215 protein-coding genes, 2 tRNA genes and 3 other RNA genes (2 of these 220 only partly in view) are annotated in these 230,686 nt (G+C 42.5%); 55 read left to right on the top strand and 165 right to left on the bottom strand.

Annotated features, from left to right (window positions below; all coding sequences use genetic code 11):
- The 8 genes from fabF to GHNINEIG_RS03470 all read right to left on the bottom strand — a co-directional run.
- Positions 1-670, bottom strand: the 5' portion of a protein-coding gene (fabF, locus tag GHNINEIG_RS03505; protein WP_135795362.1) for a beta-ketoacyl-ACP synthase II. The gene continues 569 nt to the left of window position 1, outside the view; only the first 670 of its 1,239 coding nucleotides appear in the window; the start codon lies at positions 668-670; the stop codon falls past the left edge of the window.
- A gap of 222 nt (positions 671-892) precedes the next feature.
- Positions 893-1,129, bottom strand: coding sequence for an acyl carrier protein (gene acpP, locus GHNINEIG_RS03500; RefSeq protein WP_011370136.1), 237 nt, complete (start codon positions 1,127-1,129; stop codon positions 893-895).
- A gap of 171 nt (positions 1,130-1,300) precedes the next feature.
- Entirely contained in the window at positions 1,301-2,041 is a 741-nt protein-coding gene (fabG, locus tag GHNINEIG_RS03495) for a 3-oxoacyl-ACP reductase FabG (RefSeq protein ID WP_135795361.1), read from the bottom strand.
- Between the two features lie 9 nt (positions 2,042-2,050).
- Entirely contained in the window at positions 2,051-2,974 is a 924-nt protein-coding gene (gene fabD / locus GHNINEIG_RS03490) for an ACP S-malonyltransferase (protein WP_317616030.1), read from the bottom strand.
- A gap of 86 nt (positions 2,975-3,060) precedes the next feature.
- Entirely contained in the window at positions 3,061-4,038 is a 978-nt protein-coding gene (locus tag GHNINEIG_RS03485; RefSeq protein ID WP_135795359.1) for a beta-ketoacyl-ACP synthase III, read from the bottom strand.
- 47 nt (positions 4,039-4,085) lie between these two features.
- Positions 4,086-5,126, bottom strand: a complete 1,041-nt coding sequence (gene plsX, locus GHNINEIG_RS03480) for a phosphate acyltransferase PlsX (RefSeq protein ID WP_135795358.1) — start codon at positions 5,124-5,126, stop codon at positions 4,086-4,088.
- Positions 5,127-5,219: 93 nt separating this feature from the next.
- Positions 5,220-5,393 (bottom strand): 50S ribosomal protein L32, encoded by a 174-nt coding sequence (gene rpmF / locus GHNINEIG_RS03475; RefSeq protein ID WP_135795357.1) that lies wholly within the window; start codon positions 5,391-5,393, stop codon positions 5,220-5,222.
- 17 nt (positions 5,394-5,410) lie between these two features.
- Positions 5,411-5,953 (bottom strand): YceD family protein, encoded by a 543-nt coding sequence (locus tag GHNINEIG_RS03470; RefSeq protein WP_135795356.1) that lies wholly within the window; start codon positions 5,951-5,953, stop codon positions 5,411-5,413.
- 91 nt (positions 5,954-6,044) lie between these two features.
- Between GHNINEIG_RS03470 and GHNINEIG_RS03465 the strand changes: the two genes are divergently transcribed.
- The gene (locus GHNINEIG_RS03465) at positions 6,045-6,647 is read left to right on the top strand and encodes a Maf family protein (RefSeq protein ID WP_135795355.1); all 603 of its coding nucleotides are present in this window, start codon (positions 6,045-6,047) and stop codon (positions 6,645-6,647) included.
- 34 nt (positions 6,648-6,681) lie between these two features.
- Here GHNINEIG_RS03465 and GHNINEIG_RS03460 read toward each other — a convergent pair whose 3' ends face one another.
- The gene (locus tag GHNINEIG_RS03460) at positions 6,682-7,365 is read right to left on the bottom strand and encodes an HAD family hydrolase (RefSeq protein ID WP_135795354.1); all 684 of its coding nucleotides are present in this window, start codon (positions 7,363-7,365) and stop codon (positions 6,682-6,684) included.
- On the bottom strand, positions 7,358-8,296 hold the full coding sequence (gene rluC / locus GHNINEIG_RS03455; RefSeq protein ID WP_189636919.1) for a 23S rRNA pseudouridine(955/2504/2580) synthase RluC: 939 nt from the start codon (positions 8,294-8,296) through the stop codon (positions 7,358-7,360). The genes GHNINEIG_RS03460 and rluC overlap by 8 nt, the downstream gene beginning before the upstream one ends.
- Positions 8,297-8,968: 672 nt before the next feature.
- Here rluC and GHNINEIG_RS03450 point away from each other — a divergent pair.
- Positions 8,969-11,221 (top strand): Rne/Rng family ribonuclease, encoded by a 2,253-nt coding sequence (locus GHNINEIG_RS03450; protein ID WP_135795353.1) that lies wholly within the window; start codon positions 8,969-8,971, stop codon positions 11,219-11,221.
- Positions 11,222-11,306: 85 nt separating this feature from the next.
- Here the strand turns inward: GHNINEIG_RS03450 and GHNINEIG_RS03445 are convergent, their stop codons facing one another.
- Positions 11,307-11,789, bottom strand: coding sequence for a low molecular weight protein-tyrosine-phosphatase (locus tag GHNINEIG_RS03445; protein ID WP_135795352.1), 483 nt, complete (start codon positions 11,787-11,789; stop codon positions 11,307-11,309).
- A 72-nt stretch (positions 11,790-11,861) separates the two neighbouring features.
- Between GHNINEIG_RS03445 and GHNINEIG_RS03440 the strand changes: the two genes are divergently transcribed.
- The 3 genes from GHNINEIG_RS03440 (at position 11,862) to GHNINEIG_RS03430 (ending at position 14,977) form a co-directional block, all read left to right on the top strand.
- A complete protein-coding gene (locus tag GHNINEIG_RS03440; protein ID WP_223260927.1) occupies positions 11,862-12,554 on the top strand; it encodes an RluA family pseudouridine synthase in 693 nt (230 codons plus the stop codon).
- Positions 12,555-12,658: 104 nt separating this feature from the next.
- Complete coding sequence (locus GHNINEIG_RS03435) at positions 12,659-13,747, top strand: hypothetical protein (RefSeq protein WP_135795350.1); 1,089 nt, start codon at positions 12,659-12,661, stop codon at positions 13,745-13,747.
- A 12-nt stretch (positions 13,748-13,759) separates the two neighbouring features.
- Positions 13,760-14,977 (top strand): hypothetical protein, encoded by a 1,218-nt coding sequence (locus GHNINEIG_RS03430; protein ID WP_135795349.1) that lies wholly within the window; start codon positions 13,760-13,762, stop codon positions 14,975-14,977.
- Positions 14,978-15,050: 73 nt separating this feature from the next.
- Here the strand turns inward: GHNINEIG_RS03430 and GHNINEIG_RS03425 are convergent, their stop codons facing one another.
- The 20 genes from GHNINEIG_RS03425 to orn form a co-directional block, all read right to left on the bottom strand.
- Positions 15,051-15,779 (bottom strand): DsbC family protein, encoded by a 729-nt coding sequence (locus tag GHNINEIG_RS03425; protein WP_135795348.1) that lies wholly within the window; start codon positions 15,777-15,779, stop codon positions 15,051-15,053.
- 90 nt (positions 15,780-15,869) lie between these two features.
- Positions 15,870-16,763, bottom strand: coding sequence for a site-specific tyrosine recombinase XerD (gene xerD / locus GHNINEIG_RS03420; RefSeq protein WP_135795347.1), 894 nt, complete (start codon positions 16,761-16,763; stop codon positions 15,870-15,872).
- 102 nt (positions 16,764-16,865) lie between these two features.
- Positions 16,866-17,213 (bottom strand): 50S ribosomal protein L19, encoded by a 348-nt coding sequence (rplS, locus tag GHNINEIG_RS03415; protein ID WP_011370071.1) that lies wholly within the window; start codon positions 17,211-17,213, stop codon positions 16,866-16,868.
- A gap of 100 nt (positions 17,214-17,313) precedes the next feature.
- Positions 17,314-18,027, bottom strand: coding sequence for a tRNA (guanosine(37)-N1)-methyltransferase TrmD (gene trmD, locus GHNINEIG_RS03410; RefSeq protein ID WP_189636918.1), 714 nt, complete (start codon positions 18,025-18,027; stop codon positions 17,314-17,316).
- An 11-nt stretch (positions 18,028-18,038) separates the two neighbouring features.
- Complete coding sequence (rimM, locus tag GHNINEIG_RS03405; RefSeq protein WP_135795346.1) at positions 18,039-18,584, bottom strand: ribosome maturation factor RimM; 546 nt, start codon at positions 18,582-18,584, stop codon at positions 18,039-18,041.
- A gap of 21 nt (positions 18,585-18,605) precedes the next feature.
- Positions 18,606-18,848: a 30S ribosomal protein S16 gene (gene rpsP / locus GHNINEIG_RS03400; RefSeq protein ID WP_011370068.1), complete on the bottom strand. Its 243-nt coding sequence runs from the start codon at positions 18,846-18,848 to the stop codon at positions 18,606-18,608.
- 211 nt (positions 18,849-19,059) lie between these two features.
- A complete protein-coding gene (locus GHNINEIG_RS03395) occupies positions 19,060-20,502 on the bottom strand; it encodes a DNA recombination protein RmuC (protein WP_135795345.1) in 1,443 nt (480 codons plus the stop codon).
- Between the two features lie 56 nt (positions 20,503-20,558).
- Positions 20,559-21,044, bottom strand: a complete 486-nt coding sequence (locus GHNINEIG_RS03390) for a hypothetical protein (RefSeq protein ID WP_135795344.1) — start codon at positions 21,042-21,044, stop codon at positions 20,559-20,561.
- Positions 21,045-21,680, bottom strand: coding sequence for a hypothetical protein (locus GHNINEIG_RS03385; RefSeq protein ID WP_135795343.1), 636 nt, complete (start codon positions 21,678-21,680; stop codon positions 21,045-21,047).
- Entirely contained in the window at positions 21,677-23,266 is a 1,590-nt protein-coding gene (locus GHNINEIG_RS03380) for a hypothetical protein (protein WP_135795342.1), read from the bottom strand. Before GHNINEIG_RS03380 ends, GHNINEIG_RS03385 begins: the two co-directional genes overlap by 4 nt.
- Complete coding sequence (locus GHNINEIG_RS03375) at positions 23,266-24,414, bottom strand: type II secretion system F family protein (protein WP_223260926.1); 1,149 nt, start codon at positions 24,412-24,414, stop codon at positions 23,266-23,268. The genes GHNINEIG_RS03380 and GHNINEIG_RS03375 overlap by 1 nt, the downstream gene beginning before the upstream one ends.
- Positions 24,415-24,493: 79 nt before the next feature.
- A complete protein-coding gene (locus GHNINEIG_RS03370) occupies positions 24,494-26,176 on the bottom strand; it encodes a GspE/PulE family protein (protein ID WP_135795340.1) in 1,683 nt (560 codons plus the stop codon).
- Complete coding sequence (locus GHNINEIG_RS03365; protein WP_135795339.1) at positions 26,173-27,246, bottom strand: tetratricopeptide repeat protein; 1,074 nt, start codon at positions 27,244-27,246, stop codon at positions 26,173-26,175. Before GHNINEIG_RS03365 ends, GHNINEIG_RS03370 begins: the two co-directional genes overlap by 4 nt.
- Before the next feature lie 50 nt (positions 27,247-27,296).
- Positions 27,297-27,728, bottom strand: a complete 432-nt coding sequence (locus tag GHNINEIG_RS03360) for a hypothetical protein (protein WP_135795338.1) — start codon at positions 27,726-27,728, stop codon at positions 27,297-27,299.
- Complete coding sequence (gene mshL / locus GHNINEIG_RS03355) at positions 27,729-29,435, bottom strand: pilus (MSHA type) biogenesis protein MshL (protein WP_135795337.1); 1,707 nt, start codon at positions 29,433-29,435, stop codon at positions 27,729-27,731. It lies immediately after the preceding gene.
- Positions 29,436-30,830: an ExeA family protein gene (locus GHNINEIG_RS03350; RefSeq protein WP_135795336.1), complete on the bottom strand. Its 1,395-nt coding sequence runs from the start codon at positions 30,828-30,830 to the stop codon at positions 29,436-29,438.
- 333 nt (positions 30,831-31,163) lie between these two features.
- Entirely contained in the window at positions 31,164-32,180 is a 1,017-nt protein-coding gene (gene ilvC, locus GHNINEIG_RS03345) for a ketol-acid reductoisomerase (protein WP_135795335.1), read from the bottom strand.
- Positions 32,181-32,230: 50 nt separating this feature from the next.
- Positions 32,231-32,722, bottom strand: a complete 492-nt coding sequence (ilvN, locus tag GHNINEIG_RS03340; RefSeq protein ID WP_135795334.1) for an acetolactate synthase small subunit — start codon at positions 32,720-32,722, stop codon at positions 32,231-32,233.
- 11 nt (positions 32,723-32,733) lie between these two features.
- Positions 32,734-34,437 carry an acetolactate synthase 3 large subunit gene (locus tag GHNINEIG_RS03335; RefSeq protein WP_135795333.1) on the bottom strand — a complete coding sequence of 568 codons (1,704 nt, stop codon included), beginning with the start codon at positions 34,435-34,437 and terminating at the stop codon, positions 32,734-32,736.
- 219 nt (positions 34,438-34,656) lie between these two features.
- A complete protein-coding gene (orn, locus tag GHNINEIG_RS03330) occupies positions 34,657-35,208 on the bottom strand; it encodes an oligoribonuclease (RefSeq protein ID WP_135795332.1) in 552 nt (183 codons plus the stop codon).
- Positions 35,209-35,419: 211 nt separating this feature from the next.
- On the opposite strand from orn, the gene GHNINEIG_RS03325 reads away from it, so the two are divergent.
- From GHNINEIG_RS03325 to rsgA, 3 genes are all read left to right on the top strand, one after another.
- Positions 35,420-36,667, top strand: coding sequence for a M48 family metallopeptidase (locus GHNINEIG_RS03325; RefSeq protein ID WP_135795331.1), 1,248 nt, complete (start codon positions 35,420-35,422; stop codon positions 36,665-36,667).
- A gap of 71 nt (positions 36,668-36,738) precedes the next feature.
- Positions 36,739-37,080, top strand: a complete 342-nt coding sequence (locus tag GHNINEIG_RS03320) for a 4a-hydroxytetrahydrobiopterin dehydratase (RefSeq protein WP_135795330.1) — start codon at positions 36,739-36,741, stop codon at positions 37,078-37,080.
- Positions 37,081-37,109: 29 nt separating this feature from the next.
- Entirely contained in the window at positions 37,110-38,132 is a 1,023-nt protein-coding gene (gene rsgA / locus GHNINEIG_RS03315; RefSeq protein WP_135795329.1) for a ribosome small subunit-dependent GTPase A, read from the top strand.
- A gap of 46 nt (positions 38,133-38,178) precedes the next feature.
- On the opposite strand, the gene GHNINEIG_RS03310 is transcribed toward rsgA, so the two are convergent.
- Positions 38,179-38,358 carry a hypothetical protein gene (locus GHNINEIG_RS03310; protein WP_135795328.1) on the bottom strand — a complete coding sequence of 60 codons (180 nt, stop codon included), beginning with the start codon at positions 38,356-38,358 and terminating at the stop codon, positions 38,179-38,181.
- A gap of 308 nt (positions 38,359-38,666) precedes the next feature.
- Between GHNINEIG_RS03310 and GHNINEIG_RS03305 the strand changes: the two genes are divergently transcribed.
- From GHNINEIG_RS03305 to GHNINEIG_RS03290, 4 genes are all read left to right on the top strand, one after another.
- A complete protein-coding gene (locus tag GHNINEIG_RS03305; protein WP_135795327.1) occupies positions 38,667-38,975 on the top strand; it encodes a c-type cytochrome in 309 nt (102 codons plus the stop codon).
- A gap of 166 nt (positions 38,976-39,141) precedes the next feature.
- Positions 39,142-39,441 carry a c-type cytochrome gene (locus tag GHNINEIG_RS03300; protein ID WP_083756117.1) on the top strand — a complete coding sequence of 100 codons (300 nt, stop codon included), beginning with the start codon at positions 39,142-39,144 and terminating at the stop codon, positions 39,439-39,441.
- Between the two features lie 175 nt (positions 39,442-39,616).
- Positions 39,617-40,846, top strand: coding sequence for a phosphoglycerate dehydrogenase (gene serA, locus GHNINEIG_RS03295; protein WP_135795326.1), 1,230 nt, complete (start codon positions 39,617-39,619; stop codon positions 40,844-40,846).
- Positions 40,847-41,025: 179 nt separating this feature from the next.
- On the top strand, positions 41,026-43,818 hold the full coding sequence (locus GHNINEIG_RS03290; RefSeq protein ID WP_135795325.1) for an FAD-binding and (Fe-S)-binding domain-containing protein: 2,793 nt from the start codon (positions 41,026-41,028) through the stop codon (positions 43,816-43,818).
- A gap of 66 nt (positions 43,819-43,884) precedes the next feature.
- Here the strand turns inward: GHNINEIG_RS03290 and der are convergent, their stop codons facing one another.
- From der to GHNINEIG_RS03230, 11 genes are all read right to left on the bottom strand, one after another.
- On the bottom strand, positions 43,885-45,327 hold the full coding sequence (gene der / locus GHNINEIG_RS03285; protein WP_135795324.1) for a ribosome biogenesis GTPase Der: 1,443 nt from the start codon (positions 45,325-45,327) through the stop codon (positions 43,885-43,887).
- Positions 45,324-46,577: an outer membrane protein assembly factor BamB gene (gene bamB / locus GHNINEIG_RS03280; RefSeq protein WP_135795323.1), complete on the bottom strand. Its 1,254-nt coding sequence runs from the start codon at positions 46,575-46,577 to the stop codon at positions 45,324-45,326. The genes der and bamB overlap by 4 nt, the downstream gene beginning before the upstream one ends.
- A gap of 8 nt (positions 46,578-46,585) precedes the next feature.
- Positions 46,586-47,227 carry a YfgM family protein gene (locus GHNINEIG_RS03275; RefSeq protein ID WP_135795322.1) on the bottom strand — a complete coding sequence of 214 codons (642 nt, stop codon included), beginning with the start codon at positions 47,225-47,227 and terminating at the stop codon, positions 46,586-46,588.
- A 34-nt stretch (positions 47,228-47,261) separates the two neighbouring features.
- On the bottom strand, positions 47,262-48,542 hold the full coding sequence (gene hisS, locus GHNINEIG_RS03270) for a histidine--tRNA ligase (protein ID WP_135795321.1): 1,281 nt from the start codon (positions 48,540-48,542) through the stop codon (positions 47,262-47,264).
- 34 nt (positions 48,543-48,576) lie between these two features.
- The gene (locus GHNINEIG_RS03265; RefSeq protein WP_189636917.1) at positions 48,577-48,990 is read right to left on the bottom strand and encodes a helix-turn-helix domain-containing protein; all 414 of its coding nucleotides are present in this window, start codon (positions 48,988-48,990) and stop codon (positions 48,577-48,579) included.
- Positions 48,983-50,095 (bottom strand): 23S rRNA (adenine(2503)-C(2))-methyltransferase RlmN, encoded by a 1,113-nt coding sequence (rlmN, locus tag GHNINEIG_RS03260; RefSeq protein ID WP_135795319.1) that lies wholly within the window; start codon positions 50,093-50,095, stop codon positions 48,983-48,985. Before rlmN ends, GHNINEIG_RS03265 begins: the two co-directional genes overlap by 8 nt.
- A gap of 43 nt (positions 50,096-50,138) precedes the next feature.
- Positions 50,139-50,564, bottom strand: coding sequence for a nucleoside-diphosphate kinase (gene ndk / locus GHNINEIG_RS03255; RefSeq protein ID WP_135795318.1), 426 nt, complete (start codon positions 50,562-50,564; stop codon positions 50,139-50,141).
- 154 nt (positions 50,565-50,718) lie between these two features.
- Complete coding sequence (locus tag GHNINEIG_RS03245; RefSeq protein WP_135795317.1) at positions 50,719-51,045, bottom strand: HesB/IscA family protein; 327 nt, start codon at positions 51,043-51,045, stop codon at positions 50,719-50,721.
- A 33-nt stretch (positions 51,046-51,078) separates the two neighbouring features.
- Positions 51,079-51,507: an Rrf2 family transcriptional regulator gene (locus GHNINEIG_RS03240; RefSeq protein WP_011370038.1), complete on the bottom strand. Its 429-nt coding sequence runs from the start codon at positions 51,505-51,507 to the stop codon at positions 51,079-51,081.
- A gap of 158 nt (positions 51,508-51,665) precedes the next feature.
- Positions 51,666-52,448, bottom strand: coding sequence for a serine O-acetyltransferase (cysE, locus tag GHNINEIG_RS03235; protein ID WP_135795316.1), 783 nt, complete (start codon positions 52,446-52,448; stop codon positions 51,666-51,668).
- A gap of 38 nt (positions 52,449-52,486) precedes the next feature.
- Positions 52,487-53,293, bottom strand: a complete 807-nt coding sequence (locus GHNINEIG_RS03230) for an RNA methyltransferase (RefSeq protein WP_135795315.1) — start codon at positions 53,291-53,293, stop codon at positions 52,487-52,489.
- A 64-nt stretch (positions 53,294-53,357) separates the two neighbouring features.
- Between GHNINEIG_RS03230 and GHNINEIG_RS03225 the strand changes: the two genes are divergently transcribed.
- Entirely contained in the window at positions 53,358-54,158 is an 801-nt protein-coding gene (locus tag GHNINEIG_RS03225) for an inositol monophosphatase family protein (RefSeq protein ID WP_135795314.1), read from the top strand.
- Between the two features lie 42 nt (positions 54,159-54,200).
- Here GHNINEIG_RS03225 and rimI read toward each other — a convergent pair whose 3' ends face one another.
- The 8 genes from rimI to GHNINEIG_RS03185 all read right to left on the bottom strand — a co-directional run bounded on the left by rimI (position 54,201) and on the right by GHNINEIG_RS03185 (position 61,997).
- Positions 54,201-54,677: a ribosomal protein S18-alanine N-acetyltransferase gene (gene rimI, locus GHNINEIG_RS03220; protein WP_135795313.1), complete on the bottom strand. Its 477-nt coding sequence runs from the start codon at positions 54,675-54,677 to the stop codon at positions 54,201-54,203.
- Between the two features lie 13 nt (positions 54,678-54,690).
- Complete coding sequence (locus tag GHNINEIG_RS03215) at positions 54,691-55,257, bottom strand: hypothetical protein (protein ID WP_135795312.1); 567 nt, start codon at positions 55,255-55,257, stop codon at positions 54,691-54,693.
- 36 nt (positions 55,258-55,293) lie between these two features.
- Complete coding sequence (locus tag GHNINEIG_RS03210) at positions 55,294-56,838, bottom strand: 2-isopropylmalate synthase (protein ID WP_135795311.1); 1,545 nt, start codon at positions 56,836-56,838, stop codon at positions 55,294-55,296.
- Positions 56,839-56,843: 5 nt separating this feature from the next.
- Positions 56,844-57,668, bottom strand: a complete 825-nt coding sequence (pssA, locus tag GHNINEIG_RS03205) for a CDP-diacylglycerol--serine O-phosphatidyltransferase (protein ID WP_135795310.1) — start codon at positions 57,666-57,668, stop codon at positions 56,844-56,846.
- Positions 57,669-57,781: 113 nt separating this feature from the next.
- Positions 57,782-59,092, bottom strand: a complete 1,311-nt coding sequence (locus GHNINEIG_RS03200) for a UDP-glucose dehydrogenase family protein (protein WP_135795309.1) — start codon at positions 59,090-59,092, stop codon at positions 57,782-57,784.
- Positions 59,089-60,720 (bottom strand): glucose-6-phosphate isomerase, encoded by a 1,632-nt coding sequence (gene pgi, locus GHNINEIG_RS03195; RefSeq protein ID WP_135795308.1) that lies wholly within the window; start codon positions 60,718-60,720, stop codon positions 59,089-59,091. Before pgi ends, GHNINEIG_RS03200 begins: the two co-directional genes overlap by 4 nt.
- Before the next feature lie 55 nt (positions 60,721-60,775).
- Positions 60,776-61,654, bottom strand: coding sequence for a UTP--glucose-1-phosphate uridylyltransferase GalU (gene galU / locus GHNINEIG_RS03190; RefSeq protein WP_135795307.1), 879 nt, complete (start codon positions 61,652-61,654; stop codon positions 60,776-60,778).
- Between the two features lie 109 nt (positions 61,655-61,763).
- Positions 61,764-61,997, bottom strand: a complete 234-nt coding sequence (locus GHNINEIG_RS03185) for a sulfurtransferase TusA family protein (RefSeq protein ID WP_223260925.1) — start codon at positions 61,995-61,997, stop codon at positions 61,764-61,766.
- An 81-nt stretch (positions 61,998-62,078) separates the two neighbouring features.
- On the opposite strand from GHNINEIG_RS03185, the gene GHNINEIG_RS03180 reads away from it, so the two are divergent.
- From GHNINEIG_RS03180 to soxA, 5 genes are all read left to right on the top strand, one after another.
- Positions 62,079-63,497, top strand: a complete 1,419-nt coding sequence (locus tag GHNINEIG_RS03180; RefSeq protein ID WP_135795305.1) for a M48 family metalloprotease — start codon at positions 62,079-62,081, stop codon at positions 63,495-63,497.
- Between the two features lie 180 nt (positions 63,498-63,677).
- Positions 63,678-64,052, top strand: a complete 375-nt coding sequence (gene soxX, locus GHNINEIG_RS03175) for a sulfur oxidation c-type cytochrome SoxX (protein WP_135795304.1) — start codon at positions 63,678-63,680, stop codon at positions 64,050-64,052.
- Positions 64,053-64,096: 44 nt separating this feature from the next.
- The gene (gene soxY, locus GHNINEIG_RS03170) at positions 64,097-64,564 is read left to right on the top strand and encodes a thiosulfate oxidation carrier protein SoxY (protein WP_135795303.1); all 468 of its coding nucleotides are present in this window, start codon (positions 64,097-64,099) and stop codon (positions 64,562-64,564) included.
- Positions 64,565-64,624: 60 nt separating this feature from the next.
- Positions 64,625-64,936 carry a thiosulfate oxidation carrier complex protein SoxZ gene (soxZ, locus tag GHNINEIG_RS03165; RefSeq protein WP_048810610.1) on the top strand — a complete coding sequence of 104 codons (312 nt, stop codon included), beginning with the start codon at positions 64,625-64,627 and terminating at the stop codon, positions 64,934-64,936.
- A 101-nt stretch (positions 64,937-65,037) separates the two neighbouring features.
- A complete protein-coding gene (soxA, locus tag GHNINEIG_RS03160) occupies positions 65,038-65,868 on the top strand; it encodes a sulfur oxidation c-type cytochrome SoxA (RefSeq protein ID WP_135795302.1) in 831 nt (276 codons plus the stop codon).
- Positions 65,869-66,107: 239 nt separating this feature from the next.
- Here soxA and GHNINEIG_RS03155 read toward each other — a convergent pair whose 3' ends face one another.
- Entirely contained in the window at positions 66,108-66,509 is a 402-nt protein-coding gene (locus tag GHNINEIG_RS03155) for a tellurite resistance TerB family protein (RefSeq protein ID WP_135795301.1), read from the bottom strand.
- Between the two features lie 28 nt (positions 66,510-66,537).
- Positions 66,538-68,391, bottom strand: a complete 1,854-nt coding sequence (gene ilvD, locus GHNINEIG_RS03150; RefSeq protein ID WP_135795300.1) for a dihydroxy-acid dehydratase — start codon at positions 68,389-68,391, stop codon at positions 66,538-66,540.
- Positions 68,392-68,491: 100 nt separating this feature from the next.
- On the opposite strand from ilvD, the gene argA reads away from it, so the two are divergent.
- Both argA and rnt read left to right on the top strand, forming a co-directional pair.
- Positions 68,492-69,778: an amino-acid N-acetyltransferase gene (gene argA, locus GHNINEIG_RS03145; RefSeq protein WP_135795299.1), complete on the top strand. Its 1,287-nt coding sequence runs from the start codon at positions 68,492-68,494 to the stop codon at positions 69,776-69,778.
- On the top strand, positions 69,779-70,402 hold the full coding sequence (rnt, locus tag GHNINEIG_RS03140; RefSeq protein WP_135795298.1) for a ribonuclease T: 624 nt from the start codon (positions 69,779-69,781) through the stop codon (positions 70,400-70,402).
- 55 nt (positions 70,403-70,457) lie between these two features.
- On the opposite strand, the gene grxD is transcribed toward rnt, so the two are convergent.
- Together grxD and GHNINEIG_RS03130 are read right to left on the bottom strand one after the other, a co-directional pair.
- Positions 70,458-70,805, bottom strand: a complete 348-nt coding sequence (grxD, locus tag GHNINEIG_RS03135) for a Grx4 family monothiol glutaredoxin (protein ID WP_011370017.1) — start codon at positions 70,803-70,805, stop codon at positions 70,458-70,460.
- A 127-nt stretch (positions 70,806-70,932) separates the two neighbouring features.
- Positions 70,933-72,741: an N-acetylglutaminylglutamine amidotransferase gene (locus tag GHNINEIG_RS03130; RefSeq protein WP_135795297.1), complete on the bottom strand. Its 1,809-nt coding sequence runs from the start codon at positions 72,739-72,741 to the stop codon at positions 70,933-70,935.
- Positions 72,742-72,886: 145 nt separating this feature from the next.
- Between GHNINEIG_RS03130 and coaE the strand changes: the two genes are divergently transcribed.
- Together coaE and GHNINEIG_RS03120 are read left to right on the top strand one after the other, a co-directional pair.
- Positions 72,887-73,480 (top strand): dephospho-CoA kinase, encoded by a 594-nt coding sequence (coaE, locus tag GHNINEIG_RS03125; protein ID WP_135795296.1) that lies wholly within the window; start codon positions 72,887-72,889, stop codon positions 73,478-73,480.
- Positions 73,481-73,576: 96 nt separating this feature from the next.
- A complete protein-coding gene (locus GHNINEIG_RS03120) occupies positions 73,577-73,981 on the top strand; it encodes a hypothetical protein (protein ID WP_135795295.1) in 405 nt (134 codons plus the stop codon).
- Here the strand turns inward: GHNINEIG_RS03120 and GHNINEIG_RS03115 are convergent.
- Positions 73,978-74,928 carry a Nudix family hydrolase gene (locus GHNINEIG_RS03115; RefSeq protein ID WP_135795294.1) on the bottom strand — a complete coding sequence of 317 codons (951 nt, stop codon included), beginning with the start codon at positions 74,926-74,928 and terminating at the stop codon, positions 73,978-73,980. The two genes, GHNINEIG_RS03120 and GHNINEIG_RS03115, sit on opposite strands and share 4 nt — an antisense overlap.
- Positions 74,929-75,066: 138 nt before the next feature.
- On the opposite strand from GHNINEIG_RS03115, the gene hisC reads away from it, so the two are divergent.
- Positions 75,067-76,137: a histidinol-phosphate transaminase gene (gene hisC / locus GHNINEIG_RS03110; protein WP_135795293.1), complete on the top strand. Its 1,071-nt coding sequence runs from the start codon at positions 75,067-75,069 to the stop codon at positions 76,135-76,137.
- A gap of 59 nt (positions 76,138-76,196) precedes the next feature.
- Here the strand turns inward: hisC and argJ are convergent, their stop codons facing one another.
- From argJ to GHNINEIG_RS03040, 14 genes are all read right to left on the bottom strand, one after another.
- The gene (gene argJ, locus GHNINEIG_RS03105; protein ID WP_135795292.1) at positions 76,197-77,405 is read right to left on the bottom strand and encodes a bifunctional glutamate N-acetyltransferase/amino-acid acetyltransferase ArgJ; all 1,209 of its coding nucleotides are present in this window, start codon (positions 77,403-77,405) and stop codon (positions 76,197-76,199) included.
- Between the two features lie 110 nt (positions 77,406-77,515).
- The gene (gene secA, locus GHNINEIG_RS03100) at positions 77,516-80,245 is read right to left on the bottom strand and encodes a preprotein translocase subunit SecA (RefSeq protein WP_135795291.1); all 2,730 of its coding nucleotides are present in this window, start codon (positions 80,243-80,245) and stop codon (positions 77,516-77,518) included.
- A 332-nt stretch (positions 80,246-80,577) separates the two neighbouring features.
- On the bottom strand, positions 80,578-81,498 hold the full coding sequence (gene lpxC, locus GHNINEIG_RS03095) for a UDP-3-O-acyl-N-acetylglucosamine deacetylase (RefSeq protein WP_135795290.1): 921 nt from the start codon (positions 81,496-81,498) through the stop codon (positions 80,578-80,580).
- A 71-nt stretch (positions 81,499-81,569) separates the two neighbouring features.
- Positions 81,570-82,823, bottom strand: a complete 1,254-nt coding sequence (ftsA, locus tag GHNINEIG_RS03090) for a cell division protein FtsA (RefSeq protein ID WP_135795289.1) — start codon at positions 82,821-82,823, stop codon at positions 81,570-81,572.
- 74 nt (positions 82,824-82,897) lie between these two features.
- The gene (locus tag GHNINEIG_RS03085; protein ID WP_135795288.1) at positions 82,898-83,584 is read right to left on the bottom strand and encodes a cell division protein FtsQ/DivIB; all 687 of its coding nucleotides are present in this window, start codon (positions 83,582-83,584) and stop codon (positions 82,898-82,900) included.
- Between the two features lie 21 nt (positions 83,585-83,605).
- Entirely contained in the window at positions 83,606-84,547 is a 942-nt protein-coding gene (locus GHNINEIG_RS03080; RefSeq protein WP_135795287.1) for a D-alanine--D-alanine ligase, read from the bottom strand.
- Positions 84,548-84,576: 29 nt separating this feature from the next.
- A complete protein-coding gene (murC, locus tag GHNINEIG_RS03075) occupies positions 84,577-85,962 on the bottom strand; it encodes a UDP-N-acetylmuramate--L-alanine ligase (RefSeq protein ID WP_135795286.1) in 1,386 nt (461 codons plus the stop codon).
- Positions 85,963-86,155: 193 nt separating this feature from the next.
- On the bottom strand, positions 86,156-86,491 hold the full coding sequence (locus tag GHNINEIG_RS03070) for a hypothetical protein (RefSeq protein WP_135795285.1): 336 nt from the start codon (positions 86,489-86,491) through the stop codon (positions 86,156-86,158).
- 69 nt (positions 86,492-86,560) lie between these two features.
- Positions 86,561-87,775, bottom strand: a complete 1,215-nt coding sequence (locus GHNINEIG_RS03065; RefSeq protein ID WP_135795284.1) for a cysteine desulfurase — start codon at positions 87,773-87,775, stop codon at positions 86,561-86,563.
- Positions 87,776-87,804: 29 nt separating this feature from the next.
- Positions 87,805-89,109 (bottom strand): Fe-S cluster assembly protein SufD, encoded by a 1,305-nt coding sequence (gene sufD, locus GHNINEIG_RS03060; RefSeq protein WP_135795283.1) that lies wholly within the window; start codon positions 89,107-89,109, stop codon positions 87,805-87,807.
- Positions 89,110-89,117: 8 nt separating this feature from the next.
- Positions 89,118-89,903 carry a Fe-S cluster assembly ATPase SufC gene (sufC, locus tag GHNINEIG_RS03055; protein WP_135795282.1) on the bottom strand — a complete coding sequence of 262 codons (786 nt, stop codon included), beginning with the start codon at positions 89,901-89,903 and terminating at the stop codon, positions 89,118-89,120.
- A gap of 69 nt (positions 89,904-89,972) precedes the next feature.
- Entirely contained in the window at positions 89,973-91,463 is a 1,491-nt protein-coding gene (gene sufB / locus GHNINEIG_RS03050; protein WP_135795281.1) for a Fe-S cluster assembly protein SufB, read from the bottom strand.
- Between the two features lie 161 nt (positions 91,464-91,624).
- Complete coding sequence (locus tag GHNINEIG_RS03045; RefSeq protein WP_135795280.1) at positions 91,625-92,371, bottom strand: P-loop NTPase family protein; 747 nt, start codon at positions 92,369-92,371, stop codon at positions 91,625-91,627.
- Positions 92,368-93,273, bottom strand: a complete 906-nt coding sequence (locus tag GHNINEIG_RS03040) for a zinc ABC transporter substrate-binding protein (protein ID WP_189636914.1) — start codon at positions 93,271-93,273, stop codon at positions 92,368-92,370. The genes GHNINEIG_RS03045 and GHNINEIG_RS03040 overlap by 4 nt, the downstream gene beginning before the upstream one ends.
- 82 nt (positions 93,274-93,355) lie before the next feature.
- Here GHNINEIG_RS03040 and GHNINEIG_RS03035 point away from each other — a divergent pair, with 82 nt between their 5' ends.
- Together GHNINEIG_RS03035 and GHNINEIG_RS03030 are read left to right on the top strand one after the other, a co-directional pair.
- Positions 93,356-94,132: an ATP-binding cassette domain-containing protein gene (locus GHNINEIG_RS03035; RefSeq protein WP_135795278.1), complete on the top strand. Its 777-nt coding sequence runs from the start codon at positions 93,356-93,358 to the stop codon at positions 94,130-94,132.
- Positions 94,129-94,935: a metal ABC transporter permease gene (locus GHNINEIG_RS03030; RefSeq protein WP_135795277.1), complete on the top strand. Its 807-nt coding sequence runs from the start codon at positions 94,129-94,131 to the stop codon at positions 94,933-94,935. The genes GHNINEIG_RS03035 and GHNINEIG_RS03030 overlap by 4 nt, the downstream gene beginning before the upstream one ends.
- An 82-nt stretch (positions 94,936-95,017) precedes the next feature.
- Here GHNINEIG_RS03030 and GHNINEIG_RS03025 read toward each other — a convergent pair whose 3' ends face one another.
- The 18 genes from GHNINEIG_RS03025 to rnpB form a co-directional block, all read right to left on the bottom strand.
- Complete coding sequence (locus tag GHNINEIG_RS03025; RefSeq protein WP_135795276.1) at positions 95,018-97,483, bottom strand: methyl-accepting chemotaxis protein; 2,466 nt, start codon at positions 97,481-97,483, stop codon at positions 95,018-95,020.
- Between the two features lie 161 nt (positions 97,484-97,644).
- Positions 97,645-98,172: a type 3 dihydrofolate reductase gene (gene folA / locus GHNINEIG_RS03020; protein WP_135795275.1), complete on the bottom strand. Its 528-nt coding sequence runs from the start codon at positions 98,170-98,172 to the stop codon at positions 97,645-97,647.
- Positions 98,169-99,002, bottom strand: coding sequence for a thymidylate synthase (locus GHNINEIG_RS03015; protein WP_135795274.1), 834 nt, complete (start codon positions 99,000-99,002; stop codon positions 98,169-98,171). Before GHNINEIG_RS03015 ends, folA begins: the two co-directional genes overlap by 4 nt.
- Before the next feature lie 43 nt (positions 99,003-99,045).
- Positions 99,046-99,846: a prolipoprotein diacylglyceryl transferase gene (gene lgt, locus GHNINEIG_RS03010; RefSeq protein ID WP_135795273.1), complete on the bottom strand. Its 801-nt coding sequence runs from the start codon at positions 99,844-99,846 to the stop codon at positions 99,046-99,048.
- Between the two features lie 191 nt (positions 99,847-100,037).
- Positions 100,038-102,062: a methyl-accepting chemotaxis protein gene (locus GHNINEIG_RS03005; protein WP_135795272.1), complete on the bottom strand. Its 2,025-nt coding sequence runs from the start codon at positions 102,060-102,062 to the stop codon at positions 100,038-100,040.
- 267 nt (positions 102,063-102,329) lie between these two features.
- Positions 102,330-103,133: an SDR family NAD(P)-dependent oxidoreductase gene (locus GHNINEIG_RS03000; protein ID WP_135795271.1), complete on the bottom strand. Its 804-nt coding sequence runs from the start codon at positions 103,131-103,133 to the stop codon at positions 102,330-102,332.
- A gap of 25 nt (positions 103,134-103,158) precedes the next feature.
- Positions 103,159-104,226, bottom strand: coding sequence for an undecaprenyldiphospho-muramoylpentapeptide beta-N-acetylglucosaminyltransferase (gene murG / locus GHNINEIG_RS02995; RefSeq protein ID WP_135795270.1), 1,068 nt, complete (start codon positions 104,224-104,226; stop codon positions 103,159-103,161).
- The gene (ftsW, locus tag GHNINEIG_RS02990; RefSeq protein WP_135795269.1) at positions 104,223-105,392 is read right to left on the bottom strand and encodes a putative lipid II flippase FtsW; all 1,170 of its coding nucleotides are present in this window, start codon (positions 105,390-105,392) and stop codon (positions 104,223-104,225) included. Before ftsW ends, murG begins: the two co-directional genes overlap by 4 nt.
- Before the next feature lies 1 nt (position 105,393).
- Positions 105,394-106,743, bottom strand: a complete 1,350-nt coding sequence (gene murD / locus GHNINEIG_RS02985) for a UDP-N-acetylmuramoyl-L-alanine--D-glutamate ligase (RefSeq protein WP_135795268.1) — start codon at positions 106,741-106,743, stop codon at positions 105,394-105,396.
- Positions 106,744-106,814: 71 nt separating this feature from the next.
- A complete protein-coding gene (mraY, locus tag GHNINEIG_RS02980; RefSeq protein WP_135795267.1) occupies positions 106,815-107,900 on the bottom strand; it encodes a phospho-N-acetylmuramoyl-pentapeptide-transferase in 1,086 nt (361 codons plus the stop codon).
- 5 nt (positions 107,901-107,905) lie between these two features.
- Positions 107,906-109,327, bottom strand: coding sequence for a UDP-N-acetylmuramoyl-tripeptide--D-alanyl-D-alanine ligase (locus tag GHNINEIG_RS02975; RefSeq protein ID WP_135795266.1), 1,422 nt, complete (start codon positions 109,325-109,327; stop codon positions 107,906-107,908).
- 13 nt (positions 109,328-109,340) lie between these two features.
- The gene (locus GHNINEIG_RS02970; RefSeq protein WP_135795265.1) at positions 109,341-110,855 is read right to left on the bottom strand and encodes a UDP-N-acetylmuramoyl-L-alanyl-D-glutamate--2,6-diaminopimelate ligase; all 1,515 of its coding nucleotides are present in this window, start codon (positions 110,853-110,855) and stop codon (positions 109,341-109,343) included.
- Positions 110,852-112,624 (bottom strand): peptidoglycan D,D-transpeptidase FtsI family protein, encoded by a 1,773-nt coding sequence (locus GHNINEIG_RS02965; protein WP_223260924.1) that lies wholly within the window; start codon positions 112,622-112,624, stop codon positions 110,852-110,854. Before GHNINEIG_RS02965 ends, GHNINEIG_RS02970 begins: the two co-directional genes overlap by 4 nt.
- Complete coding sequence (gene ftsL / locus GHNINEIG_RS02960) at positions 112,596-112,952, bottom strand: cell division protein FtsL (protein WP_135795264.1); 357 nt, start codon at positions 112,950-112,952, stop codon at positions 112,596-112,598. The genes GHNINEIG_RS02965 and ftsL overlap by 29 nt, the downstream gene beginning before the upstream one ends.
- 56 nt (positions 112,953-113,008) lie before the next feature.
- Complete coding sequence (gene ftsZ, locus GHNINEIG_RS02955; protein ID WP_135795263.1) at positions 113,009-114,199, bottom strand: cell division protein FtsZ; 1,191 nt, start codon at positions 114,197-114,199, stop codon at positions 113,009-113,011.
- A 100-nt stretch (positions 114,200-114,299) separates the two neighbouring features.
- Positions 114,300-115,244 (bottom strand): 16S rRNA (cytosine(1402)-N(4))-methyltransferase RsmH, encoded by a 945-nt coding sequence (gene rsmH / locus GHNINEIG_RS02950; RefSeq protein ID WP_135795262.1) that lies wholly within the window; start codon positions 115,242-115,244, stop codon positions 114,300-114,302.
- Between the two features lies 1 nt (position 115,245).
- Positions 115,246-115,704 carry a division/cell wall cluster transcriptional repressor MraZ gene (gene mraZ / locus GHNINEIG_RS02945; protein ID WP_135795261.1) on the bottom strand — a complete coding sequence of 153 codons (459 nt, stop codon included), beginning with the start codon at positions 115,702-115,704 and terminating at the stop codon, positions 115,246-115,248.
- A 438-nt stretch (positions 115,705-116,142) separates the two neighbouring features.
- Positions 116,143-116,507, bottom strand: an RNA gene (gene rnpB / locus GHNINEIG_RS02940) — RNase P RNA component class A.
- Between the two features lie 401 nt (positions 116,508-116,908).
- Here rnpB and GHNINEIG_RS02935 point away from each other — a divergent pair.
- Entirely contained in the window at positions 116,909-117,424 is a 516-nt protein-coding gene (locus GHNINEIG_RS02935) for a DUF2062 domain-containing protein (RefSeq protein WP_135795260.1), read from the top strand.
- 42 nt (positions 117,425-117,466) lie between these two features.
- Here the strand turns inward: GHNINEIG_RS02935 and GHNINEIG_RS02930 are convergent, their stop codons facing one another.
- Positions 117,467-117,664, bottom strand: a complete 198-nt coding sequence (locus tag GHNINEIG_RS02930; RefSeq protein ID WP_189636913.1) for a DUF3185 family protein — start codon at positions 117,662-117,664, stop codon at positions 117,467-117,469.
- Positions 117,665-117,799: 135 nt separating this feature from the next.
- On the opposite strand from GHNINEIG_RS02930, the gene GHNINEIG_RS02925 reads away from it, so the two are divergent.
- Positions 117,800-118,234, top strand: a complete 435-nt coding sequence (locus tag GHNINEIG_RS02925; RefSeq protein ID WP_135795258.1) for a DUF3010 family protein — start codon at positions 117,800-117,802, stop codon at positions 118,232-118,234.
- Positions 118,235-118,460: 226 nt separating this feature from the next.
- On the top strand, positions 118,461-119,744 hold the full coding sequence (locus tag GHNINEIG_RS02920) for an HDOD domain-containing protein (protein ID WP_135795257.1): 1,284 nt from the start codon (positions 118,461-118,463) through the stop codon (positions 119,742-119,744).
- Positions 119,745-119,773: 29 nt separating this feature from the next.
- Here GHNINEIG_RS02920 and hrpB read toward each other — a convergent pair whose 3' ends face one another.
- Positions 119,774-122,317, bottom strand: coding sequence for an ATP-dependent helicase HrpB (gene hrpB / locus GHNINEIG_RS02915; protein ID WP_135795256.1), 2,544 nt, complete (start codon positions 122,315-122,317; stop codon positions 119,774-119,776).
- 265 nt (positions 122,318-122,582) lie between these two features.
- Here hrpB and GHNINEIG_RS02910 point away from each other — a divergent pair, with 265 nt between their 5' ends.
- On the top strand, positions 122,583-122,903 hold the full coding sequence (locus GHNINEIG_RS02910) for a PAS domain-containing protein (RefSeq protein WP_396278660.1): 321 nt from the start codon (positions 122,583-122,585) through the stop codon (positions 122,901-122,903).
- A 26-nt stretch (positions 122,904-122,929) separates the two neighbouring features.
- On the opposite strand, the gene GHNINEIG_RS02905 is transcribed toward GHNINEIG_RS02910, so the two are convergent.
- The gene (locus GHNINEIG_RS02905) at positions 122,930-124,138 is read right to left on the bottom strand and encodes an IS256 family transposase (protein WP_135796803.1); all 1,209 of its coding nucleotides are present in this window, start codon (positions 124,136-124,138) and stop codon (positions 122,930-122,932) included.
- 105 nt (positions 124,139-124,243) lie between these two features.
- Here GHNINEIG_RS02905 and GHNINEIG_RS02900 point away from each other — a divergent pair, with 105 nt between their 5' ends.
- Entirely contained in the window at positions 124,244-126,574 is a 2,331-nt protein-coding gene (locus GHNINEIG_RS02900; RefSeq protein ID WP_223260923.1) for a methyl-accepting chemotaxis protein, read from the top strand.
- A 143-nt stretch (positions 126,575-126,717) separates the two neighbouring features.
- Here GHNINEIG_RS02900 and GHNINEIG_RS02895 read toward each other — a convergent pair.
- The 3 genes from GHNINEIG_RS02895 to GHNINEIG_RS02885 all read right to left on the bottom strand — a co-directional run bounded on the left by GHNINEIG_RS02895 (position 126,718) and on the right by GHNINEIG_RS02885 (position 130,055).
- Positions 126,718-126,794, bottom strand: a tRNA-Pro gene (locus GHNINEIG_RS02895).
- Between the two features lie 67 nt (positions 126,795-126,861).
- Positions 126,862-129,333 (bottom strand): ABC transporter permease, encoded by a 2,472-nt coding sequence (locus GHNINEIG_RS02890; RefSeq protein ID WP_135795255.1) that lies wholly within the window; start codon positions 129,331-129,333, stop codon positions 126,862-126,864.
- A complete protein-coding gene (locus tag GHNINEIG_RS02885) occupies positions 129,330-130,055 on the bottom strand; it encodes an ABC transporter ATP-binding protein (protein WP_223260922.1) in 726 nt (241 codons plus the stop codon). Before GHNINEIG_RS02885 ends, GHNINEIG_RS02890 begins: the two co-directional genes overlap by 4 nt.
- Positions 130,056-130,106: 51 nt before the next feature.
- On the opposite strand from GHNINEIG_RS02885, the gene GHNINEIG_RS02880 reads away from it, so the two are divergent.
- Positions 130,107-130,745, top strand: coding sequence for an arylesterase (locus GHNINEIG_RS02880; protein ID WP_135795254.1), 639 nt, complete (start codon positions 130,107-130,109; stop codon positions 130,743-130,745).
- Positions 130,746-130,751: 6 nt separating this feature from the next.
- Here the strand turns inward: GHNINEIG_RS02880 and GHNINEIG_RS02875 are convergent, their stop codons facing one another.
- Positions 130,752-131,057: a BolA family protein gene (locus tag GHNINEIG_RS02875; RefSeq protein WP_135795253.1), complete on the bottom strand. Its 306-nt coding sequence runs from the start codon at positions 131,055-131,057 to the stop codon at positions 130,752-130,754.
- 96 nt (positions 131,058-131,153) lie between these two features.
- On the opposite strand from GHNINEIG_RS02875, the gene GHNINEIG_RS02870 reads away from it, so the two are divergent.
- Positions 131,154-131,663, top strand: coding sequence for a DsrE family protein (locus GHNINEIG_RS02870; protein WP_135795252.1), 510 nt, complete (start codon positions 131,154-131,156; stop codon positions 131,661-131,663).
- Between the two features lie 71 nt (positions 131,664-131,734).
- On the opposite strand, the gene GHNINEIG_RS02865 is transcribed toward GHNINEIG_RS02870, so the two are convergent.
- On the bottom strand, positions 131,735-132,565 hold the full coding sequence (locus GHNINEIG_RS02865) for an ion transporter (RefSeq protein ID WP_135795251.1): 831 nt from the start codon (positions 132,563-132,565) through the stop codon (positions 131,735-131,737).
- A gap of 140 nt (positions 132,566-132,705) precedes the next feature.
- Here GHNINEIG_RS02865 and GHNINEIG_RS02860 point away from each other — a divergent pair, with 140 nt between their 5' ends.
- A complete protein-coding gene (locus GHNINEIG_RS02860) occupies positions 132,706-132,957 on the top strand; it encodes a 2Fe-2S iron-sulfur cluster-binding protein (protein WP_135795250.1) in 252 nt (83 codons plus the stop codon).
- A 98-nt stretch (positions 132,958-133,055) separates the two neighbouring features.
- On the opposite strand, the gene GHNINEIG_RS02855 is transcribed toward GHNINEIG_RS02860, so the two are convergent.
- A complete protein-coding gene (locus GHNINEIG_RS02855; protein WP_135795249.1) occupies positions 133,056-134,024 on the bottom strand; it encodes a PstS family phosphate ABC transporter substrate-binding protein in 969 nt (322 codons plus the stop codon).
- A 245-nt stretch (positions 134,025-134,269) separates the two neighbouring features.
- Here GHNINEIG_RS02855 and GHNINEIG_RS02850 point away from each other — a divergent pair, with 245 nt between their 5' ends.
- The gene (locus GHNINEIG_RS02850; protein WP_135795248.1) at positions 134,270-135,841 is read left to right on the top strand and encodes an inorganic phosphate transporter; all 1,572 of its coding nucleotides are present in this window, start codon (positions 134,270-134,272) and stop codon (positions 135,839-135,841) included.
- 32 nt (positions 135,842-135,873) lie between these two features.
- Here GHNINEIG_RS02850 and phoR read toward each other — a convergent pair whose 3' ends face one another.
- Genes phoR through GHNINEIG_RS02820 form a run of 6 tightly spaced genes read right to left on the bottom strand, consistent with a single transcriptional unit; the run spans position 135,874 to position 143,510 of the window.
- Positions 135,874-137,208: a phosphate regulon sensor histidine kinase PhoR gene (phoR, locus tag GHNINEIG_RS02845; protein WP_135795247.1), complete on the bottom strand. Its 1,335-nt coding sequence runs from the start codon at positions 137,206-137,208 to the stop codon at positions 135,874-135,876.
- A gap of 15 nt (positions 137,209-137,223) precedes the next feature.
- The gene (phoB, locus tag GHNINEIG_RS02840; RefSeq protein ID WP_135795246.1) at positions 137,224-137,916 is read right to left on the bottom strand and encodes a phosphate regulon transcriptional regulator PhoB; all 693 of its coding nucleotides are present in this window, start codon (positions 137,914-137,916) and stop codon (positions 137,224-137,226) included.
- Between the two features lie 6 nt (positions 137,917-137,922).
- Complete coding sequence (phoU, locus tag GHNINEIG_RS02835) at positions 137,923-138,666, bottom strand: phosphate signaling complex protein PhoU (RefSeq protein ID WP_135795245.1); 744 nt, start codon at positions 138,664-138,666, stop codon at positions 137,923-137,925.
- A gap of 43 nt (positions 138,667-138,709) precedes the next feature.
- Positions 138,710-139,528, bottom strand: coding sequence for a phosphate ABC transporter ATP-binding protein PstB (pstB, locus tag GHNINEIG_RS02830; RefSeq protein WP_011369960.1), 819 nt, complete (start codon positions 139,526-139,528; stop codon positions 138,710-138,712).
- 56 nt (positions 139,529-139,584) lie between these two features.
- Complete coding sequence (pstA, locus tag GHNINEIG_RS02825; protein ID WP_135795244.1) at positions 139,585-141,231, bottom strand: phosphate ABC transporter permease PstA; 1,647 nt, start codon at positions 141,229-141,231, stop codon at positions 139,585-139,587.
- Between the two features lie 11 nt (positions 141,232-141,242).
- Positions 141,243-143,510, bottom strand: coding sequence for an ABC transporter permease subunit (locus GHNINEIG_RS02820; RefSeq protein WP_135795243.1), 2,268 nt, complete (start codon positions 143,508-143,510; stop codon positions 141,243-141,245).
- A gap of 532 nt (positions 143,511-144,042) precedes the next feature.
- On the opposite strand from GHNINEIG_RS02820, the gene glnA reads away from it, so the two are divergent.
- Positions 144,043-145,449, top strand: coding sequence for a type I glutamate--ammonia ligase (glnA, locus tag GHNINEIG_RS02815; RefSeq protein WP_135795242.1), 1,407 nt, complete (start codon positions 144,043-144,045; stop codon positions 145,447-145,449).
- Between the two features lie 149 nt (positions 145,450-145,598).
- On the opposite strand, the gene GHNINEIG_RS02810 is transcribed toward glnA, so the two are convergent.
- Entirely contained in the window at positions 145,599-145,790 is a 192-nt protein-coding gene (locus GHNINEIG_RS02810; RefSeq protein WP_135795241.1) for a zinc-finger domain-containing protein, read from the bottom strand.
- Between the two features lie 45 nt (positions 145,791-145,835).
- A complete protein-coding gene (locus GHNINEIG_RS02805; protein WP_135795240.1) occupies positions 145,836-146,762 on the bottom strand; it encodes a branched-chain amino acid transaminase in 927 nt (308 codons plus the stop codon).
- A gap of 256 nt (positions 146,763-147,018) precedes the next feature.
- On the opposite strand from GHNINEIG_RS02805, the gene GHNINEIG_RS02800 reads away from it, so the two are divergent.
- Both GHNINEIG_RS02800 and argF read left to right on the top strand, forming a co-directional pair.
- On the top strand, positions 147,019-148,203 hold the full coding sequence (locus tag GHNINEIG_RS02800) for an aspartate aminotransferase family protein (protein ID WP_135795239.1): 1,185 nt from the start codon (positions 147,019-147,021) through the stop codon (positions 148,201-148,203).
- Between the two features lie 32 nt (positions 148,204-148,235).
- Positions 148,236-149,144: an ornithine carbamoyltransferase gene (gene argF / locus GHNINEIG_RS02795; protein ID WP_135795238.1), complete on the top strand. Its 909-nt coding sequence runs from the start codon at positions 148,236-148,238 to the stop codon at positions 149,142-149,144.
- Between the two features lie 74 nt (positions 149,145-149,218).
- Here the strand turns inward: argF and recR are convergent, their stop codons facing one another.
- From recR to ffs (GHNINEIG_RS02770), 5 genes are all read right to left on the bottom strand, one after another.
- Entirely contained in the window at positions 149,219-149,812 is a 594-nt protein-coding gene (recR, locus tag GHNINEIG_RS02790) for a recombination mediator RecR (protein ID WP_135795237.1), read from the bottom strand.
- Positions 149,813-149,833: 21 nt separating this feature from the next.
- The gene (locus GHNINEIG_RS02785; protein ID WP_135795236.1) at positions 149,834-150,163 is read right to left on the bottom strand and encodes a YbaB/EbfC family nucleoid-associated protein; all 330 of its coding nucleotides are present in this window, start codon (positions 150,161-150,163) and stop codon (positions 149,834-149,836) included.
- A gap of 10 nt (positions 150,164-150,173) precedes the next feature.
- On the bottom strand, positions 150,174-152,258 hold the full coding sequence (gene dnaX, locus GHNINEIG_RS02780) for a DNA polymerase III subunit gamma/tau (RefSeq protein ID WP_135795235.1): 2,085 nt from the start codon (positions 152,256-152,258) through the stop codon (positions 150,174-150,176).
- 114 nt (positions 152,259-152,372) lie between these two features.
- Positions 152,373-152,469, bottom strand: an RNA gene (gene ffs / locus GHNINEIG_RS02775) — signal recognition particle sRNA small type.
- Positions 152,470-152,595: 126 nt separating this feature from the next.
- Positions 152,596-152,692, bottom strand: an RNA gene (gene ffs / locus GHNINEIG_RS02770) — signal recognition particle sRNA small type.
- Positions 152,693-152,977: 285 nt separating this feature from the next.
- Between ffs (GHNINEIG_RS02770) and GHNINEIG_RS02765 the strand changes: the two genes are divergently transcribed.
- Both GHNINEIG_RS02765 and GHNINEIG_RS02760 read left to right on the top strand, forming a co-directional pair.
- Entirely contained in the window at positions 152,978-153,577 is a 600-nt protein-coding gene (locus GHNINEIG_RS02765) for a DUF2202 domain-containing protein (RefSeq protein ID WP_135795234.1), read from the top strand.
- 259 nt (positions 153,578-153,836) lie between these two features.
- Positions 153,837-155,441: a GGDEF domain-containing protein gene (locus tag GHNINEIG_RS02760; protein ID WP_135795233.1), complete on the top strand. Its 1,605-nt coding sequence runs from the start codon at positions 153,837-153,839 to the stop codon at positions 155,439-155,441.
- A 155-nt stretch (positions 155,442-155,596) separates the two neighbouring features.
- Here GHNINEIG_RS02760 and GHNINEIG_RS02755 read toward each other — a convergent pair.
- Positions 155,597-155,672: transfer RNA gene (locus GHNINEIG_RS02755), tRNA-Asn, on the bottom strand.
- Positions 155,673-155,992: 320 nt separating this feature from the next.
- Between GHNINEIG_RS02755 and GHNINEIG_RS02750 the strand changes: the two genes are divergently transcribed.
- Both GHNINEIG_RS02750 and GHNINEIG_RS02745 read left to right on the top strand, forming a co-directional pair.
- The gene (locus GHNINEIG_RS02750) at positions 155,993-157,102 is read left to right on the top strand and encodes an alkene reductase (RefSeq protein ID WP_135795232.1); all 1,110 of its coding nucleotides are present in this window, start codon (positions 155,993-155,995) and stop codon (positions 157,100-157,102) included.
- Between the two features lie 41 nt (positions 157,103-157,143).
- Entirely contained in the window at positions 157,144-157,503 is a 360-nt protein-coding gene (locus tag GHNINEIG_RS02745; protein WP_135795231.1) for a DUF4870 family protein, read from the top strand.
- A gap of 12 nt (positions 157,504-157,515) precedes the next feature.
- On the opposite strand, the gene GHNINEIG_RS02740 is transcribed toward GHNINEIG_RS02745, so the two are convergent.
- The 21 genes from GHNINEIG_RS02740 to hldE form a co-directional block, all read right to left on the bottom strand.
- Positions 157,516-158,022, bottom strand: coding sequence for an efflux RND transporter periplasmic adaptor subunit (locus GHNINEIG_RS02740; protein WP_135795230.1), 507 nt, complete (start codon positions 158,020-158,022; stop codon positions 157,516-157,518).
- Positions 158,023-158,044: 22 nt separating this feature from the next.
- Positions 158,045-159,418, bottom strand: coding sequence for a TolC family protein (locus GHNINEIG_RS02735; protein ID WP_135795229.1), 1,374 nt, complete (start codon positions 159,416-159,418; stop codon positions 158,045-158,047).
- A gap of 9 nt (positions 159,419-159,427) precedes the next feature.
- Positions 159,428-159,874, bottom strand: coding sequence for a thioredoxin family protein (locus GHNINEIG_RS02730; RefSeq protein ID WP_223260921.1), 447 nt, complete (start codon positions 159,872-159,874; stop codon positions 159,428-159,430).
- A gap of 310 nt (positions 159,875-160,184) precedes the next feature.
- Positions 160,185-161,066, bottom strand: coding sequence for a tetratricopeptide repeat protein (locus GHNINEIG_RS02725; protein ID WP_189636912.1), 882 nt, complete (start codon positions 161,064-161,066; stop codon positions 160,185-160,187).
- On the bottom strand, positions 161,054-162,499 hold the full coding sequence (locus tag GHNINEIG_RS02720; RefSeq protein ID WP_135795227.1) for an aspartate kinase: 1,446 nt from the start codon (positions 162,497-162,499) through the stop codon (positions 161,054-161,056). Before GHNINEIG_RS02720 ends, GHNINEIG_RS02725 begins: the two co-directional genes overlap by 13 nt.
- A gap of 100 nt (positions 162,500-162,599) precedes the next feature.
- Complete coding sequence (locus tag GHNINEIG_RS02715; RefSeq protein WP_135795226.1) at positions 162,600-162,995, bottom strand: ectoine synthase; 396 nt, start codon at positions 162,993-162,995, stop codon at positions 162,600-162,602.
- A 17-nt stretch (positions 162,996-163,012) separates the two neighbouring features.
- The gene (gene ectB / locus GHNINEIG_RS02710) at positions 163,013-164,272 is read right to left on the bottom strand and encodes a diaminobutyrate--2-oxoglutarate transaminase (protein ID WP_135795225.1); all 1,260 of its coding nucleotides are present in this window, start codon (positions 164,270-164,272) and stop codon (positions 163,013-163,015) included.
- A gap of 10 nt (positions 164,273-164,282) precedes the next feature.
- Positions 164,283-164,813: a diaminobutyrate acetyltransferase gene (gene ectA / locus GHNINEIG_RS02705; RefSeq protein ID WP_135795224.1), complete on the bottom strand. Its 531-nt coding sequence runs from the start codon at positions 164,811-164,813 to the stop codon at positions 164,283-164,285.
- A gap of 397 nt (positions 164,814-165,210) precedes the next feature.
- The gene (locus GHNINEIG_RS02700) at positions 165,211-165,492 is read right to left on the bottom strand and encodes a hypothetical protein (protein WP_135795223.1); all 282 of its coding nucleotides are present in this window, start codon (positions 165,490-165,492) and stop codon (positions 165,211-165,213) included.
- A 73-nt stretch (positions 165,493-165,565) separates the two neighbouring features.
- Entirely contained in the window at positions 165,566-166,165 is a 600-nt protein-coding gene (locus tag GHNINEIG_RS02695) for an LPP20 family lipoprotein (RefSeq protein ID WP_135795222.1), read from the bottom strand.
- A gap of 73 nt (positions 166,166-166,238) precedes the next feature.
- Complete coding sequence (greB, locus tag GHNINEIG_RS02690) at positions 166,239-166,703, bottom strand: transcription elongation factor GreB (RefSeq protein ID WP_135795221.1); 465 nt, start codon at positions 166,701-166,703, stop codon at positions 166,239-166,241.
- A gap of 14 nt (positions 166,704-166,717) precedes the next feature.
- On the bottom strand, positions 166,718-167,050 hold the full coding sequence (locus GHNINEIG_RS02685) for a DUF3392 domain-containing protein (RefSeq protein ID WP_135795220.1): 333 nt from the start codon (positions 167,048-167,050) through the stop codon (positions 166,718-166,720).
- Between the two features lie 198 nt (positions 167,051-167,248).
- Complete coding sequence (locus tag GHNINEIG_RS02680) at positions 167,249-169,747, bottom strand: glycogen/starch/alpha-glucan phosphorylase (RefSeq protein ID WP_135795219.1); 2,499 nt, start codon at positions 169,745-169,747, stop codon at positions 167,249-167,251.
- A gap of 73 nt (positions 169,748-169,820) precedes the next feature.
- Positions 169,821-171,296 (bottom strand): glycogen synthase GlgA, encoded by a 1,476-nt coding sequence (gene glgA / locus GHNINEIG_RS02675; protein WP_135795218.1) that lies wholly within the window; start codon positions 171,294-171,296, stop codon positions 169,821-169,823.
- 15 nt (positions 171,297-171,311) lie between these two features.
- Positions 171,312-173,492 (bottom strand): 1,4-alpha-glucan branching protein GlgB, encoded by a 2,181-nt coding sequence (gene glgB, locus GHNINEIG_RS02670; protein WP_135795217.1) that lies wholly within the window; start codon positions 173,490-173,492, stop codon positions 171,312-171,314.
- A complete protein-coding gene (gene malQ / locus GHNINEIG_RS02665; RefSeq protein ID WP_135795216.1) occupies positions 173,489-174,853 on the bottom strand; it encodes a 4-alpha-glucanotransferase in 1,365 nt (454 codons plus the stop codon). Before malQ ends, glgB begins: the two co-directional genes overlap by 4 nt.
- Positions 174,854-174,891: 38 nt before the next feature.
- Positions 174,892-176,619, bottom strand: coding sequence for a glycoside hydrolase family 57 protein (locus tag GHNINEIG_RS02660; RefSeq protein WP_135795215.1), 1,728 nt, complete (start codon positions 176,617-176,619; stop codon positions 174,892-174,894).
- A 49-nt stretch (positions 176,620-176,668) separates the two neighbouring features.
- Positions 176,669-177,937, bottom strand: coding sequence for a glucose-1-phosphate adenylyltransferase (gene glgC / locus GHNINEIG_RS02655; RefSeq protein WP_135795214.1), 1,269 nt, complete (start codon positions 177,935-177,937; stop codon positions 176,669-176,671).
- A 76-nt stretch (positions 177,938-178,013) separates the two neighbouring features.
- Positions 178,014-178,976, bottom strand: coding sequence for a glucokinase (gene glk, locus GHNINEIG_RS02650; RefSeq protein WP_135795213.1), 963 nt, complete (start codon positions 178,974-178,976; stop codon positions 178,014-178,016).
- A 58-nt stretch (positions 178,977-179,034) separates the two neighbouring features.
- On the bottom strand, positions 179,035-179,592 hold the full coding sequence (locus GHNINEIG_RS02645; protein WP_135795212.1) for a D-sedoheptulose-7-phosphate isomerase: 558 nt from the start codon (positions 179,590-179,592) through the stop codon (positions 179,035-179,037).
- Positions 179,589-181,031 carry a bifunctional D-glycero-beta-D-manno-heptose-7-phosphate kinase/D-glycero-beta-D-manno-heptose 1-phosphate adenylyltransferase HldE gene (gene hldE, locus GHNINEIG_RS02640; RefSeq protein ID WP_135795211.1) on the bottom strand — a complete coding sequence of 481 codons (1,443 nt, stop codon included), beginning with the start codon at positions 181,029-181,031 and terminating at the stop codon, positions 179,589-179,591. Before hldE ends, GHNINEIG_RS02645 begins: the two co-directional genes overlap by 4 nt.
- 131 nt (positions 181,032-181,162) lie before the next feature.
- On the opposite strand from hldE, the gene GHNINEIG_RS02635 reads away from it, so the two are divergent.
- Genes GHNINEIG_RS02635 through GHNINEIG_RS02625 form a run of 3 tightly spaced genes read left to right on the top strand, consistent with a single transcriptional unit; the run spans position 181,163 to position 184,071 of the window.
- On the top strand, positions 181,163-181,765 hold the full coding sequence (locus GHNINEIG_RS02635; protein WP_223260920.1) for an acyloxyacyl hydrolase: 603 nt from the start codon (positions 181,163-181,165) through the stop codon (positions 181,763-181,765).
- Positions 181,766-181,809: 44 nt separating this feature from the next.
- On the top strand, positions 181,810-182,745 hold the full coding sequence (locus tag GHNINEIG_RS02630; RefSeq protein WP_135795209.1) for a KpsF/GutQ family sugar-phosphate isomerase: 936 nt from the start codon (positions 181,810-181,812) through the stop codon (positions 182,743-182,745).
- Positions 182,746-182,760: 15 nt separating this feature from the next.
- Positions 182,761-184,071 carry a 3-deoxy-D-manno-octulosonic acid transferase gene (locus tag GHNINEIG_RS02625; protein WP_135795208.1) on the top strand — a complete coding sequence of 437 codons (1,311 nt, stop codon included), beginning with the start codon at positions 182,761-182,763 and terminating at the stop codon, positions 184,069-184,071.
- Between the two features lie 45 nt (positions 184,072-184,116).
- Here the strand turns inward: GHNINEIG_RS02625 and hemN are convergent, their stop codons facing one another.
- From hemN to rlmKL, 3 genes are all read right to left on the bottom strand, one after another.
- Positions 184,117-185,499, bottom strand: coding sequence for an oxygen-independent coproporphyrinogen III oxidase (gene hemN / locus GHNINEIG_RS02620; protein ID WP_135795207.1), 1,383 nt, complete (start codon positions 185,497-185,499; stop codon positions 184,117-184,119).
- A gap of 163 nt (positions 185,500-185,662) precedes the next feature.
- Positions 185,663-187,039 (bottom strand): GGDEF domain-containing protein, encoded by a 1,377-nt coding sequence (locus GHNINEIG_RS02615; protein WP_135795206.1) that lies wholly within the window; start codon positions 187,037-187,039, stop codon positions 185,663-185,665.
- Positions 187,040-187,102: 63 nt separating this feature from the next.
- Positions 187,103-189,307: a bifunctional 23S rRNA (guanine(2069)-N(7))-methyltransferase RlmK/23S rRNA (guanine(2445)-N(2))-methyltransferase RlmL gene (gene rlmKL, locus GHNINEIG_RS02610; protein WP_135795205.1), complete on the bottom strand. Its 2,205-nt coding sequence runs from the start codon at positions 189,305-189,307 to the stop codon at positions 187,103-187,105.
- Positions 189,308-189,508: 201 nt separating this feature from the next.
- On the opposite strand from rlmKL, the gene GHNINEIG_RS02605 reads away from it, so the two are divergent.
- The gene (locus GHNINEIG_RS02605) at positions 189,509-190,738 is read left to right on the top strand and encodes a lytic murein transglycosylase (protein ID WP_135795204.1); all 1,230 of its coding nucleotides are present in this window, start codon (positions 189,509-189,511) and stop codon (positions 190,736-190,738) included.
- Positions 190,739-190,844: 106 nt separating this feature from the next.
- Positions 190,845-191,018, top strand: coding sequence for a hypothetical protein (locus GHNINEIG_RS11660; protein WP_189636911.1), 174 nt, complete (start codon positions 190,845-190,847; stop codon positions 191,016-191,018).
- Here GHNINEIG_RS11660 and GHNINEIG_RS02600 read toward each other — a convergent pair.
- The 14 genes from GHNINEIG_RS02600 to nadD form a co-directional block, all read right to left on the bottom strand.
- Positions 191,003-192,028, bottom strand: a complete 1,026-nt coding sequence (locus GHNINEIG_RS02600; RefSeq protein ID WP_135795203.1) for a hypothetical protein — start codon at positions 192,026-192,028, stop codon at positions 191,003-191,005. The genes GHNINEIG_RS11660 and GHNINEIG_RS02600 overlap by 16 nt on opposite strands.
- Positions 192,025-192,543 carry a signal peptidase II gene (gene lspA / locus GHNINEIG_RS02595; RefSeq protein ID WP_135795202.1) on the bottom strand — a complete coding sequence of 173 codons (519 nt, stop codon included), beginning with the start codon at positions 192,541-192,543 and terminating at the stop codon, positions 192,025-192,027. The genes GHNINEIG_RS02600 and lspA overlap by 4 nt, the downstream gene beginning before the upstream one ends.
- A gap of 38 nt (positions 192,544-192,581) precedes the next feature.
- Complete coding sequence (ileS, locus tag GHNINEIG_RS02590; protein WP_135795201.1) at positions 192,582-195,413, bottom strand: isoleucine--tRNA ligase; 2,832 nt, start codon at positions 195,411-195,413, stop codon at positions 192,582-192,584.
- 36 nt (positions 195,414-195,449) lie between these two features.
- Positions 195,450-196,415 (bottom strand): bifunctional riboflavin kinase/FAD synthetase, encoded by a 966-nt coding sequence (gene ribF, locus GHNINEIG_RS02585; protein WP_135795200.1) that lies wholly within the window; start codon positions 196,413-196,415, stop codon positions 195,450-195,452.
- Positions 196,416-196,535: 120 nt separating this feature from the next.
- Entirely contained in the window at positions 196,536-198,071 is a 1,536-nt protein-coding gene (gene murJ, locus GHNINEIG_RS02580) for a murein biosynthesis integral membrane protein MurJ (protein WP_135795199.1), read from the bottom strand.
- Positions 198,072-198,228: 157 nt separating this feature from the next.
- The gene (rpsT, locus tag GHNINEIG_RS02575) at positions 198,229-198,492 is read right to left on the bottom strand and encodes a 30S ribosomal protein S20 (protein WP_011369913.1); all 264 of its coding nucleotides are present in this window, start codon (positions 198,490-198,492) and stop codon (positions 198,229-198,231) included.
- Between the two features lie 245 nt (positions 198,493-198,737).
- Positions 198,738-199,133 carry a hypothetical protein gene (locus GHNINEIG_RS02570; protein WP_135795198.1) on the bottom strand — a complete coding sequence of 132 codons (396 nt, stop codon included), beginning with the start codon at positions 199,131-199,133 and terminating at the stop codon, positions 198,738-198,740.
- A 25-nt stretch (positions 199,134-199,158) separates the two neighbouring features.
- Positions 199,159-200,103 (bottom strand): hypothetical protein, encoded by a 945-nt coding sequence (locus GHNINEIG_RS02565; protein ID WP_135795197.1) that lies wholly within the window; start codon positions 200,101-200,103, stop codon positions 199,159-199,161.
- Positions 200,104-200,194: 91 nt separating this feature from the next.
- Positions 200,195-201,139 (bottom strand): phospholipase A, encoded by a 945-nt coding sequence (locus GHNINEIG_RS02560; protein WP_223260919.1) that lies wholly within the window; start codon positions 201,137-201,139, stop codon positions 200,195-200,197.
- A 97-nt stretch (positions 201,140-201,236) separates the two neighbouring features.
- On the bottom strand, positions 201,237-202,178 hold the full coding sequence (locus tag GHNINEIG_RS02555; protein WP_135795195.1) for a patatin-like phospholipase family protein: 942 nt from the start codon (positions 202,176-202,178) through the stop codon (positions 201,237-201,239).
- 149 nt (positions 202,179-202,327) lie between these two features.
- Positions 202,328-202,579, bottom strand: a complete 252-nt coding sequence (locus GHNINEIG_RS02550; RefSeq protein WP_135795194.1) for a GlsB/YeaQ/YmgE family stress response membrane protein — start codon at positions 202,577-202,579, stop codon at positions 202,328-202,330.
- 145 nt (positions 202,580-202,724) lie between these two features.
- A complete protein-coding gene (rlmH, locus tag GHNINEIG_RS02545; RefSeq protein ID WP_135795193.1) occupies positions 202,725-203,195 on the bottom strand; it encodes a 23S rRNA (pseudouridine(1915)-N(3))-methyltransferase RlmH in 471 nt (156 codons plus the stop codon).
- A 29-nt stretch (positions 203,196-203,224) separates the two neighbouring features.
- The gene (rsfS, locus tag GHNINEIG_RS02540; protein WP_135795192.1) at positions 203,225-203,587 is read right to left on the bottom strand and encodes a ribosome silencing factor; all 363 of its coding nucleotides are present in this window, start codon (positions 203,585-203,587) and stop codon (positions 203,225-203,227) included.
- Between the two features lie 18 nt (positions 203,588-203,605).
- Positions 203,606-204,235, bottom strand: coding sequence for a nicotinate-nucleotide adenylyltransferase (gene nadD, locus GHNINEIG_RS02535; protein WP_135795191.1), 630 nt, complete (start codon positions 204,233-204,235; stop codon positions 203,606-203,608).
- 39 nt (positions 204,236-204,274) lie between these two features.
- On the opposite strand from nadD, the gene GHNINEIG_RS02530 reads away from it, so the two are divergent.
- On the top strand, positions 204,275-204,895 hold the full coding sequence (locus tag GHNINEIG_RS02530; protein WP_135795190.1) for a DNA-J related domain-containing protein: 621 nt from the start codon (positions 204,275-204,277) through the stop codon (positions 204,893-204,895).
- 25 nt (positions 204,896-204,920) lie between these two features.
- On the opposite strand, the gene GHNINEIG_RS02525 is transcribed toward GHNINEIG_RS02530, so the two are convergent.
- From GHNINEIG_RS02525 to leuS, 4 genes are read right to left on the bottom strand one after another with little or no spacing between them, the layout of a single operon-like run.
- Positions 204,921-206,174, bottom strand: a complete 1,254-nt coding sequence (locus GHNINEIG_RS02525; protein WP_135796809.1) for a glutamate-5-semialdehyde dehydrogenase — start codon at positions 206,172-206,174, stop codon at positions 204,921-204,923.
- Between the two features lie 53 nt (positions 206,175-206,227).
- Positions 206,228-207,244, bottom strand: a complete 1,017-nt coding sequence (gene holA, locus GHNINEIG_RS02520) for a DNA polymerase III subunit delta (RefSeq protein WP_135795189.1) — start codon at positions 207,242-207,244, stop codon at positions 206,228-206,230.
- A 20-nt stretch (positions 207,245-207,264) separates the two neighbouring features.
- On the bottom strand, positions 207,265-207,810 hold the full coding sequence (locus GHNINEIG_RS02515) for an LPS-assembly lipoprotein LptE (RefSeq protein WP_135795188.1): 546 nt from the start codon (positions 207,808-207,810) through the stop codon (positions 207,265-207,267).
- 26 nt (positions 207,811-207,836) lie between these two features.
- Positions 207,837-210,470 (bottom strand): leucine--tRNA ligase, encoded by a 2,634-nt coding sequence (gene leuS / locus GHNINEIG_RS02510; RefSeq protein WP_135795187.1) that lies wholly within the window; start codon positions 210,468-210,470, stop codon positions 207,837-207,839.
- Between the two features lie 73 nt (positions 210,471-210,543).
- Between leuS and GHNINEIG_RS02505 the strand changes: the two genes are divergently transcribed.
- The gene (locus GHNINEIG_RS02505; protein ID WP_223260918.1) at positions 210,544-210,918 is read left to right on the top strand and encodes a zinc ribbon-containing protein; all 375 of its coding nucleotides are present in this window, start codon (positions 210,544-210,546) and stop codon (positions 210,916-210,918) included.
- 71 nt (positions 210,919-210,989) lie between these two features.
- Here the strand turns inward: GHNINEIG_RS02505 and lnt are convergent, their stop codons facing one another.
- The 11 genes from lnt to GHNINEIG_RS02450 all read right to left on the bottom strand — a co-directional run bounded on the left by lnt (position 210,990) and on the right by GHNINEIG_RS02450 (position 222,338).
- On the bottom strand, positions 210,990-212,570 hold the full coding sequence (gene lnt, locus GHNINEIG_RS02500; protein ID WP_223260917.1) for an apolipoprotein N-acyltransferase: 1,581 nt from the start codon (positions 212,568-212,570) through the stop codon (positions 210,990-210,992).
- Positions 212,524-213,483 carry an HlyC/CorC family transporter gene (locus GHNINEIG_RS02495; RefSeq protein ID WP_135795186.1) on the bottom strand — a complete coding sequence of 320 codons (960 nt, stop codon included), beginning with the start codon at positions 213,481-213,483 and terminating at the stop codon, positions 212,524-212,526. Before GHNINEIG_RS02495 ends, lnt begins: the two co-directional genes overlap by 47 nt.
- Before the next feature lie 138 nt (positions 213,484-213,621).
- Positions 213,622-214,104: an rRNA maturation RNase YbeY gene (gene ybeY, locus GHNINEIG_RS02490; protein ID WP_135795185.1), complete on the bottom strand. Its 483-nt coding sequence runs from the start codon at positions 214,102-214,104 to the stop codon at positions 213,622-213,624.
- A complete protein-coding gene (locus GHNINEIG_RS02485; RefSeq protein ID WP_135795184.1) occupies positions 214,101-215,069 on the bottom strand; it encodes a PhoH family protein in 969 nt (322 codons plus the stop codon). Before GHNINEIG_RS02485 ends, ybeY begins: the two co-directional genes overlap by 4 nt.
- A 64-nt stretch (positions 215,070-215,133) precedes the next feature.
- Entirely contained in the window at positions 215,134-216,567 is a 1,434-nt protein-coding gene (miaB, locus tag GHNINEIG_RS02480) for a tRNA (N6-isopentenyl adenosine(37)-C2)-methylthiotransferase MiaB (protein WP_135795183.1), read from the bottom strand.
- Between the two features lie 175 nt (positions 216,568-216,742).
- Positions 216,743-217,306 (bottom strand): prepilin-type N-terminal cleavage/methylation domain-containing protein, encoded by a 564-nt coding sequence (locus GHNINEIG_RS02475; RefSeq protein ID WP_135795182.1) that lies wholly within the window; start codon positions 217,304-217,306, stop codon positions 216,743-216,745.
- 95 nt (positions 217,307-217,401) lie between these two features.
- Entirely contained in the window at positions 217,402-218,469 is a 1,068-nt protein-coding gene (locus GHNINEIG_RS02470; RefSeq protein ID WP_135795181.1) for a sensor histidine kinase, read from the bottom strand.
- Positions 218,469-219,068 carry a response regulator gene (locus GHNINEIG_RS02465; protein WP_135795180.1) on the bottom strand — a complete coding sequence of 200 codons (600 nt, stop codon included), beginning with the start codon at positions 219,066-219,068 and terminating at the stop codon, positions 218,469-218,471. Before GHNINEIG_RS02465 ends, GHNINEIG_RS02470 begins: the two co-directional genes overlap by 1 nt.
- A 9-nt stretch (positions 219,069-219,077) precedes the next feature.
- A complete protein-coding gene (locus GHNINEIG_RS02460) occupies positions 219,078-220,454 on the bottom strand; it encodes a type II secretion system protein (RefSeq protein ID WP_135795179.1) in 1,377 nt (458 codons plus the stop codon).
- Complete coding sequence (locus tag GHNINEIG_RS02455) at positions 220,447-221,334, bottom strand: type II secretion system protein (protein WP_135795178.1); 888 nt, start codon at positions 221,332-221,334, stop codon at positions 220,447-220,449. The genes GHNINEIG_RS02460 and GHNINEIG_RS02455 overlap by 8 nt, the downstream gene beginning before the upstream one ends.
- Positions 221,331-222,338 carry a hypothetical protein gene (locus GHNINEIG_RS02450; protein WP_135795177.1) on the bottom strand — a complete coding sequence of 336 codons (1,008 nt, stop codon included), beginning with the start codon at positions 222,336-222,338 and terminating at the stop codon, positions 221,331-221,333. The genes GHNINEIG_RS02455 and GHNINEIG_RS02450 overlap by 4 nt, the downstream gene beginning before the upstream one ends.
- Positions 222,339-222,596: 258 nt before the next feature.
- Between GHNINEIG_RS02450 and urtA the strand changes: the two genes are divergently transcribed.
- The 7 genes from urtA to GHNINEIG_RS02415 all read left to right on the top strand — a co-directional run bounded on the left by urtA (position 222,597) and on the right by GHNINEIG_RS02415 (position 229,166).
- Positions 222,597-223,838 (top strand): urea ABC transporter substrate-binding protein, encoded by a 1,242-nt coding sequence (gene urtA / locus GHNINEIG_RS02445; protein WP_135795176.1) that lies wholly within the window; start codon positions 222,597-222,599, stop codon positions 223,836-223,838.
- Positions 223,839-223,987: 149 nt separating this feature from the next.
- Positions 223,988-224,914: an urea ABC transporter permease subunit UrtB gene (gene urtB / locus GHNINEIG_RS02440; RefSeq protein ID WP_135795175.1), complete on the top strand. Its 927-nt coding sequence runs from the start codon at positions 223,988-223,990 to the stop codon at positions 224,912-224,914.
- Between the two features lie 12 nt (positions 224,915-224,926).
- The gene (gene urtC, locus GHNINEIG_RS02435; protein ID WP_135795174.1) at positions 224,927-226,042 is read left to right on the top strand and encodes an urea ABC transporter permease subunit UrtC; all 1,116 of its coding nucleotides are present in this window, start codon (positions 224,927-224,929) and stop codon (positions 226,040-226,042) included.
- A gap of 34 nt (positions 226,043-226,076) precedes the next feature.
- Complete coding sequence (urtD, locus tag GHNINEIG_RS02430) at positions 226,077-226,823, top strand: urea ABC transporter ATP-binding protein UrtD (RefSeq protein ID WP_135795173.1); 747 nt, start codon at positions 226,077-226,079, stop codon at positions 226,821-226,823.
- Between the two features lie 12 nt (positions 226,824-226,835).
- On the top strand, positions 226,836-227,525 hold the full coding sequence (gene urtE, locus GHNINEIG_RS02425; RefSeq protein WP_135795172.1) for an urea ABC transporter ATP-binding subunit UrtE: 690 nt from the start codon (positions 226,836-226,838) through the stop codon (positions 227,523-227,525).
- Between the two features lie 38 nt (positions 227,526-227,563).
- A complete protein-coding gene (fmdA, locus tag GHNINEIG_RS02420) occupies positions 227,564-228,796 on the top strand; it encodes a formamidase (protein ID WP_135795171.1) in 1,233 nt (410 codons plus the stop codon).
- Positions 228,797-228,809: 13 nt separating this feature from the next.
- Positions 228,810-229,166 carry a zinc ribbon domain-containing protein gene (locus GHNINEIG_RS02415; protein ID WP_135795170.1) on the top strand — a complete coding sequence of 119 codons (357 nt, stop codon included), beginning with the start codon at positions 228,810-228,812 and terminating at the stop codon, positions 229,164-229,166.
- Positions 229,167-229,240: 74 nt separating this feature from the next.
- On the opposite strand, the gene GHNINEIG_RS02410 is transcribed toward GHNINEIG_RS02415, so the two are convergent.
- A protein-coding gene (locus tag GHNINEIG_RS02410) for a nitric oxide reductase activation protein NorD (RefSeq protein ID WP_135795169.1) crosses the window boundary here: on the bottom strand, positions 229,241-230,686 show its 3' portion. Its footprint extends 303 nt past the window's final position; 1,446 of the gene's 1,749 nt are visible here — the last part of the coding sequence; its start codon lies beyond the right edge, outside the window; it ends in the stop codon at positions 229,241-229,243.

Genomic DNA, 230,686 nt, shown 5'->3' with positions numbered 1-230,686 from the left:
CCCAAGGACGGCTCGCCCCTTTCGGGTCATCATTACGAGTCGATAAAGCTTTGGCGGCCGCAAACCCGGCCACACCAAGTTGAGTTGTTGCATGTTCAGCACCGCCTGCAATCATGACATCGGCATCCCCAAACTGAATCATGCGATAGGCATCCCCTATACTGTGAGTCCCTGTTGCACAAGCGGTTCCAATCGCCATATTTGGTCCTTTCAAACCATGCATAATCGATAAATTACCGGAAACCATATTAATAATGGAACTTGGAACAAAAAAAGGTGAAACACGTCGAGGACCTGATTTCTCCATAATACCGTGTTGTTTTTCAATCGATCCGATGCCGCCAATACCAGAGCCGATAGACACACCGATTCGACATGCATTATCGTCTGTTACTTCCAAACCGGAATCTTTAAGGGCTTGTGTTCCTGCGGCCAAACCATAGTGAATAAAAGGATCCATTTTTTTGGCTTCCTTGGCGGTAATATACTCAGTAATATCAAAACCCTTGATCTCACCTCCAAATTTAACGGCGAAATTTTCAGTATCAAAAGCCGTTAAGAAATCGATCCCACTTTGTCCTTTTAACAAGCCAGACCAGGTTTGTTCTACAGTATTTCCAAGAGGCGTCACACATCCGACACCCGTCATGACAACACGACGCATTTTCATATTCATTCCTTCTTAAACATTACTCTAAAGTGGCAAGGATACCTTTTGTCTATTACCTGTACCTAACCACCCCTTGTTGCGCCTGCAACATGATTCTTTATCCATAATGGGATAAAAGGTGTCGAGAGTTCATTATTAATCACACCAAACCTTACCTGATATTTTGACATATCAGAAACAAAAAAAGCCGTAAAAACGGCTTTTTTTAATCGCACTTAGAAATTAATCTAAGTTCGCTTCTACATAAGAAGTAGCTTGCGCTAGAGTAGAAATCTTCTCTGCTTCTTCATCAGGGATTTCACAATCAAACTCTTCTTCCAATGCCATTACCAATTCAACTGTGTCTAGTGAATCCGCACCTAAATCATCGATGAAAGAAGCATCAGCTGTAACTTGATCTTCCTCTACACCTAATTGCTCAACAACAATTTTTTTGACGCGTTCTTCAATACTGCTCATGGAATGTTCTCCGGTTTATTTATTAAGTTAAAATTTATCTTTTAAAAATTTTGCTCATTTTCGCCTTATCTCTGTTTTTTTTCAAGCTATTTTGAAAACTAATTTGGCGTCATTCGCGAATTCAAATCAAACCCTTTAAGCCTTCTTGACCAAAAAGACATTAAACGGCAGTTAAATCATATACATACCACCATTCACATTTAATGTTTGGCCGGTGATATAACTACCGCCTTCTGACGCTAAAAAAGTAACTGTCTTAGCAATGTCTTCAGGCTCTCCTAATCGTTTTAAAGGAATCTGTTGTGTTAATGCTTCACGTTGCTCTTCAGGTAACGCACGCGTCATATCGGTGTCAATAAACCCTGGCGCAACCGTATTAACGGTTACGTTCTTCGCACCGATTTCTCGGGCTAAAGACTTGGTAAAGCCCATAATGCCTGCTTTAGCAGCGGCATAGTTGGTTTGACCAGCATTCCCCATAACCCCTACAACAGAGGCAATATTAATAATAGCGCCTTGTTTTGCTTTCATCATGCCGCGTAAACAGGCTTTTGACATACGGTAAACCGAACTCAGATTGGTATCAATAATATCATCCCATTCATCATCTTTCATACGCATCAATAAGTTGTCACGCGTAATGCCGGCATTATTCACTAAAATCGTAGGGGTTCCGAATTCTTGAGTAATTTCAGACAAAACCGATGCAATCATATCGGCATCCGTAACATTTAAGCATTTCCCTGTACCTTGAGCACCTGCAGCACTCAAATAATCTGAAATCGCTTGTGCACCTTTTTCAGAGGTAGCTGTTCCAATAACTGTCGCGCCATTTGCTGCCAGATCCAAAGCGATCGCTTTACCAATACCTCGGCTTGCGCCAGTTACAAATGCAATTTTTCCAGATAACATAACCTTTCCTTAAAGTGTTTCTATTGATGCGGTAAGTGTAGCCGAATCATAAACAGCTTGCATCCCCATTTTACGATCAATACGACGGTTCAAACCCATCAAAACTTTGCCTGGACCTAATTCATAAAGCGAATCTACGCCACTTTCTTTCATCTGCTCAATCGTTTTAACCCATTGCACAGGACGGTAAAGCTGCTCAATCAAAGCACGCTTAATTGACGCTTCATCTTGATAGCTTTCAACACTCGCATTATGCAAAACAGGAATATTGGGAGCATTCAACGTCATACCTTCAAGCTCTTTTGCCAATGCCTCCGCGGCAGGCTTCATTAAAGAACAATGAGAAGGCACGCTTACTGATAACAGAACCACACGTTTAGCCCCTGCGGCTTCAAATGCGGGTAAAGCCGCATCCACTGCTTTCTTTTCACCCGCTATAACTACCTGACCAGGTGAGTTAAAGTTAACCGCTTCCACTACGCCGTCTTGCTCTGCACAGATATCCATAATTTGCTGATCTTCTAACCCTAGAACAGCGGCCATCGCACCTTCACCGGCTGGCACAGCCGATTGCATTAAACGACCTCTTTCGGCAACCAGTCTAACGCCTTGCGCCAAAGTCATCACGCCTGCAGCAACCAAAGCTGAATATTCTCCTAATGAATGACCAGCCAAAAAGGCTGGTGACAATTCTTTTTGTTCTGCCAAGGCACGCCATGTTGCAATTCCAGAAGTCAACATTGCTGGCTGGGTAATATCGGTTTGGTTCAATTTCTCTTCTGGACCATTTTGCACAACATCCCACAAATCATAGCCCAATGCAGATGAAGCTTCATCAAAGGTGGTTTTAACAATAGGGTAATTGGCCGCCATATCAGCCATCATACCTAGTGACTGAGAGCCTTGACCGGGAAATACAAAAGCGTATGACATAATTATTAAGTCCTTCCGAATACGTTACTTTAATCGTTTAACAAGCTACTGAGATAAGCATTTATCTGCTATACAAAAATTTTAGGTTAAAATTTAACCAGAGCCGATCCCCAAGTAAAACCACCACCAAACGCTTCTAACAATAATGTCTGGCCTTTTTGAATACGCCCGTCTCTCACCGCTTCATTCAATGCAAGCGGAATAGAGGCACTTGATGTATTCGCGTGTTTATTAACCGTTATGACGGTTTGATCATCACCTAATTTTAGCTTTTTAGCTGTCGCTTTAATAATTCTTAAGTTCGCTTGATGCGGCACGAGCCAATCCAAATCTTCTTTTTGCATTTGGTTGGCGTCTAGCGTTTCTGTTGCAATTTTACTTAACGTATTCACTGCCACCTTAAAGACTTCATTCCCCTTCATTGACATCGTTTTTTCTGCCACATCATCGGTTTGAGGAAGTTTAGAAGGACCAGATGGAACATGTAGCAATTCTTCATATTGACCATCCGCATGAATATGCGTGGATAAAATACCCGTTTCAGTCGAGGCTTCCAAAACAACCGCTCCAGCGCCATCTCCAAATAAAACGCAGGTATTGCGGTCATTCCAGTTCGTAATACGAGACAATGTCTCCGCGCCAACAACTAATACCCGTTTATACATGCCATTTTTAATATACTGGTCAGCAACGCTCAACGCATAAACAAAGCCGGTGCACACCGCCTGCAAATCGAATGCTGGCGCACCTCGATTTCCTAAACGGTGTTGTAACAAGGTAGCTGTACTGGGAAAGATTTTATCTGGCGTGGTAGTCGCGACCAGAATCAATTCGACATCTTTGCCTTCTAGCCCCGCCATTTCTAAGGCTTGTAAAGATGCTTTTTCAGCAAGATCACACGTTGTTTCCTGTTCTGCTGCAATTCGACGCTCTTCGATTCCTGTTCTCTCTCGAATCCACTCATCACTGGTATCGACTATTTTTTCCAAATCAATATTAGTCATTACCTTCTCTGGAAGATAACCACCGGTTCCAACAATTCGACTATAGATTCTTTGATTCATGAGACCTGCTTTAGCTGCGCCTTAAGTTATTTTAACTTTCTTTTTACTTATTCACTGGTTTGAACATCATCCGCTCGATGTGTTTCAAGAATGGTTTTTACCTCTGTTGCAATCAACTCTGGAACATTCTTATTCACTTCTAAGCGCGCTTCCGCAATGGCATGATAGAAGGAAAAAACATCTGCTCCACCATGGCTTTTGATGACAATTTTACGTAGCCCTAAAAATGAAGCACCATTATAACGTCTTGGATCCACTTTTGCCTTAAAAGCTTTCAAAACAGGATAAACCACCAGGCCTGCTAGCTTGGTCAAAAGGTTTTTATTAAAGGCAGCACGCAGATAAAAAGCAATCATTTTAGCCACCCCTTCACTGGCTTTTAACGCCACGTTTCCATCAAACCCATCACAAGAGACCACATCAACATCACCCTTAAAGATTTCATCACCTTCTACATAGCCGACATAGTTAATCGCATCGGAAGACTTAAGAATCTCATTGGCATCTTTAATGCGCTGATGACCTTTAATTTCTTCTTCACCGATATTAAGCAACCCAACTCTAGGGCGAGAATTGCTATCAACCGCTTGCGCCAGAACAGACCCCATCACAGCAAATTGCGCCAAACTTTGGCCATCTGCGCCTACATTGGCCCCCAAATCCAATACATGAACATGTCCTTTCATGGTGGGCATTTGAGTACAAATCGCTGGTCGATCAATGCCCGGTAACGTCTTCAGAACAAACTTAGACACGGCCATCAAAGCACCAGTATTGCCGGCACTGACACAGGCTTGAGCAACATCGTCTTTTACAAGATTCAAAGCGATTCTCATTGAAGATTTGCGTTTATTTCGAAGAGCCTTTGAGGGTAAATCGTCCATTTCTACAACTTGCTCAGCATGCTCAACAGACAAACGGTTTTTGTCATACTTATGATTAGCAAGTTCGGCTTCAATCAGGGATTGATTCCCTACCAGCACAATAGAAATATCAGAAAATTTGGACAGCGCTTCCAATGAAGCAGGTACTGTTACCTTAATACCATGGTCGCCACCCATCGCATCGATAGCAATTTTAATACTCAAGGTCAGATCCTAAAAAGTAAATAGTAGACGTGAAGAAACACAAAAGAAATGAAGGATCTAGTCAGCGCCGCCAACTAAATCCTCATAAAAAGATTATTTGTCTTGAATGACTTTTTTACCTTTATAGTAACCATCAGCAGTTACATGGTGACGACGGTGAAGTTCACCAGTTGTTTCATCAACAGTGATTGCCGTTGCAGACAATGCATCATGAGAACGACGCATACCACGTCTTGAAGGGGTTTTTCGACTTTTTTGAACAGCCATTTTATATTCTCCTGAATTTAATTCGGGTTATTTTTTAATCCCTGCAATACTGCAAAAGGATTTTCTTTCTTTTCTAATTCATCGACTTCTAAAGAAGCCTCTTCATCTTCCAGTTGATTGTCATATGCCATTTCAGACTGATCATTAATGGCTGCTAAAGGAATATTTAGAAGCAATTCATCTTCAATCAATTCAATCAACGAAATCTTTTCTTCTAAAAGCTCATACACTTCAACTTCAGAAGGTAAATCTTCTGCCAAAGCCGCTGACTCAACAAACACCCCTGTGACCGATGACGTCACAGGATAATCAAAAGGCTTTAATGAACGCTGGCATTCCAATACAAAAACCGTTTTCAGCTGCAAATCAAACGCATGCATCTTAAACTGCTTGTGATAGTAAAACTGCACATTCACTTCCACATCATTTTCAGCTGAAACCAACTGCTCTTTGAGACGCGGAAAACGCGCTTGATTGACTCTAGCAACAAATTGTTTATTATGTTGCGCAGAGTAAACAGGATCAATCAAATCTGGAAGCTTATCAAACATGGCGCGCATAATACTCTTATTACAATTTAAAGTCAAAAATAAATGATATTATTATCCAGCCTCATTTTTCATCAAACTTTAAAAAAAACAAAGGCCTAGCATGAACTCAACGGCGAAATTGCCAAAAATTATTCTGGCGTCCTCTTCCCCTTTCAGAAAAGCACTTTTACAAAAGCTCGGACTCCCGTTTATGACTGAAAACCCCGCGATTGATGAAACACCACTCCCTCAGGAATCCGTGGTCAACATGGTGAACCGCTTATCACTCGCCAAAGCCCAAGTCATTGCTGAAAAACACCCTAATGCCATCGTTATCGCATCAGATCAAAGCGCAACTTACCGAGACAAAGCCGTCGGCAAACCACATACCTATCAAAATGCACTCCAACAGCTAAAACAATTTAGCGGGGAAACAGTGCACTTTAACACAGGCCTGGTGGTTTTTGATGGCAGAACACAGAAAACTTACCAAACACTCGATATTACTAAAGTTTCATTTAGAACACTCTCAGAAACAGACATTCACAACTACTTAATACTTGAAGAACCATACCAGTGTGCCGGAAGTTTTAAATCCGAAGGTCTTGGCATTACATTATTCAGTAAAATCGAAGGCAAGGACCCTAATGCACTGATCGGCCTACCTTTAATTGATCTCACCAGTTTCTTAAAACAATGTGACATTCAATTGCCGTTTCTATAAAAAGTTCCGAGAGAGCTTTACGTCTCTAACTTTATTAAATCTTTTTAACTTCGTGCGGCATAATATTATTGGCCAACCAAGCATGCATCGCATGCAAATCATCAAAGCAAGCCACCGGATCAAAAGACTGTAAGCGCTCTAACTCATGCACACCATGACTTAAAGCCACCCGATCCATATTTATCGAGGCCGCCATCTGCATATCAAACTCAGTGTCACCAATCATAACGGCTTGCTCGGGCTCCAACGAAAATGCCTCTAAAATTTGCTGCAACATCAAGGGACTCGGTTTCGATTCAGACTCCACAGGTGTTCGCGTCAAATCAAAATAATCAACAAACCCGACCTCGTCCAACACCTGATCCAACCCACGTCGACTTTTTCCCGTGGCAATCGCCAATTTGGTGCCTTGAGACTTTAAAGATTTTAACAACCTTTCTGCGCCCTCAAACGGTAACATCGGCACTTCCGACTCTTCAAGAAAACACTGGGTATACCCTTCTGAAATGGATTTTATACCTGCTGCATCCGCTTCAGGATAAAGGGTCAAAATTGCTTTCTCCAAGCTTAACCCAATAATCTGTTTTGAAACATCATAAGGCAGCACAGGATAGTTTGCTCTTTTGGCAGCAATCTGTATCGAAGAAACGATACGCGCCTCTGAATCCATAAGCGTCCCGTCCCAATCAAAAATGACACACTGATACTGCTTATTCATTTTTTTCTCTCTTTAAATTTGCTATTGTCTGTTTAAAATCATCATGCAAAGGAGCTTCTATCTTTAACCACTCTTTTGTTACGGGATGCTCAAACCCTAAATACTGAGCATGCAACGCTAAACGCTTCATTCCTTTTGCCCGAAACAGTTTATTGGTTTCTTTTTCACCATACCTATCATCCCCTACCAAAGGACAACCTTGAGATAATGCATGCACTCGAATCTGATGTGTCCGACCTGTTTTTAAGCGCACCGTCACCAGATCAGAGTCCTGATAGCACTCAACCACTCGGAAATAACTCACGGAAGGCTTCCCTTCATCCGAAACCTTCACAACCCGCTCGCCGGATTTAAGCGTGTTCTTTAATAGAGGTAAATCAATTTTTTCCAAACCTTTCGGCCAGTGATGTGCTACCAAGGCCAGATATTCTTTGGTCATTTTATTTTCGCGGATCTGTTCATGCAGCGCTTTCAACACTGACGCTTTCTTAGCCAGCAAAATACATCCGGACGTATCACGATCTATTCGATGAACCAACTCAAGTCGCTTCGCTAATGGTCGCAGAGCCCGCACAATCTCAATCAACCCCCATTGAATACCACTTCCACCGTGAACTGCGATTCCGGACGGCTTATTAATCACCAATAGATCTTTGTCTTCATACAAGATACTGTCTTCAATGCGTTGCATCTGATTCGTCGGAACCACTACTTCCGCCTTTTCTGGCACTCGAATGGGAGGAACACGGACGGTATCACCCTCATTCAAACGCGTGTTTTGTTTCACCCGCCCCTTATTGACACGCACTTCGCCCTTACGAATAATTCGATAGATTAAAGTCTTAGGCACATTACGATAGTGACGCATCAAAAAGTTATCTATTCTTTGGCCTGCATCCTCAGCAGTCACTTCTATAAACCTAACACCCATACAACTCTTCACACCTGTATATGCTCGACACATCGCTTTTTTACGAAAAATGTCAGAGGAATTTCAAAAATAACAGCCTATTGTATCCGATTCTTCCCCATATTTGATTCATCGCTCTTCCCTAAAGAAGGATTAAATGATAATTAAATTGCATGGTGTATAAAGGAATGATATATTTACAGCGCAATGACAAAGAAGAATATGATAAATAGCTGTTTTTTATTTAAATCAAAAGGCTAGTTGCCTTCAAAACAGGTATTTAATACAGATTTTAACCCTGAAGTCACGCTGTTAGCAGAAGACAGAAGAGAATAGAAGTTAGCGATCGCAACCGCCAAAAAGCGATGTTCATAAGACGATTGCCTAACCATACGAGATGCAATAGTAACCAAATCACGAGTGAATAACTAAAATTAATTAGAACTGCAATATGCCCTTCTGATTGGCTAAGAGCTTTTATAGCACTAAAATAGAAGCTCGAAAAAAATGACGGTCTCAAAATAAAACGCAATGTTTTACACATAAACGCTAATTTATAATCAAGGCGTTTATACTTGCGCAACAAGAATAAACCGACCGTATAAAGATGCCTTAATCACTCAATATCTCGTCTTATCCCCTCCTTACCCTGCACAGCGAACTTCCCTTATATACTAAAATAAAGAGAATCGCATGAAAAGAATGCTGATTAATGCTACGCAATCCGAAGAGGTGCGTATTGCCTTAGTTGACGGTCAAAAACTTTATGACCTTGATGTAGAAACACCGCACCACCAAAAGAAAAAAGCCAACATATACAAAGGAACCATCACTCGTATTGAACCGAGTTTAGAAGCGGCATTTGTCGACTATGGTGCCGAAAGACATGGCTTTTTGCCTTTCAAAGAAATCGCTGAAGAATACTATCCTGACAACAAGGGGAATGGCCGCCTTTCCATTAAAGATATTTTAAAAGAAGGCCAAGAAGTCATCGTTCAGGTCCAAAAAGAAGAACGTGGTAACAAAGGGGCGGCTTTAACCACCCAAATCACGCTAGCCGGTCCTTACGTGGTCATGATGCCTAACAACCCTAAAGCAGGTGGCATCTCTCGTCGCATTGAAGGTGAAGACCGCTCAGAAACCCGAGACGCCCTTCAGGATTTAAACATGCCGGAAGGCATGGGATTGATTATCCGTACTGCTGGTGTTGGTAAATCTACCGAAGAGCTTCAATGGGGAGTAAACTACCTAGTCCAACTTTGGGAAGCCATCCAGAAAGCCTCGAAAGAAAAATCCGCGCCTTTCTTGATTCACCAGGAATCTGATATTGTCATCTTGGCAATCCGTGATTACCTGCGCCAAGATATTGGTGAAATCATCATTGATGATATGGAAACTTTCCATAAAGCGCGTGACTTTGTGCAACATGTTATGCCACATCAGGTATACAAAGTGAAGCCATACCAAGACACCATTCCTTTGTTTACTCGTTTCCAAGTCGAATCTCAAATCGAAACCGCTTATACCCGTGAAGTCACATTGCCATCAGGCGGTGCAATCGTCATTGATATCACAGAAGCATTAACTTCAATTGACATCAATTCAAGCCGCTCAACCAAAGGGGGCGACATTGAAGAAACGGCTTATCACACCAACTTAGAAGCCGCGTGCGAAATTGCCCGTCAACTTCGATTAAGAGACATTGGCGGTCTGGTCGTGATCGACTTTATCGACATGCACTCCAACCGACATCAACGTGATGTGGAAAACAAAATGCGCGAGGCTGTCAAATCGGATCGTGCACGTGTTCAAATTGGAAAAATCTCGCGCTTTGGTTTATTAGAGATGTCGCGCCAACGCTTACGCCCTTCTATCGAAGAGTCCACACAAATGGTTTGCCCTCGCTGTAACGGCGTTGGTGTCATCCGTGGTGTTCAATCACTTGCGCTTTCTATTCTTCGCTTGCTTGAAGAAGAAGCCATGAAAGAAAATACGCGTCGCGTAACAGTACAATTACCGGTAGATGTTGCAACCTTCTTATTGAATGAAAAACGCCACCAGATTATCAACATTGAAGATCGTCATAATCTACATGTGCTGATCGTACCAAATGAACATCTTGATACACCAGACTACTTGATGGAAAGAACACGCAGTGGTGATGAACTATCAACAGACTCCAGCTATAAAATTAAAGAGTTTATTGATAAGGAAACTCAACAAAAACAAGACTTACCTACGATTGCTAAGGAAGAGCCTGCCATTAAAAACATGCAGCCAAGCTCACCGCCGCCAGCACCTAAAACAGAAGCGAAGCCTGGTTTGTTCGTTCGTCTTTGGAAAACCTTATTTGCGACTGAAGAACCTGAAAAAGAAGAAGAGCCGCAAAAAACAGGGAACAAAGGTCGCAACAATCGCAATAATAACAACCGAAACCGCAACAATCGTAACCGTAATAACAGACGTCGTTCTTCATCAGAAAATGATGACAACGCGGATAAAAACGAGTCTCGGAAGGAAAATAAACGCAGTGAGAACAAGGCGAGTGACAAGCCTTCTGAGTCGCGTGAAAATCCTCGTCGCCGACGTCCTCGCAATACGCAAAGCGACAACAAGCCTGACGCAAAAGAGACTAAGAGCACTAAAGCATCTTCAAATAAAACTGAAGACACGACTCGACAGTCAAAAGCATCAACTAACGATGAGTCGACAACCGCTGATACGGCTAACAAGCCGGCGAAGAAAGAACAAGGCAATGATCGCCCAAGACGTCGAAGCCGTTATAATACTCGCAGCTACAACAGCCGTCGTCGTAAACCGGAAGGTGCCGAAAACATGTCGATCCACTCTTTACCTGAGCAACCAAAAGCAACGGACACTCAAAATAAAGAAGGACAATCTTCCGGCAATGACAACACAACGGAATCAGCAGAAAACAAAGCTTAACCCGTTACGTCAATCCATAAAAAAAGCCCCTAAAATGACCAGGCCTGGTTATTTTAGGGGCTTTTTGTTTCTGTGAGATGCAAAACTATAAATGTCTTTGTTTTATCTCCTCCAATAATCCACTGGATGCAGCTGTCACAAGATTAAAAACATGATCAAATCCTTGCGGACCACCGTAATAAGGATCAGGCACTTCTGTTTCAGGATATTCCGGAGCAAAGTCTAAAAACATTTTTATTTTGTCATGATGTTCCGGTAAAGCCATCTCCATCAAATCCGAATAATTCGCATCATCCATTGCTAAGATGTAATCAAATTCAATTAGATCCCCTAAATCCACTGGTCGAGATCTTAAATCCATCATCTCAATCCCTCTATTCTGAGCGACTTGAATCGACCGACTGTCTGCTGGTTTGCCTTTATGCCAACTGGCTGTCCCTGCCGAATCAATCAAAATTTCTTCTAACAGCCCCTCACTTTTGACAATATCTCGAAACACAGCGTGAGCCGTTGGAGAACGGCAAATATTGCCAAGACAAACAAAAATAACTGAAACTTTATGACTCATAGTGCTCTTCTCTTTTACAATAAGCCTTTATTTTAACGTATGCACGCCAGCGATCCAAAAACGAATCCTACTATGCTGAAACCGAAACCTAAATTAATGTCCATCCCTTTTCAGCTTGACTGGGTGCTTTATGAAGACGATGACATTATCGTGGTTAACAAACCGGCCGGACTTCTTTCCGTGCCAGGAAAAAATTTGGATCCGGAAATCAATTTGCTGGCTCAAGTCCAGAAACATGCTCCAACCGCCCTTATTGTCCACCGCTTAGATATGGATACATCCGGCATTATGGTTTTAGCAAAAAATAAAGCCAGTCATCGGCATTTAAGCATTCAATTTCAAGACCGCTTAACATCAAAAACTTATCAAGCTATCTGTTTCGGAAAACCGCCTACAGATCAAGGATACCTTAACCTACCCATGCGCTGCGATTGGGAGAACAGACCTTTACAAATCATCGACTTTAAACAAGGGAAAGAAGCCACGACGCACTGGAAACTAACAGCACAGTATGACAAAGCTTTTGAAGTTCATTTAACCCCCATTACTGGCCGCTCCCATCAATTAAGACTCCATATGAAAATGCTTGGCCATCCCATTTTAGGGGACAATCTATATGCCGATTGCCAAAGCTTGGCGCTTTCGACACGCCTATTACTTCATGCAGCCAACTTAAAAATAACCCATCCCAAGACGGGACAAACACTGCAGTTCGAGCATTTTATTTCTCTTGAAAAGTTTTTAACTGGCACATTTTCTGCTTAAAGACGTACAATAAAAGCTTTAATGATTTATACGACTTCTTACTTAACACAATCATTATGCGCTAAACAGAACATGCGAACTACGTATTCAAAAGGGATTGAATCATGACTATTGACGCTGAAAAAGATGATTTAGCAACTCAAGAAATGCTACAAATGATGAGTGAACCCGATGCCGCTTCGGAGAGCCCTGCTTCAACCGACGAGACAGATGACCTTTTGGATGCATTAGACCAAGTTGAAAGCGATGATACAGAAGATGAATTGGCAGATGAAATCAATGAAATTGATGAAGAGTCAACCGAGACCGACGAAATGCCAGCCGAAGAACCGGATGACACAGTGGATGAATTAATCAACATTGAAGACTCCGATGCAATTGAGACCGACTTGGACGAAGCACTTGAAACTGATTTAGAAGATCCTGAACTGGTTGCTTCCGACGAATCTCCAACAGAACAAGCAACGGAAGATGCAGATGATTTAACGGATGAGACGAATGCTTTGGAAACCGACTCTAACGAAGAGTCTGCCGATATTACAGACACACCGGATGAAGATGTTACCGAAACAGAAGAAGAGCCTCCATTATCGCAAGAAGAAGCAGAAGCAGCACTTCCTGAAGAAGAACTGTCTGAAAAAATTGCTGAAGGTATGAATGGTTTCAATGACACTGATAACAATGACACTGATAACAATGATGGTGAAACTCATTCGGATGAAAACGAAATGACCGGAGAAACTGAGACGCCAGAAGAAAACACATCTGAGCCTGAAGAAAAAGAACCAGCACTGGATGAAAAGACGGATGCCAGTCCATTAATTGAACAAACAGCTGAGTCCATTGAAAATATGGAAGAAGCTATTTCAATTGATGATGAAATTAAACAGATCAGCTCTGAAGTCAGCAACACGGCACAAGAAGCAACGCGTTTAGCCGTTGAAGTCACTAAAAAAGCACAAGCTTCTGCCGATAAAACACAGAAGGCAATAGAAGCGACTTTTGCAGCGACAGAACGTGCTTTTGAAGCGGCAAAACAGGCGGGGTATGAAATTGAACTCGCAGAGCTTTCAACCCCTATTTCAAATGATGAACTGGTTTCGATCTTGAATGACATTCGTCAGAGAAATAAAGAATTAAGAGATATCAACACTACCTTGAAAAGTCGAATTGACTCACTGGCAAAGAAATAAAGGCGAAACACTATGAGTGATACTGCTGACGATTTATTAGATGAATTATCACAACTGGAAGACGCTTCTTCTGATATGCAGAAAGAAGTCAAAACCGCATCTGATAATACTAAAAAACTTGAAGCATCAGGCAGTGCTGACAGTTTAGATTCCGCAGCACTTTCATTGGAAGCGGCAAAAACTGCGCAGCTAGCGGCCGAACAAAGTCAAAATGCGGCCGATGCGGCCATCAAGCTATCGCATGAACAGAAAGCACAAATTATGGAATTGTCTGATTCCAATATTGCTTGGCGTCAATCGCTTCGAACGGCTTCCAATGATTTGAAATCGGCAAGAAATGCCGTCACCATCATGATGACGGTTGCGATTGTTGTAAGTGTTATCTCTGTCAGCATCATGGGGTGGTTATTAAACAGTTTGAACAAAAAAAATGAAATGTTAAAAGGCGATGTATTCGATATCATTAATACTGAAAACACGTTATTTAACAAAAACCTGAACCTAAAGATTGATCAATTATCCTCTTTAATTGAGGCATTAGCAGCGGATATTCAAAGACTCAACCGATCTGGTTCACAGCCAAACCTATCGTCGAATAATGAAGAAAAAACGATGCCTACGCCTGCTGGGGACTCTAACCCCAAAGTGCCGACGGAAAAACCAGCAGAGGTATCGACTTCTTCTCAAGAAACACAAGTTTCATCAGTGGAAACCAAAATCATCCAACCTGACTTGACAGAGCTGAAGAGTGAAATGAAACAACTTTCAAACTCTCGTGAAGAGCAGTTGAAACATATTCAAGGATTATTGGATCAAATTCTGAAAACCCAAGAAAAAATTCAGGCGACCACCTTGCACCAAGCTTCTAAAAAGCAAGTAATGCCTGATACAACGGTGATTTCCTCTGGATTAACCGATGAACAAGTTAAAAAATTGAACGGAATTGCGTGGTCAGTGAGCATACAACGCAAACTGCTAAAAGAGATCCAAAAAACATTAACGGCACAAAAGCCTGCAAAAGCGGCACCGAACAATACCCCTAAAGCACTCGATAAAATCGATGCCAGCTTAAAACATTTAAGTACACAAGTTCGTGAACTCAAAACTCAACAGGACCATATTCAGAAAAAAGTACAAGGACTGGAAAGCGTCACTCAGGAACTGGCGGCAAGACCGCAACCATACAGTTATCGCTCTAAAGAACCTCCTGTACAGACAATCAACGAATAACGTTAATTCTCTTAAATGAAGCAGTGTTTCAAAGACAACTGCTTCATCTCCTCTTTATTAGCTGATGTGCCTTTTAAGAAGCCTTGTGCGTTAATAACTTAATCAATTCATTGGCAGGTGCGTAACCTGGAATCATTCTTCCCGAGTCAAACACAATGTTTGGCGTACCTGTGACACCAAAGTTCTCTGCTTGCTGCATATGTTTACGGACTGGGTTGGAACATGTCTTTGAAGTGACATGACCTGTTGTCATAGCCTCATCCATTGCTTTAGCAGAATCTTTTGCACACCAAACTGAAACAGCCTTTTTGTAGGCCTCTGACCCAATCCCTGCCCGAGGGTAAGCCATATAGCGCACTTCGATACCCGCCTGGTTTAAAGCTGGAATCTCTTTATGCAGCTTGCGGCAATAAGGGCAGTCAATATCTGAAAAAACTGTAATGGTTCGCTTTTTCGGACCTTTTGCAGGGTACACGATCATACTACTGGAGGACAGTTTACCCAATTCAGTTTTGCGTGTTTCATTTAAAGCTTGTTCGGTCAAATTTTCTCTAGTGTCAAGATTAATGATATGACCATTTATGATGTACTGACCATCTCCGCTCATGTAAATGATTTTGGCCCCCAAAGAGACTTCATACACATTCGGGATGACACTTTCTTTGATATTGGCAGCCGCAGCATTAGGGATTAGCTGATTCAATTTTTTTTGAATCGCGGCCTCATCCGCAACCACTTGATTAGATGCCGCTAAAACCATCATACTTAGACTTAGTCGTTTAACTATTAAAACCGGATTCATCCACTTTTCCTTCTCTTTAAAATCAATCTGGTCAGAATTATACCCAAAATAGCTTTTGGAACCGATTAACATCATGACAATAAGTTGACTTTAACCACGTGGATGATGCTGATGATGAATACTTTGCAAACGTTCTTTGGCAACATGGGTATAAATCTGCGTTGTGGACAGGTCTGAATGCCCCAATAACAACTGAACCGTTCGCAGGTCCGCACCATGATTGATTAAATGTGTTGCAAACGCATGCCGTAAACCGTGTGGCGATAACTGACTTCGGATATCCGCCTGAAGCGCCAAGTTTTTGATACGATGCCAAAGCGTTTGTCTTGTCATTGTTCGTCCAATACGCGACACAAATAATGTCGACACCCATTTGTGCTTCCCAACCAAAGCAGGCCTGGCGGATTTTAAATAAGCCTCAATTGCTTCAATGGCTATTTGACCAATCGGTACTATACGCTCTTTATTACCTTTGCCTACCACCTGCACTAAACCAGCCGATAAATTAAGCTGCTCATAAGGCAAATTGACAACTTCTGAAACCCGTAGACCGGAAGCGTACATTAACTCAAGAATGGCTTTATCTCTTACCCCTAGTGGTGTGGTCAGATCTGGCGCATTCAATAATGCTTCGACCTGATTTTCCGAAATAACAGAAGGAATTTTTTTAATCAACTGGGGGGCTTTAAGCTGTGCGGCAGGATCGAGTTGAATACGGTTATGCAAAATCAAAAACACATAAAAACGTTTCAATGCCGACAAACACCGAGCGATTGAGCGCGGGTTTACCTGGTCGACGTGTAACTGAAATAGGTAGTCCTCGAGTTGTTCACGAGAAGCCTGACTTAAATCGGTTTTACCTAATGCAAGTTGTGTTTTTTTGAGATCCCGTTGATAGGCTTGCAAGGTATTTTCACTCAAGCCTTCGTTCAATCTTAAGTATTGAATAAAGTCGGTAATTTCTGGTGTCAATGGATTAGGCATGCAATAAAGATAGCATAATACGGAAAAAACAAGAGAGGATTTTAAGAGGCTATAAACAAAAAAGGCACTCTATTGAGTGCCTTTCCAGAAAAGTTATAAAACTTATTTAACTTTTTCTTTGATACGTGCTGCCTTACCAGATAGGTCACGAAGATAGTACAACTTCGCACGACGCACGTCACCACGACGTTTAACTTCTACAGAGTCAACAAGTGGGCTGTAAGTTTGGAAAGTACGCTCAACGCCTACCCCATGAGAAATCTTACGAACAATAAAAGAAGAGTTTAAACCACGGTTCTTCTTAGCAATTACAACACCTTCATAAGCCTGTAAACGCTCGTTTGAACCTTCTTTTACTTTTACTTGAACAACAACAGTATCCCCTGGACCAAACTCAGGTAATTCTTTTGTCATTTGTTCTGCTTCAATACGCTTGATGATATCGCTCATCTCTAAGCACTCCAAAATAAATCAGCTAATTCTCGCTGAAATGAATTTTATCCAACAGTTCACAGACTAGGCTGCCAGAGGTTGAATCCGAATTGTAAACCTACTTATCTTGCGCCTCAGAAAGCTTCGCCAAATAAGCAGTGTATAAATCAGGACGTTTTTGTTTCGTCCTGAGAAGTTTTTGTTCATGACGCCATTGTTCTATTTTGGCATGATGTCCTTCTTGCAACACCTCTGGAACCCCCATATCATCAACCTCAACTGGTCGAGTATAGTGTGGACAATCCAGCAAACCATCTGAAAAGGAATCTTGTTCTGCTGATTGATTATGCCCCAAAGCACCGGGAATCAGCCGTATCATCCCATCCATCAACATCATGGCAGGTAACTCTCCCCCACTCACAATAAAATCCCCTACACAGATCTCTTCATCAACCACCGTTTCAATAAAACGCTCATCAATGCCTTCGTAGCGGCCACAAACTAACGTTAAATTAGTATGTGATTGTAACTCCGAGAGTTTCTGTTGAGTTAATGGACGCCCCTGAGGAGAAAGGTAAACCACATAAGGTTTCTCCCCCACCTCTTCGGTAATCGCATCAACTGTTTTCTTCAACGGAGGATACATCATCAGCATCCCCGGACCACCGCCATAAGGGCGGTCATCCACCGTCTTATGACGGTCTGTCGTATAGGTTCGTGGATTCCAGGTCTTAAACTGATATAGTTGATCTTGATAAGCTCTCCGAGAAACACCCGACTCAATTAAAGCCGAGAACATTTCCGGAAACAGCGTAATTACGTCAAAACGCATCAGTAAAAACTTCAGGATTCCGTTGCATCTTCCAATTGCCAATCGACCTTTATTTGCTTGGACTCAACATCCACTTCTAAAATAAAAGTTTCCATCACAAAAGGAATTAAAGTTGAAATCAAGCCTGTTTCAGCCTGTTTTTCCACTCTGAGTACATCATGTGCACCCGTCTCAACGATTTCTGTCACTTGCCCCAGGTCTTCACCCTCTACATTGGTCACTTGACAGCCAATCAGTTGCATCCAGTAGAAGCCTTCATCCGTCGCAGGTAACTGCTCTGGAAGGATCGCAATTTCACACCCAATATATTCGCGCGCAAAATCTCGATCATCAATGCCCGCCAGTTTAGCAACAACACTTTTGCCACCTTGCTGAGCACGACCATCTTCTACTTCAAAGGTACGCCATTCATTCTTGACCTTAACGAGCCAAGGCGAATAACTCAAAATATTTTGACGAGGGTCGGTGTGTGAAAAAATCTTCACCCACCCTTGGACGCCATAAATACCATTAATTTGACCAAGAATGATTTTCTCGTCTTGCTTCGAAGACATCATAAACTCAGTCTAACGCTCAAATTACTTAGAAGCGTCTTTAACTAGTTTTGCAACACGAGGGCTTAATTGAGCGCCTTGGCCCACCCAGTGTTCAATACGCGCCATATCAAGACGAAGAGGCTCTTCTTGGCCGCGTGCAGTTGGGTTATAAAAACCTACTTGCTCAATAAAACGCCCATTAGTGCTTTTACGTTGATCAGCTACCATCAATCTGTAGTAAGGGTTCTTTTTTGCGCCACCACGGGCTAAACGAATTACGACCATTTCAATCTCCTAATCTTGATCGGCGATAACAGGAATTCCTGCTAACAAATTCTTCTACTAAGGTGAAAACACCTTGTTTTTGACTTTAAAAAATCTATTCCGGAAATCGGAAAGGCGGGATTATATAAAACTTTCGAAAACTTATCAATCTTTTCAGACATTTAGTTAGGCTAAACATCGTTAAAAGCATCTCTTTCTAACAAAAGGTCTTTTAGGTGTCAGAGTCATTACGCAAAAGTCGTTCGCCTTCTGCTTCATCCAGTAAATGCTGCGGGATTTCTTTTTTGGTTTTACCCGCTAATTCTTTCAACATTTCAGCTTGACGCACCAAATTACCATTGCCTTGCAACATCTGTTTACGTGCCTGCTCAAAAGAGCCTTGCGCCGTACCAAGCTGTTTACCGATTTTTTCAAACGTATCGACAAAGCCAACAAATTTATCATGTACCTCGGCTGCTCGTTTAATCAACTTAACCGTATGTTCGGACTGACGTTCATAGCGCCAAAGCTGCTCAATGGTTTTCAAAGTGGTAAACAACGTTGTCGGTGTCACAACAGCAACTTTTTTATCAAAGGCATTCTCAAAAATCGCTGGATTTTGTTCAATCGCCATCAAATAGGCGCCTTCAATCGGGATAAACATCAACACAAAGTCAGGCGCATTCAGCAGCTCCAAATGATCATAACGTTTTTCAGATAGTGCCTGGATATGCTTACTGATACTCTGAAGGTGGTTCTTTATATGCTGTGCTCTTTCATTTTCCGTTTCACTGTTCAAAGCAGCTTCATAACTGACTAATGATACTTTTGAATCAATGATGACATGTTTGCTGTCTGGCAAATTAATAATCACATCTGGGCGAAGTCGCTTACCGTCTTCTTGGTTAAAGCTTTTCTCGGTTTCAAACTCAATGCCTTCCCGTAGCCCGGTTGATTCCAAAAGCTTACGCAAAATAAACTCGCCCCAATTCCCTTGAATCTTTTGATCTCCCTTTAGCGCTTTGGTCAGGTTCTGCGCTTCCAAGCTCATAGTCTGATTCAATTCTTTTAAGTATTTGAGCTGTTCCGTCAAAGAAGCGCGGCCTTCTAAATCTTCTTTATGCACCGCTTCAATGCGCTGTTTAAATTGCTCTAAAGACGTTTGGATAGGCTGAACCAAACCGCTGATGGTCTCTTTGCTCTGCTGCCCCATTTGCTGTTGCTTTTGCTCTAAAATTTCATTCGACAGCACTTTAAACTCTTGCATTAAGGTTTGTTTGGCTGAATCCAACAGCGCCAGTTTTTCAGCATTACTTTCTCGTTCGGTTTCCAACCGGCTTTTCAGACTGGCCAGTTCGGACTGTGTGTCAGAATGCCGTGTTTGTAGTTCTTGATAAGCTGTCTGCTGTTCTTTTTGCAACGCTCTCAGCTGCTCTAACTGTTCTGCTCGTTGATTAGACTCCCCTTTCATGACCTGAAAGTCAGAAATTTCTGATTTCAAACGCTCATTCTCTACCTTTAAAAACTGATTATCCGCTTCTAGTGCAGCCAGGCCTGGCAGTTTTTCATTCGCTGATGTCAATGCCTGCTTTAATAGCACAATCCATACGATCCCGCCAATCAACGCTATTACAAGCCATGCCATAGGAGAAGAAAGTAACTGAATGAAGTCCATTAATGATTGCCTTTACCTTTTTATGCCGTGCTTTAATAAAGCTCAGAGAAAATACATTATTTTGATGTTTCGAGAGCAGACATTTCTGCTTTATTGCGAAGATTATACTGATAGTTTTTAATGATTTTTTTAGAATCCGGTAAATAGGTATGACCAACCGGAATCACCACTTGCTTCTCATTGACATTAAACGGTGTCTCAAAAGAACGTTTTTCAGTTATTTTATCAGCTTTCCCAACAGGTAACCCCTTTTGGTAGTTCTCATTCAAACGAATATACCGGGTGCCACTAGGCGAAACAATAATGGCTGTCACACTCAACGGCGTTTGCTCGGTACTTTTTGGTGGGGCTGTCATTTGACGTTGCGCTTTTTCTGCTTTTGAAAGCGAGCCTGACGTTTTTGTTTTTAAAAAATCCTGTCTTTCTGAGTCAATTAAAAGGCGCTGATCTGGGGTTAAAAATAGCCGATCCAAATCAGCTGAAAAACTGCCAAAACTGACACCCCACAACAAACCAAAAACAAGATATTGAAGCCTTCTCATCTATTGAACCTTTTCAAATTCGGTTGGCTCAGCTTCCAATAAAATCAAAGAGCACTGAGCTTGCATGCCGGCAACATCATAACGAAACTTAGGTGATTTCACATAACTAGGACGAGCCGTTAAATGACAACTTTCAATAAAAAACAGAGGTGAAATCTTTTGAGAAATACGGTCAAACAAGGTAATAATATCGGAATCCGAGTGCATGCCAACGGTCAAATTTAAACGCGTAAAATAAAAAATATCTTTTTTCAATGGCATAAATGCCAACTGGTTTTGTTTTAATGGCTGCCTGGGCTCGAACTGGATAACAAATGGCTTAAATGCCAGTTGCTTTTGAATCGCCAGCAACTCATCGGTCCAACGAACTCGACTTTGCTTATAAAACGTTCCAAAATTGGTTAACGCCGTAAATTTTTTATCGTAAATTTTTGAAATGCGTTTTTGGTCTTTCAAAAACTGAACTTGGCGTATCACCGATTCAAGCGCCTGTTTTTGAACTTGAACTGACTGGTTCAATTCTTGTTTATGTAAGTAAAGCCCATAATTTCCCCCGAAAAAAACCAATAATGTCACACTCAACATCCCTAGCGCAGGCAGAAGATAACGCTTTACAAAAAAGTTACTTGCATTCATTCTACCTTACCCTTTAATGAGTTCGGCACCTTTGGTTCATTTCGAACTTTAAAGCGCACGGCAAACGGTAAAGCCTGGTCGTTACTGATTGACTTGCCGTCAACTTCTAACGATTTCTGAACACGTCGATTAAGAGGTTCTTGTACCAGTTCTACTGAAAACACTCTTGGCGAAGCCGTCAAATCGGACACAAAGTCATCCACCCATTTGACAGGCATTCCATAGTTTTTCTTAAAAGGAAAAACTTGTCCAGACAAAGAAATGGAAACTATCTCGCTGTCAAGTTTCTGACGAGCTTGCCATTCCAATTCCGTCATTAAAATATGGGGGTTTTGCTGCAGAATCTGGCTTAAAAAAATGAGGTCTTTTTTAAAAAAGCTGACCGGTTTATTTTGTAAAAAAGACTCGGAAAATTCGACGATGGCTTTAATGTCTTCAGCATTATATTTCACATGAATGGAACGCTGTAACTGTCTTTTTTCCATATCAAGTCGCTGACTTTGCGCTTCAATCCATTGTTTTTTCTCAGACAATAGATAACCATCAATCCCCTGTTGGATAAATACATAACTTCCGATGAGGGCACCGATTATCCATAAAGCATGCACCCCCTTACGAAGCGCTAAGAATTGCCGAACAGTTTCCGCATAAGGCACATGATAAAAATTACCAGGTCTGGCGTTGAACAAAAAGTTCATTAATACATTCATCGTTCCCTGATTTCGGCAGTGCTCTTGTAGGTTCAACAGCTCATTCAAGTTGCCGGATTTAGCAAACCAGTTAACATTTTGCCAATTTGAAAAGGGTATCAATTGTTTGAATTGTTCAACAATCTGGTCTTCATGGTCACGTTCAACATCTAAATAAACAAAACCGACTTCAGTATTGATTGGCAAGATCTTTTGATTATATAAATACTTAACAGTAATTTTGGTTTCATGAATTAGCGCTATAGAAGCCTGCTCTTCATCATCAGACGCCAACTCTAAATCAATATGTCGACTGATTTTTAACACGCCGTGATGAAAGAATATCTGGCGAAAGTGACAATCACTTTCTCTCAAAACCAGTAAAAAAGGGTTGGCTAATTGTTTGCGGCTGATTCTCAGACGGGGGGCCACTTTGGTAAAGAAAAAATCTCCCATTAAAAATGCATAAGAGTAAACCCCGATTAAAGTCACTTGCAACGTTTCAAATAAATTGAATAAGTGCTCAACTTCTGGAGAGCGGAGCACGCTGGCAATTAAAAGCTGTTGCTCCTCTCGCCCTGAAGAATTGGTGCGAAAAACCGGTAACCACTTGGTATGAACAAATAAACTGCCTTCTGCCTTCGCTTTAGCCGTTAACCGCTTCACCATAGAAGGTTTTTCCCATGGCAGTAATTTAGGTACCCATTCGTAATGCAGATTTTCATCAATGAAATCTAGCACCACACTGACTTTACTGTATTTAGAAAGACCTGCTAAAAAGGTTTCGGCTGAAGCATCCTGCCAATTAAGCGTCAACACTTCATGGCCGAGTTTACAAAATGACTGTCGATCAATCACCGTAATATCTTGTTCTTTTAAATACAAAATATAGTCCACTATGGCACCTTCGAAATCGTTTCGTAGACAGGTCCAAGCACCGCCATCATCACCCACCCCACCATGAGTGCCATCACCACCGTTAAAATCGGCTCAATCGCTGGCTCTATTTTTTCAATTAAGTCTTTAGCTTCCGTATCATAATACTCACTCACATTACGAAGTGCTTCATCCATATTTCCGCTTTGCTCCCCTACCTTGACCATCCTTACGGCTAAAGGCGGCAACAAGCCGGATAAATCAAATGCTTTATAAATGGTTTCGCCTTCTTCAATCAAATGCCGTGATTCCGAAACACGCTCTTCCAAGTAGGCATTTCCCGTCACCATTGAAGCGAGCTTTAAGCTGTCATTAAAATTAATCCCAGCACCATACATAATGGACAAGGTACTGGCAAAACGAGCGATCTTCAATTTTAATAAAATCGGTCCAAATATATAAATCTTAAAAATAAAACGATCAAATTTCACTCTAAAGGCATGCGACTTTTTTAACCACCATTTTAAAAGATAAAACGTGGCTGCCAAAAAGAGACTAATAAAAATGAGGTATTCTCTAATAAAATGTGATGTCGCAATCAAAGAGACCGTTGCAAAGCCTAAGCTGCCATCCATTTCTTTTATAAAGGAAAGCAATTCGGGAACGACGAAAATCATTAACAAAACCACCACAGCTAGGACGACAGTAGCAACAATCGCAGGATAAATCATGACTTTCTTTGCTTTAGATGCTAATGATTCTTCCCATTTCATCGTATGTTCCAGGTTTTCCAGTACCTGATCGAGTTGTCCAGTCTTCTCTCCAACCGCAACTAGAGAAATATAAACCTTTCCAAATACAGCTTCATAATTTTTTAACGCCAGTGAAAAACTTTCTCCACCTTCCATGGATTTATAAATAGATGACAAAATTTCACATACCGCCTCGTTTTCATACGTTCGGCGTAAATCGTCTAAAATATCCATCAACGGCACACCCGCTTTCAAAAGCTGACGCAGTTGACTGGTAACCACAATAATGTCGCGTCGTGTTACTTTGCTACGCTTAAACAACCGATCACCTTTATAAGGCTTATTTTTAAAGGTCAGCAAATCAATGTTGATAGCACGTAAACGTTGTTCAAGATCTTGCTCATTCGAAGCTTGCATCTCTCCCTGAACTCTTTTACCCGTCTGACTAATTCCACGGTATCGATAATTACGCACGTTCGTCCCTCATCCTTGAGCTCTAAACCAATTCCGTCAAATCGACAATTCGGCTGATTTCATCCAAGGTAGTATCTCCTGAACGAACCCACCTTAAGGCATTATGCAACAAATCCGTAAACCCTTGTTCGACCGCTTTATCTAAGATATCGTGCTGCGATGCTCCCTCTAACAACAAATCATCCATCTCTTTTGAAAAGCGTAGAATTTCTAAAACCGCCAAACGCCCCTTATACCCAATACCATTACATGCCGGACACCCCGTTGCCCTAAAAAGCATGGCGGATTGATTTTCTGAAAACCCAACGATTCTTTTTTCAAACCCATCAGGCTCGTAAGGTTCCTTACATAGTGGGCATAATCGCCTGGCTAAACGTTGCGCCAAAATCCCGATGACATTACCAGCCAAAATTGAACGGGACATTCCTATATCCAATAATCTTGGAATGGCCCCTATGGCTGAATTTGTATGTAGCGTCGTAAAGACCTGATGACCAGTCATTGCAGCTCTAAGCGCCATCTCAGCTGTTTCATCGTCTCTGATTTCACCAATCAGAACAATATCCGGATCTTGCCTCATTAATGAACGAATCCCTGTCGCAAATGTCATCCCTATTTCTTCATTAATGGCGGTTTGTCGAATCATCTTCATCGGATATTCCACCGGGTCTTCCAGGGTCATGATATTGATCCCTTCTTGGTTAATTTCATTTAATAAAGAATAAAGCGTAGTGGTTTTACCGGATCCTGTTGGCCCCGTCACCAGAACAATGCCCGTCGGGCGTGACATCATGAGTTTAAGTTCCTGATAACTGTCTACGTCCAGTCCCAACTCATCCAAAGGCAAAATTCCCTTCTCACGGTCCAGAATACGAAGTACAAAATTTTCACCATGGGAACTCGGAAAAGATGAAACACGAAAGTCGATTTGACGACCATTTACAATCAACTCCATTCGACCATCTTGAGGCATTCTCTGGTCAGTCAAATCCAAATCCGACATCACTTTTAAACGCACCACCAACCCGGACCAAAATGATTTATGTAATAAACGAACCACTTGTAAGACACCATCAATACGATAGCGGATTCGAATGTAGTACTCCTCAGGTTCAAAATGAACATCGGAAGCACCTTTTTTGACTGCATCTGTTAAGAGGCTGTCAACTAAACGTACCATAGGCTGTGAATATTCATGTTGTTCTGACAACACATAATCATCCGCCTGCCCGGTTTCTAGTTCACGAAGAATACCGTCGATAGACAGCTCATAACCATAAAAGTGATCAATTGAATATTGGATTTCATTTTCTACAACCAATACCGGTTCAAGACGAACATCCTGTTTAATATGTCGCTTAATCTTATCCAGTAATAAGATATCATCTGGACTGGCCATCCCAACTTTTAAAAGTTCTCCGTCGAAACTGATCGGCATTACTAAATTGGCCCGCGCAAATGACTCGGAAATGAGTCTGAGGGCATTTGAATCCGGCACAACCCCCTTCAGCGACATGGTGGAATAACCCACAGCGCTCCCAACCACCTTTCGCGAGACTTCTTCTGTTAAAAAATCTAATGTAATTAAGATTTCTCCAAGTTTCTTGCCGGTTATTTGTTGTTCCGTCAAAGCAATCCGAAGCTGATCTTGAGAAATCAACCCTTCTTGAACAAGGTGCTCCCCTAAACGATCTTCGCCCTTCATTGATCACCTCCCTGCTCTAAATATTGTTGTAGGGTCAATAAACGGTTTTTAATCCGCTTGGCGCTTGCTTCTGTTTTCTTCTGTTGAGAGAAAACCAATGCTTGTTGATAGTAGTGTTTGGCCAGAGAATATTGGCCGATTCGATCTAAGCTAATGGCTAGATTAAGCGCATAATCTGCATTATCCGGGTTGAGCTGATAGGCCTTAAAGTACTGTTTTTGGGCCTTAAGCCAATTTTTTTGTTTTGCATATTGGTGCCCAAGTGCGGCATGAAGCTTTGCATTACTGGGCGACTGATTGATCATAAATTTTAATCGCTTTGAGGCTGGCTCTGATTCAGTTAAAGTCGCTTCCAAAATGGCTACCGCCGTTTCCGCTTCTTTATTATAGGGAGAGATATCCAGTGCTCGGCGATAAAAATTCAAAGCGGCATGCACCTCCCCTTGCTTGGCTGAAGTCGCCCCCAAACCAAACAAAGCTGCCAAGCTTTTAGGATTTTTTTTCAATGCGGCTAAATAGTGTAATTTAGCTTGCTGAAAATCATTCTTTTGATAGGCTGCATATCCTAATACCTCATCTGACACTTGAATTGAACTCACGATCTTTAACTGTTTGCCTGGTTCATGAATCATCTTTAACGAAGAGGGTTGCTCACTCTTGACCTCAGTTTTTTCAATCGGTACAGCAGAGGGGCTCTGAACCGTTTTTTCTATTGAAGACTCCCCTCCAACAGTTCCATTAGATTGCTTTTCAACCTGTTTTTGCTTCTCTTTTACAGGCTGATGACCGTCTGTTTGAACAGCTGCCAAATGAGTGTTTTTATCCGCTGTCTCAGAAAAGGTATGATCAACAAACTCAAGCGTTTTGTCCTTTAAAGGCGCTTCGGTAGCTTGATACTGTTGTAACTCTGTCGTCATTTTATCTGACTGTTTTTGAAAATAAATGACACCATAATACCCAAGTCCAAGAAGTAGAGTCATTACGACTAAGCTCGACAAAACAAGTTTAGAGTAATCAAGGGTTTGCTCCTGCTTGAACCGCATGGCTTGCAAAATATCCTGAGCAGACATTGAGCTCTTTTGCACATCGTTTTCGGGATTTTGATACCCTGGAATCTGATTTAAACTCCAATCTTTTTCAGCCGCCTGATGAGCGAATGAAGAAGAATTAGAAGAACTTGAATCTGTTTCACTCTGTTTTCCCGGCTCGACTGGAGACCAACCAGCTTCTTTCCCTCTGTGTTTTCATCCAAAACCATCTTCTTGGAAAATGACGAGTCATGTAAGGCGAGGTTGGTTTCTAAATCTAAAACTTTCTCTTTTGAATGAGCTGAAGAAGAAACGTCCTTCTCTGTAGCGATTTTAAATGCTGGACCTTCTTCAATTGCTTGACTGTCTGTTGATTTAATGGATGCAGCGTTGTTCTCAACCAGTGCCGTCTCTGGCTGAACCGAGGGAGTCTCTTTGTTTTCAGGCAAGGATGTTTCCTCACCGGATTGTTTCCGTTGTTTTTCTTCCGCAGCTTTTTTTAACGCTTCTAACAACACACTCATTTAATTTATCTTTGTCTTCATGAGAGGTTTAAACGCCTGAAGATCGCCATAATCGACATCCGGATTGGTCACGATAATAGGACGAATAAAAATAATGAGTTCTGATTTTTTGACCGTATCGTCTCGATAGGAAAACAGGTCTCCAACCCAAGGTAAATCACTCAACCCCGGAACACCTTGACGCTGATTATCGTGTATATCTTGGATCAACCCCCCAATAATGGCTGTCTGTCGATTTCTTAATCGCAAAACAGAATCCATTTCCCGTTCTTGGATAATCGGCACTTTACTTTCAATACTCTCTCTTGCCAAATCCGGGTTAGGGTCATTGACATATCCAACGATTCGAGACAAGGTCGGACGGATATTTAATGAAATTTCATCGTCGCTGATAAAAGGAGTCACATGCATCATAAATCCGACTGGAACTGTATGCACAGTGGTTTCGTAGGTCGTCACGCCCGCACTGGAAGCCGTTGCCGACTCACGATTAACCTCTATCGTGAAATACACTTCATTATTGACCACTTTTAACAAAGCGGCCTGATTGTTCATTGCCATAATTTTCGGACTGGAAAGTACTTTAGCATCCCCAAATTGTTGAAGCATTTTGATGCCTACATTAAAATTCCATGTGCCAATACTTGATAGGTTAATGGAAAAATTAGGGTCTTTAGACAAGTTGGTTCCGAGTAGGCTTTGCGAAATATCCGAAGAACCGCCGGAGTTTGAGTTAACAGCAGACCAATCCACTCCAGCCTGATACTGGTCACTCAACTCAACTTCCACAACGGTGGCTTCAATCAAGACTTGTTTATTGGTTCGGTTTAAACTGGAATCCAAATAATTTTTAACCTGTTGATGTTTCTTAGCGGTGGTGTAAACGCTTAACATCCCGGCCTCTCGGTTCACAACAACATTTTGAAACTGTTTTCGTGATTTTGAATCCGCAGACAACTGCGCACGAACATCATTTTCTACAGGCGGTGTTGTTGCTTTATCTCGCTCGGCTTTTTGCGGATCAAGTCTTGCCATAGAGGCAATATTAGATTGTAAAGCATCCCAAAAATCGTGAATTGCTGAAGACTCTAAAGTAAACTCGCTCGCCTGGTTTGTATTGTTTCTGTTATTTTTTGACACATTCCCTACTGACATTTTCATGACAGTCAGGTCTTTGATGTTTTTAATTACATTCACATAATCGATTTCATAACTTTTCCAATATGGCTTATCTAACTTGATACGAAGCGTACCATATGAAATTTCATAAGCCGCACCGACCTGATCAACAATACGCTCCATGATACTTTCTAATGGTTGGTTAATGGCATTAATGGTCACCAAACCTTGCACATCAGACGATAAATCTAATTGTTTGTCGGCGTCTTTTGCTAGGTTAAACAATAAATCAGCCACAGGCACCTCTATCGCTGACACACTGTATAGTTTCTGAACGGATTGCTTGGTAGGGTTAACATTAATGGCGTCGACCGTCACTAGATCAGGAATCTGTGAAGGGTGTTCAACCACTTCCTCAACCTTGGATCTCGGCTCTAAATGGCCATGAATTTCAAATTTGTCAGAAACGGGCGGAGCCAATGGTTTTCTTTTGACTGTTTCTGCGCCACATCCGACTAATAAAACTAACGAAGTCAAAATCAGTGTGCGAAAACAAACACAGCGGAAGGGTTTATTAGAGTCCAACATTTACAGTGTTTTCCCTTGATTATTGAGTTTTTGAATAAGTTGCCCCGCTTCCGAAGCAGCCATCACCCTCGCACCAGTTACATTGGCCAAAGCCATTAAATCCTGTTGCTTGTCTTGAAGCACATCAAAACGGGTAGCTCTGGGATAGTACAAAAGTTGATATTGAAAGTGGTTTGTCACAAAGTTGAGCTCAAAAACGGCAAATAAATAAGCCCTGTTTTTAGTGCTCAATCCTGCAAGTACCTCTGAATATACCGATGTGAAATCTTTGATAGGCATCGCTGACATCAAAATAACGGGTTCATCGTCTTTAAGAGTTTGGATAAAACGTTCTGTTTTTTGTTTCAGAGAAACCATTTTAGAGAGTTCATTAAACTCCACCCCTAATGTCTGCGAGATTTGAATCGGCGTCATAAAAGATGGGGCTGCAACCACTTGTTTAGTCGCTTTTTGGTGAGGTACCTCGGTTACCTTTGATTTTACAAGGAAACTCTCTTTACCCAGAGGGGCAAACCAAGTCACGTAAAGATTCCACCCCAACACGATCATCGTTATCAACAAAATAGCACTCAATTCCCATTGCAAGGAACGATTTGAATACTGAGGGTCAAGAGTTTTGAAATGTTTTAACTGTAACTTATGATTGCCTTTTGAATAAGCGACCATTAAGAGTTTATCTGCCAAAAGATTAATAGCCCGAGGCAGTCCTTGCGTCAGTTTTTGAATCTTTTTGGAAACGGTTAAATTGAATAAATCTTGCCCCATATAGCCAGCGACCCGCATTCTATAATTTAGATAACGCATCACTTCTTCAGCATTTAATGGCGGAATGGATATTTGGCAGGCAATTCGATCTTTTAATGGTTTAATACGCGAATCTTGCAGGGTTACATCAAGTTCTGGTTGCCCAAAAAGCACCATTTGCAACAATTTATCCGCTTCGGTTTCCAAGTTTCCCAACAGACGGATTTCTTCAAGCGTATCGAGCGTCATCGACTGAGCTTCATCAATTAACATCACGACGCGGCGTCCCTGTCGATATTCGTCAATTAAAAAACTATTTAGGAGGTTAATGAGGTCGAGCTTCGTACTGATTTGCTCTGTTTTCAAGTTGAGTTCTGAACAAATAAACTTGAGTAAGTCGAGTGACGATAAATTAGGAGAAGAGATGTAAACTTTTTGATAATGACTAGGCAGCTTTTCAGCCAACAAGCGCAATAAGGTTGTTTTCCCAACACCAACTTCACCAACGACTTTGATAATACCGTCGCCTCTTTCGACAGAATACTGTAGGGCTTGCACAATGTCATCACGAGAAGCATGCTTATAGAAAAAGCTTAAATCGGGTGAAATTTTAAATGGTAATTTCTGTAACCCAAAAAATGAACAATACATAAATTAGCCGTTACCACACTTATTTTTATACGATCTTCTCAAAATCGACAAGAGAAATTCGTTTCTTTTTTCAACAACACTTCAAGAATGTTTCAATACTATAATAACAACATAAATTAAAAATAACCTAACTTTAAAATGAAATTGATAAGGATCAATAAGATCTTCTTTACCTGATAAATAGGGCTTTTAACAGCATTAACTGACTTAATTATTTCTGCCATATTGACCAGGCCTGGCCCTTTTTTAATTTATTTCAGACATAAAAAAAGCCCGCATAATGCGGGCTTTTCAGAACGTTATATTTTAGAGAGGTTATCTCTTAAAATATAATTAGTTCTTTTCTTGGTCAACAATCTTGTTAGACGCAATCCAAGGCATCATCGCACGTAGTTTTCTACCCACGACTTCAATCCCATGCTCTTCATTCAAACGACGTGCCGCCGTCATTGAAGGGTAGTTTGCCTGTCCTTCAAGAATGAATTGCTTAGCATATTCACCTGTTTGGATGTTTTTCAGTGCTTCACGCATCGCAGCACGAGACTCATCATTGATAACGCGAGGACCCGTTACATACTCTCCGTACTCAGCGTTGTTAGAGATGGAGTAGTTCATGTCTGCGATCCCACCTTCAAACATTAAGTCAACGATCAACTTAAGCTCATGCAGACATTCGAAGTATGCCATTTCAGGCTCATAACCCGCTTCAACCAATGTATCGAAACCAGCTTTAACCAATTCAACAGCACCACCACAAAGAACAGCTTGCTCACCAAATAGGTCAGTTTCACACTCATCACGGAAAGTTGTTTCGATGATCCCTGTACGACCACCTCCAACACCTGAAGCATAAGAAAGTGCGATTTCTTTGGCTTTACCAGAGGCATCCTGTTGGACCGCAATTAGATCTGGAATCCCACCACCACGAACAAATTCCGAACGAACTGTGTGACCCGGCGCTTTTGGCGCGATCATGATAACGTCTAAATCTTTACGTGGTTCAATTTGGTTATAGATGATAGCAAACCCATGTGCAAAGGCTAATACCGCACCTTGCTTGATGTTTGGTTCGATTTCTTCTTTATAAAGTACTGACTGGAACTCATCCGGTGTCAGAATCATCACCACATCGGCACCCGCAACCGCTGTTGCCACATCTGCAGTTTTTAAGCCATACCCTTCTGCCTTCTTGATTGAAGAAGAACCTGGACGTAGACCAACGGTAACATCCACACCTGAGTCTTGTAGGTTAGCCGCATGAGCATGACCTTGCGAACCAAAACCGATAATCGCAACTTTCATGCCTTGAATAATCGAAAGATCACAATCTTTATCGTAATAAACTTGCATTGTTTTTTCCTTAAAAAGTAAGTTAAAAAGTAATTTTATAAAGTGTTAGGTTATAGATGAAGTGACTTCTCGCCACGCATCAATCCAACGGCACCTGAGCGAACCACTTCGACAATCAACCCTTCGTCAATGGCATCCACAAACGCATCAAGTTTCTGGCTTTCACCCACCAGCTGAACGGTATAGATATTCGCTGTCACATCGACAATCGTGCCACGGAAAATATCACTTAAACGCTTAATTTCTTCGCGCATCGCCCCAGAAGCTTTTAGCTTAACCAGCATCAATTCACGTTCAATATGACTGCCTTCCGTGATATCAACCACTTTAATGACATCAATCAAGCGATTCAAATGCTTCACAATCTGCTCAACTTGCTGTTCGGTTCCGCTCGTCACCAAAGTTAGACGAGAGATGGTTTCATCATCGGTTGGAGCAACGGTTAAGGCGTGGATATTGTAACCACGCGCTGAAAACAAACCAGATACACGAGATAAGGCGCCTGATTCATTTTCAATTAACATTGAAATAATATGCTTCATTCGTCTTCCCCTTATACCAAAATCATTTCATCAAGCCCTGCACCAGCAGGAATCATCGGATAAACGTTTTCTTGTTGATCCGTAATGACATCGATGAAAACAAAACGATCTTTGTATTTATCGGAAAACGCTTCTTCAAGCTGCTCTTTCATGGTTTCTGGATTATCAATACGAATCCCCACATGTCCGTACGCTTCCACCAACTTAACAAAGTCTGGTAGAGAATCCATGTAAGACATGGAATAACGACGATCATAAAAGAACTCTTGCCATTGACGCACCATACCCAAGAAACCGTTATTCAAACACAGCACCTTGATCGGCAAGCCATACTGTAAGCACGTTGAAAGTTCTTGAATATTCATCTGAACCGAACCTTCACCCGTTACACACACTACGGTTGCATCAGGGAATGCCGCTTGCACCCCCATTGCTGCAGGCAAACCAAAGCCCATCGTGCCTAAACCACCTGAATTAATCCAACGGCGAGGCTTATTAAACTTATAGTATTGTGCAGCAAACATCTGGTGTTGCCCAACATCTGAAGTAACATAAGCATCACCATTAGTCACCTGCCACACAGTTTCCATGGCTGCTTGCGGTTTGATTTTATGGCCCAACTGCTCATAGCGCAGACAGTTTGTCGAACGCCAGCTTTCAATTTGCTCCCACCAGCTATCCAGTGCTTCTTGATCAGGCCGTTTCTTTGTTTTCGTCAACAAAGACAACATCTCATTCAGTACTTGCTTGACCGGTCCGACAATCGGAATATCGACCACAACATTTTTTGAAATGGATGCAGGGTCAATATCAACATGAATCACTTTTGCGTCCGGACAGAATTTCTCTAGATTTCCAGTCACTCGATCATCAAATCGTGCACCGATCGCGATAATCAAATCCGAATTATGCATGGTCAAATTCGCTTCATAGGTTCCATGCATCCCTAACATACCGACAAACTGTTTGTCTTCAGCCGGATAAGCACCTAGCCCCATCAAGGTATTGGTAACGGGATAACCTAATTGACGCGCCAAGTCGGTCAATGCTTCAGAAGCACCGCCCAATACGACGCCGCCGCCCGTGTAAATAATGGGCTTTTTCGCCGCCAACATCATATCGATGGCTTTTTTAATTTGTCCGCTATGGCCTTTCGTTACAGGTACATAGGAGCGTAAACTCACTTCTTGTGGATATTCATAAGAGCTTTTGGCATTTTGTACATCTTTCGGGATATCGACCACAACTGGACCGGGTCTACCAGTCGTTGCGATATAAAACGCTTTTTTGAGCGTCATCGCGAGGTCATTGACATCCTTGACCAAGAAGTTGTGTTTAACAATCGGTCTTGTAATTCCTACCGTATCGATTTCTTGGAATGCATCCAAGCCAATCATATTCGTAGCAACTTGCCCAGTGATGACAACCATTGGAATCGAATCCATATAAGCTGTCGCAATACCGGTGACGGTATTAGTAGCACCGGGGCCGGAAGTTACAAGCGCGACTCCTGGTAAACCTGTAGAGCGTGAGAACCCATCAGCTGCGTGAACAGCAGCTTGTTCATGACGGACCAGCACATGCTTTAATTTTTTTGCGTCCGTATCTAGGGCATCATAGATTGGCAATGCTGCACCACCTGGATACCCCCAAATATGCTCTACGCCCTCATCTTCCAAATAATGTACAAGAATCTGGGCACCAGTTAATTCCACAACAACGGTCCTCCGTTTGGGTCAAAAAAAGCGTCGGAGCAGAGTCTGTTTTATCCACTTCCGTCGCTTAATCTGATTAAAAAAATAACTTAAAAAACAAAGCCCTGCAATTTAGCAGGGCAAGAAAGGAATTATAACGAAGTTAAATGCTTTTATAAAGGCATAAAGCAGGATTTATTCTCATTTAGAAGCCTTTATCTTTCAAAACGTTCCACGCGTTTAGTGAAACTCTGGTAAAAATAAATTTTGTCGGTAGTACCTTAACTCGTCAATCGATTCATAAATATCATCCAACGCAAGGTGCGCACCCTTCTTCTTATACCCGCTATAAACAGATGGCGCCCAACGCCTTGCCAGCTCCTTCAAGCTGGACACATCCAAATTTCTATAATGAAAAAACTGCTCCAAATCAGGCATCTGCTCGATTAAAAAACGACGATCCTGACAAATACTGTTCCCGCACATTGGGGATTTGCCTTTCGACACATAGGGCTTTAAAAATGCAATCGTTTCCTGCTCGGCTTGAGTCATCGTAATCGAGCTTTCCTGAACCCGCTTAGTCAAGCCTGAATTACCATGATGGGTCGTACACCACGCATCCATACCATCTAAATAGTGCTGCTCTGTTTGAATCGCCATCACAGGCCCTTCGGCAAGCACATTCAACTCCGCATCGGTCACAACCGTTGCAATTTCAATAATTTGATCTGTCTTATGATCCAATCCTGTCATTTCCAAATCAATCCAGATCAGGTTATTTTCTGATTTCATGGTGAGCGAACAACCTTTTTAATTTAAAATAACGCTTATCTTAAACGTTATTGCCATAAGCCACAACGGAGGGATTTATTGAAATTCCGACCCGAACATGGGATAGTGAGCAATCTTTAGAAACAGACACATTTGAATTTCAATCACATAAACCCTATATAGGATTTATTGAAATACAACAATCCCAAAACTTTAAATTAAAAGAAATATTATGCTTTGGATCACAACCCTATTTGTTACCGCCGTTGCTTTGAACCTTGCGATTGAACTTTGGCTTAACATCAAAAACCAATTTCATATCAGCCGTCATCGTGCAGAAGTGCCTAGCGACTTCAGCGAGGTGGTGTCCTTAGAAGCTCATCATAAAGCCGCTGATTACAGCCGGGCAAAACTCCAACTTTCACGTTTCATCCTTTTTTTTGATGCCGCAGTGTTGCTTTTCATGACATTGGGTGGAGGGTTTCAAGAAATCTATAATTACTGGCTAGCCACCGACCTTGCGCCGATTTGGCGAGATACTGCCTTTTTACTGTCGACCTTTTGGTTCTTGTCTTTACTGCACCTGCCATTTTCAATCATTTCGACGTTTAAAATTGAAGAAGCTTTCGGGTTCAATAAAATGACGCCCGTCAAATTCGTCACGGACTTACTCAAGCAATGGGCTTTGGTCTTAGTCATCGGTCTACCTCTTATCTGGGCAATTCTCACCATTATGGATACCTATTTTGACCAGGCCTGGTGGTTTTATACCTGGGTTGTCTGGATGGCCTTCAATCTGATTTTGATTTGGGCTTACCCAAAATGGATTGCCCCCATTTTCAATAAATTCACTCCTTTAGAAGAAGGCGAAATGAAACAGCGTATTGAAGCCTTACTGGAAAGAACCGGATTTGAATCAAATGGTATTTTTGTCATGGATGGCTCTTCTCGTTCAGGTCACGGCAACGCTTATTTCACCGGGTTTGGTAAAAACAAACGCATTGTGTTTTTTGACACACTACTGGAAACCTTAACTCCGGAAGAAGTGGAAGCTGTCCTGGCTCATGAACTCGGACACTTTAAACATGGACACATCAAAAAACGCTTATTCGAATCCTTTGCACTCAGCTTGGCAGGCCTAGCTATTTTAGGATGGCTGGCTCAGCAAATTGAGTTTTATACGGGATTAGGCATGACCACGCAAACCCCTGCGGCAGCGTTGTTATTGTTTATGACCGCAATTCCGGTGATGTTCTTTTTCCTCGGCCCAATCAGCGCCTTCAAAAGCCGAAAACATGAGTTTGAAGCCGATGCCTTTGCCTCAGAAGCGGTTGGTTCATCTCCATTAATTTCAGCGTTACTGAAAATGTATCGTGACAATGCCAGCAGCTTGACACCAGATCCGACTTATTCTGGTTATCATGACAGTCATCCTCCGGCCAAAATTCGTATTGACCATTTAAAATCTCTTGAAAAATAAAACATTGACCTTATCTGTAAGAGCATGATGAATACTGACCTTTCTTACAGTAAGGCAAAAGGATCCCTACTATGACGACAGAAATTGCATTAAAAGAACAGTCTTGTGAAACCATCGAAAAAGGGTCGAAAGCGATGATTATCCCCCGCATTGAAAGTTATCTTTCACAAATGCCGGGCTGGGATGTTCCACTGAACTACCAAACATTGACAAAGACCTTTCCATTCAAAAACTATCATCAGACAGTTGCTTTCGTCAATGCGATTACCTGGGTTGCCCATAAAGAAGACCACCACCCGGAAATTTGTTTTGGGTACAATGAATGTAAAGTCATTCTTACCACACATAGCATTAAAGGACTCAGTCAAAATGATTTCATTATGGCCGCCAAAATTGATGCTTTGTTAGATTAACGTTTCACCCCATCACCAGGTAACCACTTGTGGCCAAACGAAAACTCAGCAACCAACAACGCCGCCGCGTTCAGCAAAAGCAACATGCTGAATCAGATGCGACTTCAAACTCTTCGGCCACTTCAGAGCATTTAGGAGAGAAGCAACCCGGTCTTGTCATTACCAATTTCGGCAAGCGCTTATTGATTGAAGCCAACGACGGCGAGATATACAATTGCGCAGCACGTCAACACTTAGGCAAGCTGGTGGCAGGTGATCGCGTCACCTGGCAAACCGACATCGAACCCAACACCGGTGTTGTTGTTTCCGCTGAACCACGCACTCAGGAATTGAGCCGTCCCGGCTTTCGCGGTCAAAAACGTATGGTAGCCGCCAATATTGATTGGCTTGGAATTGTGGCTCCTATCGAGCCTGGCATTCACCCAGACATGATTGACCGTTATCTGGTAGCTGCTCACCAACTTAAGTTACCGGCTTTGATTTTGATTAATAAAATTGATTTAATCGATTCGGATGAGCAATGGGAAGCCATTGCGGAACTTCTCATTCCATACGATGAAATGGACATTGAAATCTTGCCGGTTTCTGCGGAAACCAATGAAGGAATGGATGAACTCAGAGAAGTTTTAATGAATAAAAACAGTGTGTTTGTTGGCCCGTCCGGTGCCGGCAAATCCTCCCTCATCAAAGCGCTTATTCCCGACATTGATATTAAAACCAATCAACTATCAGAATCGACCGGACTTGGAAAACACACCACCACTAACAGTATTCTTTACCACTTGCCCGAATTTGAAGGGCAAACAGGTAATATTATTGACTCTCCCGGGGTGCGCCAATTTAGTCCCGCACCTTGTGAACTGCATGAATTAGAACAAGCTTATCCTGATTTTGCTCCTTTCTTGGGACAATGCAAATTTAACAACTGCACTCATACAAACGAACCTGACTGTGCCATTAAACATGCGGTAGAAACAGGCGATATTCATTACACTCGCTTTCAAAGCTTCCAAAGACTACTCAGTGAGTTTAAAGACAGCCCAGCCGGTTAAAAAATGGCCAGACCTGGCCACATTTATCATATCTTGCTCCAAGCAATTACTGACTGGACACAAACCACACCGAAATCATATAAAAGAAAGCAGTTCCACCGAGTATCGTCACAATCCAAAATAAAAACACCCAGCCGATATGCAACGGCTTTCCGGCCATTTTCAACCCGAACCAGCTCAACACTGTCAAAATCATAATAAACAGCCAAACTTTAATCATCATCATTTTACTTTTCCTTTTCAAAAACCTCTACGCAACCAACCATAACGATATTTTTGATAAAACCACTTGTATTGCTAAAATATTTAAATCATTCATAGACGACACATTAAAATACCTGTTTCATCAAACATTACAATAGTATTACTTAAGCTTTTCTCTATATTCACAAATTTAACGCCATAAAGCTGGTCAACTAGCCATAATATTAAATCTTCCTTAAGGTTTCATGCTTGACTAATACGCTGATTTCGTTTGTAATTGCGCCTAGGGTTAAACCCGACTTTTTTTAAAGTGCTTAGGAGAGTACAAAAATGAAAAAATTATTACTTGCATTATCTGCAACTTCTTTAATCACTTTCGGTGCTGCTGCAAACGCTGGTGGTAATGCGACAGCTGGTCAATCTGCATACTCAACTTGTGTTGGTTGTCACGGTGCAGCTGGTGAAGGTGGTGTTGGTCCTAAACTAGCAGGTCAATCTGCTGCAGACATCAAAGCTAAACTTCACAAGTATAAAGCTGGTGAGCAAGTTGGTCCGATGACTTCAATGATGGCTCCGATGGCTGCTGGCCTATCTGATGCTGACATCGAAAACATCGCAGCTTACGTTGCAACACTTTAATAACATCTGAATAAGCTTTGTTATTAAAAGAAAAGCCGCTCCTATGCGGCTTTTTTTATATTGATCCTTTTTGTTTTATCATTTCTGTCAAGACTCCTTCTTGACCTTCTTTCCTGAATGGTTTCTAATAACTGCATCTAAAATCAACCAAAATGAGATGTATGCTATGAAACAATTATTTCTAATGGCTTTTTCAGTGAGTTTTCTATTCAGCAACCCAGCGTTTTCGGCTGACATGCCAGCCAAAGCAAAAACCTGTGTCGGGTGTCATGGGGTAGATGGAAACAGCATGGTTCCAAACTTTCCTAAGTTAGCGGGTCAGCATGCTAAATACCTTGAAAAGGCACTGAAAGATTTCCGTGATGGTTTCCGCAAAGATGCCACAATGGAAACTTTCGCGAAAAATCTGTCGGATAAAGAAATCAAAGAATTGGCTGAATATTACGCTTCACAAGAAGCTAAATAATACCAAAGCCTCTCTACTGAATGCTGACTAAGCCATTCAGTAGAGAAAAGCACTTCCCTAGACCCAAACAATCGTTAAAAATAGTGGGATTGAAGGCTTTTTTTGAGTTCATTCAAAAATTGACAACGAATCCTTTATAATAACGGCTTCTTAAAATTTAAGACGTTGGACACCCATGAACGACAAATCACTTGCTAAAGATAAAATTAAAATCTTACTCCTTGAAGGACTGCACCAAAGTGCCGTCGAAGTATTTAATGAGAACGGCTACAATAACATTGAATATGTTAAGGGCTCACTTTCTGACAAGGAGTTGAAAGAAAAAATTGCCGATGTACACTTTATTGGCATCCGTTCACGCACAAACTTAACGGAAGATGTCTTTAAAGCAGCGAAAAAACTTGTCGGTGTCGGTTGTTTCTGTATTGGAACCAACCAAGTGGATTTAAAAGCCGCCCAAAAACGCGGAATCCCGGTTTTCAATGCCCCTTTTTCCAACACTCGCTCAGTAGCGGAACTGGTTTTAGGTGAAATCCTATTACTTTTAAGAGACATTCCTGCTAAAAATGCCAAAGTCCATCGTGGTGAATGGGATAAATCTGCCGTAGGGTCGGTTGAAGCACGCGGTAAAACACTGGGCATTGTTGGTTATGGTCATATTGGGATTCAATTGAGCATCATGGCAGAAAACATTGGGATGAAAGTCCGTTTTCATGACATTGAAACCAAGTTGCCATTAAGCAATGCATCCCAGGTCAAGTCATTGGAAGAGTTGTTAAAAATTTCTGACATTGTGTCATTACATGTTCCAGAAACCGAAGAAACTCAAAACATGATGGGCGCGGAACAGTTTGCCTTAATGAAAAAAGGGGCTATCTTCATTAATGCCGCCCGAGGCACGGTAGTGGATGTTGAAGCACTGGCAGATGCGATTAAATCCGGTCACCTTTCTGGCGCAGCCGTTGATGTCTTCCCAGTTGAACCGAAGTCTAATAATGAAGAATTTGTCTCTCCTTTGAGAGGATTGGATAATGTTATCCTTACCCCTCACATTGGTGGTAGCACGGAAGAAGCGCAAGAGAACATTGGACAAGAAGTTGCCACAAAGCTAGTCCGCTATTCAGATACGGGAACAACATTGTCAGCGAAGAACTTCCCCGAAGTTTCGTTGCCGGAACATAAGGATAGAAGTCGTTTACTCCATATCCATAAAAATCAGCCGGGCATCATGACCAAAATCAATGAAGCCTTTGCTCATAAAAGCATTAACGTGGCTGCGCAATACCTGCAAACCAATGCAGAAATTGGGTATGTGGTCATCGACATCAACTCTGAAGATCGTGAAGCGGGCTTGAAAGAACTAAAAGCCATCGAAGGAACAATTCGTACACGCGTCCTTCACTAATGCTTCGCATACCGCCTCTCTTTAACGCAAAGAGAAGCGGTTTCTTACCTTATCCATTCCCCTTTTCTTGTTCTCAACAACAGATATAACGACACACAAAAAACCCTGCAATATCATAGAGAATCTATTAAAATAACCGGTTCTTTCAACCCCTTTTCCAATTATTCTAAGGTTATCTGATGATTTCAACTGATGCTTCCGTATTTGAAATTTTTCCACAAGAGTTTCTTTATCCAAAAGACATCGAAACGCTACAGCAACGCATCCTGTCGGCTATTGAAAAAAAACAAGCCATTACCATGCGTGCAGGAGGAACTTCATTAGGCGGTCAAGCCATCGGTTCAGGCCTGCTCATTGACATTTCCAAGCATTTAACCCAAATCTTGGACTATCGCCCTGAACAAAAAGAAGTCGATGTTCAGCCCGGGGTGATTCAGGACGACTTAAATGATTTTGTCAAAGCCGATAACCTGCGTTTTGCACCAGATACCTCGACTTCCAACCGCGCCATGATTGGCGGGATGATTGGAAACAATTCCTGTGGTTCTTATTCGGTTTACTATGGCACCACTCGTGACCATGTAAAGTCCGTAGATGTCATTCTAGCTGATGGCGCTTTGGTCAGCTTTCACGATTTAACACCAGAGCAGCTGCACGAAAAACTTTCACTGCAAACATTAGAAGGTGAGATTTATCGCACCGTCATCAACATGCTGGAAGAGCACGGACAGGAAATTGTCGATAACTTTCCAGATCCCTCTATTGTTCGTCGCACAACCGGCTACGCATTGGATGTTTTATATTCCGATTACCAACCTTTCAACCCTGAAGGCAAACCCTTTAACCTAACCCCTTTAATTTGCGGCAGTGAAGGGACGTTGGGGGTGATTACCAAGGCAACGCTGAAGCTTGTAGATCTTCCTAAACATCGTCAACTGTTCTGTGCGCATTTCGACTCGATCTATACAGCCATGCAAGTGGTCCCGAATTACTTGCCGTTCAAACCGGCAGCCATTGAATTAATTGATAAAGCCACTTTAGACGGTACTAAAAACAACAGTGAGCAAACTCAAAATCGTTTATGGGTTAAAAAAGACCCTGAAGCCGTCTTGGTGGTTGAGTTGTTTGATGAAGATGCCGAAAATCTGCAGCAGCGCTTAAAAAATGACCAGGCCTGGATGTTAGAACAGGGCGCTTACGCGTGCCCGATTATCAACCCGCAAGACAGCGCAAAGGTTTGGAATCTACGTAAAGCTGGGTTAGGACTACTCATGGGCAAACCCACACGCCATAAAGCGGTTGCGGTTATCGAAGATGCCGCGGTTCCGGTTAAATCCCTACCGGATTTCTACCAGGACACACAAGACTTAATGACCGAACTGGGTATTGGATGTGTCTATTATGGCCATGCCTCGGTTGGACTGATTCATGTACGCCCAGAAATGGATTTAGCGACCCCAGAAGGTAAGCGCTATTTCCAAACTGTGGCAGAACGCAGTTCAAAATTAGTTAAAAAATATCGTGGCGCCATTTCAGGGGAACACGGCGATGGCCGTATTCGTGCCCCTTTCATTAAAGAACAAGTCGGCGAGAATGTTTACAACTGCTTGGTTCAGCTTAAAAACACCTTTGACCCAGACAATTTATTCAACCCGGGGGTCATCATTGGTGACGCTTCCATCACAGAAAACCTACGTGCGGATCGCCAACCGAAACAACTTCTGAGTCCCGGCTATGATTGGACACGGGATTTATCTTTAATGGATGCTGTTGAAAAATGTAACGGTGCCGGAGCCTGCCGAAAGTCAGCGGGAAATGGCGTGATGTGCCCGTCATACCAGGCCACACGAGAAGAAAATTATTCCACCCGTGGTCGCAGTAATTTATTACGCCATGCGCTGACTGAGCCGAACCCATTAACCGCGCTGAAACAAGACGAGCTGCAAGATGCCCTGTCATTGTGCTTGGGGTGTAAAGCGTGTAAATCGGAATGTCCAGCCAGTGTTGATATGGCACGCCTGAAATCAGAAGTGTTGTACCAAATCAATGCTTTCTCATTGAGCCGACTGTCCATTAAATTTTACGGCCAGCTCATGAAAATTGGTGCTTGGGTTCCAGGCGCTTACAACTGGGTTCAAAACCTGTCATTGGTTAAAAGAATCATGGGGGTAGACACACGACGTACCCTACCGAAACTGGACAAACAGCCACTAAAAACCTGGTGGAAAACATATGCTAAACAAGTCAATTTCAAACCAGGCAAACCAACTGTTTGGGTGCTGGTTGATTTATACGTTCAATACCAAGAACCTAAAATCGGACAGGCTGCAATACAATCACTAGAGCTGCTGGGAATGAATGTCAAACCGATTTTCTTAGATAGCTCACCACGTGCTTTATTAAGCCAAGGCCTGGTTTCGGAAGCAAAACAGGCATTGGAAAAAATTCAATCTCAGCTCAAAGAAGCGGCGCTGGATGACCACATTGTTGGAATCGAACCTTCTGACACCCTAGTTTGGCGTGATGAGGCGAAAGACCTCATTTCAAAAAATGACCAGGCCTGGCTTTATACCTCAGTGTTATTATTTGAAGAGTTGATGTTGAAACTGAATACCCAATCTAAATTGGCATTAGGCGCCGTTCCGAAAAATGCGTGGTTGCATGTACATTGTCACCAAAAGTCTTTGGCGCATGCACAAGAATCGGTTAAAGCATTAAATTTAATTCCGGAACTGAAGTTGCAGTATATCAATTCAGGGTGTTGCGGTATGTCGGGTGAATTTGGTTATAAAAATTATGATGTGTCATTGAAGATTGCAAACCAAACCTTATTACCGACTTTAAAAAATGCACAACAAGATGACTTGGTCATTGCAACAGGAACGAGCTGTCGTCACCAGCTGGAGGATTTCGCTGATAAACAAGGGCTTCACCCAGCTGAACTCTTTTTCATGGCGCTGAGCAATCGCTAAACACGTTCTCTCAAAAACAAAAAAACGGCTTAAAAGCCGTTTTTTTATCATTCTGCATCCTTCCCATTAACTGGTTCGGCGTTTTTGCTGGGGTTTCTTTTTCTTCTTTCGTTTTAAATAGGCATTTTGCGCTTGAGATTCCGACTTCCCTTTACGGTAAGTAAAGTTAGACTTTCGTCCCTCATAAGGGTTTGAAGTCACTTTATACTCAATCATCACGGGTGTCCCTACCCATTTAAATGCTTTGCGGAACACATTCATCAAGTATTTGGAGTATGCCTGCGGCAACTTATCCACTTGTGTTCCATGAACAATGACTCTTGGCGGATTCAATCCACCCAGATGAGCATAACGCAATTTCACACGACGCCCACCAATCAATGGCGGCTGGTGATCCAGAACTGCTTGCTCTAAAACTCTGTTCAAATCAGAAGTCGATACCTGCTTCATCGACGCATGGTAAACAGCGTTGATCGTTTTGAAGAGATCCCCGACTCCAGTACCATGCAAGGCCGAGATTAAATGGCGCTTCGCATAGTCGACAAAATGCAGCTTATATTCCAGCTCATGCTTGATTTTGGCTCGTTGATCAGGCGTTAAGTTATCCCATTTATTAATGGCAATCACCAAGCCTCGTCCCGACTCCAATGCCAAGCCTAGCAAAGTCAAATCCTGATCGGTAATCCCTTCTGAGCCATCAACAACCAAAACCACAACATTGGAAGACTCCATCGCTTCAATCGCTTTCACGATACTGAATTTTTCGATCTTTTCTTTGATATTCTTACGACGACGCACACCGGCAGTATCAATCAAGGTATAAAGTTCTCCTTGACGCTCAAACGGCACGTAAATACTGTCACGCGTCGTTCCGGGCATATCGAATGCCACAACCCGTTCTTCACCGATCATGCGGTTAATCAAGGTAGATTTGCCAACATTAGGTCGTCCGATTACCGCAACACGAATACCGGGATGCTTATCCAAGTCCAATTCATCTTCGTCTTCAACATCCTGTGCGACATCTGATAATACGTTTTCAATCATCTCGTTAACGTTATCACCATGCGCTGATGAAATCACAAATGGCTCGCCTAAGCCCATTTGATAGAAGTCATTGGCAATCACATCTTTTTTGTGGCCTTCAGCCTTGTTGACTAATAAATAAACGGGCTTATTGAAGTGTCGGATATAACTTGCAATACTCTCATCAGCCGGAATCAATCCTGCTCGGCCATCAACCAAAAATAGAACGGCATCCGCCTCGCCGATAGCTGACTGAACTTGTCCGGCCATTAAAGGATCAACCCCTTCTTGCTCACCGCTTAACCCACCGGTATCCACCACAATATACGGCGTGGATCCAACACGACCTGTGCCATACTGGCGATCCCGAGTCAGTCCCGGGTAATCCGCTACAATCGCATCTCTCGAACGGGTTAATCGATTAAAAAGCGTTGATTTACCGACATTAGGTCGGCCGACTAACGCGATGACAGTTTTGCTCACTCGCTATCCTTTTTCTTTAAAATACCCAATGGATCTTCCGGGTGATTAAATTGATACCAGTTAGATGGTTTAATGGTATACGCATTATTAAATCCATCAGTATCTTGTACATAAACTCGGTTACCCGCTGTCCAGACTCGCACAATGCCATTACTGGTTCCATAATGACTACCATGTTTGATTCTTGCGACAGGCGTACCATCCAGCTTATCAATCCAGTGCAGATACCCTTGTCCATCGGCTAATAAAATCTGTTTCTTTTGGTAGAAAACCAAATCGATCGCTTGTCGATATTTAAAATTGTCCTGCTTCCAAAGTTGCGTGCCATTCACGTAGTCAAAGCCATATAAAATATCATCTTCATCCACGACATAAAGCGCTGAATCATCAATTAGAAAATCTCTAAACCCCGAAATGTCTTTTGACCAATATAGATTCCCGTTTTCAGGGTTCAGAGCAGCTAATTTTCCTTGATAGCCCAACACAAAAAGGCGCCCGGCCTCTAAACGTAAAGTTGCCTGAATATCAACCATTCTTTCCAGATCGGTGCGCCCTTTTGGAATCACAACTTGAGATTGCCATTTTCTGGTTCCCGTTGCCGCATCAAGTGCTTCAACTTGACCGGTTTCCCAGCCAACGTACAAAACACCATCTTCATAAGTGACCGGTGCTACCCCTCGTAATGAAAGGTTGGGTAATTGATGCTCAATGGTCCAATTCACTCTTCCTGTCACAGCATTTACGGAATAAAGCTTCCCATCCACCGTGCGCACGAAAATCTGCCCTTCCGCAATCACTGGACGACTCAAGACCTCGCTCGACAATTCGGTTTGCCAGGCAATGCTGGCATCCTTTTTCACGAAACTGATCAAAGTGGCTTTCGCGGTACCGACAATAACCCGATCTTGGTACAGGGTCGGACCTGAGACAATCGGTTCGTGAATCTTCTTCTGCCAAACAACCTGATCGGTCCAACGATCCTGAGTCGCTTTTAATGCTTTTGTCAGCACACCTGCAGGCGTCCCAAAATAAACAAAATCAGCATCCTCAGCAAAGTACAACCCTTCTCCATCCGAATACTTGAAAGCATCCAATTGAATTTGCCAGTCCTTTTCAGCTTGATAAGGCGATGACATTTCGATTAATGGGGCCGGCTCTCTCACCACTTTAGAGGACGAACAAGAAGCCATGAACCCTAGAATCAATAACGCGCCAATGCCTTTTAGAAAATATGTATTTATGTAATTCAAAATAATCCTTACCCTGCCAAATCTGCTAACTTCAATTTAGCTAAATTTTGCACACTTTCTGGCGCCTCGGCATTCGAAACAACACGGTTATAAGCTTCTTTGGCTTGAGATAAATCGCCTTCGGTCAATGCCAACTCCGCTACCTGGAAATCATAATTCCCTTTTTCGGCCAAACTTAATGCTTTCTGATCGATTCCTGCCAACACCTGATCGGCTTTTTCAAACATTTTTTCTTGAACATAAACCGTCACTAATCTTAAGCGTGCAATCAATTCAATTGAATGATCTGGCGCATGCTCAATCGTCCATTGATAATTTTCAATTGCCTTATCGAACGCGTTTTCATCAAAATAGTGCTTCGCTATCATTAAGGCCACACCGGATGCATAAGGACTATCAGGCTGCTCTTCCATTAACTTAAGACCATCTCGTAAGACATCGCCTAACGCATTCTGGCTTTGTTTAACCTGCATTACCTCGAAAACAGCCGAAGCATTCAAGGCTTTCGTCATTTGGGCATTTTGCCAATATGTCCATCCTGTCCAGGCCAGAACAATAACCAAAATACCCGATAATAATTGCGTTCCATTTTTTTTCCACCAACTCTTAATGGCTTCAACTTGTTCTTCATCGGTTTCGTAACGACTCATGTAACTATCCTATTAAAATGTAGAAATAAAAAATCTATTTTGATTCGGTTAATGCCGTTTTTAAAAGCGTAAACAACTGATCCCAGTACACCATTTCTTGCTCACGGTCTTCTCTTAAATATTTGACGGCAATTTGCTGTTGGTTCACTTCATCTTCTCCTAACACTAGAGCGATACGCGCACCTGACTTATCAGCTTTTTTAAACTGACTTTTAAAGCTACCACCACCACAGTTCATTTGAACTTTAATATCCGGTAAATTCTCTCGGATTTGCTCAGAAATAACCAGGCCTGGGCGCTTTGTATTGTCTCCGGCCAATACCATATAAACATCTGGCCCATTTTCTTCATGAACCAGTTCATTATCCATTAGTAGTGCCATTAAGCGTTCAATGCCCATCGCAAATCCAACAGCAGGAGTTGGCTTACCACCAATCTGTTCAACCAGCCCATCGTAACGCCCACCAGCACACACAGTTCCCTGAGCGCCCAACTCCGTGGTGACCCACTCAAATACAGTGCGATTATAATAGTCTAATCCTCGCACTAAGTTTGGATTTTCAACATAAGCCACGCCCAAATCATCCAAATGTGCCTTCAATTCTTCATAGTGCTGTTTAGACGCTTCATCCAAATGATCCATTAACTTAGGAGCCGCCTCCACCAATGCTTTCATATCTGGATTTTTTGTATCTAGAATACGAAGTGGATTCGTACTTAAACGTCGAAGACTGTCTTCATCTAACTGTGACTTATGCTCTTCAAAATAGGCAACCAAAATGTCACGGTAAGCTTGGCGTGCTGCCTGACTTCCTAACGAATTGATTTGCAACTCTAGATTTTGCAATCCGAGTCTTTCCCATAAACGAGCAGATAAGGCTATCAATTCCGCATCAATATCAACGCTTTCAATGCCAAACACTTCAACACCAAATTGATTAAACTGGCGATAACGGCCTTTTTGCGGGCGTTCATGGCGAAACATAGGCCCAGTGTAATATAACTTTTGAATTTGATTATGTGCCAAGCCGTTTTGAATTACCGCTCGAACACATCCGGCAGTCCCTTCAGGACGCAAGGTCAAACTATCACCATTACGATCTTCAAAGGTATACATTTCTTTTTCAACAATATCGGTGACTTCACCAATAGAACGTGCAAACAATTCTGTTTTCTCTACAATCGGTAGGCGAATGGATTGAAATCCATATTGCTTTAATACCGACTCGGCTGTTTGCACAAGATAATCAAATGCATGTGATTGATCACCATATAAATCATTCATGCCGCGAATGGCATTGATTTGCTTCGACATAGGGATTTTTTTCTCTTTTACGATTTTTTATTATTTATACGTTAATGGCTATCAGTAAAATGATGATTCCGATTACCGCCAAGGTACTGAGAATTCTCATCATGGCAATGGAGATAATCGGCTTAGTAGCGTGTTCTTCTAAATCAACCGATTGCAGACTGGACCCCACATCAACCACTTCTGGAAAAACGGATTCATAAGGTTTTATATCAACATTCAATAATTCAGAGTAGTTTCTGAGGTAGCCTCTTTGAAAAGGATCCAATTGTGTCAAATCCAAATGATCCCCTTCAAAATATTGAATATGAGACGATGCTATTTTTAATTGCTCCGCCACATCACTTACAGATAGCTTTTTCTGCTCTCTAGCCGCTTTCAATGCTCGACTGAGATCCGTAAAGACGGGGCTTTCATCAGAAGTAGATTCTTGGTGCGCTTCATTAGCCATGTAATTTATCCAAGTTAACAGTTTGAAGAGTTCGTTTGGTTCTGTCTTTAACTTTGCCTGCAAGTTGTCCACATGCCGCATCAATATCATCGCCACGCGTACGGCGAACAGTACAATTCACCCCCGCTTCCATCAAGGCGTCCTTAAAACGATGCACAGCATTATTTGAAGAACGTTGATAATCGGTATTCGGGAAAGGATTGAAAGGAATTAAATTCACTTTACAAGGCAAATCGCCAAGCAGTTCAATTAACTGTTGAGCATGCTCCAGTCGATCGTTCACATGATCCAGCATTACGTATTCAACCGTCACATGCTTCTTGCTGTGACCGCCTTCCACATAACGATGTAAAGCTGGCATCAGTACTTCAAGCGGGTACTTCTTATTAATTGGAACCAACTCATCACGTAAGGTATTATTAGGAGCATGCAGTGAAATCGCCAAACTAACGTCCAAAGACTCTTTGATCTTGTCAATGGCCGGCACAACTCCGGCCGTACTGATCGTCACACGGCGCTTGGACAAGCCATAAGCATTATCATCCATCAAAATACGGGCTGTTGGAAAGGTGTGTTTTACGTTTAACAGCGGTTCACCCATTCCCATAAAAACCACATTGGAGATAATACGCTCTTCTTTAGGTTTACAGCCTAGAGCTTTGTTGGCAACCCACATCTGAGCAACAATTTCCCAGTTTTCTAAGTTTCGGTTAAAACCTTGCTGTCCGGTTGAGCAGAAACTGCATTCCAGTGCACACCCTACCTGGGAAGAGATACACAGAGTCCCACGTGACTTTTCAGGGATAAAGACTGCTTCAACACAATTATGATTATCAACTTCTAACAACCATTTAATGGTACCGTCTGCCGAACGTTGCTCCGAAACAATTTTAGGCGTGCGAATAAGCGCTGTTTTCGACAGTTTGTCTCTAAGCGACTTGCTGATATTGGTCATTTCTTCAAAGTCACTGACACCGAACTGATGAATCCACTTCATTACCTGGCCGGCACGAAACGGCTTTTCGCCAATACTGGCAAAAAACTCTGTTAATTCAGTACGATCCATACCGAGTAAATCGACTTTATTTTTTATCTTATCCGTCACTTAATACCTACTTGCCCGCAATTCTATTGAGCACATTTTCATTTTAAGGTGCTGAAAAAACTTCAATCTCACTGAAAAAATAGCTAATTTCTCTTTGTGCACTTTCAGGAGAGTCAGAACCATGGACTGAATTCTGCTGCATTGAGATAGCATATTCTTTACGAATAGACCCTGCCGGTGCCTTTTCCGGGTCGGTTGGCCCCATGATTTCACGATTTTTTGCTATTGCATCATCGCCTTCTAAGACTTGAACAATAATGGGACCTGCCGTCATATTTTTAATTAAAGTATCAAAAAAAGGTTTCCCATCGTGTTCTGCATAGAACCCTTTTGCTTCTTGAACCGTCAAAAAAACCATTTTTGACGCAATGATCTTCAATCCATTTTGCTCAAGTTTAGAGACAATCTGACCAATCAGATTACGCTTTACTGCATCCGGTTTAATAATCGAAAAAGTTCTTTCCAGCATATTTGCTTTCCTAATATTCGTATAAGAGAGTTATTTTAACAATCTGATAAAAACATTGCAGAAAAAAGGCTTTTTATGTTAATAAAATTTCGTTTTAAACAAAAAAGCCCCGGTAAACTACCTGGGGCTTTTTGCGGGCATGCGGTTAAAATGCTTAAACGGTAAAGGACTCTCCACAGCCACAACTGTCTTTTACACGAGGATTATTAAATTCAAATCCTTCATTCAAAAGACTTTCCTTCACGTAATCCAATTCCATACCATCAATCTGTTCCAAGCTTTTTCGATTCACAACAACCTTAACGCCAAAACTTTCAAACACTTCATCGTTGTCCCTAATTTCATCGGCATAGTCCACAACATAAGAAAATCCGGCACAACCACTCACCTTTGTACCAACTCTTAAGCCAATACCTTGGCCCCTTTTCTCTAACATACTGTTAACTCGATCTGCCGCTGCTTGTGTTAATGTTACTGCCATTCTGACTTCAAACCTTTTCTTTCTTTAATTAATTCATGCAAATTGAACAGACTGGATAGAAGAACGTCGATCAATAATTTGCTGCAAAGTTACGCCATCCAAAAATTCATTAATCATACCGCTCAAGTCTGCCCAAAGTTCGTGCGACAAGCACTGAACACCATTTTGACAATTGGATTTACCACGACACTTTCTAGGCTCCAGATCTTCATTCACCGCGCCAATCACTTCACTGACAGAAATCTCGTTGGCATCACGACTTAAACGGTAGCCTCCACCTGGCCCACGCGCACTCAAAACCAACCCAGATTTCTTCAATTTAGCAAAAATCTGCTCCAGATAAGACAATGAAATATCCTGCCTTTCAGAAATCATGGCTAATGTAATCGGGCCTTTTGACTGGTTTAAAGCGATATCAAGCATCGCAGTCACGGCGTAACGTCCTTTTGAGGTGAGCTTCATAGAAATAAAACCTTTTGAAAATATCTGACCACCCTCAGGCAAATCATCTATTAATTAAATAAGTAAATCAATTCTACAATAACCTACCTTTTAACTCAAGAATTTCCTGCTTTGCTTCTTCTCGCGCCAGAAACAAGGTATCTCAATGATTTAAAAAACTATTCCGCTTTAAAGTGAGCCCTTTGCTCTGGGTCGTCTGGCTCCAAAACAGCATCTTCCAGGCTGGGTAAATCCATATGCGTATCTGCCCCACCAAGCTTTTTAATTTGCTCATTCAACTTTTCTAGCTGTTCATCCTGACTTTGCACATGATCCAACAAGCTATAAATGGCTTTTTCAACAGGGTCTTCTACATTCTGCCCGACACCATACGCATCAAAGCCAATTTTCTGAGCCATTTTCTGACGTCTTTTTTCTTGTTCAGTTAAATTGGTTTCCACAATCCTCCCTGGAATCCCAACCACAGTTCTATTATTGGGAACCGATTTAATGACCACTGCATTCGAGCCTATTCGAGCATCATCACCAATCTCAATCGGCCCTAACACTTTTGCACCAGCCCCAACAACGACTCGATCCCCTAATGTAGGATGTCGCTTACCTTCATTCCAACTGGTTCCACCAAGGGTCACACCATGATACAGCGTACAATCATCTCCAATTTCCGCCGTTTCCCCAATGACAACACCCATACCATGGTCAATAAAAAAACGATGACCGATTTTTGCAGCTGGATGAATTTCAATCCCAGTAAACCAACGTGCCAACCCTGAAATAAAACGGGCGAACCACTTTAACCCTTTTCCCCATAACCAATGCGACAGCCGATACCAAAGTATGGCATGCACACCAGGATAGGTTGTGAGCACTTCAAAACTATTTCTCGCAGCTGGGTCACGATCAAAGACAGAATGAATGTCTTCTTTTATTCTTTTAAACATGCTTTCCCCTTAAAAAATACCTTAACAGTCAACACCACTCAAGACTCTTCTTTTGATAATGGCGCTTGTTGTCGATAAGTGTCCAGTTGTTTTGTTTGTCTTTGTGCCGCCGTCAAAACACCCCGTAAAATATCAATTTCTTTCACATCCAACTGACTCCGATTAAACAGACGTCTCATTCTGCGCATAAAACGCGCATTTTTTGTTGGGTCTAAAAATTCAATATCCTGTAAAGCCTGATATAAATGATCGTAAAACCCTTCCAGCTGATCAGAACTGGCTAACTTATGGCGATACCCTTCAGCTTCATGAACGCTTTTGATATCTGTTGCCATCAATAACTCATAAACAAAAACTTGGACCGCTGCGGCAATATTAAGTGAGCTGTAAGTCGGGTTCGTTGGAATATGTGCCAAATAATGACATTTATCCAGCTCAGCATTACTTAACCCCGAATCTTCTCGTCCGAATAAAATAGCGACTTGATTATCTTCGTCATCCTGCCCAACAGTTTCCATGGCCAATTCAGCCGTTTGCCGTACATCTAATTGCGGCCACGAAACTTTTCTGAGCCTTGCACTGGCACCAACAACCAATTTACAATCAGCAATCGCTTGCTCTAACGTATCAACAACTGCGGCATCATTTAAAACGTCTGCCGCACCCGATGCTCGTGCCGAGGCAACTTGACTCGGAAAATCTTTAGGATTGACTAAGACTAGTTGACTCAACCCCATATTTTTCATTGCCCGTGCAACGGCGCCAATATTGCCTGGATGAGAGGTTTCTACCATGACAATTTTAATCTTTGCTAAATTTGAGTGCGTTCTGTAATCTTCTATCATCTATTTTCCGCTATAATTCGCTATATTCGAATAACCGATTATTCTAACAACTGGAATCAAACTTATGCATCCTATTTTAAATATTGCCACCATCGCAGCTAAAGAAGCCGGTGAATTCATTGCAAACCAGCTTAATAACATTGATCGTATCAGTATTGAAGAAAAAGGGCGCAACGACTATGTCAGTGAAGTTGACAAGCATGCTGAACAAATCATTATCGATACCATACGTAAATATTACCCTGAACACAGCATAAAAGCAGAAGAAAGTGGGCACCATAAAACCGATTCTGACTTTGAATGGATTATCGACCCATTAGATGGTACAACCAATTTCCTGCACCAGTTTCCACAATTTGCTGTGTCGATTGCAGTGACCGAGAAAGGGCGTTTAACGCATGGGGTAGTTTATGATCCTCTAAAAGATGAGTTATTCTCTGCTTCACGCGGTGAAGGCGCACGTTTAAATAATTATCGTATTCGTGTCAGTGAACAAAAAACGCTGCAAAATGCTCTAATGGCAACCGGCATTCCTTATTACGACTTTGACTATGTTGATGCCTACCTAGAAAGCTTAAAACAATTTATGCTGAGCACAGCTGGTATCCGTCGCGCAGGGTCGGCAGCTTTAGACTTAGCCTATGTTGCCTGCGGTCGTGTCGATGGTTACTGGGAACTTAAACTCAAACCATGGGATATTGCAGCTGGCGCATTAATCGTTATGGAAGCAGGCGGATTGGTCACTGATTTTAAAGGTGGCAATAACTTTCTTGAATCCGGCAATCTAATTGCTGCAAACGGGAAAATGTTAAAGGAAATGGCTAAAATTATTGGGCAGACCATCCCAGAAGAATACCGTCGATAGTCCTTTTTACTCTAACCAAAAACCACCAGGCCTGGTGGTTTTTTATTCTTGATCCATCAAATTTAACGACATCAAAATCGCATCTTCTCTACCCTGAACTAACTCACCTTCTTGGTAGACCAGAGTCTTATAATAGTTAGGACGAATTCCATTTTCTTCAAACCCTAACTTTTTATACAGGTTCACCGCCGAATTCGACTCACGAACTTCCAGCAACATGATGTGATAATCTGCCGATTTAAAATACTCAATAAGTGCAAGCATTGCGGCATACCCAATCCCTTGTCGGGCATATTTAGGTGCGACACAAAAGTTTAAAAGGTGCGCCTCATCCAAGACCGTTAAAAAACAAGCGTACCCTAAAGGACGATGATCAAGGTCACATAATAAATACGCCAGCCCATCATCCAATGCTTTTTCAAACCCTTGCTCACTCCAAGGGTAATCGTAGGATTGCTGCTCAACACTTAAGACCCAACTTAAGTCTGATGAAGTCATCGTGCGAAAATAACTAAACACGCTCAACTGCCGTTCAAGTGAGCTGAACCATCATCAGATGATAAAAGTCCCGTTTTGCTCGAGGTGAGTTTAACAAGTCTTCAAATGAAGGCATCACAACAATCTGCGCCCCCTCACTCAATTCTTGCAGCAAAGGGCCCGTTTCATCAAAGGCAAACACCTGCTCAACACCTAACTCAATAATCTCATCCAGCGTTGCAAAAATCGCTTCTTCTGTCACCAACTGACTGGTATCAAAAAAACGAACCTGATCTTCAGACAAATGAAACACCGATAAGATATTTAAGAACAGCTGCCATTCTGAACAATCTTCATTTTGCCAAATGGTGCTTAACCCTGCGCCTAAAAAAACAAACACTCTTTGAAGCTCTTCTTCTACCAATGAAGCAGCATAATCAACAGCAGTTACCCTCTCTTCCACTTGAGTTGTGTCAATTTGCGGCTCCTCATCCGAAACAGCGTAACTTGGGGAGAGCGATTCTTTCACTTTTTGAGAAGTTAAAAATTGACCAGACCTGCTCTGCCATATCGGTAGCCCCAGCGTATTCAGTAAATGTGCAGGAATCACAGGACTGCCCATTACACGTTACTCACACGATAAAATGAAATAATCATGTTATACGGGCGCCTGCGGATGCTCTTTACTGCCCATATCAAGCAATTTGTTTAGCGCATTAATATAAGCCTTGGCTGACGCTGTCACAATATCAGTATCCGCCCCTTGACCATTCACAATACGCCCTGCTTTCTCCATTCGAACGGTTGTTTCACCCAAAGAATCGGTGCCATTCGTCACATTACTGACCGAATACAATTCCAGAGTTGCTCCAGAACTGACTAACTTTTCAATCGCTTTGAAAGTGGCATCCACGACACCGCCCCCTTCTGAAGAAGCGGTTTTTTCTTCTCCGTCAATCCAGAGTGTAATTTCAGCTGTCGGAGCATCCCCAGTTTGGGTTCCTACTTTCAGCGCCACCAAACGAAATGTTTCATTCTCTACTCGTCGGGTATTATTATCCGTCACCAAGGCCTGAATATCTTCATCATAAATCTCATGTTTACGATCGGCCAGTTCTTTAAAGCCGATAAACGCATCACTTAGTTCTTGTTCCGTTTCAAATTCGATTCCCAGTTCTTTTAAACGCGAACGAAAAGCGCTGCGTCCAGAATGCTTCCCGAGCACCATTTTATTGGTACTCCAACCCACGTCTTCCGCTCGCATAATTTCATAGGTTTCACGATGTTTTAAAACACCATCTTGGTGAATACCTGATTCATGTGAAAAAGCATTGGTTCCAACAATCGCTTTATTCGGCTGAACTGCAAACCCGGTGATCCCCGCTACTAAACGTGATGCGGCTAAAATTTCAGGGGTATGAATACGCGTATCGACATCAAACCAGTCTTGCCTGGTTCTCACGGCCATTACCACCTCTTCAAGCGCAGTATTTCCAGCTCGCTCACCCAATCCATTAATAGTACACTCAACCTGTCTAGCGCCTGATTTAACGGCTGCCAATGAATTTGCCACAGCAAGTCCTAAATCGTTATGACAGTGAGCTGAAAAAATGGCTTTATCTGCGTTTGGAATTCGATTTAATAATTGATGAAACAATTCACCAAACTGCTCCGGAACATTATACCCAACGGTATCCGGAATATTGATGGTGGTCGCGCCCGCGTCAATCGCCGCCTCAATCACTCGACATAAGAAATCTAAATCGGAGCGCCCCGCATCTTCGGGAGAGAATTCAACATTATCGGTAAAATCACGTGCACGTTTTACAGCCCAAACAGCGCGTTCCACCACCTCATCGGGTGACATTTTTAATTTTTTCTCCATGTGAATCGGAGACGTTGCAATAAAAGTATGGATACGCCCTGAATTAGCTGGCTTAATAGCTTCCCCCGCTCTCACAATGTCATTTTCAACGGCTCGTGCCAAGCCACAGACTGTAGAGTCTTTAATCGCAGAAGCCACCGCTTGAACCGACTCAAAATCTCCCTGACTTGCAGCGGGGAAGCCTGCCTCAATCACATTAACACGCAATTTTTCAAGTTGTTTGGCTATGCGAATTTTTTCTTCCTTGGTCATCGAAGCGCCAGGACTTTGCTCTCCATCCCTTAGCGTCGTATCAAATATAACCAATTCTTCTTTCATAAGTTCTACTCTTTATTTTCTGCGTAATTAGAGGCTTCAGTCTCAGTGCTAGTAGTTTTATCTGAGGTTGGTTCGGCTGATTTTGTCTCTTTTTTTGCTTGCCGACGCATAGCACGTTTTTGTTGTATCACCCTAAGTGTCACAATAGGACCGGATAATAAATAGCCGAAAAAGACGACAAATAAAATCATAGCCGGTTTAATCGTGATAACCACAAACACTAAGACCACGATTAACAAAGTAACAAATGGAACCTTATCCTTTAAATTCAACTCCTTGAAAGAACTGAATCGAATATTACTAACCATCATCAACCCTGAAACGACTGTCAAAACCAACACCATTAAGGATTCCAATCCAGTATGAATATTGTTGGTTTCAATCATCCACACGAACCCGGCCAACAGTGCCGCCGCCGCAGGACTCGGTAGCCCTTGAAAATAACGTTTATCGGCAATCCCGACTTGAGTATTGAACCGAGCCAAACGCAATGCAGCCCCAACAGTAAAAATAAACGCAACCAACCACCCTAGCTTACCAAAGTCGTGCAAAGCCCATTGATAAACCAATAACGCCGGTGCCAATCCAAAAGAAACCATATCTGCCAGACTGTCATATTCTGCGCCAAAAGCACTACAAGAATTTGTCATGCGCGCAACTCGTCCATCCAAGCCGTCAAAGATCATCGCGACAAAAATAGCAATGGCGCCTAACTCGAACTGGCCGTTCATCCCCGCAATTACGGCGTAGAATCCAGCAAACAAAGCAAGCGTTGTCATTAAGTTGGGAAGGAGGTAAATGCCTTTTTCAAATGGTTTCATATCACTCATTTATATTAATTAGAAGTAAAGATTCATTTTATAAACAATCTGCCAGACAAACAACAGTTAAAGACCTTAAAAAACAAAAAAGCCCAAACGGGCTTTTATCAGAAAAATTAGCCTTAAACGACTTCACCTCGCCCAACACCAAAGTGTCTAAAGCCATGATCGACTAGGACTTCATGTTCATAAATATTGCGACCATCGAAAATGATAGGCCGCTTCATCAATTCAAACATCCTGACATAATCCGGACTCCAAAAACGCCGCCATTCAGTTAACACCATTAATGCATCTGCTTGCTCTAGTGCGTCGTACATTTCTGTTACTAAAGTCACACCTGATTGGTCACCCCAGTAATCTTTAAAAGCGCTATTGGCTTTTGGGTCATAAGCCACCACTTCAGCTCCTTGTGCCACGAGCGCTTCAATCGTTTTAACACTCGGTGCATTATCCACTGTTGCGGTATTCGGTTTAAATGACAACCCCCAGACAGCAACCTTTAAACCTCTCAAATCATTTTTGAAGAATCGCCAAGCTTTTCTAAACATCACTTCTTTTTGTGTTTCATTGTTTTGTAATACCGCTTTCAATAGGTCTGCATCGTAGCCTTTTGACTCAAAAGTGCCGACTAACGCCTGCACATCGGCCGCAAAGCTCGGGCCACCAAAACCACATCCTGGAAACAAATAATTAAACCCAATCCTTGAATCCGAGCCTAAGCCCTGACGGACTTCTTCAATATCAATATTAAAATGCTCGGCATTATTCGCCAGTTCATTCACCAAACTGATTCGAGTGGCTAAAAGTGCATTCACCGCATACTTGGTGTATTCAGCGGCTCGAGTCGACATGATTTTGACTTGATCCGTCACATGATTAAAAGGCCGCATCAAGTCTTTGATCAAAGCAATAGCGCCCTCATTATGACAACCTAAAACAACACGCGAGGGTTTGGAAAAATCACTGATAGCAGAACCTTCACTGATAAACTCGGGCATTGAAGCAACCGCAACGTTTGCAACCAGCCCTCTTTGCGCAAAGGCTAACTTAATGCTTGCTTCGAAACGATCCGCCGTTCCAATAGGAAAAGTGCTTTGATTTACAACCAAGACATCCTTTGAAGCCGACTGTCCGATTGCATCAATGACCAGCTCTGCTTTGTCTGCTCGCCAAGAAGGCATACTGAGAAAGTACGCTTCTCCATGTTGAATCCCTTCTGACCAATCATGAGAAAAATCCAGCCGACCTTCTTTTACTTGGCTTGCGATTAATTGATCAAGACCGGGTTCATCTCTCGGCAAGAGCCCCTGTTTCAATTCTTCCGCTTTCGCCTTTCCGACTGGAATGGCTAAAACCTCGTTACCTGTGTGCGCCAAAGAGCCTGCCGTGACAAGTCCACTTAACTCACATCCAAAAACTGTAATTCTCATTTCACAACCCTGTCAATTAACCCTTTAGTCGAACTATCGAAACTGTCTGCCAACGGCTGGTCTTTGATGGCATTATAGGTTTCTTTTGCAATTAATTTTCCGAGCTCCACACCCCATTGATCAAAAGGATTTATCTCCCAGATCACACTTTCCACATAGGTTTTATGCTCATACATGGCGACCAACATTCCGAGCGTTTTAGCCGATATGGTTTTAATCAGAATGGTATTCGAAGGCTGGTTGCCTGGATAATGTTTAAAAGGAGAATCAAAACTGGCTTTTAAATCTGAAGGAATAGCGTTGTCCCCCAACATTAAAACTCGAGACTGGGCAAAGCAATTCGCCAGTGCCAACTCATGCTGGTGTCTTAAACTTTCATCTCGTTCAGTATGTGAGTCCGCATCAAAGTCATCCCGCTCAACGGGTGCAATGAAATCGCACATAACAGCTTGCGTTCCCTGGTGCAGAAGTTGATAAAAAGCATGCTGTGCATTCGGCCCCACTTCCCCCCATAGAACAGGACAAGTCTTATAAGGAACAGACTCACCCGAACGCGCAACGGATTTACCATTACTTTCCATAACCAACTGCTCAAGATACGCTGGCAAATAACGCAACCGAGCATCATAAGGCAAAATGGCCTTATCATGAATGTTTAAAAAGTTGATATTCCAAATATCAATTAAAGCCAAAATAACCGGTATATTCTTCTTCAAATCCGCTGTTGCAAAATGCTGATCCATTTCATGTGCACCTTGCAGCAACTCACGAAACCCATCCATACCAATTTTCAGTGCGATCGGAAAACCTATTGCAGACCAAAGTGAATAACGCCCTCCGACCCAATCCCAAAACATTAATTGGTTTTCGGGCGGAATTCCCCATTCTTGCATTTTATCCGGTTTTGTTGAGACCCCAATAAAATGCTGTGAAAGAATAACTCGCTCATCCTTAATGCATTCTTTCAACCAATCTTTGGCCGTTTCAGCATTGGAAAGAGTATCAATGGTTGTAAAAGACTTGGATGCAAGAATGAATAACGTGGTTTCTTGTTTAAGCCCTCTAAGCAGATTAGAGGTTTGTGTGCCGTCAATTGAGGAAATGAAATGCAAATTGATGGGAGAACTCATCGTTTGCAAACTATGGGTGATCATTAGTGGCCCTAAATCCGATCCTCCCACTCCAATATTCACTACATCCGTGATCGGCTTACCACTGTAACCTCGCCAATGGCCAGAGCGAATCTTTTTAGTCATCAACTCCATTTTCCGCAATACCTGCTCAATATCAGGTTGAACCGTTTCCGCGACTCCCGAAACATCTTTACTTAAGGCTCTCAGCGCAGTGTGTAAAGCAGGTCTATCTTCGGTATCATTAACATGCTCACCAGTCATAAGACGATGAATTTCTTTCGGCAATTTCTGCTGTTCGGCTAACTCGATTAAAAGCTGGATGGTTTCCTGTGTAATACGGTTCTTTGAGAAATCAACATATATGTCCGATAACTCTAAAGAAAAATCATCTTGCCGACTCGTATCTTGAAATAGTTTCGACAAATGAACGGACCCCATTCCGGAGTCGCTATGAAGCTGTAACGCTTGCCATGCGGATGATGTCTCAACGCCCATCGAATCCCCTTAATTTAATAGTTCAATACAACCTTATTTTTTCTCGAAAATTAAATCAACTTAACTTCAACGATTTTAAGTAAGCTTTAAACCCTTTCCCCAAAGCTTTATCTCTTAATGCGTATTCAACATTTGCTTGGAGATAGCCTAACTTGTCCCCACAATCATACGTCTGGCCATTTTTAAATTCGAAACCAAACATGACTTCTTCATTCAGCAATTCGTCCATCGCATCAGTAAGCTGAATCTCACCGCCAGCTCCTGGCTTAGTGGTTTTTAAAATTTCCATCAATCTTGGTGTAAAAATATAGCGCCCGACAACAGACAGGTTGGAAGGTGCATCCGCTGGCTTTGGTTTTTCTACCAGTTCTACAATTCTAAGATCAGGTCCTTTTACCGCAGCAATACCATATTTTTCAACTTGGTCATCCGGCACCGCCTCCAATGCCACCACACTGGTATGCATTTTTCGATACTGCTCTGTCATCTGAGCCAAACAACCTTTAACTGAATGATGCATCAACACATCCGGTAACAAGACCGCGAACGGCTCGTTATCGGCTATAATTGGGGATGCGCATAAAATAGCATGACCCAACCCTAAAGCTTCAGGCTGGCGCACACTGACAATTCGAACGCCTTTTGGCGTAATCTCTTTCAAGGATTCAAGACGGTCCTTTTTCCCCCTAATTTCTAACTCCGCTTCCAACTCATAATGCTTATCAAAGTGATTTTCGATTGCCCCTTTACTTGAATGAGTCACCAGAATAATATCGGTAATCCCGGCTTCAGCTGCTTCGTGAATAATATATTGAATTAAAGGCTTATCTACGACCGTCAACATCTCCTTCGGAATGGCTTTTGTTGCTGGCAAAAAACGGGTGCCCAACCCAGCTACAGGAATAACGGCTTTTGTTAATTTCTTATACGACATAATTTCTCAGCACACTCTTCAATTTACTATCTATTCTTATTATAAAGCCATCGTTGACTCTACCCTAAAACATCCCTTATACACAATAATACCCAAAAAAAGAATAAATTCATCCTTTGGCTGAAATTAAAAACACAATTTCGGCATCATTATCTTCCACAACGGATGACACCAACCCCTGACTTACACAAAAAGCCGGAATATCTTTTAAAGCTGATTTATCGGTTACGCTTAACTGAATATTTTGCTGATGAATATCGACCTCTGCCAATGCCTTTTTAAGCTTAACCAAAGGCAAAGGACAAGGAAGCTTCTTAACATCTAATAAAAAAGGGGATTTCACAATTCACATTCCTTCAATGCAATACTTACAAACTTATCTTACAATAGCTTTACTGTTATTAATAAAGAGTTGTCAATAAAAATGCTTTTGAGGTTTTTGCTTTTATATTGTTTTTGCTTACCATTGGCATTTGCTTCAAACAACCTGCCAGACTTGGGCGCTCCTGATTTAAAAGATTATGACAGCCATACAGAAACACAACTGGGACAAGCTTTTTCAACAGCCCTCCATACCCATTATGACCTAGTCTACGACCCTATCATGCTGAGTTATATACGAAGAATCGGTGAGAAAATCACCAGTGAAACCGGCAAAAACAGAAACTTTAGCTTCTTTATTATTGACAACCCTGAAATCAATGCCTTTGCTGGCCCTAATGGGGTAATTGGAATTCATACGGGATTAATCGCCTCTGCTCAGTCTGAAGATGAACTGGCTTCAGTTATCGCACACGAAGTAGCGCATGTCACCCAAAGACATCTTTCACGCACATTTGAATATCAGAGTAACGTCAACACAGCCAGCATTGCTTCATTAATTGCGGCTATATTGATAGGATCGCAAGACCCAAGCGCAGGGATTGCAACCTACATGGGGGCAATGGGTCTCAATATCCAACAACAACTTAAAAACTCTCGAATCTATGAAAGTGAAGCGGATTATTTTGGCATTAAATACCTGAACCAAGCAGGCTACAGCCCTTATGCGATGGGAGAGTTTTTTGGGCGCTTATCTAAGGAAATGCAAATCTATGAAGGTACGCCACCAGAAATATTATTAACACACCCTGTCACAGCAAACCGTCTTGCAAAAGCGAATGATCGTGCTGCTCAGCTAAAAACTGAATCACAGCTTCTTAAGAGCGACTCATTAACTTTAGTTCAGCTTCGTTTAAACTTTGTCACAAAAACACAAACTCAAACGTACAATACCAAAACGCTTTCATCTTCTGAAACCTGCTATCTCAATAACTTGAAAAATCTATCAGATCAAGGTTTAAGTCGTCCTCAATATGACTTAAGTTGCCTGAAAGCCGCATCTGAACAAAACCCAAAAGAAAGACTCTATAAACTACTCTTAGCGAAAATTAAGACAGAAACAGGCGATTCATCTGCATTACAAGACTATGAATATTTAACAGCCGTCTACCCGTCAGACTTCAGCATCGTGTATTTATACGCTAAGAGCCTAATCAGCTTTAATCGAACACAAGAAGCCATTCAGTTACTCACCCAGAAAACCCCTAAGTTTCATTATCAATATTTACTGTATTCAGAGCTTTCAAAGCTGTATGCGGAAAAAAACCAGAATGATTACAGTTACTACTATGATGCATTGGCAAACTATAATATTGGGAACCTTCCCAAAAGCACTTTTTTGGTCAATCAAGCTGAGAAGATCACAAAAAATAAAAAATCAAAGCTTTATCAAAAGATCATTCAATTAAAAAATGAACTCGATAAAATTTCTCAAAAACAACAACGGAATCAACCGTCATAAAAATTTATTTAAACAGTATTAAATATTACTATATACGAATAACAACAAAATACTTGCGAATATTATTTATATGAGTAACCTATGCTTCTAAGAGCTCAAAGTGCTCAAAAATAACTACCCTTACTTCAAAAGGGAAGAATATATTAGAAAAGCGATTAGGCTTTTTTTAGGAGGATAAGAATGTTGAAAACGAAAATGAAGCAATTACTAACTGCTCTGACCATCTCAACAGCAATGGTCTCAGCACCTTTAGCGACTCAAGCAGCCGATAAAGGTGCTAATAATATTGAAGCAGGTAAAAAATTAGCTTTCAGTCGCTCAAAAGGAAACTGTCTAGCTTGTCATATGGTTCCTGGTGGAAACCTACCTGGTAACATTGGACCAGCGTTAATTGCAATGAAATTACGCTATCCTGACAAACAAAAATTGTATGACAAGGTTTGGGGTACACCAGATACACAGGTTCCAGACAGCATGATGCCTCCGTTCGGACAAAACGGAATCTTATCAGACGATGAAATTCAAAAAATTGTTGATTTCATCTATACGCTATAATTTTAGTTTTTTTATTTAAACCTTAACCGGGAGTTTTAAACCTTATGAAACGTAGATCTTTCCTTAAAGGTACCCTTGCAACTGGTGCAGCTGCTGTCGCAGTTAACGCTGGTCTTCTAACACCTTCAACTGTACTAGCAGCTTGGAACAAAAAAGCATTCGAAGCTAAAACAACTGATGATGCGCTAAACGCAACTTTCGGTAGTGCATCAGTTGCTAAATCAGGTGACATCGAACTTAATGCTCCAGCTATTGCTGAAAACGGTGCTGTAACACCTATTAAGGTTGATGCTTCTAAAATGTCTGGTGTTGAGTCTATCGCAATCCTAGCTAGCAAAAACCCTATGCCTTTAGTTTGTGAATATAGCTTCTCTGGCCCTGCAATTGGTTATGTTTCTACACGTATCAAAATGGGTGAAACACAAAACGTAATGGCAGTTGTTAAAGCTGGTGGTAAATTATACAAAGCAGAACAAGAAGTTAAAGTAACAATCGGTGGTTGTGGTGGTTAATCCATCAACCCTTTGAATGATACTTAAATTAATAACTGCAAGAAATTGAAAGGAAATAACATGTCAATTAAAATCAGAATGCGTGGAAAATCTAAAGGTGGCGTTGCTGAAGTAAAAGCACTAATCAAGCACAAAATGGAATCTGGTGCTCGTATGAACAAAAAAACAGGCAAGCCATATCCTGCTGAGTTCATCAACATGGTTGAAGTTACTGTAAACGGAACTAAAGCAGTTGATGCTCAATGGTCTGGTGCTGTTTCTGCAAACCCTTACATGGGTGTTAAAGTTAAAGCTAACAAAGGTGACGAAGTTACTCTTTCTCTAGCTGACAACACTGGTAAAAAAGGAACTGAAACAATTAAGCTAAGATAAGCTAATTGCAGACCTAGCTTCTTCCCTTTTATAAGGGAAGAGCAACCTTTCTATATATAATAATACTTTATAAATAAAGAGTTCTCGGACGGAGGAATAGGATGAAGAAAACATTGCTAGTCGCCTTAACATTAGGTGCAACAGCGACAGCCAATATGACAATGGCTGCGAATATGGATCCTGAACAAAGTCGTCAACAATTAGTAGACTACTTTCAAGCGAAGCATCCAAATATCAAATTCGAAGATTATAGACTCGGTGCCTATAATTTCTCAGAGGACAAGAAAGCTCAGTGGGAAGCCGCTGAAGAATTTCCTCCATATCTAGACGCAATTGATGCCGGTGAAGCACTTTACAATAAAGACAAAGCAACTTATCAAAAATGCTTTGGTAAAGATGTTACAAAAGTACGCGTCATGTTCCCACGCTTCAACGAAGATACACAACAAGTTGAAACGTTAGAACAACAAATCAATAAGTGTCGTACAGATGCAGGTTTGAAAGCATTTAAATGGAAAAAAGGCTCTATCGCTCAACTTTCCGCTTACTTTGCTTACAATGCTCGTGGACAAAAAATTGATGTTAAAATCGAATCTGAAGGAGCTAAAAAAGCATTCTTTGCAGGTCAAGATTTCTACATCAAACCTCGTGGTCAGCTAAACCTATCATGTGCTAAGTGTCATACTTATAATGATGGTCGTAAAGCACGCGCGAACTTATTATCTCCAAACCTTGGTCATACAAGTCACTTCCCTGTTTTCCGTGCTAAATGGCAAGAACTAGGAACGTTACACCGTCGTTTTGGTGGCTGTAATAAAAACATGCGTGCCAAGCCATTTAAAGCGCAAAGCGAAGAATACCGTAACCTTGAGTTCTTCGAAGCTTATATGTCAAACGGCATTGAAATTGATGGACCTGGTTACAGAGAATAAGCTTAAGCTCTATTCTAAAGACCTATAATAAAAAACCCGCTATTAAGCGGGTTTTTTATTGTCCCTCTATTTTAAAACCTTATAAAGCAACCTCTCGCCTACCTTCTGCTATTTACTTCCCTGAAGCTCATCCTTCCTAACTATTTACACTACCTTTCAGATCCTGTCCTGACACGCAGACATAAAAAAACCGCTGAAACCAGCGGCTTTAAAGAAGGCACGTCAACCTGTAAGTAATGCTAATTCACTTCAAGCATCTGCTCACCTTCATAAACCCAGTTAAACCCTTCACGAACCCATTTCTCAATACGAATCAGCAATTCAGGGTCATTTAAACCAACCTTCTGGGCAATCATAAACACATTCTCTTGCTCTTCCTGACCAAAGTGTCCATCTTTATAGGACAATTTAACCAGTTCTTGTAATAAGATCATTTTTGATTGTTTTGAACTGAATGCCGTTAGAGTATCATCAATGTTTATTTCAGATTTATCCAAATCATACTCAATACCAAAAGCATCACTAAAATTCTTTAAGTACTGCTGCTCTTCATCAGACACATCATGATCTGCGTGAGCAAGTAATACAGCTAAGTCGAATACCGCTTGGCGCTGTTCAGAAGTTAATCTATCTGCAAACATGTGTTTTTATCCTTTCATATAATTTATTTTAATGCTCAATCTGCTCAACGTTTCGAACTGCACCAAACGCCGCACTGGTTGTCATCGCGGCATACGCTCTTAACGCCGCACTGACTTTTCTTGTTCTCTGTTCAGCAGGTTTCCAGGCAGCTTTGCCTTTTGCAACCATAGCCTGTCTTCTTTCGGCTAATTCTTCATCCGTTAAATCAACACTGATGGTTCGATTTGGAATATCAATCTTAATAAGGTCTCCTTCCTCAACCAATCCGATATTACCGCCTTCTGCAGCTTCTGGCGAGCAATGACCAATCGAGAGACCTGAAGTCCCGCCAGAGAAACGCCCATCAGTTAAAAGAGCGCACTCTTTGCCCAACCCTTTTGACTTCAGATAACTGGTCGGATACAACATTTCTTGCATTCCTGGACCACCTTTTGGCCCTTCATAGCGTATTAGAACAACATCTCCGGATTTCACCTCATCACCTAAAATCGCAGCCACTGCAGCATCTTGACTTTCGTAAATCCGAGCTGGTCCTGAAAACTTGAAGATCTCTTCGTCTACACCTGCCGTTTTGACAATACAGCCATCTAACGCGATATTACCGTATAAGACAGCCAAACCGCCTTCTTTTGTATAAGCATGCTCAACACTTCGAATACAACCATTTGCATCATCATCATCCAACGTCTTCCAACGTTTGTTTTGACTGAATGCTTCTGTCGTTCTGACATTGCCCGGCGCAGCTCTATAAAAAGTTTTAACTGCTTCATCATCTGTGCGCGTAATATCCCATAAATCAATCGCCGCAGCCATAGTCGACGCATGAACGGTTCTAACATCTCGATTCAATAGCTCTGCGCGATCTAGCTCACCTAGAATTCGCATAATACCACCGGCTCGATGAACATCTTCCATATGGTACTCTTTTGAGTTTGGCGCAACCTTGACTAAACATGGAACATTCCTTGAAATTCGATCCATATCTGCCATTGTAAAATTGACTTCTGCCTCGCGCGCGATTGCCAATAGATGCAAAACCGTATTGGTTGAACCGCCCATTGCAACATCCAATGCCATTGCATTTTCAAATGCTTCAACCGTTGCAATGGAACGAGGTAAGACACCATCATCATCTTTTTCATAATAAAGCTTAGCAAGTTCGACAATTCGACGACCCGCTTCTTCAAATAAGTGCTTTCGATCGGCATGAGTGGCTAGAGTAGAACCATTTCCTGGTAAAGCTATTCCTAATGCCTCCGCCAAACAGTTCATCGAGTTTGCTGTAAACATCCCTGAACATGAACCGCACGTTGGACAAGCCGAGACTTCAACATCATTAATATCAGAATCAGAACAATGATCATCGGCTGCCATCACCATTGCATCAACCAAGTCCAGTTTGATCTCAGTGCCCCCTAAAACGGTTTTCCCAGACTCCATTGGGCCACCGGTCACAAAAATTGTTGGGATATTTAGGCGCATGGCAGCCATCATCATACCCGGAGTGATTTTGTCACAGTTAGAGATACAGACCAGTGCATCCGCACAGTGAGCATTACACATATATTCCACGGAATCGGCAATCAAATCACGTGATGGCAGAGAGTACAACATCCCGTCATGCCCCATCGCGATCCCATCATCAACGGCAATAGTATTAAATTCTTTAGCAATCCCGCCGGACTCTTCAATGACGCCCGCAACAAGTTGTCCCATATCTTTCAAATGAACATGACCCGGTACAAACTGAGTAAAAGAGTTCGCCACCGCAATAATCGGCTTACCAAAATCTTCCGTTTTCATGCCTGTTGCACGCCATAAAGCACGTGCACCGGCCATATTTCTTCCGTGGGTACTGGTTTTTGAACGATAATCTGGCATTTTATTCTCCTTAAACAGTCTTGGCATGTCGCTTTTTTTTGTTTTTGTTGCTAGCCTGTTATACTTATATAATTATATTTATAAACATTTTCTCATATCTATGCATCAATCTGAATTAGATTTTACGAATAACTTAAGACAAGCGTCTCCTTACATCGCAAAACATCGCAATAAAACCATTGTGATCTATTTGCCTGGCGACCTTATTTTTAATTCTGATGCATTACAACAACTGGCAAAAGACATTGTTTTACTGAACAACCTTGGCTTAAAAGTTGTCCTTACACTGGGCGCCTCATTTCAAATCAACCAAGCATTTGAAGCCTTAAATATTCCTTGGCAGACTCAAAACGATACCCGTATCACCACACTAGAACATCTAGAGGTTTTTCAAAAAACCATCGGTGTTGTTCGAGCACAGGTTGAAGCAGCCTTCAGCAAGGCATCAGCTGAACAAAATATTCACCTTACCATTGTGTCAGGCAATTGGGTCATCGCACAACCCAAGGGTATTATTAACGGCATCGACTTTCAACATACGGGCATTTTAAGAAAAATCAATAACCAAGCCATTGAAAACACCTTGAATGCAGGACAAGTTGCACTACTGACTCCACTGGCCTATTCCTTGACAGGCGAAGTATTTAATTTAAATACGTTAGAGCAAGCTTTTGCCATTGCCACGAAATTAGATGCGGACAAATTGTTAATTTTTACAGACCAGGCCACCTTAAAAGATCTGCCTCAAGCTTTGTCTCGTAAAGACGTCAAGAATCACCTTGAATCATCTCAAAACAACAGTCAAAAAAGACTACTCAAACTCGCGACCGAAGCAAACGAACATATTCGTCGAATCCACTTAATGTCACAAGACAACCCCAGTGCAATGTTGCTAGAGCTTTTCAGCCGAGATGGTCATGGTACTTTAATTTATAACGATCGTTACCATGACCTTCGGCCTGCTCAAAGCGACGATGTCGCGGGCATCATCAACCTCATTACCCCCTTGGAGCAAGAAGGTATTCTAACCAAACGTTCCAGAGAAACCCTGGAGTTAGAAATCCATAATTTTTTAGTCATCGAAATTGACCAGAAAATCATTGGTTGTGCAGCGCTTTATCCAATCGACAATCAAAATGCTGAGCTAGCTTGTCTCGCCGTTGATAAAGCATATCAAGGACTTGCACTCGGTGAAGAACTTCTCAATGCCATTCAGAAAAAAGCACTTGACCGTAATGTCTCGACGCTCTATTTACTGACAACTCACACGCACCATTGGTTTATTGAACATGGATTTATCGAGTCAACGCCATCACAATTACCTGAAAGCAGGCAATCTTTTTACAACAATCAAAGACAATCAAAAGTATTACTTAAAAAGTTATAAATGAATACAATCACCCACATCAAAGAACGATTCCGCGGCTTTCTACCTGTTGTTGTCGATGTCGAAACAGCAGGCTTTGACCCTCAAACCAATGCCTTAATTGAAATTGCCATCGTAACATTGAAAATGAACTCAGATGGCACGATCGAACGCGACCAGACAGTTCAAGCCAATGTCCTGCCCTTTAAAGGCTCACAATTAGACAAAAGCGCACTGAAATTTATTGGCGTCGAAGACCCAACGCACCCTTTTAGAATGGCTGTTTCTGAAAAAGAAGCTTTGGAAAAATGCTTCACGCCAATTAGACAACTTCTTAAAGAAACCGACTGCAGTCGAGCGATCCTAGTGGGGCATAATGCTTTTTTTGATTTAAGTTTTGTAAAGGCGGCTGCAGACCGATGCAAAATCAAATCACCCTTTCATGAATTCAGCACATTTGATACCGTCTCTCTTGCTGGGTTAGCTTATGGTCAAACCGTACTCGCAAAAGCGGTACAACTGGCTGAAATTGAGTGGGATAATAGCAAAGCGCATTCGGCTGAATACGACACCATTAAAACGGCAGATTTATTCTGTAAAATCGTCAACCAGTGGCCAATCGAAAAAACAAGAACATTGCTTTAACAGTTTTCCATCAAAAACCACCAGGCCTGGTGGTTTTAAACACATTTGAAGTAACTTACGCTTCCTCAGAAACAGCTTCATTAGCCTTTGCCATCAGCGTTTTTAACTCACCTGATTCAGCCAGCTCTAACGTGATATCACACCCGCCTTGTAACTCTCCCCCAATATAAACTTGTGGAAAAGTAGGCCAGTCCTGGTATTTTGGCAAGTATTCAAAAATCAAAGGATCCGCAAGCACATTCACAAAAGCAAACTTTTCGCCTGTCTCAACCATGGCTTGCGCAGTTCGGCTAGAAAAGCCACAAGAAGGCATCTGTGGTGTTCCTTTCATATAAATAACAACCGGATTATTCGTGACCTGCTCATGAATACGGTCTAAAGTTTCTTTTTCTTGATTATCCATTCCATTCTCCTAAGATCAGGTAAAAAGCACGTTTTCGTGAATACCTGAGTTGTAAACAAGGTTATTGTAACAAATCACAACAAAAATCCTAGGTGAAGTTTTACGTAACGCTTAAGTTTATCTGAAATTATCGAACATAAGGATCGACATGTCGCTGCAACCACAGCTCTAATAACGCCGCATGCCACAATTTACTGCCTTTAATAGCGGTAAAACTTTCGTCCGCTTCCGGTTGCTCTAACAACTTTTGAATATAAGCCGGTTTAAAAATGCCTCTGGCTTTCGCTTGAGGGCTGGTCAAAACCGATTTCATCATCTCGTAAAACGGGCCCCGGACATATTTTAAAGCCGGCATAGGAAAATACCCCTTAGGTCGATCAATCACTTCATCCGGTACAATCCCTCGGGCAATCTTTTTCAGAATATACTTAAAATCCTTCAATTTAAGATCGGTTGGCGCCGACATGGCCAGTTCGACCAAATGATGATCTAAAAATGGCACTCGAGCTTCCAACCCCCAAGCCATAGTCATATTGTCAACTCGCTTAACCGGGTCATCGACAATCAGTGTCGTCGTGTCTAAACGCAACACTTGATCCAAGTAGCTGTCTGCGCCTTCTTCCGATAAGCGATCGTTAACCAACTCTCTGGTGACATCATAAACATGATATTCCTCTTCAATCATCTCTAACCATTCTTCATGAGAACGATCAAAATAATAGGGAGCAAAGGCATCTACTGGTCGAGAAGCATCTTTTAAAGACTCTGCCGCTTTTGCCATCATTGGATACCAGAAATACCCCGCAAACACTTCATCCGCCCCCTGACCCGACATCACGACTTTAACTTCTTCAGAGACTTTTTCGGATAATAAATAAAAGGCAACCGCATCCTGTCCAAACATCGGTTCAGCCATCGCATCGACCGCTTCGGTTAATCGAGGCAGGACGGTTTCATTCGGAATCAAATATTTTTGATGCTTGGTCTGGTACTGATCCACCACTAAGTCGGAATATTCAAATTCACTGCCCTTTTCTTCCGGAACGTCTTCAAATCCAATGGAAAAGGTTCGAATATCCTCAACCCCGGCTTCCGCCAACAATGCCACAATTAAACTCGAATCCAGTCCACCCGATAACAGAACACCAACCGGTACATCAGCTGCGGTCAGTCGTTTATGAACAGCTTGCTTCAGCGACTCATGAATGGTGTCAATCCATTCCTCTTCTGTTTTTGGAGCACTCTCTGCTGTTGGGCGTTTGGCCTCTAAATGCCAATAGGACTTTTTGTACATTTGTCCATCAGGGTTCACAATCATCCAATGACCCGGTTCCAGCTTTCGAATGCCTTTTAAAATCGTATGCGGTGCAGGAACCACGGCATGCAAGGTAAATTGATGATGTAATCCAACCGGATCAATATCGGTGTTAATACCACCAGAAGCCAATAAGGCTTGCGTATTGGACGCAAAACGAACGCCCCCCTCGACAGGCGCATAATAGAGAGGCTTGATACCAAAGCGATCGCGCGCCAACAACAACTGATGTTGATGATCATCCCAGATAGCAAACGCAAACATGCCTTCGAAACGGGTGACACATTCCATTCCCCATTGACGATACGCTTTTAAAATCACCTCAGTATCAGAATGCGAACGAAATTCATGTCCGAATTCAATGAGTTCATTACGAAGGGCTTCATAGTTGTAGATACACCCATTGAACACCAAACTGATTTCGTCATCCAACATCGGTTGATGCCCGCCATCAGACAAATCAATAATGGATAATCGACGATGCCCTAACCCCACATGATTCTGCACCCAGGTGCCGCCATCATCCGGTCCTCTTTTTTCCAGTTCGGCTAACATTGGAACCAATTTGGTTTCCGAGGCCATTTGGCCATCCCAATAAATCTCTCCACAAATTCCGCACATTATTTGATACCTTTCGTTCAAGCTGTCGCTATATGAATACCGCCTATTTTAACGAATATTGTGTAAATTTATTGACTCTTTATACCGGAGTCATTAAAGTCAAAATCGCATAATATCTCTGTTTTAAACGCTCAAAAGGATTGGTATGAAGGTTTACGGACTCACTGGTGGCATAGGAAGTGGCAAGACAACGGTTCGTCAACTATTTGAACAAGAAGGTGTACCGACACTCGATGCCGATCAGATTGCACGTGACGTGGTTGCCAAAAACCAGCCAGGCCTGGCTGAAATTGAACGCATATTCGGAGCAGATTTCTTAACAGACGGGGAATTAAATCGTGCTAAATTACGCGAGTTAATTTTCAATGATACCTCGGCCAAAAAAACACTGGAAGCTATCTTGCATCCACTTATTCGCCAACGAACAGAGCAACTCATCGAGCAATTAGAAAAACAACACCCACCTGCGATAGTGATTGAAATTCCCTTATTAACGGAAACAGGAAAACCAAACTATATTGATGAGGTTATCGTACTGGATCTAGCACCTGAGACTCAACTTAAACGAGCCATCACACGCGATCAGTTACCGGCAGAAGATATTCAAAAAATCATTCAACAACAAGCCACAAGAGCTGAGCGCCTATCTGTTGCAGACATTATTTTAAACACAGAACAATCAACAGAAACACTCAAAAAAGACATCCAATCTCTACTACACAGCAATCAAGACACCTGATTTCAAGATTTTATCTGTTTTTCAAACGTGTTATGCTGTCATATGATAATCAATTTTACTCACTGTTTAAATAAATCATCAAGAGTATACTGACCGATGCCATATCAAGTCACTTCCATTCAAAACGACAAAACGTTCACGTCGATCGTGCCACGCGGAGAACTTGCATATGCCATTATTAAATATTTGGTCAAGCTAGGGCTAACTTTAGACAGTTTTAAAGAACTGGTCAAAACCAGTGGACTCAATCCAGCGCATATTTTAAGCGAAGAAGAATTTCGTGTATTAGCAGAGCAACACCCTGAAATGAGTTTGATTTATGAAAGCATCCAGCTCAAAAACAACCAACGGATGTATTTCCATACCAATTGGACCGTTCCCAGCACACACTGGCAATTATTAAATCAAGAATTACAAAAATACCAAGTACAAGTCACGACCTTGAAAACACCCGACTTACCCGCTTACATTCGAGCACAAAAGAGCGCCGCTGTAGATTAAATCGGCTCTGGCCACAACCCTGAAATAGCCGCAATGCCTTGAGCCCCCTGTTTCCTAGCTTCTGTTACGTCTGACAGTTTCATTCCGCCTAAAGCATAGACTGGAATAGGGATCTCTGCCACCATCTCTGCAAACGCATTCCAACCCATTCCGCTCATATCAGGATGAGAGCGGGTGTCTTTCACCGGAGAGAGTAACAGCAAATCGGCATTCAACTCTAATGCCTTCGCCACTTCCGCTTTGGTATGAGTCGAGATGCTTAAAATTTTATCTTCTGCAACAGGTCTCTCCGTCAGCTCCATAATCATGGTAGAAGCCAGTTGCAATCCATCTGCTTCAGGTAAAGCCTCTAGCCAAGCTGGTTTGCCATTGATTAAAATCTTGGCATCTTCATAACGATGCGTCAGTGTAATGGCCTTTTTAGCCAAGATTTTAAACGCGTCTTCCTCCATTTTCTTGGCACGCAGCTGAACTAACCGAATCCCTTCTTCCAATGCCGCTTCCAAACGATTCAACGCATCCAGTTCATCATGAAAATCCCCCGAAATCATGAATGCCTCCGGTAACTGTAATGCCGTCAGAATACCTTTATTGGCTTCGGGAAAATCGTACTCGCTCAGTTCTGAAATAGCCGTCCATTGAACCGGCTGCCCTTCCTTACCGTGTGGCTCTCCTTGAAACTGGCCTGATTCATAGACATGCAAATGCACTGATACACTTTCATAATCCCAAGGAATTTGAATTAAAGGTTGCCAGTGCGCGGTTTCAACCCCGACTTCCTCTTGAAATTCACGAATTAATGCTGCTTCCACCGACTCTCCACTTTCTACCTTACCGCCAGGAAACTCCCACTTCAGCGCATGACTTTGTTTTGCTTGTCTTTGGGCCAATAAAACATGATTTCCTTGTCTTAAAACCCCTATTGCGATATCGACTCTTTGATTCATTTAAATTCTCTCTAAACTTGATTTAGCTCCATTTTGTCAAAAAACGGCCAGGCCTGGTAGTTTTTGAGTTTAAATTCAGCCAAAAAGACTCGTTAAACGTTAAAATATTGGCATTGTAAATCGAATTTGGGAAAAACTATGAGTCAATACTGGAGTCAACTTGTTCACACACTTACCCCTTATGTTCCGGGTGAGCAACCTAAAGTCGACAACTTGATAAAACTAAACACCAATGAAAGCCCTTATCCGCCTTCGCCATTGGTCTTAAACGCTTTAACAAACCAGTTAAATGATAAGTTGAGACTTTATCCCGATCCAAGTTCCGAAGATCTTAAGCAGAGTATAGCCACATACTATGGTGTTGAATCCCGTCAAGTTTTTGTGGGCAACGGGTCAGATGAAGTGTTAGCCCATGCTTTCATGGCTCTATTGAAACAAGACAAGCCCATTTTATTTCCGGATATCAGCTACAGTTTTTATCCTGTTTATTGCGGTTTATATGAGATTGACCACCAAACCATTCCCTTAACGGATGCGTTCGAAATCAATCCTGCAGATTACAACATTGAAAATGGAGGGATTATTTTCCCCAACCCAAATGCACCGACAGGCAGACTGTTGCCCCTGCAAGCCATAGAGCAAATCGTGCAACAAAACGCCTCATCCGTGGTGGTTGTGGATGAAGCTTATATCGATTTTGGTGGCGAATCAGCTGCCCAGCTTGTGAAGCGTTATCCAAATTTATTGGTGGTGCAAACCTTCTCAAAATCTCGTGCATTGGCAGGGCTTAGAGTTGGCTTTGCGCTTGGTGATTCGGCACTTATTGAAGGGTTGGAGCGTGTTAAAAACAGTTTTAACTCTTACCCTCTTGACCGTTTAGCCACTGCTGGTGCCATTGCCGCAATCGAAGATGAGGCCTATTTCAAACAAAGTTGTGAAAAAATCATCTCTACCCGTGACACATTGACTCAGTTTTTAGAAGATAACGGGTTTGAAGTCATTCCTTCTGCCGCAAACTTTGTGTTTACTAAACACCCTCAGATGCAAGCAGAAGACATTGCACAGCAATTAAGGAAAAAAGCCATTATTGTGCGTTATTTCAATAAACCTCGTATTGATCAATATTTACGCATTACAATCGGAACCGAGCAAGAAAACACACAGCTTTGCCAGGCGCTCACCGACATTCTCAAAGCTCAAAACACATAAATTTCGCTTATAAAAAAACGCCAACTCAGTGGCGTTTTTTTCTGATCAAGCTCTATCGGTTATGTTCGATATTCTGCATTGATTTTGACATAATCATACGAAAAATCCGTTGTCCAAACAGTTTCTGAAACCTGACCACGGTTCAATATAATACGAATTTCAATATCCGTCTCATTCATCACTGCCTGACCCGCTTCTTCGGTATATGAATCAGCACGACCACCGTTATCCACCAGTAAAACATCGCCCAGATAAATCTGCAATGCATTAATATCCAAACCAACAACGCCGGCACGTCCCACAGCCGCCAAAATCCGACCCCAGTTAGGATCAGACGCGAACAGTGCGGTTTTTACCAATGGAGACAACGCGACAGCATGCGCGACTTTCAGGCACTCCTCAACAGAGTCCCCTGATTCAACCTTAATGGCTACAAACTTAGTCGCACCTTCCCCATCTCGCACAATCATTTGTGCCAATTCAGTCATCACTTCATTTAACACTTTTGCAAAAACCTGATAGGCAGAAGAATCAGGATCTGTAATTTCGGGCATGTCTGCCTGCTGTGTCGCGGTTAAGGTACACGCATCATTTGTCGAGGTGTCTCCATCAACCGTAATTCGGTTAAACGACAGTGACACCGAATCGAGCAAGGCTTTGTCCAGGCAGGCCTGGGAGATTTTAGCATCCGTTGCTGCAAATCCTAGCATGGTCGCCATGTTCGGATGAATCATACCCGATCCTTTTGAAAAGCCGGTCAACGTCACAGTATGACCTTCAATATCAAATTGACGGCTGGCAGTTTTCGGATGGGTATCCGTCGTCATAATTCCTTTTGCAGCCATTTCCCAACCATCAATGGTTTGATTTGCAATGGCTGCGGGCACGGCGGATTCAATTTTAGGCATAGGTAAATTTTGTCCAATCACCCCTGTAGAAAAAGGCAGCACCGCTTGTTCGGAAATACCGAGCTCTTCAGCCACCCAATGACAGGTTTGTTGTGCATCTAACATGCCTTGTTGACCCGTCCCGGCATTGGCATTACCGCTGTTAATCACCAACGCGCGGGTCGGAGTGTTTTTTAAATTTTGTTTTGCCAGCGTAACAGGCGCGGCACAAAAGGCATTCGTAGTAAATGTCGCAGCCGTGCGACTGCCTTCCACAAATGAAATAACGACAAAGTCTTCTACCCCAGACTTTTTAATTTTTGCCTGAGTTGTTCCTAAATAAACACCAGAGACGGGATGAATATTTGATGTTTGCGCCATACTGTTTCTCCAAAATAAAAAAGTCCACACTGGCAATGAATTCAAAATTCATTTGCATATGCTTCACGGCATATGCGCCAGAGTGGACTTCAATAACGCTTGTTTAGATTTTAATTTAATTTACCACAACATTGTTTATATTTTTTTCCTGAACCGCAAGGGCAAGGATCATTACGCCCAACTTTCGGGGTTTCACGACGATAAGTCGCATCAGCTGAATCCTGTTCGGAATCTGATGAGCCATTCACAGCATCAGAAATCCCTTTTGCAGCCGGATGATTGGCTTCCAATTCCTGTGGACGCTCTTCAATCTGTTGCTTTTCATAGGCATCAACATCATCTGCGCCTTGAATTTGAACCATCGATAAAGTTTGAACGGTCTCAAACATAACCTCATCCAGAAAGGCTTCAAACATTTCAGCAGCCGTCGCACGATACTCCTGGAAAGGATCTTTTTGTGCAAATCCTTTTAAGTGGATCCAGCGACGCAAATAGTCCATTTCATTTAGATGTTCACGCCATTGCTTATCAATGGTTCTAAGTAACACTTCTTTTTCAAAATGATGACGGGTTTTTTCATCAATCACCGCCATTTTGTTTTGATAAAGCACTTTGGCTTCTGCGATAATTTTTTCACGCAGTTTTTCTTCAAACAGTCCTTTATCTTCTTGCAACCAATCTGAAATAGGGAAGGTTAAGCCTAGGTCATCCTGAAGCTGCTTTTCCAAACCAGACACATTCCATTGCTCTTCAATGCTTCCTGGCGGAATAAAGCCAGCCATCATTGTTTCAATGACATTTTCACGTAAAGCATCGATAATCTCAGACACATCCTCTTCTTCCATCAGCTCATTACGCTGAGCATAAACCACTTTGCGCTGTTCATTGGAAATATTATCGAATTTCAATAAGTTAGCACGTTCATCCTGGTGCATTCTTTCAACTTGCTTTTGCGCGCGTTCAATCGATTTGGTCACCATGTTATGTTCAATGGCTTCATCCGATTTCATGCCCAGACGACGCATCATGTTTTTCACTTTTTCAGATGCAAATCGGCGCATTAAGTCATCATCTAAAGATAAGTAGAAGCGTGTCACCCCTGGATCACCTTGACGCCCGGAACGGCCACGTAACTGGTTGTCGATACGGCGTGATTCATGTCTTTCTGAACCAATAACCATCAGCCCACCTTTTTCGACAACTTCATCATGCCTGACTTCCCAATCAGCTTTGATTTCAGCTATTTGCGCTTCCGTTGGATTATCTAAAGATTCGATTTCCATGTCTAGGTTCCCCCCTAGCACGATATCGGTTCCTCGACCCGCCATGTTTGTCGCAATAGTCACCGCTCCTGGACGACCCGCTTGTGCAATAATGGTAGCTTCTTTTTCATGCTGCTTCGCATTCAAGACATTATGCGGAATGCCTTCTTTTTCAAATAAAGAAGACAGTACTTCAGAGAGTTCAATAGATGCTGTCCCAACTAAAATTGGCTGCCTTGTTTTAACGACTTCTTTCACTTCTCGGACGATGGCTGCCAACTTCCCTTCAATATCCAAGAACACCAAATCCGGCAAATCTTGACGCTTTGGTACTTTATTGGTCGGCACCACAACCACTTCAAGGCTGTAGGTCGATAAAAACTCACCTGCTTCAGTATCGGCTGTCCCTGTCATACCAGACAACTTCGTGTACTGTCTAAAGTAATTTTGAAAGGTAATCGATGCATAGGTTTGGCTTTCGGCCTGGATCGGAACACCTTCTTTGGCCTCAACGGCCTGGTGCAACCCATCCCCCCAACGACGACCAGACATTTTACGTCCAGTAAATTCATCAATAATCACGACTTCATTATCCTGAACAATGTAATCGGTATTCTTTTCAAACAAAAGATGCGCTCTTAAGGAAGCATTCACATACTTCATCAAACTGATATGCTCGGCATCATAAAGAGAATCGCCTTCTTCCAGCAAACCAACCTCAACCAGCATGGCTTCAACTTTTGAATGCCCTTCATCAGTCAAATGGATTTGCTTCGATTTTTCATCAATCGTGTAATCACCACTCGACGTTTTGGTCTCTAGATCCTCTTCACCTCTTTCCAGTCCTTTGACCAAAGGGTTCATTTTTTGATATAAATCTGACTTATCTTCAGCAGGCCCGGAGATAATGAGAGGCGTTCTGGCTTCATCGATCAGAATCGAATCGACCTCATCGACAATCGCAAAATTTTGCCCTCGCATCACTCGCTCTTCAGCGAAGATCGCCATATTATCGCGAAGATAATCAAAACCGAATTCATTATTGGTTCCGTAAGTAATGTCTGCGTTATAAGCAGTTTGCTTTTCATTACTGGTCTGACCAGACAGAACGACTCCTGTCGTTAAACCTAGAAAGCCATATAGCTGCCCCATCCATTCCGCATCACGAGAAGCCAAATAATCATTCACGGTAATGACATGAACCCCCTTACCCGATAATGCATTTAAATAAGCAGGTAGTGTTGCCACCAGGGTTTTTCCTTCCCCTGTCCGCATTTCAGAAATTTTCCCTTCGTGTAGCACCATCCCCCCAATTAACTGGGTGTCGTAATGACGCATTCCCATGACTCTTTTACCGGCTTCTCTTACCACCGCAAACGCTTCAGGCAGAATCTGATCTAATGAGATCCCTTCAGAAATCTGGCTTTTAAAATAATCTGTTTTCGCTCTGAGTTCATCATCCGAAAGCTGAGATAAGCTTTCTTCTAACGCATTAATTTGTTGAACTTTTTTACGGTATTGTTTAAGCAGTCGTTCGTTTCGACTACCAAATAATTTTTTGAAAATATTAAGTGCCATTAGCGCTTGAATCCAATAAAGAGTTTAGTTGTATAAACCTTATTTCATAGGCTATACAAGGATTGATAGAAAAGGCTGAACAATGCCGAACCGATATGATGAAACACCATTTTACGAGTTATCGACAACTTGTAAAGCACTACTGCTATTTTAGTAAATGCTGATTATTCTAACACATTTAAAAGGATGACAAAGTAAGGAGAATCACGAACATTTGGAATCAATCATTCGAAAGAGAGGGCTCTACAAACCGAGCATGCGTGAGTCACTCTTTTCACTAAGAATGACTGCACTTTGAATCTGATAAAAACAAAAATCAGGAATAAATTGCGTTACACAAGAATCTTACTACTACCATACTGAATTGGCGGCTCTTCATCATCATACGTTACAACTTCATATGCCTCAGAATCTGCCACTAACGCTCTGAGTAGCTGATTATTTAATGCATGGCCTGATTTATGCGCTGTAAACTCACCAATAATAGGATGGCCTGCCATATATAAATCCCCAACGGCATCCAGAATCTTATGGCGCACAAATTCATCTTTGTCTCTAAGCCCTTCCTGGTTCACAACGCCATTTTCATCCAATCCAATCGCATTATGTAACCCAGCACCCAGCCCCAAGTTTTGAGCTCTTAGCTTTTCCATGTCTTTCATAAACCCAAAAGTCCGAGCCCGGCTCACTTCTTTAAAATAAGCCGTCGAAGAAAAACTAAGCGTCATTTTTTCAGCCGTTTGGTCAAAGGCAGGATGATCAAACTCAATCGAAAAATTTAAACGGAACCCTTCATAAGGTTTGAATTCCGCCACGCCGCCTTTTTCATTTTCGACCTGAACCTGTTTTTTAATGCGTATAAATTTCTTTGGCGCCTCTTGCAGCTGAATACCAGCTGATTGTAGCAAGAAAATAAAATGTGACGCACTCCCATCCATAATAGGCACTTCGTCGGCCGTGATATCAATATACAAATTATCAATACCGACGCCTGCTAGAGCTGACATTAAATGCTCAATCGTGGCAATTTTAATTTTTTGCTCGCCTTGCTCTTGCACAATGGTCGTACACAGCATCGTTTCTTTGACTAATTCAGGTGAAACAGGAAATTCAACGACAGGAGTTTGATCAATTCGGCGGAATACGATTCCGGTATTCACAGGAGCCGGGCGCAACGTCATAATTGATTTATGACCGGTATGAAGCCCGACACCTTTAGCTTTGATAGGATTGGCAAGAGTTCTTTGTTTCACGCGATTGTCTTCTACTTTATTGAAGTAAACTATAATCGGTGAATTTTAACACAGATAGCAAACCGCTCTTTCTAAAAATTTTTACTGAACCAGCTTTTCATTTTTTCAAGAACAGATTCTTTATCTAACGTTAATTCACTTGCTTTTTCTGAGGAAAAACGAGTCCCTGGATGTTCTTTTGCATACATTAACAGGCCGACAGTTGTTGCAAAAGAAGGGTTACACACTTCTTCTTTAAGGCCGGTCACATCATGAGGCATTCCTAAACGTACAGGCATATGAAATACTTCTTCTGCCAATTCGACCGCTCCTTCCACTAGGGAGCTTCCTCCCGTCAACACAATACCCGCCGCAATTTTGTTTTCAAAATCAGTACGACGTAATTCGGCTTGAATCAACTGAAAAAGTTCTTCATAACGTGGTTCGATCACTTCTACCAAAGTGTGGCGTGACAAACATCTTGCCGGTCGATCCCCCACACTCGGCACTTCAATTTCTTCATCTTGAGAGATTAGCTGAGGTAAAGCACACGCATATTTTTTCTTAATGTCTTCTGCCGCTTGTTTAGGCGTTCTTAACGCCATCGCAATATCATTGGTGACTTGATCTCCGGCCACCGGAATCACAGCCGAATGTCGAATTGCGCCATTTTGAAAAATCGCAATATCCGTGGTTCCCCCACCAATATCAACCAGGCAAACCCCTAACTCTTTCTCATCTTCTGATAGAACCGCCTCAGAAGACGCCAGCTGTTCTAAGATCAGGTTATCCACTTTCAAGGAGCAACGTTCAACACACTTGGTAATATTTTGTGCCGCACTCACTGAGCCCGTCACCATATGTACTTTTGCCTCTAAACGCACTCCCGACATCCCAATGGGCTCACGAATCCCCCCTTGGTTATCGATCATGAATTCCTGAGGCAGAATGTGCAATACTTCCTGATCTCCAGGAATCGCAATGGTTTGCGCTGCGTCAATGACTCGCTGAACATCTTCTTCTTGAACTTCCTGATTACTGATCGCCACCATGCCATTCGAGTTAAAACTGCCAATATGACTACCTGCAATACCAACAGAAACGGATTCTGCCTTTATGCCGGACATTCTTTCTGCTTCATCAATTGCTCTCTGAATCGACTCAACCGTTGAATCAATATTAACAACAACCCCTTTTTTTAGCCCTTTAGAAGGATGAGTTCCCATACCAACCACTTCAATATTGCCATCTTCTTTCACTTTTCCGATGATTGCTGCAATTTTTGAAGTACCAATATCTAAACCGATCACAACATTAGCGTTGGGGTTTTGTTGCTTTCTTGCCATTCGTTTTTCACCTTTAATTGGATAATGCTAATACAAGCACTTTACCGCTTCCATACTTTGGCGTAGCGTTTATGCTACTCTTCAAGCTGTTTTTTCTGCTTGATAACAAAGCCATTACTATATCTTAAATCAAATACTTGTGCGAATTTTCTTAATGTTTGTTTGGTCTTTGGGAGCGCCCTGATAAATCGACTTAATTTCGCTTGCCACGCTTCTTTATCCAGCAGCACCGTCACGCCCGATAAAAAATGAACATCCCAACTCCCATCTGGCTGTTGCTTTAACATATCAATCGTCCAGCCTAAGGGTTTAAACTTCTCTTGAAAGACCATTAAATCATGCAATAGCTTTCTGGATTGCAAGGGGTTTCCCTCTAGAACAACCCAATCTCTAAAAGGGGTAATATCATGCGGGTAAAAAATATCACCCGATTGATTTAATAGACCATCTTCACGCCAACGCGCGACAGGATTTTGCTCTTCAAGTGAAATAATGACTTTATTCGGCCAGCGTCGTTTCACTTTTGCTTTATAAACCCACTCCAAGCGTAACAAATCAGCATGAAGTTTTTCTAAGTCAACTCGCCAGAAAGATTCACCAATATAAGGTTGAACAATGTTTTGTACTGTTTCGGAGGAGACTCTTTTCAGCTCCCCATTCAATTGAGCCTCAGTTAATACACGCGCAGGTGAAAAAAAAATCCAAACAGCAATCAAGATAAACAAACTTAAAACAAACGCTAAAGATAATTTCTTTTTCACCGTAGTATCAGCCCAGTCCGTTTATGGCAGTGTCAATGAAACTAGCTTTAACACCAATTTTGAAAAGCTTAAATCAACAGCTTTAGCAGCCATTGGTACCAAGCTGTGATCGGTCATACCAGGAACGGTATTAATCTCTATCAACCATGGTTGACTTTGATCATCCAACATCAAGTCCACTCGCCCCCAGTGGCGAGCACCGACAGCATCAAACGCCTGTAACACTAATGCCTGAATTCTCTTTTCTTCTTCAGCTGCCAGACCACAAGGGCATAAATACTCAGTGGTGTTTGATTGATACTTGGCATCGAAATCATAAAAATCATGGTCTGTTTTTAGTTGAATCATTGGCAATGCCTCACCATCCAACACGGCACACGTAAATTCTCGCCCCGTGACCCATTGCTCAATTAAAATTTCAGAATCGTATTGTTGTGCAAAATCGACCGCTTCTTGCAAGACATCAAGCGTGTCTACTTTACGCATTCCGATACTCGACCCTTCATGACTCGGTTTGACAATCACAGGGAAAGTTAAATCAAAATTTTCAACATCCAGCGGACTTGAAGAAGACACCACTTTAAAAGCTGGCGTCGGCAAGCCGACACCTTTCCAAAGCCACTTTGTTCTAAGTTTATCCATAGCTAAGGCAGAAGCGGTCATGCCACTTCCAGTGTAAGGTAAGGCTAAAGAATCTAACACAGCTTGAACACCGCCATCTTCTCCCCAACGGCCATGTAATGCAATAAATGCCCGGTCATATTTTTGTGCAATTTCAACTAACTGTGCAACGGATGTAACATCGCAACCAACCGCCTCCACGCCTTCACTTTTAAGCGCTTCAAGGATCGCTGCGCCACTGCGAAGCGATACATCCCTTTCTGCAGCGACCCCACCCATTAATACAGCGACTTTTCCTAAACGTTGAATCAGTTTTTTTGTTTGGTTGCTTGATTGCATCATAATTTCACTTCAGTATTAAAAAGTAGTCACTAACAGGCTTGCTGCTTCCAGTCTCTTGCAAGTTGTCCTACATCTCCAGCTCCCATGACGAGAACAACGTCATCATCTAGTAGAAGCGTATCGGTTAATTCATTCAATTGTTGCTGGCTTTCTACATGCAAATTTTCTTTGTGTCCTCGCAACCGCATGGCTTGAAGCAATGCTTTTGAATCAAATGCAGCAATCGGCGCTTCTCCAGCAGGATAAACATCCAACAACACCAGTAAGTCAGTATGTTGCAATGCTTGCACGAACTCATCAAACAAATCCCGCGTTCGACTGTAACGGTGCGGTTGGAAAACCAGCACTAACCGCTTTTCAGGGAAAGCCATGCGTGCAGTCGATAACGTGGCTTCAAGCTCTGTTGGGTGGTGCCCATAATCATCCACTAAAGTGACGTTTTTATGCCCAATAAAACGATGAGGATACACTTCAAAGCGGCGCCCAACCCCTCCAAAACCAGCCAAGGCTTTTTGAATCGACTCAATAGAAACGTCCAGTTCCAACGCAACAGTAATGGCTGCCAGTGCATTTAACACATTGTGCTTACCTGGTTGATTTAATACCACACTGAATTCCGGAAGGTCGTTTGCTTTGACATTAAAGTGCATACTAAGCCCCTGATGAACGACTTGGACTGCCTGAATATCTGCTGACTCCGAAAACCCATATGTGCGTATTTTACGAGACAATTTAGGGAGCATATTTTGAATGTTTTGGTCATCAATGCATACGATAGCGACACCGTAAAAGGGTAAACGGTGAATGAATTCAATAAAAGTCTGTTCAAGGTTGGCATAATCACCTTGGTATGTCTCCATGTGATCTTCGTCAATATTGGTGACAACTGACATCATAGGAGATAAATGTAAAAACGAAGCATCAGACTCATCCGCTTCAGCAATCAAATATTGACTGCCGCCTAGGCGAGCATTGGAATCGAATTGATTCAATTTGCCACCGATAACAAAAGTCGGATCCAACCCTCCTTCCGTTAAGATGGCTGAGGCCAATGACGTAGTGGTGGTTTTGCCATGCGTTCCAGCAATGGCTATCCCAAACCGCATCCGCATGAGTTCTGCCAACATTGCTGCTCTCGGAATCACTGGTATGCGACTTTCTTTGGCAAAGCAAACTTCTGGATTATCTTTGGCAATAGCCGTCGAGACGACAACGACATCACTGTTTTTAACATGCAGAGCATCATGATTGAACTGAATTAACGCACCTAAAGAGATTAAATGCCGAACGGTTGGATTTTCTTTTAAATCAGAACCGGAAACCGTAAAACCTAAATTCAAGCAGACTTCTGCAATCCCGGCCATACCAACGCCACCAATTCCGACGAAATGAATTTGTTTAACTTGATCTTTCATTCTATAAGGGACACCTTTCTAATATGTCATATCATACCGATTTATAAGGCTTTAGGTTTAAAATACATTTAATTTTTACACTGAACATTTGAAACATTCTGCCAATCTAAAATTAAAATAGCGCTAACGATTTGATTTTTTTAAACCTTAATAACAATTCATCAATTTAAAACAAACAAACCCTGGCATTTCATTAATGAAGCGGCATTTCAACCAGGCCTGGCTGATTGACTGATTCTGAAGTGGGTCCCATGACAGGTTCAGGCACAATCCAATAGTGCTGTGTCAATATCGCGGCTAATTCGGAAGGCTTATTTAAAGGAGAAGTAATTTCAAAGTGTGAAATGGATGAGCCATTAATAAACCCATCTTTTTGAGCGAGCTGTATCATCTGAAGAATCTCTTCTGCGCCATCACCAACCAACTCTGCCGCATCGGGATTCCAATAAAGTACTTTTTTAACTTGATCGTTTAATCCGGGCAAAGGTACCAGTTCTAAGCGAATCCAATGATAGGGTTTTGATTGCAATATTTGACTCCTGCGTCCCTTGTAAAGGCGATTTCAAACCAAACAACACGCCTCTCATCTGCTACGCAGTCATACTAACATATCTATTGCTTCCTTGATAGAGGCAATTAAACGATCAATGTCTTCCGAATTATTATAAACACCTAATGAAGCGCGGATGGTGGCCGGCACATTGAAACGCTGCATAACAGGCATCGCACAGTGATGGCTGGCTCTCACAGCAATGCCATCTTGATCCATCAGAGTTGCCATATCATGCGGGTGAACGCCTTCAATCACGAAAGAGATCACTCCGCCTTTATTGGCCGCCTGACCAATAATTTTCAACCCCTCAATCTGTTGTAACTTTTCTGTTGCTTCGGTCAATAATTGGTTTTCATACTGAGCGATATTCTCAAGACCAATATCCAACATAAAATCAATGGCGGCACCCAAACCGATGCCACCAGCAATATGTGGCGTGCCGGCTTCAAACTTATAAGGCAATTCATTGTATTCCGTTTTATCAAACGTGACGGAGTAGATCATATCTCCCCCCCCTTGATAAGGCGGCATCGCTTCCAGCAAAGCTTCTTTGCCATAAAGCACACCAATCCCCGTGGGCCCGTACATTTTATGCGCAGAAAAGGCATAAAAATCACAATCCAATGACTGGACATCCACCGCCATATGCGGAACTGCTTGCGCCCCGTCCAATAATACTTTTGCACCAACTTTGTGTGCCAGCGTCGTCATTTCTTTAACCGGGTTAATACTTCCCAGTGCATTAGACATATGCACAACGGAAACCAATTTGGTTTTTTCTGACAACAAAGATTCATAGTCAGACAAGCTGATTTCGCCTTGATCATTGATCGGCACAACCACCAACTTAATGCCCAGCTGGTCTCTTAATAGCTGCCATGGAACAATATTAGAATGATGTTCCATTTCCGTAATTAACACTTCATCCCCAGCAGTTAAATTTTCTCGCCCCCAAGTTTGAGCGACAAGATTAATCGCTTCAGTGGTGCCACGAACAAAAACAATTTCCTTGGTCGATGATGCATTTAGAAAATGTCGGACTTTTTCACGAGCACCTTCATAGGATTCGGTTGCTCGCTCACTTAACCCGTACACACCACGATGAACGTTAGCATTCTCAGCTCGATAATAATGATCAATCGCTTCAATGACTTTTAACGGTTTCTGAGAGGTCGCACCACTGTCCAAATAGACCAAGGGCTGACCGTTTTCCTGTAACTTCAGGATTGGAAAAGCATCTCTAATATCAGAAAATTTCATGTATTAATATCTTAAATTTAAGTAACGACTTATTGCTTTGCCAATTTACGGCTGACTGTATCTGTTAACCAGTTGCGCAACGTCAGGTTTGTAATGCTTTCTAGAGGCTCTAACAAAAATGCTCGAGTAATCAACTGTAAAGCATCTGCTTTACGAATCCCGCGAGCTTGAGCATAAAACACTTGCTGTTCATCGATTTGACCAGAAGCACACCCATGAGAGCACTTCACATCATCTGCATAAATTTCTAATTGCGGTTTGGCATCTACTTTTGCGGTTTTCGATAACAACAGATTCTTGTTATCCATTTGGCCATCGGTTTTCTGCGCGCCTTTCACAACATGGATCATACCGTTAAACACACCTCTGGACTGGTCATCCAACACCAATTTATGTAGCTGTCGGCTATCACAGTGTGCCGCCTGATGCGTAGTTGAAGTACGAGAGTCGATAACTTGTTTACCTGTTCCCAATCCAATCGAGTTTTGCATACTTTCAGCATGCTCACCCAGCATCATTAAATAGTTCTGATGGCGTGAGATTTCACCTCCCAAACCAACATAATTCGTTTCAACAACAGAAGAAGACGATTGCTCAAAAAACTGATTCGCAAAATAATAACTTTCCAAGTTCATATCTTGTAACACAATTTGTTTAAAGCGAGCATCATCAGCAACAGCCACCTTCGCTAGATCATTCACCAAGGCACTGTGTCCGGCTTCCAACGAAACAAATTGCTGAATAAACGTCATTTCTGAATTTTTTGACAGACTCACTTGTGTTCGTAAGTTAACCCACTGTTCCGGCTGGGTTTGCACATGCAGCACATGAAGCGGTACCGATAAAACAGCCCCTTTTTCAAGTGAAACCGTCAACCCTTGATCCAACAACATTTCATTCATTAACTGAAAGGCATCGGCCTGCTCGTCTAAATTAATAGATTGGATAGCATCCGCATCGGCCATTTCAATCGATAAGGCATCAGGAATAAAATCGAATCCAGCAGAAAGTTCTTCTGAAAAAACTCCGTCAACAAATGTCAAACGAATCGTATCAAACTCAGGCAAAAAAGACTGGATGGCATCCAACGTAATGGTTTTAGCGGGTTTAATTTCAAACGCATGTGACAACATCGGTATTAAAGACGTATATTGCCAATCTTCGTCTTTACGAGTTGGCAACCCTTGGCTTAACAATCTTTCTTGGGCTGCCTGTCGTTTTTCAATTAAAGCTTCCGCTTCGGTTTGCTCGTTCAATTTTTGAGATTCGGCTACCAGCTGATCCAACAACTGGCGAGCCGCCGGGCTCATTTTAGGCGTCGCAGCTAAAGTCATGTTCCACCCTATTTAGAATTTGTGTCGGTTGCATCATCATGTGCTTGGATAATATCGTCATATCCTTTCTCTTCAAGCTCATGAACCAGCTCAAATCCACCTGACTTAATAATTTTTCCATCATATAGCACGTGTACATGATCAGGTTTGATGTAATCAAGCAGACGCTGGTAATGTGTTACAACAATGAAACTTCTGTCTTCGGTTCTTAATGAATTCACGCCATTGGCGACGACCTTCATGGCATCAATATCCAGCCCGGAGTCCGTTTCATCCAAAATACACAATTTGGGTTCCAATAATGCCATTTGAAAAATGTCATTACGTTTCTTTTCCCCGCCGGAAAAGCCAACATTCACAGAACGATCCAACAAATCTTTACGCATATTCAATAAGTCAATTTTTGATTGAGCATATTCATCAAAATCAAACATATCAAGTGCAGGCAAGCCTTTTTCTTCACGAATGGCATTGACTGCCGTTTGCATAAACAACTTATTGCTCACGCCAGGGATTTCGACTGGATATTGAAAGGCTAGAAAAATTCCTTTACGCGCACGATCTTCCGGATCCAGCTCTAATAAATCCTCACCATTAAAAATTGCATTTCCTTCCGTCACTTCATAATCTTCACGACCTGCCAGGACACTGGACAATGTACTTTTACCCGCACCATTCGGCCCCATAATGGCATGCACTTCACCAGGCTTAACATCAAGGTTTAACCCTTTCAGAATCTGCTTACTTTCATCTTCAGCGACTTGTGCGTGTAAATTTTCAACTTTTAATAACATTTTTTCTCTCTCTAAACGTTAAGAGGTTTGCGTTTCTAAAATAAGGGGATAGGTCTTTTAAGTAATGATTTACCCAACCGACCCTTCTAGACTGATTGCCAATAGCTCTTCTGCTTCTTGTGCAAATTCCAATGGCAATTCACTGAATACTTCTTTACAGAAACCATTCACAATCATGGAAATGGCATCCTGCTCACTGATCCCACGTTGCTGGCAATAAAAAAGCTGGTCTTCACCAATTCGGGAAGTGGTCGCCTCATGCTCCATTTTCGCCGTAGGGTTTTCAACTTCAATATAAGGGAATGTATGCGCACCACACTGATCGCCAATCAACATTGAATCACACTGAGTAAAGTTTCTTGCACCTTCAGCTGTCGGTAGAATCTTCACCAATCCACGATAAGTGTTATCGGATTTCCCTGCAGACAACCCTTTTGAAATAATCGTGCTACGCGTGTTTTTACCAATGTGGATCATTTTGGTTCCGGTATCCGCTTGCTGACGTCGGTTCGTTAAAGCAACTGAGTAAAACTCGCCTATCGAATTATCCCCTTTCAAGACACAACTTGGATATTTCCAGGTAATGGCTGACCCAGTTTCTGCTTGCGTCCACGAAAGTTTTGAGTTCGCTCCTTCACAAACACCACGCTTGGTCACGAAATTTAAAATTCCACCCTCACAATCTTCATCCCCTGGATACCAGTTTTGAACGGTTGAATACTTCACTTCGGCATTTTCATGCACAATCACTTCCACCACTGCAGCGTGCAGCTGATAAGTATCTCGAACAGGGGCAGAACAGCCTTCCAAGTAACTGACATAGCTGTTTTTATCTGCAATCAAAATCGTTCTTTCAAATTGACCTGTTTTTGCTTCATTGATACGGAAATAGGTTGATAGGTCAATGGGAGATCGAACACCTTCCGGAATGTATACAAAGGTGCCATCCGAGGCAACCGCTGAATTCAGCGCCGCAAAATAATTGTCATGATAAGGCACGACCGTACCCAAATACTTTTGTACCAACTCAGGATAATCTTGAACCGCTTCCGAAAACGAACAAAAGATAATCCCTAATTTAGACAGGTCTTCTCGTTTTGTAGTCGAAACAGACACCGAATCAAAGATGGCATCCACAGCGATATTGGTTTTCTCGGACGTTTCATCTCCGTAAACCGGCACGCCAAGAGCAGCAAATGCTTTTGCTACCTCCGGATCCATTTCCGGCTCTTGTGCTTCCGCATCATCTGTTTGGCAATGATCGCCACATGCGGAACACTCTGGCGCAGAGTAATAACTGTAGTCCTGATAATCCAAAGGTTCGTATTCTGCTTTAGCCCAATGAGGTTCTTTCATTGTTTTCCAATGCTCAAAGGCTTTTAAACGAAAATCCAGCATCCACTCCGGCTCATTTTTTTTAGCCGAGATTGCACGAATGACCGTCTCATTTAATCCTTTTTCAAAGGTCTCAACTGTTGTTTGAGTATAAAAGCCTTCTTTATAGCCTTTATTCTTGCTGAGCAGATCATTTATTTCTTGATATTGAGTAGCTTCTGACATCTTAATATTCGTTTTCAACTAACCTAATTTAATTTCTGACCATTCTAGTCGGAAATTACCTTTTTGTCCACTTTTATTATTGTAAAGAAAAGCGTGAAACACCTTGTTTTCCAAGCAAATACGAGTTTTTCCTTAATATTTTGCTGACTTGAAAATTCACCTTACAAAACACTGGCTTCCATTATTTGCTGTAACCAAGTTGGATCTAAATTGAGACCTTCGATTCTCAAGTGACCGGATTCATTTATCAACTCACCCGCAAAGGTATCCCAGCGATTAACCGTTCCTTCAATCGCCACCGGGTTGATATATTCTGTGGTCTGCACAACGCCCTGCACTCGCCAAATCTGCATGCCTAAGTTTTCCTTTGAGGCATCTAATCCTAACAATAAATGTTCAAGATTCGTCGGACTCGCACCTTGCCCATAATCATAAGCAAAAGCCAAACGCTGATAATTTGCCAGTGGTGATAAAGGCGCCAATGATTCAATCATGGCATCGGCGGACTGTTTTTGCCCAAAAGCCTGCCAATTCCAATCAGACGACAGTCCTGTCGAAAACCAGCGAAAACGAGGGCAGTTTACTTGAGAACCCAGATTCTCATTCAACCATGCTTGCCAATAAGACTGAGCCATTAAGTCGGCCTGATCGACAAAACTTAAAATTACGCCGGAAGCCTTTGCCAGCATACGTTTTAAAACTTGCTCCGCTTCTGCATTCTGCAATTTAGAGCGCACATCAATCAGGCACCAAACTTTAACCGATTCCAACAAATCCAACTGGGATAAAGACTCATTCGCCAAATCCAATTCTACGACAGGTACCGAAGGCGCAAGCTTTGCAAACTCCTGTTTGAAACGGGTCTTTCCTGCACCCGGCAACCCGGTTAACAACACGGTATGACTCATTGCTGTAAACACGCTTGATATTGATTGGCCAGTTCTTTCATAAAATCACCGTAATTCTTTGAAGGGTCAAATTGCCCCATCGGATCAAGTGAGCCGATATTGACATTCAACCCACGGATTACATAATTCAACTGATTGTCCGGAAATTGAGGCTCTTTAAAAACACACCGAACCTGTGCTTTTTCAATCAGGTGTCTCAACTGCAAAACGCGCTTAATACTGGGTTTAATTTCGGAAGACATCTGAATCGTTCCTAAATTATTTAATCCATAAGCGTTTTCAAAATAATAAAACGCATCATGCAACACTAGGTAAGGTACTTTTTTAATAGGTGCTAACAACGTTTTAATTTGATAATCTAGCACTTTCATTTCAGCTAAAAATTGTTCTGTCTTCTCAAGGGTTTGATCCGCTTTTAAGGGCTTTAAAATTTGCCAGGCCTGACCAATCGATTTGATCATGATCTTTGCATTTGCAATGGACAGCCAGACATGCGGATCCATATGATCGTGATGATGCGCACCATCATTCTTGACATGCGACTCCTCTAAAAGCGTCCTTTCCCGTCCAGGTAAAACCACCAGGCCTGGCTGTTTTTGCATTGCAATATGAAGCACCTTCGGGTTTTGTTCTATAATCTGCTTAACGGGTTTTGCAGCCCAATGATCGACGACATTGCCGACGGTTAAAATCAAATCCGCTTCATGCAACGCTTTGAGATGAGATGGACGAAACTGAAAGTGATGCGGCGACATGCCAGGCGTTAACAGCACCGTTAGCTGATCGTCTTTATCCAGATAAGGTTGAACCAACGCAGCCAATGGTGGAATTGTCACCGTGACTTGTATCGCTTGAGCTTGTAAACTAATCAACAAACTGACCCAAAAGGTTAAATACTTCACAAAGACCTCTTTACTAAACCTTAACAACAAACATTTGATTAGAAATTCCTATTTTCCAGTCCATCAATTAGAATAACCCACTATGACATCATCTCCTTTAATCACAGCAACAAATATCAATCATGCTTATGGGGACAAAACCGTTCTTAACGATATTTCTTTGACCCTTCATTCAAATGAAATCGTCACGCTGATCGGCCCGAATGGCGCTGGAAAATCGACATTGTTAAAAATTCTATTAAATTTAATACAGCCAACATCAGGAAAAGTTACACGTAAAGCCGGCTTGCGTATTGGGTTTATGCCTCAAAAAATACAAGTGGATGCGTCCATGCCGTTAAGCGTTCAACGCTTTTTAGAACTCGGCTTAACCCGCCAGTCTCAAACCCTGTTTCATAAAAAAAAGAATGATACCACAGAGCTCCATGAAGTCATTAAAGACTTGAAGCTAAACGAATTATTAACACAGCCGATCCAACAGGTTTCTGGTGGTGAAATGCAACGTATTTTATTGGCTAGAGCCTTACTCAGACATCCTGAACTGTTGATTTTAGACGAACCTGTTCAGGGAGTTGATCTACAAGGACAAACCGAACTTTATCATTATATCAGTGAGATTCGAGATAAGTACGGTTGCGGCATCTTAATGGTCAGCCATGATTTGCACATTGTCATGAAAAGCACCAATAAGGTTCTGTGTTTAAACCAGCATTTATGTTGCTCTGGATTACCGCAAACAGTTTCTGGCAACCCTGCTTTCCAGGAGATTTTTGGTCAAGGGTTTGAAGAGGTTGCGTTTTACGAGCACCATCATGATCATCGCATTTGCTCACACACACATGGACACACAGATACATGACAGACTGGTTACTCAACCCACCCTTATTTATACAACTCGCTTTTTTAGGTGGCATTTTAATCGCTTTAATTGCCGCGCCGTTAGGGGTTTTCATGGTCTGGCAAAAGCAATCTTACTTCGGCGCTGCATTAGCTCATTCCGCTCTTTTAGGTGTCAGTTTTGGGTTGCTGATTGAGCTCAACCTGACACTGGCGGTGGTTTTAATATCACTTGGTGTCGCACTCGGCATTCATTTTTTAAAAGAAAAAACTCGGCTCTCGTCAGACACCTTGCTTGGCATTCTGGCACACAGCACCCTTGCTATTGGGTTAATCATCCTCAGCCTACAATCTCAAGTTCAAATGGATATCTTTTCCTATTTATTTGGAGACATTCTCAGTATTGATTCCATGGATTTAAACTTTATTTTATTACTAGGGGCATTGGTCAGCCTTTTTTTCTGGTTTCACTGGCATGACTTACTCAACACCACATTGAATGCCGAGCTCGCTCAAATTGAAGGCATTCCCACCCAAAAAGTTCAGCTTTACTATGTTCTGTTACTTGCTTTACTCATCGCCGTGGCAATGAAAATCGTTGGGGTTCTGTTGATTACATCTTTATTAATCATTCCAGCTGCAGCCGCCAGAAAGTTTTCTCATTCCCCAGAAAAAATGCTGGTTTTCAGTATGGCATTTGGCTTTATATCCGTCTTACTGGGATTATTAAGCTCCATTTTCTGGGATTTACCTACCGGCCCCAGCATTGTCGCCATTGCGACGTTAATTTTCTTAATCAGCCTATTCAAAAAAGAATCTTGTTAGCAGGATACACAAATAAAAAAGCCATTGAATTCTCAATGGCTTTTTAAGATAACGAAAGTGTGGCAGTCAGTTACTAGGAAAGCTAGCCGACTTCCTCAATCAATTGATATAACAGTCCCACTACCACCTCAGATTTTTTATCGACTTGGGTGAGTTCTGCATCTACGGTTTCTTCATCACCAATTTCTTTCGCATCCATCACTTTCTTAATCGCCAAGTGCATTTCTTTATGTTCTTTGCCTAACGTTTCCATTAACGGCAAATCACTATAGACCTGACCCTCTCCATAATACCACTGACCCAATGCACAGGCTGTTGGATCGGTTGCAACTTCATACGTCACACCAATATCCATTCCATCAACAAACGCTCTGATTTTAGACTTCCATGCCAAATGCGCCTGCACCATTTTTTCAAATTCTTTAGCTGAGTCCGATTCCTGAATACGCTCAACACGTTGCAGAACCTGGGTATCCACCTTAAATTGTTGTACCAAACTCATCAAATCAGAAGATTGCTGTAGCAAATCTTGGCTTCCTGCCGCGGCTTCTTCAACAATCCCCGCATTTTGTTGTGTTGTTGAATCTATTTCACTGATTGCCTGACTGACATTATCAATGCCGGCGGCTTGTTCATTACTGGCTTTTGCAATAGTCGAGATCATGGAAGAAATCTCATCCATTGAAGTATTCAGCTGTGATAAGGCATCACTGGTTTCCTTAACATAATGACCACTTTGATCACTGATTGCGACAGAGTTTTCAATCAGCTTTTTAATTTCAGCTGCAGCATCCGATGACTTACCAGCGAGGTTTCGAACCTCTCCTGCCACAACGGCAAAGCCTCGACCATGATCTCCTGCTCTTGCGGCTTCTACTGCCGCGTTAAGCGCTAACAGGTTAGTCTGGAATGCAATGCCGTCAATCAACGTAATAATATCATTGATTTTTTGGCTCGCTTCACTCATCTTATCCATCGATTCGAGTGCTTTCTGCATAATATCAACGCCTTCAGTCAGCTTTTTCTGGGCATCTTGCGTCATTTGATTCGCATTATTCGCACTGTCTGCATTGCTTCGAACCGTATTGGTCATCTGCATCATTTGAGTTGATGTTCTCTCTAGTGACACTGTTTGTTGCTGAATTCGTGTTGAGATGGATTCACTTCCATCAGCAATGCTTCTCGACTCGTCTGCAACCAAACGCGTAACAGAGCCGACTTTACCGATCATTTCAGAAATATTTCGAGTTGAACTGTTTAAAGTGTCTTTTAGAACGGCCATTTTGCCATGATAGGTTCCCGTGACAAGTTTGGTTAAATCGCCTTCACTGATATTGGTTTGAACCAATGCGACCTCTTCTACAAAAGACTCCAACCCTTCCACGGTGGTGTTAATCGCATTTTTCAGGGTAACAAACTCCCCTCTCGCATCCGCTGTAACACGTTTAGAGAAATCTCCGCGCGACAACGACTCTAACGTTTTAGAAATATCTTGTACTGTTTCACCGATACGATTCATAGAGACTTCAATATCATTCATTACCTCAGCATAATCTCCACTTAAAACCGTTTCATTTGATTTAACGGGCTCCAGCACCCCATTTCGAAGGTTATTAGCCGTATCTCTTAACATTAAAACCATATTATGAATCTGAATCACCGATTGATTAACGCCTTGCTTCAAGGTTAAAAAATCGCCTTCATATTCATGCTCAATCGTTCGTTCAAAGACACCTTGTGAAACTTCACCCATCAAGCTATTCACATCACTAATGGCATCATGGATTGTCTCTAGTAAATTATTTATGGCAACGGATGTTTCGCCCAATTCATCCTTTGAATAAATCTCGACACGATGATTCAACTCCCCGGTTTGCGTTATTTTGGTCATGGTTTCTCGCATCGCAATGATCGGCTTCAAGAAACTACGGGCAACAAAAAAACCTGCCACTGAAAAGATGAGGACACTGACCCCCATTACGCTCCACAAAGAAATCACACCAATTTGCTCTTGCTCCACCAATTCTTGAACTGCACGTGTGTTTTTCTGTTCTTCGTATTGTTTAAAATCGGCCACAATATCAGTAAAAGCTTGATATTTATCACCAAACTCACCCATCAAAATATCAGCGGCATCCTCTTTAAAATCTTCATCCACCATTACCATGAAGCTACCAAATGACACATTCGCCGCCACCACATTTTGCTGGATCGCTTCAAAAAACGCTTTCTCCTTGGCGTCTAAAGACATTTTTTCTAAACTTGAAAATACGTCTCCAATTTCTCCCCGCGTTTCAGAAAGGCGTTTTTTAGTTGATTTAATAAGGTCTTCTTTTTCCGTTAAAACCAAATCTCTGGAAAGAATTGCCCGTTCATCGGTTAGGTTTTTCAATTCATTCAGCAAAGTCACTTTTACTTGGTTTTCATTGACGACTTCATTGACTGTTTTCGAAGTCTGACCAAAAATATATTGTGCGACCAGATTCGACATCAATAAAAACAATACGGCACCAAATATGCCAATGAACATCCGAGTTTTAATTCCCATTTTGACCTTATCCGATAATACTAAACAAAATTACGTATCCCGCTCTAGGAGCGGGTTTCTTTAACTCTTATTCTATGCAATAGCGAGCATTTACTTGATTGATTCTACTTATACTAAAAAGGAAGATGATTTATAAAATGGTTTACTTATACTTGAATAAGTTAAGGTGTTTTTCGAATTAATGTTATAAATTCAAAAGCATAGGCATGACGTTCATCTTTATCATGTCGTTCCTTACTCACTTCCTGCCACTCACTTGCCAACCATTCAGGAAATACTGTATCCCCCGTAACCTCTACATCCACTAAAGTCACATACAACTTATTAGCGAAGGGCATCATTTGTGCATACAATTGCCCTCCACCCATAATGATAATTTCTGCCTCCGACTTACAGCTATGTAAGGCCTCCTCTACAGTGTGAAACACTTCCGCACCGCTTACTGCATAATCCACATTACGCGTAATAATCAAATTACGTCGTTTGGGTAGTGGTTTAGAGCCAATTGATTCAAAGGTTTTTCGTCCCATAATCACAGGTTTATTAACTGTGTTCGCTTTGAAAAACTTCAAATCATCCGGCAAATGCCATGGCATATCATTATCAGCTCCAATAATCCGGTTTTTATCCATCGCCGCAATCATTGCAATATTCATGCCTTTAGTGATCTCTTTTAAAGCAACACTCATACCGAAACCACCGCTTTAATGTGTGGGTGAGATTCATATCCTTCAATTTCAAAGTCATCAAATTCATATTCAAAAATCGAAGAAGGCTTTCGTTTGATTTTTAACTTTGGTAATGCATAAGGGGTGCGAGACATCTGTAATTCAGCTTGCTCCAGTGTGTTGTTATACAAATGAACATCGCCCCCTGTCCAAACAAACTCCCCTACGTCTAAATCTGTTTGCTGTGCGATCATATGCGTTAGCAATGCATAACTGGCAATATTGAATGGCACCCCTAAAAATGTATCTGCACTGCGCTGGTAAAGCTGACAAGATAACTTGCCATTGGCAACATAAAACTGAAAGAAAGCATGACAAGTTGCCAGCGCCATTCTGCCTTGCTTAACATTGTCTTGCGGACTCATGGATTCATCGGGTAAGTCCGCAGGATTCCAAGCTGATACCAACATACGACGGCTATTCGGGTTATTTTTTAATGTCTGAATCACCTCTTCAATCTGGTTAATGGTTTCACCATTAGGCTTTTCCCATGCCACCCACTGCTTGCCGTAAATAGGCCCCAGGTCACCGTTTTCAGTCGCCCATTCATCCCAAATTCGCACACCATGCTCTTTTAAGTACTGATTATTGGTGTCCCCCTTCAAAAACCAAAGCAGTTCGTACACAATGGATTTTAGGTGAAGTTTTTTAGTGGTCACCAAAGGAAACCCTTCTTCTAAATTAAAACGCATCTGATACCCAAAAACCGAGCGTGTTCCTGTACCGGTACGATCCCCTTTTGCGACACCGTTTTCAGTAATATGTTTCAGTAATTCAAGATATTGTTTCATTGAGACCTCATTATTCTTCAAGCCATGTAAAGCAGTTAATCAGTTAAGGAGCCATTACTCGGTTGTTACGATAGGCCCAAATCACTATGGCAAAGCCAGCTAAAATCATCGGTAACGATAAGAGTTGCCCCATTGTTACCCATCCCCACAACAAATACCCTAACTGTGGATCTGGTAAACGGAAAAATTCAACATAAAAGCGGAATAGGCCATACAGGGCAATAAATAAGCCAGATGTGGCGCCTAAAGGACGGGGAGACCGAGAGTAAAACATTAATATGATAAATAAAATAACCCCTTCTAACAGAGCTTCCAACAGTTGTGTCGGATATTTACTCACAACCATATTCAAGGTTGGATCATACACTTTCATCCCTAATGAAGAGTCCGTCACTTTCCCCCATAACTCTCCATTAATAAAATTGCCGATACGCCCAAAAAACAATCCGACTGGAACCATCGGTGCAACAAAATCTGCCACGACCAACATAGGAACCTGCATCTTACGTGCAAAGAGCCACATCGCAACCATTACGCCAATCAATCCACCATGAAAAGCCATTCCCCCTTTCCAAACCTGGAAAACGTCTAATGGTTCTGCAATATAATGTGCCAGATCATAAAAAAGAATATAACCGATCCGCCCACCAAGAATGACTCCCAATGCGCCATAGAAAAGAAAATCTCCCACGCGCTCGGCTGTCCAGTGATCTGAGAACTTAGCTTTGTAGCTTCCATACCCCCAGAAAAAAGCAAACCCTGCTAAATACATCAAACCATACCAATGGATTTGCAAGGGGCCAAGCGTTAAAGCAACCGGATCAATTTCAGGGTAAGTCCACATAAAAAATCAACTCTTTTCAAAATGGATTCAATCATACCGGTTGTGACCATAAAAGACCAGTCGCCTCACCCCATGGTTCAAAAAACCAGATATGATCTCTAAATACAAAAAAGGCCTAACCTCTTTCCATTTAACTGAAGAGGTTAAGCCTTTTTAATAAAACGCTTTGAAACTGCGTCTGTATTGCCAGATTAAATTTTAAATTGGTGAACCAGTCTATCCAGCTTATCGGCCAACTGCTGTAAACGGTTACTTGAGGATTCCGTATTACCAGCGCCTTCTACCGTTTTTTGAGTCACACCGTGAATCTGGTTAATGTGTTCGTTCACTTCAACGGCCAAGCCAGTTTGAGATTGAGCCGAGGTCAGCATTTCTGAGCTCATTTTATTGATATCATCCATTAAAATAACAACTGGACTCAATACCCGTTCAACTTTCATGACCGAGTCATAGCCGGCCTGAGTGGTTTCACGTCCCACTTCAACCACTTTCACCGTTTCATGTGTCGCTTTACGAATTTTTTCAATCACACGTTCAATCTGAACGGTCGATTCCTGAGTACGTTGCGCTAGACCTCGAACCTCATCTGCAACCACCGCAAAACCACGGCCGTGCTCACCAGCACGAGCGGCTTCAATCGCCGCGTTCAGAGCCAGTAAATTGGTCTGTTCAGCAATTTCACGAATCACATTAATGACCGTACTAATGGTTTGGCTGTCATCGTTCAACTGCATAACGGCTTGGGTGATTTTCTCCATACCATCAGAAATGTTGCGAATATTTTGCGCCGCGCCTTGAACGACTTCACCTCCTTCTTTAACGCGCTCTGCCGCTTGATCAGTTGCACGTGAAGTATTATGAGAATGATCTTCAACGCTTTTGGCTTTTTCTGACATGGTGATCATTGAGCGGCTGAGTCGCTGTGAGGCTTCCAATTGTTGCTCTACCCCTTCCTTGGTTTCATGGGTCACTTCTAGCAATCCACGAGAGGACACTTCAAGTTCACTCACGGTTTCCGTCACTTCTCTCAGGGTCGACTGAATCTTGCTGATAAACTCGTTAAAGTAACGGGCAAGATCTGCCAGCTCATCTTTTCCGTCTGCATGTAAACGACGAGTCAAATCCCCTTCACCATAGGCAATGTCTTTCATCGCGTTTGCAGAACGAATGACCGGTTTCACCACTGAGTTAGTCACCTTACGAGAAATAACCATACCAATCAGTTGACCAAATACTGATAAGCTTAACAGTAAAATTAAGTTACGCAGTGTGCTGTCAACCACATCCTGACTGGTTTCTTGCATTTCTGTCACAGAACTTTCAGAAATGTGCTCTAAATCCGTTTCAAGAGAATTGAATAATGGTTTGATTTTATTTTCCATCAACCAGGTATCCATACGCCACTTAGGCCCTTGATGAATACGTTTAAGCGCCATGAAATTTTCACGGTATCTTTCATACGCTGCCCGCGTTTTCTCAACACCGTCCTCTTCTTCAAGCGTCAGCTCAAACTGAGATTGCGTTGCCAGATACTCCAGCCCTCTTTCAACGGCATTTAAATAATTTTCTGTATCTGCGGCCATGGATTCATTTCGAAAAGCGACATAGCCTCTTAAACCACTTAAAACATTCAACCAATCTTTTTGTAGGTTCAGTAACGCATCAAGAATCGGCTTACGCTGAGAATTCAAATCCACTAATTCTGAATCGATCATTAACCCAATTTGCTGTTGAATAAGAATCGCAGACGGCATCATTTCGCGATTGACGAACTCAAAAGCAGGAAACTTCTTGCTCCGGTCTGACTGCAAAACTTTAACTTGTTCAATAAACGTCGGTAGCTGAGACAAATCTTTCAGAATACGATCTAAAACTGCAGCATCTTCTTTTGATTGATTCGCACTGATTTTCGAATTCAGTTTAGCCAGTATCTCTTCGGAAGTTTCAATGCCTTTTGCATAAGACTTTAGGTTTTCTGGGTCATTCGTCAGCATATACATGCTCAACGCATTCATACTTTTTTCAAGCACATTGGCCATTTCATTCGCTTGCAAGGCAATTGGCTGTTTAACTTCCACCACTTCCTTGACGTTTTCTCGCACAATAAACAGATTGACTGCCGCTTGTATGGTAATGATTGCCAAAACCGTCCAGATTACGCCGAAACCGAAGCGCATCTTTTGTTTTATAGTCAATTTTTGTAGAAACTTTTCCATGCAAATTCCATCTTTGAAACAGTTAGATTATGCAACATCAAGCAAACTCAATGCCAGCAGTAACAATTCTTTAAAAATAAGCATCCTGCCAATTCCTTTGACTAAAGGTCGGTTCACCCTAAAAACCAGCCAGGCCTGCGGCATTAAAGGGTTAGCTTACACAAAAAAACCACTCTAAAAGTGGTTGAATTAAAGCCATAATGAATCTCAGGTTAAAGTGGCGTTCTATCCTCTGTCAAAAAACCGGTAAAAAATACCGCTAAATTTTTAATCACGGTAAGGATAATGCCCACGGGCAATCAACCCACCATCCATTGTCAAAACCGATCCTGTCATCCATTCCGCAGCATCAGACAATAAAAACGCCGTTGCCATTCCCATATCTTCAACAGTACCGTAGCGTCCAGCCGGCATAGCATCGACCCATTTCTTTTCCATGGCAGGCTGGTACAAAATATCAAACGTCCTTTCAACCGGAACAACACCGGGTGCCAAACTATTGACACGAATATTATATTGCCCCCATTCAACTGCATGGACTTTCATCATTGCATCCAACCCGGCTTTAGATGCAGCATACGCAGCAAACCATTCACATGTTGCCTGTCCATGAATGCTACTGTTATTAACAATGACACCTTTTTGTTTGATCTGTTTGCAAGCATCGGCAAAATGCGTGCTCAGTAAATAGGGGGCTTGTAAATTCACCGCAATGGTGTCGTTAAATTGCTGCCCTGCCTTATCATTCAAACTGAGCGATTTAGTGATAATACCGGCATTATTCACCAACCCATCAAGTCCCTCAAAAACCTGCCAGGCCTGGTTAAAAAAGCTGGGGAGTGAATCTAACTGTTTAAAGTCACACGGCAGAACTTGAGCTTCCGCACCTAATTCCGTCACTGTCTGGTAAGTTTTTTCAATGCCGACCTCATTACGATTGTAATGTAAAACCAAGCGACACCCTGCTTGCGCTAAAACGGAAGCCATTCCCGCACCAATGCCGCTGGACGCACCGGTGATTAAAATGCGTCGTCCATTTAAATCTGGAAACTTAGGGGATGTTGTTTGCATAAAATCTCTAACTCATTCATTTCATTCAATGGGAGGACGGAGTAGACAGTGTTAACAAGACGTCCACAATTTTTTCTTTTGCCGAGTGAGGAGCCGATGCCCGGATAGAGCGTGAAGCGGTTTCACATTGATGACCTGCCAGCCAAAATTGCAGTCTTTCTGCCAGCAATTCCGGAGTCATATCGGCTTGCTGAAGAACTTCTCCACCATGCAAGTCCACCAAGGCCTGCGCATTGGCCGTCTGATGGTCATCCACCGCATAAGGGAACGGCACTAAAATGGCTGGCCGAGCGGCAGCCATCAACTCTGAAACCGTCAAAGCGCCTGAACGACACACAACCAAATCTGCCTGCTGATAAGCCGAAACCATATCATCAATAAATGGCACAACATCTGCGGCAACATTTGCAGCTTCATAACTCGACAAAGCTTGTTGAAGTGTTTTTTGTCCGGTCTGATGAATCACCTGAGGGCGTTGTTCCGTTGGCAACAATGACAACGCTTTCGGTAGTGTTTCATTTAACGCCAAGGCGCCTCGACTGCCACCCAATACCAATAACTGTCGGGGGGAATGGGCCTTTACAACGGAAAGGGTTTCTAATCCACTTCTGACAGGGTTTCCAATCACCTCCACCTGTGGACCTTTTATATTGCTTTGAGGAAAGGCACAAATGACTTTTTTAGCAAAAGGTGCCAATAACTTATTGGTCAAACCGGGTATCGCATTTTGTTCATGAAGAACGAGCGGTTTTTTTGAGGACAGAGCGGCCAACCCACCTGGGCCACACACAAATCCACCCATGCCTAACACCAAGTCAGGCGCCTCTTGTCGGATAATGTTTCGTGCTTGTCTCCAAGCTTTAAACACATTGAAAGGCGCTTTTAACCAGCCGAGCAATCCATTTCCCCGTAGACCCGAAATTGAAATGGCATAAAAAGGAATCTTAGCGGCATCCACCCATTGTTTTTCCATGCCATTATGCGTTCCCAACCAAACCGTTTTGACTTGCTTGTCAGCCAATGCTTCTGCTAATGCTAATCCCGGGAATACATGGCCTCCCGTTCCGCCCGCCATAATCAAAATTTTTTTCATCGTTTAGTTTGTCCACTTTCATCAATGCGATCTTCCAGAGCCGCTTGTCGCGTTTCCTGATCAACTCTTAACACCATCGCGACACCAATAAACAACATTAAGACACTGGACCCACCATAACTCATAAAAGGCAGAGTTAACCCTTTGGTTGGGAAAAGCCCTAGATTGACTCCCATGTTAATCATAGCTTGCAGCACAATCCAAATCCCGACACCATAGGCAATTAACCCGCCAAAGTAATTGGTTTGGTTAAAGGCTTTGCGCCCTATTCTAAAACAGCGATACAGCAAAGTTAAATACAATAATGCTAAGAAAGCGACCCCAATCAATCCATATTCTTCAGCGTAGATTGAAAATAGAAAATCAGTATGCGCATCGGGTAAATACAAAAGCTTTTGTACACTTTCACCGATACCCACACCGAACCACTCTCCTCTTCCGGAAGCAATCAAGGCTTGTGTCAACTGATACCCATGACCGAACGGGTCAGACCAGGGATCCAAAAAGTTGGTTACCCTCGCCATACGATATGGAGAAGTAATGACCATCATCACCAATAAGGTTGCAATCGGCAACACCGTCATCACAAAAAAGCGCCAAGGAGCTCCGGCAATCAACAACATCCCTGTAATAATAACGGCAATAACAAACGTACTACCGAAATCAGGTTCTAATAGCAGCAGAATTGCCATGACCCCAAACGGCAACGCCAGCCGGATAACGGCCTCAAAACTTTCTCGTACTGCCGTGGCATGGCGATCTAGGTAGCCCGCCATGAAAACAACCACCGCAATTTTCATAAATTCCGATACCTGAAAGTTCATTACCACGAGTGGTAACCAGCGTTTACTCCCGTTGATCTCACGCCCGAAGATCAAGACCATTACCAATAAAATCAGTCCGACAATAAATAATTGTCCTCGATGTTTTCGCCAAAAGGAAAGGGGAATGTTCAGCACAATGTAGGCCGCTACAATCCCCAACCCCATCGAAAACATTTGTCTTAATAAATAATGTGTCGGATCACCAAAACGCTTTTCACTGATCGCGATTGAACTGGAAGCAACCATCGTCAACCCAAGTGTAATCAAAATCGCCAGCGTGCCTATCAGCCAATAATCAATTGACCAGCTTTGACTGTGTTGGCGCCAATCACGTATCGGCATATTAGCTTTTGCCTCCAACTTCATCGGCAATGAACTCTTGCACTAGAGCCTCGAAGGCATTTCCTCTGTCGATATAATTTTTAAATTGATCAAAACTTGCACAAGCGGGTGAAAACAAAACAGCATCTCCAGGTTTTGCGATGGTTTTAGCTAACAAGACAGCCTCTGATAAAGTGTCCACTAGTTGTACTTTATCCTTTGGAAGCTGTTGCGCGATGACCGCCTTATCCTGACCGAACAAAATTGCTTGTCCACATGACTGGGAAACGGTTTGACCCAATTCTTTAAAATCGGCATCTTTACCCACGCCCCCTGCAATCAAAATCACTTGACCTTCAAGTGTTTCCTTAATTGATTCGATGGCGGTGACAGTTGCTCCCACATTGGTTCCTTTGGAGTCATTAACCCAACAAATGCCTTCTTGCTCCAACACAACTTGCGTTCGATGCGGTAGACCTTTAAAGGCTTTAAGAACTTTTTCAAATACAGTATCTGGTAATTCAAATGGCCGACATAACGCCATCATCGCTAAAGCGTTTAACTGATGATGAAGACCTTGTTGAGCCATGGCCGTCACCGGAACCGACGCATGGCTTTCCCACCCCAGCCAGGCCTGGCCGTTTTTCATCACGATCCCATATTCTTTAGGAGGAAGCGCTTCAGCATAATTCAATCCGAATCGAACTTCATCGCCTGGCCGAGCAATTCCGACACGTTCAAAATCCAGTGGCAGCACAGCCAGTTCGGTGTTATTTAAAATTGTCATTTTGGCTTGAATATAATCTTCAAGAGCAAGATAACGATCCATGTGGTCTTCTGAAATATTAAGCACAGTAGCCGCAATCGTTTGTAAGGAGTAGGTTGTTTCCAATTGAAAGCTCGATAACTCCAAAACATAAACGTCGAACTCGGTTTGATGAGTTAATAAATCCAACGCGGGACAGCCTATATTTCCACCGACACCCACGACATAACCGGCCTCTTTTAGGACTTCCGCAACCAAAGTCGTAACCGTACTTTTCCCATTAGAACCGGTAATCGCCACAATGGGCTTACCTGCTGCTCGAGCAAACAGTTCAATATCACCAATCACCTCAGTGCCTTGGTTAATACAGAACTTCACCCAAGGTTCAGACTTGGGAATCCCCGGACTCAAAACAATAGAATCGATTTTCCCACACCATTGCGTCGGTAGGGTTCCCGTCGCAAACTCAACATCAGGATAAGCCTTTTCCAGCTCTGACGTATCAAACTCAGGACGCGTGTCCAGAGCATAACAAGCCTCTCCCTGGCTGGCAAAATAATTTAAAACACTCTGACCGGTTAATCCTAATCCTGCAACGAGATACACTTCGACAATCCTTTTCTTTATTGAACTTCGTTGTTCTATGCAACTTTTTAAATGTTTCTACTCAGCTTTCATCATCGAATTTTTAAGCTGGCTAATCCAATCAACACCAATAAGATGGTGATGATCCAGAAACGTACGATGACTTGCGATTCATGCCATCCTTTTTGCTCAAAATGATGATGCAATGGTGCCATCAAAAAGATACGTTTTCCATTTCGAAACTTATAAGAGCCTACTTGTAAAATGACAGATAAGGTTTCAGCAACAAAAATGCCTCCCATAATAAACAACACCAATTCTTGACGCACGGCTACAGCCACCACACCTAAAGCCGCACCGATTGCAAGAGAGCCGACATCTCCCATAAACACCTGTGCGGGATGGGCATTAAACCATAAGAACCCTAAACCGGCTCCGACCAGAGCGGCACAAAAAATAGCCAACTCTCCCACCCCAGGAATATAAGGAATTTGTAAATAGTCTGAAAAGTATAAATGCCCAGTCATATAAGCAAACACCCCCAATGCACCCGCCACCATCACTGTCGGCATAATCGCCAAACCATCCAAACCGTCGGTGAGATTGACCGCATTCGAAGTACCCACGATAACGAAGTAAGCCAAAACAACCGTCCAGGCACCTAAATAGATAAAGGTATCTTTCATATAGGGAATCAACAACTGAGTTTCCGCTGGCACTTTTGCCAAAGAATACAGCGTGAAAGCCGCTACCAAACCCACAACCGACTGCCAAAAGAACTTGGTACGAGAACGCATGCCGTTCGGGTCTTTGTACACCACTTTTTTATAATCATCTACAAACCCAATCACTCCAAACCCAAGCATGGTGAGGGTGGCAATCAATAGATAATGATTGGTTAAGTTACCCCAAAGTAAAATGGCGATGGAAACCGAAAACAAAATCATGACGCCGCCCATCGTTGGCGTTCCGGTTTTAATCAGATGTGTTTCCGGTCCATCCAAACGAATACTTTGACCAACTTTTAAGCGAATCAACCATCGAATCACGCGCGGGCCAATCACAAAGGAAATAAGCAGTGCGGTCAGCACACTCATAATGGTACGCATCGTAATATAATTAAAAACACTAAAGCCGGAAATATATTGTGAGAGGTAATCGGTTAAATAAATCAGCATACCATTTATCCTTGCTTATTTTGATGACTGGTGGAAGAGCTCGCTTCCAATGCGGCTAACACTTTTTGACTGACCTGTTCCATTTTTGCTGAACGGGAGCCTTTCACGAGTAAATTTTGTATTTTATTTTGCTGGATTAAATCCATGACCTCTTGGGCCAAGGCGTCGTGCGAATCAAACCACTTAGCCCCTTCTCCAAAAACAGATTGCATGCATTGAGTTGCTTCACCGAACAGTAGCAAATGATTTACCCCTCTCTCCTTGGCAAAAGCAGCAACCTCTTGATGCAAAGCTTCAGACTCAGTGCCAAGCTCAGCCATGCTTCCCAAACAAACGGCTGAAGAACCAGGTAACTGAACCAGCGCATCAATCGCAGCTTTGACGGAAGAAGGATTCGCGTTATAACTGTCATCAATCAAAATCCCATTCGGCAATTTCGACTGCTGTAGCCGTCCTGCAACCCCATCAAAATCGACCAGGCCTGGGTAAATATCAGACCAAGACAAGCCTAATGCTAGGCAAGCTGCGGTTGCTGCGGCTGCATTCATGGCATTATGAATCCCTAAAACAGGCATGGTCACATCTTTTGATTGACGTACTGCCTGCCAATTCAAATCAAGCGTAAACCTTATTTGGTTTTCTGTTTGTTTAAAATTGGTCACTTGCACATTTGCAAAGCGCGCTTGCCCAAATGTGAGGATGGACAACCCTAACTGTTGGCTTTTTTCGACCCAATAATCAAACCCGGGAGAATCCGTGTTTAAAACAGCCTTGCCGCCTTCGCAAACACCGTCCAAAATTTCACCTTTGGTTTCAATCACGCCTTCCAAAGAACCAAACCCTTCCAGGTGGGCGCCCGCTGCCAATGTAATGACGGCAACATCCGGCTTAGCAAGCTGCGTGAGGTAGGCAATCTCTCGGACATGGTTAGCCCCCATTTCGATTACAGCATAATCATCCGATGTTGATAATTCTAATAAGGTACGAGGCAAACCATAATCATTATTGAAATTCCCTTGCGTTGAGAGAACCTGAGTCTGCTTGGATAATATATGTGCAAGCAGTGCTTTTGTAGTCGTTTTACCGTTTGACCCGGTGACCCCAACCAATCCTTTTAACGGCATTTGTTGGCGATGCCAGGCGGCAAACTGACCAAAGGCAATGCGCGTATCATCCACTAAAACCGCAGGCACAACGGTTTCCATCGGCTCAGAGATTAAAACCGCAACCGCACCTTGGCGAACCGCTTCTCCGATAAAAGCATGCCCATCAAAGTGCTCGCCTTTAATTGCGATATACAATGCGCCTGATTTTAGCGTGCGCGTATCCGTACTCACCGATGTAAAAACAACCGGCTCATCCCCCAATAACTCACCCGCCAACACGCCGTTTACGGCCTCAACAAGATCGGCTAAATTCCATGTCATCGTATTATCCTTATCAACCCTTGCTTATCTTTACAGACAAAAGATCTTTAACGATCTTCTGGTCACTCATTGGCCAGCGCTTCCCTTGGATTTCCTGATACTCTTCATGCCCCTTACCGGCGATAACCACCACATCTTGCTCTGATGCCTGTTTAATTGCATAGGCAATCGCTTCTGGACGACTATGAATGACTTGTGCAGGGCGCTGCATTCCCTTTTTAATATCCGCCATAATCGCTTCCGGCAATTCTGTTCGAGGGTTATCATCAGTCAGCACCACTTTATCTGCGTAAGTTTCTGCGACTTTACCCATTAAAGGGCGTTTCCCCGTATCGCGATCGCCTCCACAACCAAACACCAGCCATAAAGTTGTTTTTTTATCTGAAACATGATGTCGCACTGCATTTAAAACCACTTCCAACGCATCTGGCGTATGTGCATAATCAACCAGTACCGAAGGTGTCCCTGACTGAGTTAACAGCTCCATTCGACCTATCACCGCTTTAACAGACAGTAATGACTTTTCTATCTGGTGCTCCGTTAAACCACAGGCTACCATCACAGAAACGGCACATAACACATTCTCTAGATTAAACTGCCCCATTAAAGGTACCTCAAAAGGAATAGAAGTACCTTTCACTCTGAAAGTCCCTTGTATTCCGCAAGTGTCCAGATGACTATCTAAGCAGGCGATATCGGCCTGTACCGTTTTTTGAGAATACGTTACGATCGTATCTTTAGACGGCAACTCTCGCAATAATGCTTGCCCCACCTTATCATCGACATTAATGACATGAGACCGACCAGAGTAATTTAAAAATAGTTTTTTCTTTGCCGCCTGATAAGCTTCTTCCGTTTTATGAAAATCTAGATGGTCTCGTGTCACTTGGGTCATCGCAAGCACATCAAAATCAATTCCTTTAATTCGCCCTAGCTCAATGGCGTGAGAGGAGACTTCCATTACCACATAGTCCGCTTGCTCTTCAGCAAAGCCATTCAGCAAATGATTCAGCATCACCACATCAACGGTGGTGTTTATGCTGGGGTGCAAATTTCCGAACCAGCCATTACCCAACGTTCCCAGCAACGCAACTTTTTGATTTAACGCGGTCAACATCTGGGCAATGTAGTGACTGCTTGATGTTTTGCCATTGGTGCCCGTTACGCCAATCACTTTAACGCGCTCACTTGGAGCGTCGTAGAACCATTTAGCAAAGGTCGCCAATTGTTGAGCCAGTGACTCTATCTCAATAACAGGGCACATCTTATTCAGGGCTTGTTGGTGAGAGTGATTAAATTCTACCAGGCCTGCCCGATCCGTCAGAATACAACTCGCACCTTGTTTAATTGCCTGTCCAGCATAAGCCATTCCATGAGATTGGCCACCTTGCAATGCAATAAAGGCAGTGCCTCTCTCAACTTGGCGAGAATCGATCGTTAATGCCGAAACACCTACATCAGTCATACCGCTTGCCACTACCGATTCAGGTACTTGAAAAAAAGTCAGGATATCAGTCAACTGTTTCATTTACGGTCATCCTCTATCCTCTCATCAGGCGCAACATTTTTTAAACGCAAGACTTCTTCCATGACTTCTTTAAAAATTGGCGCCGCGACTTTACCACCATAATAGATTCCTCGGCTTGGCTCGTTGACGGCGGTTACCATAATATATTTTGGATTTGAAACAGGCACCATGCCCGCAAACAGGGCAATGTATTTATTCTGCTCATACCCCCCTATTTTGGTTCGATGAACCGTACCGGTCTTGCCGGCAATGCGGTACCCTTCAATTTTAGCTTGAGGTGCGGTTCCATTACGCCCAACTACTTTTTCCATCATCTCAAGCACAGCTTCTGCCGCTTCCTTCGAAACCACTTGATGACCTTCAGGTACATCATTCAGTTTTAACAAACTTAAAGGTTTGATACGACCTTGGTTGGCAAAAATCATATAGGCATGTGCCAACTGCATCAAATTAATATTAAAGCCATAACCAAACGAAGCTGAAGCCTGGTCAATGGTCTGCCATTCGTTCGCAGGACGTAAAAACCCCAAAGTCTCTCCTGGCAAGAACAGGCCCAAGTCTTGTCCAAACCCCACATCATGATACATTTGCCATTCATCATTTGGCGTCATTTTCAAAGCAATTTTGGTAGCGCCCACATTACTGGAAAACTTGATCACTTCCGCCGGCGTCAATGTACCATGATTTCGAGTATCCGTGATACGTTGCCCTTGAATATGAATCGATCCGGGTGAGGTGTGAATCTTGTCAGTCAAATGAATCAGGTTCAAATCCAATGCCTTTGCCATAATAAAAGGCTTGACTGTTGACCCTGGCTCAATACGATCTGAAATAACACGATTTCTTAAACGCGCGCCTTTCAATTGACTACGATCATTCGGGTTAAACGCAGGCAAGGACACCATCGCTAAAACTTCCCCAGTTTTAGCATTTAAAATAACCGACATAATCGAGCTGGCTTGATGCTTAATAAAGCTTTTTTTTAAGGCATGGTAAAGAAAAAACTGTATATCTTTATCAATACTCAAAGTAATAGGCTTACCCGGTTCAGCAGGGTGAATATCTTTTACAAACTCCACCACCCTTCCTGCACGGTCTTTGATGACTTGTTTTTTCCCTGCAACCCCAGACAACCAGTCTTCATATGTCTTTTCTATCCCCGCAATCCCAACGTCATCAATATTGGTGTAACCAATTAAATGTCCGACCACTTCGCCTGCAGGATAATATCGTTTATATTGGTTTTGGACGTAAAGCCCAGGTACATCCAGTGCTTCAATCTTGGCAGTCAACTCAGGCAAAACACCGCGTTTCACATACAAAAAGCGACGATTTTTTTTCGCCAAAACCTGGGGAGTAAAACTTCTGGCCGAAACACCAAGCAATGACAACATTGTTTGATAGGCTTGTTTTTTCTCTTCAATTAATGCTTGCCGTTTGCTATAGTCGCTGACACTCAGTTTATCCAGATTGGTTTTCTGCTTTTGTTGCTGAGAATCTAAATAGAAAGATAGAATTTTAGGATCCACCCAAATAGAGTCTATTGGAGTGCTTAACGCCAGGACATTTCCATTTCGATCAAGAATTTCTCCTCGAGGAGCAGGAATTTCTAAACTTCTTATTTGACGTTTATTGCCTTCATCTTGAAGAAAGTCAGACTCTATAATTTGGACGTGAAATGCTTTGGCAAAAATGGCAATGAACAACATCACGATCAACGCGAAGATCAACGAATCTCTATTAGTCTTCGGATTCTGCTGAGGCTGCATCAAGTTTTTCCAAAATAATGGTTTGAGAATTCAAATTTTCTGGTGTCTTGTCTAGCGTCATATTTAACTGTGTTCTAGCAATATGCTCTACCCGTGCTAAAGCGGTTAAATGATGTTTTTCTAATGTTAGCTTGCCGTGCTCTTCATTTAAAATCACTTCCTGCTTCAATGCATTGGCATATTGCGTTTCTAAATGACGAACTTGGTGTTGAACTTGGATGATGGATATCAGAGAAATAAAGACAAGAGCCAGCAAAAGGAGTGCAAAGAAACCTTGCCAGTTAAATTGTTTAAACTGACCGAGTTTAGGGAGTTTTTGCACTGCCATATGCTAGTCCAGAATGACTAAATAAAACATTCAGTCATCACCGTACTGACAAGTAATTAATCGACTTGTCGACGTAAAAAAGCAGGAATATCGAGATAGTTAGAACTTGAGTCGACACTACCTGTCACACCACCGTTTACGACCATTTTTGGACGAACAACTTCTGGTGAAGACTTTTCCGCTGAAGTATTTGAGCTTGAAGCCACCTTCTCAGCTTCCACTTTCTCTTCTGCCTTACTGGCTTCAACAGCTTGCAGATTAGGCTTAACTACCTCAGGACGTTTTGCACCACCGACTTCCGACAAACCCGTTGCCACCACTGTGACACGAATTTCATCCGTCATAGATTCATCGATAGATGTTCCAATAATGACTTTGGCATCTTCTGAAGCGACTTGATCAATCACATCACCAACTTCGTTAAATTCACCCAACGTGAAATCAAGTCCCGATGTAATGTTAACCAATAGACCTTTTGCACCCGACACAGAAATATCTTCCAACAAAGGGTTTGCAATGGCCTTCTCAGCCGCTTTAATTGCGCGATCTTCACCAGAAGAGTGCCCCACACCCATCATGGCAACGCCACGTTCAGACATGACTGTACGTAAATCCTCAAAGTCAACGTTAATCATCCCTGGTCGAGTGACCAGCTCAGAAATACCCTGAACGGCTCCGTGAAGAACTTCATTTGCATAGTCGAATGCTTTGGCTAAAACAAAATCACGCCCCAATACTTTTAACAGTTTATCATTCGGAACCGTAATCAATGAGTCAACATTCTCAGCTAGTTGCTGAATACCTGCTTCAGCAATTTTAGCTCGACGCTCAAAACCAAATGGACGACTGACAACCCCTACCGTCAGGATGCCCATTTCACGTGCTGCCTGTGCAACAACGGGGGCAGAACCGGTTCCTGTTCCACCGCCCATTCCAGCCGTGATAAAAACCATGTCCGCGCCTTTAAGCGCCTCTTTAACCTGTTCAATATTTTCTTTAGCCGCTTCCATCCCTTTTTCAGGATCCGCGCCTGCGCCCAAACCGTTAGCACCCAGCTGAATACATGTTTCAACCGTAGAATTCTTCAGTGCTTGTACATCGGTATTTGCACAAATAAAATCAACGCCTTCAACTTCTGAACGCACCATGTAATCAACAGCATTTCCGCCGCCGCCACCGAGACCAACAACCTTGATCTTTGGCATGCCCGCGTCTGCAGAAATGGTTTCCTGTAAATTAAACTTCATGTGATACTCCCCTTAATCAACACAATGTTACCTACATTTATTTGCTCAATATTCGAACAAACAAATTCTGTTTATCAGAGCTGCTTTATGCAGCGCTTGTTTAAATTCTTTCCGCGATTCTCAGTACAGCACTTCGCGATCGCGGATTTTCTTGGCACTCTTCTTTCGAAGGAAAAACGGGTTTGCCAACCTTTTTAATCACCGGTTCAATAACTTCTAACTGAATCGGTGAGTCTGGAAACAAGTCTTTGATACGCGATTGATCGCGAATAAATTGCTTCACAATACGGTCTTCTAAAGAGTGAAAACTAATCACCGAGAGTCGCCCCCCGGTTTTCAGTACCGCAACCGATGCTTCCAAAACGGTCTTCAACACATCCAACTCACGATTTACTGCAATTCGAATTGCCTGAAAAGTGCGTGTCGCTGGATGTTTATGTTTTTCAGTTTTCGGCGAAGCTTTCGTAACGACCTGCGCTAAATCTAACGTCGTTTGCAATTTTTGTTCTTGTACTGCTTCTTTTATATGTCGAGCAATTCGCCCTGAAAACCGTTCTTCTCCATATTGTTTAAGCACTTGCGCCAGAGTTTTTTCATCGACTTGCGCCAACCACTCTTTTGCACTAAGACCTGTTTGAGGATTCATGCGCATATCCAAAGGCCCTGAACGCATAAAACTGAACCCTCGCTCAGCTTCATCCAATTGAGGGGAAGACACCCCTAAATCAATTAAAATTCCGTCAATCTTTCCGACCCAATCTCTTGCCTCACAATACTGTTGCAGTGCCTCAAAACTTCCATGCTGAATTTCAAATCTCGGGTCATCAAAATTCGCATCCGCATACCGTATGGCTTCCGGATCCTGATCGATCGCAAGCAATCGCCCTTGCTCACCCAGTTCATTCAAAATAGCGCGACTGTGTCCGCCTCGCCCAAAAGTACAATCCACATAAATCCCATTCGGATCAATATTCAGCCCTGCAACAGATTCTGACAACATCACAGGGTAGTGATTTGACTGCCCCGTTTGCTCTATCTCAGACATATTACAAACTCAAACTCGACAGAGATTCCGAGACATTCCCGACTGAAGCCGAATCCAACATTTCAGGTCGACTTGCATCCCACGCTTCTTGAGACCACAGTTCAAACTTATTCCCTTGTCCTAACAAAATGGCTTCTTTTTCAAGCTTGGCATGCTCTCGAAGCAAGCTGGGCAGCAACACTCGTCCTTGCCCATCCATCTCCATTTCAGAAGCATGCCCTAACAATAGTCGCTGAACGAGTCGTGCTTGGGGATCCATATTAGGGAGTGACATTAATTTACGTTCAATCACTTCCCACTCATCCATGGTATATATCAACAGGCAAGGGCTATGCAGATCAATTGTGGCGACAAGCTGGTTCTCACTTGCGTCTGCAATAGACTCACGGTAGCGTTTGGGAATAGCCAAACGCCCCTTTGCATCCATATTGATTGAATTGATCCCACGAAAGAACAACATTTATTTCCACTTTTCGCCACTTTGCACCACTTGTCGCCACTATATTGAACTTTGATACCCCTGTCAAGCGTATTTACAGATTGAATTATGAATTTCTTTTTACAGACCAACAACTTAGCGCGCACACCTGCTTTCAAAACTCTTCGAAAGAGTCACTACTTAAGCTTTAATTTTCAACAAGTTATAAGCAAAAATAATAATTAAAATTAAGTATAAAAAATAAAGCATTCAAATATAAAACAAGGAAAGCTGTCACTCTGGTTTTTAACCGAAAACACAACATATAGAATAAAAACAACAAGATGCATACTAAATAAGCAATTCTTAAACATCAAACTCATTTAAAGGGAGAAAAGTGGGGATTTTTTTGAAAAAAAACCAAAAAAGTGGTTTTTTAGGGAAAAAAGATGAGGATTTGTTCTTAAACAAGAAATAAAAAGTGCAAGAAGATCTATAAGCCGGGTTCTGTACCATTGCTGGTGACAATCATTCATCTAGGAGAAGCATCGCTACTTCCCTCAAGCAACCTACCCGAAAACCAGGTACGAGCCGCACCTTGTTCAAGCAAAGCTCGAACACGTTTTCCTATTTGGTCTTGCACTGAATGGGGTTTACCTTGCCACAAACGGTTGCCCGCTGCGCGGTGCGCTCTTACCGCACCCTTTCACCCTTACCAATCAAATTGGCGGTCTACTCTCTGCTGCACTTTCCGTCGGCTTCCACCGCCCAGCCGTTAGCTGGCATTCTGCTCTATAGTGCCCGGACTTTCCTCGAGAAAATCTCGCGACTGTCCAACCTTCTTGCGATGCAAACTTTACCCGAGAGTCGAACAAAAGTCCACTGATTAAAACGCTCTGAAAATCAAAATAAGATACAAAAAATGCATTCCTTCTCAAGCAAACGCTAACAAAGTTCCTATGACAGCATAAAAACCTCTAATTTTGAAACCTACAATCGCTCTGATAGGATGCCTTTTCGTCAAAATTAAAAGAGCGAATGAATCAATGGATATGATGACTAAAAATCACAGTGAAGATAAAAAGCCACAACTATCGATTTATAAACCGTCTCTATTTCTATTTGCTCTGACAACCACTGCCACATTTATTTTATTTAACCTATAACACCTTCTTTTCTTTCTGCTACAGACTTTAGTACTTATTTTATCCCCCTTAATAGGGTTGAAGCCTGATAGAATAAAACCATGTTCCGCTATCTCAAACTCCAAATCCATAAAATTGGCCGAAAAACCAAAGCATCCCCGTTTCTAAACAGGTACTTTCCTCGTTTTAAAGACAATGTTTATTGGTTTGGCGATCGAAAATCATTTGCAAGAGCCGGCTTTATCGGAGCTTTTTGCATGATGCTGCCAATACCATTTCAAATGGTATTGGGGTCAATCCTTGCCTATTATGCTCGTGCAAATATCCCTTTGGCGACAGCATTGGCGTGGATTACCAATCCTCTGACTATGGGATTTATTTGGTATGGCGGTTATCGTTTTGGAACCTGGCTTCTGAATACACCTGAACTAGCGGCCATCGATCCACATATCCCAATCGCTTCATTAGAATGGTTTGATCAAATTTTTCCATACATATGGCAGCCCTTCTTCTTAGGCAATTTGGTGTTAGGAACAATTATCGGCAGTCTATTCTATCTTGTCATTGCGCACTTTCATTTCTCTTTTTTCAAAAAGCTTTTTAAATCTGACGGCTAAGCCACTATATACTCGCCAATCATACTGACACGGCTTGATTACTTAGTTTCGAAATCTCAAATAAAACCCTGCGATTAAACTGACCATTCCTACGATCATTAAAGACATGGCTTTATCACTACTGGTGCCAGTAAATACCTCAGAAACCTGAGAACTAAATGAATCCGACGCTTGAATTCCCCAAATCAGCAACAATATTCCTAAGCCAATCAAAATAAAACTTAATAAATTTCTAGACACATTCATCGCTCCTGTGAAATATACGACTTTCATTCTATCGATATGAGTGCAAACCTCAACAAAAAGTAAAACTGTTCACACGACAGCGCGATGAACTGCGATAATTCTTTTATTAAAACTATTTAGGAGTCAACCATGACGGTCTGTGGAGTAGAGTTAAGCGGAAATGATGCCATTATCAGCTTAATCAAATTTGAAGCTGAAATATTTAATTTACCAGAATGCCGCGCACGACGAATTCAATGTCCAAACCCGGACAGAGCGGAAGATTTGAAATATTTTCAAAAAACATTTTCAAAACTGGTTGAAGATTATCAGGTTGACCAAGTGGTTATTCGAGCTCGACAAAAAAAAGGGAAATTTGCCGGTGGCGCAAACGGCTTTAAACTGGAAGCTGCTTTACAATTAATTCCAAACTTAAAAACAACCCTGTTAAACGCAGCCACTCAAAAAGTCGCTTTAAAAAAATATCCGCTCCCCATCTCTTTTTCAGAAACCGGGCTTAAAAAGTTTCAAGAACCGGCATTTATGACCGCTTTTGCCTATATTGCCGATCAGTACGAATGGTAATTCGTCTTAAAATTTCGCTAACTTATTTAAAATAAAAGAAAAAATAGTTTTCCTTTTATTTTAAATCTTAATATCTCCTTATATAACAAACACTTACAGCCCATAATAAGTTTTTCCAATTAAATCATCAATTTTTTTAACAATAATAACAAGCAGATAGGCACAGTTTTTTCTTAAGACTCGTTAAAATAGTCCACTAAAGTAACCCCTTATTGAAATATCATTTATGGCTTTTAACAAAAAAAACAATTCAACCCCACCGGAAAACACAATAGAAGAAAAGCGCCAACATCCTCGCTACCGTCGTAATTTCAAGATCATTTTGAATGACACGCCATTCAATGGCTATGATATTTCACTAGGAGGAATTTCTTTTGCCACTGAGGAACCTGCACCCAACATCAGCAGCGGAAAGATTTTTTCAAATGTACAAATCTCCGGAGCCAAAGGAGAGCCATATAAAATTGATGCGATAGTGATCAGTTCTTACCGCAAAAAGAACGGTCATCATTTTTATGGCGCGCGCATTGTAAATATGCCGGAGCACTCCCTGCCAATGCATGAAGACTTGACCTTAGGCAAACAAGATATTGAAAACCTGTTAAGTGATACTTGTGGTACAGAAAAAGCGCCCATTTCCGTGCACCTTGAGAACCGGATCAACACAGCGATTGAACTGCTCCGAAAAGTGTATGTGTACCATCTGCCACCTGAATTATTATTGGTTAAAGAAGAGCTGTATGCTCCCAATCCGAATTTATCCAGAGTGGAAGATTTAATTAAGAAAAGCCCTGAGACCCTGGCAGAATTTATCAAAATCGCGCGAGAAGCATACCCTAAAAAATCCATTGACCAGTTAATGAAAGTACGGACCATTCTGAACCTGATTGGTCTTGATAATGTATTTGATTTATTTTGTTCAGCGATTTTAGTTCGCCAACACAATAACAGTCCTTTGGAAAATGCCATTATGATGCACGGCATGAATGCCGCCTTAGCTGCGGCAGAATTATCAGAAAGTGTTGAAGGCATTTCTCGCTCAGAAGCCTATTTAGGAGGGCTGTTACAAAACATCGGAGCGGTCTTCCTCTCGAAAATCGATCCGATTGGCTATAAACCGATTTTCTTAAGGTCTTTATCCAAGCCTTATGCCGCACGCAAACAAGAACTTGAACTGTTCGACACGTCACACAGTGAAGCGGGTGTGGTGATAGCCAAAAACTGGGGCATGATTCCGGAAATCTACAAAGGTATCTTGTTGCATCATTCTCGTCACATCACGCCCGAAATCAAACAAACGCATAGTAAAATCTGTGACATGGCATTACTGATGATGCTCAGCGACTTTGTCGCCTGTTCTGCAATGGGGCAAACCTATGTCAGTGAAGAATTAAAGCAATCGCGCGATTATGCTTTATCACACCTCACCATCAATCAAGTTGACGTCAAAGCGGCCTATACCATGGTCATTACCACAGGGCATAAGGCAGCCAAAATCACTCGCATTTAAAGCCTATTTAAATTCAAAAACATTCCAAATCAGGTTCTCGGCTTCATGGAAGCGCCGGCTTTTTCGGCTAAGGGCTCATCTGGCCAACGATGTTTCGGGTAACGACCTTTCATTTCTTTTTTCACTTCAAAATAAGACGTCTGCCAAAAGTTCGCTAAATCACTCGTCACCTGAATGGGCCTTCGAGCAGGAGATAGCAGTTCAAAAGTCAACGGTATCTGATTCCAAGCCAATCTTGGAGAACTTAATTCCCCAAAAACTTCTTGTAAGATCACTGAAACCTTCGGGTGTCCTTCGTAGTCAATCGGAATCAATTTTTGCGAGGGGGTTTTATAATAACGGGGGGCTTGTTGCTCTAAATCCTGCTGAAAATCATAGGACAGTTGTGCCTGCAATAACGCAAATAAATCTAATTTTTGTAGCGCCTTCACACTGGAAACATCACTTAAATAAGGCAGTAGCCAAGTAGTCAGGTTTGATTTTAGCCAGGCCTGGCTAAAATCAGGAAACTCTTCACGGTATTGCGAGAGCCAACGCACACGATTTAACCATGCCACCGTTTTAGAATGCCACGGCAACAAACTTAAATCTTTTTTAATCGCTGCCATCAAACACGATTGAATTGCTTCCTGATCCGGTTCTGACAAGGTGCTTTCGTTCAGCAACAATTTTCCTAAACATGTCTGCTCCCGTCCAAAAATCTCTTTTTTATTTTCATCAAAGAAATACTCTTTCTTTTGCTCAATCTGTTCAGCAAACAAACTTGTGACCACCTCGGGTGTAATCGGTGCTGCTAAATAAACCTGTCCTTCTCGACGCCGACCATCTACCGATGCAACCGCCAGCCAAGGTGACGACTGCAGTGCATCTTCCTCTCTCAAACAAACCCCTTTTCCATTGCGCATCAGGTAACGAGCGCCCTGACCTTTTCGTTTTTGCGCCAAACGATCAGGATATGCCATCGCAACCAAGGCACCTACATTCAATTGCAACTCTGTTAACGATAAAGCCTTGATTTTCCCCTGCCCTAATTTTTGATGCCAGCTTTTGGCATTCCTTAAAGCTTGCTCCATCGCCGACACTTGAATGGCATACTCTTGCTTAGCTTGGTTTCGATCTTGCCTGTAAGCTTGCAGAGCCAATAAGCGCTTTACTAAATCCGTTCCTTCAGAAAAAGACAGCACATCTCTTTCTGCTAAAACCCCAGCCAGGTCACAAGCAAGTGATTGGGCAGTTTCTTGATCCAATGTCGTGACCTGTTCCGCCACCAATAACATTTTGGCTAACCGAGAGGGCAGTCCTAACGTCATGCTTTTCTGACCTAACTCAGTTACCGCGCCTGATTCCGATAACAACCCCAAAGAAATTAACAGTGTTTTTGCCGCTTCATAATGCGGCATAGGGAGAGGCGTTAACCACATCAACTCTGCCGGCGCAGACACCCCCCAGTGTGCCAATTCTAGACACAGGTCAGATAAATCACTCTGGACAATCTCAGGATCATCAAAAGGCAACAACTGAGCCTGCTGAGATTCAGTCCAAAGACGGTAACAATGCCCTGAAAATAAACGCCCTGCTCGCCCTTTGCGTTGCTCCGCAGAAGCTTGAGAAATACGCTGGGTCGTCAACGTCGTCATACCACTAGAAACATCATAGAGTGCTTTACGCGTAAAACCGGAATCCACCACGGCACCAATCCCTTCAATCGTCAAACTGGTTTCAGCTAAATTGGTTGATAAAACAACCTTTCGACGCCCTTGAACATCTGGAACCAAAGCTAACTCCTGCTCTTCCTGCTTTAAGCTACCGTAAAGCGCTCGTATCACCACTTCTTTTGACAAAGAAGATTCTAATTGACGTTGTACTTTTTGAATATCTCCCTGCCCCGCCAGGAATACCAGAATATCTTGCTCGGTTTCGGCAAGCGCTCGACCAACCAAACCGGTTAAAACAGGTATCCAGTCTGTTGCGTGAATGGATTTCAAAGGCGACGGTAAATAACTGACCGAAACGGGAAATGTTCGCCCCGAAGATTGCAGCACAGAAACCGGCGGCGAAACTTGGTTAAACAACGCCTTGAGCGGTTTCAAATCCATTGTGGCAGACATGATTAAGAGCTTTAAATCCTCCCGTAATGCAGACTGCACCTCTAAACAAAACGTCAGTGCGAGGTCGGCATGAATGGACCGCTCGTGAAATTCATCAAAGATAACCATCGCAACGTCTTTCAATTCAGGGTCAGCTTGAAGCCGGCGTGTCAAAATCCCTTCGGTTACAATCTCTAAAACCGTACTGGAAGAACTTTTACGATCATTACGGATTTGATAGCCAATGCGCTGGCCAACCGGCTCACCTAATTGGCTGGCTAGATAATATGCAATCGACTTAACCGCCAAGCGACGCGGTTCGAGCATAATGATTTTGCGTCCTGCCAACCACTCGGATTCCAATAAGAATAATGGCACTGCGGTTGATTTACCCGCACCGGGTTCTGCTTGCAAAATAAGATTATTCTGTTTCTGAAAAACCTGCTGCAATTCGGGAAATAATGTTTCAACCGGAAGCTCTTTCATGTGATTAACTATACTTACCTATGTTCAGAAATAGAAACAATCCACTTCTTTCAATGAATTCCATACCAATCTATCAAAAAAATTAATAACTCAAAATGAATTGAAATCAATAAGTGTAACCGCCTTATTATCAGTCTAAAAGAGTTATTTCCATATATTTAGTACGCTTTTTACCTAAAAAACACCTTGTTTTATACGTTTTTTATTGATAAAACATTTAGAAAACAACAATATCCAATGCACATCAGAGCGAGGAACTGTACCCATGAGCAAAAACAACGGCCCTGTGACACAGAAAGAATATCCTTTAAAAGAAGGGATTACGATCGTTTCCCGGACTGACTTACACGGCAATATCATTGAAGCCAATGAAGACTTTATCGAAGCCAGTGGATTCGAATGGAAAGACCTCGTCGGACAACCTCATAATATCTTAAGACACCCTGATGTTCCCGCAGCCGTATTCAAAGATTTTTGGACGACTTTACAAGCAGGAAAACCTTGGTCACAAATCGTAAAAAATCGTCGAAAGAACGGCGACCATTATTGGGTGAAGGCCAACGCCACCCCCATTTTGAGCCTGTAAATAATTCTGTGTAAACGCTCGGTTGATCAAACATAAGGTTTCAAGCGTTCTTCATGCAGAATCATAAACTGGTTCATGGCTAATTTCCAGTCTCGAATCGGCATGGTCCATTTTTTTGAGGCCGATTCAATGGCCAGAAAAATGATTTTAAAGGCCGAGTTATCATGGCTGAAGATCTTGCGATTCTTGGTGGCTTTGCGAATCACCGAGTTCAAAGATTCAATCGCATTCGTCGTATAGATCACCTTGCGGATCGCCTGAGGGTACTGGAACAGCGTGGCCACATTGTCCCAGTTGTTGCGCCAGGAACGACCGATATTGGGGAATTTGTCATCCCATTTGGTCTCGAACTGCTCAAGCGCCAACAGAGCTTCTTCTTCGGTCACTGACTGGTAAACCTGTTTGAGGTCGTTGGCGACCTGTTTGCGCTCTTTGTAGCCAACATAACGCAGGGAATTGCGCACCATGTGCACAATGCAAAGTTGAACATCTGCCTGAGGGTAGACGGTATTGATGGCCTCAGGAAAGCCCGTCAGGCCATCAACGCTTGCGACCAGTATGTCCTTGACGCCTCGGGCTTCAAGGTCGTTTAAAACGCTCAACCAGAACTTGGATGACTCGGTCTCAGACAGCCACAGGCCCAGGCATTCTTTTTGGCCGTCGGTATTGACGCCAAGCGCTACATACATGGTTTTTCGCACCACCTGTTTGTCCTGGCGGACCTTGATGACAATACCATCGAGATACAGCAGCGGATAGACTTCGTCCAACGGACGAGAACGCCAGAGGGTGACTTTTTCCATGACCGCTTCGGTGACCTTGGAGATCAGTGTTGGCGAGACATCAGCGCCATACATCTCTTTGAACGTTGCCACAATGTCTCGGGTGGTCATGCCTTTGGCATAAAGCGCCAGTATCTGGTCATCCATGCTGGTCAGGCGGGTTTCGCCTTTTTTGATAATGGTGGGGTTAAACTCACTCTGGCGATCCCGAGGGATGGCGATTTCCACTTCGCCATGGTCGCCTTTGAGGGTTTTAAATGAATAGCCGTTTCGGCTGTTGTCGCTGTCGGAACTGTGGTGCTTGGGATAGCCCAGGTGCTCTTCCATTTCAGCACCGAGGGCGGCTTCAACGGTCATTTTAAGCAGACTGGCTGAGAGGTCAGACAAGTCGCTCTGAGTTTTGATATCCTTGGCCAGCTCAGCGGCCATGGCTTTGAGTTTTTCTTGGTCGATGTTGCTCATAGTGATTTTCCTTTTCGGGGAATTTTAAACTATGAGCGTTTACACAATTTGGTTTACAGGCCCCCCATTTTTGAAAATGGTGAAATCAAAGGCTACATGTCTGTCAGGATCCCTGCCACACGAGCCGAAATCACCGCAGCGGAAAAAGCCTATCAGCAAATTTCCGCGGGAAAACTCACATTGGAATGCGGATACCCCGTCACTTTAGCTTCTAAGCTCAATCCATTCACCCGCTTTGAGTCCAGTCATTTAATCATCTTCTTCAGTTTATTATTACTTTTATCAATCAACGCTCAACTTTTCACAAACAAAATTCCTGTCTTTGTATCGGAACTCCTAGACATTGTCTTTATTTTACTCATTCTTGCCACGTCAGTAATTACAAACCGTAAACTCAAAAAAGCCTACGAGCATTTAACCTGCATTGCAGAAGGCCATTTTAATCAACAAATTGATTCATCCGGTAATAACTTAATTAGTCGAATGTTGGGTCGTCTAAAATCAATGCAAATCCGGCTTGGAGCAGACTTCGATGATGTCAAAGCTTCCTTGAATAGCTCAATGCGAATTGAGCGCGCACTGGAGTCAGCTTCTTCTAACATTATGGTCGTTGATCGCTTTCGTAATATTATCTTTATGAATAAAGCAGTAAAGAAAATGCTCAAAAAGGTTGAGCCTGAGTTGAAAAAAGATTTACCCAACTTTGATGCTGACAACCTGATGCGCGAATCTATCGATGTGTTTCATCAACACCCAGAGCACCAAGCAAATTTACTTGACAGTTTAACCGACACCTATGAAGCTCGCATTAAAGTCGGCAATGCGACCATTGATCTGATTGTCGACCCTATTTTCAGCAAAGATAAAAAACGAATCGGCACAGTCGCAGAATGGAAAAACGTCACCGAACAATTGGCCATTGAAGAAAATATCAAAAAAATCGTCTCTAACGCTTCTGAAGGTTTGTTGGACGACCGAATCGACACCCACGAACTAGAAGGATTTAACAAGTCGCTATCGAATTCCATAAATGAATTACTGGAGTCCTTCTCCCACTTGATTCACAACGTCAGTGAAATCTTGTGCAAAATGAGCAATGGAGACCTTACCAACCGTATGGATGGCAATTATCAAGGAGAAGTTCATGCCATGAAAGTGGCGACGAACAGCGCTCTCACAAATATTGAAGCCACTTTTGGCCAAATCAAAACAGGCTCGAATGAAATTGGCAATATGGCAGGGGAAGTTTCTCACGCCAGTGAAGACTTATCTGAAAGAACGCAATCTCAAGCAGCATCGCTGGAACAAACCGCATCTTCGATGGAACAAATCACCAGCACAGTCAAGCAAGCTGCGGAGCACACACACCGTGCCAACCAGCTTTCGAGCGAGGCCACCAATGAAGCAGAGGAAGCCATTGAAGAAATGAAAGAAACGTCTGCCGCCATTCATGGCATCAGCGAGCTTAGCAAACAAATTGCTGACATCACATCCGTCATAGATGGCATTGCCTTCCAAACCAATCTTTTGGCGCTCAATGCGGCGGTAGAAGCAGCCAGAGCCGGCGAGCATGGTAAAGGGTTCGCTGTGGTTGCTGGAGAAGTGAGAAGTCTAGCTCAAAAATCAGCTGATTCCTCAAAAGAGATTTCTAACTTAATTACAACTGCTACACAGCAAATCAGTCATGGCACCACTTTGGTCGAAAAAACCAATGCCGCTTTTTCGGATGTGGTTCATAAAATCCATGAAGTCAGCACATTGATTGATCAACTATCGACAGGCGCTTCAGAACAGACCAAAGGGCTTGAACAGGTAAACATTGCTGTTTCTTCGCTTGATGAGATGACACAACAAAATGCCGCATTGGTTGAACAGCTGGCCGCCACCGCGGGCAATATGAGTGAGCAAGCGGAAATGCAAGCGGATTTCGTAGGTAAATTTAAAATTTCCAGCTCCGCACAACCACGCATAACAAATGGAGACCAGCAAGCCAGCTTTGAATTAGAAGAAGCGAAAAACAGCCACCGTGCCTGGACGGTACGATTAGAACGTTTCTTACTGGGTCAAACCGTCGATTTCGACAAAAACAGTGCGCGCCGGGATGATGCCTGTCCTCTTGGCAAGTGGCTTTATGGAGAAGGGCAAAAATACGCCCAGCTCTCTGAAATGCAGCAATTGATTAAACTCCATGCTGAAATGCATCAGACAGTCGGAAAGGTCATTGACGCAAAAGAAATGGAAGACCTCGAATTAGCGAAACAAGAAAAAGAGAAAGTGATGGAATATTCTCAACAAATCTTAAATTTGATTGAAAACCTAAAAGACAAAATATCTGAAGAAGCGACAGCTGAATCAACCTTGAGACCTAAAATCGAATCTAGACCCAGCCCTTCAAGTAATCACAAAGACGACTGGAATGATTTTTAGCTATCAGCAACGCAAAAAATGATAATAACATCAGCATAAAAAACAGCCAAGCCTGGTTGTTTTAAAAGAATTGAATTCAAGCAAAAAGCGATAAGCTGATAATAAAAATTTGAAAAACAAAACAAAAAGTAAAGAGAAGATATTGGTCGGGACAGTAGGATTTGAACCTACGACCCCCGCCACCCCATGACGGTGCTCTACCAAGCTGAGCCATGCCCCGAAACCAGAAAGCACATTATAGAGTGATTGGAATTTTAATCAAGCATTTCACAAGCAATTAACGCGGCTTACGACCACTTTTGTGCCATTCGTCTTGGTGATTGTCGAAGATAGCGTTTTTGCGTGATCCACCCAATCATTAACAACACCAACATCCCAGTCATCATACTGGCTATCCACAAGGCCAAATTAAAACTGAATGGAATATCCAATACGAAATGACCAATGCCCCAGCTGGCGATTTGAGCAAAAATGGCCGCCAATAGTCCCGCCAACGCGCCCAATAACACAAATTCCATTAACCCTATTTTAATAATCTCTTTTTGAGTTGCGCCAAGGGTCCTTAACAAAAGCCAACTTTGTACACGAGTTTGTTGACTGGCCATGGTGGCGGTAAACAAAACAATCAAGCTCGCCAGCAATGTAAACCCATACAACGCTGTGACCGCCCAACTGGCTTGCTCCATAATGGTCTGCACTTGTGTCAAAATACGTTTGGCATCAATCAACAACACGCCTGGCGCTTGTTGTGCAAGCTGTTGGGTCAACTCGGTTGCTGAAATGGTTTTATCGTTCAAGGTAAAGTTACTGATATATGAGATCGGCAGCGATTTTTGTTTACTGGGTTGTACAATAAAGAAGAAATTTAAACGAAAACTTTGCCATTGCACTCGACGAATCGAATCGACACGATACATTTGTTCCTGCCCAGTAAAACTAAAGGTCAATACATCATTCAACTGTATCCCAAACAGGTCGGCCATGCCCTCTTCAACAGAAACCGTCAAAAGCGCTTTTTGTTCAGCCGTAAGTGACTTGGACCGGCTTTGTTGCACAACGGTATTGTAAGAAGGCAGGGTCGATAACACCGCAATATTGGATTCCCGTTCCAATAATCGTCGTGCACGATCATTTTCTTGTTCGTTAGCCTTAATTGGAGAGTCATTTACCGCCACCAGACGTCCCCTCGCCATCGGAACCAGAGGCGCGTTTATTTGATGACGTGTTAACAATTGGATTACTGTTTGTTTTTGATCCGGTTGGACGTTGACTAGAAACGTATCCGGGGTGTTCTTGGGCAAAGAGGTCTGCCAGTTCTGCATCAAATCTTGACGTACAAACGTCATTAACATCAACACAAACAATACCAGCCCGATTGAAATCAATTGAATTTTAACCAGGCCTGGCTCTTTCGACAAGGCCGCCAACGAAAGTTTCAACCACCCCTTGCTTTTGCCTTGTGAGAGCTGCACGAGCTTCAACAAACCAACCGCAGCAAAATAAAGCACCGTTCCGGTAATAAGCAGGCCTATCAATACCCAAAAAACATAACCTGTCATGGAAACCACCACGGTCAACACCAGCCCCAGACTGATTAACCATTGCTTCATTTTAGGCGCCGAACCCACCGATTTCAGAAGCTGTAACGGAGAGGTTTGCACTGCACTGCGAAACGCTTGCCAAGCAAACCCCCACAACACCAAAAAGCCCATTAAAAAGCCATGCAAATACACCCAACCTGAATCAGCAATCACAAGAGAATTGAAATAAGAATGCAACACAGGAATAACAAATTGAAATAATCCGATACCAAGCAGAACCCCCATTCCACTGCCTAAAATAGCCAACCAACTTAACTGAAACGCAAACAACCGACTCATTTGCGCCCTTTGTGCGCCAAATGCACGCATCAAGGCAATGGAGTTCTGCCAACGTTGTAAATAAAACCGACTGGCAATCAAAATGGATAGTCCGGCAACCATAACCGCCGATAAGGCCGACAACTCTAAAAATAGCCAAGCTGTATCAAGCGATTTGGCCAAATCCTGCGAAGGAGCTTGAGCAGAAAGCGTCTGCAAGTGTGGGTTTTGCGCTTGTTCAACTTGCTGAGCAAAGGCTTTAATGGCCGTCGGCTTTCCTGCAACAGACAGCTCATATTCAATACGACTTCCTGGTCCTTTCAAATCGGTAGTGGCTAACTGTGACAGCGGAATGATCATCTGATAGGCAAAGGCACTCATGCCAATACCACTGCTGATCGGCTGGAACATTCCCGCTACAGAAAAAGTTTGTTTACCTAAGGTCACCTCGCTGCCCTTTGATAAATTCAACATCGGCACCAGATTTTGTTCAACCCAAACCTGGTTCGCACCTGAGACTTTAGGGAAGGAGTTCGTTGGAGAGCGTAAAGGCGTGTTGGCAGAGACAGCTCTTAACTGCACCAGTTGAAACTGACCATCACTTAATGCCATTGTGACCAGGCTTTGGCTCTGAGCGATTTCCAGTTCAAGCTGTTGGGCTTTTTGCACCCATTTAGAATCAATCGGTCGCGAACTGCGAATGACATAATCGGCTCCGAGATTATTAGCCGCTTGCCGAACCATACTTTGTTTGACCGTTTGCCCTAGCTTTTCCACAAAGGTAACGGTTGCGCTGGCAATCACCACCGCCAGTAACAACCAAACCCAATCACCACGCTTTATGCCACGCAAAAACCATTTTGAGGCGGTCAGAGCTTCAATAAAATAAGCATGCTTCATCCGCGTAACTGTCCATTTTGTAAAGACAATGCACGGTCACATTGCTGCGCTAAACGATTATCATGTGTTACCAGGATCAAGGTAGTTTTCAACTCATCATTGAGTTGGAACAAAAGCGTTTGTATTTCTCCCGCAGTGGCTTCATCGAGGTTACCCGTCGGTTCATCGGCAAATAAAATTTTGGGACCTGTCACAAATGCCCGTGCAATCGCCACGCGTTGTTGCTCCCCGCCTGACAACTCTGATGGACGATGAGTCAAACGGTTGGACAGACCGACCCGTTGCAGTGCTTTTCTGGCTTCTTGCTCCGCATTGGGCATTTGAAAAAGCTCCAGCGGCATCAACACATTCTCTAAAGCGGTCATACTCGGCATCAATTGAAAATTCTGAAACACAAATCCGACCGCCATTGCTCTCACTTTGGCACGCTCATCTTCATTTAACTGGCTAAGCGCTTGACCAAGCAATCGGATTTCACCAGAAGAAGGCAATTCCAATCCGGCCATCAGCGCCAATAGAGTGGACTTTCCTGAACCGGAGCGCCCGACAATCGCCAGCTTTTCACCTAGCTGGACAGATAAATCACAGCCCTTTATGATAGACAGCACTTCTTCATCAGATGAGACATGATAATGTACCTTTTCCAAAGTCAAAACAGGCTCATTTTCCAACGATTGATCGACGGATTTATCCGACAAAATGGTAGACAGCGATTCGGTCATAATCAGGTACTCTTAAAAATTTGGGAGCGCTGGCGTCAAAAGATTCTTATTATGTTTCTAACCACGCTCAGTTACTCAAGTGTAACGCAAGCCTATGAAAAACCCAATCTTGCGTCAACCAATTCCGCTCAAAATTTATTAGTCTTGGGCGACAGTTTAAGTGCCGCTTATGGCATGCCGGTCACAAAAGGCTGGGTGGCCTTATTGGCAGACCGACTTCAGTCCAAAAATATCCATGTCATTAACGGCAGCATCAGTGGTGATACAACCTCTGGTGGTAAGAATCGTTTACCCGATCTACTGAAAACGCACCGACCGAACTGGGTGATTGTTGAGCTGGGGGCGAATGACGCCTTACGCGGTCAATCTCTCCAAGCCACACAACGTAACTTACAAACCATCATCGATTTAAGCCGGAAAATAGGCGCCCAAGTTTTATTACTTGGCATCCGGCTGCCGACTAACTATGGGCCGGCTTATGATCAAATGCTACAACACACTTTCAAACGGGTAGCCACTCAAAACCAACTATTATTCGATCCTTTCTTTATAGAAAATGTCGCTCTTGATCCTGATTTAATGCAATCCGACGGGCTGCATCCTAACGCCAAAGCTCAGCCTAAAATATTGGAACGGCTTTGGCCGCTGATTGAGAAACTCATCTCTTCTTCAGGAAAGCAAGCGGCATAATACAATTTAAGCCTTGCTTCCGCCCTGACAAAGTGGAGAAGCGGCTACCGTCGGTTTCTCTTCCCATTCCGAAGGGGAATACGTATGCAACGCCAACGCATGAAATAACGGCATCTCCTCTGCCAATGCCTTGTAAACAGCTTGATGACGTTTCACTTTATTCATCCCCTCGAACGCTGGCGACACCAGAGTAAGCTTAAAATGCGATTCTTGTGCCGGTCCCGAGTGCATATGACTTTCATTTTCCATTTGCATAAATGTAACGTCAAATGCGCCGTTGATTTTGTTTTCGATTTGTTGCTGTAATGACACTTTATGTTTCCTTATTAAAATCTCTTTAATCTATTGGCGTTCAGGCAGAGTATAATATTTTCAAACCGCTTTCTAAACTGAATTAGGAGAGAAGTCATGTCTTTTATTAAATCCTTTGCAATCTTAGCGTTAAGTATGTGGGTATTAAATGCCCAAGCAAGTGCCGATGGTCAGCCAGCACATCAGCTTAAACCGATGCCGGAATTGGCAGATATATCATCTGATCATTTCCCCGGGGATCCGGCTGAACATAAAGCGGTTTATATGTGGAACAAGTCCGATCCTGACTACCAACATCATATTTTGAATTCCATTCAAGCAATGATTCGATTATATGGAAGCAATGTTCAAATTGCGGTGGTTGCCATCGGCCCCGGCATTCACGCCCTGGCTAAAAAACCGCAACGTAAAGTTGAAAAACTCACTTATCAACGTATTGCCAGCTTTGCCAAAGATTATGGCGTGCGCTGGATTGCGTGTGGTAACACGATGAGAACGTTAAATTGGACTGATGCCGACATGCGTCTATTTGCAGAATATTCTGAAGTGGGTGCGGCCGCGCTAGTCGCACTACAAGAAAACGGTTACAAATTGCTGGTTTGGTAATCTAGCCCATAACCGCTTGAAAAACGGCCAGGCCTGGCCGTTTTTTTACTATTACGTTTCTACTTCCTTAATTAAGAACCTTTCGAGGACTGTTGAATTAAAACGTCAATTTTTCGATGCAAATCAGCCACTTCACGTTCTAGTTTTTCGTGATGCGCCATCACTTCGTTGCTTGCCACTTCCTCTTCCAACGCAATCATCTTCTTATGTTCTTCATCTAGCACTTCCACCACGATTCCGATCATCATATTCAAAAAAACAAAAGCCGAGAAGAAAATGAAGGTCAAATAATAAATCCAACTCAAACTATAAACCGCCATGGTTTCATACATGACATCGGTCCAGTCTTCAAACGTTGCAACTCGGAATAGCGTCAATAAAGAAATACCTAAATCGCCCCACAAAGTTGGATTGATTTGCGCAAACAACAGATTACCGATCACGGCATACAAATAGAAAATAATAAACATCAACAAGGCAACATACCCCATGCGAGGCAAAGCGCTGATCAATGCGCTCACCAATACCCTCAACTCAGGGATAAAGGAAATCAAACGCATCACCCGGAATAAACGTAACATACGGGCAATCAACGCATATTGCGAGTCATCCAATGGAATCAAACTCACCACCACGATGGTAAAGTCGAAAATATTCCAGCCTTTTTTAAAGAAATCGACCAACCGGTCTTCGGCGGCCATTCGAATCAGGATTTCAATTAAAAAGAAAACCGTTACTGCATAATCCATCACCCATAAAAACGTCATGACACCTGAGGGCAAATCATAAGTCTTAAGCCCGATCATCAAGGATGATAAGATAATGACAGTGATGACAAACAATTCAAATAACTTGTTATCACGAATATGTTGAAACTTGAACTGGAATTCACTCCACGTCATGTTGATGTCCTTCTGAAAAGATTGTTAACCATTAAATAACGTCATGCGTTGTCATAAATTTTGTCGTATTTTACTGCAAAGAAAATTATTTTAATTGTTAAAATAAAGTTTTTTTATTGCTTGGAAAAAGGTTTTATACGATGCCAAAAATTACAGTATTAGGACAAGGAGAGTGTGAATTTGATGGGCAGTTTTCACTGCTGGATGCGTTAGATGAAGCGGGCTTTGACATGCCATACAGCTGCCGTGGCGGAAACTGCGGCGCTTGTGAAGTCAGACTTTTATCTGGTGACGTGGAGCACATCCAAGATACCGTGTATGAAACGGAAGGAAAGGACATCCTGACTTGCAGCGTCATCCCTTTAACAGATATTGAGATTGAACTGATATAAGCCTTTTGCTAACGAATAATGCCCAGGCCTGAGTATTTTTTTCGGCCATAAAAAAAGCCCGCATCAAGCGGGCTTTTTCTTAGCATGACAAGTCGTAATTACTTGTTTACGATTGCACGGTATTTTTCAACCATTTTAGCTGGTAGTGGGATATATCCATCTTTTACCACGTCTTGCTGACCTTTTTTAGAAAGAACCAAGTTCAAGAACTCTTTCACAACAGGCTCTAAAGGCTTATTCGGTGCTTTGTTAACATAAACGTAAAGTACGCGTGCCAAAGGATACGTTCCATTCAAAGCATTATTAGGTGTTGCTTCAACAAAAGGCTTACCTTCTTTTTTCGTTAGAGGCACCGCTTTAACACCGGCAGTTTTATAACCGATACCAGAATAACCAATCCCGTTTAGAGAAGAAGAAACAGACTGAACAACTGATGCTGAACCTGGTTGCTCATTCACAGAAGACTTGTAGTCCCCTTTACAAAGCGCTTTCTTCTTAAAGTAACCGTAAGTTCCAGAAACTGAGTTACGTCCATAAAGCTGAACAGATTTGTTTTTCCAATCCCCTGTTAAACCAGCTTGGCCCCAAGTTGTAATCGTTTCTTTTGAACCACACTTACGAGTTGAAGAGAAAATGGCATCCACTTGTGGAATTGTCAGTCCTTTGATTGGGTTGTCTTTGTTAACGTAAACTGCTAACGCATCAATTGCAACGCCGATTGCTGTTGGCTTATAACCATGCTTCTTCTCAAACATAGCTGTTTCTTTAGACTTCATTTTACGGCTCATAGGACCAATGTTTGACGTTGACTCCGTTAGAGCTGGAGGTGCAGTAGAAGAACCAGCCGCTTGAATCTGGATGTTCACATTAGGGTAAGTACGCTTGAACTCTTCCGCCCAAAGTGTCATTAGGTTTGCTAAGGTATCAGACCCGACAGAAGATAGGTTTCCAGAAACACCAGAAACTTTCTTGTAATCTGGAATATTAGAATCAACACCAGCGGCAAAAACAGGGTTAGAGACAACTGCTGCAGCTAGTCCCATTGCAATTAATAGATTGCGTTTCATTACTTCGTTCTCCTAAAAATTAGAAATTAGTTATTTTTTGTTGACAGAAAGAATTATGAAGCACGGTCGTAACATCCAAATTAAACAAAAATGACAGTTATATGACATCTCGCACCATATCTTTTTTTGATTTAGCGAAAGAAAATGAACTTTTTTGAAATAAAACCGTTACATAATCACAATCTTAATGCAATTTTTTATACAATTCACGCTTTCCTGAAGCTCAAATAAAAAGAGAAATACTTATGGAATTCCGTGATATCAACGATATAGAAGACGCAACTTCCAAAAGTCGAAAAGAAATGTTTCGCTTTGGTTCCGCACTCCTTTTTATTATTTTAATCATGTTATTTTCTGCCAACCTGCAAATGGGCACAGGGACAGTCAGTGTCGAGTTAGTCATTGCAGCTATGATTGGCGGTTACATGGCGATGAATATCGGCGCCAACGACGTCGCCAACAATGTCGGGCCAGCCGTTGGTTCTAAAGCACTCACCTTAACAGGCGCTATTATCTTAGCCGCCATCTTTGAATCCTCCGGAGCATTGATTGCCGGTGGGGAAGTTATCAGCACCATTAAAAAAGGCATTATTGACCCGGCCCTTATCACGGATAGCCAAACCTTTATCTGGCTAATGATTGCGGCGCTTCTATCAGGGGCCATCTGGTTAAATTTGGCGACGGCAATGGGAGCACCCGTTTCCACAACACACTCTATTGTAGGCGGGGTTCTCGGAGCAGGTGTGGCAGCTGCCGGTTGGAATATTGCTAACTGGGATAAAATGGGCGCCATTGCAGCCAGCTGGGTGATTTCGCCAGTCATCGGGGGGTTGATTGCCGCATTATTTTTATTCTGGATCAAACGTAGCATAACCTATCAGACAGATATGCTGACCGCCGCGAAAAAAATGGTTCCCATACTCGTCGCTATCATGGCTTGGGCCTTTTCAACCTATCTGATTTTAAAAGGGCTTAAAAAAGTCTGGAAAGTCGATTTTTTAACCGCTGCCATCGTCGGATTAGCCATCGCAAGCTTTATTTATTTAGCGGTTCGTCCAATGATTGCTCGACAAGCTGAACACTTAAAAAGCAACAAGTCGGGTGTTAATACGTTATTCACCATTCCGCTAATCTTTGCTGCAGCCTTATTAAGTTTTGCGCACGGCGCGAACGATGTCGCCAATGCGGTTGGGCCTTTGGCGGCCATTAACGATGCCATTCACAGCCATGGGGTGTCTTCTAAAGCAGAAATTCCGTTATGGGTCATGTTGATTGGTGCCATCGGGATCAGTTTAGGGCTGTTACTGTTCGGTCCAAAATTAATTAAAACCGTGGGTTCCGAAATCACTGAGCTGGATCAAATGCGTGCTTTTTCCATTGCCATGGCAGCGGCGATCACAGTGATTATTGCCTCACAACTCGGATTACCAGTAAGTTCGACACATATTGCGGTTGGTGGTATTTTTGGGGTCGGTTTCCTACGAGAGTACCTCAAACGTAACTATGCAAAGACCTTGCAACAAATTCGAGATCATCATGACGGCGCAAACCATGATGAGATTGAACAATATATTGAACGCTTCAGCCAAGCGAGCATTCAGCAAAAGAAACTCATGCTGGCAGAACTCAAACAACATAAAGCCGAAGTAGAACTGAGTAAAAAAGAACGTAAATCTTTAAATAAGGTATATCAAAAAGAGTTGGTCAAACGCTCTGCATTTTTAAAAATTGTCGCCGCTTGGATCATCACCGTACCGGCTTCAGCCATGCTAGCAGCCATCATCTATTTCACCATTCGAGGAATGATGCTTCCGTAATGTGTCAATGATATACGTTTCTTATAAAATACCTAGCTTCGACTAGGTATTTTTTTATCCCGCGACTCACTGTCGGAGTCCTGTAATAGAATCACCGCTCTATTTGGGAAGTCACATCGAAAGACAGACCCTATTCCCAGCTGACTGGTCACGACTAATTTAGCGTGATGCCTTTCCAGAATGTGTTTTACGATGGCAAGACCCAGTCCTGTTCCGCCAGTGTCTCTTGAACGAGCCGTATCCACCCGATAAAAACGCTCAGTTAAACGACTCAAATGCTCTTGCGCGATCCCAATGCCATGGTCTTGCACTTCAAAATGCGCGCCTCTTTTGTCATGATACCAACGCACTTCAATGGATTTATTTTCTGGCGTGTAACGAATGGCATTTGAAATTAAGTTCATAAACACACTTTTTAACGGCTCTTCAAATCCCTTTAAAGCCAAATTCATGTCGACTTTAAAATCAATCGAGTGTCTGCCGTGGCTCATTTGTTCCGCATCAATATGCATTTCCTGCAAAATTTGCGGCACATTCACTTGTTTTTGCTTCCCGGTGATCGTTTCCGACTCCATGGAAGACAGCGTCAACAGGTCATCAATAATGGATTGCATTCGATAAGACTGCTGATGCATCTGCTCCAACGGTTTTTGCCAGGTTGATGAAGGTTCAATACTGTCAATCATGACTTCAAGATAGCCATTCAACACGGTTAATGGCGTCCGTAATTCATGCGAAGCGTTGGCCACGAAATCTCGCCTAATCTGAGCCAAGTTATACAGCTCATGAATATCCTTCACAATCAAAAGTTTATGTTCTTTAAAATATGGAAACAGTTTGATATTAAACACTCTAGGCATTCCGTTTAAGGATTGCAAAATCATCCCTTTGCCATAATGTTTTGATTTTAAATACTGAATAAAATCCGGATGACGAAACAAGGTTTCAATTTTACGCCCGGTATCGCTGTGCTTGAGTTTGAAGATTTTTTTAGCGGACTTATTAAACCACTCAATCTGGTTATATTCATTTAAGGAAATGATCGCATCCGGAATCGTCATGGAAGCGGCTAAGAATTGTTCTGATTTGTAAAATTGTAGGTCTGCGTGCTTTTCAAGCGAACGCTGTTTGCGAGACACTAAGTAACTCAGCTCTCCCCACAAACCGGAACTTGGTGGATAAGGAACTTTAGTTGACCCTTTCATCCACTGTTCAAAGCGTTTGATACTATAAAGTTGGCGGGCAACATAAAAGAGAAAATAGGCTAAAAGGGTGATTGTCCATAAATCGGTTGCCCAGCCAAAGAAAAGAGCAATCCATAAACCTGCCACGATCCAGGTTAGTTCTCTAGAAATTCCTTTCGACACTGACGCTAACGCTCCTTAATCGACGGAGAAACGGTAGCCAGCTCCCCTGACGGTTTGAATATAATCCGCAGCTCCGACCGGATCTAATAGCTTTCTTAAACGTCGGATATGAACATCAACCGTTCTTTCCTCTACAACGACATTTTCACCCCAAACCTGATCCAGTAACTGAACCCGTGTATAAACGCGGTTTGAATGCGTCATAAAGAACTGCATTAATTTAAATTCTGTCGGCCCCAGTTTAACTTCTTCATCATTCACTGTAAAACGATAGCTGGACAGGTCCAGTTTAAGTGGCCCGGTTTTAATCAAATCTAAGGTGCTTTTTTCAGGAGATTGGCGCCGTAATAAAGCTTTCACTCGTGCGACCAGCGCTCTTGGAGAAAAGGGTTTAACCACATAATCATCTGCGCCAGACTCAAAGCCTTGCACTTGATCATTTTCTTCTCCTCGTGCAGTCAGCATAATAATGGGCGTGGTGGCTGTTTGATCATTTTGACGAATTCGCTGTGCCAAAGAGATTCCTGACACACCAGGAAGCATCCAGTCTAATAATACACAGTCGGGTTGATGCTCAAGCAGCAATTTCCAGCCTTGCTCTGCATTTGGTGCCTCAATGACTTTATAGTTTGCAGCGGTTAAGGTGAAACTTAACATGTCACGAATCGCTGCCTCATCTTCCACAACTAAAATGCATTGCTCAGCCATACTGGATTATCCTTTCGGTGACTCTAATGTTTTTAATAGTTCATTCAACCGAGCTTCATCCAGGTTTCTAACATCATCACCTTGAACCAGATACAAAATACTTTCAACAATATTTCTGGCATGATCTGAAACGCGCTCGGCCGCTCTTAATGCAATAATCATTTCCATTAAACATTCGATTTTATCCGGGGATGTTTTTAATGACTCTTTAAGATCTTTTTCTATTTTTTTGAAGATATCATCAATCACTTCTTCCTCTCGAATGACTTTACCAACGCCATCGGTTGACACTCTGGCGAAAGAATCCAATGTCATTTTAAGCATCACACTTGAACGGTTTGAAATATCAACCAACTCAGGATAGCCTTGGATATCTGAACATTTCACGCCATCATGCTTACCGAAAACAAGAACCATTTTGGCAAGCTTCACCACTTCATCGCCCATTCTTTCAAGGTCAATCGCGATACGAATCGCAGCCAATATCAAACGTAAATCAGATGCAGTAGGTTGCTGGCGAGCCAGTACTTTGGCGCACAAACGGTCAATTTCCATTTCCGCTTGATTGATTGCTTTGTCAAACGAAATCACTTCCTGTGCTTTATCAATGTCTGAGCTGCCCAAAGACTGAAGCGCATTTTCAAGTTGGCGTTCAACCATCCCACCCATTTCTAGAATGTGGTTGAATAAATCTTCCAGATTTCGATTCAGCATTTCAGAAATATGTGTGCTAAATTCTTGCTTATCCATGCGTAAACTCCTTACTTATTGTTATTTTAACCCAATAAAAAGACTAGCCGTAACGACCAGAGATATAATCTTCGGTGCGTTTAACTTGAGGGTTCGTAAAGAGTGAATCCGTATCGGTATACTCTATTAAGTCTCCCATATACATAAATGCGGTATAGTCCGAAACCCTTGCTGCTTGTTGCATATTATGCGTCACAATCAAAATTGTAAAATCTTTCTTTAATTCAAAGATAAGTTCTTCAATGGCCAATGTCGAAATTGGATCCAATGCAGAAGTTGGCTCATCCAGTAACAACACTTCCGGCTTGATGGCAATAGCACGAGCAATACACAAACGCTGTTGTTGTCCGCCAGAAAGTCCCAATGCATTTTCATCCAAACGATCTTTGGCTTCTTCCCAAAGCCCTGCACCTTTCAATGCCCACTCTACCGTCTCATCTAACACATTTTTATCATTAATACCCTGTAAGCGTAAACCATAACAAACGTTTTCATAAATAGACTTAGGAAACGGGTTTGGTTTCTGAAACACCATACCCACACGACGTCTTAACGCTGCCACATCCATTTCTTTGGCATACATATTTTCACCATGCAGTAGCATTTCTCCCTCTACGCTGACAATGTCAATCAAATCATTCATTCGATTAAAACAACGCAATAAGGTCGATTTACCACACCCAGATGGCCCAATAAAAGCGGTGACACGGTTTTGCGGTAGCTTCATCGTAATATTGTGTAAGGCTTGCTTTGATCCATAATATAGATTCCAGTTCTTAACGACAATGGCGGTTTGCTCACTGTCCAAAGTCATTCCACGGTGGTGACGATCAATCGCAATACTCATATTTTGTTCGCTCATAACAAAATTCCTATTTCTTAAATTCTATTTTCAATAAATTTTTAATGGCTCAAAGCTTAATTATCCAAGGCTTTGTATTTCTCTCTTAACTTATTACGAATGGTAATCGCCCCTAAATTCAAGCCGACAATGATTAATACCAATAATAATGATGTGGCATACACTAAAGGCTGAGAAGCTTCAACATTGGGACTCTGGAAGCCTACATCATAAATATGAAAACCAAGGTGCATAAATTTTCTATCCAAATGCACAAATGGAGCATTCAAATCAATAGGCAGCTCAGGCGCTAATTTCACCACTCCGACTAACATCAACGGGGCCACTTCCCCCGCTGCACGAGCAACTGCCAGAATCAACCCTGTCATAATTGCAGGCATCGACATAGGAAGCACAATTTTCATAATGGTTTCTGATTTGGTCGCACCCAAGGCCAGACCACCTTCTCTTAAAGCTCTTGGAATACGAGAAAGCCCTTCCTGCGTTGAGACAATAACCACAGGCAAAGTCAACAAAGCCATAGTCAAAGAGGCCCACAACAAGGCAGGGGTCCCAAAGGTTGGGCTTGGCAAAGCATAACTATAGAAGAGTTCATCAATTGACCCCCCTATAATATAAACAAAGAATCCCAACCCAAAGATACCAAATACAATAGAGGGCACTCCTGCAAGGTTATTGATGGAAATTCTAACCGTTCTCAAGACCAATCCGTTTCTGGCATATTCGCTCATATAAATGGCGGCGATGACGCCCATTGGGGTGACAAAGATTGCCATCAGAATCACCATCGTAATGGTCCCGATTATTGCTGGAAAAACCCCACCTTCGGTATTCGCTTCACGCGGTTCATCCAATAAAAAGTGTCCAATCGAGTCAAAGAAAAAACCAACTTTTTCACTCAACGCCATATTATTGGGTTGCCAGAAGCGCACAATCGATTTAATAGGCACATGAATGACTTTTCCACCCGCAATATCAAGCGTAACTTCACCTAAATCTTTTGATTCTTTATACAGTTTTTTTAAGGACGCTTGATGCGATTCAAACTTAGCATTAAGCTCTTTACGCTTTTCATCAAGCTCTCGTGCCTTTTCATCTGAATATGAGCCTTTCGCCTCTAAGCGTTTTTGTTCTAAACGCAGTTGTTCCAGTTCATAGTTAATCCCTCCTAGAACAACTTTTTCAATATGATTAATTTCAGCATTAATAGCTTGTCCATCATCCACAAGCTTTTGCATTTTTGGAAGAACATTTTCTCCTGTTGCGAGGACTTTCCCATCTTGTTTAATAGAGGCTAACTGCCCATACACATTTCCCCACTCATATCGTTCGACAACCGTCACATCATCGGCTAACACATCTTGGCGTCCAACGATTTGTGCGGTATTGATCCAACGGAAATCGATCCCATAAACATCTCTGTTCCCAACCTTAACCAAGAACTGAGGAATTTTCTTAATCCCATCTTTATAAGATTTATCCTGGAATTCTTTTAGTTTGGTGTCATGTAGCTCGCCGACAACCTGCTCAATTTTGCCATTGTCTGTCTTTACTTCATATTCATACACTTCATGGGGCCAAAAATGTACCAACCCACGAAATGAAATCATTAACAACAACCCAATCACCAATACAACACTGATACTGACAGTTGACGCACTAAACCAAACCCAATGCTCGCCTTTTTTAAACCACTCTTTCATGTCAATATCCTTTATAAAGATCCATACTTACGACGCATACGCTCACGCACTACTTCCGCCAGCGTATTGAAGACAAATGTGAAGATAAACAAAATCAATCCCGATAAGAACAACACTCGATAGTGCGAGCTGTAAACTTCTGCTTCAGGCATTTCAACAGCCAAGTTGGCAGACAAAGTTCTCATCCCTTGGAAAATATTCACATCCATCAATGGTGTGTTACCGGAAGCCATTAAGACAATCATCGTTTCACCGATACCACGCCCGAACCCAAGCATAATCGCGGAGAAAATACCGGGACTTGCCGTTGGCAAAACCACACCAACTAAGGTTTGCCAACCACTTGCTCCTAACGCTAGCGACCCATTCACCAAGTAGCTTGGTACATTGTAGATAGCATCTTCTGCCACTGAGAAAATGGTTGGAATCAGCGCAAACCCCATGGCAAAACCAATAACCAAAGCATTACGTTGATCGAAGTCAATACCTGCACTGTAGGTCAACCAGTGGCGCATGTCACCATGAAAGAATGTATTTTCTATAGGTGAACTTAAGGATAAGGCAACCCACCCCAAAAAGATCACCACGGGAATCATTAAAATGGCACGTTTTCCTGTCGGAACCAGTAAGCGCAATGGCTCTGGAAGCTTGGACCAACCGAACCCAAAGAGCATGACGCCAAGCGGTACGACAACCACAATAGCAAAGAATCCGGCAAGGTTCGCCTCCATATACGGCGCCAGCCAAAGCCCTGCCAAAAACCCTAAAATAACCGTCGGAAGTGCTTCAATCAATTCAATGGCTGGTTTAACAACTTGACGGGTTTTATTATCCATAAAAAACGCTGTATAAATGGCGGCCAAAACGGCGATCGGCACCGCAAACAACATCGAATACAACGCGGCTTTAATCGTACCGAAAGTCAAAGGAACCATTGAAAACTTAGGTTCAAAATCGGCACTGGCAGACGATGACTGCCAAGTATATGAAGGCTCTTCATATCCTTCATACCAGACTTTACCCCATAAGCTTGAAAACGAGACGTCTGGGTGTTCATTTTCAATATCATAAGTAACGATTTTGCCATCTGCGGTTTCCACCAGGGCACCGTTCGCTCTTTGCGCGATTAAGATATAATTCAAGCCTGATGATAATTGTTCAGAAGCTAAATGACGTTCAGACGTGGCATTATATAAATTGATTTGATTTGATTGATCGAGCGTTACAAAACCTTTACGGTTATGCTCTATCGCAATGTAGGTGACAGGTTTACTGGAAACGTTGAAGCTGCGAATCGATTCTAATTGAAAGTTATTGTTTTCATCTCTTACCGGAAACCACTGCAAAACCCGCCCCTTGTTGGTACCCACCATCAAGGAATAATCCCCTAATAAAAAATGAAGTGATGAAATGGTCTCGTCTCCAGTGACCAAATTCACTTTTTGTAACAATTCTGGGTTTGAAATATCACCAATATTAAAATAAAGAGCCGCGCCATTATTTGAAACCAGATAAAGGTTTCGCATATTACCGCCCAGCATCAACCAATTTGTGTTTAGGTTATTAGAGACAGTGCCTGAGGCATACTCTTCAAGCGTCACACCTTCGGTCAGCATTGATTCGATTTTATCAAATTGCTTCAAGTGGATAGTGTTATCGCCTTCGACTTGATAAGCCAGTACCAACTGAGAATCATTGACTCGTGCAGCGACTTTTTTAATCGCCGTATCCCCGAGTTCAAGCGGGTCTTCACCATAAGGAAAGGTTAGAGAAGGCGTAATGGTTCGAACATTATTTGGATAAGACACTTCGTAATCATATTTTGCAAACAGTACTGTTCCATCCGACAACCCAAATGCAATAATTTTATTAGGATTATTGACGGTAGCAAAACTGGTCACTTTTTGTCCGCTCAATGGCAAATCGGATTCAGCTAGGACATGGCCATCACGGGCGTCAAACCCAATCATCTTGCCCGATTGAGTAATCCGCATAGCGGTTTCTTTATACTCATCCATCCCATAAAACAGCGTCTTTTCTTCTGCACTGCCGGGCAAATCATACTCGGAGTGTTTATCAACGGTCGCGGTCATGAACAAGGGTGCCACCACGTACACCAAAAAAACCATAATCAGTAAAACAGACAAAATAACACCGACGCCGCCCACTGAAATACTCGACGCCCACCCTTTATCAATCAGGTTTCTTCGCTTGATACGTTTTTCAAATTTAGGCCCTTTTAAAGCCTTATCCAATGCTTCTTGCGCTTCCTGATTCATCGATATTCCTAGCAAATCAAATAGAGGTTAGAAGATATTACAGGTTAAATATTACAAACAAGTTAAATCTTAAAAATTATTAAAAAACTTGCTTTTTATGCCCATAAAAATAAATGTATTGTACCGACCCATTTATATTTTTCCTTATTTGTTTTGCACCATAAACTTCAAAATTGCACCATAAACTTTCCTTTTAAAAACATACCTCTCTAAGATAGAGATAAGCAGCACTCTTGTTTTTATTGGTACATCAACAACTTAAAATAGTTTTAAAAAAAATTGGAATTTTGGCACGGTTCAAGCTATCATCAGCAGGATAAAAAAGTAAGGAAATTCGAGTCGAAAGCCGAATAAAAGCCTCGCTTTTAAAGTTGCCTCAACAAAATTCAAAATAATACAACATGCTGTCAAAATGTGATTTTGTGCACATGAGCGCATCAGCCTATTTTGACTGGAAATGTATTACGCAACAACTAAACAACTTGTTCCATGCAAACAACAGAATTCGTAAACTATCGAAAAGGACACACTTATGTCGCAAGAAATTTTTGATTTAATCAAAGACAATGACGTTAAATGGGTAGATCTTCGCTTTACCGACACTCACGGTAAAGAGCAACATGTGACCATTCCTGCTGACAGCGTAGATGAAGACTTCTTCGCTGACGGTGAAACTTTTGACGGTTCTTCAATCCAGGGCTGGAAAGGGATTCATAACTCAGATATGTTATTAATGCCGCAAACAGACGGTTTCTATCTAGACCCTTTCACGAATGATCCAACACTAATCATTCGCTGCATGATTGTTGAACCTTCAACTATGGAAGCTTACGAAAAAGATCCTCGCGGCATCGCAAAGAATGCTGAAGCGTATCTAGCATCAACAGGCATCGCCGATTCTGCTTTCTTCGGTCCTGAACCAGAATTCTTTATCTTTGATGACGTTCGTTGGGGCGCGGACATGTCTGGTTGCTTTGTAAAATTAGATGGTAACGAAGCGGCATGGAACTCTGAAAAAGTATTTGAAGGTGGAAACATTGGTCACCGCCCTAAAGTAAAAGGCGGATACTTCCCAGTACCACCGGTTGACCAACTACACGAAGTGCGTGCAGATATTTGCGCCATGGCTGAAGCAATGGGCTTAAAACTAGAAGCACATCACCACGAAGTAGCATCAGGTGGACAATGTGAGTTAGCCGTTGCTGGTAATACATTAACGGCTAAAGCGGACGAAGTACAAATTCTAAAATATGCCGTACACAACACTTGTCAAGCGTTAGGAAAAACAGCGACATTCATGCCTAAGCCAATCGTTGGCGATAACGGTTCAGGTATGCACATCAACCAATCTTTATCTAAAAATGGTAAAAACATTTTTGCAGGAGATGTCTACGCAGGTCTTTCTCAAGAAGCGCTATGGTATATCGGTGGTCTAATGAAGCATGCGCGTGCATTGAACGCCTTCACAAACCCAGGTACTAACTCATATAAGCGTCTGGTACCAGGCTTTGAAGCACCAATTTTATTGGCTTACTCAGGTTCAAACCGTTCTGCATCGATTCGTATCCCTTATGCACCTTCAGAACGCTCTCGTCGTGTTGAGTTACGCTTCCCTGATCCAACAGCGAACCCATACTTAGCATTCTCAGCGTCATTGATGGCTGGACTTGACGGTATCATGAATAAAATCGATCCAGGCGAGCCTGCTGAAAAAGATCTATATGATCTACCGCCAGAAGAAGAAGCAACATACGAAACAGTTTGTGCATCTTTAGAAGAAGCTTTGGCTGCACTTGATGCAGACAGAGAATTCTTGAAAGCTGGTGGCGTCTTCACTGATGAAGCAATTGATTCATATATCAGCCTTAAGATGGAAGAAGTGACTCGTATGCGTGCAACAACTCACCCAATTGAGTTTGACATGTACTACTCTTCTTAAACTTCCAAAGAAGTTGATAATAAAAAACCCGCCTCGAGCGGGTTTTTTATTACCTGACATTTATAAATATTTTGTTTCAGATACAAAAAAACCTCAATTAAGAGGCTTTAATTGACCATAACAAGCCAGGCCTGGCTACTTTTACCACCTTAATGATGACTGTGACTTGGATCCCAGTCTTTCAAAACATAATCCGTTCCACAATAAGGACACTTAGCCGCCCCAGTCTCTTCAATAGGCAGCATCACTTTCGGATGTGAATTCCATTGAGTGTCTTCTGGTCTAGGACACGACAAAGGCAAATCATCATAAGTCACTTCAATTAATTTTTGTTTACTCATTCGCTCTATCCTTCAAATTCAGAATATTTTTTTATCGACGACGGATTAAACCACTGTGGTTAACCAATCTAAATGTTGCTGTGAACGGCCATGCACAACATCAAAGTATTTTGCCTGAAGCAACTCGGTCACTGGACCACGACTTCCCTGACCAATTGGACGATTATCTAGTTCACGAATCGGCGTGACTTCAGCGGCCGTTCCGGTGAAAAAAGCTTCATCCGCAATATACACTTCATCGCGCGTGATGCGCTTTTCACGCACTTCATACCCTGCTTCTTTCGCCAACTGCATAATCGTTTTACGCGTAATTCCATCTAGCGCAGAAGTCAACTCAGGGGTAAAAATAATGCCATCCTTCACCATAAAGAAATTTTCTCCAGACCCTTCAGACACATATCCTTCCGTATCCAGCAACAACGCTTCATCGCATCCGTGACTGACCGCTTCTTGCAACGCCAGCATCGAATTCATATAAGCCCCATTTGACTTGGCTTTTGTCATTGTCACATTGACATGATGACGCGTAAAAGAGGAAGTCGCAATCTTAATCCCTTTTTGAAGGTTTTCTTCACCCATGTAGGCACCCCACTCCCAGGCAGCAACCATAACATGTGTTTTCAGATTGTCGGCTCTCAACCCCATTCCTTCCGAACCATAAAAAACCATCGGACGAATATAAGCTGACTTCAAATCATTATCTCGCACCGCAGCACGTTGCGCCTCATTCAATTCTTCTTTTGAATACGGCATCGGCATATTCATAATCTTTGCGGAGTTAAACAAGCGATCTGTATGGGCTTCTAAACGGAAAATAGAGGTTCCCTGCTCGGCTTCATAAGCTCTGACACCTTCAAAGACTCCCATCCCATAATGTAAGGTATGGGTTAAAACGTGCGTTTTAGCATCACGCCAATCAACCATCTCTCCATCAAGCCAGATAAATCCGTCACGATCACTCATTGTTTGCATTGCAAAAGTCCTTCTTAATTTCCACAGGGTTTAATCGCAATATTTTATCCTAAAACGGCTTCTTCAGCACAACATTTACACACCCAAAAAAGAAGAACGAGGTCAACAGCACTATATTTTTGCTTGAAATTACCCACCATATGTTTAAAATCATTCTTTTGAATGTCAAAATAAATTTAATTCGATTCAAAAAAGCAATCCCAAGCTCGTCTTGCGATTGCTTTTTTATTTTAATAAATGGTAAATAAAGATCAGCATGAACTCACAAGATCATTTAATGAACACTTATGCAAGACTTCCGGTTACATTTGAATCCGGTCAAGGCGCGATGCTATACGATACGGAAGGGCAAGGATACTTGGATGCTATAAGCGGCATTGCCGTCTGCAGCTTAGGTCATGCTCATCCGGAAATCTCCAGAACTATCTGTGAACAAAGCCAACAATTAATTCATACATCTAATTTGTATGGCATCGAAAAACAAACCCAGCTTGCCGATGAGTTGATTGAAATTTCAAATCTTGAAAAAGTATTTTTCTGTAACTCAGGTGCAGAAGCCAATGAAACAGCAATCAAGATGGCACGAAAATTTGCTCATCAACAACAGATTCAATCCCCCAAGATCATCGTGATGGAAAACAGCTTTCATGGTCGAACATTAGCCACACTCTCTGCAACGGGTAATCCTAAAGTGCAACAAGGGTTCGAGCCGCTTGTCGAAGGCTTTATTCGTGTTCCTTACAATGACGTGGAAGCCGTACAAAATTTATCTACCGACTCGGATATTGTGGCCATTCTCGTTGAACCTATTCAAGGAGAAGGAGGCGTTAACATTCCTGACCGCGGTTACTTAAAAGCGTTACGTGATATCTGTGATCAAAACAACTGGTTACTCATGTTAGATGAAATTCAAACAGGTATTGGACGGACGGGTAAATGGTTTGCCCACCAGCACGAAGAAATTTTGCCAGACGTTATGACCTTAGCAAAGGCGCTTGGTAACGGCGTACCAATTGGAGCTTGCTTGGCAGGAAACAAAGCTGCTGATTTATTGGTTCCGGGTAACCATGGCACTACATTTGGAGGCAATCCGCTTGCGTGCGCAACGGGGCTTGCGGTTATCAAAACGCTTACTTTCCACAATTTTATCGAGCATGTTGATGCAAAAGGCGCCTTACTTGTTGCGCGCTTACAAGAAGCACTGGAACAGAACAAAGCGGTTGTCAACGTACGTGGTTTAGGCTATATGATCGGTATTGAGCTTGATCGTCCTTGTGCGGAACTGGTTCAAAAGGCTTTGAAAAAACATCTCTTGATTAATGTCACTCAAGGCAACACGATTCGCTTATTACCGACATTCGTCATGTCGAATGACCAAACAGATCAGCTAATCAGTACCCTTGTTGAACTAATTGATGAACTTACTCAAACAAGTACCTAACTTGTTTAACTAACCTAAAAAGAAGAACGCCAATGAGCATTAAACACTTTTTAACCCTACAAGACTTTTCACCAGCTGAGCTAAAACAATTGATGCTGCGTGCCATTGAACTTAAAAAGATTCAAAAGTCAGGCGAGATCTTTGAACCGCTGAAAAACAAAACCCTTGCGATGATTTTTGAAAAATCTTCGACGCGAACACGCATTTCATTTGAAATTGGAATGAGCCAACTTGGCGGACACGCTCTATTCTTATCTCCTCGTGACACACAGCTAGGACGAGGGGAACCGATTGAAGACACTGCAAAAGTCATCTCCAGCATGGCTGACGGGATCATGATCCGTACTTTTGGACATGAAGTCGTTGAAAAAATGGCTGAGCATTCTCAAGTCCCTGTGATTAACGCTTTGACCGATGATTACCATCCTTGTCAATTGCTTGCCGACATGCAAACCTATTATGAACATCGCGGTTCAATTGAAGGTAAAACTGTCTTATGGGTTGGCGATGGCAACAATATGTGTCACTCATATATCAATGCGGCTAAACAATATGGCTTTAAATTGCGTATTTCTGCGCCTGAAGACTATGATCCAAACCCGAGCATTGTTGAGGCGAACCGGGCACATGTTGAAATAGTACGCAACCCAATGGATGCCGCAGAAAATGTTGACCTAATCGTAACCGATGTTTGGGCCAGCATGGGACAAGAAGAAGAACAGAAAAAGCGTGAAAAAGCATTCAAAGACTATCAAGTCAACACAGCCTTGATGAACCAGGCCAATCCAGATGCTTTATTTATGCATTGTTTACCGGCACACCGAGGTGAAGAAGTGTCTGCTGAAGTGATGGATGCGAAAGACAGTGTGGTTTGGGATGAAGCAGAAAACCGTCTTCATGCTCAAAAAGCATTGCTTGAATATTTAATGGCCAAGGCTTAAATTTTCTTAAGACCGTTTAATCTTATGCGCTCACTCGAGTTGGTTTAATCGAGCGCATAAGCTTAAACAGCTTCCTACACCGCTTTACGACCAGCAAATGCCTGACCTAAAGTCCCACTATCGATGTACTCTAACTCACCCCCTAAAGGAATCCCTTGAGCCAAGCGGGTTACAGAGATATTGAACTCTATCGCCATCTGCTGAATATAATGCGCGGTCGCCTCACCTTCCACTGTCGGATTCGTGGCTAAAATCAATTCTTGTATTTCACCTTGAGCCAATCTATCCCGTAAGATAGGCAGCCCAAGTTCATCGGGACCAACGCCATCAATCGGTGATAAATGTCCCATCAATACAAAATACTGACCTCTGTAGATACCTGACTGTTCAATCGCCACCACATCCGTTGGCATTTCAACGATGCACAGCTGATCCGCCTGTCTGGATTTTGATGCACAGACTCCGCATACTTCGGCTTCAGACAAGTTTCGGCACTGTTGACAGTACCCCACTTTTTCCAGTGCGGCTTCTATGGCAGATGCCAGACGATGACCATCTTGCTGGTGGTTTTGCAATAAGAAATAAGCCAAACGTTGAGCCGACTTTGGCCCAATGGTAGGCAACAACTTAAATGCATCGATTAATTCATTAATAACAGGGCTTTGCATGTAAAAAACTCGTTAACACCTTTAAAATGGCATCTTCATACCTGGCGGCAAATCGATTCCACCCGTTAGACCACCCATTTTTTCTTGTGTAGTTTCTTCAACACGACGTGCGGCACTGTTCACAGCAGCCGCAAACAAATCTTCCAACATTTCCTTGTCATCCATCAAGCTGTCATCAATCTCGACTTTAACAAGCTCATGCTTTCCCGTCATAACAACTTTTACCATGCCACCACCTGCTTCGCCTGGAATTTCCATCTTGGCGATTTCGTCCTGTGCTGCCTGCATATTTTTTTGCATTTCCTGGGCTTGCTTCATCAAGTTGCCCAAACCACCTTTTCCACCTAACATGGCTTCTCCTTTATGATTTAGTAATCGGTTGAATCGAAGATTCAATCACTTTCAAATTCAATGTTTGTATTAAATTCTGCACAATGGTGTCATTCTGAATGCTTTCTGCAGCATTCCCTTGCTTTGCCTTTGCTTCAGCAGCGAAATGCTTAGCCGGCGTCCAATGATCTTCCGGGTAGTTCACAAAAATCACCCGCACACCTAACTGTGCTTTCACTTGTTCTTCCAATCGCTGAAGGGCTAGTTCTGTTTTTGCATGCGCCTGCTCCGGATCAACGCTTAACGAGAGACTCTGAGTATCTCGCTTAATTAAAACCGACTGCCTTGCCAGCTCAGCGGCCATGCCCTCTAATTGTAGGTCAGCAATCAACGCAATCCAATCCGTTACTGACACCACACCAGCATCCATCTCACTTGATACGGCTGTCTCGGCGGTCTCAAAAGGCGTTTCCGATACAAAATTTTCTTGTGCATTCAAAGAAACGCTTTCGATTCCAGGCTGCTCAAATACAGGAGGGGTCGGTGATTCTTCTACCGTTTTTTGCATTGGACTACTGGAAGATACATGATGCGTAACCGCCTCCAGATTCGGCTCTATAGCTTCTTGCCGGTTTTCTGTAGCAACGGGTGTTGATTGATCCAATGGCTGGCGATTGACTACGACAGACTCAGGCACCTTCGCATCGTGACTCTCACGATGCTTGATTGGCGCTTCAGACTTTCCCAGCGTCGAATCTAACCTCGCTTTTAAATCCGCTAAATGATCCATTTCTTCAGAAGGTTGAGAAGCGACAGGCGAAGGAGCGGTCATTTGAGGCTCAGGCGTAGATACAGAAGGAGTTTCTATATGTTGAGGCGTTTCAATATCTGAACGAATTTGCTCTGTTGCGCCTTGCTGCACAGGCGGGACCACAGACTCATTTTGACCAGGCCTGGTTGTTGTTACACTCTCTGGACGATTCATCCCCTCTTCTGGCTTTTCATGCGCCATAGAAGACACCGTTTCAGTAAAAACCGGTTTAAAAGCCAGCATTCTCAAAAGAGACATCTCAAAGCCGATACGAATATCCGGAGCCAGTGCCATATCTTGTTTAGCCAGCAACGCAATTTGATATAACACCTGAATACGCTCTGGCGACAATTGTTGACTCAACTGTTGTAGCATTTCGACCTCAATTAAACTGCTTTCAGTCAAATCACCCAATACCTGCAACAGACTCATCTGATGCAAGGCTTCAATCAATTGTGCATTCAATGCTGTGTAATCCACCCCCATCAAGGCTAATTGTTGGATCACTTCTTTTAACTCATCTGCCGACTCATTAGCTAATGCAGATAGAATATTTAAGGTAAATTGTTGATCTACCAGCCCCAACATAGCTTGAACAGCATCGTATTGAACCTTTCCACCACCGTAAGCAATCGCTTGATCCAAAATACTTAAAGAATCCCTGGCAGACCCATCAGCGCTTTTGGCAATCATGGCCAATGCTGTTTCTTCAAAAGGGACTTGTTCTTGTTGCAAAATATAAGCTAAGTGCTGCTGAATCTGCGGCAGTGTTAATCGCATTAAGTTGAACTGCAAGCAACGAGAAAGAACGGTGATGGGTAATTTGTGAGGATCCGTTGTCGCCAACAAGAACTTGACATGTTCCGGTGGCTCTTCCAGCGTTTTCAACAAAGCATTGAAACTGCTCTTGGATAACATGTGAACTTCATCGATCAGGTAAACTTTGTAACGCCCTTGAACAGGAGCATACTGGACATTTTCCAATAACTCGCGTGTATCCTCGACTTTGGTTTTAGAGGCCGCGTCCACTTCAATCAAATCAACAAAACGCCCTTCATCGATAGACCGGCACGTGGAACAAACACCACAAGGTTTGGATGTAATGCCTTGCTCACAATTCAACGCTTTAGAAAAAATACGAGCAATCGTCGTCTTTCCAACCCCTCGTGTACCAGTGAACAAATAGGCATGATGCAATCTTTGCTGATCCAGCGCATTAGAAAGCGCCTGCATCACGTGAGTTTGTCCGACTAATTCAGAAAAGTTTTTCGGTCGCCACTTACGGGCTAAAACAGTATCAGTCACAAGTTAAGTTCTTAAGATTTGAAATAAGTCTATTTTAACGTGAAAAAGAAGGAATGCGAGTTTAATTAGATAAAGAATTTTGAACCGTTTTGCACGGGTAAATAGAAGAGGTGACCCTGCCCGCCTGATCTCGGCGCACGAATCAGAAGGTACCGTTGCTTCCTTCCGGACCTGGCGGGGTTCCCAACCTATCGTCGCGAGGGGACGAACAGAGCCACCCGTATCAATCATACACGAAGTAAGGCGTTATAAAACCCAGAACAACTAAATAATTGGAAAGAAAATACAAATAAATATTTAACGAAAAAGATAAATTTCAGAGGAGAAAATAGAGGTAACCTGCCCGCCTTACCTCGGCGCACGAATCAGAAGGTACCGTTGCTTCCTTCCGGACCTGGCGGGGTTCCCAACCTATCGTCGCGAGGGGACGAACAAGTTACCGCGTTGAATGATACACGAATTCTTCAAAATTTAAAGCCAATCCCTTGAAAAAATCCAAAAAAACACCCCCTTTTAGCGACCACTACAACTGACATCCAACTTTTTTCTGACTGTAATTAAAAGCGCACCCTATGAGCAACCCTATATAATCGTACTTTATCAGTACATCACAAAATTTTATACTTAGCGATAGAAAACTTTATATGTAAAATATTTACATTTATTTGAAAACCTTGATATGATGACACCCGAAAGAGCAAAAAACGAGGTAACAAGTTATGAAAAATGCACTTTTAAGTTTATTACTAACCAGTTTTTTAACCGCTTTAACAACTCAATCGCATGCCACAGATACATACATTGGGCAAATATCAAGTGATGAAGAAGCAGGCTTGCTTTACATGAGAGAAGAAGAAAAGCTGGCTCGAGATGTTTATCTAACCCTTTATGATCGCTGGGAAGTGAATATTTTCGAAAATATTGCCAAGTCTGAGCAAACGCATACAGAAACGATTAAATCGTTACTGGATAAATACGCACTGCCAGATCCAGTATTAGATGATTCAATTGGGATCTTTACGGATTACCACTTTACAGAGCTTTATGTCGCCCTAACAGACGCGGGATCAGAAAGCTATGAAGAAGCGCTTCGAGTGGGAATTCAGATTGAAGAACTAGACATTCGTGATATTGCTGAAAAAATCAGCAAAGTAGAAAATAACCCTGACATTGTCGAGGTTTACGAAAACCTAATGAAAGGCTCACGAAACCATTTGCGTTCATTCTGGCGTTTATTTGAAGAAAATAATTTGGTTTATGAACCACAATATATTTCAGAAGAAGAATTCTACGAAATCGTGAATTCTCCAATGGAATAAACCCCTAGGCTACTAACCTAGCCAAATTAACTCACTTGATGCAACAGGTGGGTTAATTAAATGATAGTTCCCCTTTTTAACCTGCTTCGGCAGGTTTTTTTATGCCTTCGTATGTATCAAGCAAACTAGCAACTCTTATTAGAGTTCAAAAAAAGACTCTTCCCTCTCTATAACACCCAATTCCAAGCCATGTATATTATTTTTTCAATCCCTAGTAATTATGCTAATATTTGAAGAAGTTATATAAAAAACTATAAATATGAAAACCAGTCTTATACATCCTCGTTTATTAATCCCCTTCTTACTTGTTCTCGCTTTTATAACAATAAGTCCGTCTATTTCTGCTTCAGAAACCGTAAAAGTCCAACTGCGCTGGTTACATCAATTTCAATTTGCTGGCTACTATATTGCCTTAGAAAAAGGCTATTACAAGGAAAAAGGGTTGAATGTCGAGTTGATTCCTGGTGGCCCTGATGCCTTAAAACCCATTGATGACGTCTTAAATGAAAAAGTGGATTTCGCCATCACCGGCTCAGGAGTCATCATTGATAGAATGGAAGGCAAGCCAGTCGTTGCGCTGGCTGCTATCATGCAAACATCACCCATCGTCTGGATTACTTTGAAATCATCACAAATCAGAACGCCACAAGATATGGCCGACCGTAAATTACTTATTATGCCTCCACCAGAAAGTGCCGAATTACTGACGATGTTGGCGTATGAAGGCATACCTAAAAACCGACTTAACATCCAAGATACCAGTTACCGAATTGAAGACCTTATTGACGGCAAGGCGGATGCTTATGATGGCTATATCTCCAATGAACCCTATTTTCTTAAACAACGAGGAATTGAATACAACATAATCAATCCAAAAGATTATGGTATCAACTTCTATAGTGACGTTCTAATTACAAGTGAAAAAATGGTTAAAAAGAACCCCACTTTAGTCAAAAACTTTAAGGAAGCCACATTACAGGGCTGGGAATATGCACTGAAGCATATAGAAGAAACCGTCCAACTAATCCATCAAAAATATGCACCGAATAAAACACTTAACCATCTTCGGTTTGAAGCGCAAACTTTAAAAAAATTGATTATGCCTGAACTGGTACAAATTGGACATATGAACCCAGGCCGTTGGAAATTTATTGCTAAAAGCTATCGTGATTTAAACATGACAACGGCTGACGGAAATCTAGATGGATTTCTCTTTAAAGACAATAAAAAAACAGATTACACTTTGGTTGCTGCAATTTCTGTTGCCAGTGCCATCTTACTCCTTATTGCATGCCTTATTATTTTTAAGTTTAGAAAACTTTCTCTCGATCTAAAGAAAAGCAACCAAATGCTCGAGGAGCTTGCCATCATTGACCAACTGACTCAAATAAAAAACCGACACGGCTTGTTTGAAGAAGCGTCTATTGTTCTGAGCCAAGCTAAGAGACACAACTCACCCTGTATTTTTTTAATGCTTGATATCGATAACTTCAAACACATTAACGACACCTATGGACACCCCGCTGGCGATGTCACTTTAATCAGTTTTGCCAAAACCATTTCAAAAAACAGACGTAAACATGATATCGTCGCGAGACTTGGTGGCGAAGAGTTCGGCATACTTCTAGTAGACACGAACTTAGAAGAAGCTAACAAAATTGCAAATACAATCCTCAAAAATATTCAAAACTTAACGATTCAAGTACCCAATACCGATGTTCAATTTTCAATTACTGCTAGCATAGGAATCGCTCCAGCAATAGGAACTCTAGAGGAATTTTGGCACCTTGCTGATAAAGCACTCTATCAAGCTAAGAACAACGGGCGTAATCAGATTGCTATCATGCAAGAAAATGACGAGTAAGAAGTCTAATTAAAGGCAATTATTATTGGAATAAAATATTAACTGAATCATATTAAAAATCTCTAGAACAGATTTAATACACTCCGCTATTCTAGAAACGAAAAAAGCCAGACTTCAAGCTCACCTAAGTGGTTGAAATATCTGGCTTTATAATGTGGCTCCCGATGCTGGACTCGAACCAGCGACATACGGATTAACAGTCCGGTGTTCTACCAACTGAACTAATCGGGAATTTTCGTTCAAGCGTTAACTTGATGAGGCGTATTATAGAGAATTTTTTCGCTCTGACAACCCTTTTTTCAAAAAAATTGTAACTTTCCTTCCTTTAGAGGCGGCTCTATTCATGAGGCAAGGTGACTTCATTTCTCGATTAGGCTTCAGTTCTTTTAATTGTCTTGAAATAATTTTAGAAAAAACAAAAATATAGCCTGTAATGAATAGCAACCCTACCATGCGATTCATTCATTATGCCGTCATTTTGTTTAGGTTGTATTGACTCACTTTGTTCCTCATAATGAGATTAACTTTTTAATAACACTCCGGAGTGCACCATGAAACATCTGCTATCCCCTCTCACAATAGGACACACAGAGTTACCTAATCGTATCTTCATGGCGCCTTTAACCAGAAGTCGCGCTCAACAGCCAGGTAACGTACCCGGTGACTTGAATGTAAAATATTACACACAGCGTGCAACTGCTGGGCTAATTGTCACCGAAGCCACGCCAGTTTCTCAACAAGGACAAGGCTATGCGTATACCCCTGGTATCTATACCGATGCCCAAGAAGCAGGCTGGAAAAAAGTTGTGGATAGTGTTCACGCTAAAGGGGGTCATATGTCATTGCAACTATGGCATGTTGGGCGGATTTCAAATACCGAACTTCAAGATGGTGGAAGAGCGCCAGTCGCTCCCTCTGCCATCCAGGCAGAAAACAGTCAATGTAGTGCCCCTGTAGAAGGCGGCTCTTTAAAAATGATGCCTTGTGCCATGCCTAGAGCATTAGATACGGATGAGTTACCGGGTATTGTTGAACAATATCGTCAAGCAACAATTCGTGGTGCAAAAGCCGGGTTTGATTTTTTTGAGGTTCATTCAGCTAATGGCTATTTACTGCATCAATTTTTGGCGACCAACACTAACCATCGAACCGATGAATATGGCGGCAGTATTCAAAACCGCGCCCGTTTGGTTTTGGAGGTATTGGATGCGGTAATCAAAGAGGTAGGGAAGGAGAAAGTCGGCGTGCGTTTATCCCCTAACTTCGTAGCACATGATATGAATGATGAAACGTCAGAAGAAATGACATTATATTTAGCCAAAGAGTTTACCAAACGCGGAATTGCGTATCTACATATTGCTGAACCCGACTGGGCGGGCGGCGCACCGTTAACAGATGCGTTTCGTTCTGCATTGCGAGATCAGTTTAAAGGGGCGTTAATTTTCTGCGGTAACTATGATGCAGAAAAAGCAGAACAGACACTCGCCAAGGGCTTGGCCGATGCCATCGCATTCGGGCGCGCATTTATTGCCAACCCTGACTTAGTGGCGCGCTTTAAACAGGGAGCAGAACTGAATACACCCAACCCTGATACTTTTTACGGCGGCAGCACAGAAGGTTATACTGATTATCCATTTATGGATGGATCACCATCAAACTAAATCTTTTGCGCAAGAAACTGATGACTTTATAAGGGGGTCTCATGTCACAAACCATAACACCTGACACAACGATGGCAAAAGTCACTTATATACTGTATTTGTGCAGTTTAGTGGCGGGTGTTACGGCAATTATAGGAGTTGTTATCGCCTATACCAAGCGCCCTGATAAAGATGCGCCGGCATGGTTAACAGCGCATTACCACTATCAAATTCAAACCTTTTGGTATGGGCTGGCTTACTTTGTAGCGGGTTTGCTGTTAATGCCTATTGTCATTGGCGGATTTATTATTTTATGGTGGATTGTTTGGTTGGTTGTGCGCTCAATAAAAGGATTAAGTGCACTAGAAAAGCAAAAAGCGATTGAAGGAAGTTTTTTTGGATTTGGAAACGAACAAATTTAAAAACCTCTTCCTTTAAGGTGCTTCAATCTGAATGACTGGGGTATTTTCTTTATAAACGGTCGCCCCTTTTGGCGCATCAATCGTTTTAATTTTGCCTGCCACCGGGGCTTTTATCACATAATATTTTGACCAGGCCTGGCTCATTTCAAGTTCTGCTTGGGCTTTTAAGTGCAATTGTTGCGCGACATCATAAGCAAGCTGAGCCGCATCCAACTCTCGCTTGGCCGAAACCGTTCTATCATATAAATCTAACGCTTGATCCAATTCAATTTTCGCATCTGCCAATTTTAAACGCGTCATTTCAACACTGGCTTGCAAGACTTTCATCTTTGCCTGATAACGAGTATCGTCAATTTTAACTAACAACTGTCCCGGTTTAACCTGTTGACCGGCTTGAACATAAACCTTTTCAACCTGACCGGCCACCAAAGCACCAATTTGAATGGTTTTAGCAAAAACGGGTGTCATCATTGCCATCAAGACAATCGTTCCGCTCAATGACCATATCGCTTTTTTCATCTGTTTCTACTCCTTCATCCAGTTAAGGGGTGGCTGATAACTGGATGGACGTTCCCGTCAAATAATCCAGTTGCGCCCAATACAGGGCTTGTTTAAATTGTTGTGAAATCACTTGGAAGTTCGCTTCTGATAGCCGCACCATTGAATCTCCTAAATCGGTAGTCGATTCATTTTCATAAAGTGCGCGACTATAATCCAAATACAAGTCGGCGTAGTCGCCAAATACTTTATTCTGCTTCTTTTCTGCATCGGAGAGCTTTAATTTGAAATATAAATCTGCCACTTGGTCGCGTAAGCGTTGCTCTAAAGCGGTGATTTGAGCTTCAATTTCTTGAACGCCAGCTCTTGCCCGACTCATTTTGGCTGACCGAACACCACCGTCATACAGTGGATAATCCATTGATAAATCAAAACGCCAACGCCCCTCTCTTTGGTATTCATATGTTGACAGCTTGCCACCCCAAGCATCGACCCTGAAAGTCGGTTTATCTGTAGCGGATTCGCCTTCCAAACGATACTGCGCAGCCTGTTGCTTCAATAATAAGCTTTTCAATTCATAGTTGCTGGCCAAGGCTTGTTCTTGGTACGCTTCCAACTCTTGTAATGTTCGCTTTTCAACGGATTCTAAACGTGGGAATAACAACTTATCGGGAAGTCGGTGCGGCTGCCCGATCAAATTGGCTAAAGCGGCGCGCGTTCGGCGCTGCTCATACTCCGCACGGGACCGTTTAACCAAAATCTTTTCATAATCCGCCTGTAACTTTAAATAATCCACATCTGAGATTCGGTTCAACTCATAACGATCTTTGGCTTTATCCAATGCAACATAAGCCACGGCCATCGCCTCATTTTCAATACGGTATTGAAAGTCGGCTAAAATCACATTAAAAAATGACTGCATCAATTGAATTTTAAATTGAAGGACTTGATCTTCATACAGCTCGGTTTGAGCTGCTGATACTTTCTCTTGAGCATCAATCAACGCCTGTGTTTGACCAAAATCATATAATTTCTTACCAACATGAAGCGCCAATAAATGATTGTCTTCAATGTGATCAGCATATTCTCTCCACCCGATACGACCTAAAGCATTTAACTCCACCGCATCCGTTGCATCCTGCAGGTCATATTCTGCTTGAGCTTGTGCTTGCCTTGCTTGGGAAGCAACAACTTGTGGACTGACCGATTCTGGTAGCGCTAAAACACTTTTTAGCGTAAGAGGTTCTGGCAAGTCATAAACTGGAGCTTGTTTTTCAGGCCTCGCCATCATGGGTTGGGTAATTTGCTTGTTGGCTTGCACCTCGCCAGTTGAATCGGAAGCAATGCTTGTCAGTGGCGACAGGGTAATGGTAATTAAGCTCAGGAGCGTGACTTTATAAACCGTAGGTTGAAACATCAATAACGCCTATTTATGAGCTCTTTTATAGCGAGTGAAGGAGGTTGTTTTATAGCTGCCATCCAAAACAAACTGCCCTAACAACATGAATTCCTTTTGCGTGCGAGTTGGACCGGTATAGCGCACAATCGGTTGACCATTCAAATCAAAAATCATCATCACGGGTGTGGCACGCACACGGTATTTCTTTTCTGAAATCGTTTGTGCTGTCGCCTCGGTACCATCGAAGTCAACCATTTGATTGGCTCCTTCAATGTCAATTTGATAGGTTAAAAAATGTTTTTTGTAGAATGCGATCACTTCGGGCTGGTTCAAAATGGTTTTTTTCATACGGTCACAGAAAGGGCATTCTTCCATATGAAAGAAAATAAAAATACCTTGTTTCCCTTCGTCCCTTGCCGTTTCTAATTCTTCTTGAAGATTACCAAAAGTTTCATCAAAAAAGTCTGCGGCCATTGTATTTACACTAAAAAACAGTGAACCCAATAAACCTAAAATCAATGCCCATTTTTTCATTAGAGAAGTATCTTTTTATTAAAGTTGAAAATCACAATAAGCTCTACGTAACAGTGCTTTCGGCACATCCGTAAAATTTTCGAAAGCATAGCATGCTGAATTTAGCTTTGTCTAATAACGAATATTTATACAGACAAAGAAAGGAAATAATGTGTATTAAAAATGGAAGTTTAAGGAAGGGTTAACAGGAAGTAAAAAAATGTATCGCAGGGAGAAACATTGCACCCCACAATACATTAAAACGCAGAATTTAAGTTGAAGAGGTAGCGGTATCCCCTTCCTCAATCAGTTTTTTAAACTCAGCGTCTTCTCTCATGGTTCTAAAGACAGGGTCATTTTGAACCTGTTCTTTATAGCCTTCAGAATCTTGCAATGCTTTTTGCAGATATTCAATGGCTTCACCGTGCTTCTCCATCATGGCATAAGCTCCGGCCAATTGATAAAAGGCATGTTTATTTTCAGGATCAATTCTCAAGGCTTGATTACATAAGTTAATCGCCCATTGAGGTTCATCCATTTCAATTGCAATATCAGCTTTATAGGTCATCGCTTCTGTATTATCAGGGTCCAACTCCAAAATCTGATCATAAATCGCCATACGATTGCTCAGAATTTGTTCTTGACCTGCTTTTAACCACAAGCTGTGAATATCTTGATGTTGCGACAATCGTTTTTGCGCACTGGTAATACCACGTGATTTTCGATTCAACTCGTCTTCCAGTTTTTCAAGACGCGCTTCATACTCTTTAATCACTTTACTGACTTTGGTATCAGCCAGATTCAGCACCTTATCTTTAATTTCACGGATAGAGTTCCACCCTACTAATAACAGAACGGAGGAGATCCCGGCAATTAAATAGAAAAAGTAAGTCACCGTATCAGTTGCATAACCGACCGCTCGAGACGTCGCCGATAACTCACGGTTAACAACCTCTTTAGTCAAGGTCACTTCCAAGTCATTCATATCAACACGCAATTGCTTTAACTCATCCATGACATAACGCTCAATAAAAGGGTTGTACATCGGTTCTTTCAACTGATTTACATCCTGCGTTTCCTTCGTGTGTCTTTCAGCAGCCGAAACCGGTGCGATAAAAACACTCAATAAAGCAATGACAATCAATGCTCGCATATAGCTTTCCCATGATTATGAACTTCAATCAGATTCGAATGAAGCGCTTTGACTGCTTTTTCATAGTCGGTTTCATTGACAAAGAATTGCATTTCAACCTGACGTGTATTCTGATGAATTGCTTCCACATTGATGCCTTGGTCAAACAACGTTTGAACCGCTTTTGCCAATAAACCTTTAATACGCATATCACTTCCCATCGCAGACGCTAACGCCACTTTACTGGTATTAATCGTTGCGGTTGGCAACCCTTGCTTCAACTGTTCTGCCAAACGTTTTACTTTTTTCAGGGAGGCTTTCAAGTAAATTGTGATGGTATTCGCATTAAAGTCTTTGGTAATCACTTGACACTTCAATCGATTGGTCGCATCGATGATGACTTTTTCATAAGTCCCTTGCTGCCCCATCATTTCTTGGTCAAAGACCTCTAAAGCAATCAGGTGTTGCATCCCGGCGATAATCTCAACCTGTGGGTACTCACTGACATAATCTTCAGTAAAAATTGTTCCGTGATGTCCAGGATCAAACGTATTTTTAATTCTCAATGGAATCTGTGCTTGCCTTAACCCTTGAGCAGCTCTTGGATGAACGGCTTCCATACCTAAGTTCGCTAATTGATCGGCAATGTCATAATTGGTTTTACCAATCGGCACAACATTTTCTTCACCCACCAAGCGAGGATCGGCACTGCTCAAGTGATATTCTTTATGAATCACGGCTTCCGAAGCTTGGCATAACACCGCGATGCGACTGAAAGTCATTTCACTATAGCCACGGTCAAACGTATACATCAAGTTTTCACGACAATGCGTATACCCTGTAACAATCGGCAACTCTTTCGTAAAGTCGATTTCCCCTAAATGCGTTTCAATCATCGCATCCAAAGGCAATGCTTCATCTGCCTGCCAACCGGTTAAATCAACAAAACGGGCGTTCACGCCTTCTGTTTGTAACAGATGCGCTAAGTTCCACGCACTATGCGCTTCCCCTAAACTCGCCAGTAACTCTCTTACCGTTAATAAGTGGCTTTCTAACGAAAAATGTCCATGACGACACAAGTCTTGTAAATGATTCAGCAGCTGTTTGGTTTCTGCAATGCGCTCATCAATAAAGTCATTGGCTTTGAGACGCAGCTCATCATCAGCAAACAAATTGGCATTGATCTTATTCAGCTTCAAGCTCAACTGATCCAATGCAATACGCCAATCATCATCTACATCGTCATTCGCAAACAAACCATACACTCCTGGCTGATCTGTTTTCTTGTGTTCTAACAAGTCATCTGTAATCCCACCATAAGCTGAGACAACAAAAATTCGATTATAGAAATTTTCAGGATAAAGAATAATGTTATCCCGAACGGCTTGGTAATCACTCATTGAAGTGCCACCGATTTTTTCGACACTTAATGTTGTTTTTTGAGTATTTGACATGGTTACTCTGTTGTAAAAAACACCCTCATTTTTAATTGATATTGAGACGAAAAATGACCAGGACTGGTCATTTTTCATCACTTAAAGACAGCGGAGATGGTTATTCTTCTACCAACACATATGACCCGTCTTTATCATGTGTTTCTCGCCCGGTAACAGGCGGGTTAAACACGCAGACCATACGCATTTGAGAGCCTTTATTGGCTTTTAGAATATGCTGATCATGCTCATTTAAGGCATAAACCGTTCCTTCTCGAATGGCATGGACTTTCCCATTTTTCTTTTCTTCGATTTCACCTTCACCTTCAATACAGTAAACGGCTTCTAAATGGTTTTTATACCAAAGGTGAAGCTCTTCACCTTCTTTAATCAAAGTATCATGCAAAGAAAAACCCATTCCGTCTTTCGCTAATAGAAGACGACGACTTGTCCATTGTTTCGAATCAACATCTGCTTCTGTACCAATGACATCATCATATAAATTTTTAACAATCATTTATCGTCTCCTATTCTTTATTGTTTTTTGCCAACCTTTTCAACAGCGCCTTCCAGGATATCGAACCCTTCATTGATCAGGTCTTCTGTAATCACCAATGGCCCTAAGAACTTAATGACTTCATCTCCAGCACCGGCTGTTTCAATCACTAATCCATCTTCAAATGCTTGAGAACATACGTCACCCGTCATTTCAGGGTTTTTAAATTCCGCCCCCCAAATCATACCGTGACCGCGAATTTCACGAATATACTCAGGGAAACGCAATGCCATTTTTTCCATTCTTTCTTGTACCAGCTTAGACTTCTTCTTCACTTCTTTTGAGAAGCTGTCGTCTGACCAATATTTTTTCAAAGCGACACTTGAAGAAACGAAGGCCAAGTTATTTCCACGGAAAGTTCCTGAATGCTCCCCTGGACTCCATTGGTCTAGCTCAGGCTTCAACAACACCATTGCCATTGGTTGACCTGCACCGATTGATTTTGACAATGTCACGATATCTGGCTTGATACCCGCTCTTTCAAAACTGAAGAAATCAGAAGAACGTCCATTACCCACTTGAATTTCATCCGCAACCATCAAGATGTCGAAATCATCACAGATCTGACGAAGATCTCTTAACCATTGCTCTCCAGAAACGTTAATCCCACCTTCTGCTTGGATCGTTTCTAATACAATCGCTGCCGGTAACTCTGTACCACTTGAGGCATCTTCCAGAATCTTACGCAGGTAAGCGATGGTATCGACTTTATCCCCTAAGTATTTATGGAAAGGCACCTGAGTGGTGTATCCTGGAACACCATAACTTTCATCATGGTAATAACTGTTCCCTGTGATACTCAATGACCCCATTGACATCCCGTGGAAACCGTTAGTGAAAGACATGACTTGTTTACGCCCTTTTACCTTACGTGCGATCTTCAATGCCGTTTCAATCGCATTGGTCCCCGTAGGCCCAACAAACTGAAGTTTGTATTCCAAGCCTCTAGGTTCAAGGATGTTATGAACAAAGCTTTCAATAAAATCTTTCTTCGCGACCGTCCCCATATCCAATGCATGACCGATACCGTCGTGTTGAAGATAATCAATCAATGCCGCGTTAATATCTGGGTTGTTGTGTCCGTAGTTCAAAGCCCCTGCACCGGCGAAAAAGTCAACATAACGCTTACCGGTTTCATCCCAGATTTCAGCCATTTTGGCTCTTTCAAAAATTACTGGAAAAGATCGGATATAACCACGAACTTCGGATTCATATTTATTAAATATTTCTAATGTCATTTTTATTTCCTTAAAAAATTAATTTAGTTAAATTTTCTTGTGTATCTGATTTTAATACGTATAGCTCTTCTGCTTCGTGCCCTTCGTCACCAAAGTGCGCTTCCGTAATAAAAGGGGTAACCGTTAACGTCAACCCATAATTTTTAGCAAAGGATTTAAACAGTCCTTGCGATGCTTTGTTAGATGGACTGATAGTGCAGCACAACTCTTTTAAGTCGGCATCACCTTTTTGATTTTCAACCAAAGCCAGCAACATTCTTTTCGCTAACCCTACGCCACGCATCGTCTCGGCAACCGCAACCTGCCAAACAAACAAGGAGCCTGGCTGATCGGGGCGATAATAAGCTGAAACAAACCCAACAATTTTTTGATCGCTCTCAACCACAATACACGTATCTGCAAAATGGGAGGCTTGTAAAAAATAGAGATAACTCGAGTTCACGTCTAATGGTGGGGAACTCTTAATCAAGTGATAAATGGCATGTCCATCATCTAACGTGGGTTTTCTAAAAATTAAATTTTGTTCATTATGTGTTTTCATGATTCTTCTTATTGTATTGAAATGTTAACAATTCAACCAATCGCAAAGAGGTAGGGGCGTTGCTCGCCAAAACAGGAGAACAGATAGCAATCTTTTTGGACGCATGAATCCCGTGAAAGGGTAATACTAGCGCAAAATAATGCCAGACGATTGATTCCTCAGGACTGATCCTTTGGATTAGACTCGACCCAAGCGGGCTTAAAAATGAAAAGCGTCTAAACGCAAATGACAGTGTATTAAATACAGCTGAAATAGAGATAACTTAACCTATCGGGTTATGAAATTGACATCATTGTAACAAAACCCGAATGCATTGGCAAATTTTACTTAGAAAAACGCAAAGCAAAACCAATACAACCTATTGAATTGAAACATAAATTTTTAAAGAGACATTCTTTTATAATGACTCGGAATCTGACTTTCGAACCTTATAATAGTAGCGTACTTTATATGGGTCTTTGTCTTCTGAAGCCATCATTTCTTCCATATCTTCAAACAACCCTGGAAAAAGAAGTTCATATATCTGCTCCATTTTTTCCAGATCATCTTCATCCACAGGGACTTCGATAATTCGTAGCTTTGGGCAAGAAAAGGCGGTAATATCCATGGACTCAAGATTCATACGATCCATTTCAAAATCATATTCATCTTCATAGTGATCTTTAATTACCCAACCCATTTCTTACTCCTTAAGTCCGTTTTATGATTGTATCTATCAAAGCAAAATATTCGCCAAACACGCTTTTTTCAGTTCACTGAATGGGTTGTTTGGCAATCGCTTCTGACATTTCATCAAAACTCTGTTTAGACTTAAACTGTTGCCATAAGGCTTCATTATTGCGCATGGAGGTTGATACAGCCGTTTTGACAATATTACTCTTTGCAGCTTCATCAATGCCCACAAGTGCATACAGTTTTCCATTAGGTCCAAAACGCATACCATGCACCTTTGAACCAACGAGAGCTTCATTGGTAATGGTTTTCAAGGTAGTACTGGCGGCGGCATCAACGGTTTCCCAGTCACCTTTACCGGTTGTGCCCAAGTATTGCTTAACCATTTTCTGCACTTGCACTTGCATCTGCTCTGCCAATCGGCCTCTCCCATCTGCTGCTGCCATATCTTTCATATAACTGATACCGGCTTGCGAAGGTTCTGCGATCCCAACGGCACTCAACACCAAGCCAGGAACAGGTTCATCACAAACCCAGCCAGGTGCCGCTTCCTTGGAGTTTGGGAAGACACAACTCACGCCTGAGTAATTAGGGGTCTTTTCCTCTTTAACCTCAGTTGAACTACAAGCACTTAAAACACCTGCTGATACCAGTAAAGCAATGAGAGAGCGATTCTTCATACGTTAAGATCCTTTTATTATAATATTCACAACGTGCTATTCAGCTGAATTTGAAACAGGGCATTTTTTAATTCTAGTACTTAATGTCTAAAATGGTATAGCAAATTTTACGCTTATCCGGCAATAACACTTCAACTTCTTCGTCCAACAGTTTACCAATTAAAGCTTGAGCAACGGGGGACTTAACTGAGATTTCATTTTCTTCACCCCGTGCTTCAATCCCCCCGACAATACGGTATTGTTTTTGTTGACCGTTTTCATCCTCCAACAATACATAAGCGCCAAAAAACACCTTGTCTTGCTGGCGCGGCTTATCTCGCACCACATTGATATCTTTCAAATGTCGCTCTAAATAACGAATTTTACGATCCGTTTCACGCAATTCTTTTTTACGGTAGATATACTCCGCATTCTCCGACCGATCCCCTTCTGCCGCTGCAGTTGATATCGCCCGGACAATTTCAGGTCGCTTGGTTTTCCATAAAAAACTCAATTCTTCCGTTAAACGATAAAACCCTTCTTGTGTGATGTAGTTCATTCAACAATCAGCACTTACAACATATTCTTTTTTTGTGCCAGCAATCCGATTCCGTAAAAAATTAAAATAATCATGGGTGCCAGCCAAAGATTTGGCACACTGGCGAGTTGTTTAATGAGTAATGGAGTCACAAAAGAAGTTAAAAAAGCAAACCCAAACGCACAGAACAGAATAAACAGCGTCAGTTTTAAAAAGAACTTTAGCGACCCAATCTGCTTTTTAAGAAAATTGACAATGTCGTCTCCGAAAATCACGAGTAAGGTTGCGGCCATGGAAAGCCCAATCTCAGATAAATAAGGTCTCATCCAACCCGATACTGTCGAAACTGCGTCAATCACATACTCCATTACATCATCCTTTCATGTCTTTCATTTTTATCTTATCGAAAATCATCGTAAGATTACTGACTAAACTCTGAAGACATTTTAATGTAAATTACACAAAAAACCACCGAAAAAACACTCACTGCGAGTGCTTCCAAAGGCTTTTTATATAAAAACAACCAGGCCTGGCTGGTTTCAAGCAGCATTGACAACATTCACCGTTCATTTAATAGGAGTCAATTTCCAAATATCGTCGTTATATTCTTGCATGGTACGATCTGTTGAGAAAATACCACTTCGCGCCGAATTAATAATGCTCATCGTATTCCAACGACTATGATTTTGAAAGGCCAATGCAACTTCATGCTGAGCGTTCACATAACTTCTAAAATCAGCCAGCGTCATCCAAGGATCCTTCGAACTTTTCATAGAATTGATAATATCGTCAAATAAGCCCGGTTCAAATTGGTTAAAGTGGCCCGATTCCAGTAAACTGAACACTGCTTGCAAATCACTGTCTTCTTCAATGAAGTTTTCAGGGTAATAATGGCCACGAAGCTTGGCTACTTCAGGTGTTTTCAAACCAAATAAGAAAAAGTTCTCCTCTCCTACGGCTTCTAAAATCTCAACATTGGCCCCATCCAATGTGCCGATGGTAATGGCACCATTCATCATGAATTTCATATTTCCCGTTCCAGAAGCTTCTTTTCCGGCGGTGGAAATCTGTTCAGACAAGTCCGCACCAGGGGAAATGATTTCCATGGCCGACACTCGGTAATTGGGTATAAAAACCAACTTAAGCTTGTCCCCAACATCCGGATCGTTGTTAACGACCTCGGCAACATTATTAATCAATTTAATGATTTTTTTGGCCATGACATATCCAGGTGCCGCCTTTCCGCCAATAATCACACAACGATTGGTCCAGTTATCTGTATCCCCTCGTTTAATTCGGGCATACAGGTGAATGACATGCAGAACATTCAACAGTTGTCGTTTATATTCATGGATACGTTTGACTTGTACATCAAATAAAGCCGTAACATCAAACTTCACACCAGTGTCTTTTTCTACCATATCCGCCAGGCGTTGTTTATTCTCTCGCTTGACTCGCATCCATTCTTGTCGGAAAGATTTGTCATTTACAAAAGATTCGATTTTACTGAGTTGCGTTAAATCGGTTATCCAGTGACGACCGATTTTTTCATTCAAGAGCGCTTTTAATCCTGGATTACTGCTCGCCATCCAGCGTCTTTGCGTAACGCCATTGGTTTTATTATTAAACCGCTCAGGCCATAGTTCATAAAACTCATGAAACAACCCTTCTTTGAGAAGCTGGGAGTGAAGCGCAGCCACCCCGTTAATCGAAAAACTGCCAACAATCGCTAAATACGCCATACAGACATTATCATCGGGATCTATAATCGACATGCGTGCCTGTCTCGCTTGATCACCCGGCCATTTCATAGCAACCAGTTTTAAAAACCGAGCATTGATTTCATAAATAATTTCTAACACTCTCGGAAGGAGTTTATTAAATAATGAAACCGGCCAGCGCTCTAACGCTTCAGGCAATAAAGTATGATTGGTATAAGCCATTGACTGACTGACAATAGTCCAGGCGGCTTCCCAGGAAAGTTTTTTGTCGTCAATTAAAATTCGCATCAGTTCAGCAACGGCTAAACTGGGGTGTGTATCATTTAATTGGAAAACATTATATTCAGCAAAATCGGAGAAATCATTGCCATATTTTTCTGACCATTGGCTGACCACATCTTGCAAGGAGGCCGACACAAGAAAATATTGCTGACGCAACCGTAACTCTTTACCGTTCTCACTACTGTCGTTAGGGTAAAGAACCATGGTAATATTTTCTGCTTCGCTTTTGCTTGCCACCGCTTCAAAGTAGGAGCCTTGGTTAAACTCTGACAAATTAAAGCCTTCTGCGGCCTCCGCTGACCATAAGCGCAATGTATTCACAGTTTTATTTTCAAACCCGGGAATCGGAACATCAAACGGTACGGCTAATACTTCTTCAGCGTCTTCCCAATGCACCGTCAACTCGCCGGTGTGAGGATCTTTGTAATGGCGACTGCGCCCCCCGAAATAAACGGTACGCGTATATTCCGAGCGTTGAATTTCCCATGGGTAGTAACCAAACCCTAACCAATGGTCTGGCTCTTCAATTTGAAAGCCATTCTGAATCAATTGTTTGAACATGCCATATTCATAGCGCAATCCATACCCAATAACGGGAAGTTGTAGGGTTGCGCATGAATCCATAAAGCAAGCCGCTAATCGTCCAAGCCCGCCATTACCGAGCCCGGCATCTCGTTCAGCCTCCTCTATTGCCTCCAAGGAAGCACCTAAACGATACATGGCCTTTTCTGTTTCCGTTTCAATTCCTAAGTTGAGTAGATTATTCGACAAAGAGCGACCAATAAGAAATTCCATCGAAAGATAATAAGCTTTTTTCGTTTTATCTTTGTTATAGGCATTCCAAGTTTCTTTCCAGTATGTCATCAGCCGGTCACGAATGGTATAAGACATTGCTTTAAATTGATCATAAGGATCAGAGTGAATATCACGTCCAAGCATATTGTAAAGATAGTTCACAAAGTCTTGTTCGATATCGGTCACACTCATACCCATTTTTTTGAGTAATTCTGCAATGTGTTTTTCTTGCTTTGTACTTGGTACGGATTTTTTGTTCTGCGCCATAATGACCTCACACTTCAAATTTTTGAATAAAAAGATTCAGGCGTCATTGCCAAAATAAAAACCAACTTCTAACTTAAACCATCGCTTTAAACAAAACCAAATACTGTTTTGCGCTACGCGTCCAACTAAAATCTTGTCGCATCCCGTTTTTTTGTAACTTCTGCCATGTTCCTTTTTTACTAAAAAGATGCAGTGCATGCAAGATAGTTGACTTGAGTGCTTGACGACTTGGATCATAAAAAACAAACCCGGTCGCTTGTCCAGTCGCCAGGTTTTCTTTGGTGGCATTCACCACCGTATCTGACAGCCCCCCCGTTGAATGAACAATCGGCGGTGTGCCATAAACAAGGCTGTACAACTGATTGAGACCACACGGCTCAAATCGAGAAGGCATTAAAAATAAATCCGCACCCGCTTCGACCTTATGCGCTAAGGATTCAGAATATCCAATATAAACCATGAGCCTATCCGGATACTGATGCGCTAATTCCGTTAATTGATATTCAAACAGGCTATCGCCCGTGCCGACAATAACAAACCGAGCATTCGTTTGCTCGATTAACTCAGGTAAAACATCCAGCACTAGGTCGATGCCTTTTTGCGGTACCAAACGCCCTACTAAGCCAATTACAGGATCATCCGCATCCAGTACAGATGTAGGTAAATCCCAGAAATCCAGCATGTCTTTTTTATTACGCTTTTTAGATACCACCCGCCCTTTTTCAACTGAATAATGATAGCGGATAAACGGGTCTGTTTTCGGGTTCCATACATCCTCGTCAATGCCATTCAATATCCCCAGCAAGCGTCTTTGCTCCAATCGCTTAATCAATAATCCTTCAAGCCCATAAGCATACTCGGGGAAGGTAATTTCTTTCGCATAAGTTGGACTGACCGTCGTGACCCAGTCCGCCATTTGAATCCCGGCTTTTAACATGGACATATTGCCATAAAACTCAATGCCGTTATAAGCTTCCCACCACTTCCACGGAAGCCCTAAGCCTTCAAACAATGATTTAGGAAATAATCCAGCATAAGCCATATTATGAATGGTAAAGACCGTTTTAGGTCTCTCTCGCTCCAGTGTTAACAACGCCGGGACCAACCCGGTTTGCCAATCATTAGTTTGAACCAAATCCGGTTGCCACTTTAGCCCTGCACGGTTCATGGCAACCTCTGTCACCACCTTGGAGAAAACGCCAAAACGCTCCCCATTATCCCACCAATCTTTACCATCTAAAGCCAAATAAGGATTACCGGGGCGGTGGAAAAGCTCAGGAACATCAACCAACCAGATTGGCACATCGATGCCTTCCGCCGAAGCCACGTGAATTCTGACGTGTAGATGCCTCCCACAAGCGGTAATACTCAACTCCGAAAGTTGCTTTACATCAAAGACCTTCTCCCAAATATCACCATAGGCAGGTATGATCATTCTAACCTTTTGTTTTAAATGGTGGTATGCATCAGGCAAACTGCCAGAAACATCTGCCAAGCCGCCTGTTTTAATTAAAGGATGTGCCTCAGAAGTGGCAAACAATATTTTCATTTTAATTCTCTGTTCTTAGGATTTTTTTCTTAACACAATCACCGCAAGCGGCGGTAGCACTAACGTCGTTGAACAAGGTCGATTCATCCAGTGCAGGTCTTCTGTTATTAATTGCCCTGCATTACCTACATTACTGCCACCATAGAGTTCGGAATCGGAATTAAGCACTTCCTCATAAATACCCGTTTCCGGCAATCCGATACGATAATCATAACGTGGCACCGGCGTAAAATTAAAAATGCAGATTAAAGATTCCTTTTCTGAAACCCTTAAAAAACTCAAAACCGATTGCTCATAATCATGACAATCGATCCACTCAAACCCTTCTTGATCAAAATCATGAAGATATAATGCGGGAGAAACGTGATACAACAAATTCAAATCCCGCACCAGCATCTGCACCCCTCGATTGGCCGGTTGATCACAAAGATACCAATCTAATCCACGGCTTTCGCTCCATTCTTGCCATTGCGCGAATTCGCCGCCCATAAAGAGCAGTTTTTTCCCGGGGTTTAACGCTTGGTACCCCATGAGCAGCCTCATATTCGCCATTTTTTGCCATGTATCTCCTGGCATTTTACTGATCAATGAATGCTTCATATGCACGACTTCATCATGAGATAAAGGCAAAACAAAATTTTCCGAATAGGCGTACATCTGACTAAATGTCAGCTGATTATGATGGTACGGTCGATAAATAGGGTCTTGCTGGAAAAAATCGAGCGTGTCATTCATCCACCCCATATTCCACTTCATTGAAAACCCAAGCCCTCCCATCCAAGTAGGACGTGAAACCATCGGCCATGAAGTTGATTCTTCTGCCATCATCAAAGTGCCAGGACACTGTGCATGCACCTCGGCATTGAGGGTTTTTAAAAATTCAATCGCTTCAATATTTTCTCGCCCACCATACTGGTTCGGCAACCAATCTCCATCTTTACGCGAATAATCCAGATAGAGCATGGACGCCACAGCATCAACACGCAATCCATCAATATGCAATTCTTTCAACCAATAGAGCGCATTGGCAATTAGAAAGTTTCGCACTTCATTTCGACCATAATTAAAAATGTAGGTTCCCCAGTCCTGATGCTCTCCTCTTCTAGGGTCTTCATGTTCATACAGTGCTGTACCGTCAAAGCGAGCCAAAGCAAACTCATCTTTTGGAAAATGTGCTGGAACCCAATCCAAAAAGACGCCGATATTATTTTCATGACAGTAATTCACAAAATATCGAAAATCATCTGGCGAACCAAAACGGCTCGTAGGAGAAAAATAGCCTGTCGCCTGGTATCCCCACGACTCGTCTAAAGGGTGTTCTGAAATTGGTAGCAACTCAATATGGGTATATCCCATCCACTTCACATAATCGACAAGTCGATGCGCAATTTCTTTATAGCTCAGGAAAGAACCGTCATGATCTCGTTGCCAAGACCCCAAATGAACTTCATAAATATTAATGGGAGAGTTTTGCCAATCAAAATCAACGCGAGAAGTTAGCCAATCATGATCTTGCCACTTGAATTTGGAATCATACACAATTGATCCGGTTTGAGGCCTAAATTCCATCGCTTTCGCATACGGATCCGTTTTGACCAAAAGTTGACCGGTTTGATGGTTTCGAATTTCAAATTTATATATATCCCCTGAAACCAGCCCAGGAATAAAAAGTTCCCAAACACCTGACTGTCCATTCGTGCGCATGGGATGACGCAAACCATTCCAACCATTAAAATCTCCAACAACAGAGACACGGCTGGCCGCAGGCGCCCAAACCGAAAATTGAACGCCTGAAATGCGGTCTATTTCCGTTACTTGTGCTCCCAACACATCATATATATGCCAGTGACGCCCTTCAGCATATAGATGTAAATCCAAATCGCCCAACTGAGGTAAAAAGGTATAGGGAGACACCACAGTATGTTCAGAGCCGTTTGCTTCAACCCAACTCACTTTAAAGTGTAACGGAAGTTCTTTTTTCTGTTTCTCTGTCAAGCTAGCAACGAATAAACTGGTACCTTCCACACGCGACAAAGCATGCAACCCTTCCACAGAAGCGGTTTCAGCCGTGGGGAGCCACACACGGATTTCCCATCTTTTACCAGCGGCATGACACCCTAAAATTTGAAAAGGGTCATGGTGCGATCCTTCAACAAGCCTTTGAACGGCTTCTTCCGTCATGGTTTGATTCATCATAAAACAGCACCCTCTCGTGTCGCATCTCGATCTGAAGCATTGACCAGGCCTGCGATTTTTTCAGTTATTTCTGACGAAACTTGATCCCATCTGAACTGCCAAGTCCAATTATTTTCAACCGTACCTGGTGTGTTCATTCGATCCTCGGCTCCCAAACTCAAAAAATCCTGCATCGGTATCATCGCCAAATAAGCAACCGATTGAAAAGCGGCTTCAATCAGGGGCCAAGGCATCGGGTCTTCAGAAGCAGGCAATTGTGATGACACCCACTGTTTATAGTCATTATCCTCTAACGAATTCCACCATCCCAAACTGGTGTCATTATCATGTGTTCCGGTATATACCACGGAATTTTCAACCTGTTCTGCCAAGGCATGAGGATTATCAGGCAATCCATTAAAACCAAATTGAAGCACTGACATACCGGGTAAATGATATCGCTCTTTCAATGCCATCACTTCAGGCGTGATAATACCTAAGTCTTCTGCGACCAAGGGGAGTTTAGGAAAGGCCTGTTGTAAAGAATCTAAAAACAATTGCCCGGGCACTTTCACCCAATGCCCATTCACCGCTGTTTCTTCATCCACTGCAATTTCCCAGCTCGCTTCCAGTCCCCTGAAGTGATCAATTCGAATCAAATCGAACAACGACAAGTCAGATTGAATGCGATGATGCCACCATTTAAACCCATCTTTTTGCATCTCTTGCCAATCATAATGCGGATTTCCCCAACGTTGTCCTGTTTCAGAAAAATAATCAGGGGGGACGCCGGTCACAACTGTTGGATTGAGGTCGTCATCCAGTTTAAATAAATGTGGGTTTGCCCAAACATCAACACTGTCATAGGCGACAAAAATAGGCATATCTCCAAACAGGGTAATCCCTTTTTCATGCGCAGTGTCTTTCAGATTCTGCCATATTTGACGTAGCACGAATTGCTGCTTTTTTAAAAATCGAATTTCATACGCATGCGTTTCTGCAAATAACGTCAAAGCCTCAAAATCACGGTAGCGATATGCATCTGGCCATTCTGCCCAAGAAGTCATCTTAAAATGCTGCCGCAAAGCCATAAATAAAGCATAATCATTTAACCAGTGTGGTGGTTCCTGTTCAAACGACTGAAACGTTTCTTCATCAATCATCTCTAACCAGTTGACCGGCAGTAAAGCGGGATTCATCGCAAAGGCAGAAACACTTTGATAAGGCGACAATCCTTGCACAGGATGGGTTAACGGCAGCATTTGCCAAACGGACAGATGTGCTTGCGCCATCCAGTCTAGAAACCGCCAGGCCTGCTCATCCAACCTACCTGAAGGCAATGATGTGGGATGGAGTAAAACACCTGCTTTTTTGTGCGACATAACTCTTCCTTTTTAACCGTATGATTAAAATCTTTAACTTAATTGCGTCTCATTGTGCCTGCATTTTCCATTTCCCCTCCCCCATATGACAGCGGAATCGAAAGTTGTTCGGGAGGCTTTTCTCCTAATAATAAAAAGAGTTTTTCAAGATGGCGCCGATAAAGTTGATCAAAATCCTTAACACTGCCTGAAGGGTTATAATCCCCAAACCACCAAAACCAGTCAGACCCTTCACAAATCGCTAACTGTTCAGTCGCCAAGGCTTCTTGTTCAGCAGACAATTTACCAGAGGCAATCACTTTGTCATAAGTAAGCTTGGCATCCACCAACAAGTCCCACCCCGCATTTTTATCCGGCTCTCCAATCCACGTTGAAAAAGAGCCGTAAACCCAGCTGCCCGCTTTTAAAATCGGCAGATGTCTAGGTCGACCCCCTCCTTCTAAAACCTCAGAAAAGGTCGACATTTCAATCTGTGGGTGCTGAATCAACGTATGGTAAAGCGTCGATAAAAAGTCATACCCATTATCCGAATAATATTCCCAGGCATTTTCACCATCCAATATCACCGAAACGACATAATCTTCAACTTGGTCTCCTAAAGAATTGGCAATATTGCTCAAATGATGAGCGAAGTTATTTGCAGCATCTTGTGGATCCCAATCTTTATACTGAAACCCAATTAAATCGGATAAACCATCATCTCTGAAGAAAATCGCGCACTCTTGCGAGGCATGTTGCAAAGGTTGGTACAAAGCCCGTTTTGAAGCAATATCATGATGATCTAAGTGAGATGCTTCACAAGAATGGCGCCACACGCCTTCACCTGAGGCTGTCCATTTGATTTCATAATGATCGAGCAAGCCTATCGCGGCACTGCTAATCGCACCTTCAGATAACCAGATCCCCTTTGGCTTGATCCCAAAATGACCTTCAAAAACGGTCATGCCGTGTTCTATGTGCCATTTTGCACGTTCATACCCCTCTGGATAGCAGTCGGATGCAGGCATTGGATCATGTGGCTGTGCATCTTTCATACTGTTAAAATCAATCAATAAAGGCACGATTGGATGCCCATAAGGCGTCATCGACAGCTCAATCTGCCCTTTTTCCATTAATGATCGATAACGTGGAATAATGCTTTCAATCGCATCAGCAATCACTTCCAGCATCAGTCGGCGATCTTCATTCGTGAAATGAATCGCACTGCAACCAATTTCCAATAATTTTTGCACCCGGATATCTTGCTGCCTTAAACTTTCTCCCATCCAAGCGAGGTGATACCACATCAACAGGTCGATAAAAAATTGTTCATTAAAGTATGTTAGGCAAGTTGCTTCTTCCAGTGTTGTCAACTCATCACAACGAGTCATACTCAACAGTTTCTTAAAAGGCGGAAGCGTATCAATCATTGTTGGAGCAAACGCTTTTTGGCAGGCTTGAATAATTTCAAGTCGTGTTGCTACATCTGACGAAATAGGAGTTTCCCCGGATAATAAATTCAACAAGGCATCTTGAATATGCGATCCTGACTGCAACCAGGATCGAATTTGTTTGGCGTAATCTTGGAGTTGTTCAAGCAAGACCGGAGCGAAGTTGACCACCACCTTTGCACTGGCATGATTTTCTAAGTGAGCCGCCATATCGGTATAGTCTTTAATCGCATGCAAATACACCCAAGGTAAACGATATTCACCATTCAAGCCATCACGATAATGCGGCTGATGCATATGCCAACATAAAACCAATTTAATTTTCTTCTGTTCCATAAGTTACTCTTAACCCTTTAATTTGAAACAAATTACCCATACCAAAAGACTAACGGGTTATGTGTAATCGTTGACCCAACATATCTGGCGTCACTAAAACGATGCCCGAAGCCTCTTCAACATAGAACCGCTTTCTGTCGGCTTCCAGATCTTCCCCAATAACGGTCCCTTCTGGAATCACACATCCCTTATCAATGACCGCATTTTGAATCCGGCAATTGCGTTCAACTTTCACTCTGGGCAAGAGCACTGAATCTTTGATCAGACAAAAACTATGCACATGACTTCCACTGGAAATCACTGAACGTTTGATTCTTGCGCCTGAAATAATGCAACCACCCGCCACTAAAGAATCAATCGCCTCTCCTCGGCGCCCTTCATCATCAAAAATAAATTTTGCGGGCGGCATTTGAGCCTGATAAGTCCATATTGGCCAATCTTCATCATACAAGTTCAAATCAGGGGTAATCGAACACAAATCCAGACTGGCTTTCCAATACGACTCAATAGTTCCGACATCTCGCCAATAGACCGGAACCCTCATTTCATCTTCAAACGGAAAAGCCCGAACTTTCCAATCTTCAATAATAGAAGGAATGATGTCTTTACCAAAATCGCGCGAGGAATTAGGATTATCAGCATCTTCAATCAACTTTTGAAAGAGAAACTCTGTTGAAAAAACATAAATCCCCATTGAAGCAAGCGCCTTATCAGGTTTATGTGGCATGGCATCCGGATCAGCGGGTTTCTCGGTAAATTTGGTTATTTTGAAACATTCATCCACAGACATGACACCAAAGCCGGTGGCTTCCATCCTAGGTACCTCAATACAACCAATGGTGACATCGGCTCCAGATTCCGCATGCTCGTAGAGCATTTTGCTGTAATCCATCGAATAAATATGATCCCCTCCTAATACCAGAACATAATCCGGGGTGTGGCGGCGCATGATATCGAGATTTTGATAAAGGGCATCGGCGGTTCCTTGATACCATCCTTTATCAACACGTTGCTGTGCCGGCAACAATTCAACAAACTCACCGACTTCATAGCGCATAAAAGACCACGCGCGTTGAACATGACGAATCAGGGAGTGCGATTTATACTGAGTCAACACACCTATTTTTCGAATTCCGGAATTCACGCAGTTAGATAGGACAAAATCAATAATCCGATATTTCCCGCCAAAGGGCACGGCAGGTTTCGCACGCCATTTGGTTAAATCCTTTAAACGACTCCCTTCTCCTCCTGCCAGCACTAATGCCAATGTCTTTCGGGTCAAATCTGTCGCCGACTTGGTTTCGCAATAATACTTCATCCCGTCCTCCTACTTCATAAAGGGGAATTTAAAGACTCAAGCACGCACCTGAGCGCACTGTTTTAAACTTTATCGATTATTGTTCTCCATTGATTGCTTGAGCTCGCCGCATTGCGCCAAACAGACCAACTTTTTCATTCATTACTAAATACACAGGAAATGTTTCAACCACCTTACGCATTCGACCTTTACTTAAAAAAGCTTCCATAAACAAAGGCTTTAACAGCCAATCCTTAATTTTGGGTGCAATCCCTCCGGCAATAAAAATGCCGGCTTGCGCCTCCCAAATAAGCGCTGCATTGCCTGTAAAGGCGCCATAAATCTGTACAAAAGTATCCAGTGTTTGACAGGCGATTTTTTCGCCGTTGATGGCTTCTTGATATATTTGTGCCGCCGTCACACTTTTTTTACCATGCCCATGTGATTGAATATTGTAGAAAAAATACAACGTTTCTAGCCCTTCGCCGGACAAGAGTCGTTCGTAAGACACATGCGGCCATTTTTGCTGTAACCACGTTAAAATATTGATTTGATGTCCATTCAGTGGTGCAAAATCCATATGCCCACCTTCAGACGCTTGAGGTAAAAAAGTGCCTTGACAATTTTTGACGGGTGCGACCCCTAAACCAGATCCGGCACCAACCACAAGACGATTTCCAGAAGTTTCGTACTGCCCATCTTGCAAACAAATCAAATCTGATTCGGTGAGTTCATCGATACCCAGTGCCGCAGCATAAAAATCATTGATGATTTCAACGTGTTCAATCTGACAAGCATGAGTCAATTCATCAGCCCGAATCACCCAAGGTAGGTTGGTTAACTGTACTTGTCGACCAACAACAGGGCCAGGCACACCAAAACAGGCTGCCGAAAAATAAGGAAGGTCAAATTCATTTTGAAAATGCTGAACAAGAAGGGTCAGTGAAAAAAAATCAGCGCTCAGATAGCGTTTTTCAGCCAGGAGCCGTTGCTCACCTTGATGGTAGGCTTGTAAGAGTACTTTGGTGGCACCGACATCGCCTGCTAAAATAAAAGACATTGAGCATCCTTAAGCATTGCTTACTAAAGGAAGCCCCATATTATGTGATTAGAGCTTCCTACCCAAAAAAGTCGTCTAACCCTTCACAGAGAAGGTGGCTAATAAAACTATGCGCTTCTTGAATTCGTGCCGTTTCCAAGGAATTGACTTGAAAACAAAAATCACTGATTTCAGACAGGACTGAATCGGATTTTCCCGTCATTGACACCGTAATACACCCCTGTTTTTTAGCCTGTTCCATTGCTTTAACGACGTTGGCGCTTGTACCGGAAGTCGACAACCCAATGACAATGTCACCTGATTGAGCTAACCCCTCAACTTGCCGAGCAAAAACCGTTTCAAACTCATAATCGTTACTGTGCGCCGTTAAAATTGAGCTGTCTGTTGTCAAAGCAATGGAAGCCAAGGGCTTTCGGTTTTTCACATAACGCACCATCAATTCTGCCGCCATATGTTGTGCATCCGCTGCACTTCCTCCGTTCCCCATCCAAAGTACTTTGCCACCTGCATTTAGGCTTTCCACCATTCTAGCAACCAGTTCTGACAGCTTTTGTGAAGATTCCATGACAGACAGAATCGCGCGATTATGCTCTTGTAATGCATGGTCTAAGTTCACTGTGCCACACCTTCTTTTATTTCAGCATCTTGAATCTTATCGACCATGCGCGTAGTGGAATACCCTTCCCAAAAGGAAAGGACGGCGACTTCACCACCTTTATCCCACACACATTGTGCACCGGCAATTTCGTCAGGCTTATAATCGCCACCTTTAACCAAAACATCCGGCGCGAGTTTACAAATTAAACGTTCTGGGGTTTCCTCACTAAAAGGAACGACCCAATCAACACAACTCAATGCAGACAACAACTCCATCCGTCCAGCTAATTCCACTATTGGACGACTGTCGCCCTTTAAGGCCTTAACCGATTCATCTGAATTCACTGCAACCACCAAACGATCGCCTTGACGAGCAGCTTCATTTAAATAGCGGACATGCCCACTGTGCAATAAATCAAAACACCCATTGGTAAACACCACTTTTTCACCTTTAGACTGGGCAATCTGAATCAAGGAATGAACCTCATCCTCGCTCATTGAGGCATACCCCTGATGGCGCATAGAGGCATTTAACTGCTCTTCTAATTCTACTTTTGAAACCGTTGAAGTACCCACTTTACGCACCACAATACTGGCAGCTTCATTCGCCAGCTTAACCGATTTAGGCAGACTCAACCCACTTCCAAAAGCGGTCGCCAAAGTCGCAATAACCGTATCGCCGGCACCAGTAACATCAAACACTTCCTGTGCACGAGATTTTAAAATGGTTGCACCAGCATCCTTTTCAATCAATGCCATGCCATGTTCACTGCGAGTCACCAACAAAGCATCAATATCAATCTCTTGAATTAACTGCTGAGCTTTCTCAATCAAATCTTCTTGATCAGCACAAGCACCGACAATCAGCTCAAACTCCCCTTGATTCGGTTTGACCAAAGTCGCGCCGGCGTAACGTGAAAAATCATTCCCTTTCGGATCGATTAAAACCGGAATCTGATGAGTATTAGCGGCTTGAATCATTTCTTCAACAAACTGCAATGCGCCTTTGGCATAATCCGAAATGACTAAAACATCATATTCCGCTACTTTTTCAGCCACTAACTTGGCTAGATTTTTCGCCGAAAGTTCAGGAACGGCATTTTCAAAATCCATCCGAATCAATTGTTGATGATGACTCAGAACACGTAGCTTACATATCGTACCCGACTCAGAATACACCCAGTCAGAAGCAACACCGGCATGCTCCAGCACTTGATTTAACTGCTGACCAAAGCTGTCTTGACCAATCACCCCCATTAAGTTGACGTCCGCTCCTAGATCGGCAATATTAAGCGCCACATTGGCAGCGCCCCCAGCTCGGACGTTTTCATCTGCCACTTTCACTACAGGGACAGGCGCTTCTGGAGAAATTCGGCCCGCTCTTCCGGACCAATATTGATCCAGCATAACGTCACCAACAACTAAAATTTTGGTTTTGGAAAAATCGTGCATATTCATGAGTTGATTAGATTAAAATATTGATAAATTTTATTATGATAAAAACTAAGTTATAAGTCTAACAGGATTCGTATTTAATGTTCATTTTTAAAAGGTTCAGACCGTCATTTCTTTTCATCTGCACACTCTTCATGCTATCTACTTCAAATTCACGCGCAGCAGACACTTCAAATGACATGATGATGAATCTGACAATTCTGGGAGCTATTGGCTCGTTAGGATATGCCTGCTATGAAGGAAAAGGCCCATGTTCACTTGACCCTTTGAACACAGATCGCTTAACCTTAAGTTTAGATGTGGGAGCCGATAACAGCACCCATAATGAACGTATTGCACTGGGTGCGGACTGGCATGAAGCCCTATTTGAAAACAAACACTTTGAGATAAACGGTCGCTGGGAAGTCAATATCAACCGCTGGCACTCTTCAAAGAAGCATCCTGTAAATAAAAGTGGCTACATTGTTGGCCTGACACCCGTATTCAATTACACTTGGAAGACAGGTAGTGTAAAACCATTTTTAGAGCTGGGCGGCGGACCGCAATATTTATCCGACGTAACCATTGAAAATGAATTTAAGTCAACTCAATTTCAATTTGGAAGCATTCTAGGACTGGGTATTCAAACAAACCGTTTTGAAATTGGTTATCGCTATCTGCATATTTCAAATGCCAATATTGAATTACCAAACCCAGGAACCGATTTCCACAATTTACATTTAGGTCTTAAATTTTAAGGCCGACATTCAAACGACAACAACGAGAAAATTACAAACACATTATGGATACTCTAACGATTGCCAAACGCGTTTTCGACATTGAAGCGGAAGCCGTTAACCACCTCAAATCATTGCTTGATCAGAACTTTTCTCAAAGTGTTGATGCCATTTTAGCGACCGAAGGTCGTGTCGTCATATGTGGCATGGGGAAATCGGGCCTCATTGGCAAAAAAATCATGGCCACACTGGCCAGCACTGGCACACCTTGTTTTTTTATGCACCCTGGCGAAGCATTCCATGGTGACTTAGGAATGGTTTCACCCAAAGATGTCTTTATTGCGCTCTCTAATTCAGGGGAAACGGAAGAAGTCATCAAATTAATTCCTTTTTTAAAGGACAATGGCAACACAATCATTTCCATGACTGGTCGACCTGACTCCACCTTAGCAAAAAACTCAAATTTCCATTTGAATATCGCCGTGCCGCAAGAAGCTTGCCCGCACCAATTGGCTCCAACCTCCTCTACGACAGCAACACTCGTCATGGGGGATGCTCTGGCAGTGGCATTAATGGAAAAGCGTGATTTCCAACCACAGGATTTTGCTCGCTTCCATCCTGGCGGCAGTTTAGGACGTAAACTTCTGACGCGTGTCAAACATGAAATGAAATCGGAAAACCTGCCTTTTGTTGAAAAATCAGCTTCCATGAAAGACGTCATTCATACCATGACAGACGGACGACTCGGGCTGTGCATTGTCAACCAAGGAGAAGGCATCATTACCGATGGTGATTTACGTCGTCAGATGGAAGAAGACCCAGCGAACTTCATGCAAAAAACTGCTGGTGACATCATGGGAATCCATCCTAAAATGATCGATTCAGAAGCCCGATTATCCGATGCAGAAGAAATGATGACTCAGAAAAAAATCACCTCTTTACTCGTCTCTGATCAGAATCAGATTGTGGGTGTCATTCAAATTTACGATTTAAATAATTAATTACGGGTTGTCTTCATGTCTTTATGGCTTTACCGTTTCTTACTGATTCTTGCATCACCACTGATTGCTTATTCTGGTTGGAAACGTTGTCATCGAGCGAAAAAGCAGGCTGAAAAAGATTCCGATTATGCCCCCATTCCTCACTGCTTTGCTGCGCGCTTTGGATGGAGTCGTCAACCGTTTCAACAAGGTGGTATATGGGTGCATGCTGTTTCCGTGGGTGAAACGCGCTCCATCTTTCCATTACTGACAGCACTTAAAAAAACCTATCCAGACTTACCTATCACTGTTACAAACGGCTCAACGCAAGGCGCCCAGCAAGCTTTACGTTTTGCACCTATCCCCATACAACATCAGATGATTCCCTATGATTATCCGGGGGCTGTCAAACGATTCTTGAAAAAACTACAACCACGCCTCGTGATTATGGTGGAAACAGAAATCTGGCCTAATTTATATCAGGCGTGCTGGGATCAGCAAATCCCTTTAATTTTGGCCAATGCCCGAGTAAAAGAAAAATCATTTTATGCCTATCAAAAATGGGGCGGAAAACTGATTGCCAATGCACTGAACCAAACCCGCTTAATTGCCAGCCAGTTTGCACTGGATACTGACCATTTAATCGCTCTAGGCGCTCACCCAGCTCGCATCAAACAGTTGGGCAACTTAAAATTTGATATTCATATCCCAAAAGATTTAATGACAGACATGCAACAATGGCGTCAGGAATATGGACTTGAGAATAAATTCATTTGGGTCGCTGCCAGCACACATGCGGAAGAAGAAACGCTGATGCTAGAAGCGCATCAACAGCTCAGACAGCAACACCCTAATGCACTGTTGATACTGGTTCCTCGCCACACAGATCGATTTTTGGAAGTGGCTGACTTACTGTCTGACAAACACATCCCGTTTGCAAGCCGTTCTAAAGATGAACTGATTCAATCAGACACGCAAGTTTATTTGGCCGATACCATTGGAGAACTGATGAATTGGTTTGCAGCTTGTGACGCTGCATTTATAGGTGGCAGTCTGGTACCTTTTGGCGGACATAATATCTTGGAGCCGGCCGCGCTGAAAAAGCCGGTTTTGTCTGGACAGTATCATCAAAACCTGCAAGCGCTCTATGATTCGTTCAAACAAGACGAAGCCATCTTGATTTCTCAAGATGAAAACGAACTGGCTCAACAGTTGATTCAATTGGCCGACTCTCCTGAATGGCGCAATCAAAAAGCCGAAGAAGCCTATGCTTGCTTTGAAAAACAATCCGGGGCTTTACCGAAATTAATGCATGAAATTGGTCAACTACTTCCGCCAACAGAATGAACCCAAAAATGACCAGGCCTGGTCATTTTTAAGTTTACCATCGGTTTAAATCACTTTTGAAAAACGATTTTGTGTGCCTTGTTTTAAATAAGCATCAAATGCCATACAAATATTTCGAATTAAGAGTCGTCCTGCCGCAGTGACATAGAGATCCGAATCAGACAATTCAACCAAGCCATCTTCAATCATTGGAGCCAATGCGTTCATTTCTTGCTCAAAATATTCTTTAAACACAATACCCCACTGAGCTTCAATACTGTTGAAATTCAGATGAAAATGACTGATTAAACGCGTAATCACATCACGGCGCAGCTCATCATCTTCAGTCAGCTCCACCCCTCTGAAGACAGCAAGGTGCCCGGCATCAATCGCCTGATAATAGTCATTCAGACTTTTATAATTCTGCGCATAGGTATTATTAATCAACGAAATCGAGGTAGCGCCCATGCCAATCAAATCGCATTCTGCATGGGTAGAATACCCCTGAAAGTTACGATAAAGGGTTTCATTTCGTTGAGCAATGGCAAGTTCATCGTCGGGTTTAGCAAAATGATCCATGCCAATATAAACATACCCCGCTTCCAGCAGGCGGTTGGTTGTGGCATGCAAAATGGCCAGTTTCTCATCCGGTGAAGGCATGTCCGCTTCGTTCATTTTTTTCTGTGTTGGAAACATGCTCGGCATATGGGCATAGTTAAAAATCGAAAAACGATCTGGTGCAACTTCCAAAACCTTGTCTAACGTTGCCATAAAGCCCGCTTCGGTTTGATGCGGCAACCCGTAAATCAAATCCACGTTCACCGACATAAACCCGGCTTCACGAGCGCCCTCCAAGACTTCAAACGTTTGCGCTTCCGTTTGAATACGATTCACCGCTTTTTGAACCTTAGGATCAAAATCTTGAACCCCTAAGCTCATACGATTAAACCCAAGCTCTCGCAATAGTTTAACCGACTCTTTATTGGCTTCTCTCGGATCAATTTCAATCGAGTACTCGCCTGAATCATCATCATGTAAATTAAAATGCTGACGGGTAACGGCCATCAATTCTCGCATTTCATCCATGTTGATAAAAGTTGGCGTACCGCCTCCCCAATGCAGCTGGTCTACTTTTCGGTTTGAATCAAATAATTTAGCCTGCATTTCGATCTCTTGATACAAACGCGCTAAATAAGGCGTGGTTTTGCTACGATCGCGTGTCCAGACTTTATTACAGGCGCAGAAAAAGCACACCGTATCGCAGAAAGGAATATGAAAATATAATGAGAGATTTCGATCTGATGCATTGCTGCGTTCTGCAGCTGCTTGATAGTCCGCCACGCCAAACGTTTCATCAAACTGTACTGCTGTTGGATAAGACGTATACCTTGGACCTGATTGGTTATAGCGCTTAATTAGATCTTCATCAAATCGAATAGATTGTTCCATAGAGCATCTCTTTTATCATTTAAATAGGCAGCTATTTCCAGGTTTACGATAATCTGCCTTCATTTTCAAAGCCAAAGAATTCTATCAAAAAAAAAGAGAACCAACGAAAGACCGTCAACAGACTTAATATAAATCAATCTTTCGTGTCTATTAGCAATGCGCTTTATGGTTTTTGGATTGGAATCACGTCATAGACTTGATGGCAAACTTGGTTCCGACCATTTTCTTTCGCCAAATAAAGCTGTTTGTCTGCCAGCTCAAAAACCTCTTCTTCCGACAAGCTTAATCCAGCCCAGTAACTCAGAGCGCCACAACTGACCGTTAAATGCATTTCCTGTTCGGTGCCAGCAAAAAATACTTCCTCTTCTACCGCCTTACGAATTCTTTCAGCCAACATTTCCGAGCCTTCAGAGTCCTTATCTAAGGTAATGATCACAAATTCCTCACCCCCCCAGCGAAACAGCATATCTTCTGTTCGCGCTACGTGATCTAAAATCTCAGCCACTCGTTTTAGAACAGCATCGCCCACCACATGGCCATGTTCGTCATTAACCGCCTTAAAGAAATCAACATCCACAATTACCAAATCCAACCAAAAGTCATGGCGTTTCGCAAAAGCCAGTGCTTTATCAAATTCCAAATCAAATGCTCGACGGTTGGGAAAGCCGGTGAGCGAATCGGCATTAGCTGCTGCCACAAACTCCTGTTCGATCAAGTTCAGCAACACTTCCATCACATCTTCAGAAGCCACTTCCATCTCGAATAACAGTTCAACAATATTTTCAGGCCGGTTATGGTTTGATTCTTCAATTGCCATCGTGCCTAAACGGTGAACTTGTTCATGGGCATTTAAAAACTTACGGCGCTTGGATTTCGGAATCAACTCCAGTCCACCATTGTCCAACCATTTGGCTAAACAACATTTTAGGTGGCTTGTTTCAAACCCATGAATATTTGTTTCATATCCCAACGAAAGTTCAAATGCTGAAATTTTCCAAGTTTGGTGGTCAATATAAGCTTGTAAGACATCTTTTGGTAAATCAAATGCCACCAAGCGATAAGAATTTTTAAGTCGACGAATTTCTTGACTGGATCGAGCTTTCATTCGCTCAATTGATTCTGCCACAGTAAAAATCGTTGCGACAATGGATTGCCCGACATCCAGAACATGACATAAACTGCTGGCCAACGCATCACTTTCCAGGCCTTCGGCATACATGATAAATTGCATTCGCATATGCGCGAACAACAACAAGATTTGATTTTGTGTCAGCCCGCTTTTTAACCAATAAAGCGCTTGATGATACTGAACATTATAAAAACTGTTCTGATACACACCATGAATCAGTTTTTGATAATAATCATTTGCCAGAAGCAATTCTGGCGTTAAGGCATGTAACTGATAAGCCTCAATCCATTGAGCCACACTTTGCTCAAATTGAGGTTCTTGTTCCAGTAAGTAAGAATAATGCTTCTCGACTTCCAGTTTATCGAGAGGGCTGATTCTGACCATTTCTTTTATCGTACTGATATGAATCATACGTCGCCACCTATCTTTTGAGTTCAGAGTCCTTGTGCAACAAAGGACAATTCCTTTTACTGGCTACTGACGAGAAAACAGCCAGGCCTGGTGAATTTTCATATTTCGAGCATAGTCTTTTGGCATGGTTCTTTGAGTGATATTTTCGATTTGATAGTCTGGCTCAAAGATTGCCTTATCTAATTTAAATTTTCTTAAGTTGGTTGAGAAGATAAGTTTGCCATCTTTTGACAACAACTTCAGTGTTTTTTGAATTAAATCAACATGGTCACGTTGAATATCCAAGGTACCTTCCATGCGTTTCGACGTTGAAAACGAAGGCGGATCCAAAAAAATCACATCAAATAAATCTTTCGGGTTTTGAGTCGCTGTCTCCAACCATTCCAGTACATTCTCCTGCTGTAAAACATGCTGTTTTTCGTTAATGTCATTACACATAAAATTGTGTTTTGCCCAATACAAATAGGTTTTTGACATATCCAAACTCAAACTGCTTTTACAGCCGGCTTTCACCGCTTCCGCCGTGGCGGTTGCGGTATAGCAAAACAAATTCAGCAGCCGTTTACCCGCTGCTAATTTGGCCACTTCTTGGCGCACCTGACGATGGTCCAAAAAAATCCCCGTGTCTAAATAGTCAGTAAAATTCACTCGTAAACGCGTTTGGTTTTCGACAATGGTGAAGAACGCTTTTTGCTCGTCCAAACGCTCATATTGATCCTGACCTTTTTGTTGACTACGCACCTTAAAGACGATTCTTTCAGGCGAGACATTAAAGACCGAGGGTAATACCGACATGGCTTCATACAAACGGCGCTTGGCTTTGGTTGGGTTGACAGTTTTCGGCGGCGCATACTCAGCAACTACCACCCAAAGCCCCGATTCCAAAGTGTCGTATAAGTCAATGGCTAAAGCATATTCAGGGATATCCGCATCGTACACGCGGTAGGCTGAAATATCATTTTGCTTCACCCAGGATTTTAAGCCTTTCATATTCTTGCGAATACGGTTCGAGACCATCTTCGCATTGTCGGTGTTAGCCAAATCTGGCTGTAGTTGCAAAACCTGTTCCGCCAAATCTTGTTTGGGCTGTAACGCCGGCTGCCTAAACCATTCTTCTTCAATCTCAAAGCGGAATAAACGACACGCCATTGCGCCGTTAAAAAAGTCATGAGAACGTTTAGCCTTAATGCCTAAAAACATGCCCAGCTCGGTATGACACGTCAATACCGCGGCTTTCCAGTGAACAAATTCCGCCTTCAGATACTCACCAAGCTTTAAATAAACTTGTTTAACGGTCTCTTCTTCTCCAAGACGCTCACCGTAAGGCGGGTTACAAACAATCAAACCGGGTTGCCAATCCCCCCACTTTCGGCCTTGTTCAACTGCCATTTGCTTGATTTCAATCACATCATCATAACCCGCCGCTTGAATACTGTTGCGCGCCACATCCAATGACTTATGAGAAATGTCGGAACCATAAATATTCGGTAAATGCCTTAAACCAGCCTGTTCTCGCTGTTCAGCTTCATCAACCAAGTTTTGCCACAATAATTCATTGTGTCCCAGCCAGTAATTCAATAACATTTCACCGGATTTGGCTAACCCTGGTGCGGTATCGGATGCCATCAAAGCAGCTTCCACTAAAAAGGTTCCCGACCCACACATGGGGTCGTAGAAAGCCCCCCCTTGTCGTGCAATCTCCGGCCAATTGGCGCGCATCAAAATCGCTGCGGCGACATTTTCTTTCAAGGGCGCTTCAACTTGAATCCCCTCACGATATCCACGTTGATGCAAGCTATAACCCGACAAGTCCAGACTTAACGTCAATTGGTTACGATTCAAGTGCCCATGCACTCGAATATCAGGCACTTCGGTGTCAATAGAAGGTCGCACTTGATAATGTTCTCGGTAATAATCGACAATCCCATCTTTGATTTTTAACGCCCCATAATGACTGTGTGTAATCCCCAGTCCCTGCCCAGAAAATGAGACGGCAAAAGTGCCTTCTTTATCTAAATGTTGTGACCAGTCAATAGACTGTACGACCGAACTTAAGGCCTCTTGATTCGGTAATTCCGTTTCCAGTAGCACCAAATATATCCGATTGGCCAAACGAGACCACAAACAACTGCGATAACCAACTTCTAACTCTCCATCAAAAGTAGCCCCGGTCGGCTGGGTTTTGATATTCTCGGCACCGAAAGTGGTCAGCTCCTCTCGAAGCAGTTCATTTAACCCTTTAGGCGCAGTTGCAAAAAAACGACACATTGAAATTACCTATCTTTAAAAACGTTATTTTACTGCATTCCGGCCCAACACTTTAGTAAAATGGCCTACCTAAATCAAACACTTGGACGGTTGATTCATTGACGGCCATGATTTAGTCAATGTTTAGGACTTGCACTTCCAATTAAAACGGTCCAGACTGCATAACAAACACAACAACTATAAGCACATTTGAACATCACTATGACACCAAAATTTTACCGACATTTTTTCATGGTTTGTATGGCCTTTATCCTTTTATCAGGTCCTCAAGCTTATGCCTATACTCCGCCGCCACAGTCAGAGTCTGACTTCCAAACGTGGCTGGTGCAATTTAAAAAGAAAGCACATCAACAAGGCATCTCAAAAGCCACCCTTAGAAAAGCCTTTAAAGATGTTCACCTAAACCAACGTGTGCTTGAACTGGATCGTCGCCAACCTGAATTTACCCGAACGTTTTGGCAATACTTTAATCGAGCAGTGACCGATTGGCGCATTCAAACAGGTCAGGAATTATATGAAAAATACCGTCCGAAACTAAGAGAAGTGACTCGGAAATATGGTATTCCAGGTCGATTCTTAATTGCTTTCTGGGGAATGGAAACCAACTTCGGAGGCTATACCGGCAACACGCCGATTATTGAATCCTTAGCAACCTTATCGTATGACCCGCGCCGTACTGATTTCTTTCAAAAAGAATTGATGGCCGCCTTAAAAATCATTCAACAAGGCAACATCAACCCGGAACAAATGAAAGGCTCTTGGGCAGGAGCAATGGGGCAATGCCAGTTCATGCCAAGTAATTATCTCAAATATGCTGTGGATGCCGATAATTCCGGTAAGAGAGACTTATGGAACAGTTTAGATGATGTGTTTTATTCTATGGGTAACTTCTTAAATACGCTAGGCTGGCAAAAACAAGAAAACTGGGGACGTGAAGTGACTTTACCTAAAGGGTTCGATTTAGCTTTGGCGGATGGTAAGACTGAGCGTTCTCTTCAAGAATGGAAAGACATGGGTCTAACCCTGGCTGATGGTCGTGAACTACCGGTAGAAGACATGCAAGCTAAGTTGCTGTTACCTTATGATTACCGTGGCCCGGTGTTTTTAGTTTTTCATAACTTTGAGGTCATTAAACGTTGGAATCGATCGGATAGCTATGCTTTAGCGGTCGGTCATTTAGCGGATCGAATTGTAGGACGCGCCCCTCTAACCAAAGAAGCGCCTAATGATGATAAATCCTTGACCCGTCAGCAGATGATTGAAATGCAGGAACGTCTCTCCATGGCCGGGATAGACGTTGGAAAAGCAGATGGTATTGCCGGCAATAAAACGCGCACTGCGATTCGCAAGTATCAAACTCAGAAAGGGTTGCCAGCGGATGGGTACCCGTCTTTTAGAATGTTACAAATCCTACGTGAAAACCAAAGCTAATCTTTGAAAAGCGCTTTACAAGCGGGTAGCATCAACGTATTATTTATAAATTAACCCTATAATAATACTAAATTAATATCATTTCACCTCTAAGAGAGGGACGTTCATGATCAAGCTACCAAAAGATGATATTTGTGAATACCCGGCTTATCTGTTTTGGAAAATGCAAAGCCGATTAACCAAACTGGCCAATCATCTAGAAAAAATTCACAAAACCAGCTCTTCTGAACAACTCATCAAACCAGAGTTGTTGGATAAACCTCACTACTGCAAAGAGTAATCTCTCTCGCTTAGCTGTTTGGAAAATTGCATGATTTGGTGAAAAGCTTGCAACATTCCGGCTGCATAATCGGCCGACACAATGGAAACATTTTCAAATGTCGTCGACACTTCAGCAAAATGATCATCCGATAAAAAAACGCTTTCTAGCGGTTCAAACATCCCCATTTCTGGATAGACTTCTTGCAAGGCTTCCCAAAGCTGATTTTCCGCATCTGCCAAATCAACATTCGACTCAAAAGGTTGCTTACTTCTGACAGACAAATGGCCATCTTTCTGTGGCATCAATAAAAGTCCATTCACCTGAACAAGGTGCTTTAAAAACCCAGGGTATACTTTAAAAAAACTCACCAAAGAATTTGCCATTGGGCGAGATAAGACAGCCGGCAACAAGGCCTGAGCTAACGGTGCCGAGGTTAACATGAGTGAGTCAATTGGCCAGTCTTTACCACAGGAAGACTTTAACGAATGAACTCGCTGATTCTCTCCCCTCACTTCAGGGAGCGTCTCCAGCAAAAAAACCTCAACCTCTTGCTGAGACAGTACATCCAGCATAGTCTGTTCGAATGCTTCCTGAGACAACTCGATTGCATCCGGGCGCCAAATAGCCATCTTCGCACCAGACATTAAGCGAGGCTCAAGATTGACCCACACTTTTTCGTCCATCACCTGCAAATCTGACTCCTGTGAGACATCAGACATTACCCATTGTTCGGCCGATTCCAACTCAGCGGCACTGGCAATATCTAGATTCAATAACCCCTTTTTTTCAGAAACAGCGTCTTCTAATTGCGAGAGTAAAAATTCAAATTGTCGAGCCTCTTTTGTATCCGGCACGGATGCCTCCTGCCAAGGAGCCAGCCCGTCCAGCAAAATCGTTTTGACTATTTTTTTAGGGTTCGGAATCCAAAGCAGAGTCACGGGATGCCCAGCTTGCTGTAAACAATAAGCGGTTAAAAGCCCCACCCAATCTTCTGCGACAACAGTTTGTGACGTCAACAGAGAACTCAAACCGATTCCTCAGTCGACTGTGCCTTTTTTTCACGTCGGGGTTTCAACCAAAATTCTGAAATAATGAGTAATACGGCTCCAATGGAGATGCCCATATCCGCTACATTGAACGTGGCATAATGCCAACTGCCAATATAAAAATCGACAAAATCCGTCACTCGTCCGGCCAGGATACGGTCAATCACATTACCGATTGCCCCACTTAATACCAAGTTAATTGCCACCACTTCGAGCGTCCAACGTTTAGGCAGTTTGGCTAACCAAATCACTAACGCAGTACCGACAATAAGCGCCAACACGGTAAAAAACCAACGTTGCCAGCCGCCAACTTCCGACAAGAAACTGAACGCTGCGCCATAGTTATAGACCAACGTCAGATTCAAGTGCGGCAAAATAGCCATCGGTTCACCCAGAGTTAGGGAGGTATTCGCCCAATACTTGGTCAACTGATCAATCACAATAAGGAGGATTGCCAGCCAAGTGGTTGTGACAGCAGAAGAAGAAAGCTTATTCATAATCAAACCCTGTTTAAAAACCACCAGGCCTGGTGGTTTTATGCAAACTGACGCGACTCCCCTTCCCCATAAACGTTATCGATACAACGCTGACATAGCGCGTCATCTTCTGAATGCGATCCAACATCTTCACGGTGGTGCCAACAACGACCACATTTTGGTTGTTCTGCGGCGCCCGCATCAACCCAAAGCTCTTCCATTTCAGATTCAACAGCGGCATCTGACTTTTCAGATAACAACTTCACTTCCGCATAAGAAGTAATCAGCACAAAACGCAACTCATCTTCCAGTAAATGGATTTGTTGGTATAAGTCATCCGCGGCATACAATGAAACTTTAGCTGTCAAAGAGCCTTTTACTACACCGTCGTTACGCAGTTTCTCAAGCTGTTTCGCAACCGCTGAACGAACCTCCATCATACGTGCCCAATAAGCCGAGTTCATCGATGTCGTTTCATCCAACTCTGTCAAACCGTCATACCATTCTTCCGTAAACACCGTTGCAGAATGTTCACCTGGTAGGGCTTTCCATAGCTCTTCCGCGGTAAAACTTAAAATCGGCGCAATCCAACGCGTCAATGCTTCAGCAATATGATACAAAGCGGTTTGCGCGGAACGACGTGGTAATCCATCCGCTTTAGCCGTATATTGACGATCTTTGATCACATCCAGATAGAAAGCGCCTAACTCAACCGAACAAAAGTGGGTGACTGCTTGATAAATGGCATGGAAGTTATAACTTTCATACGCCGCGATAATGTCTTTTTGAATGGTTGCCGCCTGTCCGACCACCCATTGATCCAGAGGCAACATCTTGTCATAAGGCACTTGATCTTTCACTGGATCAAACCCATTCATATTCGCCAATAAGAAACGCGAGGTGTTTCGAATACGGCGATAAGCATCGGCTGTGCGGCTGATAATCTCATCCGACACCGTCATTTCATAACGATAGTCGGCCGCAGCAATCCACAGACGCAAGATATCGGCACCGTACTTATTGGCAATGTCTTGCGGTGCAACCACATTCCCTTTTGACTTAGACATTTTCTTACCGTCTTTATCGACTGTAAAGCCATGTGTCAGCACCTGCTTATACGGTGCTTCCCCGTTGGTAGCCAAAGCCGTTAATAGAGACGATTGGAACCAACCACGATGCTGATCCGACCCTTCCAAATACAAATCAGCTGGCGTGGATAATTCTTCACGCTGATTCAACACGGTGAAGTGAGAAATCCCGGAATCAAACCAGACATCCAAAATATCCGTGACTTGTTCATAATCTTCTGCGTCCTCTCCTAACAAGGTCGCCGGATCCAGATCATACCAAGCGTCAATAGAATTTTTTTCAACCAATTGAGCGACTTTTTCCATTAACTCAATGGTATTCGGATGCATCGTTCCGGACGCTTTGTGTACAAAAATCGGAATCGGCACACCCCAGAAGCGCTGACGAGAAATACACCAATCCGGACGACCATCAATCATGCCTTCGATTCGTGCCTGCCCCCATTCTGGAACCCAGTCGACTTTCTTAATCGCTTTCAAAGCATCGTCACGCAAATGCCCTTCGGTCATGCTGATAAACCATTGTGGCGTGGCACGGAAAATCAACGGCGTTTTGGTTCGCCAACAATGCGGATAACTATGCACAATGGCTTCGTGGTGCACCAGAGCATTGTGCTCTTGTAGCACTTCAATCACATGGTCATCCGCTTTCAGGACGTTTTCACCTTCAAATAATGGGGTTCCGGCCACATAATTCCCTCGACCATCGACAGGACAATCCACTTCCAAATCATATTTTAAGCCAACCGCATAGTCTTCTTGACCATGACCTGGAGCAGTATGAACACACCCTGTTCCCGCATCTGTCGTGACATGATCACCTAAAATCAATGGCACAATGCGGTCATAAAATGGATGTTGTAAACGGATCAAATCGAACTGGTCCCCACGACCATAAGCAATCACACGGTACTGTTCAAAGCCCCATTTATCCATGGCATCTTTGATTAACGCTTCGGCTAAAAACAAGCGCTCCGGACCCTTTTCACCGGTGACCTGCACCACGGCATATTCCAGCTCAGGGTTAATGGAGACCGCTTGGTTGGCTGGCAATGTCCATGGCGTTGTGGTCCAGATGACAACCGACAGAGGCCCTTCTCCCGTGTGATCCTCTACATGGTGACACCGTTTGAAAAACGCCTCTTCATCCAGCACTTTAAAACGTACATCAATGGCATGAGAACGTTTGTCTTCATATTCCACTTCGGCCTCCGCCAATGCCGAATGACCACCCACACTCCAATAAACCGGCTTGGTACCTTTCACTAAATGACCATTTTCAACAATTTTTGCCAAAGCACGAATCTCATTCGCTTCAAAGCTAAAGTCTTTGGTCAAATACGGGTTTTTCCAATCCGCCATCACCCCTAAGCGTTGAAAGTCCGCCATCTGCCCATCGACTTGCTTTTGTGCATAATCTCGACACGCTTGACGAAATTCAGTCGCACCAATTTTTTGCCCGACCTTCCCTTTTTTCTTTTCAACGTTCAGTTCAATCGGCAACCCATGACAATCCCAGCCAGGAACAAAAGGGGCATCAAACCCACTTAACCCTTTTGACTTGACGATCATATCTTTCAACACTTTATTCACCGCGTGGCCGATATGAATATTACCGTTCGCGTATGGCGGTCCATCATGCAAAATAAATTTCGGCCGTCCAGCCATCGCGCTTCTGACGGATTCGTATAAAGACGCGTCCGCCCATGCTTGAACTTGCTTAGGTTCACGATTCGGCAAATTCCCACGCATTGGAAAATCTGTTTCGGGTAGGTTTAATGTCGGCTTATAATCTTTTGTCATGTCTATAACTTTTCGTTTAAAAGGTTAAGTAGGGGGTTAGTTTTTGTGAACGGACCCAGTTTGAGTCAGTCCATGAAATTGTTTTGCTTCTTGAGCATCGCATTCAATTTGCTCTGTTAGTTGCGTTAAATTTTCAAATTTCATTTCTGCGCGAATGTAATGCTCTATTCTAACGCTAATATGAGCGCCGTAAACATCTTTATCCCAATTGAACAAATGCACTTCGATAGAGGGTCGAGACCCATCGACCGTAGGGCGGATACCAATATTGGCAACGCCAGGCCAATCTTGTTCGGCCAAACCGGAAACCTTAACCGCATAAACCCCTTCCAAGGGCATCTGAATGCGTTTGGGGTTTAAGTTTAAAGTTCGAAAACCAATCTTGCGTCCTAATTTCTGGCCATGAATCACTCGTCCGTGAAAATGAAAGGGTTCGCCCAGCAGACGCTCTGCCATCGCTAAGTCATGCTTTAACAATGCCTGACGCACACGTGTACTGCTCACTCGAGCGCAATCTACTTCAAAGGTCGCCACATCGGTGACTTCAAACCCTAAACAACGGCCTTGTTCAGCTAAAAACTCAAAGTTCCCTTGACGTTGTTTGCCAAAGCAAAAGTCATCTCCGACCACCAAGTGCCGAACATTCAATCCCTCTTTTAAGACCGATTCAACGAACTGCATTGGGGTAAGATTGGCAAAGGCTTCATTAAATCGGCAAACCAACACATAATCAATGTCGGTCGCTTTAAAAGCACTGAGTTTTTCCCTTAAATTCATTAATCGCACAGGCGCTGTCTGAGGAGCAAAATATTCAATCGGCAACGGTTCAAAAATCATCACCACAGAAGGCAATCTTTGTGACTTAGCCAGATTGATAACTTGATCTAAAATGGCGCGATGCCCTAGATGAATGCCATCGAAATTACCGATGGTCAACACACACCCTGCCCGCAGTTCTGTTCTGACAGTGTCCAGATTTTGTAAGCCACGAATTAAGTGCATCAGTTCATAATTATTTTTTTAGTAAGCGATAAATTATAGCTTATTAGGACAAATAAGACTTTGTTAATCTTTAAAAAATCACTTAATACCCAATAAAAAAACCACCAGGCCTGGCCAGTTTTAACGCTCTTTTTTCAACAAGCGCTTCGGTTTGATTCCTGTTGCGACCAACACGACACCATAAGCGGCCATTGTACCGAACACAATCGCTAACAACCAACCCAAGCGATGCCAAGCATCAAAGGACAGCCAATCCGAAATATCTGGGGTAATTGCTAAAATCAAAATCACCAATACACTATTTGCAAACAAGACTTGCCCCCAGAGCTTTCCCCAACCTGGTAATGGCGAAAAAGCCTGCTGCTTTCTTAAAAACCAGTAAAGCAATCCCGCATTAACGAACGCTGAAATACTGGTGGCGGCAGCCAACCCCACATGTGCAAAAGGGCCAATCAACGCTAAATTCATGACTGTATTGGTCACCAAGGCGACCACCGCAATTTTAACCGGTGTTTTCATATCCTTACGCGCATAAAAAGCCGGCGCCAGAATTTTAACCAAAATAAAGCCCAGCAAACCAAAAGAATATGCCATCAAACTCATGCCTGACATCGTCACATCATTTTCCGTAAAGGCGCCATAGTAAAATAAAGTAATCATTAGGGGTTGGGCCAGCAATAGTAGGCCAAGCGTGGCGGGAACACCAATAATCAGCACCAAACGTAGCGCGGTATCGATATCTTGCCGGAAACCATCCCAATTTTCCGTAGCGGCTTTTTTCGACAGGCCGGGTAAAACCACGGTCGCTAAAGCCACACCAAACACCCCTAGTGGAAATTCCATCAAACGATCCGAATAATACAACCAAGAGACCGACCCCGTAATCAAAAAAGAAGCCAAAACAGTATCAATCAATAAATTGATCTGTGCCACCGACACTCCAAATAGCGCCGGTAACATTAAGCGCTTCACTTCGGAAACCCCTTCATCCGTTTTAGGAGAAGGGACTGGCAGCAGTCCAAGGCGCTTTAAAAAAGGGAGGTGAAAGAGCAGTTGCACCACCCCAGCCGCCAAAACCCCCCAAGCCAACGCCATGACGGGCACATCCAACAAAGGAGACACCCAAATAGCGAACGTGATTAATACCAGATTCAAGAAGACAGGTGTAAACGCGGGAACAGCAAACTGATCATAAGTGTTCATAATCGCTGAAGAAAAAGCGACTAGAGAAATGAGCAGCAAATACGGAAAGGTAATGGATAGCATATCAGACGCTAACTGAAATTTTTCCGGATCATCCGCAAAACCGGGTGCAAACACGAGCATCCAAAGACCTGATCCAAAAACGCCGAAGGCTGTTAGCAGCAATAGAATACCGCCTAATCGAAAAGAAATGGCATTGATTAAATGCTTGACGGCATCCTTCCCGCGCTTCTCCTTAACCTCAGATAAAACCGGAACAAACGCTTGTGAGAATGCACCTTCAGCAAACAGTCGGCGAAAGAAATTAGGGATTTTAAATGCGACAAAAAAAGCATCGGCTCCAGCAGTGGCACCAAAATAGCGTGCTATCACCATATCTCGAACAAAACCGAGCAGCCGGGAGATCATAGTCATACCGCCAACGGTAGCAGTGGCTTTAATAATACGTTTCAACGTTAGAGTCTTTAATGTTATGAGATATCACTATTGTAACGACGAACCGGAAGCAACTCGAATTTTTTTAATGTTCGGCTTTCTAAAAAGCACTTCCCTGGTTTTTAGACACAAAAAAACCGGGATAAACCCGGCTTTTTTAAGTAAACGCTGGTAATTAAGCCATTGCTTTAATACGCGCGTTAATACGACTTTTATTACGAGCCGCTTTGTTTTTAGCAATAAGACCTTTACGAGCCATATTGTCTAAGCTTGATTGCGCAACACGAAATGCAGCTGTTGCCGCTTCTTTATCGCCCGCTTCAACAGCAGAAAGAACTTTCTTGACTGTTGTACGCATTGCAGCGCGCATACCTGCATTATGTTGACGATGCTTCTCGGCTTGACGAGCTCTTTTCGTTGCTTGTACTGAATTTGCCATTCTTTATAACTCCAAAAATTTATTTTTTTCAATCGTTTACATCGATACGCATCGACAATCGACACTCATTAAGAAAGGGCTAAATCTTTCTAAAGTATCTAAATGTTTGAAAGGATTGCGGAATTATCTACAAAATCACTTCCCTTGTCAAACATTTATCATGCTTTCTTCATAAGAGAAAAATAAATTATTTTTTATTTTGGCAACTCAGGCTTAAAAGAGATATTTTTATCAACATCCCTCATCTAACGGAGTTGATAAGTGTGGTGTTTTTGTAATCTTCTATACCAATCAGCTAAGACATTGGCTTGGTAATATTGAATTGCCTGATGGACTTCTTCGAATGTTGCCCCTTCCATATCCAATACCGCACGCAAAACATCCTGCAGATGCTCGACATAATCCAATTTCAATTCTTTTGATATCGTGAATTGAGACAACTTGGTTAAAATCACCACATTGCTGACCTCGACCCATTGTTCTTGTGACATCGTATATTTTTGAACTAAAGAGGAAGGAACTTTTCCTTGTCTAATCTCTAACAACTCTTTTAGCAAATGCATATTGAAAAGTTCAGTTGCCACCGGCCTTAAAGTAAAAGACAACCCATTCATAAATGTCGGTTCTACACTATTTGCCACTTGTCCCTCCCTCCTTGCCACAAAATCATGACAACTGCACACTCATACTATTTCGAATTTCAAATTGTTCAATTTCCATTTGAATCAAATGCTGATCCTGACTGTTTGGAAAATCAAAATTAAAGGCATTACATTCTGCTTCAAACTCCGGAACAGAAAACGCTCGGATAAGCGTTGACTGAAATTTGAACAGTCGCTTACTCCCGGTAAAATAAAGGGTTATCTTACATCGCATATTCGGTTTATAGCGCTTATCCAGTTTGATGGACACACCTCCGGCACTCAAATTCACTTCCGCCTCAGGCCAAGAAGAAGGCGATTGGTCAGAACAAATATCTTGCAACAGCTCTCCATACGCATCAAAGGTATACGACATATATAAATACAAATGATACAAAGACTGAATTAAAGGAACTTTTTGAGCCGATGGTGATTCAAAACGTTTTTTCATGTCATCAATGGCAAAATGCTCAGGCAGCATTTTAGGCAAGACGAAGTGGGAAGACGTCGATTGTTCCGCACACTTTGCCATATGCTCGAAATGAGTTATCAGTTTCTGATTGAGACGCTCAAAGTATTGAAAGGTTTTAGGGGCAGAGGTTGCCAAGGATTGAATCTTCTGAACGCCTTTTGCATAGGCATGAAACGTCAACCAATCTTTTTTACTGGCTCTCGGGGACTGTCCTTCAGACAATGCTTGAACCCACTCCTTAAAAAATTCAATATAGGTTTCAAAGTCATCAAAAAAAGGGGCTAAAATATCTTTCTGCTCCTGAATCAGACCGACCCAATGATGCATTTCTCTTTTTGCTTTTTTAATCTTTTTTATTTTAGTCGGTGGGAAATAATCAATACCATACGCAAAGATCTGCTGATCCTTAATCGCTTCATTTGGTGTGATATAAATTTTTACAGGGATGTCAACGCGCCGGAAGCGTCGCATTTCATGTTTTTCAAACCAAAAAGGCACACAAATTCCTTTTTCATAAATGGTTAGAGAGTGCAACTTTGATCAAGACTGCTATAGCCCGACAAGTTATATTGTTATTTTTTGTTTTATTCTACAACCAATTTCCCAGTTTTACACCTATACTCACAGTATTATTTTTATAATCATAATCAATCAAACTTTCACCATAACCATAAAACCATTGAACATACGCATTCAAGTTCCGATGAATAGGAAAGCTGTACCCTAATTCCAGCGCGCCTTTATTATCTTGTTCATCAAAATTATTCCGCACCAATACACTGAACTGGTGCCGATTCTGCTTGGTTACAAAACGAAACTCTGCATTTCCCATATAATGCAAAATATCAGGGTTATCATCTTGACCGGCTGGTTCTGGAAATCGTAACCAAGGCTTAATCGCAAACGCTGAATTACCCTTTTCAAAGATCATTCGAATATAAGCTCGATCCCAGGAGCGTGATAAAGTCCCGGAACGACCATTGGACTGATGGACGAGACCTAGATCAACCAGTCGATTACGCCATCCATTAATCGTCCACTTATTATCAAAGCTCATCCAAACTTCGGGTTCATGATTGGTTTCCCGGAAGGGTTTTGAAATTTTGGAGTTGTAAGCTTGCCAAAATGAACGGTTGGTATAACCGACAAACAAATGGTCTCCCCAGCCCAATAATTGATCTGCAACAGGCACTTTCAAACTAATTTGAAATTTGACTTCATAAGGTTCAAAAGATTCGTCTCCTGTTAAAGCAACTTCTCTAAAAGGCTTCTCATTGGTCTCGGAAAAATTATAGGATCCGAACAAAACATAGTTCGTCCGGTATGGCTGAATGGAAAACGGGTTATATTTAGAGCGTTTTTCAGCTTCAAGTCGTGACGTGAGCGCCGATTTGTCCTCAAGATCAACAGATGAAGACAGGCACTGTTCTCTAATTTGCTCCAGCGTGGTATCTGGCGCTTGTTCTTGAAGCGCTTTTTGAACACACCCTGAATCGTAATTGGGTCCGGAAACAGCTGGTTGCGAAAATACCATTCCGCTCAAAAAAATAAGAAAAAATCCTACGAAAGGCCGACCCAACTTTTCATCATTATCCACAGCTTTTCTATTCCCTTTTCCTTGTTAATTGCTTTTATATAACCAAAGGTGATTCTTGCTTTTTCATTGACTTTTCAGCGATTTGATAACCGAGTTCAATCATTTCTGAGGCCCGATCAAACTCAAGCGACCCACAGACATCATTTGCTATTTCAATAATTTTATCTGGCGGATAGGCTGCCAGTTTTTGCCGCGCAATCGTGCTTTGCATCGAGTCAAACGCCAGGTCTGCAATTTCATAAACACTCCAGTTCCGAGTCGATGCGGCTTCATCAGGTTCTCGAAACTTACTGATAAACCGACTGATTTTTTCATAAAAATTATTTTCATCCTGAGACTGTTTGGATGACTCTTCTGATTCAGCTTCTAACTTTTCATCATCTGAACGAGATTCTATTTTTTCTATCTTATCAGTATTTTCGGGTTCACCACTTAAACTCACTGCAAGAATCATATCCGTTTTATCACTAAACGCAGGCGCAATTGGGACAGGATTTAAAACCCCCCCATCAATCAGATCAACACCATGATAATGAAACGGCGTAAAAAATAATGGCAAAGAAATCGAGGCTCGAATCGCATCAAATAAACGACCTGATTGCAGCCAGATTTCTCGCTGGCGCACAATATCTGAAGCCACGGCGGTATAAGTCATAGGTAAGTCTTCAATCATTTGATCACCGACCAAGTCGACCAAAGATTTAATGATCTTATCCCCTTTTACCAAACCACTGCGTTGCCAGGACAAATCCAATAATGTGACAATATCCACCTTACGAATAGAACAAACCCATTCTTCAAACTCATCCAACTTGCCAGCGGCATAAACACCCCCAACCAGAGCACCAATGGAACATCCGGTGACGGAACGAATCTCATACCCATTTTCTTCTAGCCAGCGAATCACACCAATATGTGCCCAACCTCTTGCTCCGCCACTGCCCAACACTAAAGAGATTGTTTTTTTATTTTCCATCCATGTCACCTTTTAGCCAATCTGTCAATGAAGGGAATCTTCAAGACCATCCTACCGCATGCAACTTACTCTGTATTCAACATAAAAAAACCACCAGGCCTGGTGGTTCTTTATTAAAGCACCTTAAAATATCCAGCGTCAAAGTCTTATTAAGCTTTTTTAAGCACTCCGACCACAAATAATAAAATCGCAGCGCCGACGGTCGCACTCACGATGGTGCCTAAAATACTTGTTGTGACGATGCCCAATAAGCCGAACACAAAGCCACCAACAAATGCCCCAATGACACCAATAACAATATTACCCAGCAGACCGAACCCTTGCCCTTTCATTAGTAAACCTGCAAGCCAACCAGCTATCGCTCCGACCGCTAAAAATGTGATCAAACCTGCTAAATCCATAAGTCACCTCTTTTATGATTTAAATGCACGTCAGTCAAAAAGCATCTTTGATAACACTTTGACTTTAAACACAAATTCATTGTACTTTCGAATACGTAAAAAAACTAGTTTAAAAGCAATCTATTAGATAAAAGACAACATCGAGTTAATCTCGATGATAAGGATGGTTTTGCAATACAGACCAAGCGCGATAAATTTGTTCAGCTACCATTACTCTCACCAAAGGATGTGGCAAGGTGAGCTTAGAAAGTCCCCATTTCCATTCGGCTTGTTGAATCAAACTGGCATCAAGCCCGTCTGGACCGCCAACGATTAACGCGACATCTTGCCCGGAACCTAACCAATCATCCAGTTTCTGAGAAAATTGAACCGTAGTCAATTCCTGGCCTTTTTCATCTAGCACAACCAGCTTAGCCCCTTTCGGCACCGCGGCCAAAATTCGCTTGGCTTCTTCAGATTTATATTGTGCAACGGATCCTGATTTCCCACGCGTTGCCATCGGGAGTTCTACAAGCTTTAACGTGCAGGCTTTTGGCAATCGTTTAGCATATTCGGCATACCCTGTTTGCACCCAGCCTGGCATCTTTTGTCCGACGACAATAAAATGAATATTCACAAACGTTTCAGCCTAATAAACTTTTAATATCAGCCGTTTGCTGAATCAAGACTCGCACCGTCACCCGGCTTGATATTCCATAATTTTTCAAGCTGGTAATGTGCTCGTGCAGACTCTGTCATCACATGAACAATGGCGTTACCAAGGTCCACCAAAACCCAATCAGGCTCTGGACCGGCTTCCACACCCATTGGTGGTTCACCTGCTTCTTTAAAGGCTTGTGCCACCGCATTCCCCGTAGAGCGGACATGCGTGGTTGATGTCCCTGTTGCAATGACCATTTTATCGGTAAAGGAAGAAAGCTTTGAAACATCCAAAACTTGAATATCTCGCGCTTTACTATCTTCCAAAGTACTAACAATTAACGCTTCAACTTGCTGGCTATCCATCATGTATTCAATCACTCTCTTCTATTGGTAAAGCTGATGTTCATATATATAACGGGCGACATTTTCCGGCATCAAATAATCAACCGGGTCTCCGTTTTTTAAATAAGATCGTAGCGCCGTGGCACTTAAATCCAATTGTGTGACAGGCAAATCGACAATCTGGCCACTTGCTTCCGTTAACTTGGGTACCCAGTGATTCATAAATATCTGCCCGACTTCCCCATCTCTTGGAACCGGTTCACCTGGTCGATGGGTTACCACAATATTGGCTAGATTTAAAATCCCTTGCCAATCGTGCCATTGATTAAATTTAGCAAACGCGTCAGTTCCCATCATTAAAACCAAAGAAGCATTCGGTTCAGATTTTTTAATGGCTTCCAAAGTAGTCGCGGTATAAGAAGGTCCACCCAGGTCCAACTCAATGGTATCCAACTTAAAACTCGGTTGGTTTTGAATGGCAAGTCGAACCATTTCGCACCGCTGTTGTGCTGATACAGATGGAGACGCTCTATGAACAGGCTGATAGGCAGGAATAAATCGCATCTCATCCAAATGAAGCGCATGAAGCACTTCCAAGGCCGGACGTAAATGCCCAAAATGAATCGGGTCGAAAGTACCGCCGTTAATGCCGATTAAACGATTAGTTTGCAAAAATAATTCTCTTTAGGTTTTTTTGGTATTATAGCAACTATGTCAAATATTCATATGACAATTCCCGAAATCCCTTCGTTATTTGAAGAAGCGATTTACCAACTGCTGTTGAATGGCAAGCCGATTAAAGAATACGACCTGATGAAACAATTGGTCGCTTTAGGGTTTGATCAGTTCACCCCTTCTCTAGAACCTTTAGAACTTTTCAGAGCGCATTTTTTATTGTTTCATTTATTGTATCGACTTCAAGACAAGTGGCATACAGAAAAAAAAGGCAATCTAAACATCCATACTTTGGATATTTATTTAGATACAACGCCTAAAGAAAATACAGCACAAAAGGTATCGGCAATTGATGAAGTCAAAACATACTATTTGGATTATGAAACCTTTATTCATACTCAAGAACAAGATGTCATTGATTTGATTGATGGCTTTTGGAAAAGTTTTGGAAAACCAGGGAGCCTCTCTTACAGTCAAAAAGAGATTCAAGAAGCCAAAAAGACATTGGAAATTGAAACCGATATCACACCCAAAAAAGTGCATCTGCAATATCGCAAGCTATCCCAAATCCATCATCCGGACAAAGGGGGAAAGGCTGAAGCGTTCCACGCCATCTGCCACGCAAAAGACGTATTATTGACGGCTGTTCGGAAGTAACATCACAGCCGCCCACGTCATACAATTACTCTCTAATCGTGCCGTCCCCTAGCACAATGTATTTTTGAGACGTCAACCCTTCCAGTCCGACTGGTCCGCGTGCATGGAATTTGTCCGTACTGATACCGATTTCAGCACCTAAACCATACTCAAACCCATCCGCAAAGCGAGTGGACGCGTTCACCATCACCGAACTGGAATCGACACGCGCCAAGAATTGACGGGAGGTCGTTAAATTTTCGGTAATAATCGATTCGGTATGACCTGAGCTGTACTGTGTAATATGCTCAATCGCCTCATCCACATCTTCCACTACTTTTATGGACAGAATAGGCGCTAAATATTCTGTGGCCCAGTCTTCTTCGGTAGCCGCTTTCATATCACAAATAGCACGCGTTTGTTCACAACCACGCAACTCCACACCTTTGGCTTCATACATTTCTACCAGGCCTGGCAGAATCTCGGCAGCACGAGAATCTGCAATCAATAGTGTTTCCATCGCATTACATACCCCATAACGATGCGTTTTAGCATTAAAAGCAACCCGCGTGGCTTTATCCGCATCTGCATCATCATCGATATAGACATGACAAATACCGTCTAAATGTTTGATGACAGGGACTTTAGCGCCTTCACTGATACGTTCAATCAATCCTTTACCGCCTCGAGGAATAATGACATCCACATAGTCCGGCATGGCAATCATCTCACCGACTGCGGCACGATCCGTAGTTTCCACCACTTGAACAGCGGTTGGCAAAAGACCTGACTCACTTAAAGCTGATTGAATACATTTAGCCAAGGCTCGGTTTGAATAAGCCGCCTCAGAACCTCCTCTCAACAAGGCCGCATTACCGGATTTCAAACATAAGGCCGCCGCATCAATCGTGACATTAGGACGAGATTCATAAATAATCCCCACCACTCCTAAAGGCACACGCATTTTTCCGACCTGAATGCCCGACGGCAGATAATTCATATCCGAAATCTCGCCAATCGGATCGTTCAAGGCTGCGATTTGTCTCAACCCCGTCGCCATGCCAGTTATCACTTTATCAGTCAAAGCCAAACGGTCCAACATCGCGGCATCTAGACCATTGGCTTTACCTTGCTCTAAATCTTTCGCATTTTCGGCTTTCAGCGTTTCGGCTTGCGCTTCCAGTGCGGTTGCAATATTTAATAATGCGGTATTTTTTTGACGAGTGGTCGCCACCATTAATTGACGGGAAGCTTCTCGGGCTTGTTGCCCCAGTTTCTGCATATAGGCTTTGACATCCATTTCTTTTTCACTCATCTTTATTCCACTCTCTGTCATCTAACTTTGTTTAAAAATCATTGCGAAATTTTAAATACCAGTTCCGAAAGACCTAACCACTCGTCGCCTTTGCGAAGGCCTTTAATCGTCAAATCAACTTGCAACGCAACGTTCAACAAACTTTGCCAATAAGCCAAATCATGACGCTGTAATGCTGCACTGAATTCCGCTTGCTTCGAAGACCAAATACGTAACTGCTTATACACTTGTGGCAACGATGCCATCTGTTGCTTTTGTGCAATCGAAATCAACTGTCGCAACTCTTTCGACAACAGCCAAAGCACAATCGGTGCTTCCAGACCTTCCTGCTGTAATCGATGTAAAATCTGTAATGCGTATTGGGTTCGGCCAAACAGCATAGCCGTGCTTAACGCAAATAACTGATAGTGTGCCTGATCTGCGACATTGTCGATAATATTCTGTGCGCTTAACGTACTACCGGCAGGAAAAAGCAACGCCAACTTTTCCATTTCTTGATCCGCCGCCAGTAAATTTCCTTCTACCCTTTCCGATAATAAGCCGGCGGCTTCTTCATCCAAACTGAGACCCGCTTCTTGTGCGCGGTTCTGACACCACTTAATGAGCCCAGCGCCCTCAATCGGTTTAGATTGAACGACCCAACCATGCGCTTCAATCGCCTGTACCCACTTCGACTTCAGTTGGCGGCCATCCAGTTTTTCACAGGTAATCACCAAACAGATTTCAGGCGGTTGATCATGCATAGCATTCGCCCAATCTTGAATAAAGGCGCCACCATCTTTACCCGGTGTACCTTTCGGCATATCCAATTCAATAATGCGGCGATCCGCAAACAAAGTGCCTGCCTGGGTTTCCATTTTCAGATCAGCCCATTTAAAGTTCGCGTCCACTTCATAACGGTCCCGCTGAAAATACTCTTGTGATCTGAGCACGCCTCTTAATCCATCTAAGGCTCGACGAACATACAAAGGCTCTTCACCATAAATCAACGTGATGGGCTTGATTTCAAACTGAGGATTCTGTAACTGCTTTAAAAAAGCAGGTGCCATAATCATAATAAATTACCTATGCCGCATTAATTTAACTGAGACCGGTTGATTCGATCAATGATCTGCATAGCAATATCATTCGCCATTTGCTGTTGAATCGAACGCAGCTCTCGATTTGAAGCCAGTGCTGCGGCATTATCAATACGTCGATCGCGATAAACCTGCACCACCGTTTTTAATAACTCTTTTTCCGTCGCCACATCTTCTACTCGAATAGATTGAGCCATTTTAATCAACTCAGATGTCGCATCTCCCTGCCCACTGATACTGGTTCGAGAGACGGTGTAACCGGTTGGCTGAAATGACAACACAATCTGCGCGTCCGCCATATTATTAACCACTTTAACATCAGACGCCTTAAGCTGCTGTTCCAATGAGCGTAGAATATCTGCACGAACCCCATCGGTATTAACCAGTTGAATCGACTCGAAAGTGGCCACCGCATTCTTGCCGACCCCTTTTAAGTGAAAGCCGCAGGCTGTCAAGGTTGCAACCATGCCTAAAATCGCAACAAAACGTAGCCTGACAAGCCAGGCCTGGCTAGTTTGAGTCATGATTAAATATTGAGACATCTTATCCCTCACTTAAATAGATTGGATCAACCTTTCACGACAATATTCACCAGACGTCCAGGCACCACAATTTCTTTAACGATGTCTTTGCCATCGATAAATTTGGCGGCATGTTCGTTCGCTTTTGCCGCGGCTAAAATGGTGTCTTTATCCGCTTCGGCTGCCACTTCGATTTTGCCTCGCAATTTACCGTTGACCTGCACCATGATTTCAATTTCATCTTTCACCAAGGCCGCTTCGTCTACTGCTGGCCAAGCCACATTCAATACCAATCCATCATGTCCTAACGCTTCCCAAAGCGCTTGAGAGGCATGCGGCGTCATCGGAGACAACATTAAAATCAACATTTCCAAAGCTTCTTGCATCACCGAACGACCCGCTTCTGATTCGTCCTTAAAGCGCGAAATATCATTCAACAATTCCATGGTCGCCGCAATGGCGGTATTGAAATGCATCCGACGTCCCATATCATCGGTCACTTTCTGTAATGTCGTGTGTAACTTCAAACGTAAGGCTTTTTGTTCTTTAGTCAAACCATCATTCGACGTACAAGCCGCAACCACACCTGTTGAAACGTGTGCTTGCACCTGACGCCAAACACGATTTAAGAAACGATGAGCCCCTTCTACAGCCGAATCAGACCACTCTAAGGTTTGCTCTGGCGGTGAGGCAAACATAATATACAAACGCAAGGTGTCGGCACCGTACTGGTCAATCAAAGTCTGCGGATCAATCCCGTTGTTCTTAGATTTAGACATCTTAATAATACCGCCGTATTGTACTTCCGTACCGTCTGACTTTAATGTGCCTTTGACGATGGCGCCCTTTTCATCGGTGACTGGCTCGACATCCAAAGGCGAATACCAAGTTTGTTTGCCTTTTTCATCTTGTGTAAACCAACTGCCTGCCAAGACCATGCCTTGCGTGAGCAGGTTTTTAAAGGGTTCATCGGATGAGACCAACCCTTCATCGCGCATCAGTTTATGGAAAAAACGTGCATACAATAGATGAAGAATGGCATGCTCAATCCCGCCGATATATTGATCCACTGGCAACCAATGGTCTGCCGCAGCTTTATCCAACATCGCATTGTCTTCATGGCGAGAGGTATAACGGGCATGATACCAAGACGACTCAAAGAAGGTATCAAAGGTATCGGTTTCGCGATTCGCCGGGCCGCCGCATTGCGGACACGCGCATTTTTTGAAACTGTCCAGTTTCGCTAAAGGCGATCCCGACCCATCTGGCACCACATCTTCCGGCAAACGCACCGGTAAATCTTTTTCCGGAACAGGAAGTGCGCCACAGGCTGGACAATAAATGACCGGGATCGGGCACCCCCAATAACGCTGACGAGAAATCCCCCAGTCACGTAATCGGTAGTTGGTCTGTTTTTCTCCTAAGCCTAATTCGCCTAACACTTTCGCCATTTCATGCAAAGCTTGCTTAGATTTCAACCCATCGAATTGTCCGGAATTAACCAACACCCCTTTTTCGGTAAAAGCTGCTTCGGAAACATCTGCTTCTTCGCCCGCTTTCGGCGCAATCACCGCTTTAATCGGCAAATCATACGCCTTTGCAAACTCATAATCACGTTGATCATGCGCTGGAACCGACATCACCGCACCGGTTCCATACCCCATCAACACAAAATTAGCTGCCCATACCGGCACTTCGTCACCGGTAATCGGGTGTTTGACGCGAATCCCTGTATCAACGCCTTTTTTCTCCATGGTTTCCATATCCGCTTCAGCGGTGGAAATATGAGAGCATGCTTCAATGAAACGTTCCAACGGTTCATTATTCACCGATGCTTTTCTTGCCCAAGGGTGATCTGCCGCCACAGCCACATAAGTCACCCCCATCAAGGTATCAGGGCGTGTAGTGTATACCTTCAGATTACCATTTGATTCATCCAAGCCTGAAGCGATCGGGAATTCAATCTCCAACCCGGTCGACTTACCAATCCAGTTTTTCTGCATGGTTTTGACTTGTTCCGGCCAGCCTTCAAGCTGATCCAAATCTTTCAATAATTCATCTGCATAATCGGTAATGCGTAAGAACCACTGTGCGATTTCTTTTCGCTCAACCGGCACGCCTGAACGCCATCCTTTGCCATCAATCACTTGCTCATTGGCCAGCACAGTCTGATCCACCGGGTCCCAATTCACCACTGATAGCTTACGATACACTAAGCCTTTTTCCATCAAACGGGTAAACAGCCATTGCTCCCAGCGATAGTACTCTGGATGACACGTAGCCACCTCTCTCGTCCAGTCATACCCTAGGCCGAGCCGTTTTAATTGGTTGCGCATATAATCAATATTTTGGTAGGTCCATTTAGCGGGTGCAACTTGATTATCCATTGCGGCATTTTCAGCAGGCAGACCAAAAGCATCCCACCCCATTGGTTGCAACACATTTTTGCCTTGCATACGCTGGAATCGTGACACCACATCGCCAATGGTATAGTTACGCACATGCCCCATATGTAACTTACCGCTTGGATAAGGAAACATGGAAAGACAGTAAAACTTCTCTTTCGAGTCGTCTTCTTTCGCTACAAAGACCTGCTGCTCATCCCAAACTTGCTGGATAGCGGCTTCAATGGATTGTGGTTGATAATCAGTTGTCGATTCAGGCATGGATTCTGTTGTCATGTATCGCTTTCTTTTTGGTATGATTAAAGATAAATTAAATGAAAAAGATTATAACAAATTAGAGGATGTAAAAATGAGTGAAAATAAAATGTTGGCAGCCTATCGTCACATCTTGGAAAAAGCAAAAGAATCGCTCATTCAAGCGGACATGAAAAGCTGGGATTTACTTGGCAAAGCCGTACACAAAGTAGAAGAAAAAGAATCGGTTCTAGAAGAATTGAGTCGAGAGCAATTAGAGCAGGTTCAAGAAGATGTCAAAGCCGATATTTTTCAACTTGCCGAATATATGGAAGAGTTCAACGAGGGGGTAGAATCCTTTATTGAAATGGACCTGCCGATTATTGAAAAATATTTGGAAGAAAAAGCGCTTAGCTTGTCAGATCCAACAGATTTAATGATTTTAAAACTGCGCATTACGGCCGCAATGAATCCTGAAAAATCACTTTAATCTCAAATGAAAAACTGCCAGGCCTGGCAGTTTTTTATAATACATAACGTCTACTACTCTCTTTCGCATTTCTATTTTTTTGCCTGAACAAGTGGCAGCAACGCTATTTTTCGAGCGGCTAAAAAGCTCATCACAACACTGAGCAACAATAGCAAAGGGAGTTGCTTCCATTCCACAAAAGGCGTTGTGCCCGTATAAGGCTGCACTTCACCTCTCAACACCCCGGTTTCATAAGGTGGAATTTCTTGTTTGATTTGTCCATCCGTTCCTACAATGACGGTATAACCTGTATTAGTCGTTCGCGCGATCTCTCGTCCTAGCTCAATTGCGCGCATCTGCACATCCTGTACTTGCTGAGCCGGCTCAAACGTATGTGCAAACCAGGCATCATTACTCACGGTCACCAAATAACTGGAGGTTTTAGCCGAATCAGCCAACTCTTCACCAAAGGCCATTTCATAACAGACCGACACCCCTACTTTATGTTTCCCTAACGCTAAAGGCTCTTGATCGGGTGCGCCATGCGTAAATTCCGAAAACGGGATATCAAACATCAAACTTAAGGTTTTTAAGATTTTAGAAAAAGGGAAGTACTCACTAAATGGTACGAGGTGTTTTTTATGATAGACTTGCTCAGGATTTCTAGCATTGACCAGTGCATTAAAATACTCGCCTGTTTGTCGGTTGCGAGTAATCACCCCCATCAAAACATCGGTTTCCAGTAACTGAGTATCCTTAATAAAAGAGCGCAACACTCCGTTTTCAACCGTATCATAATACGCTGGCACAGCGGTTTCAGGCCAGACGATCAAATCGGCATCCAGATTCTGTTTTGTCAAACTAACATACGTTTTCAAGGTCGGTATAAAGTGAGCTCGATCCCACTTTTGATCCTGTTTAACATTCCCTTGCAACAAGGCCACTTTTACCGGTTTTCCTTCCGGCTCAACCCATTGCACATTTTTTAATGCCGCGCCTGTCAACCAAAGCACTGCTAATAGAAAACTGGCACCAATCCAAGCCCTGACTTGGTATAACCACAACAAAATACCCGCTGTCATCGCCACTGCCCAACTGACCCCCAACACCCCAAAAACGGGCGCATAGCCATCCAGCCAGGTCAACAGGTGCGTGTTTCCTGTCATTAAAAAAGGAAACCCACCAAATAAGGTCGCTCTCAACCATTCTGCAAACACCCAAACAGCTGGCATGACCAACACCCAACTAAAAGCGACCTTATCAGCACTTTTCAGCAAGCCAACCAACCAGCCAGCCAGCATAAAATACAACGATAAGAATAAAATAAAAATAAAGGTGGCTAGAATCGCCAAGACAAGGTTCACGTCCGCATAAATATACATGCTGGAAATTAACCAGCTCACCCCCACCCCAAAAAAGCCTAGGCCAAACCAAAGTCCGATTTGAGTCGTCTCTTTTTTAGAGCCTGCTTTAAACCAAAGCCAGAATAGGCCAGCTAACGCAATGACAGCCAAAGGAGCGATGGCCACAGGTGCATGCGCAAACACCATCATAGCGCCAAGTACAAAAGCACTCAATAATGGTTTGGACGGTTTAAAAAAAGAAAGGAATCGTTTCATAAATCGACTAGGACTGACTGGAAACATCCGTTGCATTTTTTTCTGACGACTCATTTGATGATGGCTCAGAAGTCTCGCTAACCTCTGATGATTTTGACTCTTGTGACTCGTCTTCTGAGTCAGACTCTTCGTCATCAAACACCGACTTTTCTTCTACCAAAAAGTTTTCTACTCGGCGTTCATCAGCTTTTAGCACGGTGATTCTCAACCCTTCAATTTCAAAAACCTCATCTTCTTCTGGAATTTTTCCTAACCGTTTGGCAACAATGCCGCCAATGGTTTCCAACAATTCATCTTCAAAGGTTGTATTAAAAAACTGGTTAAATTCATCCAAGGACGTTATTGCTTTTACCGCATAAGCACCGGAAATATGTTTTTGGATATTGTCATCATCTTCGTCATGCTCATCTTCGATGTCTCCAACAATTTGCTCCAAGACATCTTCAATGGTGACCAGTCCTGCGACTTCGCCATATTCGTCCACCACCAAAGCCATGTGATTTCGACTGTTTTTAAACTCTCTAAGCAACACATTTAAGCGCTTACTCTCCGATACCAAAACTGGCGTTCGGTAGAGTTCTTCCAGCTGAGTCTTATCGGTTAGCTGATGTTTGACAACCGCACGCAAGACATCTTTCGCCAGTAAAATACCAATCACCTCATCGGTATCTGCGGACAATACTGGATAACGAGAATGCGCTGCATCCAGCATAGTCTCTAAAATGACATCTAATTCATCCGCTTCATCCACACAAGACATTTGCACCTTTGGAATCATAACATCTCGGACACGCGCTTCCGACACATCCAACACCCCTTGAATCATTAACAGCGCATCTTTATCAATCAAGTCCTGTGCTTGGGCTTCTTGCAAAAATGAATCTAAATCTTCCCGGCTCTCCGGTTCATCTGAAAATAACTTGGAAAGCTTTTCAAACCACGAAGAACCGCTACTACTGTCACTCATGAAATTTTTCACTCCGGTTTACTATCATAAATAAATCTATACTTTCTATTCGTTATATACGAACCACTTCAGATATTTCAATAGGAAAGGGATCATCAAGAAAAAGTATAAAAGAAATACACAAATCAGTGCGTTGAATCAATCCGATTCATAAGGTGAGTCATAACCGAAATCCGCTAAGATTTCAGCCTCCAATGCTTCCATCTTAATGGCTTCTTCATCGTCTATATGGTCCATCCCTTGAAGATGCAAACATCCATGAACGACCATGTGTGCCCAGTGTGCTTCCAAGGGTTTGTGTTGTGCTTTGGCTTCTTGTTTCACCACCTCGGCACAAATGACCAAATCCCCGATATATGGCAACTCCTCACCGAGGTCCACTAAAACCGGAGGATTTTCAAATGGAAAAGACAGTACATTGGTGGTTTTATCTTTTCCTCGAAAATCACGATTAAGCGTTTGAATTTCATCTTCATCGACAATGCGAATCGTTAACTCCGTTTCACCGTCCAAACGATCATCCAGCAATGCGGCTTCAACCCACTTCAAACATTGTTCATAGGTCGGTAAATCAGCTTCTTCAACCTCTTCGACTGCTACTTGATAATCTAGGTGTATCATTTTGCCGCACTCCTTCTATCAAATTGATCGTAAGCTTGAACAATCTTTTGCACCAAGTTATGGCGCACCACGTCTTGAGATTGATAAAAGGTGAAGCCAATTCCTGGAACCCCTTCCAACACTTCAATCACGTGTCTTAACCCTGACCGTTGATGGTTCGGTAAATCACACTGCGTAATGTCACCGGTAACGACCGCTTTCGACCCAAAACCAATTCGAGTCAAAAACATTTTCATCTGTTCAGTTGTCGTGTTTTGAGCTTCATCTAAAATAATAAAAGATTCATTTAACGTACGACCACGCATAAAAGCAAGCGGCGCAATCTCAATAATATGTTTTTCAATCAACTTTTCAACTGTTTCAAACCCGAGCATCTCAAAAAGAGCATCAAATAAGGGACGTAAATAAGGATCCACCTTTTGATTGAGGTCTCCCGGTAAGAAACCAAGCTTTTCACCAGCTTCAACAGCCGGGCGCGTCAAAATAATGCGACGAACCTGTTCCGACTCCAATGCTTCAACAGCAGTGGCAACCGCTAAATAGGTTTTACCCGTTCCTGCCGGACCGATACCAAAGCTGACATCATACTCTTTTACAGATTGAATATAGTTGGCTTGGTTAGCATTACGCGTCTTGATGGTTTTCTTTCGCGTTTTGATTAATAATTGATCATCATCCATGGCTTTGGCTTCATCAAACCCCAGTGACTGCAAGGCAAGATGTACCTTCGGAGGGTCCAGAGGCTCTTTCTGCGCCATTTGGTACAAGTCACGAATGAACTGTTCAGTTTGCACCAACCGCTCTGCCAGCCCAGTGACACTAAACTTAAACCCCAAATGGTTTATTTCAACACCTAGACGCAGCTCAAGCTGAGACAAATGTTCACTGTGCCACCCGCAAAGGTTGGCCAGTGCATCATTATCTTCAGGAGTTAAATGAAATTGTATGGTGTGAAGCGTTGTCAATGAACAAAAACCATATAAGAAACGAGCCTAATAATAAGCCCATCATAATGAAAAAAATTGTGAATTACAACGCATAAAACTGTCGTTGAGAAAACTGCTCGGCTTCCGGTGTTGCCACCAACTTCCCTTTCAAAGAGTTGGTATAGGCTTCTTCAATTAAGACATCTACAAATTGACCAATCAGTTCTGGCTGCCCTTCAAAATTCACGACTCGATTATTTTCCGTACGCCCTGACACTTCATTAGTTGAATTACGCGACAGTCTTTCAACAAGCACGCGCTGTGTTGTCCCAACCATCCCATCACTAATTGCAGCCGTTTGCTCATTCAACATCGCTTGCAGGGCTTGTAAACGACGTTTTTTCATATGCAATTCAACATCATCAGGCAAACTCGCAGCAGGCGTTCCTGGACGAGGGCTGTAGATAAAACTGAAAGAACGGTCATAGTTCATTTCTTTTACCAAGGCGAGCGTTTCTTTAAAGTCATCGCACGTTTCCCCTGGGAAACCGACAATAAAATCACCCGACAAACTCAAATCAGGTCGAATTTTACGAATTTTACGAATCGTCGCTTTATATTCGATGGCCATATGATTGCGTTTCATCATCGCCAAGACTCTATCAGAGCCAGACTGAATCGGTAAATGTAAATGCGAAACCAATTCCGGCACCTCGGCATAACAATCAATTAAACTTTGTGTCATCTCATTTGGGTGTGATGTGGTAAAACGAATACGATCAATGCCTTCAACGGCTCTGACAGCATGAATTAAAACCGCTAAATCAGCCACTTCGCCATCCGGCATCTCACCGCGATACGCATTGACATTTTGCCCGAGTAAGTTGACTTCTCGCACACCTTGTTGAGCTAAAGATTCAATTTCAGCCATGACATCTGAAAAAGGTCGGCTGAATTCTTCACCACGAGTGTAAGGCACGACACAGAAAGTACAATATTTTGAGCACCCTTCCATGACAGACACAAAGGCCGACACGCCATTTGACTCGGGTTCGGCTAAGTTATCAAACTTTTCAATTTCAGGGAAAGAAATGTCGATAATCGCTCGCTTCTTCAATTTTTTATCTTGCTCAGTAGCAGTTCGTAAAGCTAAGGCTTCTTCGATCATCGCCGGTAAACGATGTAAGGTCTGCGGACCAAAAATGACATCCACTAAAGGGGCACGTTTACGAATCACATCCCCTTCCTGGGAGGCTACGCAACCACCAACACCAATCACTCGGTTCGGCTTTGCCGCTTTCCACTTTTTCCAACGTCCAAGTTCATCAAACACTTTTTCTTGTGCTTTCTCTCGTACAGAGCACGTATTCAAAAGCAACATATCGGCTTCTTCAGGTGTTTCCACCAGACTCAGTCCATAGGTTTTTTCTAACAACTTTGCCATACGATCTGAATCGTATTCATTCATCTGACACCCGTAAGTTTTGATGAATAAACCACCTGAGAATGGTGACGTGCGTGACTGTAATTCTGACATAACCCGACCTTAAAAAATAAAGACTTAATATTTGTACGGCTTTAACAAAGCTATCTTATTGATTCTAATTAATAAAATTTAAATTTAGGGCGCGTATTCTACCACAAAGTCATATAAAAACAGCAAAAACAAAAAAGCCCCTATTGAAGGGGCTTTTTTCCTAAACGCGACAGATCTAGAGTCGGTAACACAAGTCATATGTCACAGTACCATCAATCGTATAAGATGTAGCCGCATCATCCCCCTGAATCGCTCCAGAACTTGGGATGCCGTCATCATACTGGCTATCTACAATATTTGCCGCATCTCCGGGCATGTCCATAAAGCAAATATTATTTCCTTGCGCATTAGTGTAAGCATTTTCATTCACTTCAATATTTCCGCCAAATGCATGGGTTGGAATCGCATCATCTGGCGCCCCTGTCAAAAGATTGGCTCGGCGTAGCTGTTCATAAAAGGCCGCTTCCTCATCATCATCTATTTGACCGTTAGCATCCCCTTTATTGGTTGAAATATCCGCAATGGCAGACGAGCTATCATCCCCCGGCAAGGCTTTATAGCGCTGTTGATAGGTCAACACTGCAGACAGGATACTTTGTGCATCACTATGGACATTCTTAATCTTTGCGCCATTGATTAACTCTTGACCTTTCAGCACCCCGCCTAACAACAAGCCGATAATCACCAATACAATCGCCATTTCGACCAACGTAAACCCTTTTTGATGAACTGATGCCATGTTTATTTCTCCACATGAATTAATAATGCTTTATCTTCTTACAGTTTAGGCCAATTTCCATAAATTCACAGAGTAAATTTCTCTTACCCACATTCTTATTCGGGGTTAAGCTGAGCACAAAACTGCACTACAAACCGATTCCGATACTCCAGCGCCTCAAAGTAAATAGCGCCACCCACTGTCGACAATAGCTCGCGTGTAATAAACAACCCCAGCCCCATTCCTTTTTCCGAACTAGACCAAAACGGCTCAAATAATCGCTCACTTTGAATATCTTTTTCTCCCTCCTGACGCGCCATTGAAAAAATAACGTGCCCGTCAGGCATGACATCAATCAAAATCGGTTTGTCATAAGCATGATGTTGAAAGTTTTCCAGCACATTTTGAATGACCTGCTCAAACAACGTATAAGACATGGAACAGCTAAATGAGCCGTGCAACTGGTATTGAATATCCAACCCCTTTGCAATTCGTGTAATTTCACTGGCAAATTCAATCGATTCGACACCTTGAAAGGCGCCACTGGAAAGCGTCATTTGTTTAATGGTTTTTTCAGCACGCCCTGTCACGCCAGGCAATACCTTTTTTAGGTGCTCAACCAGCTGATGCTTTTCATCTTCTGATTCAACTTCACGAACTTGATCGGCTAACAATTGAATAAACTGAGCTAAATTTTTAATGTCATGCTGTACGAATAACTGATATTTTTCTAACCGCTTTTGTGACAAGAAAAACTGAGTATTTTTATTACTGACATCTAATACCAGTAAGGATTTGAACGTTTGAAAAATCAATTGAGCAAAGAGTTTTTTTTCACCCCTCAAACGAGGCGCGGCCAACAACAACTGAAAATCCATTCCACCTTCAGCAAGGCTCACAGGATAAGACACTGCGGCTTCTTTCCCTTTTTCAATGCGCTTCACCTCTCCAAACCAGACAATCTCGCCCTTCATGCCTTTAAAGCCAGCAGCCTTTAAAATTGGCCAGGCCTGCTCAATAAAATCCAACGCATCCTGGTTGACCACTTTATTCACTTCATACAGTTTTAAAATCGCATTTTTCAATTCACGACTTTGGGCCTGCAGATACCACACCACCAGAATCAACGTCAATCCGACTAAAGTGGTGCTAAAAGCTAACGCGCCTATCCATTCAGAAAACATCAAGAACGCTCAATGCCATATTTATTGATTAAGTAATAAACATTTTCACGTTTCAATCCAAGTCGTCGAGCCACCTCATGGATATTAAATTCCGTATCACTCAATACTTGCTTTAATAACTTTAACTCAGCTGCATTTCGGGCGGCTTTTACCCCCTTGGCCATTTCAAGGTCCAACTCGATCTTCTGAACCCCCTCTTGCTCTTTTAACTTTAAAGACTGTTTTAAAAACAACAATGCGCGATCAATCGATTGCTTTAATACGCCATACTCAACCGGTTTAGTCAAAAAATCAAACGCGCCATATTTAATCGAAGCATATGACGTTTCGTCAGCCGATTGTCCCGTAAGCACAATCACCTTAGTACTCAACATTTCTTCAGAAACCCAATCCAGTAATTTCAGACCTTCTGTCGCAGCATGCTCATTTGGCGGCATCCCTAAATCCAATACCACAACCTCAATCATTTGCTCCTTTAGCAAAGTAATCGCATCTATCGTTGTTTCTGCTTCATACACGCTAAAACCAGACCCTTTAAGGGAAAAAGACAACATTGCCCTCAAACCTTGATCATCATCGACCAATAATACCGAGCCCATCCAACCTCCTTATAAGTTCAATAAAGAACCATCATTAAATTGAACCACCTCAAAATTCGTCACACGACTTGCATAACCGCTATCAAGCCATTCCTGCTCAGTCAAATTAACATAAAGCGTATCGTCACCTGACCCACCATCCAAGTCACCATTAATCAACCCATCAATCTTAAGAGCATCATTTCCGGCCCCCATATCAACGGCATTATTTACATTTCCCTTAATATAAATAAAGTCATTTCCGCCTTCGGCTTTTAACGACTTTGTGCCGTTCAGATCGCCTTCAATCGTTAAATTATCGTCTTCGGCCCCTAAAGAAATAGCGGCTTCTGAGTTCCCCAGAATCCACACAATGTCATTTCCCGTCCCTGTATCCAAAGCATCATTCTGATTTCCTCCTATTTGAACCGTATTGTTGCCATTCTTAAGGTTTAGTTTGGCATTTAAATCCCCGGTCACCTCTAATGAATCATCACCATTGGTTGCTAAGAAATCACCACTGTCATTAAAATCATCAGAAATCGTGGTATCGAAAGTGCCTGACGGCAAGACGGGGACTTCTCCAGTGGAGGGTGTACCACTTCCTGGTGTGTTATCAAACAGAGCATTCGGGTGTGTTTTTAAGAAATGCGATTTAACTTCATAGCCTGACAAACCTGAAACCGTGTCATCAAAGAAACCACCAACGGATGGCATTGCTGCAAAACTCCCCTGCCAAAATAATGCATCACCATCACAGTTCTCGCTTTCTGGTGTTCCTCGCTCATTACAATTTACCCCTCCTCTTTGATTACCCGCAACCAACACAACAGAAAGATTTTCATAAGCCATTTGAGAGGAATGACTACAAGACGAAACCCCTTCCGAACAAACATCATAATTCCCTTGGCCAGCATCATCTGCAACCGGAGGCGTGATCAACTGAAAAACGGGAAGCACTCCAGCAGACACCGATCCCTGAGAACAAGTTCGATTACAAAAATAGCTGGCTGAATGCGCTGCATCTTGCATAGTGGTAATGACCGTTGCACCTTCATTCACGGTATAAAGCACCAAATTCGAAAAACCATCTCGCACATCTGATAATCGCAGTCCTATATCTCGATAAGGTACATGGCCTTCAGAGTCTGTACAAGCACCGCTTGTGACTCGATCTTCCAAACCATCGCTATCCACATCAGGGCAAGGCAAATAACTGTTCACATCATTAAATGACAATAATGCTTGCTTTATTTGAGATAAAAACTGACGACTATCCGCATAGCGAACCTGGTCATTTTGTGATTTTAAAATCACAACGGAACCGACAATCAACAACGAAACAATCATCAACACCAAAGCCATTTCAATCAACGTAAACCCTTGACTAAACCGATTCCTACTCACCCGAGAACCCTCTTACCTTTAACAAAGCCTGCTTTGCGTCATACATATTTATCCAAGTCAAATAATCATCCATTACATCTGAGCGATTAATTTGGAACACCCCCGATTGATCTCCATCACAATTTTCTCGCTCTTCTGAACCAGTGGCCGTCGCTCCTAAACAATCTTCCCAGGTTTGTAATCCATTTTTGCCAAACGACACCACCATGGCCACAATGCCATTATCAACTTCCGCTTGCTGCTCGTCTATGACTTTCATATTCTTTAAAGCATCTGCTTCATCCACGCCATTAGGCGGGGTCGCCATCACGAAATAGGGGGAAAAATCACCAGGCCTGGGATCTTCAGAAAATCGACAATTTCCGGTACATGCGCCATCAGCTTTTGCTGAAGAGCAATGGCAGTAAAATAGATTGCTTGTCGCGCAAACACCGGACTCATTAGGCAACGTTCGCTCACCCGTCTGACCAAAAACACTAGCGGATTGACAAAGGTCATTAATATACTTCTTGTTCTCCGAGCGTGCATTCACACGGTAATAAAATGGATTATGCCAAACATCTTTTCTGGGAACCCCCAAGTCTCGAGAAGGCAGTGTTCCTTCACGTGCTTTACAAACTGACACGCCACTGGATTCTTTACGATTTTCTTTCCCATCCTCATCTGTATCTGGGCAAGGGAGATGCTTATTCACCTTTAAATAGGTCAACATCGCCTGTTTGATATCCAGCATTTGCTTCTCTGCTATTTTGCTGTTTTCCGCCTGATGAAAACTGCCTAAAAAACTCAACCCTCCCCCCACAATCAACCCTATCAATAACAGCGCAAATGCCATTTCTATTAAGGTAAAGCCTGTTTGACTATCAGAGGATTGACTCATAACCCACACGTCCCAGTAAAGCTTCGCCAATTACCGCCGGAAGGATTTTGAACCGCATCATAATCATTAAACCAGTAGGCTGCATTTGAATCGACTTGAGTGAGCGAATCCAACTGACTACAAACTCGATTCATGACCGTATTCTGCCACTCAGAAAAAGTAATACCCACCACCAAATCATTCACACCAATATTTTCTCTGCTTTGGCTGAAAAAATGTCGGTTACCATCCGCGTTACCATCTACCTGATGGCCGTCGATATCAAAGCGCCGGTCTAAATAATCGGCAACCCTTTCAACGGCCGTTCCACTTTGACTTCGGTCTTGTGCAAAACCATCTTGGAAGACTTGCGGCACATTAGGAAAAATAATCAAGGCAACATAACCCTCAACGCCATTCAACGTCAACCAAGGTAAAGTTGCATCCGGTAACCCATTAGGTGGCGGCGCATCAGGCTCCATGGCAGGAGTAAGGGTAATATTTAATGGTGCATAACGCCCTGTCGATCCATTATTGTATAAATTATTTCCATTCACGAAGCGTTCATCCACAACATAATAAAACTGACGCGGCTCAAGCGCTCCAAAGAAAAAATTACGCGTCTTAAACCCCACAGGTAAAAAACCATACACAAAACCACTGGTGTCATCAGCCGTGTCACGCGGGTTGCCGCAGCTGGTTTCTGCACCCAGCACCCAGCCATCTCCATCCAAATCTCGACAAGGTAAATAGCCAGGTCCAGGAAGCTTTCCGGCTTCTTTATAAGTTCGACTATTCGAGACTAAATCACTCTGATAGAGCTCAGGTTGAAAAACTGCATACTTTAATAGCTGTTGCTTCACTTCATTTAACTGACTCATCTGCTTTAAATAAACATCTGATTGATACCGTAATGCGGTGTTGTCTTGGTAAAGACTAAAGATTGCTGCTGCTCCAATGGCCATAACAACCACAAGCAACATCATAATAAATCCGGATTGAGATGAGGAGAGACTGGCGCGCATAAGAACTGCCTTTAATCAAACTATAGACAGTTTAAAACAAAAAGAGGTCAGCCATAAACAAAAAACAAAACGCACCAAACAAATACATAAAACGCACCAAACAAACATAAAAAGTTAATAAAAATAACAAACCAAACCAAAAAAACGAACAAAAATCATTAAAAATCAACAAAATAAAAAAACTGGCTTGTTTAGTGCTTTGTTTAGCCCGACTTGCTTTATTTTATTCAATCTTACATATATAAGAGGCTAAACAATATGCAAAACCATCCTCATCAACCCAATAAGCTTAGACGCTTGATGCTAAAAACAATGATGGCGCTTCCTGCTACCATGCTTTTTTCAAACGTTGCCACAGCATCTGAAGTAAACAGCACTGGTCTGGCAGTAACGGATGATACAGTAACTGTAGGTATTCTTCACTCAGCCACAGGAACTATGGCTATCAGTGAAACTGGGTCAATCCAAGCCGAAAAATTAGCCATTGAGCAAATCAATGCTTCAGGTGGTGTCTTAGGACGTCAAATCAAATACATTCAAGAAGATGGGGCAAGTGATTGGCCTACTTTTGCTGAAAAAGCTAAGAAACTTCTTGTTCAAGACAAAGTTGATGCAATCATGGGGTGTTGGACTTCAGCTTCGCGTAAAGCAGTACTTCCTGTTATGGAACAATATAACGGTATGCTTTTCTACCCTACTTTCTATGAAGGGTTAGAGCAATCTCCTAATGTAATCTACACAGGGCAAGAAGCAACTCAGCAAATCCTTAAGGGTATCGATTGGGCTAAAGAAACAAAAGGAGCTAAGAAATTTTTCTTGCTTGGTTCTGACTACATCTGGCCACGTACTTCTAACAAAATCGCTCGCAAACACATCGAAAAACTTGGCTTAAAAGTAGTCGGTGAAGAGTATTACCCTTTAGGACACACTCAGTTCAACTCAGTAATCAACAAAATCAAGCTTAAAAAGCCTGATGTGATCTTTACTACTGTCGTTGGTGGGTCTAACGTTGCATTCTACAAGCAGCTTAAAGCAGCGGGTATTGATCTAACTAAAGAAAAACCACTGGTCCTTACACTATCTGTAACAGAAGATGAAATTTTAGGTATCGGCGGTGAAAATGTTGAAGGTCTATACGCTTCAATGAAGTATTTCCAAAGCCTACCTAATGACAACAATAAAGCATTTGTTAAAGCATTCAAGAAACGCTGGGGAGACGACATTGTTATTGGTGATGTAACTCAAGCAGCATATCTTGGTCCTTGGTTATGGAAAGCAGCAGTTGAAAAGGCTGGTTCTTTCGATATCGATAAGATTCGTAAAACTCTACCGGGCATTGAACTCACAACTGCACCAGAAGGTTATGTAAAAGTTCATCCTAACCATCATTTATGGTCTAAATCCCGCATTGGCCACGCTAAAAAAGATGGTCAGTTTGACGTGGTTTATGAATCTAAAGAGTTGATTGAACCAAATCCATTCCCTAAAGGTTACCAATAAGTTAACCATCTGCAGTCCATTTAAATATGGGCTGCACCTAATTAAAGGCTCTAAAAGCAGTATAGAGTCTTTAATTAGGTGCACTAACCAACCAAGAATACTCTAAAAATTTTAACTTGAATTATTTTACCTGCCAGGAGGAAAAATAAATGTTTGCTGACTACACATGGGCTGAGCTGGGCTCAATTTTTGCGATGCAAGGCTTTTCAGGCCTAATACTATTCTCTGTACTGCTATTGATGGCTCTAGGTTTGGCAATTATTTTTGGCCAAATGGGAGTCATTAATATGGCTCACGGAGAGTTTATGATTCTTGGTGCCTACATCACTTACTTAACCTCAAATTTATTTTCGACGTACCTTCCTGATCTTTTTGGAATCTACTTCTTTATAGCGATAATTTTTGCCTTTATAGGGACATTTTTACTCGGTGCTCTAGTGGAGTGGTCATTGATTAGACACCTATACAAACGCCCACTTGATACCCTTCTGGCAACCTGGGGGTTAAGCTTAATTCTTCAACAATTGTATAGAACTGTTTTTGGTCCTCGTGAAGTAGGAGTCACCTTACCCGACTGGATGATGGGATCGTTTGCAGTTAGCGAGATGATTGAAGTTCCCGTCAATGGAATGATTGTAATGGTTATCACACTGTTCATCACAGTAGGAGTGTTCCTATTTTTGCAAAAATCAAGAAAAGGCAAACAATCTCGCGCAGTCGTTCAAAACAGAGCCATGGCTGGAGCAGTAGGTATCGACACAGCTCGTGTCGACCGATTTACCTTTGCACTGGGTTGTGGAATCGCAGGTATCGCTGGAGCGACGTTTACTATGATCGGATCTACTGGCCCAACATCTGGACAGCTTTATATTGTGGATACCTTCCTGGTAGTGGTATTTGGTGGCGCAGCAAGCCTTCTTGGAACCATTGCATCTGCGTTCAGTATTTCACAAGCACAATCAATTATGGAATTTTTCTTGAGTGGCTCTATGGCGAAAGTCTTAACGTTATTAACGGTTATCGTGATCCTAATGCTTCGTCCACAGGGACTCTTCTCACTTAAAGTTCGTCGCTAGGAGAATAAAAAGATGGTACAAACTAAACTACGTTCATTAGCCCCCAAAAATGATGTCATATCATTTCTAATCTTAGCTGCGATTTTATTAGTCGCGCTACCCGTATTATTCGATATTTTTAGGTTAAATTTAATCGGAAAATATCTGACATTCGCATTCGTTGCTTTAGGTCTCGTGCTTTCTTGGGGGCTTGGCGGCATATTAAGTCTAGGTCAAGGAATTTTCTTTGGCTTAGGTGGTTACGCCATGGCGATGTTCTTGAAGCTTGAGGCTTCCAGCCCCGAAAATACACAGATTCAGTCAACGCCAGGTATCCCGGATTTTATGGACTGGAACCAATTGACCGAACTGCCTTGGTTTTGGGAACCCTTCCACAGTTTTGGCTTCACCGTGTTTGCAATCTTTGCTTTACCAGCTTTGTTTGCTTACATCATCGGGGCGGCAATGTTTAAACGTAGAGTTGGCGGGGTTTATTTCGCCATCATCACGCAAGCCATTGCTGCCATCCTGACTATTTTAATTATTGGTCAACAAGGATTTACCGGTGGCGTTAACGGCATTACAGACTTAAGAACATTACATGGTTGGGATATTCGTACTGACTCTGCCAAATATGTACTTTATTTCGTAAACGTTGTTCTGCTATTGATAACACTGGTAGCTGCCCAATACATTCGAAAAAGTAAACTAGGCAGACTTTTAGTTGCGATGCGCGACAGTGAAGACCGAGTCCGCTTCTCTGGATACGATGTTTCAAACTTCAAAATATTTATCTTCTGCATTGCCGGGATTTTTTCTTCAATCGGTGGCGCCATGTTTACACTTCAAGTTGGATTCATGTCCCCCTCATTGATTGGAATCGTACCTTCAATAGAAATGGTTATTTTTGCAGCCGTAGGCGGAAATCTTTCAATCTTTGGTGCGATTTACGGAGCCTTAATTGTTAACTGGGCTAAGACGATTCTTTCCGAGTCCTATCCAGAGCTTTGGCTGTTCGCTATGGGAGCTTTATTTATCGCAGTGGTACTCGCCTTCCCTAAAGGGTTAGCTGGAATCTACGAAAGCCATGTGCAGCCTTGGGTAGATAAAAAATTAAAAGCAATACAAAAGAAAAAAGCTGAAAAGTAATTAACAATTAATGATCAAGGTATTGGAGACAACCATGTACCAACAAAAAGATTTTGTCTTAACTATTGAAGGACTTACCGTTTCGTTTGACGGGTTCAAAGCTGTAAACGATGTGTCTTTATACATTGAGGAACAAGAAATACGCGTCATAATTGGACCAAATGGCGCGGGAAAAACCACTGTTCTCGACTTGATTTGCGGACGAACCAAAGCTACCGAAGGTTCTATTAAGTTTAAAGGTAAAGAATTAACCAAACTGAAAGAACATGAAATTGTACATGCTGGCGTCGGTCGAAAATTTCAAAACCCGTCTATCTATGAAGACCTGACTGTTTTCGAAAACCTTGAACTCTCTTTCCCTAGGGGAAAGAAAGTTTGGGGTGCTCTGACATTCAGCCGAGACCAAGAGGTCATCGATAAGGTTACTGAAATTGCGGAAATGATTTTCCTTCAAGACAAGCTTGATAGCCCCGCCAACCTTCTAAGTCATGGCCAAAAACAATGGCTTGAGATTGGAATGCTTCTAATTCAAGACCCCGAACTGCTTATGCTGGATGAGCCCGTCGCAGGAATGTCAGTCTCAGAGCGTAAACAAACGGCAGAACTGCTCCAGAGAATTACTAAAGATCGTTCCGTATTAGTTATTGAGCACGACATGCACTTCGTAGAAGAAATTGCTGACAGAGTCACCGTACTTCACCAAGGACAAGTTCTTTCCGAAGGTTCAATGGAAAAAGTCCAGAACGACCCGAAAGTTATTGAAGTTTACTTGGGACATTAAGGGAGTAAAAAGATGCTAGAGATACAAGATTTACATGTCGCTTATGGAGAAAGTGAAGTTATTAAAGGTTTAAACCTCTCTCTCAAAAAGAATGAGATCATTGCTATTTTGGGGCGTAACGGAATGGGAAAAACCACCCTAATGAAATCATTGATTGGAATGATTCCTTCTAAATCAGGAAGCGTCAAGCTTGAAAATAAAGAGTTATTTGGCATGAAGAGCCATGAACGCGTAAAAGCTGGACTAGGATTTGTTCCTCAAGGAAGAATGATCTTTTCAACCATGACGGTACAGGAAAACATCGAAACAGGACTGACCAGTACCAAAGAAACGGAAGTACCGGAAGATTTATACAATATCTTTCCAGTTTTACGTGAAATGAGAAAACGTCGTGGCGGAAACCTATCCGGTGGTCAACAGCAACAACTGGCGATTGCCCGTGCACTTGCAAGTGACCCAGACGTTCTGTTATTGGACGAACCGACAGAAGGTATTCAGCCTTCAATCATCAAAGAAATGGCTCACACCTTGAAGGAAATCCGCGACTCCAGAGGGTTATCAATCATCGTATCCGAGCAAGTTTTAAGCTTCGCTTTGGATGTAGCCGATCGAATTATTGTTATAGAAAAAGGCAAGATCATTCACGATCAGCCACGCAATGAAGTCGACGAAGATAAAGTTGCGTCATTTTTATCTGTTTAAGCTAAACCAAGTTAAATTTATACAACAGGAGAACCAAAATGGCCGAAACTATTATTAAAATCGACCTCAACAAATCCGCGTACGAGCATGATAATATCCATAACCGCTGGCACCCTGATATCCCAATGGTTTCAATGGTAAAACCTGGTGATGATTTCATCATCGAATGCATGGACTGGACAGGGGGGCAAATCGAAAACAATGATGATGCCGCCGATGTTCGTGACGTCGATTTGACTCAAGTACATTTTTTATCAGGCCCAGTCGGAATCGAAGGTGCAGAACCAGGGGACCTACTAGAAGTCGACATCTTAGACATAGGAACATTCGCCGACAGTCAATGGGGATTTAATGGCTTCTTTTCTAAACAAAACGGAGGGGGCTTCTTAACGGATCACTTCCCAGAAGCACAAAAAACCATTTGGGACTTCAATGGAATGTTTACCAAATCAAGACACATTCCGGGCGTTGAATTTGCAGGTTTAATCCATCCTGGATTAATTGGTTGCCTACCAGACAAAAAGATGTTGGATGAATGGAATACTCGAGAAAAAGAACTTTTTGACACTGATCCTGAGCGCACGCCACCTCTAGCAGCTCTTCCTTACGCCGAAACTGCACACATGGGCCGGATGAAACCAGAGGAAGCTAAATCGGCAGCGGCGGAAGGAGCTCGTACCGTTCCGCCAAGAGAACACGGTGGTAACTGTGACATCAAAGACTTATCACGTGGTTCAAAAGTTTACTTCCCAGTTTACGTTAAAGATGCTGGCCTTTCTGTTGGTGATTTACACTTCAGTCAAGGTGATGGAGAAATCACTTTCTGTGGTGCAATTGAGATGGCTGGCTGGATTCACCTACGCGTGAATCTGGTTAAAGATGGTATGAAAAAATACGGCATCAAAAACCCAATCTTCAAACCAAGCCCAATTACGCCGCGTTATGACGACTATTTGATCTTTGAAGGTATCTCGGTTGATGAAGAGGGTCAACAACACTATCTTGACGTCAACGTTGCTTATAGACAGGCCTGTTTGAATGCCATCGAATACCTTAAGAAGTTTGGTTATTCAGGTGCACAAGCATACTCGCTATTAGGTACGGCTCCCGTTCAAGGCCACATCAGTGGTGTAGTTGATATTCCAAACTCATGCGCAACGCTATGGTTGCCTACCGATATCTTTGAGTTTGATGTCAACCCGAATGCCGAAGGGCCTAAAAAATACGTCGATGATAGCGTTCAAGTTCCATTAGCGCCTGACTTAAAGTAAGGAGTTTTAAACTATGCCAGTCTATGATTATAAGTGTCCTGACCATGGTATCTTTTATGAACTCGCGACCATGGATGAGTCAAACAAACCAGCTCAATGCCCGCATTGCCAGACTTTGTCGCCTAGAATCATCATGATTCCACCTGAAATTTTAGATATGGCACCAGCCAAACGCAATGCCATTGAAAAAAATGAAGCGGCTCAGCACGAACCTCAGGTATCGACTGTAGACAGTCGTGCCGAGAATACCGAAAAGCTAAAACATGGTTGTGGTTGTCAATACCATAAAAAAGGCAAATCAAAACTCATGTGGACAGCAGATGGAAAGAAAATGTTTCCTTCAATGCGACCTTGGATGATTAGCCACTAACATCCAAACTTTTAAGACCCTGATAATTCAGGGTCTATATCACTTTCCAATCCCCTAGCGTACAGATAGATTGATTACATAAACGCTTTAAATATCTTTAAATACAGATTCACTAACGTATCCGTTAACTTATTTGGATCTTTCAATATCCCATAGTGTCCAGGCTTAAAAATCTGCTGCGTATAATCATTTTCACCATCGGTATCCAAGGCGAGACAAAAAGTTTTAATTCCTTTATTCTCCACTTCTCGTACCGCTACTTTTGCATCTTCAATTAAATAATTTTCATCGTATACATCTATATCAGAAGGTTTGCCGTCCGTTATAACTAAAATCAATTTATGTGTTTCTTGGCGCTGTGCAATCTCAGTATAAGCATGTCGAACACCCGCACCCAATCTAGTTGAGTATTGGGCCGTGAGATTAGGCAATCTGGATGATAAGACATCACCTTGCTCTGCAAACCCCTTCAACTCATAATAATTAATATGATGACGTCCATCTGAATTGAAGCCATGAACGGCGTAAGAATGATCCAATTTATCCAAAAGACTGGATAACACCAACGTTGATTGCTCCGTATTTTTTAAAATACTGATTTCACTGTCTAAGTACGTCTGATTCATCGACTCAGACAAGTCTAATAATACAAGCAATGCTATATCTTGATGATGATCTGACTGGATTTTAAGATAAAGATTCGGATCTGAATGAATCCGTCCCGACCTCAAATCAACTAAAGTATTCACAACGGCTTCCAAGTCGAGTTCATCACCTTCTTTTTGTGCCTTTTGTTTCCATCTATTTTGCTGATAGGACGAAATCAGTTTATACAACTTGAAAACCAACTGGGCGTGTAAATGATCCAACAAATTAGTATGCTTAGCTTGATCATCAATTGGCTTAAATACATCTACGGAACACCAACGCTCTTTGAATCGAGCAATCTTATAATCCCACTCTTTATAACAAAGGGAAGCCAGCGTCGATGCTTTGTTCCGTAACTCATTATCAGAATGTTCAGGCACTTCTTTGAAAACTAAATTACCTTCTTCATTAGGTGCTGTTTCCGACAATGCAGAAACCTCCCTTTCGGCAAAAGATTCTTTAAATGATCGCGCATCATAATCTGAAATATTTTCGTTACCATCACTTGACGTACCCTCAGCTAGGACAGGTTCCACTTGTTGCCACAAATATTGATTATCATCCCGGTAATCAACAATGGTAAATTCCGTTCGTTCGTTCATACTGATACGCATTTGACCAATATCATTAGCTAACTGCAGCCCCAACCTCAAGGACAAACCAGCGTCATTTAACTCGTTGAATGAAAGTGACCTAAAAGCATTCAATGCTTTACTTACAATATAGTTACTTGACTCATAGCTCGAATTTAAAATCCCATAAGCAACCCCATAAGCGATTGAATCAAAATCATTAGAGTCACTATTCGGTTTAACAAAACATGATTTGAATTGCTGCTTAAGACCTGGGTATTGATTGATCAACAAAGTCTC

It is taken from the genome of Hydrogenovibrio crunogenus, assembly GCF_004786015.1.
In the GTDB taxonomy this organism is placed as follows: Bacteria; Pseudomonadota; Gammaproteobacteria; order Thiomicrospirales; family Thiomicrospiraceae; genus Hydrogenovibrio; species Hydrogenovibrio crunogenus.
Note: the sequence above shows the minus strand (reverse complement) of the source record. Positions and strands in the feature narration are given on the sequence as shown.

Coding starts and splice junctions, on each gene's coding strand:
- pstA (WP_135795244.1), bottom strand. CDS start 141,231: ATGAAAGAGTGGTTTAAAAAAGGCGAGCATTGGGTTTGGTTTAGTGCG.
- GHNINEIG_RS02695 (WP_135795222.1), bottom strand. CDS start 166,165: ATGAAGAATCGCTCTCTCATTGCTTTACTGGTATCAGCAGGTGTTTTA.
- GHNINEIG_RS02495 (WP_135795186.1), bottom strand. CDS start 213,483: ATGAGTGACAGTAGTAGCGGTTCTTCGTGGTTTGAAAAGCTTTCCAAG.
- GHNINEIG_RS02850 (WP_135795248.1), top strand. CDS start 134,270: ATGGAATTCCGTGATATCAACGATATAGAAGACGCAACTTCCAAAAGT.
- GHNINEIG_RS02965 (WP_223260924.1), bottom strand. CDS start 112,624: ATGCAGCCTCAGCAGAATCCGAAGACTAATAGAGATTCGTTGATCTTC.
- GHNINEIG_RS03005 (WP_135795272.1), bottom strand. CDS start 102,062: ATGGAAAAGTTTCTACAAAAATTGACTATAAAACAAAAGATGCGCTTC.
- xerD (WP_135795347.1), bottom strand. CDS start 16,763: ATGCCTAATCCATTGACACCAGAAATTACCGACTTTATTCAATACTTA.
- GHNINEIG_RS03120 (WP_135795295.1), top strand. CDS start 73,577: ATGCCATATCAAGTCACTTCCATTCAAAACGACAAAACGTTCACGTCG.
- GHNINEIG_RS03225 (WP_135795314.1), top strand. CDS start 53,358: ATGCATCCTATTTTAAATATTGCCACCATCGCAGCTAAAGAAGCCGGT.
- ftsW (WP_135795269.1), bottom strand. CDS start 105,392: ATGCCGATACGTGATTGGCGCCAACACAGTCAAAGCTGGTCAATTGAT.
- urtB (WP_135795175.1), top strand. CDS start 223,988: ATGTTTGCTGACTACACATGGGCTGAGCTGGGCTCAATTTTTGCGATG.
- GHNINEIG_RS02855 (WP_135795249.1), bottom strand. CDS start 134,024: ATGAAACGCAATCTATTAATTGCAATGGGACTAGCTGCAGCAGTTGTC.
- GHNINEIG_RS02860 (WP_135795250.1), top strand. CDS start 132,706: ATGCCAAAAATTACAGTATTAGGACAAGGAGAGTGTGAATTTGATGGG.
- ybeY (WP_135795185.1), bottom strand. CDS start 214,104: ATGATACACCTAGATTATCAAGTAGCAGTCGAAGAGGTTGAAGAAGCT.
- ectA (WP_135795224.1), bottom strand. CDS start 164,813: ATGAAAACACATAATGAACAAAATTTAATTTTTAGAAAACCCACGTTA.
- GHNINEIG_RS02910 (WP_396278660.1), top strand. CDS start 122,583: ATGAGCAAAAACAACGGCCCTGTGACACAGAAAGAATATCCTTTAAAA.
- hisS (WP_135795321.1), bottom strand. CDS start 48,542: ATGTCGAAGCAAATCAATGCCATTCGCGGCATGAATGATTTATATGGT.
- GHNINEIG_RS03030 (WP_135795277.1), top strand. CDS start 94,129: ATGACAGACTGGTTACTCAACCCACCCTTATTTATACAACTCGCTTTT.
- rimM (WP_135795346.1), bottom strand. CDS start 18,584: ATGATGTCTTCGAAGCAAGACGAGAAAATCATTCTTGGTCAAATTAAT.
- GHNINEIG_RS03180 (WP_135795305.1), top strand. CDS start 62,079: ATGCTTTTGAGGTTTTTGCTTTTATATTGTTTTTGCTTACCATTGGCA.
- ilvD (WP_135795300.1), bottom strand. CDS start 68,391: ATGCCAGATTATCGTTCAAAAACCAGTACCCACGGAAGAAATATGGCC.
- murC (WP_135795286.1), bottom strand. CDS start 85,962: ATGAAAGATCAAGTTAAACAAATTCATTTCGTCGGAATTGGTGGCGTT.
- serA (WP_135795326.1), top strand. CDS start 39,617: ATGAACGACAAATCACTTGCTAAAGATAAAATTAAAATCTTACTCCTT.
- coaE (WP_135795296.1), top strand. CDS start 72,887: ATGAAGGTTTACGGACTCACTGGTGGCATAGGAAGTGGCAAGACAACG.
- urtE (WP_135795172.1), top strand. CDS start 226,836: ATGCTAGAGATACAAGATTTACATGTCGCTTATGGAGAAAGTGAAGTT.
- GHNINEIG_RS03035 (WP_135795278.1), top strand. CDS start 93,356: ATGACATCATCTCCTTTAATCACAGCAACAAATATCAATCATGCTTAT.
- GHNINEIG_RS02635 (WP_223260920.1), top strand. CDS start 181,163: ATGCTATCTACTTCAAATTCACGCGCAGCAGACACTTCAAATGACATG.
- GHNINEIG_RS02805 (WP_135795240.1), bottom strand. CDS start 146,762: ATGCAAACAATGAGTGATCGTGACGGATTTATCTGGCTTGATGGAGAG.
- GHNINEIG_RS02525 (WP_135796809.1), bottom strand. CDS start 206,174: ATGGATGTCAAAGCCTATATGCAGAAACTGGGGCAACAAGCCCGAGAA.
- GHNINEIG_RS02505 (WP_223260918.1), top strand. CDS start 210,544: ATGAGTGAAAATAAAATGTTGGCAGCCTATCGTCACATCTTGGAAAAA.
- GHNINEIG_RS03230 (WP_135795315.1), bottom strand. CDS start 53,293: ATGATAGAAGATTACAGAACGCACTCAAATTTAGCAAAGATTAAAATT.
- GHNINEIG_RS02725 (WP_189636912.1), bottom strand. CDS start 161,066: ATGCGAGCATTGATTGTCATTGCTTTATTGAGTGTTTTTATCGCACCG.
- lnt (WP_223260917.1), bottom strand. CDS start 212,570: ATGAGTCGTCAGAAAAAAATGCAACGGATGTTTCCAGTCAGTCCTAGT.
- sufB (WP_135795281.1), bottom strand. CDS start 91,463: ATGTCAGAAGCTACTCAATATCAAGAAATAAATGATCTGCTCAGCAAG.
- GHNINEIG_RS03435 (WP_135795350.1), top strand. CDS start 12,659: ATGACTATTGACGCTGAAAAAGATGATTTAGCAACTCAAGAAATGCTA.
- secA (WP_135795291.1), bottom strand. CDS start 80,245: ATGGCACTTAATATTTTCAAAAAATTATTTGGTAGTCGAAACGAACGA.
- ileS (WP_135795201.1), bottom strand. CDS start 195,413: ATGACAAAAGATTATAAGCCGACATTAAACCTACCCGAAACAGATTTT.
- GHNINEIG_RS03370 (WP_135795340.1), bottom strand. CDS start 26,176: ATGAAGGGCGAAGATCGTTTAGGGGAGCACCTTGTTCAAGAAGGGTTG.
- GHNINEIG_RS03375 (WP_223260926.1), bottom strand. CDS start 24,414: ATGCAAGCTTCGAATGAGCAAGATCTTGAACAACGTTTACGTGCTATC.
- miaB (WP_135795183.1), bottom strand. CDS start 216,567: ATGTCAGAATTACAGTCACGCACGTCACCATTCTCAGGTGGTTTATTC.
- glgB (WP_135795217.1), bottom strand. CDS start 173,492: ATGATGAATCAAACCATGACGGAAGAAGCCGTTCAAAGGCTTGTTGAA.
- hldE (WP_135795211.1), bottom strand. CDS start 181,031: ATGAATATGCACGATTTTTCCAAAACCAAAATTTTAGTTGTTGGTGAC.
- GHNINEIG_RS02560 (WP_223260919.1), bottom strand. CDS start 201,139: ATGGTATTTTCGCAACCAGCTGTTTCCGGACCCAATTACGATTCAGGG.
- GHNINEIG_RS03305 (WP_135795327.1), top strand. CDS start 38,667: ATGAAAAAATTATTACTTGCATTATCTGCAACTTCTTTAATCACTTTC.
- GHNINEIG_RS03365 (WP_135795339.1), bottom strand. CDS start 27,246: ATGTCTGCTCAGGATATTTTGCAAGCCATGCGGTTCAAGCAGGAGCAA.
- GHNINEIG_RS02975 (WP_135795266.1), bottom strand. CDS start 109,327: ATGACATGGAATTTAGCCGATCTTGTTGAGGCCGTAAACGGCGTGTTG.
- GHNINEIG_RS03200 (WP_135795309.1), bottom strand. CDS start 59,092: ATGAGAATTACAGTTTTTGGATGTGAGTTAAGTGGACTTGTCACGGCA.
- GHNINEIG_RS03445 (WP_135795352.1), bottom strand. CDS start 11,789: ATGAGTCATAAAGTTTCAGTTATTTTTGTTTGTCTTGGCAATATTTGC.
- GHNINEIG_RS02630 (WP_135795209.1), top strand. CDS start 181,810: ATGGATACTCTAACGATTGCCAAACGCGTTTTCGACATTGAAGCGGAA.
- GHNINEIG_RS02715 (WP_135795226.1), bottom strand. CDS start 162,995: ATGATTGTTAAAAATTTATATGATGATGTCATTGGTACAGAAGCAGAT.
- ndk (WP_135795318.1), bottom strand. CDS start 50,564: ATGCTGGAAAGAACTTTTTCGATTATTAAACCGGATGCAGTAAAGCGT.
- urtA (WP_135795176.1), top strand. CDS start 222,597: ATGCAAAACCATCCTCATCAACCCAATAAGCTTAGACGCTTGATGCTA.
- glnA (WP_135795242.1), top strand. CDS start 144,043: ATGTCGCAAGAAATTTTTGATTTAATCAAAGACAATGACGTTAAATGG.
- GHNINEIG_RS02970 (WP_135795265.1), bottom strand. CDS start 110,855: ATGAAACAGTTGACTGATATCCTGACTTTTTTTCAAGTACCTGAATCG.
- hemN (WP_135795207.1), bottom strand. CDS start 185,499: ATGGAACAATCTATTCGATTTGATGAAGATCTAATTAAGCGCTATAAC.
- sufC (WP_135795282.1), bottom strand. CDS start 89,903: ATGTTATTAAAAGTTGAAAATTTACACGCACAAGTCGCTGAAGATGAA.
- soxX (WP_135795304.1), top strand. CDS start 63,678: ATGTTGAAAACGAAAATGAAGCAATTACTAACTGCTCTGACCATCTCA.
- fabG (WP_135795361.1), bottom strand. CDS start 2,041: ATGTTATCTGGAAAAATTGCATTTGTAACTGGCGCAAGCCGAGGTATT.
- hisC (WP_135795293.1), top strand. CDS start 75,067: ATGAGTCAATACTGGAGTCAACTTGTTCACACACTTACCCCTTATGTT.
- GHNINEIG_RS03350 (WP_135795336.1), bottom strand. CDS start 30,830: ATGTATTGTTCATTTTTTGGGTTACAGAAATTACCATTTAAAATTTCA.
- GHNINEIG_RS02685 (WP_135795220.1), bottom strand. CDS start 167,050: ATGGAGTATGTGATTGACGCAGTTTCGACAGTATCGGGTTGGATGAGA.
- GHNINEIG_RS03395 (WP_135795345.1), bottom strand. CDS start 20,502: ATGGACTTCATTCAGTTACTTTCTTCTCCTATGGCATGGCTTGTAATA.
- GHNINEIG_RS02470 (WP_135795181.1), bottom strand. CDS start 218,469: ATGTTTTCTGAATGGATAGGCGCGTTAGCTTTTAGCACCACTTTAGTC.
- soxA (WP_135795302.1), top strand. CDS start 65,038: ATGAAGAAAACATTGCTAGTCGCCTTAACATTAGGTGCAACAGCGACA.
- acpP (WP_011370136.1), bottom strand. CDS start 1,129: ATGAGCAGTATTGAAGAACGCGTCAAAAAAATTGTTGTTGAGCAATTA.
- mraY (WP_135795267.1), bottom strand. CDS start 107,900: ATGCTGATTTATTTAACCGATTACCTCTCACAATATATTTCCGGCTTT.
- GHNINEIG_RS02885 (WP_223260922.1), bottom strand. CDS start 130,055: ATGACCGAATCGCTGTCTACCATTTTGTCGGATAAATCCGTCGATCAA.
- urtD (WP_135795173.1), top strand. CDS start 226,077: ATGTACCAACAAAAAGATTTTGTCTTAACTATTGAAGGACTTACCGTT.
- GHNINEIG_RS03465 (WP_135795355.1), top strand. CDS start 6,045: ATGAACTCAACGGCGAAATTGCCAAAAATTATTCTGGCGTCCTCTTCC.
- GHNINEIG_RS03390 (WP_135795344.1), bottom strand. CDS start 21,044: ATGAGAAGGCTTCAATATCTTGTTTTTGGTTTGTTGTGGGGTGTCAGT.
- GHNINEIG_RS03425 (WP_135795348.1), bottom strand. CDS start 15,779: ATGAATCCGGTTTTAATAGTTAAACGACTAAGTCTAAGTATGATGGTT.
- GHNINEIG_RS02730 (WP_223260921.1), bottom strand. CDS start 159,874: ATGGCCGCAGACTTTTTTGATGAAACTTTTGGTAATCTTCAAGAAGAA.
- GHNINEIG_RS03470 (WP_135795356.1), bottom strand. CDS start 5,953: ATGCGCGCCATGTTTGATAAGCTTCCAGATTTGATTGATCCTGTTTAC.
- GHNINEIG_RS02865 (WP_135795251.1), bottom strand. CDS start 132,565: ATGACGTGGAGTGAATTCCAGTTCAAGTTTCAACATATTCGTGATAAC.
- GHNINEIG_RS02660 (WP_135795215.1), bottom strand. CDS start 176,619: ATGGAACAGAAGAAAATTAAATTGGTTTTATGTTGGCATATGCATCAG.
- GHNINEIG_RS02625 (WP_135795208.1), top strand. CDS start 182,761: ATGTCTTTATGGCTTTACCGTTTCTTACTGATTCTTGCATCACCACTG.
- rsmH (WP_135795262.1), bottom strand. CDS start 115,244: ATGTCTGAGATAGAGCAAACGGGGCAGTCAAATCACTACCCTGTGATG.
- GHNINEIG_RS02765 (WP_135795234.1), top strand. CDS start 152,978: ATGAAAAATGCACTTTTAAGTTTATTACTAACCAGTTTTTTAACCGCT.
- GHNINEIG_RS02880 (WP_135795254.1), top strand. CDS start 130,107: ATGTTTCTAACCACGCTCAGTTACTCAAGTGTAACGCAAGCCTATGAA.
- ilvC (WP_135795335.1), bottom strand. CDS start 32,180: ATGCAAGTTTATTACGATAAAGATTGTGATCTTTCGATTATTCAAGGC.
- GHNINEIG_RS02870 (WP_135795252.1), top strand. CDS start 131,154: ATGTCTTTTATTAAATCCTTTGCAATCTTAGCGTTAAGTATGTGGGTA.
- ribF (WP_135795200.1), bottom strand. CDS start 196,415: ATGCACTTAATTCGTGGCTTACAAAATCTGGACACTGTCAGAACAGAA.
- GHNINEIG_RS03440 (WP_223260927.1), top strand. CDS start 11,862: ATGCTGAAACCGAAACCTAAATTAATGTCCATCCCTTTTCAGCTTGAC.
- rsfS (WP_135795192.1), bottom strand. CDS start 203,587: ATGATGGATAGCCAGCAAGTTGAAGCGTTAATTGTTAGTACTTTGGAA.
- GHNINEIG_RS03485 (WP_135795359.1), bottom strand. CDS start 4,038: ATGAATCAAAGAATCTATAGTCGAATTGTTGGAACCGGTGGTTATCTT.
- GHNINEIG_RS03155 (WP_135795301.1), bottom strand. CDS start 66,509: ATGTTTGCAGATAGATTAACTTCTGAACAGCGCCAAGCGGTATTCGAC.
- GHNINEIG_RS03290 (WP_135795325.1), top strand. CDS start 41,026: ATGATTTCAACTGATGCTTCCGTATTTGAAATTTTTCCACAAGAGTTT.
- pgi (WP_135795308.1), bottom strand. CDS start 60,720: ATGGGCGTTGAGACATCATCCGCATGGCAAGCGTTACAGCTTCATAGC.
- murG (WP_135795270.1), bottom strand. CDS start 104,226: ATGAAAAAAATTTTGATTATGGCGGGCGGAACGGGAGGCCATGTATTC.
- hrpB (WP_135795256.1), bottom strand. CDS start 122,317: ATGAAAGAGCTTCCGGTTGAAACATTATTTCCCGAATTGCAGCAGGTT.
- GHNINEIG_RS03015 (WP_135795274.1), bottom strand. CDS start 99,002: ATGAAACAATATCTTGAATTACTGAAACATATTACTGAAAACGGTGTC.
- GHNINEIG_RS02720 (WP_135795227.1), bottom strand. CDS start 162,499: ATGTCAAATACTCAAAAAACAACATTAAGTGTCGAAAAAATCGGTGGC.
- GHNINEIG_RS02475 (WP_135795182.1), bottom strand. CDS start 217,306: ATGGCATCAGTTCATCAAAAAGGGTTTACGTTGGTCGAAATGGCGATT.
- GHNINEIG_RS02935 (WP_135795260.1), top strand. CDS start 116,909: ATGTTCCGCTATCTCAAACTCCAAATCCATAAAATTGGCCGAAAAACC.
- GHNINEIG_RS02740 (WP_135795230.1), bottom strand. CDS start 158,022: ATGAAAAAAGCGATATGGTCATTGAGCGGAACGATTGTCTTGATGGCA.
- ilvN (WP_135795334.1), bottom strand. CDS start 32,722: ATGAAGCATATTATTTCAATGTTAATTGAAAATGAATCAGGCGCCTTA.
- soxZ (WP_048810610.1), top strand. CDS start 64,625: ATGTCAATTAAAATCAGAATGCGTGGAAAATCTAAAGGTGGCGTTGCT.
- ftsA (WP_135795289.1), bottom strand. CDS start 82,823: ATGGCAAGAAAGCAACAAAACCCCAACGCTAATGTTGTGATCGGTTTA.
- pssA (WP_135795310.1), bottom strand. CDS start 57,668: ATGAGTGATATGAAACCATTTGAAAAAGGCATTTACCTCCTTCCCAAC.
- GHNINEIG_RS03320 (WP_135795330.1), top strand. CDS start 36,739: ATGACGACAGAAATTGCATTAAAAGAACAGTCTTGTGAAACCATCGAA.
- GHNINEIG_RS02680 (WP_135795219.1), bottom strand. CDS start 169,747: ATGGCGCAGAACAAAAAATCCGTACCAAGTACAAAGCAAGAAAAACAC.
- phoU (WP_135795245.1), bottom strand. CDS start 138,666: ATGGATAAGCAAGAATTTAGCACACATATTTCTGAAATGCTGAATCGA.
- grxD (WP_011370017.1), bottom strand. CDS start 70,805: ATGGATAATCAAGAAAAAGAAACTTTAGACCGTATTCATGAGCAGGTC.
- rlmKL (WP_135795205.1), bottom strand. CDS start 189,307: ATGTGTCGTTTTTTTGCAACTGCGCCTAAAGGGTTAAATGAACTGCTT.
- ectB (WP_135795225.1), bottom strand. CDS start 164,272: ATGACATTAGAAATATTTAATAAATATGAATCCGAAGTTCGTGGTTAT.
- glgC (WP_135795214.1), bottom strand. CDS start 177,937: ATGAAGTATTATTGCGAAACCAAGTCGGCGACAGATTTGACCCGAAAG.
- mshL (WP_135795337.1), bottom strand. CDS start 29,435: ATGTTGGACTCTAATAAACCCTTCCGCTGTGTTTGTTTTCGCACACTG.
- rpsP (WP_011370068.1), bottom strand. CDS start 18,848: ATGGTCGTAATTCGTTTAGCCCGTGGTGGCGCAAAAAAGAACCCTTAC.
- GHNINEIG_RS03115 (WP_135795294.1), bottom strand. CDS start 74,928: ATGAATCAAAGAGTCGATATCGCAATAGGGGTTTTAAGACAAGGAAAT.
- GHNINEIG_RS03210 (WP_135795311.1), bottom strand. CDS start 56,838: ATGAAAGAAGAATTGGTTATATTTGATACGACGCTAAGGGATGGAGAG.
- sufD (WP_135795283.1), bottom strand. CDS start 89,109: ATGACTTTAGCTGCGACGCCTAAAATGAGCCCGGCGGCTCGCCAGTTG.
- holA (WP_135795189.1), bottom strand. CDS start 207,244: ATGATTATGGCACCTGCTTTTTTAAAGCAGTTACAGAATCCTCAGTTT.
- lspA (WP_135795202.1), bottom strand. CDS start 192,543: ATGAATAAGCTTTCTTCTTCTGCTGTCACAACCACTTGGCTGGCAATC.
- GHNINEIG_RS02700 (WP_135795223.1), bottom strand. CDS start 165,492: ATGGGTTGGGTAATTAAAGATCACTATGAAGATGAATATGATTTTGAA.
- GHNINEIG_RS03275 (WP_135795322.1), bottom strand. CDS start 47,227: ATGAGTCGTTACGAAACCGATGAAGAACAAGTTGAAGCCATTAAGAGT.
- GHNINEIG_RS11660 (WP_189636911.1), top strand. CDS start 190,845: ATGATCAAGCTACCAAAAGATGATATTTGTGAATACCCGGCTTATCTG.
- GHNINEIG_RS03240 (WP_011370038.1), bottom strand. CDS start 51,507: ATGAAGCTCACCTCAAAAGGACGTTACGCCGTGACTGCGATGCTTGAT.
- malQ (WP_135795216.1), bottom strand. CDS start 174,853: ATGTCGCACAAAAAAGCAGGTGTTTTACTCCATCCCACATCATTGCCT.
- GHNINEIG_RS03325 (WP_135795331.1), top strand. CDS start 35,420: ATGCTTTGGATCACAACCCTATTTGTTACCGCCGTTGCTTTGAACCTT.
- GHNINEIG_RS02900 (WP_223260923.1), top strand. CDS start 124,244: ATGTCTGTCAGGATCCCTGCCACACGAGCCGAAATCACCGCAGCGGAA.
- rpmF (WP_135795357.1), bottom strand. CDS start 5,393: ATGGCTGTTCAAAAAAGTCGAAAAACCCCTTCAAGACGTGGTATGCGT.
- GHNINEIG_RS03025 (WP_135795276.1), bottom strand. CDS start 97,483: ATGGGAATTAAAACTCGGATGTTCATTGGCATATTTGGTGCCGTATTG.
- GHNINEIG_RS02890 (WP_135795255.1), bottom strand. CDS start 129,333: ATGAAGCATGCTTATTTTATTGAAGCTCTGACCGCCTCAAAATGGTTT.
- GHNINEIG_RS02920 (WP_135795257.1), top strand. CDS start 118,461: ATGGCTTTTAACAAAAAAAACAATTCAACCCCACCGGAAAACACAATA.
- GHNINEIG_RS03045 (WP_135795280.1), bottom strand. CDS start 92,371: ATGAGTCATACCGTGTTGTTAACCGGGTTGCCGGGTGCAGGAAAGACC.
- folA (WP_135795275.1), bottom strand. CDS start 98,172: ATGAGTGTTGCTTTAAAAGAGATCACTAAAGGCATGAATATTGCAATG.
- GHNINEIG_RS02615 (WP_135795206.1), bottom strand. CDS start 187,039: ATGATTCATATCAGTACGATAAAAGAAATGGTCAGAATCAGCCCTCTC.
- greB (WP_135795221.1), bottom strand. CDS start 166,703: ATGAACTACATCACACAAGAAGGGTTTTATCGTTTAACGGAAGAATTG.
- argF (WP_135795238.1), top strand. CDS start 148,236: ATGAGCATTAAACACTTTTTAACCCTACAAGACTTTTCACCAGCTGAG.
- fmdA (WP_135795171.1), top strand. CDS start 227,564: ATGGCCGAAACTATTATTAAAATCGACCTCAACAAATCCGCGTACGAG.
- GHNINEIG_RS02515 (WP_135795188.1), bottom strand. CDS start 207,810: ATGTCTCAATATTTAATCATGACTCAAACTAGCCAGGCCTGGCTTGTC.
- GHNINEIG_RS02745 (WP_135795231.1), top strand. CDS start 157,144: ATGTCACAAACCATAACACCTGACACAACGATGGCAAAAGTCACTTAT.
- GHNINEIG_RS02605 (WP_135795204.1), top strand. CDS start 189,509: ATGACACCAAAATTTTACCGACATTTTTTCATGGTTTGTATGGCCTTT.
- GHNINEIG_RS03310 (WP_135795328.1), bottom strand. CDS start 38,358: ATGATGATGATTAAAGTTTGGCTGTTTATTATGATTTTGACAGTGTTG.
- rpsT (WP_011369913.1), bottom strand. CDS start 198,492: ATGGCAAATTCAGTACAAGCAACGAAAAGAGCTCGTCAAGCCGAGAAG.
- GHNINEIG_RS03245 (WP_135795317.1), bottom strand. CDS start 51,045: ATGGCAGTAACATTAACACAAGCAGCGGCAGATCGAGTTAACAGTATG.
- ftsL (WP_135795264.1), bottom strand. CDS start 112,952: ATGGCAGTGCAAAAACTCCCTAAACTCGGTCAGTTTAAACAATTTAAC.
- GHNINEIG_RS03360 (WP_135795338.1), bottom strand. CDS start 27,728: ATGAGTGTGTTGTTAGAAGCGTTAAAAAAAGCTGCGGAAGAAAAACAA.
- argJ (WP_135795292.1), bottom strand. CDS start 77,405: ATGGCGCAAACATCAAATATTCATCCCGTCTCTGGTGTTTATTTAGGA.
- GHNINEIG_RS03130 (WP_135795297.1), bottom strand. CDS start 72,741: ATGTGCGGAATTTGTGGAGAGATTTATTGGGATGGCCAAATGGCCTCG.
- GHNINEIG_RS02415 (WP_135795170.1), top strand. CDS start 228,810: ATGCCAGTCTATGATTATAAGTGTCCTGACCATGGTATCTTTTATGAA.
- GHNINEIG_RS03000 (WP_135795271.1), bottom strand. CDS start 103,133: ATGCAAACAACATCCCCTAAGTTTCCAGATTTAAATGGACGACGCATT.
- GHNINEIG_RS02530 (WP_135795190.1), top strand. CDS start 204,275: ATGTCAAATATTCATATGACAATTCCCGAAATCCCTTCGTTATTTGAA.
- GHNINEIG_RS03265 (WP_189636917.1), bottom strand. CDS start 48,990: ATGGCTAATGAAGCGCACCAAGAATCTACTTCTGATGAAAGCCCCGTC.
- GHNINEIG_RS02760 (WP_135795233.1), top strand. CDS start 153,837: ATGAAAACCAGTCTTATACATCCTCGTTTATTAATCCCCTTCTTACTT.
- rnt (WP_135795298.1), top strand. CDS start 69,779: ATGAATACAATCACCCACATCAAAGAACGATTCCGCGGCTTTCTACCT.
- GHNINEIG_RS03450 (WP_135795353.1), top strand. CDS start 8,969: ATGAAAAGAATGCTGATTAATGCTACGCAATCCGAAGAGGTGCGTATT.
- GHNINEIG_RS03385 (WP_135795343.1), bottom strand. CDS start 21,680: ATGAATGCAAGTAACTTTTTTGTAAAGCGTTATCTTCTGCCTGCGCTA.
- pstB (WP_011369960.1), bottom strand. CDS start 139,528: ATGAGCGAACAAAATATGAGTATTGCGATTGATCGTCACCACCGTGGA.
- mraZ (WP_135795261.1), bottom strand. CDS start 115,704: ATGTTGTTCTTTCGTGGGATCAATTCAATCAATATGGATGCAAAGGGG.
- GHNINEIG_RS02735 (WP_135795229.1), bottom strand. CDS start 159,418: ATGTTTCAACCTACGGTTTATAAAGTCACGCTCCTGAGCTTAATTACC.
- GHNINEIG_RS02820 (WP_135795243.1), bottom strand. CDS start 143,510: ATGAATCAGGAAGCGCAAGAAGCATTGGATAAGGCTTTAAAAGGGCCT.
- trmD (WP_189636918.1), bottom strand. CDS start 18,027: ATGCGTTTTGACGTAATTACGCTGTTTCCGGAAATGTTCTCGGCTTTA.
- GHNINEIG_RS02550 (WP_135795194.1), bottom strand. CDS start 202,579: ATGGATTTAGCAGGTTTGATCACATTTTTAGCGGTCGGAGCGATAGCT.
- rluC (WP_189636919.1), bottom strand. CDS start 8,296: ATGGGTGTTAGGTTTATAGAAGTGACTGCTGAGGATGCAGGCCAAAGA.
- GHNINEIG_RS03065 (WP_135795284.1), bottom strand. CDS start 87,775: ATGAAATTTTCTGATATTAGAGATGCTTTTCCAATCCTGAAGTTACAG.
- galU (WP_135795307.1), bottom strand. CDS start 61,654: ATGTCGTATAAGAAATTAACAAAAGCCGTTATTCCTGTAGCTGGGTTG.
- GHNINEIG_RS02465 (WP_135795180.1), bottom strand. CDS start 219,068: ATGGGCTCGGTATTATTGGTCGATGATGATCAAGGTTTGAGGGCAATG.
- recR (WP_135795237.1), bottom strand. CDS start 149,812: ATGCAAAGCCCTGTTATTAATGAATTAATCGATGCATTTAAGTTGTTG.
- GHNINEIG_RS02450 (WP_135795177.1), bottom strand. CDS start 222,338: ATGCGCGCCAGTCTCTCCTCATCTCAATCCGGATTTATTATGATGTTG.
- lgt (WP_135795273.1), bottom strand. CDS start 99,846: ATGTGGACTTACCCTGAAATTGATCCGGTTGCTTTAACGCTTGGCCCC.
- phoB (WP_135795246.1), bottom strand. CDS start 137,916: ATGGCTGAGCAATGCATTTTAGTTGTGGAAGATGAGGCAGCGATTCGT.
- fabD (WP_317616030.1), bottom strand. CDS start 2,974: ATGTCATACGCTTTTGTATTTCCCGGTCAAGGCTCTCAGTCACTAGGT.
- soxY (WP_135795303.1), top strand. CDS start 64,097: ATGAAACGTAGATCTTTCCTTAAAGGTACCCTTGCAACTGGTGCAGCT.
- GHNINEIG_RS02455 (WP_135795178.1), bottom strand. CDS start 221,334: ATGAGTCAATCCTCTGATAGTCAAACAGGCTTTACCTTAATAGAAATG.
- cysE (WP_135795316.1), bottom strand. CDS start 52,448: ATGTTTAAAAGAATAAAAGAAGACATTCATTCTGTCTTTGATCGTGAC.
- GHNINEIG_RS02810 (WP_135795241.1), bottom strand. CDS start 145,790: ATGAGTAAACAAAAATTAATTGAAGTGACTTATGATGATTTGCCTTTG.
- GHNINEIG_RS02750 (WP_135795232.1), top strand. CDS start 155,993: ATGAAACATCTGCTATCCCCTCTCACAATAGGACACACAGAGTTACCT.
- GHNINEIG_RS03430 (WP_135795349.1), top strand. CDS start 13,760: ATGAGTGATACTGCTGACGATTTATTAGATGAATTATCACAACTGGAA.
- GHNINEIG_RS03215 (WP_135795312.1), bottom strand. CDS start 55,257: ATGGGCAGTCCTGTGATTCCTGCACATTTACTGAATACGCTGGGGCTA.
- GHNINEIG_RS02800 (WP_135795239.1), top strand. CDS start 147,019: ATGAACTCACAAGATCATTTAATGAACACTTATGCAAGACTTCCGGTT.
- glk (WP_135795213.1), bottom strand. CDS start 178,976: ATGTCTTTTATTTTAGCAGGCGATGTCGGTGCCACCAAAGTACTCTTA.
- GHNINEIG_RS02785 (WP_135795236.1), bottom strand. CDS start 150,163: ATGTTAGGTGGAAAAGGTGGTTTGGGCAACTTGATGAAGCAAGCCCAG.
- GHNINEIG_RS03300 (WP_083756117.1), top strand. CDS start 39,142: ATGAAACAATTATTTCTAATGGCTTTTTCAGTGAGTTTTCTATTCAGC.
- ftsZ (WP_135795263.1), bottom strand. CDS start 114,199: ATGAAGTTTAATTTACAGGAAACCATTTCTGCAGACGCGGGCATGCCA.
- GHNINEIG_RS02925 (WP_135795258.1), top strand. CDS start 117,800: ATGACGGTCTGTGGAGTAGAGTTAAGCGGAAATGATGCCATTATCAGC.
- GHNINEIG_RS03080 (WP_135795287.1), bottom strand. CDS start 84,547: ATGATGCAATCAAGCAACCAAACAAAAAAACTGATTCAACGTTTAGGA.
- rplS (WP_011370071.1), bottom strand. CDS start 17,213: ATGAGCGATATCATCAAGCGTATTGAAGCAGAACAAATGACAAAAGAA.
- orn (WP_135795332.1), bottom strand. CDS start 35,208: ATGAAATCAGAAAATAACCTGATCTGGATTGATTTGGAAATGACAGGA.
- leuS (WP_135795187.1), bottom strand. CDS start 210,470: ATGACAACAGAATCCATGCCTGAATCGACAACTGATTATCAACCACAA.
- argA (WP_135795299.1), top strand. CDS start 68,492: ATGCATCAATCTGAATTAGATTTTACGAATAACTTAAGACAAGCGTCT.
- GHNINEIG_RS02555 (WP_135795195.1), bottom strand. CDS start 202,178: ATGGAAAATAAAAAAACAATCTCTTTAGTGTTGGGCAGTGGCGGAGCA.
- GHNINEIG_RS03460 (WP_135795354.1), bottom strand. CDS start 7,365: ATGAATAAGCAGTATCAGTGTGTCATTTTTGATTGGGACGGGACGCTT.
- urtC (WP_135795174.1), top strand. CDS start 224,927: ATGGTACAAACTAAACTACGTTCATTAGCCCCCAAAAATGATGTCATA.
- glgA (WP_135795218.1), bottom strand. CDS start 171,296: ATGAAAATATTGTTTGCCACTTCTGAGGCACATCCTTTAATTAAAACA.